The sequence below is a fragment of the Mesorhizobium sp. M1252 genome, assembly GCF_040318265.1.
Lineage (GTDB): Bacteria > Pseudomonadota > Alphaproteobacteria > Rhizobiales > Rhizobiaceae > Mesorhizobium.
In genome coordinates, this window is sequence record NZ_JAMYLX010000005.1 from 170,776 (window position 1) to 399,946 (window position 229,171).

Here is a 229,171-nt window from a genome sequence, read left to right on the forward strand (position 1 = left end):
GCCGACACTCATCTTCGCATGCCTGTCACAACGAGCCAGGCGGATTCCAGTATCCGCACGCGGCGAGGAGGACTTGCGACATGCCTCGCTGCGGGATTTTCGCGATGAGTCTACCTGGCTCCCGCTGAACGCCATGGCCTGACCACCGGGCGCGTTGGACGACCTTCAAGTCGAAAAAGCCCGCGGCAATCGCACCTTAGGCGAAGAGGCTTTGCTTTGTTGATGCAGTTGTCATCGCATCAATCGTGGGTAGCAACGCGGTTGTTGCGTGTTGTTGGAGAGATGGGGTTTCCCGAAAAGAATGAACATGCGCAGACAAAAGAAGCGAGCAGGATGGCCGTGAGTACATCTGCCAAATATCTATTACCTCATATGCGCTCGCTCCTCGGAAGGCGATCCCGCCACCCTCTCGACAGTGAAGATGGCGGGATCTCAACCGGCGACAAGGGACTTCGATCGACGGTGGGTTTCCAATTCGGCGTCCGGCTGCGTGTTCCGCCGTTCGGGCTTCTTCCAACCGCAATCAGACGCAAGTCCTATCCCATAAGACTGATGGCCAAATTCGGAACATCCGCTGAAGCATTGCGTTCGGCAGCGTGAAACCCCAAGGCAAAGGATGACTAATCATGTCGAATTGCGAGACTGCAAAATCACATTCGTTAGGAAATCGCGTGGCTGATCTCACAGCCAAGATGCGTGAAGCGCAGATTGACGCGGGTGAAATGATGGCCTTCCACAAGGTTGCAACTATGTTGGAGGACAGCCAAGGACGTATCAATGGCGACGACTTGATCGCCGCATCCTTCGTTCTGCTGGAAGACCGAGCGCCCGAGTGACCTTGCGTTGGTCGGCTTCGATCGTTCCTCGATCAGCAATGCGAAGCCTTTTTTGTCACGGCTGGCGTCTCGCGGGACTGCGGGAATAGCTCAAGCCTAAAGGGTGCTGGCCGGGCGCCTAACAGCCAAGAGACACCGCTTCGGGATCGGCCGCCACGCGCCCGCTTTGTCCGAGGGAGGGCATTCCCTTTGAAGACAGCTACGGCGTGTCCTCGCTATCAGTGCCATGCATGCTGGAGCCATGCATGAAGGACTGGATCTCGTTCACATCGATCTTGCCATCACCATTCTCGTCAACGCTACTGAACATCCTGCCCACCGCGCGTTGAACCTCGTCCTCGGACACCGATCCGTCGCCATCGGTGTCCAACAGCCCGAACATCAGTCGCATGCCGGCACCGCGCATCATCTGATGATGCCAGCGTCCAGCCATTCTGTGTCCACGATCGCGGTCACCGTGGTTCTGCCAACGGTCGCCATCTTCATCGTGGCGGTCAGCATCCTCGTTGCGATCGCCTTGATAGTTGCGACTATCTTCCTCGCGGAAACCCTCTTCGGAACCGCGATCCTGCTGCAGTCGGTCACGGACAGCTTGCTCAACCATCTGGCGGATCATTTCGCGTGTTGGTCCATCCGCTTGTCCGGTCGCATCCGGCAACTGTCCGGCGGTCGGCGGTTCGGTTGCCGGAGCGGGTGCAGGTTTCGAGGGTGATGGTGTTCCGCTTGTCTGGGCGAGTGCGGGGGAGGTCAGGGCAATGAAAACGGCGGCCGCGGCCGTCGTGCTGTGTGGAAATCTCATGGCATACTCCATCAGTGCTTTCGCTTGAAGGCCAAACTGGAGCTCGATGTGATTGTTCCCCGAAGGGATCAGGTCACGGCGAAGTTACTGAGGCATGCCCCCGTCTGAGGTAGATCAGGGTCTTCGCCAGGGAATAATTCGGCTCCTCTTCCCTAGGCACAAGAGGAACCGGCGCCCATTTTTGCGGGCAATGAACGTTGGACATTCGGCCTCGCCAATTTTCTGCCAGTCGATCATACCGACGCACCAATTCCCTCTGCGTCCTCTCCTTTCGTGGGACGGAAGCCGTTTCGACCGCACGCCGTCAATCGCGAATCCCGCGTCCATATGCTGCGCGGCCATGATGCATATTTTTTATGTCACGGACCTCTGTCCGTCTGGACACCATGTTAGCCAGCGCTAAATCAGAGCAATGCGACGCCTCCTGCTGGGACTTACAGTTTTTCTCTTTTGGACCACGTTGCTTCAGGCCGAGGCGTGGCAGCCCTTCGGCGTCCGACAGCTTGGCTTTAGTTTCGATATTCCTCCGAATTTCGTCCTGACCCAGAATTCGGAGCAGGGCGCGGCTTTTCAGGGCCCAAGAGACGCGTTTCTGGTCGTTTGGGGCGCGCGACTGGGCAAAGCAAGTTTTCGCGCCGAGATCGAACATCGCATGATCGAGGACGAAAAGGCCGGTTGGCGACTGACCTATCGGCGCCTAGCCCCGAAATGGGCCAGCTACTCCGGGGTCAAGAATGGCGAGATTCGCTACGTCCGTGCAATTATGGTCTGCAACCAGCGTGCCGCGCTTTTCACAATGAATTATCGGAAATCCGAAAAGAAACCGTATGACCCTGTTGTTGTGCGCATGGTCCGGTCCCTGAGAGCGGAAGGATGTTAGCCAGCAAAGAGCGAGGTTGCCGTACTGTGCTTCCCTCGGCTAAGGGCCAGTGGTCAACCCGGCTCCCCAATAGCCTCGCCCAGTCACATGAAAGCAGGCACCGGCAGATATGCAGCCGAACGTTCTCACGCTGGCTCAGCCGCTCAAAGCCCATCACCGAAAAGCTGCTTAGTGCGGTCGCCAGCTAGAGCTACCACTGAGCCATTCCCGCTGCGGCTGGGTAGCGCCTCAGTTCCGTACGCGTTCATACCAAGAACGGGCGGGGCGAACGTCCTGATAGAGCTACGGCTGTAGAAGCGCGCCGCCAAACTGCGCCCACAAGCGCTCGCACTCTCTCGCCCTTAGGCTCGGGGTACCGGGCGCGCCATAGAAGACCATGGCGCCGCGAATGTCGTATCCAAGCACCGAGGCGTTGGCCACGAACTGGATGGCTCTTCCCAAGCTGGTGATGCCGATGTCGACCTCAGCTTTGTTGGTGAGGTCGACCACGCCTACTATTTCCGCATTGGCGCTCCTGCCCGCCAAAACGGCCGTCGACATCGCATCATGCACGGCAAGAAGCATTTCGGTGAGTTGCCCGGTGGAAGGGCTCTACAAACGCTTAAATGTCAGGTTTGTTCCCAACTGGCCTTGGCGGCTTTCCGACTACCAAGACTGGGTCACGCGGCCTCTCATGTGCGCGAAGTTGACATCGTCTGCTGGACCGAACGGTCAGGCCGACGAGCCCAGTTCCTCTCAGCATCAAGCAGTTCATTCTGCCCAATCAAGCCGTTCATAAACAGCCTGAGTATGTGCGCAGCTATGCGCTCTCCGTTCTGCGAAGCAAGAGGTAGGGCGCGCTCTTTGCAGACCGTGTGACAAACCTGGGCGAGCATCTCAATGTCGCTTGGCCCCAAAAACCGACCCGGATACAACATACCGTTTTCCTGTTGGAGAGTTGGAATGGCTATCCATTACGCAGGGTCACCGGTAGCCACAATCAACTATGATAGTGAGATGTCGAGTCCGGTGGAAAAAACAGTGAGGTCACAAAAGTGGTCGCGCTTGTCTCCGATTGGCAGACGGGTCGACGCTACACCGACCAGCGCTACCGCACCCGCTTCATCGACGCGGCTTTGCAAAGGCCTATGACCAGTTCGCTACCAGCTGCCGGACCGCCCAGGCGAGCATGCCGCCGGCCCTCCCGAAGCGCGATGTCGTGGATGAGGCAGCCTTTTCCCTATACATCCAGCTGTTACGCTGCGCATCTGCTTCGGTTCGAAAACTCGCCGCGAGCCTGGCGTGCTCGCGTGTCCGGGCCGAAACAGCCCACATGTTGATAACGACATCGATGAGGCTGCCGCCGACCTCGTTGGCATAGGATGCTTCCCGGCATGGGCATCGACCAATGCCCCGGGCCGACCAGCACGAACCTGCGGGGGCTTTCCCGGAACAAAGCGTCGACGATCCGGTTCGGCAGGGAAGCGGCCAAAATTCATGCCTTCGGAGATGCCGAGGCAGATGACAGATGAAAGGGAAGCTGAAGATGACGAAGTCTCGCGACCGCACCGTTCCCGGCGACGGCAAGATCGAAACCGGCCCGAACACATCTCCGCAACAGGATCCGGCAGAGGGGTCGCGCGACACAATCGATCGCGAACTCGAGCGGACAGACGACGATAATAATTCCGACGAAGCGGAACGCTTGCGCCGAGACCTGCGGAAAGGGGTGGCGGAAGAGACCGAGCTTCCCGAACGCGGCTCGGCCTGAGGATCGCCGGAACCTGGCCAAGGTAAGAGACATGGAAGGCTCGACGCCTGGTCGGATCGCTGCTTGCTTCGTGCCTTTAACGCACCGGCCACACAACCCATGCGCGGCGGTGACCCAGGAGACGGCGAGAACGGCCGCGCGACGGTCCACTCTGTTCCAGCAAACTCGGCTCGCCGAGAGCAACCACCTCTGGCGTTAGGGCCTGACGAGATGCCACCTGTCCAGGTCGCATGGCGCCAGGGTTCGGAAATCTCTATCAGGCTGCGCCGGCCTCCTGGCTGCGCTGCGAGCGGGCACGGTCGCGGGCTGCGGCAGTGCCTCCGGGAAAGCCGCTTCGATCACTGTAGTCGCGTGGCTTGGTCCCGCTCCGAGAGTGGCTCGCGGTCACGCTTTTCGCAGCGATGATGTCGAGCAATGTGATGCCGGCGACCATGGCAAGCGCAAGGCCTACATTATCGCGCTTTGGGTTGCCAGGCCGATACGCTGTCAGCAATGTCGCGATATCCAGGCCGTCGCCGGCCACCCGGCTCCACAGCCCGGCTTGCTTGTCCACTGAAAGCGAGAGTATGCCGCTGCTTATTTCCCGCGCCCCATAAGCGCGGATCAGATCTTCCTTGCCGCGCATGCCGAGCGCGCCGGCAATCCGCTCGGCGCCAACCAACTCGGCGACGCCAAGCGCGATGCTGAACCAGCCGAGCTTGCGGGCAAGGCCATCGGAGGCCCCGACCGCACTCTGCCCAGTCTTCAGCACTTTGGGATCGCCAGGCGATCGGGTGATGTTGGTAAGTTTGGCAATCACGTTCATGACGATTTCCCTACGGTTTCAGTACAACCTTGATGCAGCTGTCCTGCTTGTCGCGAAACACCTTGTACATCTCGGGTCCCTGCTCGAGCCCCACGGTATGGGTGATGACGAAGGATGGGTCGATCTGGCCATCTTCGATGCGGCGCAACAGATCCTCGGTCCAACGGTTGACATGGGTCTGCCCCATTCGGAAGGTGAGCCCCTTGTTCATTGCCTGTCCCATCGGAATCTTGTCGACCAGCCCGCTGTAGACGCCGGGGATCGAGATCACGCCGGCCGGCCGGCAGACATAGATCATCTCACGCAAAACGTGCGGTCGATCATTTTCCATCAGCATCAACTGCTTTGCGCGATCGTACACGGTATCGGGCTGGGCCAGCGAGACGTGGCTTTCCATGCCGACGCAATCGATGCACTTCTCCGGGCCCTTTCCGCCGGTGAGTTCCCGCAGTCGTTCGACGACACTTTCCTCGGCGAAATTGATGGCGATGGCGCCGCCGGCCGCGGCCATGGAAAGCCGTTCCGGCAGGCAATCGATCGCCACCACCTGTTTCGCGCCGAGCAGCAGGGCGCTGCGTATGGCCATCTGCCCGACTGGGCCGCAGCCCCACACCGCAACCGTATCGGTAGGCTCAATGTCGCACTGTGCCGCCGCCTGCCAGCCGGTAGGAAAAATATCGCCGAGGAAGAGAACCTGCTCGTCGGTAAGGCTGTCAGGCACCTTTACGTGCGTGGCATCGGCAAACGGCACACGCATGTATTCCGCCTGTCCCCCGGGATAGCCGCCGGTCAAATGAGTGTAGCCGAACAGACCCGCGGTGGTGTGCCCGAACACCTTGTCACCGAGATTCTTCTTGCGGTTTGTGCGTTCGCAAACCGAAAAGTTCTGTCGCTTGCACTGGTCGCACTCACCGCAGATTATGGTGAACGGCACGACGATGCGGTCTCCCTCCTTCAGAGCGCCGTTGACGCCCTTGCCGACCTCGACGACCTCTCCCATCATCTCGTGGCCCATGATGTCGCCGGGCAGCATGGCTGGCACATAGTTGTGGTAGAGGTGAAGGTCGGAGCCGCATATGGCACAACTCGTCACCTTGATGATCGCGTCACGTTCATCCTCAATTTCCGGATCCGAAACCTGATCGCAGCGTATGTCTTCCTTGCCGTGCCAGACCAACGCTCGCATAGCTTGCTCCTATTTTCGCAAGATCTGTGGGTAGGGACCTCGCGCCTGTCCTAAGCGGGCCGATGCCTGGTTGGATCGACTGTGCCGCTGCTTGTCGAACCACAGGGGCGGACCGATGTTCCGGGAGCTCGAGAGAATTTTTGGGCCATGCCAGACCCGCACCTTGGAAGGATCTGTCGCGGGCACCAGCGGCCTTCCCCGGGGCGCGTCGGGCACGAGCCGCTGGAGCCCGACCCACGAATGGACGTACTCAAGTGTACCAAAGAAGGTCCGTCCGCAGGTGTCCCTTCGCGGCGATCGACACCTCATCTGCTCGATTCTCGCGGCCATAACCGGCATTCTCTTCCTCGCCCTCACAGGTCGGCGGAGGCGCTCAAGGGTCAGCGCTGTGTGACCGGAGCAGGTAGGAGATGCCGCTCACCGGCGGGCGCGCAGCCCGACCCGACGCGATCGACATGGGGTGGATGGGCGCCATCGCGCCGGCGACTCTAGCGGAGTATTTCGCAGAAATACAATGATTAGCGGGCAGGGCGGACTGCTAGCCGTGCGCAGCGATGAACATGGCGACGGCCGACCGGCAATAGGATTCGATTTCGTTGTCGTCCGCCGCTCTCGCCTCATCGAAGCGTGCGATAATCAAAAGATCGGATCCTTTGAAAAGCGCGGCAAACAAGCGGGCGGACCGGAGAGGATCGGGCACGTTCAGAACCGCCTTCGCGTGCAACTGACGCAACAGGACCTCGATTTGGGCGATGACATGGGCGGGGCCGGCTTCGAAATGGAGCTTGCTTAACGACCTTGGATTCGTCTGGTCGGCCATGACCATGGCTTCGACACTGCGGACGTCTGATCTCAACAGTGTCCGAAGCAGGGATGATCCCACCGCCATGAGCTGATCTTCGACCGAACCGCCGACGCCTTCAAGAAGGGCCAGTGGCGCAAACAACTGATGGCAGCCGGCCGAGATGGCCGCGCTGAACAGCGCCTCCTTGTTCTCGAAATGCCGATAGATGCTGAGCTTGGATATCTTCGCCCGCTGGGCGACCTTGTCCAATGTGGTCGCTTGAAAACCCAATTCCACAAAGAGTTCGGACGCAGCGTCGAGTATCGTTTGGCCAAGCGCCTCGTTGGCGGGCCGGCCGCGCCGGCCTTGGCTATTTTCGGTCACGACAATTCCAGTCCTTGACAGTATCCAAATTCTCGGATTACGATACCATGTAGTTTCTGAAATGCGCAAGCCGATGGGTAGCTTTCAACCAGGTCCAACCAGCCCCTCATCCACAACACGGAGCCCATCATGGATGACGTCATCATCATCGGCGGCAGCTTTGCCGGTCTCGCCGGCGCCCTGCAACTCGGCCGTGCCCGCCGTAAGGTCACCGTTCTCGATACCGGCCTGCCGCGCAACCGCTTCGCCGGCCACTCGCATGGCCTGCTCGGCCACGATCACAAGCCACCGCTGGACATCCTGGCCGAGGCGCGGCGGCAGCTGGCGCGCTATCCCACGATCAAGCTGGTCAATGCCCGGGCCGACAGCCTCTCCGGGGCCATCGACGATTTCTCCGTCCTCACTGGCGATGGCGGAAGCCTCGGCGCGCGCCGGCTGATCCTGAGCTATGGCGTCGCCGACCAGATGCCTGATGTTCCGGGCTTTGCCGAAGGTTGGGGCACGTCCATCGTGCCCTGCCCCTATTGCGACGGCTTTGAAGTCGCCGGCCAGCATTGGGGCCTCGTCTGGTCCGGCCCACAGTCGATGAATCAGGTCAGGCTGTTCCACGATTGGACCGACAGGTTGACGGTCTTCGCTGATGGTCACGACATTCCGCCCGATATCCGGGCCGGTCTGGCGCGCCGCAACATACCTGTCGTCGACGGCCGGATCAGCGAGATCGCCCATCACGGGGGGCATAACGCCACCGTCAAGTTCGATACCGGCCCCAAGGTCGCGGTCGACATCCTGTTCGCGCATCCGCGCAACAAGCCGTCCGCAAGCCTGCATGAATCACTGGGCCTCGCCACGGTCGATACGCCCCTCGGCGTAATCCTCAAGGTCGACGAGCGCCGCGAAACCAGCATGCCCGGCATCTACGCCGCGGGCGACCTCGCCAACCCCCTCACGCCGCCATCGGTCACCCTGGCAATATCGCACGGCGCGACGGCTGGGATCTCCGCCCAGCAGTCGATGCTGGTTTGAGAGCGCAGATTCCCTTCTCCGGGTGCTGCGGGCTATCATATTCTGAAGGCGAGGTTACGGAACGCCGGCCCGCTCTCCCCTGAGGGGCATCTCTGGCCGGTTGGCTTTGAGAACTCAACTGCGCCGCCGGCATGACGGCGATCGCCGACATCGGTTATCAAGCTCAATCACGCTGGAAAGCATGAACCACGTCGACGTCGACATCGACGGCGGGCTTACGGTATGGGGACCGGTGGCGGGAGATTCGCCACCGCTGTCGGTACCCGATGCTGCGACGCTACTTTGCAGAACGGTCGCGTCCAGCAGCGCTTCTGGCGGCAGTCTCAGGCGGCCACGACGCGGGCCAGCAGTGACGAGGCCTCGGTACCAGCCAAGCCAAGGTCACGGACGCTGCTCATGTGATTGGCCCCGCCAAGGGTCGTGCGCGAAACAGTCAGTCCCTGCTTGTCAAGGTGGTCCGTGAAGAGTGCGGCCTGGCTGTGGAACGGCGGCGTTTCATCGGCGCCGACCAAGATATCTACGCCCACGGATGGATCGAAACTGTGATTGATCGGCGAGAATCGGCCGGCCTCCTCGTCGGTGATCGCGATCTCGGCGGCAAGGAACGACATCTGCAATGGCTTTAGGTCGTAAAGGCCGCCAAGCAGCAGCGCAGCTTTGATGCCGGAAGGCCGCTCGTCACCGTCGAAAAGCATTGTTGCTAGATGCGCACCGGCGGAATGACCGCTAACGGTCAGCAGGCCGGGATTGCCGCCATGGTGTGCGACATTGTCAAATACCCACCGCTTGGCGCGGCGCACCTGGTCGACGATCCTGGCCATCCTGACGGTCGGCATCAGCGCGTAGTCGACAATGACCGCGATCGCACCTGCGTTCGTAACGGTCTCGGCGACGTAGGAATAGTCGCGCTTGGAGAACATGCGCCAATAGCCCCCGTGGATGAACATGTGCACCGGCAGGCGGTCCCGTTTGCCCTCGGGAAAGAACAGATCCCTGGTTTCGGTGGCGTCAGCCCCGTAGGCGACATCGGCGACCATGGGAACGTTCGCCCTGGTCTCCTCGCTTCTGCGAACGATCTCGGCGACGATGTCATCGAACTCGACCACATGATCGCGAATGCGAAACGGATCTTTGGCGTGATGTCCGCTCACAGGGTCACGGCGATGTACTTGGCCTCCATGAACTCGGCAACGCCGTGCTTCTGACCGCCTTCGCGGCCTAGCCCGCTCTGCTTGACACCTCCGAAAGGCGCCGCCGGATCCGACATCAGGCCGCGGTTGAGCGCGATCATGCCGGACTCGATCTTCGATGCCACGCGCATCCCCCGGCCCAGGTCGCGCGTATAGATGTAGGCAGCGAGACCGTATTCGGTGTCATTGGCTTTGGAGATGACATCCGCCTCGCTTTCGAAGCGACTGATCGGCGCCACGGGACCGAAGATCTCCTCGTGAGCCATGGCAACGTCGGCCGGCACGTCCTTGAGCACCGTTGGCGGATAGAAAAAGCCTCTTCCTTCAGATACGCCGCCACCACACAGGATTTTGGCGCCGCGGGCAACGGCGTCCTGCACAAGCCGGTCGATCTTGTGCACAGCCTTCCTGGTGATCATCGGCCCGCATTCTGTGTCTGAGTCTGTGCCCGGGCCCACGTTGAGTGCCGCCATGCGTTTGCTCAAGCCTTCCGCGAAGGCATCATGGATGCCGGCCTGGACGTAAAGCCGGTTGGCGGCCGTGCAGGCTTCGCCGGCGTTGCGCATCTTGGCAACCATCGCACCGTCAAGGGCGGCTTCCAGGTCGGCGTCGTCGAAGACGATGAAGGGTGCGTTGCCGCCAAGCTCCATGGAACAGGAGATGACGTGTTTCGCGGCTTCGGCCAGCAGCACGCGGCCGACGCCGGTCGAGCCGGTGAAGGACAGCTTTCGCACGCGCGGATCGGCCAGCATGGCCGCCGTCACCGGCCCGGGGGTCGAGGTCGTCAGCACGTTGACGACGCCGGGCGGCACGCCGGCCTCCTCGTAGAGCGCCGCAAGCGCATAGGCCGTCAGCGGCGTCTCGCTGGCGGGCTTCAGGATCACCGTACAGCCGGCCGCCAGCGCCGGGGCGATTTTACGTGTCGCCATGGCAGCTGGGAAATTCCATGGCGTGATGAGCACGCAAATGCCGATGGGCTGGTAGTCGACAATGATTCGGTTCGCGCCCGAGGGTGCAAGGCCGAACTCGCCGCTGATGCGGACCGCCTCCTCGGCGTTCCAGCGAAAGAACTCCGCCGCATAGGCGACTTCGCCGCGCGCATCGCGCAGCGCCTTGCCGTTCTCCAACGAGATCAGCGCGGCCAACGTCTCCATCCGTTCGGTCATCAGTTCGAAGCAGCGCCGCAGGATTTCCGATCGCCTGCGTGGCGGGGTCTCGCGCCAGCCGGCCGCCGCCTTTGCGGCCGCGTCGACGGCGGAGGTGGCGTCGGCGAGCGTGGCGTCGGGAACCGCAGCGATCACGGCTTCGGTCGAGGGATCGACCACTTCGATCACGCGACCCTCCGATGAAGGCCGCCAGCGTCCGCCAATGTAGAGACCGTGCGAGACCGTGGCGTAGTCGAACATATCTTGATCCTCGTCGGATATGCCTGCGGCAATGTTCATTGGATGAACTCCTGGTCGGTCACATCATGGTGGCGGACATGTCGCCGTCATAGGCAGCCCTGACCAGCTGTCGCATCGCGGCAAGGTCGAACGGGCGGGGATTGTTCTTGATCAACCGGTCGATGCCCAGCGCCTGCTCAGCCGTCCAGTCGATCTTGTCTTCGGGAAGACCCAGTTCGGCCAATGTCGGTGTGATGCCGATGGCGCCAAACAGCCGGCTCACCTCACGGATGGTGGCGTGCGCCAAGGCATCGGCGCCGCCGCCCTGAAGGGAAAGGCCAAGAGCAGTGCCGACTTCCGCAATCTCCGCGGCTGCTGCGGCCAGATTGTAGGTCATCACATAGGGCAGCATCGTGGCCACTCCCAGGCCATGCGGGGTGTGGGTAAGCGCGCCAACGGGATACTGCACCGCATGGGCGGCGGCCGTTCCCGCCGTACCGAAGGCGCAACCGGCGGCCAGCGCTCCCATCATGACGTCGGCGCGCGCATCCTCGTCCGATCCGTCGCGATATGCCTTTTCGAGACTGCGGCCGAGCAGCCTGATGGCCAGAAGCGCGAAATGGTCGGTCAGAGCGCTCTTGCCGATGAACACGTGCTGTTGCGGCAAATGAGGGTCGACGCCGCGTTTGGCCGCTGTATAGGCCTCGATTGCGTGCGTCAGCGCGTCGGCGCCGGCGATCGCCGTCAAGGACGGTGGACAGGTCACCGTCAGATCCGGATCGCAAAGCGCCACTGCCGCGATGAGATGCGGACTGGCGATACCCACTTTCAGCGTCCGATCCGGGTCGGAGATCACGGCGACGGGGGTCACCTCGGAGCCTGTTCCAGCCGTCGTCGGCACTGCGATTACCGGAAGGGTAGGGCCGGGTACCTTGAACTCGCCATAGTAGTCCTCGAGCTTGCCGCCGTGGCTGAGCAGAAGTGCAGCGCATTTGGCCATGTCGAGGCAACTGCCGCCCCCGATGCCGATCACCATGTCCGGCTTGAAATCCTTCGCTTGCGCAATGCAGGCGGCGACGCTGTCGCGCGGCACATCCGGCAGCGTTCGGTCGAAGACCAGCGCCTCGATCGCCGCGTTGTGCAAGCCAGCCAGAATCTCGGCGAACTGCGACGTCGCCGCGAAGCGCTCATCGGTACAGACGAACGCACGCCGCCCATGTCTGGCGGCAATGGCAGGCAGGACATGGCGCTGGCCTTTGCCAAACAGAATCTCGCTCGGCAGGCGCGCCGCTGCAAACAAGCTCATGCACAAAATCCTGCGAAGACGGATTGGAAGCCGACAGGCTTGGCTTCGTGCCAGAGGCCGACCTCGGCGCTGCAGGTCATGATCATGCGATATCCTCATAAAATCGTATAGGATATAGGATTGAGTTTCGCGGAGCATCATGTTAGTGGGTGGTTCTGTCAAGAGGCAAACGATGCAGAACACGGACCTGACGGTTGACAATGAAGCCCGTGCGACCGGTCGTATTCAGCGCGCCAACAGTCTGGCTGGCGACGTTTACGAAGCAATCTTCGCGCAGCTCATGTCTTTGAGGATTGCTCCGGGATCGCGCATCACCGTCGACAATCTCGTCAAGGAATTCAACGTCTCGCATACCCCCATTCGTGAAGCGCTTGGCAGGCTGGAGGGGGAAGGGCTGGTTCTGAAAACCCACCTGATCGGCTATCGCGCCGCCCCGCAAATCACCCGCCGGCGCTTCGACGAGCTTTACGAGCTGCGTCTATTGCTTGAACCTGCCGCCGCGGCCAAAGCCACCGCAACAATGGACGGCGAGCGCCTTGCCGCGCTGCAGGAGACGGCCGGCGTCATGGCTCGGCGGGTGGGGAAAGACGAACGCCTGCGCTATTCGAACTTCGCCCGTCAGGATGCGATCTTCCACGACAAGATCGTCGAGTTCGCCCAGAACGAACTCATTCGCGAGACGCTGAATCACCAGCATACCCACTTCCATATCTTCCGCCTGATGTATCACTCCAGGGTGACCGAAGAGGCGCTCGACGAGCACGAGGCTATTCTCGCTGCCTTTGCCGCGGGCGATCCGGACGCCGCCGAAAAAGCCATGCGTGCGCACATCGAAAATTCGCGGGACAGGCTCCTGCCTGCGTTCGAGTAGCCTGGCGATGTTGCTTGCCCGAGGCACCCTCAAGCGCGGCGCGCCGCTGTTCGCCCAGCCTGCCGCCTACGAATTCTACTCCCCGTTCTGAGCCGATTTCGATACCGGGAAGGAGGCGCAGTGCACCTCGCCCCTGAAACAAGCCGAGAGGAAAAGACATGCCAGCCAAAAAAATCCTGATGCTGACCGGTGATTTCACCGAGGAGTATGAAATCTTCGTCTATCAGCAGGCGATGGAAGCGGTGGGACACACCGTTCATGTCGTGTGCCCCGACAAAAGCGCCGGAGACATGATCAAGACATCGCTGCACGATTTCGAGGGCGATCAGACCTACACCGAAAAGCCCGGCCACAACGCGCTGATCAACAAGACCTTTGCCGACGCCGAGAAGCAGCTGAGCCAGTACGACGCTGTCTATTGCGCCGGCGGTCGTGGCCCCGAATACATCCGCACCGACAAGCGGATACAGGCAATGGTGCGCCATTTCCACGAGGCGAAAAAGCCGATCTTCACGATCTGCCATGGCGTCCAGATTCTGATCGCGGTCGACGGCGTCGTGCGCGGCAAGAAGGTGGCGGCGCTCGCCGCTTGCGAGCCGGAGGTGACGCTTGCCGGCGGCACTTATATCGATTTGTCTCCCACCGACGCCTATGTCGATGGGACCATGGTTTCAGCCAAAGGCTGGACCGCGCTTGCGGCGTTCATCCGTGAATGCCTGAAGGTGCTGGGAACGGAAATCCACCATTCTTGAACCGTTTGTCCCGGCGCATCCCTCAGGGATGCGCCGGCTCCCTCAACGGCGCGGCGACTTCCGTCATTTCAACAAGTTCAGATCAGGAACCTGCGGCAGGTGTGCTCCAGAACCTTGTCGCTATCATCACCTCGGACGCCTTCAAGGCGCTGCCCGCATCGCGTTCGTGCACCAGCGCGCCATCCTCGTTGAGCTTTCCCAGCTTGGCGAGTGCCAACCCGAGTTGATCGACCCAATGGGGAGGTCGACATGAAGTCGGCGCCGGGGAGTTGTCAGGGCTTCACGAACCGAAACGCGAAGCGATCGGTCTCGCCCTTGATCGTGGGATCGAACACCTTGATCGAGTGCGGGTCATCCTTGTTCGCGAGCACGGTGCTTTCCGCGTCCAGTACGAAGCCGGCCGCCTCCACCTCCTCGCGGACGAATGCAGGGTCGATCCGATGCAACGACCGGGTGTCGCTCGTGCCCGACCCCGCGGCAGCGGCGTGGTCAACGATGACGTAGGACCCACCGGGTTTCAGCCGCTTGTAGACAGCTCGATTGAAGTCGGCGGCCGTCGCACCCTTCTTCTGGACCAGGGCGGTGTGAAGATCGTGGTAAAACAGGTGCAGCCATAGGACATCGGCTGCCTGCGTGACCTCCGGCATCGCGACGAGGTCCGCCGAGGCGGCTTCGACGTTCTCTCGGCCCGGCTCCTTCGCGAGCGTCCGCATGAGGCCGACCGGATCGTTCTTGAAGTGGGCGACTTCGGCCGGCACGAAGCTGTAGACCCGCCCCTCTGATCCGACGATGTCGGAGAACAGGCGCGTCCAGTCTCCGTCGCCAGGGTAGACGTCGATCACGGTGGAGCCCGCCTCGATTCGTGCGAACCGGATTAACTCGGATACCTTGGATTGGTCGTACATCGAAATCTCCTTAGGAGTGGATATTCTTCTCGGTGCTCATAGTGATTTCTCATTTTGCTCGGATCGGATCGCGCTTGATCCGATCCGAGCTCCGATCACGTGCGTCGTCTCTTTGCGGGTGGGGACGTCGTGCTCGTCAGTCGAACTTGACCAGGTCCTCAAAGATCAGATGACCCCAGCTGTTTCCGCGCGCCTGGACCAGCAGGCCACCTTCCGACACCCCGCCAAGCTTGATCGGCGCGAAACCGAGATTTTCCGCAAGCTCCCCAATCTGTGTTGCGGCAGCGTCATCGTCGCTTGCCAGGAACACGACCCTCCGGCCACCATGTACGGCCGGATCCTGATCAAGCACCGGGGCGACCAGATGGTTGAAGCCCTTGACCAGTTTTGCGCCAGAGAAGGTCTGCGCGATGAACTTGGAAGAAGGTTGTCCTCCCAGTTCCTCAGGGGGCACGCCATAGGCATTGGTCACATCGATGATCGTCTTCCCCTGCCATGTGGGGAGCGCCTTCGCGACATTCGGGTGCGCCTCGAAGCGGACAGCCAAAAAGATGATGTCCGCCTTGATGGCTTCCGCCAGTTTTTTGGGGATGATCGTGGGTCCGATCGCGGCCGCATCGGCGGCAAAGCTTTCCGGGTCGCGTGTGGTTGCAACGGAAACTTCGATGCCGTTTCGGGCAAACGCCTTGGCAAGGGCCTGTCCGATATTGCCGAATCCTACGATTGCATAGTTCATAGCACTTCTCCGATCTGGTGCTAATGCCAGGCTCAGACTTGCGCCATGCCTCCATCGACGGCGAGATCCACGCCGGTGACGAAAGAACTTTCATCGGAGGCGAGGAACGTTACGGCAGCAGCGATTTCCTCTGGTTTGCCCCTGCGACCCATTGGGATCTGTGACGCAAACTGGGCGGCCGCTTGCTCGGCTTGCTCAGGGGTAAGGCCAGTCGTTGTCTCCAAGGCCGGCGTCTCGATTGGTCCGGGACTCATTGCATTGACGCGGATTTTGCGGTCTTTGAATTCCAGTGTCCAAGCGCGCGCGAAGTTGCGTACAGCCGCCTTGCTCGCGGCGTAGGTACTAAACCCTGGAAGCCCCAACACGTTCGACACTGAAGAATTCAGGATGATCGAACCGCCGTCTTTGAACAGGGGAAGGGCCTTCTGCACCGTAAAGAACAGACCCTTCACGTTCACATCGAAGGTCTGATCAAAATGTGCCTCGGTAGCGACGGCGAGCGGTGCGATCGTCCCCGCGCCGGCGTTGGCGAAGAGAATGTCGATATGACCATATTTCTCCTTCACGACGGCATAGAGGCGATCCAGATCTTCCAGGAGCGACACGTCACCCACGACCGTCGTAACGTTTTTCATGATGAAGGCTGCGGCCTCCTTCAGCTCCTTCTCTCTTCGCCCGGTAATCACGACGTGCGCTCCTTCTTCTACGAAGCGCTTGGCTGTGGCCAATCCGATCCCGCTGCTTCCGCCCGTGATGACTGCGATCTTGCCTTCGAGTTTTTTCATAATTCTTTGTCTTTCGTTGCGCACGGGCTAGGTACGGACCGCGCTGGGGGTCAGAGTTGAGCCAGGCCGCCGTCGACGGCGACCTCGCTGGCAGTCATGAAGCTGCTGTCCGGCGACGCGAGAAAGGCGGCCACGGCCCCGATCTCCGCCGGATCGGCCATGCGCTGGAGCGGAGTCATCGCGCCGTAGGCCTTCTGGCCTTCCTCGCCCAACGCCTCCTTCGCGAGTTCGGTCGCCGTCGCCCCGGGCGACAACACGTTTACCCGGATGCCGGTGCCCTTCAGGTCCTCCGCCCAGGTCCGCGCCAGGTTGCGCACTGCCGCCTTGCTCGCGCTATAGGCAGTGAACCCCGGAGCGCCCGTGGTGCCGGCGCTCGAGCCGGTCAGGATGATCGAACCGCCCTGGCTCATCAGCGGCAGCGCCTTCTGGACCGTGAAGATCGTACCCTTCACATTAGTGTCGAAGGTTTCGTCAATGTGCCTGGCGGTGATCTGCCCGAGCGGAAGCGGACTTCCCGCCCCGGCATTGGCGAAGAGGATATCGAGGCTTCCGCGCTCGGCCTTCACCGCAGCGTAGAGTCGGTCGAGGTCGGCCTCATCCGAGACCGAGCCCTTAACCGCGCGGGCACTAGGCCCAAGGTCAGCCACGGCGACGTTGAGCGCTTCCTGCCGGCGGCCGAAGATGAAGACGAAGGCGCCCTCCTCGATAAAGCGCTTGGCTGCGGCGCGGCCGATGCCCGTAGCGCCGCCAGTTATCACAGCGGTCTTTCCATTCAGTCTGTTCATGTCATGCATCCTTTGTTTCGCCGTCTCGTATCTTTGGCTGTACGGGAAAGTCCCGCGAGAGCCTCAAGATGGGTTCGCCGAAGTCGGGCGGTGAGTGCGCAATCGCGCACATCGCTGGTGCGAAAACGATCCAGCTAGATGATTGAACGCCGCGGCGACCGCACGAACTACGGCTGATCGTGTTAGTATGGGCTTTGCAAGCCGCACTTCGCTGCGCAGGAATGCACCATGATCGACTGGGATGACGTTCGCTACTTTCTTGCCGCCGCGCGCGTAGGCTCGGTGCGTGCTGCCGCCGCACACCTCGGTGTGAACCACTCGACCGTGCTGCGACGCATCGCTCAGCTCGAGGAACGCCTCGGGGCGCAGATGTTCGAAAAGCTGCCTTCCGGCTACCGCCTGACGGCTGCGGGCGAAGAGGTCCTCGATCTCGCGACCCAGATGGAAGCGTCGTCGCACCAGCTGGAGACGCGAGTCTTCGGTCGTGACCAGAGCGCGCGCGGGCTTTTGCGGGTGACGCTTCCACCGTTCCTCGCCACACACCTGCTCATGCCGGATCTCGCCGACTTCGCGCGTTTGCATCGCGACATCGAGATGGAAATCTTGTCGTCCGGTGAGCTGGCAAATCTGACCAACCGAGAGGCCGACGTCGCGATCCGCATTGTCGCCGACCGCAAGACCCTGCCGCTCAATCTTCACGGCCTGAAGGGACCGGAGCTGTTCAGCGGCGTCTACATGTCTCGCGATCGACTAGCCGCGTGGCGTGCGGGCACGCCTGATCCCATCCGGTGGATAGGCATAGACAATCATGGAATTCCGGACTGGGCGCGCGAGGGAGAAGTTCACGTCACGGGAGTACCGTTCAGGACACCTGACGCCGAGACGCAGATCATCGCGGCGCACCAGGGGATTGGGATAACGAAACTGCCGTGCTTCGTCGGAGATGCCGACCCCCTGCTGGTGAGGGTGCCGGGGATCGACGTGCCCATGCATGGGACACTGTGGCTTCTCACGCAAGGCGAGACACGCAAGACGAAGCGGGTGCGGCTCTTCACGGAGTTCGTATCCCGCAGGCTCGCCGCGTACGCTCCGCTTCTCTCGGGGCTGTCCATATCGCGCGACTGACGCCCGGCAGGTCCCCCGGCAACGCTTCCCGCATCCGGGTGGAAGCCTAGCTGCGATCGCCTGAAGCGGCGTGTTCAATCCGCGAATCCAGTGGGAGTAGGAAACGGCGGCAGTAGCGTAGAGGTACCAGCCTAAGCTCGACCTCTTCCCACACCATGATCAGACAACGATGCCACCGTCTTCAGCGCGCCATCGAGCATGTCGCCTTTCTCGTCTTTCAGCGCAGCTTCGCGCAACCGTCTGATCCAGTCGGCAGCGTCATCGCGGCCCTTGAGCAGATCGAGCGCCGACAGCACGCGATCGAATTTGGACTGGGCGCGGACGTGGGTGTCGCTGTAGCCCTTGATCAGCCGGCGGCAGTTCAGGATTTCGACGGCGAGCGCGTAATCCTGGGGCACATATCCAATTGCCAATGCATACCACCGCTCCAGATGCGCCGTCTCGACCTTGTGGCGCAACAGGCGCCGTCGCCAGCGGCGCAGGCCGCCGATGAACCAGAGGACCGCAAAGCCGGCAAAGCTGTCGGTGCGAATGCGCCGGCCATGGTTGATGCGACGATCAAGGAAAGCAGCGAGTTTCGGCCGGCTCTCAATGTAGTTGCCCAGCCCCGCCGGCAAGGTGCCGCAGAACTCCTCGATGCGCGGATGGAAATACTCGGTCACCTGCAGGATGGAGCCGTTCTTGACGCCCACCTCCTTGCGCACCCGCCGGTCACGCGTCGAACGTGTCTTGAGATCGGCGACGCGGATCATGTCGTCGTAGCACAGCGCGTTGGCCAGATGCTTGGCGGCAACGATGGACAATGCATGGGCATGACCGGGATCATCAAGCGCAACGGCCTTGTCCAACCGGTCGAGATAGTCGCGGCCATAGGCGATGTCCTGGTAGTCGACGACCTTTCTCAGGCCTCGAAGCGCCATGTCGCGCACCGCCGCGGGCATCAGGTCGATGCGGGCGGCCAGCGCCTGCCAACCCTGCAGCAGGTTCTGCGGACCGCTCACGCGCCCTGCACCCGGAGCGGGTTCGACCGTGGCCGGTTCTGCCGGCTCTGGCGCGGGGACCGTCGTACCGCGCGCGCGGTCGTAGGCGACGGCGAAGGCAGCGAGGCTGGCTTTCACGCCCCGGCCGCCGGCGCCGATCGCTTGCTCAAAGCTTTCACGGGTGAACGGCAATGCGTCGGAGCCTGCCAGCGCGCCAAGGAGGCTGGCGGAAATCATCGAGCCATTGTCGGCGGCGATCTTTTCCATGTCGAAGGCGATGAAGCGTTTCGATGCAGCTTCCGCCGTCGCGTGTACCTTCGAAGACGAGGCCCGGCCGTCACCCGGCTCGATCTTTTCCGACACCGCGGCAATGCGATGCGAAGAAGCAATGAGCGTGGTGCGATCGGGCGTGACGAAGCCCCTGATGATGGCGCGGCCGGCTTCCATCAGCTCGGCGGCGATCAATATGTCGACATCGCCTTGCGAAGGCGAAAGGGCAAAGACCGGCAGCCGGCCGGTGTCGCGGGCCATCTCGACGTAATAGATCGTAGCGCCGGTGCGCTGGGCGACGCCGGCGACGGAGGTCGATTGCGCGACGTAACCATTGCGCTCGGCGACATCGGTGATCCAGTCGGCGAGCACACCGCCGCCCTGGCCACCGACCGCGAGCAAAGCGAGTTTGATCACCGGCTCGGTATCGGCGGCACCGGATTTCGGGCGCAAGGGCGAAGCCTGGTCAAGCATCGGCGAACGTCAACCTACGGCTCTCGCGGCGGCGCTGCATCAGGCCGATCACGGCGCGGCGAGCGCTTTCCAGGAAACGGTCCCAGCGGCCCGGATTGTGCACGACATCGGCGCGGTAGAAGGATGGGCACAGCACGGCGGCGTCCGCCACCTCCCCGCAATTGCCGCAGCCGACGCAGCTCTGGTCGATCGATGCCACCGGATCGTCACGCAAGGGATCGTCGAGCGATTTCACCGACAGCGACGGGCAGCCGGACAGCCGCATGCAGGCGTGGTCGCCGGTGCAGATGTCCTCGTCGACGCCGAATTTCGGCTTGACGACACGGGTCCCTCCCTTGATCGCCTTGTCGACCAGCGGCTTTTCGCGACGCTGGCGGTTGAGCATGCATTCGGAAGAGGCGACGATGACCTTTGGTCCCTTTTCCTCCGTCGTCAGCGCCTCGCGCAGCGTGTCCTGCATCTTGCCGACATCGTAGGTGCGGTCGATGTGGCGCAGCCATTTGACGCCCATGCCCTTCACCGCTTCGGTGATCGGATGCTTGGTCGACTTGGTCTTGTTGCCCGCACGCGACGACAGGATGTCCTGCCCACCGGTGGCGGCGGAGTAAAAATTGTCGACGATGACGATGACGCCGTCATTCTTGTTGAACACCGCGTTGCCGATCGAGGAGGTCAGGCCGTTGTGCCAGAAGCCGCCATCGCCGACGAAGGAGATCGACCTCCGTTTGGCGTCGGGCGAATTGAAGGCTGAAGCCGAGGCCGGCCCGAGCCCGTAACCCATGGTGGTGGCGCCAAGCTCGAAGGGCGGCATGATCGAGAACAAATGGCAGCCGATGTCGGAGGCGATGTGGTGCTTGCCGAGTTCCTGCTCGACCAGCTTTGTCGCGGCAAAGATCGGCCGCTCCGGGCAACCGATGCAGAAGCCCGGCGGACGGCCCGGCACGACATTGATCAGGTCGGCGGTGTCGACGCCGTCGCCGACCTTGTTGGGCGCGCGCACCTCGCCCGGCAAGAGATGCGAGGCCTCGGCGCGCAGGAAGGCGCCGATGCCGTCGAGCATGACCTGGCCGGTGTATTCGCCGGCCATCGGCAGATACTCCTTGCCGACCAGCCTGGTACCGCGCCCGGCCTTGTGCAGCATGGCGGCAAAGCCTTGCTCGATGTAGTTGGGCTGGCCCTCCTCGACCACGAGCACCGCCTGCTTGCCTTCGCAGAAAGACAGGAACTCATCGTCTATCAGGGGATAGACGGCGTTGAGCACATAGAGCGGCACATCCGTCTCGCCGTAGGTGTCGGCAAGGCCGAGACGCTGCAAGGCGCGGATGACCGAATTGTACATGCCGCCCTGCATGACGATGCCGACCGAACCGTGATCCGAGCCGAAGAATTCGTTGATCTTGTTCCTCGCGATGAAATCGACAGCCGCCGGCCAGCGTTTTTGCACCTTCTCCTTCTCGTGCAGGAAGGAGGCGGGTGGCAGCACGATGCGGCCGGTGTCGCGGCGCGGCGCGTCGAGCGCATCGGCCACCGTCATCGGCGGGCGCTTGTTGTCCTTGGCGATGAAATGGCCGTGGACGTGGCAGCAGCGGATGCGCACCTGCAGCATCACCGGCGTATTGGACGCCTCGGATAGCTCGAAGCCATCCTCGACCGCCTTGACGATCGAAGGCAGGTTCGGGCGCGGGTCGAGCAGCCAGACCTGGCTTTTCATGGCGAAGGCATGGCTGCGCTCCTGCATGATCGAGGAACCCTCGCCATAATCCTCGCCGACGATGATCAGCGCGCCGCCGGTAACGCCACCGGAGGCAAGGTTGGCGAGCGCGTCGGACGCGACATTGGTGCCGACAGTCGACTTGAAGGTAGCCGCGCCACGGATCGGATAATGCACCGAGGCAGCGAGCATGGCGGTGGCGGTGGCTTCCGAGGCGCTCGCCTCGAAATGCACCCCGAGTTCGCCCAGAATGTCCTGTGCGTCGGCCAGCACGTCCATCAGATGGCTGATCGGCGCGCCCTGGTATCCGCCGACATAGCCGACGCCGCATTGCAGCAGCGCCTTGGTGATGGCGAGAATGCCTTCGCCGGCAAATTCCTCGCCAGCGCCGAGCCTGAGTTTTTCGACTTCCTTGGCAAAAGACCGTTCGGCCATTTTTCCAACCTTCCGTTGCCGCCGAAACTTGGCAGCGCGTACATCTAGATTTCGTGCTTGCGAATGTTCTTGAGCATCTTCAAGAGCGTCGCGATCAGTGCTGCATATTCGGCATCGTCAATATCGTCGAACATTGCCTCGAAGGCGTCATGCATAGCCGGCCAGGCGCGGGTGAACTCTGCGCGGCCCTCATCGGTGAGGAAGACATGGCGGATGCGGCTGTCGGTGACGCCTTGCTCGCGTCGCACAAAGCCTTGTCCCTCCAGCGTGTCGAGCGTGCGGCTCAAGGTCGACTGCTCTATGACGGTGTAGACCGAGAGGTCGTTGACGGTGACGCCGTCGGTGACCGACAGCACGGCCAGCGTGCGGACCTGCGGAATAGTCAGGCCCTGCTTGCGGAAATCGTCACGCAAGGTGGCGTTGTAGCGGCCCATGATGCGGTTCATCAGATAGGGCGCGAATTGCTGCAGGCCGATCTGGCCGAGGGTCGAAATGCGCTGGCGCCTTTCCGCGACCTTCTGCTCCATCACAGCCTCCCCGCCAGCAGAAAGCCGGAGCCGCCGCCGAGGCCTGCACCCGGATGGGTGGAGGCGCCGATATGGTAGAGGTTCTTGATGCCGGTCTGGTGGTTGCGGCTGGTCTTGAATGGGCGCCACAGGAACGACTGGTCGATGGTCGAGGACCCGCCATAAGGATCACCGCCGACCAGATTGATGTTCATCGCTTCCAGATCGGCCGGCGAATAGGCGCGGCGCGCAATCACGCTGCCCTTGAAGCCATCGATGTGGCTGGCGAGAATGGTTTCGACGCGGTCGGCGTAGGCTTCACGCAGCGCCTCGGTCCATTGTCCGTCAGCCGGTGCATGCAGCGTGCCTGCGGCGTCGCCCTTGATGTGCCTGGGCGCCTCGGGCAGTTGCAGCCACAGGATCGCCTTGCCCTCCGGGCAGCGCGACGGATCGAGCGCATGCGGCTGGCCGACGCAGATGGTCGGCACTTCGGGCAGCATGCCGCGCGCCGCCTCGTTGCAGGCTTTCGAGACGCCATCGAGCCCCGGCGTCAGGTGCAACAATGCCACCTGGTCCAGGCCAGCACCGCGCCATGCCGGCGGCTTGTTCAGCGCATAGTGAATCTGGAAATTGCCTTTGCCGTAGCGATATTTCTGTGTCGCTTCGACATCGGCCTTGGGAGCCTCGCTGCCGAGCAACCGGTGGTAAAGCTGCGTCGGCGTGACCGAACAGATGACGCTCTTGTTTGCTGTAATCGTTTCGCCCGAGGCGAGCCGTACGCCGGTCGCGCGGCCACCGCTCTGGACGATCGAGGCGACATCGGCGACGGTACGGATGTCGCCACCACGTTCCCTTATCAGAGCTTCGAAGGCGGTGAGCAGGGTCTTCGCTCCACCCTTGACGATCGGCGCCCCGGCCGCTTCCAGCGCGAAGGCAATGACCTTGGCGATCTGCCCTGAGAAGGCGTCTTCCGGTCCGAGCCCGGCGTGCAGCACCCAGGGCGCCCACAGCGCGCGGATTGTCTCGGACCGATAGTTGCTTTCCAGCCAGCTGCGCGCCGGCACCAGTGCTTCGCCGAGAAAGGCGGCAAGGCCGCGTGGGCTGCGCCGCCAGGCATCGCCGGCCAGCAGTTTCGCCGTCGGATAGGACCACAGGCTGCCGCCGAGCAGGCCGAACAACAGGCCGGCATTGCGCTCGATGCCGCTGACATCGTCCGCATACCGGTCGCCATCGTCGGCGGCAATCGCATTGATTGCCGCGACATTGGCGGCGCGGTTGGTGGTGAGCACTGCATGACTGCCGTCCGGCCGCAGCACGCCGGTTGGCGTGCCGGTGTGGCAGAACTCCAACCCATGCCGCGCGAGGTCGCCGCCCAATGCCGCAAAGGCCGGCGAGGTGATGAACAGCACGAAGGTGGTTGCCATCACGTCATGGATGAAGCCGGGTGCGGTGATCTCCTCGGTACGCATGCAACCGCCGATGCGGTTGTTGCGTTCGAGGATGAGCACCTTCGCGCCCTTGCCGCCGAGCATCGCCGCGCAGACCAGCGCGTTGATGCCGCTGCCAACGATGATGTGATCCGGCTGGCTCACCGTGGCGTGCTCTCACCTAGCCGTTGGATACAAGCGCCAGCGCGCGGATCGGGCTGCCGGTGCCATGTTCGATCTTGAGCGGTGCGGCGATCAGGATGGCGCCCTTCGGAGGCAACTGGTCGAGGTTGCAGAGGCTGGCGAGGCCATAGCGGTTCGCCTTGTGCATCAGCGTGTGGGCCGGAAATGGCGGCTCCATGCCGCCGGCCTTGCCGGCATCGGTGCCGATCGTCTCTGAGCCCCAGCCCTTGATATCCTTGCTGATCAGGAACTGGATGGCTTCGGCTGTCGGACCTGGCGTATGTGGGCCGGTTTCGTTGGCGTTGAGGAATTCGGCTTCCGAGCCATTGCGCTTATACCAGTCGGTGCGCATGACCACCCACTCCCCGGCGTTGATGGCGCCATGCTTGGCTTCCCACGCCTTGATGTGGTCGACGGTGAGCAGGAAGTCGTGGTCGGCGGCGGCTTCCTTCGAGCAGTCGATGACATTGACCGGACCGACGAAATTCTGCGCCGGAATGGTGTCGGTGGCGCCGTCCGGATAGTCCTTGCCGCTGATCCAATGCTGCGGCGCATCGAAATGCGTGCCCGAATGCTCCCCAAGCTTCAGCCAGTTCCATGCCCACCACGGGCCGTTCTTGTCATAACGGGAGATGTTATGGATCTCGACCTTTGGCGTGTCGACGGCAAGCTCCGGCGGCAGCTTGATAAGAGGCGTATCGGGTCCGAGTTGCGCAGAGAGGTCGACCACCCTGATGGCGCCTGAAAGCAGCTGGCCGGCGACTTCGCCGAGGAGTTTTTGCGTGTCCATGGTCTGAAGTTCCCTCTTCTGGTGAAGATCAAGGCTCGTCTCGGCCCTTAATATCCTACTAGACGAAAACATATGCATCTGCAATTATCTTTAAGCATAAAGGAAATGGGAACGGGGCGTGAGCGAGTTCGACGCCATCTTTGTCGGGGCGGGCCACAACAGTCTGGCGTGCGCTGCGCATCTGGCGCTCAAAGGCTGGAAAACCGGGATTTTCGAGCGCAGTGCAGCAATCGGCGGCGCCGTCCAGACCCACGAATACACCCTCCCAGGCTTCCGGCACGATTTCGGTGCAATGAATCTGAGCCTGTTCGCCGGCTCCGCCTTCCACCGGAAATATGCAAATGAATTGAAAGCACAGGGTCTTGAGTTCGCGCCGGTCGCCGACTGTTTTGCCAGCGCCTTCCCGGACGGACGCTGGTTCGGCGTCAGCAACGATCTGGAAAAAACCACCGGCCGCATGGCCGCTTTCTCCGCCGCCGATGCCGCGACCTGGCGTAGACTGGTCGCCGCCTTCCCGGCAGAGGCCGAGCATCTGTTCCGGCTGCTGGGCTCGCCGATGAGTGCCCGCGCGCTTGCCGGCACCGCCTGGAACCTGTGGCGCAAGAAGGGCATGTCGGGCGCATTCGACACCGCTCGGCTTTTGCTGTCATCGCCGCGCGCCTGGCTGGAGGAAAATTTCGAGTCCGCGCATGTGCGGGCAACGCTTGCCACCTGGGGCATGCATCTCGACTTTGCACCCGACACCGCCGGCGGCGCCGTGTTCCCCTATCTGGAATCCATGTCCAACCAGACCTTTGGCATGGTGATAGGCAAGGGCGGCGCCGACACGATCATCCGGGCGCTGGCAGGTATGGTCACCTCGGCGGGCGGCAAGATCGTCACAGGGACAGAGGTTGCCGAAATCACCGTTTCCGCCGGCAAGGCATCGGGCGTGCGACTCGCTTCAGGTGAGACACATACGGCCACCAAGGCAGTGATTGCCGGCGTCGCGCCCAGGGCGCTGACCGGCAAGTTGCTGCCCAACGGTTCCGGCGACGCCGGCTTCGACACGGCGATGCAGAAATTCCGGCACGCGCCGGGCACGATGATGATCCATCTGGCGCTCGACGACCTGCCCGATTGGCGCGCCGGCGCGGAGCTTCGGCAGTTCGCTTATGTGCATCTGTCGCCGTCGCTCGACGCGATGTCGCGCACCTATCAGCAGGCGATGGCGGGCATGCTGCCGGACGAACCGGTGCTGGTCGTCGGCCAGCCGACCGCGATCGATCCGTCGCGCGCGCCTCAGGGCAAGCATGTGCTGTGGGTGCAGGTGCGCATGCTGCCTGCCGAAATCCTGGGCGATGCGGCAGGCAGGATCGCGCCCGCGCATTGGGATCAGGTCAAGGATGCCTACGCCGAGCGCGTGCTCGACATCATCGAGATATACGCACCCGGACTGCACGCGAAAATCCTCGGCCGTGCAGTGTTCTCGCCAATCGACCTCGAGCGTGAGAACCCCAATCTCGGCGGTGGCGACCAGGTCTGCGGCAGCCACCATCTGGCACAGAATTTCCTGTTCCGCCCGGCGCGCGGTTATGCCGGCTGGAACACGCCGGTCGGCAATCTGCATCTCATAGGCGCCGCGACATGGCCCGGCGCCGGCACCGGCGCGGCCTCCGGCTTCATGCTCGCGCAACAGCTTGGCGGGAGGTAGCTCGCAAGATTTCATGAAGGCGACGAGAGGCAAGGCGCTGCTGCCCACGAAGCCCGGATCGATAAACTGATAGTGCCGCGCAAAGACAACAAAACCAACAAGGGGAACGACCATGACAATCAACAGACGAGAATTGCTGGGATACAGTGCCGCGGCACTTGGGGTGGCGGCGATCGGCCTGCCTGAGATCGCCAAGGCGGCAGCGGGCGAGCTGACCATCGCCTATAACGTCAACCTGCCGTCCTGGGATCCGACCACCGGACCCTCGGCCGTCAACCCGACGATCCAGGGCCTCTACCAGTCAGTGTTCGACCAGTTCATTCCGCAAAAGCCGGACCTGTCCTTTGCGCCTGGCCTGCTCACCGAATGGGGCTGGAACGAGGATCGCACCAAGGTGACGATGACGGTGCGCGAAGGCGTGACCTGGCATGACGGCTCGCCCTTCACGCCCGAGGACGTGGTCTGGTCGCTGCAGCGGGCGGGCGACGAAAAGACCGGCAATCCGATCCAGTTCGTCTGGAAGAACGTCAACAATTTCAAGATCGACGGCAACAAGATCACCGGCGACGTCGTGCAGTTCGATCCGGTCTATTTCAAATGGATGTCGTTCCTGACCGGCTACATCCTGCCGAAGGCCTACTACGAGAAGGTTGGCGCGGAAGGTTTCGAGAAGGCGCCGATCGGCACCGGCCCGTACATGGTGGAAAAATTCGAGCGAAATGCTTTCCTCCGACTGAAGGCCAACCCGCACTATTGGGGCGACAAGCCGGCCTTCGAGAATGTGACGATCAAGTTCGTCACCGACGCGGCGAGCCGCGTTGCCGAGATCGAATCCGGTTCCTCGCAGGTGACGCTGGAGGTCCCCTATGAAGAGTATGACCGGCTGATCGCCAAGGACGGGCTTGCCGGCTCGTGCAAGCCTGTTTCCGACATCGGCATGATCTTCTTCAATGACATTGAAGCGATGCTGGACAAGAACGTCCGCCAGGCCGCTGTCATGGCTGTGGACAAGGAGCTTCTGGTCAAACGGCTGCTGCGCGGCTATGGCCAGCCGATCGCTACGCTGGAGACCCCGGAGTACACGGCCTTCGATGCCTCGATCAAGGTCGAGCACAATCCTGAAAAGGCCAAGGAGCTGCTCGCGGCTTCCGGCTATTCGCCGGAAAAACCGGTCAAGTTCACCATCCAGACGACCAAGGGCTTCAAGCCCAAGGATTATGAGATGATCCAGGCGATCGTCGGCATGTGGCGCAAGGTCGGCATCGAGGCGACGATCGAGGTCTACGAGATCGCCAAGCACTATGAGCTGCGCGCCGCCGACAAGCTGGCGCCGGCCGCCTTCTACAATTGGGGCAATGCCATCGGCGACCCGACGACGTCGACTGGTTTTGCCATGTATGGGCCGAGCCCGCATTCGGTGTGGGACAGCCAGGACCTGATCGACATGATCAATCCGCTCTGGGGCGAGAAGGACGAGGCCAAGCGCATCGCCGGCTGGAAGGCTGTCGACAAGTATATCGCCGAGCAGGCCTATGTGCTGCCGCTGATTCAGTATGCGCAACCTATCGTGCATGCCAAGGGCGTCAACGTGGTGCAGCATGTGTCCGGCGCGCTGCTGCCGGCGCTGATGACCCCGGCCTGATATCGGCTTGTGGGCGCCACCCTTCGCTGAGCGGCCCCCTCATCCGGCCCTTCGGGCCACCTTCTCCCCGCTGGGGAGAAGAGACCAGCTCAGCTGTCCGTGACCTCTTCTCCCCTCGGGGAGAAGGTGGCCGCGAAGCGGACGAATGAGGGGGCTCTTCGTTAGAAACGCACTGGGCCAACACCAGAATGCTCCTGCAACGATTCCTGATCCGTCTGCTGACGATGCTGATCACGCTGTTCGGCGTGGCTGTCGTCGTCTTCGTCGTGATCCGCGTCGCGCCTGGTGACCCGATCGCCATGATGCTGCCCCCCGGTGCGACAGATGCCGACATCGACCGGCTGCGTGCACTCTACGGGCTCGACAAGACCATCGTGCAGCAATTCTTCATCTGGCTGTCCGGCGTCGTCAGGGGCGATTTCGGCACCTCGATTTCGCTCAGGCAAGATGTGCTCAGCCTCGTCTTCAACCGCTTGCCGGCAACGCTGGAACTCGCCATCGTCGCGCTGATCATGGCGGTTGGGCTCGGCGGCACGACGGCGATCCTCGGCGCCCGCGAACGTGGCACGGCGGTCGAAGCCGGCATCGATATCGCCAGCGGTGCCGCCCTTTCCATTCCCGATTTCCTGTGGGGCCTCGTGCTGATCCTTTTGTTTGGCGTGCTGGTGCCGATCTTCGACATTTCCGGCCGCGTGTCGCCGCAGCTCGATCTGCCCTTCGTCACCCAGTTCTATTTCTTCGAGAGCTTGCTTCGGCTGCGCCTCGACCTGACCTGGGATCTCCTGAAGCACATGCTGATGCCGGCTGTGGCGCTGGCGCTGCCGCTGGCCGCAATCATCGCGCAGTTGCTGAAACAGTCGCTGAAGGAAGTGCTGGACCTCGACTATGTCGTGCTGGCGCGGGTGAAGGGGTTTTCGGAAACGCAGGTTATCCTGCGCGAGGCGCTGAAGAACGCTGCCTTGCCGACACTGACTCTCGTCGGCGTCCAGTTCACCTTCCTCATCGGCGGCACGGTCATCGTCGAGCGGCTGTTTTCCTACGAAGGGCTCGGTAACATGGCGATCGATGCCGTCATCAACCGCGACCTGCCGCTGATCCAAGGCATCGTGCTGGTGTTCGCGCTGCTGTTCGTGCTGATCAATCTTGGCGTCGACATGATGTACGCGCTGCTCAATCCGAGGCTGCGCCATGGATGAGGCACGCATCGCCCGGCGCGGACTGGGCCCGAGGCTGTGGCTGGCCGGCGGCTGGCTGCTGCTGGCGCTGCTGGCCGCGATGTTCGCGCCGCTGGTCGCACCGCAGGACCCGCTGGCGCAAGACCTGATGCTGGAACGGCTGCCGCCATTCTGGATGAGTGGTGCGGAATCCGGCTATTGGCTGGGCACCGACAGCCTCGGCCGCGATCTCCTCTCCCGGCTGATCTTCGGCGGCCGTATCGCCTTCATCGTCGCTTTCGCGGCGGCGATTGCCGCCTGCCTTGTCGGCTCGACGCTCGGATTGGTCGCCGGCTATTTCGGCGGCTGGGCCGACCGCATCATTTCACGCATCGTCGATGTCTGGATGGCATTTCCTCCGGTGCTGTTCGCCATCCTGCTGGTCGCGGTGCTCGGCACTGGTCTCAGCTCCGTCATCCTCGCCATCGCCATCATCGACTGGACGCGCTTTTGCCGGGTGATCCGCGCCGAAGCGATGGGCCAGTCGCGCATGGACTATGTCGAGAACGCCCGCATCGCCGGCTATGGCCGCATCGGCATCATGCTGCGCGAGGTGCTGCCCAATGTGGTGCCGTCGATCGTGGCACTGCTGTCGCTGGAGATGGGCATCGCCGTCATCGTCGAGGCCATCCTGTCCTTCGTCAATCTGTCGATCTCGACCGACGATCCGACCTGGGGCGGCATCATCGCCGAGGGCCGGCTGTCGATCCATCAGGCCTGGTGGGTGCTGGTGTTTCCGCTTGTCACGCTGATCCTCACCGTGCTGTCGTTCAGCCAGTTCGGTGAGGCGCTGAAGACACGCTTCGATCCGGTGCTGCGATGAGCGCTTGCCTGGATATTGCCAATCTGAGCGCCGTGCTGCCGAACGGCCAGCGCGTGCTGCGGTCGGTGTCGCTCTCCGTGCAGCCGGGTGAGGTGCGTGCTCTTGTTGGCGAGAGCGGCGCCGGCAAGACGATGATCGGCAAGGCGGTGCTCGGTGTGCTGCCGTCAAGCGTGCGCATCGTCGAAGGCGCCATGCAGCTCGAAGGCGAAGACCTCGGCAGGCTGCAGCCCAAGGCAAGGCGCACGCTGATCGGCGCTCGCACGGCGCTGATCCCGCAAGATCCGTTGACTGCGCTCAACCCGTCGCGCCGCATCGGTCCGCAGATGACTGACCGGCTGGTGCGCATTCTCGGCTGGAACGGTGACAAGGCGGACAAGCGTATCCGGCAATTGTTGGATGAGGTGCAGATCCGCGATCCCGACCGGGTGCTGAAATGCTATCCGCACGAGCTGTCCGGCGGCATGCGCCAGCGTGTGCTGATCGCCGCCGCCTTCGCCGCCGAGCCACGGCTGATCGTGGCCGACGAGCCGACAACCGCGCTCGACGTTACCGTGCAAAAGCAGATCCTGCGACTGATCGCCGAGCTGCAGCGCGAGCATGGCACCGCGATCCTGTTCGTCACCCACGATCTCGGCGTCGTTGCAAAGATCAGCCAGCAAGTGTCTGTGCTCTACGCCGGCAAGGTGGTGGAAGAGGCTGACACAGCCGCTCTCTTCGCCGCGCCTGAGCATCCCTATACGCGGGCATTGATAGCCGCCACGCCACGCTACACCCATCCCTTGGCCTCGCTGAAGCCGGTGGACGAGACCGTGCTGGCCGGGCTTGCCGCCGAGATCGGCGCGGCAGACCAGGCGTGGAGGCGGCCGCATGGTTGAGCCGCTGTTTTCCGTGCGCGGGCTGAAGGTGGCGCTGCCCGACATGACCCGCAAGCCGCTGATCGGCCGCGCGCCGCTGGCCGAGATTTTGAAAGGCCTGGACTTCGATCTGCCGAGAGGTTCGGTGACCGGCATCGTCGGTGAATCCGGGTCCGGAAAATCGACGCTCGGCCGCACGCTTGTCAGACTTCTGGAGCCGAGCGTCGGCAGCATCCATTTCGAGGGCCGCGATATCGCCCATCTGCCGGATGCGGAGCTGCGACCTCTGCGCCGCGACCTGCAGATGATCTTCCAGGACCCGATGTCGTCGCTCAACCCGCGTCGCACCATCGCCGGCATCATTGCCGCGCCGCTCAAGCAGAATGGGCTTGGCGACAGGCTTAGGGAACGCGTCGCCGAGGCATTGCATCGCGTCGGCCTGCCGCAAAGCTTCGCTAGTCGCTATCGTCATGAACTGTCGGGCGGGCAGCGCCAGCGCGTCGGAATTGCGCGCGCGTTGGCGCTTTCGCCGAAATTCGTGCTGGCCGACGAGATCGTCTCCGGCCTCGACGTATCGACGCAGGCGCAGATCCTCACCCTTTTGGAGAGACTGGCCGCGGAGATGGGGCTGACGGTCGCCTTCATCAGCCACGACCTGTCGGTCATCCGGCGGCTCTGCCAACAGGTGATCGTGATGCGCGAGGGCGGGATCGTCGAGGCGAGCGCCACCGATGCGCTGTTCGACAATCCCAGGGAGACCTACACGCGCGACCTGCTTGCCGCCATTCCGCTGCCCGAGATCGATGCGGACTGGCTGCGGCCAGCGGCGAAAGCGCCGGAATAGGATTGTTCATCTGCACGCCCAACAGCGGGCCTCGGACGTGCAGAAGAGCAAAATCAGCCCGCGAACGGAGGGTAACATGAACTATGCAGCCCGCGGCACGATGCTTGCCGCGATCCTGTTCGGCTCGATGGGAGCGGCCTCGGCCGATTCGATCCCCGGCATGCGCGGCGACGACCACACCGGCATAACGGTGCCCGACATGAAGCAGGCGGTCGACTTCTTCACCGAAGTCGTCGGTTGCAAGAAGGCGATGTCGTTCGGGCCCTTTGCCGACGACAAGGGCACCTTCATGCAGGATCTTCTGGGCGTCGATCCGAAGGCTGTCATCGAGCAGGTCACCATGGTGCGTTGCGGCTATGGATCGAACATCGAGCTGTTCAAATACACCGCGCCTGACCAGAAGGATTTGACGCCGAAGAACAGCGATATCGGCGGCTTCCACATTGCCTTGTATGTCGATGATGTCGCCGCGGCGAAAGCCTATCTCGACGGCAAGGGTGTGAAGACGCGGATGGGGCCGCTGCCGGTCAAGGAAGGTCCGGCCGCCGGCCAGACCATCCTCTATTTCCAGGCGCCATGGGGATTGCAACTGGAGGCGATCAGCTATGCCGATGGGATGGCCTATGAGAAGGGCGCCGAGACCGTTCTGTGGAGCCCGAAGAACCCGGAGAAGTGATTTCCGGAGCGTGCTTGCGGGACCGATCCACAAGCGCCACCCCGTGCCCAGACAATCACTTCACTATGAAACTTTAAGCTTGAAATACCTCACCTCTGGCGCGATACTTGAGATGCAGCAAGCGAAGAGGAGATCGCACGGATGAAGGTTGCGGTTCTCGGCGGCGGACCAGCCGGCCTCTACTTTGCGATTTCGATGAAGCTCAGAGACGCCGCGCACGAGGTCACGGTGTTCGAGCGCAACCGCGCCGACGATACGTTCGGCTGGGGCGTCGTGCTGTCGGCCGAAACACTCGACAACCTTGCCAAAAACGACCCGGTCAGCGCTGTCTGGATCAAGAAGCATTTCGCCTATTGGGACGACATCGCCGTCATCCATGACGGCGTGCGCACGGTCTCGTCGGGCCACGGTTTCTGTGGCATCGGCCGCAAGCGGCTTCTGGTCCTGCTGCAGCGACGCGCGCGCGAACTTGGCGTGAGGCTGATGTTCGAGAGCGATATCGCCGACCCTCAGCCCTATATGGCGACGCATGATCTGGTCGTCGCCGCCGATGGGCTGAACTCAAGGGCGCGCAACACCTTCGTCGAAGTCTTCAAGCCCGACATCGACACCCGCAAATGCAAATTCGTCTGGCTCGGCACCAACCAGAAATTCGACGACGCCTTCACCTTCATCTTCGAGAAGACCGAGCATGGCTGGGTGTGGGCGCACGCCTATCAATTCGACAGCGAGACAGCGACCTTCATTGTCGAGTGCAGCGAACAGACCTGGGCTGCCTTCGGCTTCGGCGCCATGTCGCAGCAGGAATCCATCGCCGTCTGCGAGCGCATCTTTGAGAAACATCTCGGCGGCCACGCGCTGATGACCAATGCCAATCACATCAGAGGTTCGGCTTGGATCAATTTCCCGCGCGTGCTGTGCGAACGCTGGTCCTACAAGAACCTGGCTCTGATGGGCGACGCGGCGGCCTCGGCACATTTCTCGATCGGCTCCGGCACCAAGCTCGCATTGGAAAGCGCGGTGGCGCTGGCCGAATATGTCAAAACCGAACCGGACCTCGACGCCGCCTTCCGCAAGTATGAGGATGCGCGCCGCACCGAGGTGCTGAAGCTGCAGTCGGCGGCGCGCAATTCGCTGGAGTGGTTCGAGGAGGTCGAGCGCTATCTCGGCCTCGATCCGGTGCAGTTCAATTATTCGCTGCTGACCCGCTCGCAACGCATCAGCCACGAGAATTTGCGGCTGCGCGATGCCAAATGGCTTGAAAGCGCCGAGCAATGGTTCCAGCGCCAGGCAGGGGCAGGCGGCAACAGGCGGCGCCGGGCACCGATGTTCGCGCCGTTCAAACTGCGCGACATGCAGCTCAACAACCGCATCGTCGTTTCGCCGATGGCGCAGTACAAGGCAGTCGATGGCTGCCCGACCGACTGGCATTTCGCCCACTATGCCGAGCGTGCCAAGGGCGGCGCCGGGCTTGTCTATATCGAGATGACCTGCGTCAGCCCGGAAGGACGCATCACGCCCGGTTGTCCCGGCTTCTATGCGTCCGAACATGAGGTGGCGTGGAAGCGGCTGGTCGATTTCGTCCACACCGAGACCGAGGCGAAAATCTGCGCCCAGATTGGCCATTCCGGGGCCAAGGGCTCGACCCGTGTCGGCTGGGAGGGCACCGACGTGCCGCTCTCCTCGGGCAATTGGCCGGTCATGGCGGCCTCGGCGATTGCATGGTCGCCGCAAAACCAGGTGCCGAAAGCCATGGACCGCGCCGATATGGATTTGGTGCGCGACCAGTTCGTGGCCTCCACCGAAATGGCCGATCGTTGCGGCTTCGACATGCTGGAGATCCACGCCGCGCACGGCTATCTCCTGTCGTCCTTCATCACGCCGGTCACCAACCAGCGCACGGATGAGTATGGCGGTTCGCTGGAAAATCGCATGCGCTATCCCCTGGAAATCTTCCATGCGGTGCGCGCCGCCTGGCCGGCGCGAAAGCCGATTTCGGTGCGCATTTCGGCCAATGATTGGGTCGGCATCGAGGGTGTGACGCCGGCCGATGCGGTGGAGATCGCGCGGATGCTGCACGAAGCCGGCGTCGACATCTGCGACGTCTCGGCAGGCCAGACCTCGATTGCCGCTAAACCTGTCTATGGCCGAATGTTCCAGACACCATTCTCGGACCGCATCCGCAACGAGGTCGGTATGGCGACGATGGCGGTCGGCAACATCTACGAGCCGGATCATGTCAATTCGATCCTGATGGCTGGCCGCGCCGACCTAGTGGCCCTGGCACGGCCGCATCTCGCCGATCCCTACTGGACGCTGCATGCCGCCGTGACGCTCGGTGATCGTGGTGTCAAATGGCCGGATCCCTATCTGCCCGGACGCGACCAGATCTACCGGCTGGCCGAGCGCGATGCGGCGGCGGGGTTGAAAGTATGACGACGGCCTCGACGATCCCCGGCAAGCATGCTTTGGTCACCGGCGGCGGCTCCGGCGTCGGCCGGGTCATCGCACTCGTGCTGGCCGAAGCCGGTATCGAGGTGACCATATGCGGGCGGCGCGACGCCGAGCTTGCCAAGTTGGCCGGCGAGAACGACCGCATCCACGCCATGTCAGCCGATGTCACCGACGAGGCGGCGATGATTTCGCTCTACGCGCAAGCGGAAGCCGTGCGCGGCCCGTTCGACATCGTCGTCGCCAATGCTGGCATGGCCGGCAGCACGCCGGCGCACAGGACCTCGCTTGCCGACTGGCAGCGGACGCTCGACGTCAATCTGACCGGCGCCTTCCTGACGGTGAAGCCGGCGCTGGCCGGCATGGCCGCGCGCAAGGCGGGCCGGATCGTCTTCGTCGCCTCGACCGCAGGGCTGAAAGGCTACGCCTATGTCGCGCCCTACGTGGCGGCCAAGCATGGGGTGGTCGGGCTGATGCGGGCACTGGCGGCCGAGACGGCGAAATCCGGCGTGACCGTCAACGCCGTTTGCCCGGGCTTCGTAGAGACCGACATGCTGGCGGACTCCATTCAGCGCGTCGTCGAAAAGACCGGCCGCTCAGTCGAGCAGGCGCGGGCGAGCCTTGCCTCGACCAACCCGCAAGGCCGTTTCATCCAGCCGCAGGAAGTTGCCGCGACGGTGCTCTGGCTGTGCGGCGATGCGGCTGCGTCGATTACCGGACAAGCGATTTCGATCTCAGGAGGCGAAACATGGTAGCCGGCCCATTGCCCGCGCCGTCGGGACCCGGCAAGGACCGGCTGCGTCTCTGGATCAGGCTGCTGCGCGCGTCGCGCACGATCGAGGCCGAGCTGCGCGAGCGCCTGAAGAAGGAATTCGATACGACACTGCCGCGTTTCGACGTCATGGCCGCCCTCTACCGCGCGCCGGAAGGCATGCTGATGAGCGATCTGTCGCGCTTCCTGCTGGTATCCAACGGCAATGTCACCGGCATTGTCGACCGGCTGGTTTCGGAAGGGGTGGTCGCGCGCGCGCGCCGCAATGGCGATCGCCGCACATCCATGGTGCGACTGACCGACGAGGGTTCCAAATCTTTTGCCGCAATGGCCGCGGCGCATGAGGGTTGGATCGGAGAATTGCTGGCCAAGGTCAGCGAGGAGGATGCGCGCCGGCTGACCGGCATGCTGACCTCGTTCCGCAGCAACTGGGAGGGACGCGAATGAGTTCGATGGCCGGCCTCAAGCCGAAGCACTTCCTTTGGGAAGTCGAAGGCAGGATCGCCAGGGTGCGGCTCGACCGGCCGGAGCGCAAGAATCCGCTGACCTTCGACAGCTATGCGGAACTGCGCGACACGTTCCGCGATCTCGTCTATGCCGACGACGTCGACGCCGTGGTGTTCCTGCCCAATGGCGGCAATTTCTCCTCGGGCGGCGATGTCCACGACATTATCGGCCCCTTGGTCAAGATGGACATGAAGGAATTGCTCGCCTTCACCCGCATGACCGGCGATTTCGTCAAGGCGATGCTCAATTGCGGCAAGCCGATCATCGCGGCGGTCGACGGGGTCGCGGTCGGCGCCGGCGCCATCATCGCCATGAGCGCCGACATCCGCATCGCCACGCCGGAGGCCAAGACCGCTTTCCTGTTCACCCGCGTCGGGCTTGCCGGCTGCGATATGGGCGCGTGCGCGATCCTGCCGCGCATCATCGGCCAGGGCCGTGCCGCCGAATTGCTCTACACCGGCCGCACGATGACGGCGGCGGAAGGCGAGCGCTGGGGCTTCTACAACAGGCTGGTCGATGCCGCAGTGCTCGAGGCCGACGCGCTCGAGATGGCGGCGCGCATCGCCTCCGGCCCGACCTTCGCGCACGGCATCACCAAGACGCAGCTCAACCAGGAATGGTCGATGGGCCTCGACCAGGCAATCGAAGCGGAAGCGCAGGCGCAGGCGATCTGCATGCAGACGGGTGACTTCGAGCGCGCCTACAAGGCCTTCGTGGCCAAGGAAAAACCGGTGTTCGAGGGGAATTGATGGCAGACAGGAGCTTCCTCAGCTGGCCGTTCTTTGAAGATCGCCACCGCGAACTGGCCGAAAGGCTGGAAGCATGGTGCGCCAGGAACCTGCCCGTCGATCACCATGACGTCGATGCCGCCTGCCGCGAGCTGGTGGCGAAACTTGGCCGCGACGGCTGGCTGAAGCCGACGGCGCTCGATACGGACAATCCGGGACCGCTCGATGTCCGCACCTTGTGCATCACCCGCGAGACGCTGGCGCGCCATGACGGGTTGGCCGACTTTGCCTTCGCCATGCAGGGGCTCGGCACCGGCGCGCTCAGCCTGTTCGGCACACCCGACCAGCAGCAATGGCTGGCAAAGACCAGGGCCGGCAAGACGATTTCCGCCTTCGCGCTTTCGGAGCCACGCTCCGGGTCGGATGTCGCCAACACCGAAATGATGGCGAGCCGCGATGGCGACTTCTATATCCTCAGCGGCGAGAAGACCTGGATTTCCAATGGCGGCATTGCCGATCTCTACGTCGTCTTTGCCCGCACCGCCGAGGCACCGGGTGCCAAGGGACTTTCCGCCTTTCTCGTACCTGCTGATACCAAGGGGCTTGGCATTGCCGAGCGCCTTGAAGTGATCGCGCCGCATCCGCTGGCGCGGCTTTCCTTCGATCAGGTCCGGGTGCCGGCTTTGGCGCTGATCGGCAAACCGGGAGACGGCTTCCGCATCGCCATGTCGGTGCTTGACGTGTTCCGATCGACGGTCGGCGCGGCGGCACTCGGCTTTGCCCGCCGGGCGCTGGACGAAAGCATCAGCAGGGTGGCCGAGCGCAAACTTTTCGGCGCTCCGATGGCAGAGCTGCAGATGGTACAAGGCCATATCGCCGACATGGCGCTGGACGTCGATGCCGCGGCGCTGCTGGTCTACCGCGCTGCCTGGACCAAGGACATGGGCGCGGCGCGTGTAACCCGCGAGGCGGCGATGGCCAAGCTGTTCGCCACCGACAAGGCGCAAGAGGTGATCGACAAGGCTGTGCAACTGCATGGCGGCGACGGCGTCCGCAAGGGCCACATCGTCGAGAGCCTCTATCGCGAGATCCGCGCGCTGCGCATCTACGAGGGCGCATCCGATGTGCAGAAGGTGGTGATCGCACGGCAGGTGATGGGTGCGGCCTGACGGCGATGTATTTGATTTGAGATTGATCTTTAAGAATACCGGGGAGGCTTGAAAATGCACGAGATCCTGCAGCCGGAGGGCTGGGCGAAACCGGTCGGCTACGCCAACGGCATTGCTGCGCGCGGCAGGCTCGTCTTCGTGGGCGGACAGGTCGGCTGGAACGGGCAGTGCCAGTTCGAGACCGACGATTTCGCCGGCCAGGTGCGGCAGACGCTGCAAAACATCGTCGCCGTGCTGGCGGAAGCCGGCGCGGAGCCACGGCACATCACCGCGATGACCTGGTATTTCACCGACAAGGCCGAATATCTCGGCAATCTCAAGGGTATAGGCGAGGCCTATCGCGAGGTGATCGGCCGGCATTTTCCGGCCATGGCCGCCATGCAGGTGGTGGCGCTGGTGGAAGATCGCGCCAAGATCGAAATTCAGGCAACCGCCGTCATTCCGGATTAACGAATTCGTTATTCCCGGATTGATCAGCCGCGCAGCCCCGCCTGCCTGAGCAGCGGCAGCACATGGTCGCAGAAATAGGGCAGTTCCCTGGTGTAGTTGACGAAGGATAGCGCGATGCCCTGGTAGCCATGCCCGGCTATTGCCGCCATCTCGGCGGCAATCGTTTCCGGCGTTCCAACCAGCGGGTAGGTGCCGGCGCCGCCGGCGAAACGCTGCCGGTGGCGGTCATAGGCATGCGGGTCATGCGACTGCGAGAACTCCTTCTTGCCTGCCATATGAGCATCGACCGCATCGTGGTCGACCAGATCGACGGCATAGCGCGTGTAGTAGGCCTGCGCCTCTTCCATGGTTGGACGGCAGACGACATGCGCCACCGTGTAGACGCCGACGTTGCGGCCAACCTTGTCGGCCCGCTCGCTGATGTCGGCGACATGCTTGCCGGCATCGCTCATTTCCGAAAAGGTCGTGAACAGATAATCGCATCGGGCGGCGGCGAAATCCCGGCCCGGGCCACCGAAAGCAGCGTTCATGGTCACCGGGCGTGGAACCTGCAGGCTCGCCGGCCGGCTCACCGCCTCCTTGAGGCGATAGTAGGTGCCTTCATAGTCCAGAGGCTGGTCCGAGGCGTAGAGCTTTTCCAGGATTTCGATCCATTCGGCGGCCTGGTCGTAGCCCTTCTCGACCAAAGGCGTGCCGAACATGCCGAATTCCTTCGGGTTCCAGCCGCAGACGATGTTCAAGCCGGCGCGGCCCTGGCTGATATGGTCGACAGTTGCCAGCGCCTTGGCGGCATAGAGCGGATGCACCAGCGGCACATGCACGGTCATGAACAGGCCGATCTGCTCGGTGGCCACCGCCAGAGCTGCTGCCCAGGTGAAGGTCTCGAACGACCATTCGCGCACCTTGTTGCGGCCGCCAAAGCCACGCCAGCGCGCGATCGGAAGCATAAATTCCAGCCCGGCGCGGTCGGCGATCTGCGCCGCCGTCAGATTGTCCTGCCAGCTTGCCGTCCAGCGTTCAGGCACATCGGTGATGGCCAGACCGCCATCGGCATTGGTCGAAAAGACGCCGAGCTTCAGTTTGTTCGAGCCGTGCAGGGGATGCGTTTTGATCATCATGGGAACTCGTGGCGGGAGACCGACACGCTAGGCCCGCGCAAAAATATTTCAAGCCTGAAATAGCTTCGCCTCGCCGCCGATTGCGGATATGAATTTGGAGGGGAAAAGGGGATGGATATGAGCGCGTTCCGTCAGAAGTGCATCGGCAAGACCAATCTCGTCGGCTCCTTCGCCGCTATTCCCCATCCCGTCGCCGTCGAAGTGATGGCGCTCACCGGCCTCGACTTCGTCTGCATCGACTGGGAACATGCCCAGATCGCGCGCGACACGATCGAAACCATGGTGCGCGCGGCCGACGTGCATCGCGTGCCGGCCATGGTGCGTGTTCCCGGTCATGCGCCGGACGCTATCCAGGCGGCGCTCGACAGCGGCGCACAAGGCGTGCTCGTGCCGCGCGTCTCGACCGCTGCTCAGGCCGAGGCGGCGGTGAAAGCCTCGCGCTATCCGCCGCTGGGCGAGCGCGGCGTCGGGCCTGGCCGCGCGGCTGGCTATGGCTATCGCATTCCCGAATATCTGGCCGCGGCCAATGACAGGGTGGTCGTCGCGGTCCAGGTCGAGACATCGGAGGGGCTGGCCAATATCGAGGCGATCGCTGCCGTCGACGGCATCGATGTGGTCTTCGTCGGGCCCGGCGATCTCTCCGTGTCGATCGATGCGATCGGGCCGAAAGGCGTGGACAAGCTCAATGAGGCAATCACAAGGATCATCCGCGCGACCGTCGCGCACGGCAGGACATCGGGCTTATTCTGCGCCAGCCCACAGACGATCAGCCAGTGGGCCGCAATCGGCGCGAGCTTCTTCGTGCTGGCCAGCGATACGATGTTTCTTGGCGCCGGCGCTGCGGCCAACTGCACCGCTGCGCGCGCCGAGCTGCGGTAGACGGGCGGGATCGGGCAAAAACTTTTTAAGCTTAAAACTTTTTCCTTGAAAAGCGCAGCACATTGGATAGCATCCAAACTCGATGGCGACTGTCGTGCCGGTGGGGCTTGCCGGGCAGTCCGTCGCGGTGCTCCGGGTGGGAGGGGTTTCAGTCCTTGTCGTTCATACTGCCCCAGTCATCGTCCAGCGCGCGTTATGCTTTCGACGGCGTACGTGCCCAGATCCGTGACCTGCACACCGAAAACATTGCCAACCTTGCCGTGCGCGCCCGAGAACTGGGCGACGTGATCGCGCTCTGGTACGGCGAAGGCGACATGGTGACGCCCGCTTTCATCCGCGACGCGGCGAAGGCCGCCTTCGATGAAGGCCAGACGTTCTACGTCCCTAACATGCGTGGGCACCCCCTACTGAACGAGGCGCTGTCGGAATACCAAACGCGCATTCACGGCCGGACGATCCCGATTGCGCGCACCACGGTCACGCCCGGCGGCATGCAGGCGCTGTACCTGGCGCTGGAACTGCTGGTCGATACCGGCAACAACGTCGTCTATGTCGCGCCGCAATGGCCCAACATCCACAACGCCATCCATCTGATCGGCGGCGAGCCAAGGCCGTTTTCGCTCGACTTTAAGGGCGACTGGCATCTCGATCTCGACCGGCTGTTCGCCACTTGCGATGCGCGCACACGCGCGATCTTCCTGTCGACGCCGTCCAACCCGACCGGCTGGACCGCGTCGCGCGAGGAGATGCAGGCGCTGCTCGACTTCAGCCGGCGCACCGGCATCTGGATCATCTCCGACGAGGTCTATGGCCGGCTCTATTTCGACGGCAATGTTGCTCCTTCCATCCTGCAGATCGCCGAGGATGGCGACCGGGTGCTGTCGGTCAACAGTTTTTCGAAGGCGTGGGCGATGACCGGCTGGCGCATCGGCTGGCTGACGCATCCGTCGGGGGTGGCCGACCAGCTTGGCGCCATGACGCAGTACATCAACAGCGGCACCGCCGCGCCTATCCAGGCAGGCGCTGTCGCCGCCATCCGCCAAGGCGAGCCGCTGGTCGAGGAGATCAGGCAGCGGATCAAAACCGGCCTCGACCTTGCCTATGACAGGCTGGCCCAGATTCCCGGCATCATCCTGCCGACGAAACCGCGCGGAGGCATGTATGCCTTCTTTGCCATGGACGGCGAAAGCGACGCCCGGCAGGCCTGCGCCAGGATACTGGAGACGGCGCGCGTCGGGCTGGCTCCCGGCCACCTCTTTGGAAATTCGGCAGCGGCCTTCCTGCGGATGTGCGTGTGCCGTGAACGCGACCAGATAGCGACCGCGCTCGAGCGCATGGTCGCCGCCATGAATTGACGCCCCGCTGGGAGGTGGGACGGCAACAAACCGTGCGGGAGCAAACCCGCCCGATCACAACCAGAGGGAACACAAAATGAGCTTCACTCGTCGCAACCTGCTTCTTCTCGCCGCCACGATCGGCATCGCTGCCGGCCCGGCCACCGCCTTTGCCGCCGATGTGCTCAATGTCGGCGCCTACCCGACCAATCCGCCCTTCGAATACAAGAACGAGAGCGGCACGTTCGAGGGCTTTGAAGTCGACATCGTCAACGAAGCGGCCAAGCGTGCCGGCATGACCACCGACATTGCCGACCTCGGCTTCCAGGCGCTGTTCGCGGCTGTCAGTTCCAACCGCATCGATGTCGCGATCTCCTCCATCACCATCACGCCGGAGCGACTGAAAACGCTGTCCTTCACCCAGCCCTATTATGACTCCGACATGGGCATTGCGACGAAGACCGATAGCGCTGTTAACACCGAGGCCGACCTCAAGGGCAAGATCGTCGGCGTGCTTTCAGGCTCGACCGGCGAGACCTGGGTCAAGGCGCATCAGGAGGCTGACGGCTACAGAGACGTGAAGGGCTATGACACGCAGCAGAATCTTCTGCTCGACCTCAGCGCGGGCCGCGTGGACGCCGCCGTCAGCGATATTCCGGGCATGGAATACTCCTTCACCAAGATGAAGGACCTGAAGGTCAAGCAGCGCATCAAGACCGGCGAACAGTACGGCCTGATGATGAGCAAGGACCATCCGCTGCTCGGCAAGCTGAACGACGCGCTGACCGCGATGAAGAAGGACGGAACGCTGGCCGCGATCCACAAGAAGTGGTTCGGCAGCGACGCGCCAGCCGATTCCTCGACGGTCAAGGAAATGGCGCTGCCCAAGGCCTGACCGGCAATGCACTTAAATCGTGCCGGCTCCCAGGCCGGCACGATTCATTTCACGCTTCGGCGCCTGCTGCCACACGGATAGCCTCATCGGAGGCAAGGTCGATTGGTTTTAACTTGAGCATCCTTTGCTCTGGGGTTCGGGAACGCTCCCATGTCGCTGATCGACACCTTCTTCAATCCTGACGTGATCATGTCCAGCCTGCCGGCGCTGTTGCGTGGCTTCCTGAACACGCTGCTGCTCGGCATTTTGAGTATCGGCATCGGCATTCCCATTGGCCTGGGGATCAGCCTGTTGCGGCTCTATGCGCCGAAGCCGCTGCGCTGGCTGGCGGTCGGCTACACCGACATCTTCCGGGCCCTGCCGGTGCTGGTGGTGCTGATCCTGATCTATTATGCGCTGCCCTTCCTCGGCATCCGTCTGTCGTCCTGGGCCTCCGCCGTGACGGCGTTCGCCATCATCATGTCGGCCTATTCAGCAGAAGTGTTCCGCTCCGGCATTGAGAGCATTCCGAAAGGCCAATTCGAGGCAGCACAGGCGCTCGGCCTGCCTTTCCTTTTGACCTTGCGCAAGGTGGTGCTGCCGCAGGCGATCCGCGTCGTCATCCCGCCGATGACCAGCAATTGCGTCTCGATGTTCAAGGACACGTCGCTCGCTTCCACCGTTGCGCTGCCTGAACTGTTGAAGGAAGCGACCAACGCGCAGTCGCTCTATGCCAATCCCTCGCCGCTGATCGGCGCCGCTTTGGTCTATCTCATCTTCCTCTGGCCCATGGTCCGCCTCGTCAGCCTGCTCGAAGACCGCTTCAAGACCGAGAAGACGCGCTGACCTCATCAACCGTCCCGCTTCCCAAGCCATTCGCAGGAGATACAGTTGAGCAATTCCCAAGCCGCCGGCGGCTTTCCGGTCGACACCATCCGCGCCATGTTTCCGGCCTTGCAGCGCGCCGGTGATTTCATCTTCATGGACAACGCCGCCGGCGCGCAGATCCCGCAGAGCGTGCTCGACGCGGTGACCAATCACCTGGTCTCGCACAATGTGCAGCGTGGTGGTCGCTATGGGCGCTCGGCCACGGTCGACCAATCGGTTGCGGATGCTCGGACGAGCGTGGCCTTGCTGATCAACGCCTACAGTCCGTCGGAAATCTGCTTCGGCATGAACGCCACCTCGTTCATTCGCCTGGTCAGCCTCGGCATCGGCCAGATGCTGGCCAAGGACACAGAGCGCGACGAGATCGTCATCACCGATATGGACCACGACGCCAACATCGCCACGTGGCTGGCGCTGGAGCCCGCCGGAGCGAAGTTCAAATGGTGGCGCATGCGCGAGGACGGCAACCTGCATGTCGACGACCTCAAGCCGCTGGTTTCCGATCGCACCCGTCTCGTCGCCTGCACGGTGACCGCGCATTCGATCGGTTCGGTCGTCGACGTCGCTTCGGTGGCCGCGATCGCGCATGCGGCCGGCGCCGAAGTGTTCCTTGACTGCGTGCATTACGGACCGCACGGGCTGATCGACGTGCAGGCCTGGGACTGCGACTATCTCGTCTGCTCCGGCTACAAGAATTTCTCGCCGCATATGGGCTTTCTGTGGGGCCGCTTCGAAACGCTGAAGCGGCTGCCGACCTTCCGCGAGGATTTCATCCCCGACGAGCCGCCTTACAAGGTCGAGGCCGGCACCTTCATCTACGAGAACGTCTCAGGCATGGATGCCGCGGTGCAGTACCTGGAACTGATCGGCCGCAATCTGGCGCCCTCCAACAACCGCTCGCGGCGCGACAACATCGTTGCCGGCATGGGCGCTATCCGCGACTACGAAGTGCTCCTGGCGCGTGAGATGCTCGCGGTGCTCAAAGCTTGCGGCGCGACCATTTACGGGGTTTCGGAAGAGACCCGCATCAACGAGCGCGTGCCGACCTTCTGCTTCAACATCGGCAAGCTGTCGCCGCAGCGGATCGTCGAGGAAATGGCTGACATGCAGATCGGCATCCGCGACGGCCATATGTATGCGCCCCGGTTGATGAAGCGTCTCAACCTGTCGATGGACAGCGGCGCCATCCGCGCCTCGCTGGTCCATTACAACACGGTCGACGAGGTCAGGCGTTTCGGCCAGGCGTTGCGCGCCGTCGTAGCCAAGCTGTCGTAGCTTGTCCGTCAGATGTCTCCGGCGTGGAACATCGGCCCGCCCTTGTGGGCCGGGAAGCCATAGCCGTTGATCATCACCAGATCGATGTCGGAGGCACGCGCCGCGATGCCTTCGGCCAGCAGTGCCTTGCCCTCTTCGGCCATTGCCGCCAGTAAGCGCGTGACGATCTCATCGGACGAAAAGCGGCGCGGCACGATGCCGTTGGCCGCTCGCACGGCCTCGATCAGCGCCGTTACTTGCGGGTCGCTCCTGCGTTCGCCGTCCGAATAATCGTACCAGCCGCGCCCGGTCTTGCGGCCGAAGCGGCCGGCCTCGCACAGCCGGTCGGCGATTTCGACATAACGTGCTTGCGGATCGCGCATCGCCGCCTGTCGCTTGCGCCGCGCCCAGGCTATCTCCAGCCCAGCCATATCGTTGACCGCGAAGATCCCCATCGGGAAGCCCCAGGCCTCCAGCGCGGCATCCACCTCATCGGGTGCTGCGCCATCCTCCACCATGAACTCCGCCTCGCGGCGGTAGGCCGAATAGATGCGGTTGCCGATGAAACCCTCGGTAACGCCGCACACGACAGGCAGCTTGCCAAGCGTCCTGACGAAGGCGATCGCCGAGGCGAGCACATCGGGCGCCGTCGCCGCGCAATCCACCACTTCGGTGAGCCGCATGACGTTGGCCGGGGAGAAAAAATGCAGGCCGGCGATCCGTTCGGGCCGGGCGGTTGCCGAGGCGATCTCGTCGGGGTTGAGGTAGCTGGTGTTGGTCGCAAGGATGGCGTCCGGGCGGACGATACGTTCGAGCTTCCGGAAGAGTTCGGTTTTTACCGCGAGATCGTCGAACACTGCCTCGATGACCAGATCGGCCTGCACCAGCCTGCCGGCGTCACTGGCCGCTTCAAACCGGCTCAGCGCCTCCCTGCGGGCATGATCGGTGAGACGGCCGGATTGGACCGACTTGTCGAGAAGGCCGGCGACCCGCTCGTATCCTTTTGCCGCGGCGCCGTCGTTCTGCTCGATGCCGATTACGCGATAGCCGGCATTCAAGGCCGAGACCGCGATGCCTGCACCCATCAGGCCGGTTCCGACGATACCGACGGTCTCGACCTTGCGAGGCGTGACACCCTCCAGCCTGTCGACTTTGCTGGCTTGCCTCTCGGCAAAGAAGACGTGGCGCAACGCTGCCGCTTCGCGAGAATCCCGGAGGCGCAGGAAGGTCGCGCGTTCGTCCGCAAGACCGTCCTCAAGTCTGGCCGTGGACGCGGCCTGGACCAGTCTCACGGCTTCTGCAGGCGCCATCTGTCCACGGCTGCGGGAAAGCACCTTTCTTGCGGCTGCCGCGTCGGCCTCAGGTTGCGAGCGCGGGACGGAAAGCGCGCCCGTGCGCCGCAGCGGTTGGCCAACGAGACGGCGGGCGACATCGAGCGCGCCTTCGGGAAGATCGTCCGCAATGGTATCGATCAGACCGAGAGCGAGCGCTTCGTCGGCATTTGCGGGCCGACCCGTGCCGATCAGGTCAATTGCGGCGACCGTGCCGATGAGGCGGGGCAGGCGTTGGGTTCCGCCGGCCCCAGGCACTAACCCGAGCTTGACCTCGGGCAGGCCGAAGCTGGCCGCCTTGCTGGCCACCCGGTAGTGGCAGGCCAGCGCAATCTCGCAGCCGCCGCCGAGCGCCGCGCCGCCAACTGTCGCGACGACCGGTTTCGCGAAGCTCTCGATCGCTTCGATCACTTCAGGCAGTGTGGGCTCGATAGCGGGCTTGCCGAATTCCTTGATATCGGCGCCACCGATGAAGGTGCGCCCAATGGCGGTCAGCACCACGGCAGACACTTCATCCGACGCCGCACGCCCAAGCGCAGCCATCAGTCCGGCCCTGACATGGAAGGACAGCGCGTTGACCGGCGGATTTTCGATTGTGACGACGAGAACGCCATCGACGATCTTGCCTGTGACACTCTCGGAAAATCGTGCTGTGTTCATGGAGTTTTATCCCGGAACGACGGCAAATCTTCCTCCTCCTTCTGCTCTCCGCCAAATGCCGGTGTCCCGGCTCGGACGGATGAAGCGCCATGGATCTTCAAAATAATTTCAAGCTTAAAATAATTAGAATTCGAAAAACTTCAAGCCTACCGGAGTCGACTGCAAAAGGCGTCGCTACCACGACGGTGATCGGTCAGACTTGACGGTTGCACTGCGGTGCCGGGTCAAGGCGAGTTTGTGGAAACCTTCGGCAGCAGGGCTTTGAAATAGTCGATCGTCTGTTGCAGCCCGGCTTCCAAAGTCACCGTCGGCTCCCAGCCGACAAGCCTTTTGGCAAGGGTGATATCGGGCTGGCGGTGCCGCGGATCGTCTTGCGGAAGATCGCGGTAAATTATATCCGAACCTGATCCGGTCATCTGCGTCGTCAGTTCGGCCAAGCGCCTGATCGTTACTTCCCTTGGATTGCCGATGTTTACTGGACCGGTCACCTCCGGCCCCGTATCCATGAGGCGCAGCATGCCGCTCACCAGGTCGTCGACGTAGCAAAACGACCTTGTCTGTGAGCCGTCGCCGAAAATGGTTATCGGTTCACCACGAAGCGCCTGCACGATGAAATTTGAGACAACCCTGCCGTCTGCCGGGTGCATGCGCGGCCCGAACGTATTGAAAATCCGCGCGACCTTGACCCACAAGCCATGTTGTCGGTGATAGTCGAAGAACAGCGTTTCGGCGCAGCGTTTGCCTTCATCGTAGCATGAGCGCGGCCCGATCGGGTTTACATTGCCCCAGTAACTCTCGGGCTGCGGATGCACAGACGCGTCACCATAGACCTCACTGGTGGAGGCCTGAAAGACTTTGCATTTCAGCCGCTTTGCCAGTCCAAGAACATTGATGGCGCCGTGCACGGCGGTCTTGATCGTCTGAACCGGGTCGTACTGGTAGTGAACAGGCGAGGCCGGACACGCCAGGTTGTAAATCTCATCGACTTCGACGTAGAGCGGAAAGGTCACGTCATGGCGCATGAATTCGAAGCGGGGATGCTTGGCCAAATGGTCGATATTGCGCTTTGATCCGGTGAAAAGGTTGTCGACACACAAGATTTCGTCGCCTCGTTCCAACAGGCGGTCAATAAGATGCGAGCCGATAAACCCTGCGCCCCCGGTAACGAGAATGCGTCTGCGGCTGTCATAGAGTCTTGCCAATTTCTGCTCCCAGGCAAATGCTGATCGACCAGATATCGGTCGCCACACGCAGGATACGACGTGTCCGCAGCCAATGCACAAGGACCAAACTGAAATTTCGCAGATCCGCTCGGTGCCGATGCGAATTCCGATCCGGGCATTTGGTTTGATCAGAAGGCACGATTGAGGCCGATAGTGGCCTATGGATTGGCAGCAGAGAATATCAGCCCTGTCGTCAGGGCCGCCGCTGCGTAGATGGCCGGCAGAACCTGACGGTTCACCCCAATCCGCAGCAGAGAGTGGCTCGAAACCCGATCCTGCTGGATTTTATCCACAACTTCGATGACATCGGCGGATGGCAACATGAAAAAAACGGTGACGCCTATTTGCGTGAGACATTCCTCTTCGCGATAGAGCATCGTTGAATTGGCCAACAGCCTGCCATACAAGCACGTCGGCTCAACAGGTGGCTCGAGGAACCCCACGGATGTCCGAACGCATTGCAGTTATCGGCCTGGGTTATGTCGGCCTGCCGGTAGCCATTGCCTTTGGGAAGGTTTTCCCCGGCACCATAGCTTTTGACATCAGCGAGCGTCGGATCGGGGAATTGCATGGCGGCGTCGATCGTACGGGGGAAGTTGACGCAACGGCGCTCAAGGAGACCTCGATAGGGCTGACCACCGACCGGGAGATGTTGAAAGGCGCTACTTTCTTCATCGTCGCCGTGCCAACCCCTATCGACGCAAATCGCGCTCCCGATCTAGCTTCTTTGAAACTGGCGTCCGAACTCGTCGGCGAGGCGGTGAGCAAAGGCGCCGTCGTCGTTTTTGAGTCGACAGTCTATCCAGGTGTGACCGAAGATTTCTGTGGGCCGATCATCGAGCAGGTTTCCGGCCTGCGACATCCCCGCGACTTTGCCCTCGGCTATTCGCCCGAACGCGCCAACCCCGGCGATCGAGAACACTCGCTGCAAAAGATCGTCAAAGTCGTCTCCGGCGAGAATAACGAGACGCTGGAGCGCGTCGCGAACGTTTATGGCCGTATCATCGATGCCGGCGTCTACCGCGCCCCGTCGATCAAGGTGGCCGAGGCAGCGAAGGTTATCGAGAACACCCAGCGCGATCTGAACATCGCGCTGATGAACGAACTGGCAATGATCTTCGAGCGGCTCGATATCCGGACGCAGGATGTTCTTGATGCTGCGTCGACGAAATGGAACTTCCTTCCCTTCAAACCGGGGTTCGTCGGCGGCCACTGCATCAGCGTCGATCCATATTATTTGACCGCCAAGGCCGAGGCAGAAGGTTACCATCCGCAGATCATCCTCGCCGGACGTCGCATCAATGACGGCATGGGGGCCTTCGTCGCCCAGCAGGTTGTCAAACGGCTGATTGGTTCTGACACGCCCGTCAAAGGGGCTTCTGTCGGCATTCTCGGGCTGACATTCAAGGAGGACGTGCCGGATTTGCGCAACAGCCGCGTTTTCGACATGGTCAAGGAACTAAGGCAGTTCGGAATTGTCCCCAAAGTCCATGATCCCCTTGCCGATGTCGAAACCGCTCGGCGTGATCACGGCGAAACAATCCTGCCGCTCGATGAGATAAACGATTTGCAGGCGCTTGTTCTGGCGGTGCCTCACAGGCAATATCTCACCAACGAAAGAGCGCGTCTTTTTCAAATGATCAGGCCGGGGGGGACACTGTTCGATGTCAAGTCGGCCATCAAGCCCAATGAAGTTCCCGACAACATAAAATACTGGAGCTTGTAAAGCTCGCCTGAAATTAACGCTAGGATATGCAGTGACATCAAGCAGGCCGATACTGATCACCGGCGCAGCCGGGTTCATAGGGTTTCATCTTTGTCTGAGGCTGCTTGCCGAAGGACGCCAGGTTATCGGCCTCGACTCCATGAACGAGTATTATGACGTCAGCCTGAAGCAGGCTCGTCTCGAGCGGCTGAAAGCGTTTTCGAATTTTTGTTTCGAGCATGCCGATCTCACGGAGCGGGACCGTATTTCGGAGCTCTTCCTCTCGGCCGCGCCGGAGGTTGTCGTCAATCTCGCGGCGCAAGCCGGCGTACGCTATTCGATCAGTAATCCGCACGCCTATGTGGAAAGCAACCTCAGCGGCTTTGTCAACATCCTGGAAGGATGCCGGCAGGCCTCCGTCGGCCATCTGGTCTATGCATCGTCGAGTTCGATTTATGGCGGCAGCACCCGCATGCCGTTTTCCGTGCACGATCCGGCGGACCATCCGCTCAGCCTTTACGCCGCAAGCAAGAAGGCGAACGAGCTGATGGCGCACACATACAGCCATCTGTTTCGACTGCCGACCACCGGGCTGCGTTTTTTCACCGTCTATGGTCCGTGGGGGCGGCCGGACATGGCGCTGTTCATCTTCGCCAAGGCTATCCTCGCCGGCGAGCCGATCGAGGTCTTCAACTATGGCAACATGCAGCGGGATTTCACCTATATCGACGACATTGTCGAAGGTATTATCCGCGTCATGCAGCAACCCGCGACACCCAATCCTGAGTGGAAAAGTGTTGCGCCAGACCCAGCGACCAGCAACGCCCCGTTCAGGATTCACAACATCGGCGGCAATTCGCCCGTTCAACTGAACCGATTGATCGAGGTGCTCGAAGACGCGCTGGGACGCAAGGCAAACCGCAACCTCAGGCCACTTCAGCCAGGCGACGTTCCGGCAACTTTCGCCAATGTCAGCTCGCTCGAGGAGGCGACCGGCTTCAAGCCCAAAATCCCGATCGAAATAGGGGTTCCGCGCTTTGTCGAATGGTACCGGGAGTTCTACCGAGCATGATCGGACGCTTCGCCACCTGGAGGCGGCTGGCTCCTGACCAGCCATGGCTGGCGCATGCCGCTCGGAAAACTCAATAAGCCGCAGCCGAACTGGGTGTTGCCTGAAGGCGGTCAATATCTTTCCGGGGCGGCGCACCGAACAGGCGACGATATTCTCGGCTGAACTGCGAAGGGCTGTCATAGCCCACCGCGAACCCGGCCGTGCCTGCGTTTGCGCCGCCGGCAAGCATAATCCTTCGCGCCTCCTGCAGGCGCAGCTGCTTCTGGTATTCGAGCGGGGTCATGCGCGTAATCGCCTTGAAATGGGCATGAAGGGACGACGCGCTCATGCCTGATGCCGCCGCAATCTCTTCGATGCGCAGTTGTGCCTGGAAATGATTGCGGATCGTGGCGATGGCGCGGCTGACCTGGTTCAGGTGGCTGTCCACCGACGCCATCTGGCGAAGCGTGTCACCGTGCGGTCCGGTGAGGAGCCGGTAAAGGATTTCGCGTTCGATCAGCGGCGCCAGCACGGTGACGCTCTCGGGGCGATCGAGCAGCCTGACAAGCCGACAGGCGGCATCAATCAGGTCGGGGTCACTTGGATAGGCAGCTAACACCGGCAGATCCCTGCTGGGGGATGCACGTCCTTCTTTCACAAGCAGTTCGGCCAGCGCGGTGGAATCAAAATCTATCTTGCAACAGAGGTAGGGCGCCGCCGGGCTCGCCTCCAACACATGCCCGACCAGCGGCAGGTCGACCGAGACGAGCAGGTAGCTCGATGCGTCATAGACCACGCTCTGGTCGGCCAGCGAGACGCGCTTCGATCCTTGGGCGATTATGCAAAGCGACGCCTCGTAGACCGCAGGCACGGGTGCACTGGGCTGGTTGGCGCGAATGAGCGACAGCCGCGGCACCGCAGTGCCGGCCATGCCAGATTTCGGCGCAAAGCGGGTGATCAGCTCGGCGAGTTCATTGATTTTCTCCATGCCGCATAAATCTTCATGGCGCGAAATGTTGCAAGGCATTTCGAGTTCATTTGGAGGATCGTGCAAACTCTTTGGACGATCACGCTACCGGCCTTTGCCGGTTCGCGCCATCTATCTCCCCGTCACCGCAGCGAAAAAGGAACGATCATGACGGGACTTAAAGACAAGGTTGTACTCATCACCGGCGCCTCCAGCGGCATCGGCGAAGCGACGGTTCGGGAACTTGCCGGTGCCGGCGCCAGACTGTTCATCGGGGCCCGCCGCACCGAGCGGCTCAAGGCGCTGGCCGCAGAAATAGGCAAAGGCGTCGCGTGGCGCGAACTCGACGTGACTGACGCGGCGAATTTCGACGCCTTTGCCGATGCCGCTCATGCCGAATTCGGGCAGATCGATGTGCTGGTCAACAATGCCGGCGTCATGCCGCTGTCGCCGCTTGCCGCGCTGAAGCGCGATGAGTGGTCTCGCATGATCAATGTCAACATCGGCGGCGTGCTGAACGGGATCGCCGCGGTGCTGCCGCGCTTCGTCGCCCAGAAGAATGGGCATGTCGTCAATGTCGCCTCGGTCGGTGCGCATATCGTGCTGCCCACCGCGGCGGTCTATTGCGGCACGAAATATGCCGTCTGGGCAATCACCGAGGGGCTGCGGCAGGAGCATGACGACATCCGCGCCACGATCATCTCCCCCGGAGTGACCGCAACCGAACTGGGCGACGATATCAGCGATCCTCAGGTCGCCACGGCTCTGAAAGAATGGCGGCAGAAGTCGCTCACACCGGACGCCATTGCACGGGCGATCCGTTTTGCGCTTGATCAACCCGATGGCGTCGACGTCAACGAAGTGATCGTGCGGCCAACCGCTGCCAATATGTAGAACTTGCTGCCGGATGCCGGCTTTCGGCGAGCTAGGGCGCTCTCCGAGATCCGGCAAACGGCCCACCCCTTAATGCACCCGCCCTCAGCCTCTGGCGCAACTCCCGCGGGCCACATCGTACCGGCTCTCGAACGCGCGCGAAAAATGCGCACTCGAATTGAACCCGCAAGCAAAGGCGATTTCCGAGATCGTGGGCAACACTCGGGCGGGCGACAACAATTCTTCCTTGCTGCGCTCCAGCCGCCTGTCCCAGACGAAGCGTTCCGGTCTCGCGGCAAGGCCGGTGCGCCGCTGGGAACTTACCCCGCTAATCATCTCCCCTGCGACGGTAGAGATGTCAGGCTTCGCCGGCCAGGCGCGCTGAAATCAGCCGCGCCGCCTTGATCACCGCTTCGCCCTGGCTGGCCGCCATGCTGTCATCGGCGCGTGACACAGGCGAGGCCACCGCCAGAGTGCCTAAAGGACGGCCATCGGAGCCGAGGATTGCCGCGGCTATGCTGTGGACGCCTTCTTCATAGCCTTGGGAGCTCGAGGAATAGCCGCGCTTGGCGGCAAGCCGGATCGCCTTCATCAGCCTGTCGGGCTGCGTCACCGTGTGTGGCGTGAAGGTCGGCAACGGCTTGTCGACATAGGCCTCGGCCGCTTCCTGAGGCGAAGCGGCGAGAAAGGCGATGCCGGAGGCGGTGCCGTGCAAGGGCAGCACCTGGCCGACATCGACATTGACCCGGTTGGCCTTTGCCGAGAGTTCGACGTGGACGGTCAGCAGTGCGCCGGCGCTGAATTCCGACAGATGCACCGTTTCGCCTGTTTCCAGCGCCAGCTCGCGAACCACAGGTGCTGCCACGCGCACGAAGGGAAAATGCGCGTCGCGAAAGCGGGCCAGCCGCGACAGGCCGGCGCCGAGCCGGTAGCGGCGGCTTGCCGGCTCTTGTTCGATCAGGCGGTGGTCGGCCAGCGCCATCAGCAGGCGCCGCGCCGTCGCCTTGTCGAGGCCGGTTTTGCGGGCGAGCTCGGACAGGCCGATCTCCGGTTCGCCGAGCGTGAACTGCTCCAGCAGCGATATCGCTTTGCCGACTGTGCTCATCGTGCATCCTCAAGATACTTCGCATGGGACGAAAGCCAATCCACCTTGCAGTCCGCTCATAGCACATCAAACGGTGGTTCAAATAACGAACCGTTTGGAAGCGACAAAAAACACCAGCAAGTTTCGCGGCGACATCAATCTCGATGCGCCGCGCCGTGCGTGGGGTAATGCTGCGCGGCAACACCTATCAACAGGTGGATCAACTTGGCGGCGCTGCGCCTAGCCGGCGTGTCGGCCCAAACGCCTGATCCTGGCCGGCGCGGAAGCTTCAACTCTGCCCCAGCTGCGCGCGGCGCCAGGCGGCGGGCGCCTGGCCAACCCGCTCCCGGAAGAAGCGTGAGAAATAGGCCGGATCTTCGAAGCCGATTTCGTAGGCGATGTCCTCGACGGTGCGCACGGTGAACAGCAGCAAGCGCTTGGCCTCCAGCAACCGTCGCTCGCCGATGAGTCGCTTGACGCCGCTGCCAAGCACCGTATGGGCGGCCTTGTCGAGAAGATGCGCTGTCGTGGCCAGCGCCTCGACGTAGCGGTCGACGGGCCAGTTGTCGCGGAAATGCGCATCGACCAGACGGCGCAAGCCGCGCGCCAATGCAGCATCGGAAGAGCCAGTGGCATCCATTACCTCGGGACCAAGACGCGCGATGTGGGAGAGCGCGACGGCAATCAGCGCCGGCAGGGTCTTGTCACTCCCGGCCTGCGCCTCGGCATATTCGGTGGCGATCATCTCCAGCACCGCCGCAAGCCTTTTCCACGCGACGTGCTGAGAAAGGCTATCGGCAAAGACCGGCCGGTCCAATGGCAGCAGGCTGTGAGCGGCTATTGCCGCAAGCGCATCATCGGCGACCGAAACGACGATGGCGTCGGTGCCGGGCCCGATCGAGAAGCCATGCACGATGGTGCTCGGCACGAAGCTGACGGCCGGTGCCGAAAAGTCCCAGGATTGGTCTTCGATGCGGTAGGTGCCGGATCCGCTGGTCCAGTAGGTGATCTGGCCCATTTGCGGATGCTTGTGCGCGGCAACCTGGCCGAGATGAATGTTGCTGCGCGCAAGCACCGTCTCGACATGCAGGAAGCCGACATCAAGCGGCCGCACCGGCTCGCCATAGACAAAGAAATCAGGAATGGAATTGAGGCTCATGGCGCCGGAAAAAGTCCAATCGGTTTTGCCGTTACGTCCTAACCGATCCTTGCCAGGAGCGCTAGAGTTGATGCCATAAGTGGAGGAACATCATGCGATCGGAAGACTTTCGTGCCGACAATGGGCGCCCGTTCACCGGGGCCGAGTATCTGGAGAGCTTGCGCGACGGCCGCGAGGTCTACATCAACGGCGAGCGCATCGCCGATGTCACCACCCATCCGGCGATGCGCAATTCGGCGCGGTCGCTGGCGCGCCTCTATGATGCGCTGCACGATCCCAAGCGGCAGGGCACGCTGACCTCGCCTACCGATACCGGTTCGGGCGGCTACACCCACAAATATTTCCGCGTCGCCAAATCCTCCGGCGAACTCGCGGCCCAGCAGACCGCGATCGCCGAGTGGTCACGCATGTCCTATGGCTGGATGGGCCGCACGCCCGATTACAAGGCGGCACTGATGAACACGCTCGGCGCCAATGCCGACTGGTACGGCCCGTTCAAGGACAATGCGCTCGCCTGGCACAAGCGTGCGCAGGAAGCCGTGCTGTTCATGAACCACGCCATCGTCAACCCGCCGATCGACCGCCACAAGCCGGCCGAACAGGTGAAGGATGTCTTCGTCCACATCACCAAGGAGACCGACGCCGGCATCTATGTCTCCGGCGCCAAGGTGGTGGCGACGTCCTCGGCGCTGACCCACTACAATTTCCTGGCGCAGAGTTCGGCGACGGTCACCGAAGATCCGTCGCTGTCGGTCATGTTCATCGTGCCGATGAATGCGCCGGGGGTAAAGATGTTCTGCCGCGTCTCCTATGAGCAGACGGCCAACACGGCGGCGGCTCCGTTCGACTATCCGTTGTCGTCGCGCTTCGACGAGAACGATGCCATCCTGGTGCTCGACAATGTCTTCATCCCCTGGGAGGACGTGCTGGTGCTGCGCGAGGCGCAGAAAATCCTGTCCTTCCATCCGGCTTCGGGCTTCATGCATGGCTATTGCTTCCAGGGCTGCACACGCTTTGCCGTCAAGCTCGACTTCCTCGCCGGCCTGCTGGCAAAGGCGCTGCGCGCCACCGGCGGCGATGCCTTCCGCGGCAACCAGGCGGCGCTGGGCGAGGTCATCGCGCTCAGGCACATGTTCTGGAGCTTTTCCAACGCCATGGCCTACAATCCGATCCCCTGGGCGAATGGCGCTGTCCTGCCCAACCTGGAAGCAGCCCTTGCCTACCGGACTTTCATGTCGGAAGCCTATCCGCGCGTCATCGACACGGTGCGCCGGGTGATCGCTTCTGGGTTGATCTACCTGCCGTCATCAGTGCGCGACTTCAACAATCCCGAGATCGACAAATACCTCGCGCAATATGTGCGCGGTTCCAACGACATGGGCCATGTCGAGCGCATCAAGATCATGAAACTGTTGTGGGACGCGACCGGCACCGAGTTCGGCGGCCGCCACGCGCTCTACGAACTCAACTATGCCGGTGCGCCGGAAGAGGTGCGGCTGCAGGTGCTGAAGGGCGCCGAACGCGGCGGCCGGCTGAAGGCCATGGAAGAACTGGTCGATACCTGCATGGCCGACTATGACGAGAATGGCTGGACGGGAGATACCTGGCTCAATCCGCTCGCTTCATCGGCTGGGTGATGTCAGATGGCCACGCAGATTTCGAAGGCCGATTTCCGCGACGCCATGGCAAGGGTCTGCGCGCCGGTCAACATCGTCACGACAGATGGCCCGGCCGGGCGCGGCGGCTTCACCGCCACCGCCATGTGCAGTGTGTCGGACGAACCTCCGACACTGCTGGTGTGCATGAACGGACGCTCGGCGCAGGCGGCCATGTTCCTCGCCAACCGGCGCTTCTGCGTCAACGTGCTGACGCATGACCATATGCACCTGGCCGGCAAGTTCGCCGGCGCGACCAGGGACATGGAGGCACGCTATTCGGCGGCGCGCTGGCAAACGCTGGCCTCAGGCACGCCGGCGCTGTCCGATGCGATCGTCAATTTCGATTGCGAGATCGAGGATGTGCACATAGTCGGCACGCATAATGTCATGATCGGCCGCGTTATCGACGTCAGGCACGGCAGCGGCGGCTCGGCGCTGCTTTATGTCGACCGCAATTACACGCAGCCGACGCGGCTTGGCAGTTTTGGCGGCTGAGCCGCAGCAATCAGCTCTCGCCGGCGATCAGGCTCTCCAGCAGATCGAGCAATTGCTCGAGCCTCTCATGTCCGAAGCGCTGTTCGATGTCGCGGTAGATGACGAGGCGTTCCGGCGACAAGGCATCGATCAGGGCGGAACCCGCCGGGGCGATCGTCAGCACGACACGGCGGCCATCGCCTTCCGCCTTGTTGCGGGTGATGAATTTTCGGCCCTCGAGCGTCTTTATGATGCGTGTCAGGCTGGGCGGCAGCACCGAAGCGCGATCGGCAAGTTCCGTCGCCTCGACAGGGCCGGCCTCGCTCAGAACGCGCAGCACGCGCCATTGCTGTTCGGTCACATCATGCGCCGCCAGCATTGGACGAAACCGCGCCATCACCACTTCGCGGGCATGGAGCAGCGCCATCGGCAGAGAACGACGGGTGTTTTCAGGCAGCAAGAAGCAGCGTCCCCAATGATGCGGGCGGTCGGCGGGACCGCACGCCAAAACCTGACCTTTCCATCCCGTATCGTCGCCTCAACTTGGATGCAAGGCTTGACTTCAGTGATGCTGCATGTAATTAACGCGTTAACTACAGCAGTGGAACAATCCGGGGAACGAGACGCGGTGCCTCACTTTTCCATCGAGTATTCGGCCAACCTCGATGCCAAGGTCGACATGAGCGAATTGTGCGCGCTGGTGTTGCGCACCGTGCTCGGCACCGGGCTGTTTGAAACCGGCGCGGTGCGGGTGCGGGCCTTCCGCGCGGAGGCCTATGCAATGGCCGACAGCTTACCGGAAAACGCCTTTCTCGACATGTCGTTTCGCATTGGAACCGGCCGCAGTGCCGAGGACAAGAAACGAACCGGGGAGGCGGTCTTCTCCGCCGTGAGCGAATACCTCGCCCCCCTGTTCGAGACCCCGCATTTCGCTCTTTCCCTGGAGATCAGGGAAATCGATCCGGTCCTGAGCTGGAAGAAAAATGCAATCCACCCGCGACTGCGCGGCAAGTGACGGAAGCTGATATGTCCGACCTCGAAGGCAATCTGAAAAAGGCCGAGGCCTATCTGGCCCGTTTCAAGCGCGACGGCGTGCTGAACCAGATCGGCGGCGAAGCGGTGCCGGCGGTGGATGGCTCGACCTTCGAGGCCATGTCGCCGGTCGATCTCAAGCCGCTGGCCAAGGTCGCGCGTGGCAGTGCCGCCGATATCGACCGCGCCGCCAAGGCGGCAAAGGCGGCGTTCCCGGCCTGGGCCGCCATGCCGGGCGACGGGCGCAAGAAGCTGCTGCACAAGATAGCCGATGCGATCGAAGCGCGCGCCGAGGAGATCGCCTTCGTCGAGTGCATGGACACCGGCCAGGCGCTGAAATTCATGGCCAAGGCCGCGCTGCGCGGCGCCGAGAATTTCCGCTTCTTCGCCGACCGCGCGCCGGAAGCGCGCGACGGCGAGACGCTGCGCACGACAGGCCAGGTCAACATCACCACGCGCGTGCCGATCGGCCCGGTCGGCATCATCACGCCGTGGAACACGCCGTTCATGCTGTCGACATGGAAGATCGCGCCGGCGCTGGCGGCAGGCTGCACCGTCGTCCACAAGCCGGCCGAATTTTCGCCGCTGACCGCTCGCCTGCTGGTCGAGATCGCCGAGGAGGCCGGCCTGCCGAAAGGCGTGTGGAACCTGGTCAACGGCCTCGGCGAGCACGCCGGCAAGGCGCTGACCGAGCACCCTGACATCAAGGCGATCGGTTTTGTCGGTGAGAGCCGCACCGGCTCGATGATCATGAAACAGGGCGCCGATACGCTGAAGCGCGTGCATTTCGAACTGGGCGGGAAGAACCCGGTGATCGTCTTCGCCGACGCCGATCTCGAACGTGCGGCGGATGCGGCCGTGTTCATGATCTACTCGCTCAACGGCGAACGCTGCACCTCATCGTCGCGGCTGCTGGTCGAAGCCTCGGTCTACGACACATTCACGGATCTGGTCGCGGAGAAGGCAAAGCGCATCAAGGTTGGCCATCCGCTCGATCCCAAAACGGTGGTCGGTCCGCTGATCCATCCGGTGCACGAGGAAAAGGTGCTGTCCTATATCGAGATCGGCAAATCGGAAGGCGCGGTGGTAGCCGCCGGCGGCGGCAAGTTCGCCGGTCCGGGCGGTGGCTGCTATGTCAGCCCGACGCTGTTTACCGGCGCCACCAACAGGATGCGCATTGCCCAGGAAGAGATTTTCGGGCCGGTGCTGACTGCCATTTCCTTCAAGGACGAGGCCGAAGCGCTGGCGCTGGCCAACGACACCCAATACGGCCTGACCGGCTATCTCTGGACGTCGGATGTTACCCGCGCCTTCCGCTTCACCGATGCGCTGGACGCCGGCATGATCTGGGTCAATTCGGAGAATGTGCGGCATTTGCCGACGCCGTTTGGCGGCGTCAAGAATTCCGGCATCGGCCGCGACGGCGGCGACCATTCCTTCGATTTCTACATGGAGACGAAGAACATCGCCTTCGCCACTTCAGCGCACGCGATCCAGAAACTCGGCGGCTGACCGGAGGACATCGGATGCCACTGCCCAAACCAAACCTCTATCCCGCCTTCAACATCGTGCGCCTCAGCCATGTCGAACTGGCGGTCACCGACCTTGCGAAATCCCGCGCCTTCTATGTCGACACGCTCGGCCTGCAGGTTACCGACGAGACATCGGAAGCCATCTATCTAAGGGCGTTGGAAGAGCGCGGACACCACTGCATCGTGCTGAAGAAGGCCGGCAGCGCCGAAGCCCGCGATCTCGGCTTCAAGGTTTTTTCGGATGAGGATCTCGACAAGGCCGAGCATTTCTTCAAGGCAAAAGGCCTGCCGGTCGAGTGGGTCGAGCGACCGTACCAGTCGCGCACCTTCCGCACCCGCGACCCGCACGGCATTCCGCTCGAGTTCTTTGCCCAAATGGAAAGGCTGCCGCCGATTCATCAGAAATATGCGCTCTACAAGGGCGTGAAGCCGCTGCGCATCGACCACTTCAACTGCTTCTCGCCCAATGTCGACGAGTCCGTCGCCTTCTACAACGAGCTTGGCTTCCGCGTCACCGAATACACCGAGGATGCCAGTAGCGGAAAGCTGTGGGCGGCCTGGACGCACCGCAAGGGCGGCGTCCACGACATCGCCTTCACCAACGGTGTGGGTCCGCGCCTGCATCACGTCGCCTTCTGGGTGCCGACACCGCTCAACATCATCGACCTGCTCGATCTGATGGCGACGACGGGTTACCTCGCAAATATCGAGCGCGGCCCCGGCCGGCATGGCATTTCCAACGCCTTCTTCCTCTATGTCAGAGACCCGGACAATCACCGCATCGAGATCTACTGCTCGGACTACCAGACGGTGGATCCGGATCTGGAGCCGATCAAGTGGGACCTCAAGGACCCGCAGCGCCAGACGCTGTGGGGCGCGCCCGCGCCGAAAAGCTGGTTCGAGGAGGGTAGCATCTTTGCCGGCGCGGCCGCGCGCCAACCGGATTTGACGGCGTCGCCGATCATCGCACCGTGACCACAGACGCGAACCTGACGGAGACCGGGATGACTGCACATGGGCGGCTCGCCACCTTCACTGTCGGCGGCAAGACGCGCTATGGCGCGGTCACAGATAAGGGCGTCGTCGACCTGTCGGCGCGGCACAGCCAGTGGCCGACGCTGCGCGAAGTGATCGAGGCCGGCGTGCTACGGCGGCTGGCGGAAGAGGCCGAAGCCTACGCCGTCGATTTTCCAGTCGGCGCCATCGCTTATGAAATCCCTCTGCCGTCGCCGGAAAAGATCATCTGCGTCGGCGTCAACTACCCGGACCGCAACGAAGAGTACAAGGACGGCCAGGCCGCGCCTTCCAACCCGTCGCTGTTCATCCGCTTCCCCCGCTCCTTCGTCGGCCACGACGCGCCGCTGGTGCGGCCGCCGGAATCGCCGCAGCTGGACTATGAGGGCGAGATCGTCATCGTCATCGGCAAGGGTGGACGACGCATCGCCGAGAGGGATGCGCTTGACCATATCGCGGCACTATCCCTGTGCAACGAAGGCACCATTCGCGATTGGGTACGGCACGCCAAGTTCAACGTCACGCAGGGCAAGAATTTCGACCGCACCGGCTCGCTCGGTCCGTGGCTGGTGCCGTTCACCGACGAGGCGCAGATTGCCGACATCGCGCTGACCACCCGCGTCAATGGCGAATTGCGCCAGCAGGACCGCACCAGCCGGATGATCTTCTCGTTCCGCAAGATCATCGCCTATGTCTCCACCTTCACCACGCTGGTGCCAGGCGATATCATCGTCACCGGTACGCCGACCGGCGCCGGCGCCCGCTTCGACCCGCCGATCTGGCTGAAGCCGGGCGACGTGATCGAAGTCGAAGCCGACGGCATCGGCGTGCTCCGCAACGGGGTCGTCGACGAGGCAGCATCGTGACCCCCGAGCAAGTTGAAGATGCCGCGGCAAGGCTGTTCGAAGCCGAGCGTTCGCGCCGCCAGATCCGTCTGCTCAGCCTCGATTTTCCCGACGCGACGATGGAGGATGCCTATCGCGTCCAGGCAGCGCTGGTGAAACGCAAGACCGATGCCGGGCTGACCCCGAAGGGCTGGAAGATCGGCCTGACATCGAAGGCGATGCAATATGCGCTCGCCATCGACACGCCGGATTCGGGCGTGCTGTTCGACGACATGTTCTTCAACGACGGCGCGACGATACCCGTCGGCCGCTTCATCCAGCCGCGCGTCGAGGCCGAGATAGCCTTCGTCATGAAGGCGCCGCTGAGGGGCCCAGGCGTGACCATCTTCGACGTGCTCAACGCCACCGATTATATCACGCCGGCGCTCGAAATCCTCGACACGCGCATCGAACGCGTCAATGCCGAGACAAAGAAGGCGCGCACTTTCTTCGATACGATTTCCGACAACGCCGCCAATGCCGGCATTGTCATCGGCGGCCGGCCGCAACGACCCGATGAAGCCGATATGCGCTGGATCGGCGCCATCGTCTCGCGCAATGCGGAGGTCGAGGAGACCGGGCTTGGCGCCGGCGTGCTCAAGCATCCGGCGATGGGCATTGCCTGGCTGGCGGACAGGCTCGCCCGCTACGGCATGTCCATCGCGGCCGGCGAGGTGGTGCTGTCCGGATCGTTTGTGCGCCCGGTCGAGGCGCGGCCCGGCGATTCCATCGTCGCCGACTTCGGCAGCTCGGGAACGGTCAGCATCCATTTCGCCAAGAGCTGACGGCTCTCATCGGCTCGTCAGTTGGGCTGTTCGCCGCGCAGGTAGTCAATCACCACATCGGCTGCGATGGTCGACATCCGCAAGCCGACATCCCTGGTGATGTCGCCTTCGACGCGGCTTTGCACCCAGCCAAGAAAGGCGAAGGCACGCAACGCGGCGAATAGAGGCAATGCGGCGATGTCCTGCGGGATGAGCGCACGCTCTTGCTGGTAGCCGTCAAGCAAAGCGGTTTCGATCAGCGGGTAGATCGCCTCCTCGCGGTTCTGATAGAGGGCGACGGCAAGGTCGTACATGTGCCAGCCATGGCCGCAATCGTCGAAATCGATGATGCGCACCGCGCTGTCATGGATGAGCACATTTTCGCGCACCAGATCGGCGTGGATGATGCCGAAATTGCGCGCGCTGCGCTCATGTTCCGACAGCGCCTTCACTGCCTTGTCGCGCGCCTGCAAGACCAGCGCGCGGCGAGGACCATCGAGAAAGGGCGAGGTCTCGAACCGGCCCCAGACCGGGTTCGCACCGAAGAAGCCGTCGAAGTCCCAGGCATGGCGGACGAAGCCCGCGGGCGGCGTCCACGAGGCAGTGACATTGTGCATATGGGCGATGGTCCGCCCGATCGCCGTGAAGATCTGGATCGACTGATCGGCCGTGTAGGCCAGTGGCACGCCGCGTGCGCCCACGGCGCGGCCCTCCAGCCAGCTCAGGCAATCGGCCTGCCGGGGCTGCGCCGAGGTGGCCGTTCTGACAAGCACGAACGGATCGCCGGCCTGTGTTGCGACGCAAGACGGCGTGGCGACGCCGGCGGATTGCAGGAAGCCCATCCATTGCAGTTCCGAACGCAGCGCGGCGTCCGTGTGGTAGCCGAGCCGGTGGATGCGCATGGCTGCCGGCTGGCCATCCGGCAGCCGCACGCGGAAGACGGCGTTCTCGCGGTGCTTCAGAAGTTCCGGCTCAGAGTTGCGGACGCCCCAATGTTCGAGCGCACGCCTGGCGAGCTCCGTGACATCGGCTGCCGTTTCGGGCTGGGATTGGGTGGAAACAGAATTCACGCCGGCACTCCGCCGACTTGGCCCAGCACCTCGTCCAGCAGGCCGATCAGGAACTCGGCATTGTCGCGCGAGAACGGCATGGGCGGGCGGATCTTGAGCACATTGCCGTGGATGCCGGTCTTGCCCATCAGCACGCCGCGATGGCGCATGCGATTGGCGACCTGCTCGGCAATGTCGGGCGCCGGTTCGCGCGTGTCGCGGTCGTGGACCAGCTCGGCGCCGAAGAACAGTCCGGCCCCCCTGACCTCGCCGATGCACTCATGCCGATCGGCCAGCGGGCGCAGCAGGCCAAGCGCATAGGCGCCGACGTCTTGCGCGTTGGCGACAAGGTTTTCCTGTTCGATGACGTCGAGGACGGCATTGGCGACTGCGCAGGAGACCGGGTTGCCGCCAAAGGTGTTGAAGTAGCGGAAAGCGTCGCGGAAGGTCGCCAGTATCTCCTTGGTGGTGACCACGGCCGCGATCGGATGGCCATTGCCCATCGGCTTGCCCATGGTGACGATGTCGGGGACGAAGCCGGCGCGCTGATGGCCCCAGAAATGGCTGCCGGTGCGGCCGAAGCCGGGCTGCACTTCGTCGGCGATGACCAGACCACCGGCTTCGCGCACGGCCCCCAAGGCGTCGTCGAAAAATCCGGTGGGCAGAGCCGGGAAACCTTCATTGGCGAGCAGCGGACACAAGATGATGCCAGACAGGCCAATGCCGTCCTGTGCCAGCGAAGCGATCGCTTGACGCACGGCGTCGCCAAAGGCCTTGCCATTGGCCATCGCATCGGGATGGCGATAGCTGTCGGGGGCCGGCACCAGCCTGACATGGGGGGCGCGGCCGCGGATCGGAGGCATGCGCGTGCTGAGCTGCGAAACCGCCGCCGTGTTGCCATGATAGGTGGCGTCGGTGGCGATGATGCCCATATTGCCGGAGGCGGCCTGCGCCATGCGCAGCGCTATGTCGTTGGCCTCGCTGCCGGTACAGGTCAGGATTGCGGTGGCGAGGCTTGCATCGAAGGTCGCCGTCAGCCGCTCGACATAGTCGAGAATTGCGGTGTGCAGATAGCGTGTGTGGGTGTTGAGCAGGCTTGCCTGACGGCACAAGGCCTCGACCACATGCGGGTGGCAATGGCCGACATGGGCGACGTTGTTGTAGGCATCGAGATACTTGCGGCCGTCGGCATCGTAGAGCCAGACGCCTTCGCCGCGCACCAGGTGCACGGGCTCGTCGTAGAACAATTGCGATTTCGCGCCGAGCAGGCGGGCACGCCGCTTGACGAGCGCTTCCTCGCTCGGGTTCTTCTCAGATTGGGTCATTGCGTACCAAACTCCATTGCGTCAGCGGGTCCATCAGGCCCTCGACAGACCTGCATCGATGGCCTCGCCGATCTTTGCCACGTCGGCGGCGCCGACGATCAGCGGCGGCGACAGGATGATGTTGTTGCCGGACACGCGCAGCATGACGCCGGCGTCATAAGTGGCTTCCGAAACCACGGCCATGGTCTTCTTGTCCACCGGCTTTTTCGTCGTGCGATCGGAGACCAGCTCTAGCGCAGCCATCAGGCCCTTGTACCTGATGTCGCCGACGATCGCGTGCTTGGCTTTTAGCCCCTCCAGCGTCGCCGCGAGCTCGATGCCGCGCGCGGCTGCGTTCTCGTCCAGGCGAAGCCGCTTGGTCTCGGCAAGTGCAGCCAGCCCTGCCGCGCAGCCGACAGGATGGCCGGAATAGGTATAGCCATGACCGATCGCCCCGAAGCTGGTCTTGTCGGACTCGAAGACGTCGGCGACCTTGGCGCCGATCAAGGTGGCGCCGAGCGGGAAATAGCCCGAGGTGATCGCCTTGGCGATGGTCATGAAATCCGGCTTCACGCCGGATAGCCGCGAACCCGACCAGGCGCCGGTGCGACCGAACCCCGTGACCACCTCGTCGGCGATCAGCAGGATTTCGTGGCGGTCGCATATCTCGCGGACCAGCGGCATGAAGCTGTCATGCGGAACGATGACGCCTCCGGCGCCGAGAACCGGCTCCATGATGAAGGCGGCAATGGTGTCGCCGCCCTGGAAGGCGATCTCATCCTCCAGCGCTTTGGCGCACAGTTTGGCCAGCCGCGCCGGATCGGTCTCATCGAACGGATTGCGGAAGGTCCAGGGTGCGGGAATGTGGAAGACGCCGGGCATAAGCGGCTCATAGTTGCGGCGGAAATTGGCGTTGCCGTTGACTGACGCGCCACCGAAATGGGTACCGTGATAGCCCTTCTTCAGCGCGAGGAATTTTGTCCGGTCGCCCTGGCCGCGGATCTTCCAGTATTGGCGGGCGAGCCGCAGTGCGGTTTCGACCGAATCCGAGCCGCCCGAGGTGAAGAAGGTCCGCACCATGCCTTCCGGTTCGAACCATTCGCTGAGTTCGTAAGCGAGCTCGATCGACGGGCCGGTCGACGTGCCGCGAAACCCGGAATAGTAGGGCAGGGCGCTGAGCTGGTCGGCGATGGCCTTCTTGATCGGGTCGCAGGAGTAGCCGAGATTGACGTTCCACAGTCCGCCAACCGCATCGAGCACGGTGTTGCCGTCGATGTCGGTGACCATCACGCCTTCGCCTTTCATGATCACCTTTGGCGGGTTGGCCCGCATCTCGGCCGGGTGTGCCATCGCATGCCAGATCGGCTTGGCGTTTTTCTCGGTGAGGAAATTGATGTCGCGCATCGCAAGGCTCCGCAAATGTCTCAGGAGATGAGGTCGAAATGGCCGAGGGCCTCGGCATAGGAAAGTGCCGGCCGCGCGACGTCGAAATGAACGGTGCGCATGCCGGCAGCACGGCCGCCATCGACATTGCGCTGCTGGTCGTCAACGAACACACAGGCGCGGGCAGGCAGGCCAAGCGCCTCGGTCACCAAGGCATAGGCGCGCGGATCGGGCTTGAGGATGCGGGTATAGGTGGCGTCGACGATGGTGTCGAACAGCTCGAGCAGCGGCAGCCGCTGACGGAAGCCGGCGCCATAGAACAGATCTAGCTCGTTGGACAGGATCGCCAGGCGAAATCCCGCCGCATGCACGGTCCGGATGGCGCGGACGGCTTCGGGCCGCACGATCTTTTCCGGCTCGGCTCCGCGTGCGCGCTGGACGAATGTCTCCATTGCCTCCCAGTCCTCGCCGACGAGCCGGCCGACTTCGCTGGTGCGGGTGCGCCAATAATCGCGCTCGCTGATGTCGTTGGCCTGCATGGAGCGCCACAGCGGATCTGAATCCGGGTCGAACGGCCCGTGCCATTGCAGCGTTCCCGGCGCGAGGCCGAGCGCCTGTTCGGTCAAGGCATGGGTCTCGAAAAGGGTCCGGGTGACGACGCCGCCGAAATCGAGGACGAGCGCCTGGGCAGGAACAGCGCTCACGCAGCCACTCCCTTGGCCGGCATGCCGCGCGGGATGATGCCTTCCTCGACCCAGCGGTCGAAGATTTCGAGCGCCTTGCCGACGAACTCGTCGCTGTTGATGTGGGCGTCGATCTCGTGGAACTCGACGCCGGCGGGAATGGCCTTGCGCATCTCATCGGTGAACGCCGCGAGGGCTTCGGGTTCGTACAGCGGCTCGCCCTGCGCATCCCATTCCTGGATGCCGCCGGAGGGCAGGATGAAAGCGGAGCGCCCCTTCGACGCACCGAGCTTGGCGGCGATGGTCCTGGCGACTTCACGGCGGTCGGCGGCATCGACGGTGATCGAGCCGATCAACCTGTTATGAGCATGGAATGGCCGCTGCGCGAACTTTGTCGGCAGCGCCTGCCAGGTCGGCAAATCGACCATGTCTACGGCGCCAGGGGCTGCGATCTGCGGAATGCCGCGGGCGCCGGCATTCTCGAGCCGGTCGGCGCCGGAGCTGACGACCGAACCGGCAAGATGATTGGTGATCTCCTGCAGGCTGAAGTCGAACACCGCGCAGAAATGGTCCTGGCTGGCGATCGATTCGAAGGCCCGGCCCCCCATCCCGGTGGTGTGAAAGACTGCGACGTCATAGCCGCGCTGCTCCAACGCCGGCTTCAGCGTCTTCATATAGCGCAGGCAACTGCTGCCCAGCGAAGTCATGCCGATGGTCGGTCCGACCGCCGGGGCCGAAGCACGGGATGCAAGCACGATCCTCGCCGCACCGACCACCGCGCCGCAGGCCTGGGAAAGGACCAGCTTGCAGATGGTGTTGAGGCCGTAGAGCCCGCCTGCCCACAGGATCATCATCAGGTCGGGCGCGACGCGCTCGGGCGGAATGAGATGCGAGTAGGCGATGGTCGAGACGACGAATTTCGGCACGCCGAGCGGCAGGCACAGCGCGACATCGAGCGCCAAATCGGTTCCCATCGAACCACCGATGGCGATGAAGGCGTCGATCTCGCCGCGCTGGTGAAGCTGGCGCACCAGCTGAACGGCGCCGACGGCCATCAATGTCATGGCGGTGTTTTCGTCGCCGCTCGAGACGATTTCGGCCATCGTCACGCCAGCGGCCCGCGCAACGGCATGCTTGTCGTGATCGGGACTATAGGCGGGGGCGCCCAGCACGCTGACATCCATCATCACGGCGCGGCCACCGGATGCCTCGATACACGCTTTCATGAACAGCAGTTCGTCGGTCTTGGTGTCGCCCGTGCCGATGACCAGGATGCGGGGCGTCGCCATATCTGCAGACATCAGGCCTGCCTCCTCAGGGTTTGCAGGTTTTCGCCATTGAGGCGCATCGAAATCTCCCGTGCCGCGGTCACAACCGCAAGCCCTCGTTCCACGATCGCAGCCGGTGTCGTCCTGGCCTTCGGGGCTGCCACCGCAATTTTCCCCAGCGCAAGTCCGTTGGCGGCGCGGATTGCAGCCGCGACGCCGATCACGCCGTCCTCATGGCCCTGGTCGCAGATCGAATAGCCGCGGTCGCGCGCCTCGCCGATCGACTTTGAAATGGCGGCCGGCTCGACGAGGGTATGATCGGTGAAGGCCTCAAGCGAACCTGTCAGGCATGCTTTCACGGTCGCGTTGTCGGCGAAGGCGAGATAGGCGATGCCGGAGGCGGTGGAATGCAGCGGCAGAAGCTGGCCGACATCGATGTTCACCCGGTTTGCCCAGCTTGAATGCTCGACATGGACGGTGATCAGCCTGTCGACGCCGAATTCCGACAGATGCACCGTCTCGGTTGTCGAACCCGCCAAATCCTGCGCCACGGGAATTGCCGTTTGCAGGAACGGGAAGCAGGCTTCGCCGATACGCGCCAGCCGCGACAGGCCGGCGCCGAGGCGATAGTGCCGCGTGCCGGCATCCTGCTCGACGAAGCCATGGCCGCCCAGCGCCATCAGCAGCCGCCGCGTCGTCGCCTTGTCCAAGGCGCACCGCCGCGCGAGATCGGAAAGTCCGAGCTCGGGCTCGTCCGCCGTGAACAGCTCCAGAAGTGAAATCGCCTTGCCGACCGTACCCATCCAGCCTCCCGCTCGGATAGAAACTTAATGTGTGAATTAACTTGACAGGCATCCGCATTCTTTGCAAGTCTATATTCAAAATAAGGGTTCAAATAATGAACCGATGGCATTCAGGGAACAGGCCGAGCGGCCGCGAACCCAGGGGTTCGTAAGACTGGAGGGACAAATGTCAGCAGTTTCGGAACAGGCGCCCGCCAACAGGCTGCGCAAGAACAGTCTTGGCGTCGGCGCTATCACCTTCATGGTGATTTCGGCGGCGGCGCCGCTCACCGCGGTCGCCGGCGGCACGCCGCTCGGCATGCTTATGGGCAATGGGGCGGGCTTTGCCGGAACCTATCTTATCGTGACCGTGTTGCTGCTGCTGTTTGCGGTCGGCTACGTCGCCATGTCGCGCCATGTCGGCAATGCCGGCGCCTTCTATGCCTATGCCGCGCGCGGGCTCGGCGGTTTTGCCGGCGGCGCAACCGCAATCATCGCGATCCTGTCCTACAACGCCATGCAGATCGGGGTCATGGGCCTGCTGGGGGCCGCGACCGCCGGCCTGTTCGCCGGCTGGGGCATCGACCTGCCCTGGTGGGTGTGGAGCTTCATCGCCGTCGCCATCGTCGCGGTGTTGGGCTACCGCCAGGTCGACCTCTCGGCCAAGATCCTGACGGTGCTGGTGCTGTGCGAATACATCGTGGTGCTGGTGTTAGACCTCGCCATCCTCAAGACCGGTGGCGACAGCGGCCTCTCGGCGGCGCCGTTCAGCTGGAGCCAGATCGTCAGCGGCTCGCCCGCCATCGCCATCCTGTTCTGTTTCGCCGCCTTCATCGGTTTCGAGGCGACGACGATCTACGCCGAGGAAGCCCGCGACCCCAAGGTGACCATTCCGCGCGCCACCTATTTCTCCGTGCTGCTGATCGGCGTCTTCTACATGGTCACGGCCTGGCTGATGGCGGTCGGCGCCGGCGTCGACAAATTGTTGCCGGCACTGCAGGCGCTTCAGGATCCGACGACTTTCCTGTTCGGCCTGTCCGACCGCTACGCCGGAACCATGCTGTCGCACGCCATGGGCATCCTGTTCGTGTCGAGCCTGTTTGCCGGCGTGCTGGCGTTCCACAACGCGGTTGCCCGCTACATCTACGTCTCGGGCCGCGAGAAGCTGTTGCCTGAAGCGATCGGCGTGACGCATTCAGTGCACCAGAGCCCGCATGTCGCTTCCGTCATCCAGAGCGTGTTGGCAGCGATCGTCATCGGAGTGTTCGCGATACTCGGCCTCGATCCGGTTCTGGCGCTGTTTTCCTGGCTGACCAATGTCGCGACGCTGGGAGTCATCGTCATGATGGCGGTGGCCTCGCTCGCCGTGGTGATGTACTTCCGCGCCAACCCGTCGACGCAGGAGAATGCGCTGAAGACCACCATCCTGCCTGGGCTGGCCTTCATCGCTTTCGTCGTCATCATCTACCTGATCGTCATTAATTTCGGTGGCCTGTCCGGGGCCGGTGGCTTCCTTGGCGTGTTGCTGCCGGGGCTGGTGCTGATTGCCGCGGTGGTCGGCCTGCTGCTTGCCGGTGCGTTGAAGAGCCGGGATCCGGTTGCCTTCGAAAATCTCGGCGTGCCGCTGAAGGACTAGGACAAAGGACAAGGGGGTAGCGCGTTCGGCGCCGCCCCTTTCCATCGCAAAGGGAGTACCGGCGTTGAGCTTTGCCGAGAGCATCACCGTTGAGGCGCTGGAAGCCGATCCGTATCCGATCTATGCGGAACTGCGGCGCAGCGCGCCTGTCGCTTTCGTGCCGGCGGTCAATCTCTGGTTCGTCACCCGCTGGAAGGACGTCGAGACCGTCGCAAAGTCACCCGACATCTTCTCCGCCGTCGTCGGTACGTCTCCGGTCGAACGCTCGTTCGGCAAGCCGACCATCCTGACCACCGACGGCGAAACGCATAGACAGCTGCGCCAAGGCGTCGATCCGAAATACCGGCCGCGCACCGTCGCCGCCTATGCCGGCGACCTCGTGCGGTCTATTGCCGAACCTTTTCTCGACCGGATCGCCGAACAAGGCTCCGCCGAGCTGATGGCGGATTATTTCGAGCCGGTGTCGACGCTCAGCCTGGCGTGGTCGCTTGGCCTTGCCGAGATCGACATGCCGACGCTGCGCCGCTGGTTCTATGGCCTTGCGCAGGGCGCCATCAATTTCGAGAACGACCCGAAGCGGCAAGAGATCGCCGACGCGATCAGCGCCGAGGTCGGCGCAGCCATCCGGCCGACTCTGGATAGACTGGCGCGCGCCCCCGACGACTCGGCGCTGTCGCATATGCTGCATGACGGCATGCCGGAAGGCACGACGCGGCCGATCGATTTCTTGATGCCAAGCATCAAGGTCATCCTGCTTGGCGGCATGCAGGAGCCCGGACATGGTGCCGGTTCGATCCTCGCCGGCCTGCTTGCGCATCCCGAACAATTGCGGCAGGTGCTCGCCGATCCCGAGACCTTTGTGCCCAGGGCTGTCGATGAAGGCTTGCGCTGGGTGGCGCCGATCGGCACCCAGACGCGGCAGACGACGCGGGCGGTCGAGCTTGGCGGCGTAACGATCCCTGCCGGCGCCGCGGTCGCTGCACTTGTCTCCTCGGCAAGCCGCGACGAGAGCCGCTTTGCCGATCCAGACCGCTTCGACATCAACCGCAGGGAAGGCAATCATGCCGCCTTCGGCTTTGGTCATCATTTCTGTTCGGGCCGGTTTTTCGCGCGCGAGCAGATGTGCCTTGCGTTAAGGCTGCTGCTCCTGCGCTTCCCCGATCTCAGCCTGGTGCCGGGCAAGGTGCCGGTGTTTCGCGGCTGGGAATTCCGCGCGCCAACCACGTTGTATGTTTCCCTGGGAGTCCGCCACCAATGATCAGCCAGAATGCCATCGACGCGCTGCGCAAGACGGAGATCGGCGAGCGGGGCTTGTTTATCGATGGCGTACAGGCCGCAGCGACGAGCGGCGCGACGCTGGCGGTGATTTCGCCGATCGACGGCCGCGCTTTTGCCAGCATAGCCGACGGCAATGCCGCCGACATCGATCGCGCGGTCCGATCGGCGCGAAAAGCATTCGAGAAGGGTTTATGGTCGCGCGCCGCCCCTGCCTTTCGCAAGAAGGTGCTGACGAAATTTGCCGAGCTGATCGAAAAACATGTCGATGAGCTGGCCGTGCTTGGCGTGCGCGACAACGGCACCGAGATCGGCATGGCCTACAAGGCCGAGCCGCTGTCGGCGGCCGGCACCATCCGCTACTACGCCGAGGCGATCGACAAGGTCTATGGCGAGATCGCGCCGACGGCCGACAATGTGCTCGGGCTGATCCACAGGGAGCCACTCGGTGTCGTCGGCGTCATCGTGCCGTGGAACTTCCCGCTGATGATCGGTGCCTGGAAGATTGCGCCCGCACTGGCCACCGGCAACAGCGTCGTCGTCAAGCCGCCGGAGATCGCCTCGCTGACCTTGCTGCGGCTGGCCGAACTCGCAAGCGAGGCTGGACTTCCCGAAGGCGTGTTCAACGTCGTTACCGGTCATGGTGCTGTCGCCGGCGAAGCGCTTGGCCTCCATATGGATGTCGACGCCATCGCCTTTACCGGATCGGGGCCGGTCGGCCGGCGGCTGCTCGAATACTCCGCCCGTTCCAATTTGAAGCGGGTCTTCCTCGAGCTTGGCGGCAAGTCGCCCAACATCGTCTTTGCCGACGCTCCGGACCTGAAGCAGGCGGCGGTCGTCTCGGCCAACGGCATCTTTCGCAATTCAGGCCAGGTCTGCGTGGCGGGCTCGCGTCTGCTCGTCCAGTCGTCGGTCTATGATCTTTTCATGGACGAACTTGTCTCGGCAACCACGCGGCTCAAGGTCGGCGACCCGCTCGATCTCGCCAGCGATATCGGTGCGGTATCGAGCGCCGAACAGCTGGACAAGAATCTCGGCTTCGTCGCCATGGCGCAAGCCGAAGGCGCCCGTCTCGTCGCCGGTGGCGAACGGATACTGACCGAGACCGGCGGCAGCTACATGGCGCCGACGATCTTCGAGAACGTGACGCAAGAGATGCAGTTGGCGCGCGAGGAGGTGTTCGGACCGGTGCTCGGCGTGATGCGCTTCGAGACCGAGGAGGAGGCGGTGCATCTGGCCAACTCCACTGTCTACGGACTTGCCTCGGCGGTGTGGACCGCCAATCTTTCCACGGCCCATCGCATGGTGCGCGCCATCAACGCCGGTGTCGTCCACGTCAACACCTATGGCGGAGCCGATATCACCGTGCCGCTTGGCGGCGTCAAGCAGTCCGGTTCCGGCCGTGACAAGTCGCTGCATGCGCTGGAGAAATTTGTCGACCTCAAGACCGCCTGGATTGCGCTCTGAGCCTCGCGGAAAGGCCAGCATATCTGCTCTTTTCGTCAAGCTTGGCCTCAGAACGCCACGCTGGTGCTGATTGGCGGCGATCAGGTCGTCGCTATCGGCAGCTCGACTAGCGTGGTGTCGCGGGTCCAGGCTTTGCGCGGAAAGCCGTGTTGCGACCGGCGGGTATCACAGCGTCCTACTCCGTTGTGCCGGCTTTTTTTCTGCGCCGATTGGTGTGCGACTGGGCGACGGCCATTCGTAATTCAGGTGTGACCTCCAAAGGCGCATTCTCTGTCCCATGCGGGTCTTGCAGCCCCTGGACGTGGACGGTCGGGAATGGGAGCTCGATGCCCTGCTCCTTGAAGGCCTGGCGGAGGCGCAAAAAGAACCTGCCTTTCATGCTGAAGGCGCCTCCAGGTCTGGTCGTGACCTTGACCCTCAAGACGATGCCGTACTCGCCGAACTCCTGCACCCCCTGCATCTTGATCGGTTCGATCACCCAGTGTTTGAACTCCGGATCTTCCGCCAGTTCCAGGCCAATTCGCTTGATCAGTTTGCGAGCAAAGTCGATATCGGTGTCATAGCCAACGGTGATGTTGAATTTGTCGGTGACCCAGTCACGGCTCTGGTTCTGCACGGCGCCGAGTTCGCCGAAAGGTATCGTGAACAGCGGACCACGATGGTGGCGCAGCTTCACCGAGCGCAGCGAAAAGCTCTCCACCGTACCCCTGTAGCTGCCCGATGAAATGTATTCGCCGACACGGAAAGCATCGTCGAGCAGATAAAACACGCCAGAGATCACGTCCTTGACGATGGTTTGCGCGCCAAAACCCACGGCGACGCCGACGACGCCGGCGCCGGCGATCAGCGGGCCGATCTGGATGCCGATCGAAGCGAGCATCATCAGCACCGCCATCACGATGATCACTGCTAGCAGAATGTTCTGGATGATCGGCAACAGCGTGTGCAGCCGCGCCTGATGCGGATCGAGGGTGAGGATGTCTTCTTCGCTCACCACCGCTTGCGGTATCGCGACGCCCAGCTTTCGTTCGATCAAGGCTTTGATGATCGACCAGCCGAAATCGGCAGCAAGGGCAATGACCACGACGTTGATCAAGCCGCGCAATATGAGCATGGTGGTCGTATCGCTGCCGCGCATGGATTGCATGTCCAGGCCCAGTACGCGTGCGAGAAGGTAAGCCGCCGCGAGGATGAAAATCATCCGGATACCGCGATCGATGACAGCGATCGTCACCGCCGGGATCGTCGGCCGGCCCGCATCTTCCGAACCGGGCCGCAGGACGAAATTAACCCCGCGCTCCGTCAACACGATGGCCAGGGGCAGAAAGAAAGAGGCGAAGGTAAACCAGAAGAATGTGTAGAGGCCAGCAATGCGTTCGAGGAACAGAACGACGAAATAAACCGTCAACAACCATGTCACTGCCGTGTGACCGCTGTGGCGCGCGCGGTCTCGCTGCGTTCTTGGCCGACGCCAAATGGCCAGCAGGAAGAGCAACAGCAGGATGAAATCGGCGCCGACGGACAGGACCATCATTCCGTCCTGGTCTATGCCGAGACCCGGCAAGAGGACAAACGCGGCGGCGAAGAAGGCGAAAACGCCGACGATCCGGGGCAGCCAATAAGCCCAATGGTCAGCAGCTCCGTTGGTGATCGGCAGGGCACGAACCTCGATGGCGTGCTCGACCTCCATGAAAGAAGGGACGAGCGTGGCCATCACGTATAGGCGCACAGCCCACGTAAAGACCGCAGCCATCAGAAATGTCAGCACAATCTCGCGGATGAGCGCTGGCCAGTCGAACAGCATGAACGCACCGGCGCTGCCCAGCGCGAACGAGCCGATCATCATGCTGGAATAAAGCGTGCGGCCGCCGATCTTCTTGGCCCGCCCGATGGGCGTATCTCTGGGTTGCGCGATGATCCAAAGACGAAATGGACGGGTGAGCTTGTATATTGCCCAGGTGAGCGCCAGGCCGGCAGCGATAAAGATCGCAATCAGCACCAATACGCTGACGGGGCCCTTGCTGGACATATCGTCCATTGTCTGGGCCCGGACGCGCGCGAACTGGCCCGGCAGTGTGGGCACGGTTCGCACGATTTTCTCGATGTGATGCTTGATCCGATCGAGCGTCGAGGATGCCATTGTATTCATCTGGCCCGGTGCGGCCGCGGCGTCGGCCGGCGGAGTGCTAGCCGCAGCAGGCGCTTCCGTTGAACCAGCGGCCGGATTTCGTTGCTCGGCCACCCAGGCCTTCACCGACGGATCGTCGAGAAGCTCGAACAGCTGTTTGACCTTGTCGGGCGCGACGGCGGCCGGTGACTGCGCCTGTGCCGGGCCAGCCAGCAGGAGGGCGATGCCAAGGATGAGCGGCCCGGCAATCAGGGCAAACATCGTCGTCAGGCCTCCGGGACGCCGTGCCGGGCGCGCCAGCTTGCTGGCTCCCAATCGTCGTTTCATGAGCAGCATCGTGCGGTAACCTTCCGGTCAGATCGGCGAGCAAGGACAGCTATGTCCGTCGTTGCCCCCACCTTTAACAAGCCGATGTTGCGGTGCAAGTCTCATCGCACCTAGACCGTTGGGTAGGGCACCAGGCGACCGGCAAGGCTGTCGTCACCAGCGCCAGCGTTGCGCTGCGTTCCTTGTCCCGACCACCTAGACCGGGTCGTTGTCGGTCGTCGGTTGCTCCGCGGCGGGAGCCTGTGACCATGCCGCATTGCACAATTTTGCGACCTTGCCCACAATGCACGCATGGTCCGCAGCTCACTCGCCGTCCTGGTCATCGACGAAAACCGTATCCGCGCCGCGATCATCGAGGCAGGTTTGCGCGAGGCCGGCCATGAGCGGGTCACCGTCATCCACGATGTGACCGGCATTGCGCGGCGCATCGCCGAGATCGAGCCGGACGTCATCGTCATCGACCTGGAAAACCCGAACCGCGACATGCTGGAAAACATGTTCCAGCTGTCGCGTGCGGTGAAGCGGCCGATCGCCATGTTCGTCGACCGGTCGGACCAGGCATCGATCGAAGCGGCGGTCGATGCCGGCGTTTCGGCCTATGTCGTCGACGGCCTCAGGCAAGAGCGCGTCAAGCCGATCCTGGACATGGCGGTCAGCCGCTTCAACGCTTTCTCGCGCATGGCGCGCGAGCTGGAAGAGGTTCGAGGCGAGCTTGAGAGCCGCAAGGTGATCGACCGTGCCAAGGGCATCCTGATGAAGTCGCGCGGCCTGACCGAAGAGGCCGCCTACACGCTGCTGCGCAAGACGGCGATGAACCAGAACCGCAAGATCGGCGACATTGCCCAGAGCCTGGTGACTGCCGCCGGGCTGCTCGGGCCGTCGGAGGACGAATGAGCATGAGCGCCGAGCACCAGATCACCGCCGGCTTCATGCCGCTCTTCGACAGTGCCGTGCTGGTTGCGGCGGGTGAGCTTGGATTTGCCGCGCGCGAGGGCATCGATCTCACACTGCACCGCGAGACCTCCTGGGCCAACATCCGCGACCGCATCGCCATCGGCCATTTCCACCTGGCGCACATGCTGGGGCCGATGCCGCTCGCCTGCAATCTCGGGCTGACGCCGCTTGCTTCCGAGACCATCGTGCCGTTTTCGCTCGGGCTTGGCGGCAATTGCGTCACCATCTCCAACGCCGTCTGGGAAGGCATGGCGGCACACGGCGCCATACCCGATCTCGAGCCCGCGCGCGCGGGCGCAGCCCTCGGTGCCTTCATTCGCGACCGCGCCGGGGCTGGCGGCGATCCGCTGCGCTTTGCCGTGGTGCACCCGCATTCGGGGCATAATTACGAACTGCGCTACTGGCTTGCCGGGTGCGGCATCGATCCGGAGCGCGAGATCGAGATCGTCATCGTGCCGCCGCCCTTCATGGCCGATGCGCTGGCCGCCGGGCGGATCGACGGCTACTGCGTCGGCGAGCCCTGGAACAGCGCCTCGGTCGCCGCCGGCACCGGCCATATCGTCACGGTCAAAGCGCTGCTGTGGCGCAACAGCCCGGAGAAGGTGATCGGCGTGCGCAAGGCCTGGTCGCAGGAGAACCCGGTCCCGCTGGCAGCATTGCTGCGCGCGCTGCATCATTCGGCGCGCTGGTGCCAGGATCCGGGCAACCGCGCCGAACTGGCTGGTGTGATGGCTCAAGCTGGCTTCCTCGGCCTGCCACCAGCTGTCCAGATGCCGATCCTGACCGGCCATCTTGAACTGGGCGGCGGCGCCGAACTGGATGTCGACGACTTCTTCCTGCCCTTCGACAAGGCGGCGAACTTTCCGTGGAAGAGCCATGCGCTGTGGTTCTATACGCAGATGGTGCGCTGGGGGCATGTCGAGCACACGCCGGAAAACCTTGCTATCGCCCGTGACTGCTACCGTCCCGACCTCTACCGCTCGGCGCTAAAGCCGCTTGGCGTTGCACTTCCCGGCGCCAATGCGAAGGTCGAGGGCGCGCTTAAGGTCGCCACGGCTGTCGGTGCGACCGGGGCAGGCTTGGTGCTTGGGCCAGACGGCTTCTTCGACGGTCAGACCTTCGACCCCGACGAGATCGACGGCTATATAGCGCGCCAGAAAGCCGCTCGCGCGGAAGCCTGATCATTCTCGCGCCATTCTTGTGCATTGCACAAAAAATGTGCGTGCGATTGCTGTAATGAACAATCTTTGACCTGCTTGCGATGTCGCCTCGCGTGCCGGCGTCTGGCGCGTAATGTTGATTTCATTTAGGTTTTTCGTTTCACTCAGAACTGGCACGGTTCCTGCTTTGAATTAGCCAGGCCCTTCGCGGGTCACGGAACAGGCGTCCAATGGCGGGCGCCACAGGCAAAGCTGCCGCTCAGGTCAACGACGCGATCCCGGATGTACGGACGCGCGAGGCCTGGACGGCGGCTTTTTTGTTTTGGGCCACTCGACGAAGCGTTCAACCGGAGATCACGATGAAAGAAAAAATAGGGAAATGGATCGGGACGGGAACATCGCTCAAGGATGTGACGCGCCGCGATTTTCTTGTCAGCAGCGCCATGACGGCCGGCCTGTTCGTGGCGGCCCGCAAGCTCTTCCCCTCGGGCGCCTATGCCGCCACGACCGCTCCGGAGGTCACCGGCGCCAAGCTCGGCTTCATCGCGCTGACCGACGCGGCGCCGCTGATGATCGCCAAGGAGAAGGGGCTGTTCGCCAAGTTCGGCATGCCCGACGTCGAGGTGCTCAAGCAGGCCTCCTGGGGCGCGACGCGCGACAATCTGATGCTCGGCGGCGAAGCCAACGGCATCGACGGCGCTCACATCCTGACGCCGCTGCCCTATCTCATGCACACCGGCAAGGTGACGCAGAACAACCAGCCGATGCCGATGGCTATCGTGGCGCGGCTCAACTACGACTGCCAGGGCATTTCGGTTGCGCAGGAATACGCCGGCACCGGTGTCGGCCTCAACGCCTCCAAGCTGAAGGACGCCTTCGCCGCCAAGAAGGCGGCCGGCAAGGAAATCAAGGCCGCCATGACGTTCCCGGGCGGCACCCATGATTTGTGGCTCCGTTACTGGCTGGCCGCCGGCGGCATCGATCCCGACAAGGACGTCTCGACCATTGTCGTGCCGCCGCCGCAGATGGTCGCCAACATGAAAGTCGGCAACATGGACGTGTTCTGCGTTGGCGAACCGTGGAACGAACAGCTCGTCCACCAGGGCGTTGGTTTCACCGCCGCCACCACCGGCGAACTGTGGAAGGGTCATCCCGAAAAGGCGCTCGGCCTCCGCGCCGAATTCATCGACAAATACCCTAACGCCACCAAGGCGATCGTGATGGCCGTCATGGAGGCCCAGCAATGGTGCGAGGCCACGGAGAACAAGGACGAGATGGCCGCCATCATCGGCAAGCGGCAATGGATGAACGTGCCTGTCGCCGACATTATCGGCCGCCTCAAGGGCGACATCAACTACGGCAACGGCCGCGTGGCCACCGGCACTGACCTCTACATGAAATTCTGGAAGGGTGGCGTTTCCTATCCCTACAAGAGCCACGACAGCTGGTTCCTCGCCGAAAACATCCGTTGGGGAAAATTCGGGCCGACCACCGACATCAAGACGCTGGTCGATCAGGTCAATCGCGAGGATATCTGGCGCGAGGCGGCGAAGGATCTCGGCGTTGCCGCAGCCGATATTCCGGCCTCGTCGTCGCGCGGCGTCGAGACCCTCTTCGACGGCAAGATTTTCGACCCGGCCAACCCGTCGGCCTATCTCGACAGCTTGAAGATCAAGGCATCGGCTTGACCTGCGCAAACGGCGCGTTGCGCCGTTTGTCGCCCCAGCGCAACGGCGCTTCGCCGTTGTCGCCCGCATCGACCCCGGAGTTATTGTCAGACATGTCCATCCAAGCCATTGAGGAAACCACGGTGAAGGCGTTCCCCGCCAAGCCTGCCGCGGTCATCGCTTTCACCGCCAAAGCGCGGCGCCGCTTCGACCCGATCGCGATCGCCGGCAGGCTGGCCACCGCCCTGGTGCCGCCGGTCATCGTTATCGCCTTCATGCTGGTCGTGTGGCAGATCGCCTGCTCGTCGCCGACCGCCAGCCTGCCGCCGCCCAGCCAGGTGTGGAACGAGGCTTATGATCTGATCGCGCATCCGTTCTTCAACAACGGCCCGCAGGATATCGGCCTTGCGTGGCGGGTGCTGATCTCTCTGCAACGCGTCGCCATCGGCTTCGGCCTGGCGGCGATCGTCGGCGTCGCGCTCGGCGCCCTGGTCGGCCAGTCGATCTGGGCCATGCGTGGCCTCGATCCGGTGTTCCAGATACTGCGCACCGTGCCGCCGCTGGCCTGGTTGCCGCTGTCGCTGGCTGCTTTCCGCGATTCCAGCCCGTCGGCGCTGTTCGTTATCTTCATCACCTCGATCTGGCCGATCATCATCAACACCGCCGTCGGCGTGCGCAACATTCCCGAAGACTACCGCAACGTCTCGCGCATCCTGCGGCTCAACCAGTTCGAATTTTTCGTCAAGATCATGGTTCCGGCGGCTGCACCTTACATCTTCACCGGCTTAAGGATCGGCATCGGCCTGTCCTGGCTCGCCATCGTCGCCGCCGAAATGCTGACCGGCGGCGTCGGCATCGGCTTCTTCATCTGGGACGCCTGGAACTCGTCGCGGCTGCCCGACATCATCGTCGCGCTCGCCTATATCGGCGTCACCGGCTTCTGCCTCGACCGCCTGGTCGCGGCAGTCGGCTCTTTCGTCACCCGCGGCACAACGGCAAAGTGAGGAGAAGGGCGATGACGGCCTATCTGAAGCTCGACCATATCGACAAATCCTTTGCCCGCGGCGGTCAGGTCAGCGAGGTGCTCAAGGACATCAGGCTGACCATCGACAAGGGCGAATTCGTCTCCATCATCGGCCATTCCGGCTGTGGCAAGTCGACCTTGCTCAATCTGATCGCCGGGCTGACCAAGGTTTCCGCCGGCGCCGTGCTGCTCGAAAACAAGGAGGTCGACAGCCCCGGACCCGAGCGCGCCGTGGTGTTTCAGAACCACAGCCTGCTGCCATGGCTCACCGTCTACGAAAACATCAGCCTGGCGGTATCGAAAGTCTTTGGTCGTTCCAAGAGCAGGACCGAACGGCATGACTGGATCATGCGCAATCTCGATCTCGTGCAGATGGCCCATGCCAAGGACAAGCGGCCGGCCGAGATATCGGGCGGCATGAAGCAGCGCGTCGGCATTGCCCGGGCGCTTGCCATGGAGCCGAAGATCCTGTTGCTCGACGAGCCGTTCGGAGCGCTCGACGCGCTGACGCGCGCCCATCTGCAGGATGCGGTGATGGACATCCATTCCCGGCTTGGCTCGACGACGATCATGATCACCCACGATGTCGACGAGGCGGTGCTGTTGTCCGACCGCATCGTCATGATGACCAACGGTCCAGCGGCGACCATCGGCGAGGTGCTGGCGGTGCCGCTGGCGCGGCCGCGTCGCCGCGTCGAACTCTCTTCCGACCGCACCTTTTTGCGCTGCCGCGAAGCGGTGCTGAAGTTCCTCTATGAACGTCATCGCTTCGTCGAAGCCGCGGAGTAACGCCATGACCGAAAAACTCGTCATCATCGGCAACGGTATGGCCCCTGGGCGCATGCTGGAGCATCTGCTCGAACAGGCGCCGGGCCGCTACACCGTGACCATCTTCAACGCCGAGCCGCGGGTGAACTACGACCGCATCATGCTGTCGCCGGTTCTCTCCGGCGAAAAGGCCTATGAGGAAATCATCATCCACGGCGACGGCTGGTACATCGCCAACAACATCACCCTCTACAAGGGTCACAAGATCGTCGCCATCGACCGGGCGGCCAAGACCGTCACCTCCGACCACGGCGTCACCGAGCCTTACGACAAGCTCGTCATCGCCACCGGATCGGTGCCCTTTATCATTCCGGCGCCCGGCCATGATCTGCCGGGGGTGCTGACCTATCGCGACCTCGACGATGTTCAGGCCATGATGCTTGCCGCCCAGTCGCGCGCCAAGGCCGTGGTCATCGGCGGCGGCCTGCTCGGGCTGGAGGCGGCAGCAGGTTTGAACGCCCAAGGCATGGACGTCACCGTGCTGCATGTCATGCCGACATTGATGGAGCGTCAGCTCGATCCAGCCGCCGGCTATCTCCTGCAGCGCGCGGTGGAACAGCGCGGCATCAAGGTCATCACCAAGGCCAACACCCAGGCGATCACCGGCAACGGCAAGGTCGGGCAGGTGGAGCTTGCCGACGGCACTATTATCCCGGCAACGCTGGTGGTGATGGCGGTCGGCATCCGGCCGAATGCGGCGCTGGCCAGAGAGGCCGGCATAGCCGTCAATCGTGGTATCGTCGTCGATGCCGGCATGCGCAGCAACGACCCCGACATCTACGCGCTCGGCGAATGCGCCGAGGTCAACGGCCAGGTTTACGGGCTGGTCGCGCCGCTCTACGAGATGGCGCGTGTTGCCGCGAGCCAGTTGGCCGGCAACGAGGCAGCGGCCTTCGTCCACATGGACACGCCGACCAAGCTCAAGGTCACAGGCATCGACCTGTTCTCGCTTGGCGACTTCGCCGAAGGCGAGGACCGCCAGGAGATCGTGCTGCGCGATGCCGCCGCCGGCGTCTACAAGCGCCTTGTCCTGAAAGACGACCGCATCATCGGCACCGTGCTTTATGGCGAGACGGCTGACGGCGCCTGGTTCAACGACCTCAAGAAGAAGCAGACCGACATATCGGAGATGCGCGACACGCTCATCTTCGGCCAGTCCTACCAGGGGGGTGCCCCGCTGGACCCTATGGCGGCCGTTGCAGCCTTGCCGGATGATGCGGAAATCTGCGGCTGCAACGGCGTTTGCAAGGGCAAGATCACCGGCGCGATCACGGCCAAGGGCCTGGCTTCGCTCGACGACGTGCGCGCCCACACCAAGGCATCGGCTTCCTGCGGTTCGTGCACCGGGCTGGTCGAGAAACTGATGGTGCTGACCATCGGCGACAAATACAACCCGGCCGCCGTGCAACCGATGTGCGGCTGCACCACGCTCGGCCATGACGAGGTGCGCCGGCTGATCATCGCCAAGAGCCTGAAGACCATTCCCGCCGTCATGCAGGAGCTGGAATGGACGACCTCCTGCGGCTGCGCAAAATGTCGGCCGGCGCTCAACTACTACCTCGTCTGCGACTGGCCGAACGATTACGCCGACGACTATCAGTCGCGCTTCATCAACGAACGCGTCCACGCCAACATCCAGAAGGACGGCACCTATTCGGTGGTGCCGCGCATGTGGGGCGGCGTCACCAACGCCGCCGAACTGCGCGCCATCGCCGACGTCGTCGACAAGTTCGAGATACCGATGGTCAAGGTCACCGGCGGCCAGCGCATCGACATGCTGGGCATCCGCAAGGAGGATCTGCCGGCGGTGTGGGCCGATCTCGGCCAGGCCGGCTTCGTCTCAGGCCATGCTTACGCCAAGGGCCTGCGCACGGTGAAGACCTGTGTCGGCTCCGACTGGTGCCGCTTCGGCACGCAGGATTCGACCGGCCTCGGCATTCGCATCGAGAAATTCATGTGGGGCTCGTGGACCCCGGCCAAGGTCAAAATGGCGGTATCGGGCTGTCCGCGCAACTGCGCCGAGGCGACCTGCAAGGATGTCGGCGTGATCTGTGTCGACAGTGGCTACGAGATCCATTTCGCCGGCGCCGCCGGGCTCGACATCAAGGGCACCGAAGTGCTTGGCCTGGTCAAGACCGAGGACGAGGCGCTGGAGCATATCGTGGCGCTGACGCAGATGTACCGCGAGCAGGGCCGCTATCTCGAGCGCATCTACAAATGGGCCAAGCGCATCGGCATCCCCGAGATCAAGCGCCAGATCATGGACGACGGCGCCAAGCGCAAGGCCTATTACGAACGCTTCGTCTTCAGCCAGAAATTCGCCCAGGTCGACCCGTGGTCGGAACGCGTCTCCGGCAAGGACAAGCACGAGTTCCGGCCAATGGCTTCTGTCGGGTTTGCGCAGGCTGCGGAGTGATCAAGATGGACTGGACATCGATCGGCTCACTCTCCGACATCCCCCGCCGCGGCGCGCGCTGCGTCGACACACCCGAGGGTAAGATCGCCGTCTTCCGCACGCAGGACGATCAGGTCTATGCCATCGACGACCATTGCCCGCACAAGGGTGGGCCGCTGAGCCAAGGCATCGTCCACGGCACCGCCGTCACCTGTCCCTTGCACAATTGGGTCATCTCGCTGGAGACGGGCAAGGCGCTCGGCGCCGACGAGGGCGCAGTGCGCACCATTCCTGTGCGCATCGAGGGCGAGCACCTGTTCATTGCGCTGAAAGCGCTAGCCAGCCGCGCGGCCTGAAGCATGGAACTGGGCGAAGCGCGCGAGGTGAGGACCACCTGCCCCTATTGCGGGGTGGGTTGCGGCGTGCTGGCGAAAGTCGCCGCGGACGGTGAAGTCAGCGTCCGCGGCGATCCCAATCATCCAGCGAACTTCGGCCGGCTCTGCTCCAAGGGCTCGGCCCTGGCCGAAACCATCGACCTCGACGGCAGGCTGCTCTACCCCGAAATCCACGGTCGCCGTGCCGGCTGGGACGAGGCGCTCGACCGCGTCGCTTCGACCTTTTCGCAAACCATCGCCGAGCACGGTCCTGACTCCGTCGCCTTCTATGTCTCCGGCCAGTTGCTGACCGAAGACTACTATGTCGCCAACAAGCTGATGAAGGGCTTCATCGGCTCGGCCAACATCGACACCAATTCGCGGCTATGCATGGCCTCCTCGGTTGCCGGCCACCGCCGCGCCTTCGGCTCCGACACCGTGCCCGGCACCTACGAGGATCTCGAGCTCGCCGACCTGATCGTGCTGGTCGGCTCCAATCTCGCCTGGTGCCATCCCGTGCTCTTCCAGCGCATCGCGGCGGCCCGGGAAAAACGACCGGAGATGAAGGTCGTGCTGGTCGACCCGCGCCGCACCATGACCGCTGATATCGCCAACATTCACCTGGCGATCGCGCCGGATGGCGACGTTGCTTTGTTCACTGGTCTGCTCGCCTGGCTCGGCCAGCACAACGCACTCGACCGTGGCTATGTGACCGCACACACGACCGGCTTCGGCCAAGCTCTCTTCGCCGCATCGGCGCTCGACCTTGCCGGCATTGCCGCCGCCACCGGCCTGAGCGAGGACGAGCTCACCCGCTTCTACAACCTGTTCGCCGCGACTGCGAAAACCGTCACTGTCTACAGCCAGGGAGTGAACCAGTCGTCTTCGGGCACCGACAAGGTCAACGCCATCATCAACTGCCACCTCGCCACCGGCCGCATCGGCAAACCTGGGGCAGGGCCGTTTTCGGTGACCGGCCAGCCCAACGCCATGGGCGGCCGCGAGGTCGGCGGCATGGCCAACATGCTGGCTGCCCATATGGAGATCGATAACCCCGAGCACCGCGACCGCGTGCAGCGTTTCTGGAATGCGCCGGCCGTCGCCCAAAAGCCCGGTCTGAAGGCGGTCGAGATGTTTCAGGCGATCGCCGCCGGCCGCATCAAGGCACTGTGGATCATGGCCACCAACCCGGTCGATTCGATGCCGGATGCCGATGCCGTCGAGGCAGCGATCAAGGCCTGCCCGTTTGTCGTGGTTTCGGATGTGCTGGCGAGCACGGACACCGTGCGTCACGCCCATGTGCGGCTACCCGCCGCCGCCTGGGGCGAGAAGGACGGCACCGTGACCAATTCAGAGCGCCGCATCTCGCGCCAGCGCAGCTTTCTTGCAGTGCCCGGCGAGGCGCGGCCGGATTGGCAGATCATTGCCGAGGTGGGCAAGCGGATGGGGTTTGGCGAGGCGTTTGCGCATGTGACGCCGGCGGAGGTTTTCGCCGAACACGCCGCGCTGTCGGGTTTCGAGAATGACGGCGCGCGGGATTTCGATATCGGCGCTTATGGTGCGATCGATGCCGACGCCTATGAAGAATTGGCTCCGTTCCAATGGCCGGCGCCGAGCCCAGCCACCCCCCTCTGGCCTGCCGGCCATCTCCCCCGCAAGGGGGGAGATCAGCCGTCGCCTCGGCCTTCGCCAATTACCAACGATGCAGAAGATATGCCGGCGTCAAAGCTGCCAATCTCCCCCCTTGCGGGGGAGATGTCCGGCAGGACAGAGGGGGGTGTTCAAGCGGGACTTGACCCTTCCAGCACCCGCTTCTTCGCCAACGGCAATTTCTACAATCCCGACCGCAAGGCGCGCTTCATCGCCATTCGTCCCATCGTCGAGACACGCACCAGCCCGGACTATCCGCTGATCCTCAACACCGGCCGTGTTCGCGACCATTGGCACACGATGACCCGCACTGGGAAAAGCCCACGTCTCTCCCAGCACATGGCCGAGCCCTTCGTCGAGATCCACCCGGCGGATGCCACGCATCACGGCATTGGCGACGCCGACATCGTGCGCGTCTCCAGCCTGCGCGGGGATGTGCTGGTGCGCGCGCTGGTGACGGCACGCCAGCGCCGGGGGAGCGTGTTTGCGCCGATGCACTGGACCGATCAGTTTTCGGCAAAGGGCCGCCTCGACACGCTGACCGCGCCTCTGACCGATCCGGTTTCCGGCCAACCTGCGCTGAAACATGTCGGCGCCCGTATCGAGAAATTCGCCGCGAGAGCCTTCGGCTTCGCTGTGGTGCGCCGCAAGCCGGTGGCGCTCGCAGCAGATTACTGGGCCGTGGCCAAATGCAAGGGCGGCTGGCGGGTGGAGCTTGCCTTTGCCGGCGATGACATCGACTGGGCTGGTTTTGCTGGTTCGCTTTTCGATGTTCCCGTAGCCGACATGCTCGCCTATCACGACCGCGATACCGGCCAGCATCGCATTGCTGCCTTTGACGACCAGCACCTCGCCGGGGCTTTGTTTATCGCGTCGGGACCGGTGGCGGTTTCGCGGGGTTGGGCGGCACAGCAACTCCAGGAGGTTCACACCAGCCAGCGCGAACGCTTCAGGATCGTCGCCGGTCGCGCCGGCGCCGATCGGCCCGATGCGGGCGCGACCGTCTGCTCCTGTTTCAGCGTCGGGGTCAACCAGATCGTGGCGGCAGTGGCGGCCGGGTGCACGACAGTCGAAGCCGTAGGCGGCGCCCTGAAGGCCGGCACAAATTGCGGCTCCTGCCGGTCCGAGATCCGGGCGGTCATCCAGGCCAATCGGGTTCAGGCTGCGGAGTAGGTGCGGCTGGATCTGACGATATCCTCTTGGGCCACCATGGTCATCGATTGCGGAAGGTGGTGGCTGTCTAATCCAGCCGGTCGCGCAGGATGCTCCAGGGGAGCAGCATATTCGGTGCATAGCGCACGAGCTTGTGCAGCGGGATCGGCGCTGGCGGCGCGAAGGGGAGCGGCAGATCGCGGGCGTCCGTTCCGCTCGCCCAGTTGGCCAGCACCTTGCCCATTGCCGTGGTCATGGCGATGCCGCGGCCGTTGCAGGCGAAGCCTGCGATCAGGCCTGGGCCGAGGTCGATGAGACGCGGCAGGAAATCCGGCCCCACCGCCGCCACGCCTGTCCAGCTGTAGGCAAGCGGCGGCAGGTCAGGCAAATCGAGATGCCTGGCGAGCCGTCGCCAGATTGTTTGCGGCACCCGCGTCTCGGCGCCGGCTCCGACGACATGCATGCCGCCGCTGATCAGCCGGTTCTGGCCATCGCAGCGGCACGTGAACAGGTTGCGCCTGGTGTCGCCAACGCCCTGGCCGCCGGGCATCAGGCGCGCGCGTATGGCGCGCGACAGCGGCGCAGTGGCGATCTGGAAGACTTTCAGCGGGATATACGTCCGTGCCAGTGTCGGGTTCAGCTCTCCACCATAGGCGTTGGTGGCGACCAAGACCTTGCCCGCTCGCACAGTGCCGGACGCAGTCTTCAAGGCCCAGCCATCCGGCGTGCGGTCGATGGAAGTGACACGCGTCTGCTCGAAGATGCGTGCGCCAACCTTTTCCGCGGCGTCGGCCAGGCCGCGCGCATACTCGACCGGATTGAGGACGCCGCCCGAGTTGTCCATCCAACCGCCGGCGTAGCCGCCGATACCGGTGAGCGTCGTGACCGCCTTGGCATCGAGCGTTACGGTCGGCCTGCCCCGCGCCGCCCATTGCTCGGCGCGCGATCGCGTCTTTTCCAGCGCGGCGGACGAATGCGCCGGCTGGATCCAACCGTTCTGCACAGCGTCGCATTCGATGCCATGCCGCTTGATCAGGCCGAAGACGAGGTCAGCGCTTCCCGCGGCGAAATCGATCAGCCTCCCGCCGCGCTCGGGTCCGAGTTCGGCGATGATGTCGTCTGGATCCCGCTTGGCGAAGTTCGGAACGACGAAGCCGGCATTCCGGCCGGTCGCACCCCAAGCGATGAATTCGGCTTCGAGGACCGCGACCGAAAGCCCTTTCTCAGAGGCATGCAATGCCGTCGACAGGCCGGAAAAGCCGCCGCCCACAATCGCGAGATCGACGTCGAGTCCGCCTTGCAGCGCGCCCCGGTCGCGGCGGTTGCGGCTGACGGCATGCCAGAGCGAAACGCCATACGCTTGCTGCCGGATCATGGCATTCATGATCCGGCCTCGTTCTCGTTGGCCGCCGCCTTTGTCTGTGTGCCGGGCTTCGGTCGGCGCGGCCGGTCGCCGAACAATCCGTTAGGCCGCATCAGCAGGATGACGCAGAGCATGACGCCGATGGCGACGATCTGCAGTGAGGCCGCGCGTGCTTGCTGCTCGGGCGCAAACAGCACGCTGGTCAGCGTGCCCGACCCCGCCCATATCGCCCAGACCAGGATGCTGCCGGCAACGGCGCCGGCATTGCTGCCCGAGCCGCCGACGATCAGCATCACCCAGACCTGGAAGGTCAGGATCGGCAGATAGTTATCGGGCGCGATGAAGCCGGTGAAATGCGCCTGCAAAGCGCCGGCCAGCGCCATGATAGCGCCGCCGACGGCGAAGGCCTGGACGCGGTAGAAGCGCGCGCTCTTGCCCAGCGAAATCGCCGCTCGCTCGTCCTCGCGCAGCGCCTTGAGCACGCGGCCCCAGGGGCTGCGCGACAGGTGCTCCAGAGCGAGATAGGCGATCAGCGTCACAGCCGAAACGACGGCGAGGTTCGACAGGTTGAACAGCAGCGGCGTTTCGGCAAGGCCGCCGAACGGGCGCGGGATGAAACCGATGCCGAACGGGCCGCCGGTGAGTTTCTGCGCGTTGAGCGCGACCAGCTGCACGACGACGGCGACGCCGAAGGTGGTGATCGCCAGGTAGTCGGATCGCAGACGCAGCGTGGCCATGCCGGTAAGTGCTGCGGCGATACCGCCGACGACCATGGCGCCCGCCCAGCCGACCAGGATCGGCAGACCGAAGCCGCCGAAGCGCGCGGCATCGTCCGGGGTCGTCAGCAGCGCCGATGTATAGGCGCCGATGGCGACGAATCCGGCAAGGCCGACATTGAAAAGGCCAGTCAGCCCCCACTGCAGATTGAGCCCCAGTGTGACCAGCGAAAAGATCAGTGCGGTGGTCAGGAAGAAGGCGCCGTAGCCGAGCAGGTCCATCAGCGTTCCCTCACACCAAACAGGCCGATCGGCCGAACGAACAGCACCGCCATCAGGATGATGAAGGAGATTGCGGCGCGCCATTCGGCGCCGATCAGCTGCACCGCACCGGCTTCGGCAAGACCGATGATCAAGCCGCCGAGCACAGCGCCCGGAATGCTGCCGATGCCGCCGAGGATGGCTGCTGCAAACATCGGCAGCAGCATGTCGAAGCCCATGAACGGGCGGATCTGCACCAGAATGCCGATCATCACGCCGGCCACGCAGGCCAGCGCCCCGCCGATGATCCAGGTGACGCGCACCACGGAGGCAACATCGATGCCGACGATGCGGGCCAGGGCCGCATTTTGGCTCAGCGCCTGCATGGAGCGGCCGGTCTGCGTGCGTGTCATCAACAGATGCACGCCGAGCACCAGCACTGCGGTCAGCAGCAGCAGCGCGATCTGATCGGGCGTGATGCGGATGCCGAAGCCGACCGGCATGGCGATCTGGATCGCCCGGCTGAAATAGGTCGGGCGTGAGCTGAAGGTGAATTCGAGCAGGCTGCGCAGCGCCATCGAGGCGCCGAAGCTCGCCATCACCACGATGATGGCTTGCCCCTGCGAGCGCAGCCGCGAAAACAGCACCTTGTCGAGCAACAGCGCCAGCAGGGCGGTGAAAGCCATGCCGACAACCAGCGCAACCAGCAGCGGCCAGCCGAAGGACAGCGGACCAATGGGCGCCACCTTGCCGAACATCGCGCCGATGGCGCTGACGACGGCGAGCGTCGCATAGGTGCCCCAGGCCATGAAGTCGCCATGGGCGAAGTTCGAGAAGCGCAGGATCGAGTAGGTCAGCGTCACGCCGATGGCGCCAAGGCCGATCATCGAGCCGGTCAGCAGCCCATCGACGACAAATTGCAGGCTCATGCCGCGCCTCCCTTGCCGACGGGGGACGGGCGTTGGCCGAGATAGAGTTCGGCGACGACAGGATCGTTCCACAATTCGGATGCCACACCCTCGTGCCGGTCCCTGCCTTCGACCAGCACATAGGCGCGGTCGCCGATGGCAAGCGCTGCCTTGGCGTTCTGTTCGACCAGCAGGATGGTGACGCCGGACCTGCGGATGCCGGCCAGCATCTCGAACACCGTCGATACGAATTTCGGCGAAAGGCCGGCCGACGGTTCGTCGAGTACCAGCACCTTGGGATGGACGATCAGGGCGCGCGCGACGGCAAGCATCTGCCGCTGTCCGCCCGACAGATTGCCGGCGGCGGTGCGGCGCTGGCGGACGAGGTCGGGGAAGGCCGTGTACATTTCCTCGATGCGGGCAGGGATTTCGCGTCGCTCGAGGATGCCGCAGGCGACTTTCAGATTGTCCTCGACCGACATCAGCGGGAAGATGTTCTCCGTCTGCGGTACGAAGGCCAGGCCGAGCCGAACCATGGTGTGGGCGGGAGCAGCAGTTATGTCCTTGCCGTCCAGGAACACCGCGCCGCCGGTGATCGGGACAAGGCCGGCGATCGCCTTGATGAAGCTCGACTTGCCGGCGCCGTTGGGACCGAGCACGACGACGATCTCGCCCTTGCCGACGGTGATCGAGGCGCCGCGCACGATCGGCACGCCGGGCTCGTAGCCGGCTTCGAGGTTGCGCACGTCGAGGACCGTCTCACTCATGCTGGGCCTCCGAGATAGGCCTCGATGACGCGCGGGTCGCGGGCGACCTCTTCCGCAGTGCCTTCGCTGAGCAACTGGCCGCTCGCCATGACCAGCACGCGGTGGCAGAGCCGCGTCACCATGTCGATATTGTGCTCGATCAGCAGAAAGGTGATGCCGCGCGCGTTGATGTCGCGGATGCGGTCGATGATGATCTCGAGCAGCGTTGCGTTGACGCCGGCCGCCGGCTCGTCGAGCAGGATGATCGCCGGATCGGCCATCATGACGCGGGCGAGTTCGAGCAGCTTGCGTTGACCGCCGGAAAGCACGCGTGCCGGTTCGTGCGCCAGCCGAGCGAGCGAGACGAGCTCGAGCAGCTCGAGTGCCTTTGCCCTGGCTGCTCTTTCCTGTGCCGCCACTCGCCACGGCGTGACGAAGTTGGCGAGCAATTTTTCGCCGGCTTGGCCCTGCGCCGCCAGCATGATGTTTTCGATCAGCGTCAGATTGGGCAGGGGGCGCGGGATCTGGAAGGTGCGGCCAAGACCACGGCCGATACGCAGATGAGCGGCTTCGCCGGAGACGCGCGTGCCATTGAGCAGGATATCGCCGCTGGTTGGCAATATGCTGCCCGCCAACAGATCGAACATCGTCGTCTTGCCGGCGCCATTGGGTCCGATCAGGCCGAGGATTTCGCCCGCTTTGACATCAAACGAGACATTGTCGACGGCGACAAGGCCGCCAAAACGCCTGACGACGTTTCGTGCCGTCAGAACTGGCGCACGGGTCTCCTGCCGTTGGCGCTCCGCTGCATCGCTCATCAAACCCTCTGGCCGAAGACGATCGTTGTCGCCTCCTGATTTTTGATTTGTGATCACACTTGCGTTGATCACGCTATTCGGCTTTAATTTCATTCGCAAGCCGAAAACGGGGCAAATGCCGGTAATGCAGAAGGCTGCCATCGACAAGAACAACGGGACGATCGCAGCCCAGCTTACGCCGGTCGGCCGCGAGACGGTGCAGGATCGCGTCTATTCCGAGTTGCGCCGTGCTCTGATCGGTGGCCTTTTCGAGCCGAACCAGGTGCTGACTATCCGCGGTCTCGCCGATGCGCTGGTCACCTCGACCATGCCGGTACGCGAAGCGCTTGGACGGCTGATCACGGAAAAGGCGCTGGAGGCGCTGCCCAACCGCTCGGTGCGCGTGCCGCCGATCACGCTGGAGCGCATCGACGACCTCCTGCGCGCCCGCTCACTCATCGAAGGCGAAGCGATCGCGCTTGCCGCCACGCGTATGAGCCCGCGCCAGATCGCATCGATCGAAGCCATGCTGGGCGAGTGGGACGAGATGCGGGCCCTGAAGCACAAGAAGGATATCGATCGCGAAGCGACGCTCAACCAGAGCTTCCATTTTGAGATCTACCGCTGCTGCGGCTCGGCTGTGCTGATCCCGATGATCGAAAGCCTCTGGCTTCAATCGGGTCCCTGCATCCGCGTCGCCATCTATGCCTTCTCCGAGGCAGGCGAGGTTGATACCGCCCACTATCATCGTCGAATTGTCGCGGCACTTGCCAAACAGGATGCGCAAGCGGCGCGCGAGGCGCTGGTAGCCGACATCAGCCGCCCCTTCGCCTTCCTGCGCGACAAACTTCAATCGGCGAAGGACTGACATGCCCAAGCCCGCCATCGGCATCACAGAACCACGCTCGAAGCTTTCCGTGACGGCGCTGCTATTGCCCGAAAAGGCGCCGGAGAATGCCGCCTTCCTGCTGGCGTATCTGGCGCAGCCACGCATCATCCCAGGCATCCATGCGATGTGGACAGGACCGGAAATCTCGTGCCCGGTTCCGTCAGCCGATCTCCACGGCCAGGCCTATGCCCAGTCTTTGCCACCGGAGAATGCAACGCTGACGCCGCAGCCCGGCGATATCGTGCTGTCCTATGTGCCGCCACGCGTGTGGGGCGGCAATCCCAATGCCATCTTCGATATCGGCCTGTACTACGGGCAGGGGGCGCGGCTGCTGTTCCCGATCGGCTGGCTGGCCGGCAGCGTGGTCGCGCAAGTGCTTGCCGGAGAGCGCGATCAGTTTGCCGCCGCCTGCGGCGTCATCCGCCGCAACGGCGCCTGTGACATCACATTCAGCCTGGTGGAGGCCTGAATGGCCGACGACAGTTTCGAACTCTTCGATCTGCGCGTCGAAGCGGTCATCCCCGAGGGCAAGCCGGTCTATTGCGGCGCCAGGGCCGGCGACTATTTCGAACTCAAGGGCGAAATGCTCTCGCTGCCGGCAGGGCAGGGTTTTTCGATCTATTCGATCTCGGCCGTGTTGCCGCTCCTGGCGGCAAAGCAGCGCCCGACGCATGCAAATGACTGGATGACCTCGGATGCCGAGATCGCCTGTCCCGATCCCAATTGCGCCAGCCGGCTCCGCATCGTCAGGCTTGCCAAGCGGCGGTTCAGCCATGCCGAAACCACGGCCGTGCCGCTGCCGAAGGAGGCCGACAAGGGATGACCGCCAGGACCATCGAACTCAGCCCCGGCTATGGGATCTCGCGAGTCATCCGCGGTGGCTGGCAGCTGGCCGGCGGGCATGGCGCCGTCGACCGCAGCCAGGCGGTGACCGACCTCATCGCCACTTTCGATGCCGGCATCTGGACCTATGACTGCGCCGACATCTACACCGGCGTCGAGGAACTGATCGGCGCCGCGCGCCTGCGGCTGGCCGGCGAGCGCGGTCTCGATGTCGCGGCCAGGATGAAGGTGCACACCAAGCTGGTGCCGGACCTCGAACGACTGGCAGGCATCAGCCGCGACTACATCAGGGGCATCGTCGATCAGTCGCTTCGCAGGCTCAAGACCGAGCGGATCGACCTCGTGCAGTTTCACTGGTGGGATTATGACCAGCCTCGTTACGTCGAGGCGATGGGTTGGCTCGACGAGCTTCGGCTGGAAGGCAAGGTGCGCAATCTCGGCACCACCAATTTCGATACGCCGAGGCTAGCCGAAATCCTCTCCGCGGGCATCCCGCTGGTCAGCCAGCAACTGCAATATTCAGTGCTCGACCAGCGGCCGGCAGACAGCCTTGCGGGCCTTGCCGCTAAGAACGGTGTCCGCTTCCTCTGCTACGGCTCGGTGGCGGGCGGCTTCCTCAGCGACAAATGGCTTGGCGTGGCCGAGCCCTCCACGCCGCTCGAAAACCGCTCGCTGGTCAAATACAAGCTGATCATCGACGACTTCGGCGGCTGGGAGCTGTTCCAGTCCCTGCTCAAGGCGCTGAAAGCGGTCGGCGATCGCCACGGCGTCGACATTGCCACCATCGCCTCGGCATGGGTGCTCGAGCAGCCGCAGGTCGCGGCCGTCATTGTGGGTGCGCGCAACCAGGCACATGCGCTGGCCAATACGAAAATCATGGACGTCGCGCTCGACGCCGACGATCGCGCGCGGATTGCTGCCGCCATCGCACAAGGCACCGGCCTCGCGGGCGATGTCTACGCGCTGGAGCGCGACCGTCATGGCCGCCACGGCTCGATCATGCATTACAACCTCAATGCGGGGAAGAAATGAGCGGAGAGCCTTCCCTTTTTTCGCGTGCCAGCGCTGAAATCATCGACCTGCATCGCTTCTTCGTCGACTGGTTTGTCGCCGCGCGAGCCGACGCTGTGGAGTTCGGCCGCTTCGAGGCTGTCATGGGCGAAGGCCTCACCATGGTGGCGCCGAATGGCCAGATCCTCGATCGCGACGCGGTCGTAGATCATGTCCGGACAAGCCGCGCCACTTGCGACGACGGTTTTGCCATATCGATCGAGGACATCAGGCCGGGTTGGCAGGACGCGGACACGATCGTCATCTTCTACATCGAGGCGCAACTGCGCGCCGGCAAACACAGTCGCCGGCAGTCCAGTGCGGTCTTCACCACCAGTTCATCGGCACCAAACGGCGTCGAATGGCGGCATCTGCATGAGACCTGGCTGCAGGCGCCGGAAGGCTGAACAGGCAAAAGTTCAAACAAGAAAAGGGGAACGGCAATGAAGAAGACGATACTTCAAATCACCACAGCACTGGCTCTCGTGACGATGGCCGGCGCCGCACACGCAGCGGACTGCAAGATCACCGTCGGCCTGGTCATGGAGCTCACCGGTCCGGCCGGCGAATACGGCCAGGCCGGCGCGAAGTCCGTCGAAATGGCCTTCCGCGACATCAATGAAGCCGGTGGCGTACGCGGCTGCGATCTCGCAACCGACACGCGCGACAGCCAGAGCCAGGGCAATATCGCGGTCGATGCCGCGACCCAGCTGGTACAGGTCAAGAAGGTGCCGGTGATCATCGGCGGCATCATCTCCTCGGTGTCGATCCCGATTTTGACCTCGGTCACCGGGCCGGCCAAGATCGTGCAGGTGTCGCCGGCTTCGTCCTCGCCGACGCTGACCGCCCTTGGCCGCGACGGCAAGACCAACGGCATCTTCTTCCGCACCATCACGTCGGATGCGCTGCAAGGCGTGGCCGCCGCCAAATACGCCATCGACAAGGGCTTCAAGAAACTGTCGATCATCCATGTCAACAACGACTTCGGCGTCAACATGGTGGCCGAATTCTCGCGTGCCTACAAAGCGCTCGGCGGCACCATCGTCTCCGACACGCCCTATAATGAAAAGCAGTCGAGCTATGCTTCGGAAGTGACGGCGGCGATGGGAGGCGAGCCGGACGGACTCTACCTCGTCAGCACGCCGGTCGACGGCGCAACGGTCGCCCGCACCTGGATATCGCAGGGCGGCGTGCAGAAATTCCTGCTCAATGACGGCATGAACAGCCCGGACTTCATCGAATCCGTCGGCGCCGATTATCTGAAGGATGCCTATGGTACCTCTTCCGGCACCAGCCCGACGGCATCCACCGACTATTTCCTGAAAAACTACAAGGAGTTTTCGGGCATCGAACCGTCGAACCCGGCAGCCGACCGTTCCTATGATGCCGGCGCCATTGTCGGTCTCGCCATTGCCATTGCCGGCTCCGAGGATCCAGCCAAGATCAAGGATGCCATGTACAAGGCGGTCGATCCTGCCGGCACACCGATCTATGCCGGCAAGGACGAGTTCGCCAAGGCGCTCGGCCTGATCAAGGACGGCAGGCCGATCCGCTATGAAGGCGTCATCGGTCCGGTCAGCTTCGACAAATATGGCGACATCACCGGTCCGTTCCGGCTGTGGAAGATCGTCGACGGCAAGGTGACGACCGACGGTGAAATGACAACCGACGACGTCAACGCGCTGCAGGCGAAATTGCAGTAGGCGCCGGTACATTGTCCGGCGCGATCTCCGTTCGAGCTCTGGGAGATCGACGCCGGACAAGCAGTCCAACATCGGCGCTAGTTACGCGGTCAAGCGCGAAATCAGCCGGGTCAATATAACGACAGGCGGCTGGCCGGGCATGAAGACCTGCGGATTGGAGAGGGCGCCGACGATATGACCCACATAGTCTGATTTGTCGTAGCCGATTGACGATATCGGGTAGGCGTCGAAATTGGTCAGGGACACATTGTCGAAGCCATAGAGGCGGAAGCGGCTGGGCCGGTTGTCGGGGAAATCCGCCCGGCAGACATCCAGAACACCCATGGCCATCGCGTCGGACGTACAAAAGACCGCATCGGGACAGCCGCGTCCCGTCAGGCCGGCGGCTGCCGCATAGCCCGACTCGTAGGAATAGTCTCCCTGGACCGTCTGCAGCAGTTCAATTCCATGATGCCGGAACGCTTCGAGGTAGTGGCCGATGCGCAGCTGTTCGACCCGCGAGGACGAACGGCCGGTCAGCAGGCTGGCCGTGCGCGCGCGCTTGGCCGCCGCATCCGCCACGGCCTCGGCGATGCCGACGCCTTCATCGGGAATGACGGTGGGTGACAGATCGTCATGCAGTCCGTTCAGCATGATGACCAGGTCCGAGCGAAACATGCGCCGCACCGTCGCTGCATCGGCAAAGTCGGAGAACACCACGGCGGCATCGACATGATAGGCAACGCCGTTGCGCAGAAAATCCTCGACCCCTTCCGCCGAGCCGATGCGGATGAGGATGACCTGCTTGCCGATCGACTGGATTGCGTCGAGCAGACGGTCGAACAGGTCGAGATCTGAAAGGTCGTGAATGTGGTTGACCACGACGGCAACCAGATTGACGGTCTTGGTGGTCAGGCTTTGCGCCAGGAGATTGGGTTTGTAGCCGAGCTGCGCGGCGGCCTGCACGACACGTTCGCGTTTGTCCGCCGAGACCGGTCGCGGTCCGCTCGACAGCGCACGGCTCGCCGCGGCACGCGACACGCCTGCCAGCCGCGCGACATCGGCGATCGTTGCGACGGCGCCTCGAGTGTGCGCCGATCGGTTGCCGGTAGTGGGTGTCACCACAGCGGGTTGAGCGCCGGCGGGTTGGAGCCCGGCCCCCACCACTTCTTGTAGGTCGCCTCGTAGGTGCCCGACTGGATGAAGTCGGACACGAACATGTCGAGCCAGCGGACGAATTCGGGATCGCCCTTGGCGACCGCGATGCCGATCGGATCGTTGGAATAGAGGCCAGGCAGCGTCACCAGGCTCGGTGTCTTGGTTGCGAGGTAATCGAGCAGTGAGGAATCCTCGATCGCCGCATCGACGCGCTTCTGTTGCAGCTGCAGAACCCCGTCGGGCGCGAACTGGTCGACATAAACGAGCTCTGCGTCCGGCACGGCTGCCTTGAGGAAGGTTTCGCCCGTGGTGCCGCGGCCGACGACAACCTTCTTGCCGGCGAGCCCCTTGAGGTCGGTTATCCCGGCATCCTTCTGGACGATGACGCGCAGCCCGGCCCGGTTGTAGGGGATGGTGAAGTTGACGGTCTTGGCCCGCTCGAGCGTTGCCGAGGTGTTTGCGACCGCGACATCGATCTGTCCCGACACCAGCATGGAAATACGCGCATCGCCCGAGACGTCGACGAACTCGACCGGCACGCCGAGCTTTTGCGCCAGCAGCGTCGCGACATCGACATCGTAGCCGACAGGGTTGTTTTGTGCATCCCGAAAGCCGATCGGCTCGCCGCCGAGCGATACGCCGATGCGAATGGTGCCGCGTGAGCGGATGTCGTCAATCATGCCGGCAAGGGCTGGAAATGCCGAACCGGCCACGATGGCCAGCGCGGCGAAGGCACGCACTACGGTTTTCATGGTTCCTCTCCTTATTTTCTAGTGACGCGTTTTGCTGCCCGCAATTCGGGTGCGGGCATGGAATCCTTCCAGAGCCAGTAGCGGACCTCGCCCTCGCATCTGAAATTCACCACCTCGTGGTTCTGCTCGGCGTCGACGGCGTGGATGACCACTCCGGCCAGGAAGCCGGTGTCGAGTTCAGCCAGTTCCTCGACCGCCAGCGCGACCGCATCCGACAGGGATCGGCCAAGCTTCATGGCCAGCACGACGGTCCGTGCGGTGGCGCAGCGCATCGTCATCTCGCCGGTATGGGTGCACGCCGCCGCGCCATAGCGGCTGTCGGCGTAAAAGCCTGCGCCGGGAATGGGAGAATCGCCGAGCCGGCCCGGATATTTCCACGCCCAGCCCGAGGTCGAACTCGCGGCATGGACGCCGCGCCGCGCATCCGCCGACAGGAAGACGGTGGTGTCGCGGACCCGCTCGGGATCGGTGATAGTACGGCTGAGCGGCGCCAGATCGATATCGGGGAATTTCGCCAGCTGTTGCGGTGTGAGTTCCTGTTGCAGCCGCTCCCACCAGACGCGCTTGCTGTCCTCGAACAAGACTTCGTCTTCGGCAAAACCGATTTCGCTGGCAAAGCGCCGCGCCCCTTCGCCGGTCAGCATCACATGCGGCAGGCGCTTCATCACCTGCTGGGCCAGGGCAGCGACCGCCAAGGTCCTTGGCACAGCGCCGACTGAACCGACCTCTCTTGTATTGCCATCCATGACGCCGGCGTCGAACTCCATCTCGCCCAGCATGTTCGGCCAGCCGCCATAGCCGACGCTGCGAACCTTGACCTCTTTCTCCACCATGCCGATGCCGGCAACCATCGCGTCCAGGCTGACGGCGCCATCGCGCAGCATTTGCACCGAGGTCTCGAATCCCGGCCATGCTTCGTTGTTGGCTAACAGCAGCATTCCTAGTCCTTGCGCATCCTGGAGAGAAACTGCGCAACCCGCGGCTGCGCCCGGCCGCCGTCCGCGGCGAAGAAACGATCCGTCGGCAGATCGACCACCAGCCTGCCCTTGTCGAGGAAGACGATGCGGTTGGAAATCTCGCGCGCGAATTCGATCTCGTGGGTGACGAACAGCATGGTCGTGCCTTGCGCGGCGAGATTAGCCAGGATGGCCAGCACCTCGGCCGTCATTTCCGGGTCGAGCGCACTGGTCACTTCATCGAGCAGCAGATAGCGCGGCTGCATGGCGAGCGCCCGGCAGATGCCGACACGCTGGCGCTGCCCGCCCGACAACTGCGCCGGGTAGGCGTTGGCCCGATCGGCAAGGCCGACGGACTCGAGCAGCTTGCGCGCCAGCGCCTCGGCCTCAGGGCGCGGCATCTTCAGCACCTCGATCGGGGCGAGCGTAATGTTCTGAAGCGCGCTCATATGCGGATAGAGGTTGAACAGCTGGAAAACGGTGCCTGAGCGCTTGCGCGCCTCGGCCAGCTCCTTCGGCTTGCTGACATCGAAATCGTCGACCGTGATGCGGCCCGACTTCAGCTTTTCGAGGCCGTTGATGCAACGGATCAATGTCGACTTGCCGGACCCTGACGACCCGAGGATCGAGACCACTTCGCCGGGCGCGATCGTCAGGTCGACGCCGTCCAGCACAGTGACCTCGCCGAACGCTTTGTGCACGTTTTCGATCTTGAGCATGTTAAAGCCCCCGCCAGGCGCTGTGCGCCCGCAGGCGGTTTTCAAGACGCTCGCCAAGCAGGGCGACCAGCTTTGCCGCGCCATAGTAGAGCAGTCCGACGACGGTCCAGACCACGAACGGCTTCAAGGTCCGCATGTTGAGGATGTGGCCGATCTTGGTCAGGTCGACGACGCCGATGACAGAAATCAGCGACGTCACCTGAAGCTGGTTGACCAGCAGCGCGACGAGCGGGCCGACCGCGAAGGCGGCAGCCTGGGGCGAAACGATATGGCGCAGGACCTGCCACCGGATCAGGCCGAAGACACGCGCGGCCTCGACCTGCTCGCGTTCGATCGACTCGACCGCCGAGACCGCGATGACATAGACGAATGCCGCGGTGTTCGCCGACAGAGTGATGGTCGCTGCGGTGACCGGCGTCACCCTTATATGCAGCAGCGCCGGCAGGCCGAAGAACACCAGGAACAGCTGCACCAGCACCGGCGAGTTCTTCAACAGCTCCGACAGGAAGGTGACGATCTGGGCCAGAACCGGCACACGGTAGAACCGCACCAGCGCCCAGCTCAGGCCAATCAGCAGTCCGATCAGCGACGTGATGAGAAACAGCGCGACGTTGGTGCCGAGACCTTGCGCCAGCAGGATCAGGTCGTAGGAGGTGAAGTCGCTGAACCGCATCAGTCGACCGCCTCCATCATGTCCCGATTGAGATGGCGGTGGAGCAGGGTGACGCCCAGCGAGACCAGATAGGTCAGGGCCGCATAGGCACAGAGCAGCACCATATAGACCTCGAAGGGCCGATAGGTCTGCGAGACCACGATCTGGGCTGAGCCGGTGAGCTCGTTGAGCGTGATGGTCGAGAGGATCGAGGACGTAAGGATCATGTTGATGAGCACGGATCCGAGCGGTCGCACGGAGGTGCGCAGCGCAATCGGCAGCACGATGCGGGTGAAGATCTTGCGCCTGGACAGGCCGCTCACTTCAGCGGCGTCGATGATGCCCTGGTCGATGGCGAGGATGCCGGCGCGAATGATGTCGGAGGCATAGGCGCCGCCGGCAATCGAAAGCGCCACGACGCCGGTGGTGAAGGCATCGATGTAAATGCCGAGCTCGGGCAGGCCGTAATAGAAGAAGAACAGCTGGACGATGAACGGCACATTGCGGAAGAGATCGACATAGACGAAGGCGATCCGTCGAAGCAGTGCCGAGGCGGAGGTGCGTGCGATCGCCACCAACGCGCCCATGAAGACGCTTCCTACCAGCGACAGCGCGCAAGCCGCGGCCGTGAGTTCGGCGCCGCGCGCCAGAAAACCCAGATGCGGGAGCAGAGTGGACAGATCGAAATGCACCGGCGGTCCCCAGTGAAACCGGTTTCACTCTTTTGGCTTTCGCCTCGTCTGTCAAGATGCAGGGTCTGGTTGCCGGCCTGTGGATTGCATTCGTTGCGATGATTCCGGTTCGCCTCATGCGCGCTATGTCTCAAGCGCCGACAATTCGCCGCCGGCTTTCAACTCGACGACGCCGCCTATGCCAGCCGCGCGTCGCTGCGATGGCGGCTGGGGCGGCGCCCTCGGTTTTGCCGATCCCGGCGCCGGTGTCGGATTCGGCTACGTCACCAACCGCATGCTGGGTTTCGACGACTCCACGCCGCAAGGTGTTGATGATGCCGTTTACGACGAGCTCTGACGTAGGGGCGTTATGTGCGGATATTCGGGTTCCACATGGCGTCCGGCACGATCACCAGCTTGCCGACGAAGTCCTTGGCAATAAAGTCTGCCTGCGCCTTGTGAAAATCGGAGAGCCTGTAGACGCCGCCGACCAGCGGCCGGATTTTCTTCGCTTCGATGTATCCAATGATGCGGCGGAAGTCGGCGCGCGTCCCCTGGCTCGATCCGTGCAGTTGCAGCTGCTTCAGATACATGGTCCGGAGATCGAGCTGCACAACCGGACCGGCAATCGCGCCGGCGGTGGTGTAGCGGCCTTCGGGCCTCAGGATGCGCAAGAGGTCGTTGAAGATCGCGCCGCCGACGAGATCGGCGACCACATCGATCGGCTGGCCGCCAGTGGCTTCATTCACGGCGGCGGGAAGATCGGCAACCCCACGGGTAATAACCGCTTCGGCGCCGATGTCGCGCACCGCCTGCTCCTTGCCCTTGCCGACGACGGCGTAGGGAATGGCGCCGCGCGCCCGCGCCAGCTGCACGATGCCGGAACCGACGCCGCCCGAGGCGCCGGTGACCAGCACGCGTTCGCCGGTTTTCAGCCCGGCGCGCTCCAGCATCTGCTCGCCGGTGAGGTAGGCGCAGCAGAAGGTGGCGAGTTCGACGTCGCTCATGTCAGTATCGACGACATGCGCATTCTCGCCCGGCACCGTCTGGTACTCGGCGTACCCGCCGTCGCGACCGTGGCCCATATAGTCGATGTCGGCGAGGGAATCGTCGTCGCGGTTGTAGATCGAAAAATCGACCATTACCCGTTCGCCGATACGGCCCGGGGAAACGCCTTCGCCGACGGCAGCGATGGTGCCGACCGTGTCGGTGCCCTGGATGCGCGGGAAGGTAAGCGTGTTGCCTTGCCGCCGCCATGTCGACACGGCGGCAGCGTCCTCCTCGGTTCCGTATGCGCCCTGGCGCACCCAGACATCGGTGTTGTTCATACCGCAGGCGCTGACCTTGACCAGCACTTCGCCGGCGGCAGGCACAGGCACTTTCACATCGGTGCGATAGACGAGCTTTTCCGGTCCGCCATGCCCGGTGAGCAGCACGGCGGCCATGGTGGCGGGGAGGGTCTTGGTCATGGCATTCATGGGTCGATCTCAGAGATTGGAAAACACGCTGTTGACGGCATCGGCGGTTTTCGAAACGACGATGTCGGCTTCCTCACGCGTCAAGCAGAGCGGCGGCGCGAAGCCTAGTATGTCGCCCTGCGGCATGGCGCGGCCGATGACGCCGCTGGCGGCAAGTGCTGTCGCCACTTGCGGCCCGATCTTGAGCGAGGCGTCGAAGAACACCCGGTCGTCCTTGTCGGCGACAAATTCGACTGCCGCCAGCATGCCATCGCCGCGCACGTCGCCGACATGTCTGTGGCCGCCGACAGCCTTGGCGAGTTCGGCGCGGAAATAGGCGCCGGGCTCGCGGGCATTTGTCACCAGGTCCATCTCGTCGATCAGTTCGAGATTGGCGACGCCGGCGGCAACGCAGATCGGGTGCGCCGCATAGGTCCAGCCATGGCCGAGCGAGCCAAGCTTGTCGGAGCCCTGCACCAGCACCTGCCACATCTTGTCGGCAACGATGACGCCCGACAGCGGTGCATAGGCCGAGGTCAGGCCCTTGGCGATGGTGATCAGGTCCGGCTTGATGCCGTAATGGTCGGAGCCGAACATGGTGCCCAGACGGCCAAAGCCCGTCACCACCTCGTCGGCGACCAGCAGCACGTCATATTTCTTCAGCACCGCCTGGATTTTCTCCCAGTAGCCGGCCGGCGGCGGCACGATGCCGCCAGTACCGAGGATCGGCTCGCCGATGAAGGCGGCGACGGTTTCGGGACCTTCGGCCAGGATCATCTCTTCCAGTCTGTCGGCGCAATGCTGCGAGAACTGCTCCTCGCTCATCGAGCGGTCGGCGCGGCGGAAATAGTAGGGCGCTTCGGTGTGCAGGACCGGCGCGCGCGGCAGGTCGAAGGCGTTGTGGAACAGGTCGAGCCCGGTCAGTGATCCCGTCATCACGCCCGAACCGTGATAGCCGCGCCAGCGCGAGATGATCTTCTTCTTCCCCGGCCGCCCAAGCACGTTGTTGTAGTACCAGATCAGCTTGATGTTGGTCTCGTTGGCATCCGAACCCGAGAGGCCGAAATAGACCCTCGACATGCCCTTCGGCGCGCGGTCGATGATCATCTTGGCCAGTGTGATCGAAGCCTCGGTGCCGTGGCCGACATAGGCGTGGTAATAGGCGAGGTTCTTCGCCTGGGTGGCGATGGCATCCGCGATCTTTTGGCGGCCATAGCCGACATTGACGCAATAGAGACCGGCAAAGGCATCGATGCTCTTCTTGCCATTGTTGTCCCAGACGGTGACGCCTTCACCGCCGGCCATGATGCGGGTCGGGCTCTCGCCCCGCGCATGCGTGCCCATATGGGTCGAAGGATGGAAGAAATGGTCGCGATCCCAGGCGTTGAGTTCGTTGGACTGGTCGAGCATTTTTTGACTCCTTGAGAGATGGCCGGACGGACTATGTGACGTCCAGACAGAGGTACTTCAGATCGGTGAAAGCTTCGAGCCCGTGGCGCGAGCCTTCGCGGCCGATGCCGGATTGCTTGACGCCGCCGAAGGGGATCGGCGCTCCGGTGATCTTGACGCGGTTGATGGCGACCATGCCGTAGTCGAGCGCGCGGCCCATACGTTGCTGGCGGGCGCCATTCTCGGTAACGACATAGGCGACGAGGCCATATTCTGTGGCGTTGGCACGGGCGATCACCTCGTCCTCACTGTCGAACGGCGTGACTGCGGCGACCGGCCCAAAGGTCTCCTCGCGCATGATCAGCGCTTCGTCGCTGACATCGGCCAGCAACGTCGGCTGGTAGAACAGCGGCCCGGCCTGATGCCGCTTGCCGCCGGTGAGGCAGCGCGCGCCATGGGCGACGGCATCGGCGACCTGTTCCTCGACCTTGGTCACGGCGCGCTCATGCATCAGCGGTCCGATATCGATCTTTTCGACAAGCCCATTGCCGGTCCGCAGCGCCTCGATGCGCTCGGCAAAGGCGGCGCAGAAGCGATCGTAGATCGGGCGCTGGACATAGATGCGGTTGGCGGCAAGGCAGTCCTGGCCTGACGTTGCAAACTTGGCATCGATGGCAATGCTCACTGCGTTGTCGACATCGGCGTCGGCAAAGACGATCAGCGGCGCATGGCCGCCAAGCTCCATCACCAGCCGCTTCATCGTCGGAGCACACTGTGCGGCGATCAACCGGCCGATCTCCGTCGAGCCGGTAAAACTCATGGCGCGGACGCGCGGGTCTTCGCACATGCGCCCGACGATCGTCGCTGCCTTGCCGGTGATGACGTTGAAGACACCGGCGGGCAGGCCGGCGCGCTCGCCGAGTTCAGCCAGCGCCAGCGCCGACAGCGGCGTCTCCGAGGATGGGTGTGCGACGATGGTGCAGCCGGCGGCGAGTGCGGCGGCCGCCTTGCGGGTCAGCATCGCCGCCGGAAAATTCCAGGGCGTGACGACGCCGACAACGCCGAGCGGCTCGCGCCTCACCATCATCTCGGCATTCGGCAGATGGCTGGTGACGCTCTCGGCGTTGAGGCGCTTTGCCTCTTCGGCATACCATTCGACGAAAGAGGCGGCATAGTCGATTTCGCCGAGCGATTCCTGCAGCGGCTTGCCTTGTTCCAAAGTCATCAGCAGGGCAAGGTCGTCTTTCGCCGCGATGATCAGCTCGAACCATTTTCGCAGAATTCTCGACCGCTCCTGCGGCAGCAGTGACCGCCAAGCCGGGAAGGCACGCGCGGCGGCACCGATTGCCCTTGTCGTTTGCTGCGCATCGAGCGCGGCGACAAACGCGACCGTCGCGCCTGTGGCCGGATCGGTGACTTCAAAGCTTTCGGCCGCTTCGCTCGCGGTCCAATGCCCATCGACATAGGCAAGCTCGCGCAGCAGCCGGCGGTCGGAGAGGCGGTCGAGCGCCTCATGGCGATGCGAGCGGGCAAAATGCGCGGACATGGTCGAGGCCTCCCGGTTCGGACGATGCGGGAAGACTATCCGTCACATGCAGACAGAGAGACTGTTTCGACGCCCTGAAGGAGAGAGACTCTCTCTATTGTGCCGTCCCGACAGACATTCTCTCCGGGCTTATGCCGACGCCGGCAGCAGGTCGGCTATCGGCAGCACGATTTCGTCCTTCACCGTCTTGGTGACGATGTAGGTGAAGTAGCGGTCGATGCCGATCTCGCGCTCCAGCAGGTCGTCGACCAGCCGCTGATAGGCGTCGATGTCGCGCGTCATCACCTTCACCACATAGTCGACGCCGCCGCCCACCGACCAGCAGGCGACGATTTCGGGGATATCGCGGATGACGCGTTCGAAGCGATCGAAATCGGCCTGGCGATGGCTGGCCAGCGTCACCTCCATCAGCACGGTGGCGACCGGCGCCACGACGCGCATGGCGATCCTGGCGTGGTAGCCCGAGACGATGCCGGCCTTCTCCAGCTTGCGCAGCCGCATCCAGCACGGCGTCGGCGACAGCCCGACCTGTTCGGCCAGCGCCAGCTTGGTGATGCGCCCGTCGCGCTGGATGGCGTCGAGTATCCTGAGGTCGACCGCGTCGAGTTTCGATGTCATCGGCGTCCGCTTTTTGTCGGCATCACCATGACGGCGCATTATTTCGATTGTCAATTGCACTGATTTCGATCTCTATTAAGTCATGACATTATGGCAACCCGACCCTGCGCTCCTCCGCCGGCCAGCCTATCAATCGCTGGCCGACCAGTTCGCCCGCGCCATTCATGACGGGCGGCTGGCCAATGGCGCGCGGCTGCCAACGCATCGAAGGCTGGCAGACGATTTAAAACTGTCGGTGCAGACGGTCAGCCGCGCCTACGAAGAACTGATCCGGCGCGGCCTGATTTCGGGCGAGATCGGCCGCGGCAGCTTTGTCCAGACGCAGCGCCGTGAACCGGAGCCGCCCTATCTGCCGGAGCGCCTCGGCGAGGTCATCGACCTATCGATCCTGAAGCCGGTCTGCGAGCCGATGCATCTGGAGCGGCTGAAGCAGGCGCTGGGCTGGCTGGCCGAAAACCTGCCATCGAGTTCGGCGCTGTCGTTTCGGCCCAACATGGTGTTTCCGCGCCACCGCGCGGTGGCGGTCGAATGGCTGAAACTGTGCGGGCTTGACGTCTCCGCGCAGAATATCAGCCTGACCAACGGCGCCACTGCTGGGATGACCGTAGCGCTGATGAGCGTGGCGCCGCCGGGCTCGACCGTCGCCACCGAGGCTATCGGCCACCACACGCTGGTGCCGCTAGCGCGCTATCTCGGCTTCAACCTGGAAGGCCTGCCGATCGACGGCAATGGCCTGATCCCGGAGGCGTTGGACGAGGTCTGCCGGCTCACCGACATTCGCGCGGTATTCGTGCAACCGTCGGTGATCAACCCGACGGCGACGCTGATGGACGCTCGGCGGCGCGAAGAGATCGCCGCGGTCGCGCGCAAGCACGACATCGCCATCATCGAGAACGATGTGCTGGGTCCGCTGGTCGAGGACCGGCCGCCGCCGGTCGCCGCCTTTGCGCCGGAGCGCACGCTCTACGTCACTTCCTTCACCAAGATCACCGTACCTGGCCTGCGCATCGGCTATCTCGCGGCGCCCGACCGCTATGTCGCCGCCGTTGCCAACCGGCATCTGGTGTCGAACTGGATGGCGACGCCGCTGGTGGCCGAGATCGCCACCAAATGGGTGACCGACGGCACGGCGATGGAACTCGTTCGCTGGCAGCGCGCGGCATTGCGCCGCCGCCAGGACATCGCAGCCGAGGTGCTGGGCGGGGTTGGTTATCGCGCCAGGCGCGACGGGCTGCATGTCTGGTTGCAACTGCCCGCGGACCGTGCCGAGGAAAGCTTCGTCGCCCAGGCCCGCCTGCAAGGCGTGGCGATCGCGCCCGGCACCTCCTTCCGCATCTCGGATGCGCCCTGGCATCCGGCGGTGCGCATCTCGCTCGGCTCGACCACCGAGGGGGAACTGCGCGCCGGCCTCGGCGTTGTCACCAAGTTGCTGCTTGGCGATCCGGAGCATCTGCTGCTCGCAATCTAAGCGGGAATTGCTCTGGAATCATGCAGTGCCGGAAATATTGTCATGATTTTATTTTCCCAATTGACATGATTTGGCGCGTTCCGCATCGTTAAGGGCACAGGCTTCTCCAGCAGGGGAAATTCATTTGTCCTCACCCATCATCAAGGTCGACGCCATTTCGAAGAGCTTCGGCTCGTTCAAGGTACTGGACGGCCTGTCGATGCAGGTCATGCCCGGCGAGAAGCTGGCGCTGATCGGCCCGTCCGGCTCGGGCAAGACGACGATCCTGCGAATCCTGATGACGCTGGAGAAGATCGACGGCGGCCATATCCAGATCGATGGCGAGCAGCTCTATCACATGGAGCGCAACGGCCAGCTGCTGCCCGCCGACGAGCGGCACCTGACCAAGATGCGGCAGAAGATCGGCATGGTCTTCCAGCTGTTCAATCTGTTTCCGCACAAATGCGTCATGGATAACGTCACGCTGGCGCCGATGCTGACCAAGGGCACGCCTCGCGCCGCCGCTGAAAAGCGGGCCATGGAACTGCTCGACATGGTCGGCATGGCCGACAAGGCGAAGTCGATGCCGGCGCAGCTGTCCGGCGGCCAGAAGCAGCGCGTGGCGATTGCCCGTGCGCTGGCATTGTCGCCGAAGATCATGCTGTTCGACGAGGTGACGTCGGCCCTCGATCCGGAGCTGGTCGAGGAGGTGATGAATGTCATGCGCAAGCTCGCCGCAGAGACCGACATGACCATGCTGCTGGTCACCCACGAGATGGGCTTTGCCCACGACTTCGCCGACCGCGTGCTGTTCTTCGACCGCGGCAAGATCGTCGAAGAGGGCAAACCAGACGAGATTTTCCGCCATCCAAAGCAGGAGCGCACGCAAGGCTTCCTGAAGAAGATCATCGCAGCCGGACATCGTGTCTGACCGCTTTGCGGGGCGGAAGACCGCCCCAGACAAAACCAAGAAGACAACAAGGAGTTGGGAACAATGAAGAAACTTGGCATTCTGGCCGGCGTCGCCGGTCTCGCACTGACGGCGGTGCTCGCCGCGTCGAGCACCGGTTCGGCCGATGACAGCAAGCTCGAGCAATTGAAGGCGCAGGGCTTTGCCCGCGTCGCGATCGCCAACGAGCCGCCCTATACGGCGGTCGCCGCCGACGGCAAAGTTTCGGGTGCGGCGCCCGACGTGGCGCGCGAGGTCTTCAAGCGTCTCGGTGTTGCCGACATCGTCGCTTCGATCTCCGAATATGGCGCGATGATCCCCGGCCTGCAGGCCGGCCGCTTCGACGTCGTCACCGCCGGCCTGTTCATGAAGCCGGAGCGTTGCGCGGCGGTCGTCTATTCCGAGCCGGTGCTGTGCGACGCCGAGGCGATGCTGGTGAAGAAGGGCAATCCGAAGGGCTTCAAGAGCTACGAGGACGTCGCCAAGGACACGTCAGCCACCATCGGCGCGCCCGGTGGCGGCACCGAGGAGAAGCTGGCGCTCAACGCCGGCGTGCCGCGCGAGCGCGTCATCGTCGTGCCGGACGGCCAGAGCGGCCTGAAGATGCTGCAGGACGGCCGCATCGACGCCTATTCGCTGCCCGTCCTGTCGATAAACGACCTCGTCAAGAAAGCCAACGATCCGAACCTCGAAGTCATCGCCCCGGTGGTCGGCGCGCCGGTCTATTGCGACGGCGCCGCCTTCAAGAAAGGCGATGAGGCCCTGCGCGACGCCTTCGATGTCGAGCTCGCCAAGCTGAAGAAATCCGGCGAGTTCGCCAAGATCATCGAGCCCTACGGCTTCTCGGCCGCAGCCGCGATGTCGACCACGCGGGACAAGCTCTGCGCGGCGAAATAGCGCCGTTTTGCCTTCTCCCTGTTCACGGGGAGAAGGTGGCCCGAAGGGCCGGATGAGGGGCGGCGCCAGGTTCTGAGAATTTAGCGCTGCCCCTCATCTGCCTGCCCGTCCTCCGCAGCAGCTGCGCTGCAGCTTCGGAGGGTGGACTGGCATCTTCTCTCCGTGAACGGGGAGAAGGAAGCTAACCGCCAACGTTGGAACCCGAATGACCCAGTGGTCCGGCTACCTCGGCCTGATATTGCAGGGAGCGCTTGTCACCATCGAGCTGACGCTGATGGGGTCGGTGCTCGCCCTGATCATGGCCTTCCTCGCCGGCATGGGCCGCGTGTCGCGCTTCTTCGCGCTGCGTTGGCTTGCAACCGCCTATATAGAATTCTTCCGCGGCACCTCGATCTTCGTGCAGCTGTTCTTTGCCTATTTCGTGTTGCCGTTGATCGGCCTCGAACTGACCCCGCTGCAGGCGGGTGTGCTGGCGCTGGGCCTCAATGTCGGCGCCTATGCGGCCGAGGTGGTACGCGGCGCCATCCAGTCGGTCGGCCGCGAACAATATGAAGCCTGCATCGCGCTCAACCTCGGCCGCTGGCAAGGTATGCGCCATGTCATCCTGCCGCAGGCGCTGCTGGTCATGCTGCCGACCTTCGGCAACAACGCCATCGAGCTGCTCAAGGCGACCTCCGTGGTGTCGCTGATCTCGCTCGCCGATCTCACCTTTCAGGCGCAGGTCGTGCGCTCGCAGACCGGCAACACGCTGGCGCCGTTCACCACCATCCTGATCATCTATTTCGCCCTGGCGCTGATCATCTCCTGGGGCGTGCGTTCATTGGAACGCCGCATGGCGCGCGGCCTCGACGGGGTGCGCGTCTGATGGATTGGGACTGGAACTTCGTCTGGGAGATCCTGCCGACGCTGATCCAGGGCGTGAAGATCACCATCCTGGCAACGCTGCTCGGCTCCGTGCTGGCCGCTATCGTGGGTCTGGGCATCGCGCTGGCGCGACGCTCGCCCAACAAGGTCCTGTCGCGCACCGTCGGCTGGGCGGCCGAATTCATCCGCGGCACGCCACTTCTGGTGCAACTTTATTTCATCTTCTATGTCCTGCCGGATTTCGGCATCCTGTTGCCGCCGCTGGTCGCCGGCGTCATCGGGCTCGGCCTGCACTACGGCACCTACACGGCGGAAGTCTATCGCGCCGGCATCGACAACGTGCCGCGCGGCCAGTGGGAGGCGGCCAAGGCCTGCAATCTGAGCGCCACGCAGACCTGGACCAACATCATCATTCCGCAAGCGATCCCACCGATGATCCCGGCGCTGGCCAATTATTTCATCGCCATGTTCAAGGAGACACCGCTGCTATCGGCAATCACCGTGCTGGAGCTGATGAACCAGGCAAAGAGCGTCGCCAACACCTACTATCGCTACATTGAGCCGATCACGCTGGTCGGCGCTTTCTTCCTCGTCATCAGCCTCTTCTCGGTCGTGCTGCTGCGCTGGCTGGAACATCGCTACGGCAAGATCGAAAGGTAATTCTGAGATGAAACCGCTGCCCGAGATCAGGCTGATGCCGACAAGGCCGGCGCTCGATGCGCGCCCGCTGGAAAAGCGCGTCGGCCTGATCATCCTTGCCACCGACCACACCAGCGAACCGGATTTCCGCCGCATGGTGGCGAGCGAGCGGGTCGGCGTCTATGTCGCGCGCATTCCCTACAAGAATCCGACCACACCCGAGAATCTCCGCAAGATGCAGCCCGAGCTGGCGGCGGGTGCTGCCCTCATCCTGCCCGATGAGCCGCTCGACGCGATCTGCTACTCCTGCACCTCGGCCTCGGTGGTGATTGGCGACGCTGAAATCGAGGCCGCGATCCAGTCTGCCAAGCCGGGTGTTCCCGTCGTCACGCCGCCGATGGCCGGCGTGCGCGGGCTGAAGGCGCTGGGCGCGAAAAAGATCAGCATCCTCACCCCTTACACCGTCGAAACCTCCAGGCCGATGGCGACGTATTTCGGCGAGCGCGGCTTTGAGATCGTCAGCTTCACCTGCCTCGGCTTCGAGGACGATCGCGAGATGGCGCGCATTGCGCCGGCAGCGATCGTCGACCTAGCTCGTGAGGCGACGCATGCGCAGGCCGATGCACTGTTCGTGTCCTGCACCGCATTGCGCGGAGCGCTCGCGGTTCCCGGCATGGAACAGGCGATCGACCGCCCGGTCGTCACCAGCAATCAGGCCAGCGCCTGGAATTGTTTGCGGTTGTGTGGCGACGGGACGTCGCATCCCGAATTTGGCCGTCTGATGACGCTGCCTTTGCCGCGCGATTGACGATCATGACGACAGTCACCCTTAACGATATTCGTGCCGCCCGGGAGCGAATTGCCGGCAAAATCGAACGCACGCCGACAGGGTTATCTCACAGCCTTTCCGAACGACTGGGCATCCCCGTCCACCTCAAGCTTGAACACCGCCAGACCACCGGCAGCTTCAAGCTGCGCGGCGCCTCGAATGCCGTTGCTTCGCTGAGCGCCGAGGAGAAGGCGCGCGGCGTGGTCGCGGCGTCGACCGGCAATCATGGCCGTGCGCTGGCCCATGCTGCGAAGCTCGAAGGCATGCGTGCGGTGATCTGCATGTCGCGACTGGTGCCGGGCAACAAGCTCGACGAAATCCGTCGGCTTGGCGCGGATGTCCGCATCATCGGCAACAGTCAGGACGAGGCGCAGCAGGAGGTCGAACGGCTGGTGGCGCAGGAGGGACTGGTGATGTTGCCGCCCTTCGACCACCCGGCCATCATCGCCGGGCAAGGCACGCTCGGACTGGAGATGATCGAGCAGGTCCCGGATGCCGCTCTCGTCCTGGTGCAACTCTCCGGTGGTGGACTCGCCTCGGGCATCGCCGCCGCCGTCAAGGGCGTCAGCCCCGGGACAAAAATCATCGGCGTTTCGATGGCGCGTGGTGCTGCGATGAAGGCGAGCCTGGATGCCGGTCGCCCGGTCGAGGTGGAAGAACTGCCGACGCTGGCGGATTCGCTCGGCGGCGGCATCGGTCTCGGCAACCGGCTGACCTTCGCCATGTGCCGCGATCTGCTCGACGACGTCATCCTGCTCAGCGAGGACGAGATCGCCGCCGGCATCCGCCATGCCTATGAACAGGAGCGCGAGATCGTCGAAGGCGCCGGAGCGGTCGGCATCGCTGCGCTACTCGTCGGCAAGGTCAGGGCGACCGGGCCGGTGGTCGTTCTTCTCTCGGGCCGCAATATCGACATGAACACGCATCGCAAGATCGTCTGCGGTGACGCAATCGCGGAGCGCGCGGCATGAAAACTCTCCCACGCCGAATTCCCGCCCACCCCCCTCTGTCCTGCCGGACATCTCCCCCGCAAGGGGGGAGATCGGCAGCTTCGATGCGGTCGCTATTCTTGCTGCGCTGGAGATTGGCGAAGGCAGGAGTGCAGTCCAATCTCCCCCCTTGCGGGGGAGATGGCCGGCAGGCCAGAGGGGGGTGTGACGGAACACTATCCTTCGTGGTGCGCGCTAGTACGGAGCGCGACACATGAGTCCGATGACCATCCTCACCGAGAAGGAACTGCGCACAATCGTGCCGCTCGATCTCGACGCGGTCGCCTGCGTCGAAAACGCTTTCCGCGCGCTCGCCACATTGCCGGTGGCGATGCCGCCGATTCTGCGGTTTGACATTCACGAGCAGCGCGGCGAGGTGGATGTGAAGTCCGCCTATGTGCCAGGAATAGAAGGTTTCGCCGTCAAAATTAGCTCGGGCTTCTTCGACAATCCGAAGCTCGGTCTGCCCAGCGGGGGCGGCATGATGGTGTTGCTCTCGGCAAGAACCGGTGTGGTCGAGGCGCTGCTGCTCGACAATGGCTATCTCACAGATGTCCGCACCGCTGCTGCCGGCGCCGTCGCGGCGAAGCATCTGTCGCGGCCGGATTCGTCCGTCGCCGCAATCTTCGGCGCCGGCGTGCAAGCCGGGCTGCAACTCGAAGCACTCATGTTGGTGCGGCCGATCGCCGAGGCACGTATCTGGGCGCGCGATGCGGTCAAGGCGGAGACGGCCGCAGGCGCGCTGCGCGAAAAGCTCGGCATTCTCGTGCGCGCCGAGCCGGATGCAGCCAAAGCAACCATCGGCGCCGACATCATCGTCACCACCACGCCGTCGACCGAGCCGCTGATCAAGGCCGGCTTTGTCGTTGCCGGGCAGCACATCACCGCCATGGGCTCGGATGCCGAACACAAGAACGAGATCGCGCCGGCGATCCTGCGCATGGCCGATCTCTATGTCGCCGACAGCGCCAAGCAGACACGGCGTCTGGGAGAACTGCATCACGCCATCGCATCGGGCGTGATGGGAGCCGATGCCGCGGTCACCGAACTCGGCCAGATCATCGCCGGCGAACGGCACGGAAGGCGCTCACCCAGCGACATCACCATCGCCGACCTCACCGGCACCGGCGTGCAGGATACGGCGATCGCCACGCTCGCTCGCAACCGGGCGCGGGCGGCCAATGCCGGAACCATTTTTGAAAGCTGATGCTGGCCAAAGCGTGATCCGGAAGTGGAACCCGGTTTTTCCCAGAGATCACGTTCAAACAAGAACGACGAGCCTGTTTCCAACAAAGTTGAAACAGGCTCCAGGCCCAACAAACGAGGACCAAGAACAATGCAGCCGAACCTAAAATTCTCGCGTGGCGAATTTGCGGATCGCCTCGCCAAGACGCGAAAAGCCATGGAGGGGAAAGGCGTCGATCTGCTTGTTATCAGCGACCCATCCAACATGGCCTGGCTGACCGGCTATGATGGCTGGTCGTTCTATGTGCATCAGGCGGTGATCGTGCCACCATCGGGCGAGCCGGTCTGGTACGGTCGCGGCCAGGATGCCAATGGCGCCAAGCGCACCGCCTATCTCGCGCATGACAACATCGTCGGCTATGCCGACCACTACGTGCAGTCGACCGAGCGCCACCCGATGGATTTTTTGGCCAGAGTGCTCAGTGATCGCGGCTGGGGCAAGCTGACCATCGGCGTCGAGATGGACAATTACTGGTTCTCGGCTGCCGCCTTCGCCGCGTTGCAGAAGCACCTGCCCAACGCCTGCTTCGTCGACGCGACAGCGCTGGTCAATTGGCAGCGCGCGGTGAAGAGCCCGACTGAAATCGACTATATGCGCAAGGCGGCCCGCATCGTCGAAGCCATGCACCAGCGCATCGTCGACAAGATCCAGGTCGGCATGCGCAAATGCGATCTGGTCGCCGAGATCTACGATGCCGGCACGCGCGGCGTCGACGGCATCGGCGGCGACTATCCGGCGATCGTGCCGCTGCTACCGTCGGGCGCCGACGCCTCGGCGCCGCATCTCACCTGGGACGACCAGCCGATGAAGTCGGGCGAGGGCACCTTCTTCGAGATCGCCGGCTGCTACAACCGCTACCATTGCCCGCTGTCGCGCACCGTCTTTCTCGGCAAGCCGACGCAGGAATTCCTAGATGCCGAGAAGGCGACGCTGGAAGGCATGGAGGCGGGGCTTGCGGCGGCAAAGCCCGGCAATGCCTGTGAGGACATCGCCAACGCTTTTTTCGCCGTGTTGAAGAAATACGGCATCGTCAAGGACAACCGCACAGGCTACTCGATCGGCCTGTCCTATCCGCCGGATTGGGGCGAGCGCACCATGAGCCTGCGCCCCGGCGACCGCACCGAACTCAAGCCCGGCATGACCTTCCATTTCATGACCGGCCTGTGGCTGGAGACGATGGGACTGGAAATCACCGAATCCATCCTGATCACCGAAACCGGTGTAGAGTGCCTCGCCAATGTACCGCGCAAACTGGTGGTGAAGAATTGAGCCCGATGCCTAGCCTTCGCCCATCCCCGATCGCCCCGACCGTCGATTTCGACAAGGACGGCGTGCAACATGGTTTCCTGCGCCTGCCCTACAGCCGCGACGACTCGGCGTGGGGCTCGGTGATGATCCCGATCTGCGTCATCCGCAACGGCAAGGGGCCGACTGCCCTGCTCACCGGCGGCAATCATGGCGACGAGTATGAGGGGCCGCTGGCGCTCTACGATCTCGCCCGCACGCTCGATCCCAAACAGGTCAGCGGCACGGTGATCATCGTGCCGGCGATGAACTATCCGGCCTTTCGCGCCGGCACCCGGACATCGCCGATCGACAAGGGCAATATGAACCGCAGCTTTCCCGGCCGTCCCGACGGCACGGTGACGGAAAAGATCGCCGACTATTTCCAGCGCGAATTGCTGCCCCGCGCCGACCTCGTCTTCGACTTCCACTCCGGTGGCAAGACACTGGATTTCGTGCCCTTCTGTGCCGCCCACACGGTGCCCGACAAGGCGCTGGAGCAGAAAGCCTTCGACGCGGTCGCCGCGTTCTCGGCCCCGTTCTCGATGCGCATGATCGAGATTGACTCCGTCGGCATGTATGACACGGCGGCCGAGGAACTGGGCAAGGTCTTCGTCAGCACCGAGCTTGGCGGGGGCGGCACCTCGCGCGCACAGACTGTGCGGATCGCGCGGCGCGGCATCAGCAATGTGCTGCGCCATGCCGGCATTGTTGATGGTGCGGTCGAGAAGGGCAGAACTCAGTGGCTCGACATGCCGTCAGGCGATTGTTTCTCCTTCGCCGAGGAGGACGGCATGATCGAAACCATGGTCGATCTCGGCGAGCCTGTGAAAGAAGGCTCGGTGCTGGCGCGCATCCATTCCACCGGCCGCACCGGCATCGCTCCGCAGGAAATCCGGGCAAAAATGTCCGGCATTCTGGCGGCGCGGCATTTCCCCGGCCTGGTCAAAGCCGGTGACTGCGCCGCCGTCCTGGCCGTTGTGGTTTCATCGTGATTTCGCAGAGTACGCCGCGCGAATATCAGTCGGTCTGGATCCAGACCGACTTGGTCTCCAGATACTCGTGCAGATGCTCGATGCCGCCCTCGCGGCCATAACCCGACATCTTCATGCCGCCGAACGGCACCGCCGGATCGATGGCATGGTACATGTTGACCCAGACCGAGCCGGCCTTGACCCGGCGCGCAAGCTTGTGCGCGGTGCCCAGATGCGTGGTGAAGATGCCGGCGGCCAGGCCATAGGGCGTCGCATTGGCACGCGCCACCGCTTCGTCGAGCGTGTCGAAGGGCATCGCCGAAATGACCGGGCCGAAAATCTCCTCGCGCGCGATGGTCATCTGGTCCGACACGGCGCCGAAGACCGTCGGCGCAATGAAGTTGCCGCCATCGTAGAGCTCGCCGGTCAGCCGCGAGCCACCGGCGACCAGTTCGGCGCCTTCGTCGCTGCCGGCCCTGATATAGCCCTCCACCTTGCCTGCCTGCCTGGCATTGATGAGCGGTCCGATTTCCGTCTCTGCCTCGATGCCATGGCCGATCCGCAGTCTGCCCGCGAAATCGGCGAGCCGGCGGACGAACTCGTCATGGATTTCGCGCGCCACGAACAGCCGCGAGCCTGCAATGCAGATCTGGCCCGAATGCACGAACACCGCCATCGCCGCGATCGGAACAGCCTTGTCGATGTCGGCGTCGCGGCAGACGATGATCGGCGACTTGCCGCCGAGTTCCAGCGAAACGCGCTTGAGGTTGGCCACGGTTGCCCGCGCGATGGCCTGGCCGGTCAGCGTCGATCCGGTGAAAACGATCTTGTTGACGTCTGGATGTTCGGCGAGCCGCGCACCGGCTTCGGCCCCGGTGCCGGTGACGACGTTGACGACGCCGTCGGGCACGCCGGCTTCCTGCATCAGTTGCGCGATCAGCAGCGGCGTCAGCGACGCATCCTCGGACGGTTTCAGCACGATGGTGCAGCCCGTCGCCAGCGCCGGCGCGATCTTCCAGATCGAGGCGGCGGTCGGCGCGTTCCAGGGAATGATCGCACCAACGACGCCCACCGGCTCGCGCCGGGTGAAGGTGACGATCTCGCCGGGAATCGAATTGTCGATCGTCTCGCCATGCAGCGCCGTCGCCATGCCGGCATAGAAGCGCAGCATGCCGATGACGCGGCGCCGGTTAGCGAGCGTGCGCGTGATCGGCAGCCCCATATCCAGCGTGTCGGAAACGCTGAGCTCTTCCCAATGCGTCTCGAAGAGATCGGCGATCCTGAGCAGCACGCACTGCCGCTCGTAGGGCGAGAATTTGGACCATGGGCCTTCGAAGGCCGCGCGCGCGGCGGCCACCGCCGAGTCGATATCGGCAGCCCCGCCGCGCGGCACTGTCGCCAGCACCTCGCCTGTTGCCGGATTGAGTGCCTGCATGCCGTGGCCGGACTGCGCCGCGACCCACTTGCCGCCAATGAACATCGGTCGGAATTCGCCATGGTACAACGCCGTGGCCTTCGCCTTCGGGTCGAAGTTCAGCGTCATCTCTTCCTCCTCGCAATTCCGTGGCGACTATTACTCCCGCCGCCGACCTCAAACAAGGAAAGCTAAAGGGCGCTCGGACAATCAGATTGCGCGGACTTCCCGATCACGCCAGCCGCTAGAGCATGATCCCGAAAAGTGGGAACCGGCTTTCGGAAAAGATCGTGCTTCGACAAACGGCATCTAGAAAAATCATCCGGCATCTAGAAAAATCATCGCGAGTTGTCGGAGCGCGTCGCTGAAAGCTCAACGAGGCAAGCCGATCATTGCCCACGGCGACCGCGATGCCGGCATTGCAGACGAGAGCGCAACAGGTAGTCGCCCGCCGCCACCCAGCGCTCACCCGTGGCCGGATCGATCGTGGCCGTTCCAGCCGGCTTCACCGTGACAGAGGTTTCGCGCGCCGCTTCGCTGCAATCGCTGTTGGATGACTGCTCGCGGAAGCAAGATCGGTCAGCGGCCTCGCGACTTGCAAACATTGGCAGTTGAGCCGCAACCGACGGTGCCTGCATCGATCGAGCACGCCGGTCCGTCACTCCGGAAGTCCGGCCTTTCGGAAGCCATCGACGAAATGGTCGAGCGTGGCAGTGTCGCGGAACGGCTCCGTCTCGACCCAGTGGCGGGTGGTGAAATGTGGGTTTGCGACAAGGAACAGGTCGACCTCGGCGCGCGCCTCGTCGATCCGGCCGAGTTGCGCAAGGCTTGCCGCAAGGAAACGGCGCGAGCTTGTCCGATACGTCTCGTCCCGGCGCGTCGTCTCGACGGCGGCTTCATAGTCGCGCGCCGCATATTGCGCCTGGCCGAGCGTCAGATAGTACCAGCTTGCCGGAAACGGGTTCAGCCGGAACGCCTTGCTGATATAGTCGAGGCCCTCCTCGACGCGCCCGGCCAGGACCGCGATGTCGGACAATGTCGCCCAGGCATCGGCCTCGTTCGGGTCGAGTTCGAACGCCTTGGCAAATCCCACATCCGCTTCGTCGAATCTGCGCTCATAGGCAAGCAGGTTAGCAAGCACCCAGTGGCAGCCGGCATCGTTGGGATCGATCGCCACAGCCTTGCGCGCCAGTTCCAGGGCAAGGCCGCGGGCAGGCTCAATGGGCTCTCCCCAATGCACCCATCCCATCCAGTGGTTCATGGCAAGCCAGCGATAGGCTTCGGCATAGTCAGGATCGAGCGCAAGCGCGCGCGTCAGCAACAGATGCGCTTCGCGCGCCGTCTCCGGCGAGACGTCGATCAGGTTGCGGGCTCGCACGCACAGATCGTAGGCCTCGAGATTTCGGGGCCGGTTGCGCGGCAGCGGCGCGCGCAGCCGGCCAAGCAGCGCCTCGACGATCTTGGCCGTCACCTCGTCCTGAACGGCAAAAATATCTTCCAGGCCGCGATCGAAGCGGTCTGCCCACAAATGCTCGCCGCTCAGCGCGTCGACCAGCTGGGCGTTGATGCGCACGCGCCCGGCGGCGCGTCTGGCGCTGCCCTCCAAGAGATAGCGCACGCCAAGTTCTCTGGCGACCTCGCGCACATCCACCGCCTTGCCCTTGTAGGCAAAGGTCGAGTTGCGCGCGATGACGAACAGGCCGCCGATCCTCGACAGGTCGGTGATCAGGTCTTCGGTCAACCCGTCGGCGAAGGCTTCCTGCTCGGGGTCGTTGCTGAAATTGGCAAAGGGCAGCACGGCTATCGACGGTTTGGCGGGCAGCGGCAAAGCCTGTCGCTTCTCGTCGCCGAGCTGTTCGATGGCGCCGGCGAAGCGATAGCCGACGCGCGGAACGGTCGATATCCATTCTCCGCCGTTCGTGGCCGGACCCAGCAGCTTGCGCAATTGCGCAATCTGGACGGTGAGGTTGCCTTCCTCAACGGCGGTGCCTGGCCATGCCGCATCCATCAACTCGGCCTTGGCCACAATCTCGCCGGGCCGGGCGACGAGCGCCGCCAGCAGCTGCAGTCCGCGGTGGCCGGCGGCGACGGGAACTTGGTCCCGAAGGAGCGTTCCCGCACCCGGATCAAGCACGAACGGACCAAAGGCAAAGCGCGATCCCTGCATAACGCGCATCTATAGAGCAATTCCAGGGAAGGTGTGAAGGCGGTTTTCCCACGGGAAAGCGCGGCGGAGCGCTTCACGGACGTATGGCGTGAAAACAAAGAGTAGAGCACCTCGCCGTTTCCATGAAACGGCGAGGTGCTCTAGCCAGTTTGGAACTTTTGAGAACTATTTGGCCGGGCTTAATTACGGCGCCGTCCGCATGCGGCAGAGTTCAACCTCTTGCAAGCCGAGGGCTGTCGCCCGTTAAACCGAATGGAGGTTGCCATGAACGATACCCTTGCTTCTGCTCGTGCAGCCTGGCCGGAAAAGGCGGTGTCGCCTCGCCCGCATCTGACGAGCCCGCGGGGCATGATCGCGGCCTGGCGCGAGCGGATACGCTTTCGCTGGGACCTCAAGCAGATGGCGGAGGCCAATCCGCACCTGATCGACGATATCGGTCTGACCAGACGCCAGGTCGAGGCCGAAATCGTAAAACGCTTCTGGCAAGTGTGAGTTGATGTCGCGGATAAGACCCGACCGCCTGTTTGGGCGTGCCGCGGCACTTTGCCGGCATTTGCCCTTGCCGGAACGTGCCGATCCTGCTTCGAAGTCGGCATGAGCGCCGAAGACGCGACGTCACCGCCGGAGAACCACATCGCATGGGCCGCGATGGCCGGCATCATCGCGACAGTTACGGTGTTCGCCATAGCACAGGGGCTGACGTATCCGCTGCTCAGCTTCATCCTGGAACGGCAAGGGACGACACCGGGCCTTATCGGCCTCTCGGCCGCGATGACGCCTCTGGGTTTCATTATATCGTCGCTCTTCACGCCGGCGCTGGTCCGGCGGGTGGGCGCGGCGCGCTTTGCGGTTGTGTGTTCGATCCTGGCAGCAACCGTCCTGATCGCGATTGCCTGGACGCAGGATGTATGGGCCTGGATGCCGTTGCGCTTCCTGCTCGGCTTCTTTGCCAATCCGCTTTACGTGATCAGTGAAACCTGGCTGGTCTCGATCACACCCGCCGCACGCCGAGGCCGCATCATGGGCCTATACTCCTCCATCGTTTCCGCCGGCTTTGGCCTCGGCCCGCTGTCGCTAGGCTTGGTCGGCACGCAAGGATGGCCACCCTTCATCATCGGCAGCGCGGCCTTCCTTGTCTGCGGCCTGATCGTGCTTGCCGTCGCGCCGCGCCTGCCCGACATGCCGCGTGAGGGCGAAGCGGTGTCGGTCGGCGGCTTCTTCGCGCTGGCGCCGCTGCTCTTGTTCGCAGTCCTCACGGCTGCCGCCTTCGAGCAAGTCCTGCTTTCGCTGTTCGCGGTCTATGGTGCCGCGCTCGGCAGCACTGAGCAGCGCATCGCTTCGCTCATCACCTGTTTCATCGCCGGCAATGCCGTGCTGCAGGTCGTGCTTGGGCGCGCCGCCGAACGGTTTGGCTCGAAGCCGATGATGCTGTTCTGTGTCCTGGCTTGCCTGGCCGGTTGCCTGCTGTTGCCATTGCTCTTCGCTACATGGCTTATCTGGCCGCTCTTCTTCGTTTGGGGCGGTGTCTCGTTCGGGATCTACACGCTGTCGCTGATCCAGCTCGGCGAGCGTTTCACCGGTCAAGCCTTGATCGCCGGCAATGCCGCCTTTGCGTTCGTATGGGGCGTAGGCGGCATCGTCGGCTCCCCGGTGGCCGGGCTGGCGATGCAACTGACCGGACATCAGGGACTGCCATCGTCGCTTGGCATCCTGTGCTGCGTGCTGGTGCTGTTTCTGCTGGCGGAACTACGGCGGGTTGACCGCGTTCAGGCGTAAGGCGTGCCTGCCATTGCTGCCTTCGGGCCAATGCTGCCCTTGTCGACAAGAGCGAGAAAGGCCGACCTCGCCTGGTCGCCGTGCTGCGTTTCTCGAAAAGTCCGACGCCTGGATGAACGACACGGCCGCCAGGTGGGTGTCAGGGTCTGCAGCATTGCGCCCGGCGCCTTCGGATAGTGCACCATTAGGACATCCCAGCTCGTCGCGTTTGCTCTCGCTCGCGCCGAGGCCGGGCCAGTGTTTCCGGACCAGCAATGTCTTCAGCTGCCATGTCTTCAAACCTCGAGGTCAGGCGAAAACGCGGCCGCCGTAGAAACTCGGCGGCCGCCAATGGCGACGCTATATTCGCCCGAGAACAACCAGAATGATCACGATGATCAGCACCAGCCCGAGGCCACCGCCGCCATAGTAACCAGTGCCGTAGAACGGGCCGCCGCCGAGGCCGCTGAAGCCGCCGAGCAACGCGATGATCAGGATGATAATAAGAATGGTACCCAGGCCCATATGCCGTCTCCTTCGCTGCCGCGCCGTTCACGGCGCGGCTCGGAGAACTAAACTCCCAGCAAGCCTTCCTGTTCCCCGGCGATTTTCATCCGACGGCTAAGGAACGAAAGCCATCATGACGGCGTTTGCTGAGGTTCAGGCGCAAGCTGCGCGTGCATCGCGCGCCAGGCGGCGCGTAGAATTCAGAATTTACGCGGGATTGCCCTTTAGGCGGCCGGCCGCTCCTCCACCTGAACGCGCGGCAGGCGTGACGCCGGGCTTACGCTGGAAGGCGAGCTGAAAGGTGTCGTCATCTGAAGCCGAATTGGTCGACGACGAGTTTTGGCCCCGCACCATTTCCAGTCGAGCTGAACCGGCAGCAGCTCACGTCGCCTTGCCGGCCGGCGCGCCTATGTCTTCCTCGGCAATATCGTCGAACGATGCGTAGTTCATGTTGTAGAGCCTGGCATAGAGGCCCTTGGCCGCCATCAGCTGCTCGTGATTTCCGCTCTCGACGATCTCGCCGTTCTGTAAGACGATGATGCGGTCGGCGCCGCGTATGGTCGCCAGCCGGTGCGCGATGACCAGCCCGGTGCGGCCTTCCAGCAGCGTGACCAGTGCCTTCTGGATCAGCATCTCGGTGTAGGAATCGATGCTCGCCGTCGCCTCGTCCAGCACCAGGATTTTCGCATCCGCCACCAGTGCGCGTGCAAAGCTGATCAGCTGGCGCTGGCCGAGGGACAGATTGCCGCCGCGCTGTTCGAGCTCGGTGTCGTAGCCGTCAGGCAAATGCTCGATGAAGTCGTGCGCGCCAACGGCTTGCGCGGCGCGCACAACCTCTTCGCGGGTAGCCGATGTCTTGTGGTAGCGGATGTTCTCCAGCACCGTGCCGGAAAACAGGAATGGCTCCTGCAACACCATCGCCACCTGGTCGCCGAGCGAATCCTGCGTCACGTCGCGCACGTCGTGGCCGCCGACCCGCACCTCGCCCGACCAGACATCATAGAAGCGGTGCACCAGCGCCATGCAGCTCGACTTGCCCGAACCGGTCGGGCCGACAAGCGCAACCGTCTCGCCCGGATTGACGCGGAAGGAGATGTTTTTCAGCACCGGCTGGTTCTGCCGGTAGCCGAAGGTGACGTTCCTGAACTCGACCGAACCGTCCATGTCGCGCGTCAGCGCCACCGCGCCTTGTCTGTCGCTGACATCCACCGGCACGTCGAGCACTTCGGAAATTCGCTGGCCCGACGCCATGGCACGCTGCATGACCGAGTACTGCATGGTGAGCGAGCGGATCGGGTCGAAGAAGCGCTGGATGTAGAACAGGAACGCCACCATGACGCCGATGTCGAGGCTGTGCGACAGCACCATCGAACCGCCGACGACGATGACCGTCGCCATCGCAATGCCGGTCAGCGTGTCGACGATCGGCACCATCACCTGCGCATATTTGGCCGAGGTCAGGTGAGCCCTGAGATTGGCCAGCACCTTCTCGTCATAGAGGTCGAAATTGACGTGCTGGCGTTCGAGACTCTGCACAGTGCGCACGCCATGGATGCCTTCCGCCAGCGCGCCATTGGCGATCGAGTTGGTCTCATGCGCGGCCATGAAGGCGACCTTGGCGCGCGGCAGCCAGAACAGGCGCACGATGAACAACGCCGGCATGGTCGATAGCGTCAGCAGACCGAGCCGGAAATCGAGCCACAAAAGCACGCTGACGATGCCGAACAGAAGCACGATGTCGCCCACCGACATCACCGACGTCTCAAGGAATTCCTGCATCGAATTGACGTCGCCCTGCAGGCGCGACATCAGCCGTCCCACCTCGGTCTTGTCCATGAAGCTCAGCGACACACGCTGCAGATGGCTGAACATGGCGCGGCGCAAATCCGACAGCACATTCTCGGCCACCTTGCCGACGACGCTTTCCTGGATATAGCTGGCGGCATAGTTGATCAGGATGATCAGGGCGAAGGCACCGATCGCCCAGTTCATGACGGAGCTGTCGGCCTTGCCCGCCGCCATGCCGTGGTCGATGGCGTAACGGATGACCAGCGGGATCGCCAATTGCGTCAGAGTGAACACCAAAACGGCGGCGACCGAGATGAAGATCCGGCCCTGATACGGTCTCACGAAGCTCCAGATGCGGCGCACGATGCGCGGATCGTAGACCTTGCCGAAGACCTCTTCCTCGTCGCGGTGCGAACCGACGACGGCCCTGGTGGGCCGCCGGCTGGTGTCTTCTTTTTCGTCGTGATCCGGTGTCGACATTATGCGGCTCCTACCGCCACCGGCAAATCGTCGTCCGGCCGCAGCTGCAGGTCGTAAAGCGCGCGGTAGCGTCCACCCAGCGCCAGCAATTCCTGGTGCGTGCCGCGCTCGGCGATGCGGCCGTTCTCGACGAACAGGATCTGGTCGGCATGCATCAGCGAGCTCAGCCGGTGCGAGATGATCAGCGTCACGCGGTCCTTGGCGAAGCGCTTCATCGCGGTGCGGATTCGCTGCTCGGTGCCGGCGTCGACAGCCGCGGTGGAATCGTCGAAGACCAGCACCGAAGGCCGCAGCATCAGCGTGCGGGCGATGGTCAGGCGCTGCCGCTGGCCGCCGGAAAGCGATGAGCCGCGCTCGCCCACGACCGTGGTGTAGCCGGCCGGAAGCCCGATGATGTAATTGTGCAGCTGGGCGTATTCAGCCGCCTGCCCGATGCGGGTCTCGCGCGCCCACGGATTGCCATAGGCGATGTTGTTTTCGATCGAGGTGGTGAACAGGAAGGCGTCCTGCTGCACGACGCCGACCGCCTTGCGCAACGATTGCAGCGTGACCTCGCGTATATCCTGCCCGTCGATGGTGATCGCGCCTGACGTCACATCGTAGAAGCGCGGGATCAGATGCGCGATGGTCGACTTGCCGCTGCCCGGCGGGCCGACAATGCCGACCGTCTCGCCGGACCGGGCCTCGAAGGAAATGCCCGACAGTGCCGGCCGGCCGCCGGCGCCCGCGTAGCGGAAGCCGACATTGTCGAAGCGCAGCACGCCTTCGGTCACCACGAGATCCTTGGCATCGGGCGCATCCTGAATGTCGAGTTCGGTGTCAAGCAGTTCGAACAGCCTTGTGCCGCAGGTCGAGGCGCGGGCGAACGAGTTGACCATCAGCCCGAGCTGGCGCACCGGCATTTGCAGGATGGTCATGAAGGTGAGGAACTGCGCCAGCGTGCCGACGCTGATCTGGCCCGCCATCACCTTCTGGCCACCGAACCACAACACCAGGCCCATGGCCGCCAGGAAGGAAAAATTCATGGCGCTGGTGTTAGAGACGCGGATGTCGACGCGCTGGTCGGCAAGCTCCAGCGCCGACTTCTTGGCGCGGTCGAATTTTTCCAGCTCATGCCGCTGCGCCGCAAAGGCGCGCACGACGCGGATGCCGCCGAGGTTCTCGTCCATCACCCGGCTCAGCACCGACAGCCGCTCCTGCAGCGTCAGCCAGGTGCTGCGCAGCCTGAGCTGTGTGACCGAGGAGCGCCAGGCGACGAACGGCACGAAACTGAGACTGAGCAGCCCGAGCTCGAGATCGGTGCTGATCAGGAGATAGGAGCCGACGCCGATCAGCACGCCGAGCAGCACCACGCGCAATATGCCGGTGGAAAAGAACATGCGCACGCCGTCGAGGTCGAGCAGGCCAAGCGTAATCAGGTCGCCGGTATGCACCCGGTCATGGAAGGAGAAGCTCAGCCGCTGGATCTTCTCGTAGAAGGCCAGGCGCAGCTCATAGCCGGTGCGGTGGCCAACGGCCTCGCCATAATAATTCTGCGCCATGGTGAAGAGGCCGCGCAGAATGCTGACGACGAGCAAGGTGATCGCCGTCGTCCACAGCGCCTGCTCCGCCGCCGCACCGCCGCTTGCTTGCATCACGCCTTGCGCCTGGTCGATGGCGTGGCCCAGCAGGCGCGGGATGAACAGCTGCAGCGTCGCGGCGATGAAGGTCGAGGCGATGGTGATCGCAACCTGCCAGGGATGGCGCAACGTCATGCGCACGATGCGCAGCAGCGTGCTGAGGCCCTTGCCCCAGGACGCCTCCGCCACATGGGCAAACGATTTGCCGCGCTTCGCCGCGCCGCGGGTTGCATCCATTACCAAGGAAAATATCCAATCCGGTCCGGACATTAGCCCAGACGAATGAAGAAGACTCAGTTTCAGATGCCGCGATGGTACGCCTCCATTTTGACCGCTCAAGGGCCAATGGCGGCATCGCACTGTGCCTGAAAGGGGCTGATCGTCCGCGACCGCTTAAGCCCGTGTCGGCGTTAGAGGCGGCAGGCTCGTCACTTTAGGCCGATTGAAAAGATGCGAGCATGCGGGTTGCGCCAACCGCCATCATGCGTGACCTCGGCCAATATGATCGGCTGCGGGACCGAGCGCCGTGAGCAGCGCCTTGCCGCTTTCCAGCGTTGCATTCTGGTGCGGGGCGCGCAGGTTCAGCCAGCGTTTGTCGCCGGAGCGCACCGCCAGCACTGCCTTCATCGCCGGGATCAGGCCGGCATCCTGGATCACCTTGCGGAACGCCCTGATCGCGGCGTCCGGTTCCGTGACGTCTTGGCCAGCGATCGTCGCGTCGTAGAGGGCGCGGATGGCCGCAGCGTTGAGATTGACGGTCGCGGAGATACAGCCCGCAGCACCACTGGCGAGCCCCTTGGTCAGTTGCGCCTCCGAGCTGGGAAACACCGCGACGTCGGGTGCGGCGGCAATCACCGCCGCCGTGTTGTTCCAGTCGCCGGCGCTATCCTTGTAGGCGACGACCGTCTCTGGAAACGCCGCGCTCAACCGGGCGGTCAGGGCAGGGCTTACCGGCACGCCGGAGTTCTGCGGGATGTGGTAGAGAATCATCTTCGGCGCCGGGTTGGCCACCCGTTCGATCAGCTCGCTGTAGTAGCGCGCCTGGCCTTCATCCCCGGCGGCCGTGTAGAAGAATGATGGCAGCACCATCACGCCGGCGCAGCCGAGGCCGACCGCGTGCTTCGAAAGTTCGACGGTTTCGGGGAGTGCGGTGACGCCGGTGCCGGGCATCATGCGCGCCGGCGAAATGCCGGCCTCGATCAGCCATTCCAGCGCCTGCATGCGCTCATTGAGCGAGAGCGACAGTGCCTCGCCCGTGGTGCCGAACGGCGACAGGAAATGCGCGCCCTGGCCCAGCACCCATTTGGCGTGTGAGATCCACAAGTCACGAGCAATCCGGCCGTCATTTTCGAACGGTGTCAGGATCGGGGCGATGGTTCCTTGCGGGCGGGTCATGTCGGTCCTTCCATCGGTGCTGGAAATCAGCTTGGCATAGAGCATACGTACGATGCGATCTGCCAGAGGCGATCTCTTGGGCCACCGCGCCGGCCGTGGGAAAACTTGCGGGTCATTGCCGCGAAATTCTGGACCTTCGGTCTGCCGCAACCAGATGACGCCGGCGTCAATGGGTTGCAAATGGACCGGGGTTGCAAATGGACCAGGGTTGCAAATGGACCAGCCAAGCCCGAAATGTCGAACAGAGACAGATCCGGAAACGGCATGCACCCACGATTGCTCAAGACCTTCCTCGCCGTGGCGCGGCACCGCAACATCACCCGCGCAGCGCGGGAGGTTCATCTGGCGCAGTCGAGCGTCAGCGACCAGATCCAGTCGCTGGAAAGCGAACTTGGTGTCGTCCTCTTCATCCGCTCGCGCCACGGCCTCGACCTGACGACGGCCGGCGACGCGCTGAAACCCTATGCGGAAGAGATTCTGCAACTGGCGGAGGAGGCGCGTATTGCCGTCGAGGCAACGACGGGAATGACCGCCGGAACGGTTACGGTCGGCGCGCTGGAGACGATTGCCACTGTCAAACTTCCGCAATGGCTGGCGGCCTTTCGAGGCGACCACCCGGAGATCGGTCTGCGGCTGAAAATCGCCGGCAGCGACGCCCTGCTGCGCCAGCTCGAAGAGAGCGAGATCGACGTCGCCTTCTGTTTCGACAAGAGCGGTCTGGACGAACGCTTGGCCAGGCGCACGATATCGGCCGAGCCGCTGGTCCTTGTCGCCTCGCCCGAAGATGCGGCCGCATCGCGACAGAACGACCTGGCCGCGCTCGCCGCGATGCGTTTCGTGGTGACGGAAACCGGATGCGTCTACCGGCATCTGTTCGACACTGCCTTTGCCGAGATGGCAGCGCCAGAACTTGCCGCCGAAGCGGGCAGCATCGGCGCCATTGCGGGCTTGGTGGCGACTGGTGTCGGCATGGGCCTGGTGCCGCGGCTGGCCGTTGCCGACGCGCTCGATCGCGGCGAGATCGTCGAATTGCCATGGCCGGGTTCGGCCCGCACGGCGTCGCTGGTCATGATCTGGCGCCGCCGGCGGGTGCAACCGCCGGCGCTGAAACTGCTGCTGGCTGCCGCGGCCAGGAATTTGGCTGCGCTCAGATCAGCCGGTGACCGCCCTCGACATGCAGAACCGTCCCTGTCGTAAAACCGTTGCTCATCAGGAAGGCGATAGCATCGGCAATGTCGTCCGGTTGCCCGACGCGGCCGACCGGCAGGCGCCTGGCCATTGCATCGAGCGTCTCGTGCTTCTTGTCGCCGGCCACAAAACTCCAGATCGGCGTGTCGACCCAGCCCGGCGAGACGGCGTTGACGCGGATCGGCGCCAGTTCGACCGCCAGCGCCCGCACCAACCCTTCCAGCGCAGCGTTGACGGCAGCGACGACGGAGCCGCGCGCGGCAGGTCGATAGGCGGCGATGCCTGAGGTGAAGGTGATGGAACCGTTAGCCGAAAGCTGCGGCGCGCCATATTTGGCGAGCAGCAGCGGCCCGTAAAATTTGCTTTCGACGACCCGCTGCGCCGCATTCAGGTCGACTGAAGGCAATAGCTCATAGGCGCCTTCGATGTCGGCGGCGGTGCTGACGATATGGTCGAGCCGGCCAATTCGCTTGAACAGGTCAGCGACCTGATCCTCCCTGGCGATATCGGCCGCGACGGCGCTCAAAGCGGAAGGGTTCTGCAGCGCCTCGCCGGCACGCTTGAGCCTGGCTTCACTGCGGCCGACGATGATGACTTCGGCGTCTGAGTCCAGGCACCGCCTTGCCAACGCCAGCCCCATTCCGGAGCTGCCGCCAATGATAGCGATTTTCGATTTTGCGATGTCTGCCATGTTTCCGTTCCTGTCCTGAACCGCTCCGGCGAGAGTCGCAGACCGGCGGCAGGAGTGGAAACGGAAGAAAGCGATAGTGCCATCGGCGGCTCCGATGGCACTATCGTCGATAGCAACGGACGCGGGCCGCTCCGTCGAGTGCCCGCCTGTCAATGAAGTGCGCTCAGTAGCCGACCGTGAAGCGCTGCTTGATATGCGCCGGCTTTTCGATCTCGTCGGCCATGACGATGGCATAGTCCTCGAAGGAAATGCTGCTGCCCTTGTCGGACGTCAGCAGCGTGTCCTTGCCGATGCGGTATTTGCCGGTCCGCTCGCCGGCGACGAACAGCGCCGAAGGCGACAGCAAGGTCCAGTCGAGATCGTCGACCGTCCGCAGCGTGTCGAGGAAGTCGGCGCCCTTCTGTGCCTCGGCCTTGTAGATATCAGGGAAGGTCGGCGTGTCGACCAGGCGCTTGCCGGGCGCAACCTCAAGGCTGCCGGCGCCGCCGACGACGAGGTAGCGTTTGACGCCGGAAGCACGCACGGCTGCGATGAGCGTATCGGGATCGCTGTCGAGGAAATGCACCGAGGAGATCACCGCGTCATGACCCTTGATCAGGGCGGCAAGGCCATCCTTGTCGAAGACGTCGCCCTTCTTGGCAGTCACGCCCGGAAGTGCCGCGATCTTGTCTGGATGCCGGGCAATGGCGGTGATGCTGTGCCCGCGATCGGAGAGTTCCTTAAGCAGGCGGGAGCCGACCTGGCCGGACGCGCCGATAAGTGCGATTTTCATGGGGATTTTCCTTTCGTCTGGGGAGAATTTCGTCTGGGGAGAATTTCTGGGACTACGCCGCCTCGATGTGAGCGACGAGATTGTCGTAGCTGCCGAACAGCGCGTTGGCGCCGATCAGGCGCGGCGCCGTTTGGCCGATCACCGCCAGCGCGGGAACGCCATTGGCATGCAGCCGTTGGAACAACATCCGCCCGCGGCTGACCAGGTCGTCATGCTTCGCCAGAAACGGCTGCGTCGGCGCCTTCAAGAGCTTTGCCGCGTCGCTCATGCCGGCGTCGGTCAGTACCGAGGCGACGCCGTCAACCGTCACAATATCGCGACCGTCGACATAGCGGGCATGCTGGATCGCCTTCAGTGCCGCAAGTTCCTGGCGCCAGTCGTCCAGCCCGGCGGCGTTGATGCCCATGGTGGCAGCGGAAGAATCGAGCAAGGTGCCGCTGACATTGAGCACATTGTCGAGATAGGCCTGGCTGAAGCGCTGTCCGCTCAGCCGCGCGATGCGCTGGTCATTGTCCCAGGCGTGGGCGGCAAAACCTGCATCCAGCGGCCGCGCGCCGGCACCGGAGAAAAGCCCCACCGGCAGCAGTTGGAGCGCGGTCCCGCCGGCGGCCAGTCGATCCAGCATCGGCGTGGCGCCATAGCACCAGCCGCAGAGCGGGTCGAAAAGATAGGTTAGGGTTGCATTGGTCATGGCGGCCTCATTCTGTTGCCCGATAGATGACAGCTGGACCGCTTGCGAAAAATAGCGATCAATCATACAAACTGTCTGATAAAATCAGACAATGAGCGGCCTGTGACCGAACTCCTCAATCTCAACCGGCTCGTTTACTTCGCCACCGTGGTGGAGACCGGCTCGTTCACGGCCGCTGCCGACCGTCTCGATGTTGCCAAGGCTGTGGTCAGCCATCAGGTCGGCAAGCTCGAAGAAGAGCTTGGCGCTACGCTGTTGCGGCGCACGACCCGGCGCGTGACGGCGACCGAAGAGGGTCGTCTGTTCTATGACCGGACCGCGATCATCCTGCGCGAGGCGGAGGCAGCCTATGGCGACATTTCGCAGCGCGCGGCGCAGCCGACGGGGACGCTGCGGCTGACGGCGCCGCTCGACTATGGCGAGAAGGTCGTGGCGCCGACCATCGCCGCCTATCTCAGAAAATATCCGAAAATGCGGGTCGAGACGATCTTCGACGATGCGGTCAGCAACCTGGTCGACGAGCAGATCGATCTCGGCATCCGCGTCGGCTGGCTTGCCGATTCCAGCAATCTGGCACGGCGGCTGGGCAGCCTGCAGCAATTCGTCGTCGCCAGCCCGGAACTGGCCGCCAGGCTGCCTGGGGAAGCCAGCCCCAGGCAGGCGAAGTCGCTGCCCTGGGTCGGCAACGCCCAGTTGCGCGGGGTCGGCCAATGGCTGTTCTCGAGGGGCACGGAAACGGTGCTGGCCGAACTCAACCCCGTCGTCAGCTGCGACAAGACACCAGGCGTGCTGTCCTGCGTGCTGGCCGGCATCGGCCTCGGCATCTTTCCGGATTACAGTGTCGCCGACGACATTGCGCGCGGCCGGCTGGTGCGGGTGTTCGCGGACTGGACCTTGCCGTCCGGTGGCATCCATGCCGTCTTCCCGCCGGCGCGCTTCAGGCCGGCCAAGGTGCGCGCTTTCGTCGACCTCCTGGTTGCAGCCGAACGGCGGCGCGCGCGCAGTGCGGGCTGATTTCGGCACCGGCCGGCAATGCCGGCGAGGGAACCTTTGTTCGGCAGGCGCTTTTGGATATGCTGCGATTCCGAACCGTCAGAAGGGGTACTGCCGATGACCACCAAGATCTTTGCGACCTGCATGCTCGCTCTCGCTGTCGGCTGCAGCCTGTCCACAGCGGCTGTCGCCAAGGACAAGCATCGCCATCGTCAGCCAGAACCCGAACGCTACGTCCCCGCCCATCGCGACCTCATCTACGCCCTGTTCGGCGGCCCGCGCTACTATGACAAAATGCTGATCACCACGGCGGCCGGCCCGTGCTCTTACGACCGGGTCGGGCCGGACGCGAATGCGCTGAACAAGGTCAACGATCACCATTGCGGAAAATAGATTGGTCCCAAAGGCGGGGTCCTGCGTCCCAGGGTTACCGGATGACGGCCGCCGCGAACACGATAGAGACAGTCGATGACCGCTGGTGAGAAATGGTCTCCGTCCGAAAAGAAAGTCGCCCGCACTGCCTATGACGCAGCGCTGAAGGTGGCGCTCGACAAGACGTTGGCTGAACTCAAGAGCAGGGCCCACGTTGCGGCAACGCCTTCCGAAATATGGGATGTCGAAGACTTTCTGCGGCAGCAGCGACGGAAGATCGACTATTCACAGCTAATACAGGTCTTCGCCAATCTCATCCGGCAAGGCTATCTCGAGGAGAATCTCCTTGTTGGCTTGTCGGAAGACAAGCGGCAAACGATCCGAAAATACGCCAGCTGGAATCGCGAAGGGTAGGGGTCCTCTTCGGGGACCTTGGCGCTGCATTCAAACTGGACCATTCACCATCTTCGCGCGCGCCGCGCAGCTCGAGTTCAGCCGTGGCGTGCCTCCGTGGCATCGGCGGTCCCGCCTCTGTCCTTGTCGTCCTGCGCCATCGCCAGCGGCGCACCCGGTTCGCCTTCCCACAGGATCAGGCTGGCGGCGCCGATCAGCCCGGCGCGGTCGCCGAGTTCAGCCTGCACGATCGGCACGTCGCGATAGGCCGGCATCGCCCGCTGCTGGATGACCGCTCTGATCGACGGTGCCAGAAGGTCGAACCCGTTGGAAAGGCCGCCACCCATGACAATCAGATCGGGCGAATAGAGATGCAAGAGATTGGTGAAGCCGATGCCCAGCCATTTTGCTTCCGCCTCGATCAGGTCGAGAGCGTTGGCGTCGCCGGCCTTGGCAGCCTCTACGACATGCCTGGCCGAGACGTCACCGTCATTTGACAGCCGTCGTAAGAGCGAGCCGTCGCCGGGCGCGGTCAATCGCGTCGCGCGGCGGCCAAGCGCGGTTCCCGATGCGACAGCCTCGAAGCAGCCGATGGCGCCGCAGAAGCAGCGGTCGCCTTCGCCGGTGATGGTCATGTGGCCGATCTCAGCCGCCAGTCCGCGCCTGCCGTGATAGATGTGGCCATCGGCGACGACGCCGCCGCCAATGCCGGTCGATACGGTCACGAACACCAGCGATCCGCTGCCGCGTCCGGCGCCAAAACGCCATTCGCCGAGCGCCGCCGCATTGGCGTCGTTTTCCAGCCGCACCGGCAGGCCGAAATGCTGCCCCAGAATGTCGATCAGCGGCACGTCGTGCCAGCCGGCCAGCGTCGGCGGCGCGATCACGATGCCCGCCTTGGGGTCGAGCGGTCCCGGCGCGCCGACGCCGATGCCGGCGACGTTTGCCTGCGGGTGTTCCCTAAGCAGCGTGCCTGCCAGAGCGACGATCTGGCCGATCACCGCCTCCGATCCCGCACCGGCAAGCGTCGGCGCTGAAGCATGAGCGACGATGCGGCCATCGCTTTCGACCAGCGCACCGCGCAGCGCCGTGCCGCCGAGATCGAAGGCCAGCGCAAGCTTGGTCATCAGGCGGCGACCTCCAGCCCGTGCAGCCAGGCCATGCGCCGGGCAAGGTCGGGATCGCCGAAGGCCAGCGAGCCCAGCACCACGGTTTCCGCACCTGCGGCGCGCAGCAGCGGCACGGTCTCGTGGCGGATGCCGCCATCGGCGGCGAGCACGATGTCGGCCTCGCGGCCGGCTTTGCGCATCAGCGCGCGCGCCTCGATCAGGCGCGGACACGCCTGCTCCGACAGGCTCTGGCCCTTGACGCCGATGGAGGTGCCGAGCAGCGTCACGAACGCCACTTCCGCCAGGAAGGGCGTGACGGCCGCGACCGGTGTTTCCAGCCGCAGTACCACGCCGGCCTCGGCCCCGAGTTCATGCGCCAGTTTCACGGCGCGCAGGCCGGTCTCGCCGTTTTCGGCGTGCACGCTGATCAGGTCGGCGCCGGCCTCGATGAACTGGCGCGTCTGTTCTTCGACGATCTCGGCTTCGACCATCAAATGGACATGGATCGGCTTCGCGGTGAGCTTGGCGATGCGCGCCACCAGGTCCGGGAAGAACAGGAAGCCAGGGGTGAAGCGGGCGTCGGCGACGTCGATATGATGGACATCGGCATGGGTCTCGATGCGCTTCAAATCGCGCTCCATGTTGGCGAGGTCGGCCGACCACAGCGAGAACTCGCCGATCAGCCGGTTGCGCGGCAGGGCAGCGATCGCGGCGGGGCCGGACAGGGGCTTGTTCGTCGTCATCGTCTCAGGCTCCGTAGCCGCGCATTGTCTGGCGGTTGGTTTTGACGGCGCCAGCAGGGTCGGCGGCGGCCGTTTCGGATTCTTCCTCCAGCACCAGCCAGCCGTTGAAATTGGGTGCAGCACCAGCGATCTCGATCACTTTGGCCGTGTCACAGACGCCCTTGCCGAGCATCGCCCAGGTTCCATTCGCGTCAACATCCTTCAGATGCACATAGCGGATGCGGTCGCGATAAGTGGTGAGCGTATCCGCCATGTCCTGGCCACCGCGCAAGATGTGGCCGGTGTCGGGCACCCAGCCCACCAGCGAGGCGTCGAGCAGCCCGAAGATGCGGTCGTAGTCGGCGCGGTCGAACAGCAGCGTGTTGTGATGCGAGCTTGGATGCACCGCGACCTGGACGCCGGCCTCGCGCCCGAGCTCGCCGGCTTTGTTGTAGACCTCGGCGGCGATGGCAAACTTGTCGTCGCGCGGCCCGTCGGAAACGATCGTGGCCGAGCCCATCGACACCAGCGCGCCGGGAAAGGCGGCGGCGAAGTCGATCCAGCGTTTGGCGGTCTCGAGATCGGCGCCGATCTCATCCCTGAGCGTGAAACCGCTCTTGGAGCCGAAGGCGAAGGAGACGAGCGTCAGCCCGGATGATTTCAGCGCGGCCGCGAACTCCTTTGGCTTGCCGGCATAGCGGCCGATCATCGTGTCGGTAATCTCGATGCCGGCATAGCCGCCATCGGCGATCGCCTTGAGCAGATCGTCCGGGCCGCCGGCGAAGCGGTCCCCGAGCATTTCCCAGGTAAAGGTCTGGCAGCCGACTTTCAGGTCTTTCACGGTCATCCTTTCATTCCTTGATCCACCTCCGTTGGAGGGATACCCTACTTGACCGAGCCCGCGGTCATGCCGGCGAGGAAGAACCTCTGGGCAACCAGGTAGATGACCAGGAGCGGCAGCGAGCCGAGCACGCTCATCGCCATCATCTGGTTCCATTCGAAGGCGTGTTGCCCCATCAACAACTGGATGCCGATCGGGACGGTGCGCATGGACGTCGACTTCGTCAGTGTCAGCGCAAAGAGAAATTCGTTCCAGCACAACAGGAAGGTGTAGACCGACGTCGCCACGATACCAGGCAGTGAAATCGGGACGATCACCCGCCACAGTGCGGTCCAACTGGTGCCGCCGTCGACAGCCACCGCTTCATCGAGGTCGCGGGGCAAGGTGTTCAGATATCCCGTCATCAGCAGGATCGCATAGGGCAGCGTAAACACCAGATAGGTCAGGATCAGCGCGACATAGGTGTCGAAGATGCCATACGAGACGACAAGCCCGAAGAAGGGGATCAAAAGCGTGATCGGCGGGATCGTCTGCGTGCTGATGATGAGAGTGTTGAGGCTGCCCTTGCCGCGGAAATTGAAACGGCTGAACCCATAGGCCGCCAGCAAGGCGATCAGCACCGTCAGCACGGTCACCGCTCCGGCGACGAAGTAGCTGTTGAAGAAGAAGCGCAGCTTTACCGGATCACCAAGGATGGCCGCATACGCTTCCAGCGTGAAGGCCTTCGGCAGGACGGTTGGCGGCAGGGCGAAGATTTCGGTATTCGACTTGAACGAGCTGCTCAGCATCCAGTAGATCGGGAAGGCCGCGAACAAGAGGCCTGCGGCAAGCGCGACATGGAGCGCGGCGGTGATCAGCCTGTCTTTCGGTGTGTGTCTTTTCCTCATGTGACTACCGAGCCTTTTGATAGCGGATGTAGAACAGCGTCAGGCCGAGAGAGATCAGCAGGATGACCACGGCGCTCGCCGAGGCCTGCGACAGGTTGTAGCTCGAAAACGCCAGCTTGTACGTGTAGGTGCTGAGGACCTCGGTCGAGTAGATCGGACCGCCACCCGTCGTTATCCAGATCAATGGAAAGACCTGCATGGTCCAGATGAAGTCGAGCAGCGAGATGCTGATGATGATCGGCATCAGCTGCGGAATGGTGATGAAGATCAGCTTCTGGTAGGCCTTCGCGCCGTCGATATCGGCGGCCTCGTAGAAATCCTTGGGAATGCCCTGCAAGCCTGCGAGCAGGCTGACCATGAAAAGCGGGTAGCCCGCCCAGATATTGGCGAAGGTGACGGCGTGCAGCGCGGTCGCGGGCGAGGAAAACCACTCGACCTTGGAACCGATGATGCCGATCTGCATGAGAACACTGTTCACGACACCATTCGGCTCAAGCAGAAGGCGCCAGATCACCGCGATAATCACCGCGGTGAACAGCCAGGGCAGTATGTACAGCACGCGCAGGATGTTGCGCAGCGTCGGATTGATGCGGTCGCTGTTCAGCATGAGTGCGAAGAGCATGCCGATGGTCATATGGAAGACGACACTCATGCAGGTGAAGTAGAGCGTGTGCCACAGCGAGGCCCAGAACACCGGATCGGCAAAGATCGCCTGGTAGTGTTTCAATCCGGCAAAGGACGGGTCGCGACGCAGCACCGCGCTGTTCTGGAACGAATAGCCAATCACCGTCACCATCGGCAGCAGCATCAGAAGGCCGATTATGAGGAGCGAGGGTGACAGATAGAGATAGGGTGCGACCGCTCGTTTCAGTCGATCGTGGGAGCGCTTCTGCCCGGTCATGTGCCACCCCTGGGGTATGCCTTCAAGAGGAAGGTGCGCTTCGCAAACAGGTCCATCTCAAATTGCCGATCCGTTGTTGACGGGTGGCCTGGCCGAGGCCGGGCCACCCGGCGGAAGATAGCAAACGGGAACAGGCAGCTCAGAATTTCTCCACCCAGCCCTTTTGAGCGTTGGCTGCGGCTTGTTCCGGAGACTGCTCGCCGGCGAGCATCTTCTGGGCTTCCACATCGAACTTGGTCATCAGGTCTTCGGCCACCGGCAGCCCCGTGAACTCGTTGGCGAGATAGCCGGTCTTGAAGATTTCGAAAGCCTTGGCGAAAGCCTTGTCCGAGGTCACGAAATCGGGCTTGGCGTTGACGTTGCCCGGGAAAGCGTTTGCAAGCGACACGAGCTTGGCATTCACCTTTTCACTCATCAGATATTGGACGAGCTTCCAGGCTTCATCCTGATGTTTCGAGGCGGCGGAGATGCCGATGCCCCAGGAGGCATAGGGAAGGCCGCGCTTGCCGTTGTAGTCCGCCACGACCGGGACCGGGATGAGGTCGAAGTTCAGCTTGGGATTGCGTTTGCGGATGAGATTCACATGCGCGAGCGAGTCGATCATCATTCCGACCCGATCGTTGACGAATTCCTCGACCTTTTCCTGCTCGGTCTTGGTGGCAATGCCGGGCGAGATGACGCCGGCGTCGTTCAGCGATTTGACGAAAGTGAGCATATCGACGACCGGCTTGCCCTCGAGAGCCGGCTTGCCTTCAACCATCATCGATTGACCCGAGGCCCAGACCCACGACATCAGGTCGTTCTGGACACCGGACGGCGTTTGCAGCGACAGGGGCAGCACCCAGCCATACTGGTTCTTGTCGGCATGGGTCATCTTCTTGGCGGCTTCGAGAAACTCCGCGCGGGTCGACGGCAGCTTGGTGACGCCTGCCTGGGCGGCGAGGTCCAGATTGACGAAGACCGGATAGACGAACGAAGCCACGGGAAACATCACCGCCTTGCCGTCCACCTTGATGATATCCGCGACCTGGGTCTTGTCAAACCCGCTCGCATCCATCATCGGGTTCATGTCGGCCAGCGCACCCTGCGCGTTCAGATTGTTCACCCAGGCGCCGTCGAGACCGACGACGTCGCTGAGCGTTCCGGTTGCGGCGCCGACCGAGATCTGGTCTCGCGTAGTCGCATAGGGACCGCTGACCAGCGTCACCTTGATGCCGGGGTTTGCAGCCTCGAAGTCGTTCATGATTGCCCTGAGCGATCCCGCCGGCAATTCGGGCTCCCACCATTGGGTGAATTCCAGCGTCGTGTCCGCCATGGCGCCGGTTGCACCAAGCAACCATGCGGCCGCGGCTATTTTCAGCATCGCGGGTCGTATCCGAAACATCATTTTCTCCTCCTTCTTCAAGGTCGGCCGCACAATGCGGACGATCGTCTGTTCATTCAGAAGCCTTCTTGTATCTTCCGCAGGCACCTCGCTCCCGCCCGCGGTCTTCCGCAGATCTTCAGATCGCCAGATGCGTTTCGGGATCGAAGAAATGGAACTTGGCATCATCCACGGCCAACCGGATTTCCGAGCCGGAGCGGACGGCGCTGATCGGCTCGAACCTCGCCACCGCGTTCGACGCCAGGCCGAAATCGTCCACCGCATCCGGATCGCCGGAGTCCACCCGGACCGCGTCGATGTTCATGTGGACGATCTGTTCGGAGCCGAGTTCCTCGATCGAGGTCACCCTGGCCGGTATCGTCTGATACTTGCGACCGGATTCAAGGCTGCTGTCATAAAGATCCTCCGGTCTGATCCCGAACACGACCTTGCGCCCCGCATACGACCTCAAGGCCGGCCTGCGCACGAAGGCTGCATCCTGCAGCCGGACGGCGAAGTCGCGAAAAGCGAGCTCGCCGCCCTTCAGGGTCGCCTCGAAAAGGTTCATCGAAGGAGAGCCGATGAAGCCGGCAACGAAGGCGTTAACCGGCGATTCATAGAGCCTCTTGGGTGTGTCGACCTGCTGCAGCACACCGCCTTTCAACACCGCGACTCTGTCGCCCATCGTCATCGCTTCGATCTGATCGTGGGTCACGTAAATGGTCGTGACGCCGAGCTGCTTTTGCAGGCTGGTGATTTCGGCGCGCATTTGCACACGCAGTTTCGCATCCAGATTGGAAAGCGGCTCGTCCATGAGAAAGGCGGCCGGCTCGCGCACCATGGCGCGGCCCATGGCAACCCGTTGACGCTGCCCGCCTGACAGGTTCGCGGGTTTGCTGTCCAGCAAAGACGTCAGCTGAAGAGTTTTGGCGATCTCGTCCACGCGCTTCTTGCGCTCGGCCTTCGGCTTGCCTGCCAGCCGCATCGAAAAGGCGATGTTTTCGGATACCGTCATATGCGGGTAGAGCGCGTAGCTCTGGAACACCATCGCGATGTCGCGGTCCTTGGGCGGCATGTCGACGACGTCGACCCCGCCGATCCGAAGGCTGCCGCTGGTGATGTCTTCCAACCCCGCGATCATTCGCAACGCCGTGGATTTGCCGCAGCCGGAAGGCCCGACGAGGATCAAGAACTCGCCGTCCTTGACCGACAGGTTCAACTGGTCGATTGCGCGAAAACTGTTCCCGTAGGTTTTGCAGATCTTCTCAAGAATGACTTCTGCCATATTCCTCCCTCCACAAGTATAAGCCCTGATTTTTATGATTCTCCTGGGCTTGTGTTCGCCTGCGAAATGTTTCGTCGGATCGTTTCAGGTCATGCTCCAGCATCCACATGCGCATTTTTCAGGTCGACTGCTGACGGCGCGTTCGCCGATGCCAGGAGTTGCGTGACCTGGTCCTCGGTCGGAAGCGCCTCGCGCCCGCCACGCCCCGTTATCGAAACGGCCGCCGCCGCGGCCGCGAATGCGATCCGGCCCGCGGTGTCGGCTCCGCGCGTCAACGCATGGGCATAGGCGCCATGAAAGCAGTCACCCGCGCCCGTGGAGTCGACGACCGCAACCCGGTGCGGGGGCAGGTGCCAGAGACCTGTCTCTTCACGGCCGCGATAGTACACACCCCTGCCTCCATCGGTCAGAACCACGGCGGATCGCGATGGCAACCACAAGGCATCGAGCATCTCGGCAGGCGATCGGCGCCCCGTGGCAGTCCGTGCAAAGCTAAGTGGAAGAATGAGATGGTCGCAGAGCGCGATCAGCCGTTCCGTGGCGGGACCGCTGCTCCATTCGATGTCGCCCAGGATCGCAAGGCCGAGATCGCGAGCCCGAGCCACGACATCCAGCGACCCGGTCGCATAGCTATCGACGATCAGGACGGTCGCGCGGCTGAGGATATCGTCCGGAAAGTCCGGAGCGGTGCCCAGCATCGCATCGTCGTCATACGCGATGAACCGTTCCCCATCCGAGCCGACGGTGATCCGCGAGTGCACCGGGCGCGCGTCGGGATGGCGCGGCGCGAATGCGGTTTCGATACCGCTCGCCACGAGATCGAGCAGAACGGCGTCGTCCGCGGCACTGGCCAGCCATCCGACGAAACCGGCGGTTCCGCCGAGCCGCGCGACGGCGGCAAGCGCCGTCGCGACATTTCCCCCGAAAGCGCGGGTACTTTGCAGAACCTTACCCTTGCCCGCCGACAATGGCTGATCGACGTAGACGATGTCGTCTATCGCAATAGCGCCGAAGCCGAGGGTGGCGGGGATGGTGGGCATCGTTCAGGCGCCCGCCTTCGCCAAGGCGTCTTGCGCCGAAAGGCCGTCATGGATGACGCCGCGAAAGGCAAGCGCTGCCTTCTCCGGATCGCCGTGCCCCCAGAGATTGCGGCCTACCACGGCGCCGCGCGCGCCGGCACGGATGGCGTCCGCCGTCTGCTGAAGCGCGCCGAGCAGCGTATCGGTCTTTGGCCCCCCCGCGATGACAACCGGCACCGGGCAGGTCCGGACGGTCTCTTTGAATGACTCGAAATCCCCGGTGTAGCCGATCTTGATCACGTCGACGCCGGACTCGTAGCCGATGCGCGCCGCGTAGGCGATCTCGTCGGGGGTGAAGACGATTTTTGCCCCATCGGTGAAGTCGCGAGGGTAGATATGCGCCACCACGGGCATGCCGTAGCGGGCTGCTGCATTCACCGAATCGGTCAGCCAGCGTATGTATTTGCCCTCCGTCGCGCCGCGCACCGGAATGGCCACGGCCAACGCATCGGCGCCCGCCCGCACCGCATCCTCGGGCGTCGCGATCAACTCGCTGATGCGATCGTCCGCAGTGAAGCAGCCCGCCTGAATCACCAGGGAAGCTTTGCCCGCATATTGCGGCCACAGATGGCGCGCGGTGCCAGGCTGGATGCTGACGTAGTCGGGTTTGCCCGCCATGACGCGTGCGAGCGCACCCGGCAGGTCGGCAAGGCCGCCTTTGCGCACGTCGCCATAGCCGACGAAGTGGTCGACCGCGCCGCCAAAAAGGTTCCCCGATGGATGCGAGAAGAGGCGCGCGAGACGCACCTTGGTTCCTAGGCTCATGAGTCCAAAATTCCCTGATCGGTTGATTTAAAAAAGCTCAATCCAGTGTTTCCGAAAGAAAAAGGAAAAACAATCTTTCGAAAGCTTTCGAATCTGCATATTTCCGGTAAGGTGAGCCGAGGCCGGCGCGATTGCTCGGCGCAGGCAGGCAAGGGCCGGGCAATGTTGTCGGAGCAGAGACGCCAATCGATCCTGGGCGAGGTGCAACGCAGCGGACAGGTTCGCATCAAGGACCTGTCGGACGGGTTTGGCGTGTCGGAGGTCACGGTGCGCTCCGACCTCGAAATACTGGACCGCAAGGGACTGCTGACCAAGACCCGTGGAGGAGCGGTGACCCGGACTACCGATTCGACGACGGCCGCGTTCGCCCGCCGGATGCAAACGAACCTCGACGCAAAGAAGCGCATCGCCCGGGCGGCGCTGGACCTGTTCGAGGACAACCAATCGGTCATCTTCGACGGTGGCTCGACCTTGATGCAGCTTGCCATGCAGTTACCGCCGCTCAGCAATGTCGTGGTCGCGGCCACGGCCATGAATATCGTGCAGCATCTTATGCACCGTCCCGGGCTCGACGTTCATATGATCGGCGGCCGGGTCTATCCCGACACGGTGAGCACGCTGATCACCGATGCCGATACGGCTCTCGGCGGCCTGGTAGCGCACCAGGTCTTTGTTGGGGCGCATGCGATAGACTCGTCACTGGATGTGGTCGACGTGAACGAAGACATGGCGCGGACGAAGCGAAACCTCGTTCGCATGGCCCGGCGCGTTGTCTTGCTCGCCGATTCGAGCAAATGGGGCGTCAGCGGGACGTCCAAGGCATTTTCGCTGTCGGCCGTCGATGTGGTGATCACCGACGATGGCCTGCCCGGTCCAATACGCGGTGAGCTTGATAGGGTCGGGGCCAAGGTGATCTATGCCTGAAGCCGTCCCGGTCTCTGATGCGCGACGGAAGACGCGCATGACCCACGGGCTTCGCAGCGGCCGTCGGCCGTTTTTCATGCCGGTCATGTTCTCCTCCTCGCGCTGGCGGCCTCCCAATGCGCGCCAGAATTATCATAAGCTCTATAAAAATCTTACGCGCGTCAACATTTAAAATCCTGTATAGCGGATTGCGGGGGGGCGTGGGAACTGCAACGGTTCGTGCAGCATGCCCTTGGCTTCGGAGGAAAGCTGGAAATGCACGGAAAGTCAGAGACAAAGCTCGGCATCGGTGTCATCGGCTGCGGCAACATCTCGATGACCTATCTGCGCAATGCAGCTCTCTTCGGTGGTGTCGAGCTACGCGCCTGCGCCGACATTTCCGCTGACATGGCCGAGCTGCGCGCCAGCGAATACGGCATCCGAGCGATTGGCGTCGACACGCTGCTCGCCGACCCCGACATCGACCTCGTGCTGAACCTGACCATCCCGGCGGCGCATTTCGACATTTCGTTGTCAGCGCTCTCGGCGGGCAAGCATGTCTTCACCGAAAAGCCGCTGGCAACCTCTGCCGCCGACGGCCGCCGGCTTGTCGCCGAGGCGGCCAAGCGCGGCCTGCTGATCGGCTCGGCGCCGGACACATTCCTGGGTGCAGCCGGCCGCCGCGCGCGCCGGCTGATGGATGCCGGCGCCATCGGCAAGCCGGTGACCGGCACCGCTTTCATGATGGGGCGCGGCATGGAGCATTGGCATCCCAATCCGCAATTCTATTATCAGCCCGGCGGCGGTCCGGTGTTCGACATGGGTCCCTATTACCTGACCGTGCTGGTCAATCTGCTCGGGCCGGTCGAGCGCGTCATGGCGATGGCGACGCGCGGCCAGGAGGAGAGGCTGATCACGGCCGACGGGCCGTTCAAGAACACGACATTCAAGGTCGGCACGCCGACCAACATAATGTCGCTGCTCGAATTCCGCTCGGGCGCCACCGTCACCTTCGGCGCCTCATGGGATGTGTTCAAACACTCCAACCATCCGATCGAACTGCACGGGACCGAAGGCTCGCTCAGGCTGCCCGATCCCGACACGTTCGGCGGCACGGTCTCGCTGTCGGAACGTGGCGCCGACTGGGCCGATTTCGCCAGCGAGAGCGAACTCTACGGCGCCCGCAACTGGCCCTATGCGGCGCCCGACCGCGCCAATTACCGCATGCTCGGCGTCGCCGATCTGGCGCGCGCGCTAGCCACGGGCAGAAAGCCGCGCGCCTCCGGTGAGCTGGCGCTGCATGTGCTTGAGATCATGGAGGCGATCCTGGCTTCGGGCGAAAGCCGTGGCTCGGTTGCCGTCAACGGCACGGTCGACCAGCCGCCGCTGCTTGGCGAAGACGAAGCCGCAACCCTGCTTGCCTGACGGGAGATTCGTCCGTGACATCGCCACCGTCCCCGTCGACACTCGATCCGGAGGCCCGGCATGTGCTCGAGCTCGGCAGCCAGGCCGGCGCGCCGCCGTTCGAAACGGGAACGCCTGAGCAGGCGCGCCGTGCCTACAATGAAGGCTTCCCGACCCTGCAAGGCGAGCGCGAGCTGGTCGCGTCGATCAGCGAGCGCATCATTGCAGGACCCGGCGGTCCGCTGAGGCTCAGGATCTATCGCGGGCAGGGCGCGCCTTCGGCAGGCGCTCCGGCGCTGCTCTATCTCCATGGCGGCGGCTGGGTGATCGGCAATCTCGACTCGCATGACGAGATCTGCCGCTGGTTCGCCAACGAGGCAGTCGCTGTCGTCGTTTCCGTCGACTACCGGCTGGCGCCGGAACACAAGTTCCCGGCGGCAATAGAGGATTGCCGAGCGGCACTTGCTTACATGCAAAGCGCCGCGGACGAGCTCGGCATCGAGGCTGCCCGCATTGCGGTTGCCGGCGACAGCGCCGGCGGCAATCTCGCTACGGTGCTCGGCCTGCTCACGCGGGGGGACAAAAATCCGCCGGCAGCGCAGCTGCTGTTTTATCCCAACACCGATGCCGGGCAGACGACGGACAGCTATCGCCGCTTCGCCATAGGCTTTGGCCTGACCGCCTCGACCATGGCCTGGTTCCGCGACCATTATATCCGCAATGCCGCCGACATCGGCGACTGGCGTACCTCACCGCTGAAGGCGGAAAGCCTCGCCGGTGCGCCGCCCACCTTCATCGCCATCGCCGGTCACGACATCCTCGCCGACGAAGGCGGGGCCTATGCCAGGCGTCTGCAGCAGGCCGGCGTGCCCGTCGTGCTGGAACACTGGCCCGGTCAGATCCACGGCTTCGTCTCGATGGGCCGTCACGGCCCGGCAGCGAGACAGGCGGTTGCCGCCGCCATTGCCGCGTGGCGAAGCTTCGATCCTGCCTTTGGAAAGGCTCAAGCGGACTGACGCATCACCAGGGCGGCGTCGAGGCTGACCTTCGGCGCGACGTTTGCCCTATCCTCGTTGAGCAAAGCGAGCAGTGTCTCGACGCTGCGCCCCGCCATGGCGGCAAAATCCTGCGCGATGGTGGTCAGTGCGGGGCAGGTGTAGCGGCTCAGCGGATGGTCGTCATGGGCGGCGATACGCAGGTCGCAATCGGCCTTGCGGCCGATCTTCAGCCCTTTCGCGAAGGCTGCCGCCATCACGCCGAAGGCCAGGCGGTCATTCGCACACAGTATGGTCTTGCCGGGCAGACCCCCGGTCTTGCCGGGCAGGCCTCTGGTCTTGCCCGGCAGGCCGCTGGCCCCGAGCATCTGTTCCATCTGCTCGTAGCCGATGCGCTCGAAATCCCATGTGTAGTCTCGGGTGTTGCCGATAACCACCGGCTCCTGGCCAAGCTGACGCATCGCGGCGACGTAACTGTTCAGGCGCTCCGGCGAATTGTGATTGACATGCGGGATGTCGAAATAGATCGGGGCGTCGCCGGAGCGGCAGAGATAGTCGACGATGGTCGAGACGCTCTGGGCATTGTTGTTGCCGACAAAGGGCGTGCCGCCTTCAAGATAGGTGTCGAAATAGACGACCGGCATTGTCTGGGTCAGCTTCTCCAGCGTGCGCCGGTCCGAACGCAAGCCGAGCGGCGCGATCAGCGCGCCCGAAACTTTCAGCGACAGGATGGTACGTGTCGCCTCCATTTCGAGCTCGGTTGAGCCATGCGAGGAGATGACGATCGGCCAGTAGCCCTCGTCGCGCAGCCTGAGCTCGATGCGGCTGACCATTTCGGAATAGAAGGGATCGGTGACCGTCGGTACGACAATGCCGATGGCGCGGGTGCGCTTGCGGTTGAGGTTGCGGGCAAACAGATTGGGCTGGTAGTCGGACGACCGCAACGCCTCTTCGATGCGCTTGCGCGTTGCCGGCTTCACGCTGGTCGGATCGTCGAAATATTTCGACAGCGTCGGCCTGGAGACGCCGCAGGAGCGGGCGAAATCCTCCATCGTCTTGTGCGTCATTGGCATTCAATCCTCGTCTGGCACGCGCCAGAACCTCGGTCATCCCTTGACGCTGCCCACGGTCCTGCAGCCGGCGCGTCCGCCACGCAACGGCAGACGAAATTTACAGGAAACGTCAGTGGGTTCAACGCGCAATGACAGATTATACCGTGCGTAAATTTGTTCAATTGACGCGAAAATTGTCGCGCATCAAAGTCTCGGTCACAAAGAGCGCTGAAACAGTCCAGGCACCATGACACAACAGATCGATCGGCTTCTTTCCCAGCTTTATCGTCGGCTCGATGCCGCCGCGGTTGTGATCGGCGATGCTATCGATCCGCGCTACAGCGACGACCTCTCCGGCAAGGGCGGCGGCCAGCCCGAACTGGTCTTGCGTCCGCGCAACGCCGCCGACGTCGCCGAAATCCTGCGCCTATGCAGTGGTATCGGCCAGAAGCTGGTCGTCCATGGTGGCCGCACCGGGCTGGCAGGCGGCGCGCGCGTGCAGCCGGGCGAAGCGGTGCTGTCGCTGGAGCACATGACCGCGGTCGGAGCGCCCGACCGCGCCGCGGCAACCATCATCGCAGAGGCCGGCGCGCCGCTGCAAATGGTGCAGGAAGCGGCCGATGCAGCCGGCCTGATGTTCGGCGTCGATATCGGCGCGCGCGGCACGGCGACGGTCGGCGGCAACATCGCCACGAATGCCGGCGGCATTCGCGTGCTGCGCTACGGCATGTACCGCGCCCAGGTTCTGGGGCTGGAGGCCGTGCTTGCCGACGGCTCGATCCTGACTTCGTTGCGTGGCCTGGCCAAGGACAATTCGGGATACGATCTCAACCAGCTTTTCATTGGCAGCGAAGGCACGCTGGGCGTGGTTACTCGCGCATGCCTGCGGTTGCATCCCAAGCCCGCCACCGAGGTTGCCGCATTCTGCGCGCTTGGCTCGCTGGGGGCGGCCATTGCGCTGCTCGACCTGCTCAAGCAGCGGCTCGGTCCCTTGCTGTCAGCCTATGAGGTGAATTTCTCGCCGCTCTACGGCGCCATGATTGCCGGCATGGCCGCGCCGGCGCCGCTGCCTGCCGGCGCGCCGGTTTATGTTTTGGCCGAGATCCAGGGCAACCAGGCCGAGCTGGACGGCGAGCATTTCGCTTCGGTGCTGATGCAGGCGGTCGAAGACGGCATCGTCGCCGACGTGGTCGTCTCGCAGTCGCCGCGCGAATTCCGTGCGCTATGGGATGTGCGCGAAGAGGCCAACCGCTTCCTGTTTGCGATCGAGGGCATGATCGGCGTCGACATTAGCATCCCGTTGGCGACCATGGCGGATTTCCTGCGCAACGCCGAAGCCGCGATCCACGCCGTCGACAGCAGCGCCGAGATCTACGTCTTCGGCCATCTCGGCGACGGCAATCTGCACTATCAGGTCGACACCACGGAACCGGCGGCCGCCTATGAGATCATCTATCGCGGCGTGGCGGCATGCGGTGGCGCCGTCTCGGCCGAGCACGGCATCGGCCTCGACAAGAAGAAATGGCTGAACCTCGTGCGCAGCGACGCCGAACTATCAGCCATGCGCCGGCTGAAGGTGGCGTTCGATCCGCACAACATTCTCAACCCAGGGCGGATTTTCGATATCATTTGATCGCCAGGAGGATCTAGCTTGCAACTGGCGAGAGCAGCGCGTGGAAGTCGACCGTTCTCATTTGCTCGATGCCGTCCAGAGTCATATTTCCCGCGACATAGACGATGATCGCCAGACCGAGCCAGCCGATCCAGCGATACCTGGCAAGCAGCGCCGCCACCAGCGTCGAGGCGACCGCCATCAGAACCACCGACAGGATGAGACCGAACACCAGCGCATTCAGGTCGTGGGCGGCGGCGCCCGCCACGGCCAGCACATTGTCCAGCGACATCGAGACATCGGCGACGACGATCTGCAGGATCGCGGTGCGCAGCGCCTTGGCCGGCCGCGCCGTCGCAAGTGCTGCGGCTTCAGTGTCGACGTCCTCGCCGTCGCCGGCCGAGCGCAACTCCTGGAACATGTTCCAGCACACCCAGAACAAAAGCATGCCGCCGACCAGCATGATCCCCGGAATTTCAAGCAGCTGCACCGCGATCACCGCAAAGACGATGCGGATCACCGCCGCCGCGGCAATGCCGGCGATGATCGCCTTCTGCCGCAACGCCTTGGCAAGGCCTGCGGCCGCCATGCCGATCACCACGACATTGTCGCCAGACAGCACAAGGTTGATGGTGATGACTTCAAGATAAGTGGCGACAGTCGTCTGGTCGAAACTCATAGAGCGGTCTCCCCGGAAGGCTCCGGCTGGTTGCGGCGGATCGGACCGATGTCTGCGCAAACGCGAAGACAGCTGATTTGAGTGCAGCCCGGCATTGAAACAAGACGCCAGCGCGGCCAATCGGTTCTCATCCACGGAATTCATCGCCGGGTCGTGATTTCCGACCAGAAATGCCCGTCCCAGAATGCCCATCATGGAAGGGAAGACAAAAGCGTTCCGCTTGCCTATCAATATTGCCCACCAAAGGAGAGACGAGCATGAGCAAGACGGCACTGATTTTCTGGGGCGGATGGGAGGGTCACACGCCGGCCCGCAGCGCCGCTGTCGTCAGCGAGATATTGACCGGGCATGGCTTCGAGGTGCGGATAGAAGAGGGCACATCCGCGCTCGCCGATCCGCAGCTCCCGGTCATCGATCTGATCGTGCCGGTGATCACCATGTCGACGATCGAGAAACCGGAGCTGCAAAACCTCACCGCCGCCGTCAGCGGCGGAACCGGCCTTGCCGGCTTCCACGGCACAATGGGCGACAGTTTTCGCAACGAGCCGAACTATCAGTTCATGACCGGCGGCCATTGGGTCGCGCACCCCGGCGACATCATCGACTACCGTGTCGACATCATCAGCGACGATCCGATCGTCAGGGGTATCGAGGGTTTCGCCTACCATTCCGAGCAGTATTACATGCATGTCGACCCGAGCAACGAGGTGCTGGCGACGACGACGTTCAGCGGTGAGCATCTCGATTTCATCGACGGCGTCGTCATGCCCGTGGTCTGGAAGCGCCGCTACGGCAAGGGCCGCGTCTTCTTCAGCGCGCTCGGCCACACCGCGGATGAGTTTTCCGTGCCGCAAATGCGCACCATCTTCGAGCGTGGGGTGCTGTGGGCCAGCCGGTAACCGGGGCCTGTCCAAGCAAGCAACGGCGATATTACGCCCCCGCTACTCGCTAAGCCGCGGCTAACGCACTATGCTGGCTGAGGTCACGGCATTCGACCGCCGTCATCGCAACTGAAATGTGTTGTCACGGGGGGCATGCATGTTCGGGGTCGTCGGATTAGTAAGGCATGGAAAGTCGTCGCAGCGCTGGCGTCCGCCCGCTCTGGTGGTCGTGGTGTTCGGTCTGTTGCTGCTTGCGCCGCAGGCGGCCAACGCGCAGCCGAACTGGACGCTCGATCCGGCGAATTCGACACTCACCTATCAATCGGTGAAGAAGAACACCATTGTCGAAACCAACAAGATCAGGAACCTCTCGGGCACGCTGACATCGGATGGCGCCGCCAAGGTCACGTTCGACCTCAACTCGGTCGACACCGGTATCGACCTTCGCAATGTCCGCATGCGCTTCCTGTTCTTCGAAACCTTCAAATTCCCGACGGCGGAAGTGACGGCGAAAGTCGATCCCGCCGCTTTTGCCGATCTCGCCACCAAACGGCGCATGAGCGCGCATATCCCGTTTCGCCTGAGCCTGCACGGCGTCGACAAGGACCTTGAGGCCAATGTCGTGGTCACCATGATCACCGACAGCATGGTGTCGATCGCCTCGGAGGCGCCGGTCGCCGTGCATGTCGAGGATTTCGGCCTGTTGCCCAACATCGAAAAACTCCAGCAGGCGGCCAATGTCAGCAGCATCGTCCCGACGGCTTCGGTGTCGTTCGACTTCGTCTTCACCGCTGATGGCGCCAAGCCTGCGGCCACGCCTGCCGTCGCGGCCGCAGCCCCAGCCGATGCCGGGCCGGTCGCCACAGATGCAGGCAAGATGTCCTTCAGCGACGATGAATGCCTGAACAGGTTCGAGGTGCTGTCGCGCACCGGCGCCGTCTATTTTCGCCCAGCCAGCGCTCGGCTCGATGAAAAGAGCCGCCCGCTGCTGGCCGAGGTGGTCGGCGTCGTCGGCAAATGTCCGAAACTGAAGGTCGAGGTTTCGGGCCATACCGATTCCGACGGCTCGCCGACGGCCAACAAGAACCTGTCGGAACGGCGCGCCAAGGCGGTCGCCGACGCGATCATCGCTGCGGGCATTCCATCGGCGCAGATCACGGCTTCCGGCTATGGCGAGGAAAAGCCGGTGGCGCCGAACGATACGCCGAAGAACAAGGCGCTGAACCGGCGGATCGAGTTCTCCGCCACGCCGCTCTCCAACTGAGCCGGTCCTTAACTGAGAAGGCCCGTCAACCGAAAAGGAATCCGGTGCGTTTGGACATCATTGCAAGTTGCGGCAACTTCATGCGCGGCATCGGCCTCGCCGTGCTGGCGCTTGCGTTGACCATGACCATTACCATGACCGCGGCCAGTGCCGAACGCCGCATCGCCCTGGTGCTCGGCAATTCCCATTACCGGAACGCGCCGGTGCTGCCCAATCCGGTGAACGATGCGCAGGCAATGTCCGATCGCCTGAAGGGGCTGGGCTTCGAAATCGTCTCCGGCCTCGATCTCACCAAGGCGCAGACGCAGGAAAAGATCGCGCAATTCGCGCGGCAGGTGCGTGGCGCCGATATCGCGCTGTTCTTCTATGCCGGTCATGGCCTGCAGGTCTCGGGCAGGAATTACCTGCTGCCTGTCGATGCGGCGCTGGGGGACGAGACCTCGCTCGACTTTGAAGCCGTGCAGGTGGACTTCATCCTGCGGCAGATGTCGCGCGAGACCAGCATCAGGCTGGTGTTCCTCGACGCCTGCCGCGACAACCCGCTCGCCGATGTACTTGCCAAGGAGACTGGCGGCGACAGCACGGCAAGCAGCGGCCTTGCCGAAATACCGATCGAGAATGGCGGCGCCGGCACGCTGGTCGCCTTCGCTGCCAGTCCCAACCAGCTCGCCTATGACGGACCGGGCGAGCACTCGCCATTTTCGGCGGCGCTGCTTGCCCATATCGGCGAGGTCAACGTCTCGATCACCGAAGCGATGAACCGGGTTACGTCGGATGTGTTCAAGGCCACAGCCGGACGCCAGCAGCCCTGGGTCAACGTTTCGCTGACCACCGATGTCGTGCTTCACAAGGTCGATCTCAAGGCGCCGCTGATCGTCGGCGATTCCGGCGCGGCTGCGCCCGAAGGCGATACGCAGGCGCGCACCGGCGCGGCCGCCAATCCGCCGGGTACGGACGCCGGCGAGCAGGCGCTGGAACAGCTGCGTGAGGAAATTCCGAAGCTGGGCTCGGACGCGCCAGTCCTTTTCGACGTTCCGGTCAATTTCGGCGACCCGGCGATCGACGGCAAGAGCATCGCCCAACTCATCCAGGGCAAGCCGCACTTCAGTCCGGTCGAGGGCCTGGAAAAGTCCGTCTGGGACAACCAGTGCAGCAACTGTCATCAATGGACCGAGGAGCGGCTGTGCGACCAGGCCAAGACCTACGTCACCAATGATGTCTCGGTGTTGCGCCTGCAACACCCGCTGGGCACGCGCTTCAAGGTGGCACTCGGCAAATGGGCGCAAAACGGCTGCAAATGAGACCGCCAACAATGGGTTGGATCAGATTTCAATGAAATCTCATCACGATCCAGAGCAATCAGGCTCGGCGCAGCGCCTCGGTTTCGGCCAGATGGATGCCCATCTCGACAAAGGCGGTGAGCACGGAGAAACGGTCCGCCACCGCAACCCGCGCCAGTCCGGCCAGTATGCCGGCATTGACGGCATGCGCAGCCGGCAGCGGCCGCAGCCTCGACCCGTTGGCCTGCTCCGCCAGGCCATTGATATGCCGTTGCGCCGCGAGCGCGATCCAGCCGGCAGGCGTGTGCTGCTGCGTCATCGCCGCCCCGGCGACAGCCTCCCGGCGGCTTGCATTGTTGGGGTCGCCGACCCACTCCTGGATCAGTGCCAGCGTTGCGAGGTCCTGCTCTTCGAGCAGCTCGGTCAGATGCCCCAGGCACTCATGGCCCCACCAGATTGCGGCCCGGTCAGGCAGGAGATAGGCGCAAAAGGTAATCGCTTCCTCGGGGATGCGCCCGGCCATCAGCCGGCGGCAGAACTCGAGCGAGGGTTGGTCGGTCGGAACGGCCGTCATGTCCCGGGCGACAGCCGTGGTCGCGGCGAAGAGATCGCGTGCGGTCTGGAATCGAAGCCCGTTGACCATCGCTGCTGTTATCCTCCCCAAGCCCTCACTCAACCCGCCTGCGAGGCGCGGGTCAAGTCTGTCGACCACCACATGTCCATGACGTTGTTCACAGACAAACGCCTCACGGTTTGGTATATTCCACAGCCGACCGTGATCTCGACAGATCATTGTCGAACAGGAAGAGTTGGCCCGGATCCATGGATCGGGCCTGAGTGAAAATCGGATGCTCGAAACGGGAGTAACCGTTATGCAGCGGCACATTTCAGTCTTGGCATTGGCGACCGTGCTTTTCTCGACCCACGTCTATGCCGACCCACTTCAGAAATCGGAAGACATTGTGAAGTTCTTTGCCGGCACGATCGATCACGGCGCGGCACGCGGGATTTGTGTCGGCACCGAGGACGAGTGCAAGAGCAAGACCGGCCAGAAAGAAAAGCCTCCGGAGAAGACCGGCCTCGATATGCTGATCAATTTCAGCCTGGATTCGTCCGAGCTCGACGCCAAGGCGCGCAGCGAACTCGACGAATTCGCCAAGGCGCTGAAGGACGATCGGCTGAGCAAGCTGTCCTTCGTCGTCGAAGGCTATACCGACGCATCCGGCTCGGCGACCTACAACGAGGGGCTGTCGCAGCGCAGGGCGCAGTCGGTGACGGCCTTCCTCGAATCCAACGGCATCGAATCCACCCGCATCAAGGCGGTCGGTCTCGGCGAGGCCAATCCACGCAACCCCGACCCCTACGATCCCGTCAATCGCCGGGTCGAGATGCGGATCAAGGCTCAGTAGCTTCGCCGGCTGCGTCTTCCGGCCATCAACGCCGCGCGTCCAACGGACACGCGGCGTTTTTGTTGTTCGATATGATCGATCAGTTCTTGAGCACGCCGCCGACCGCTACGCCGGTGCCGAAGATCAGCGCCTTGGTCAGGAAATCATTATTGTCCCGCGGCGGCGGCTCATCCTCGCGCACGACCTCCCGGTTGCGCCTTTTCTGCACGAACTGCTGTTGCCGGCGCGGCTTCTGGGCGTACTGCTTCTTGCGTGGCTTTTCCGCCACCGGCTTCAGCGTGCGGGCCTTCTGCACCACCTGTTTTTTCGGCTTGTCCACGCCGGCCTGGTCGGCCTCATGCTTGGCACGCACGGCCTCCATCATCGGATCCGTCTGGATAACCAGGAACGCCAGTTGCTCGCGCGTCAGGAAGGTGGTCGGAGGCAGCCCGTTCCCCTCTTGCCAGTCGCCGATCGCTTGCCGGGTCTTGGCGCCGATATTGCCGTCAACGCGGCCAAGCTCGTTGCCCAGCGCCTCGACGCGCAATTGCAGGTCGATGCGGCCCTGGCGATCGAGACCGATCGCGTTCTCCGTCGCCTCGGTGCCCAGCACCTTCTTCATGTCGTCCGAAATGCCGACCGAGGTGCGCACGGCAGAACCCGAGTTCGCTTCGTCGGCATCGAGCGCTGCCACCTGCCGTTCCTGGGCTTTCGGATCGTTCAGCGCAGCGATGTTGAGCCGCGCCACCGTGGCGAAGCGGCCATTCGGGAACTGTTCGAGATAGGCTTCGTAGAATGGCGCGGTGTTGCGCTTCGAGGCCTCGTCCCAAAGCCGCTGCTCGACTTCCCACGAAGGCGGTTCGCTGGTGACGAGTGCAGGGGCGGGCGCTGCCGCGGCGTTCGCGTCATCGGCGGCCGGTTTTACCACCGGCGCGGCTTGGGCGGCCGGTTTGCCAAGGAAAACCTCGCGGCCCAGCGATGCGTTGTGCCATGGCCGCTGGCGGCCTTGCGTGGTCTCGGCCACTTCGCCGCGCACCCGCGTCAGCGCGCTCTGGATCTCGACGCCGGGTTCGGTCAGGTGCCTGGCGAGCGCGGTCGAGTAGGGGCTGTCGACGCCGTTGCCGTCAAAGGCGATGGCGCCCGGGTCGGTGGCATAGGCAATCAGGATGCCGCCGGTGCCGACGCCCTCTGATTTAGGGTCGATCGGCGCCAGGCCGGTGCCCAGCGCGGTGGAGCGGGTCTTCGGCATCGCGGCCGCCAGTGTGCGTGCCAGCGGATTGTCGCGGCAGGCATCGAGGATGATGACGCCGACCGCCGGGTCGGGTGGCAATGCGGCCATGAAGTCGTCGATCTGGACGGTGCGGGTCTTGAGATAGGCAGGTGACGTCAGTTCGGCGTCGACCGGGATCAAAAAGTTCTTGCCGTCGACCTGCATGCCGTGGCCGGCATAGAAAATGACGGCGAGGTCGGCATCGTAGGACTGCTCGGTGAATTTGCTGATCAGGCTGTGCATGCCGGCATTGTCCTGGTCGACGCCCTCGATCACCTCGAAGCCGGCATTGCGCAGCGTCGATGCGATGAGATGCGCGTCATTGGCCGGATTGGGCAATTCGACGGCATGGACGTATTTGCTGTTGCCGATGACCAGCGCGACGCGTTTGACGCCCCCGGCATCCGGCGCCGCCGCCTGGACGGTGCCAAGCGCGGTCAGCATTAACAGAAAAAATCCGCTCAAAAGGACGGCAAACGCTTTCATGGGATCGGCCCTCCGCCCCAATGGGGCGCGTTATTGATGGCTGCGCATGCTAAATTTCACCAGCGACTGTATCGCTTCTGCCAAAATGGCTGTTGGGCGTATGTGATCCCAGCCACAGTTTTGGTTCACAAGGACCCAAAAACCTTCCCAAATATCCGCAAACATACCATTCGCCGGCCTCAGAACCAATCGGCTTGGCGAAAGCCGGGGCGAACTGCCAGCTCTAGCCCGGCTCAAGAGTATTTTGGATCGAGCCGACCAGTGCCGTTATCGCCTGCTTGTATTTTTCGAACTCCGGCGATGTCTGGCGGACTTCCGTCGTCGTCTGCTGGCCCGCATCGGTGGTGGCGGGCGTCGGCAATTTGCGGCCCATCTTCCGTTCCGCCCAGTCGACGACGTAGCTGGCGGTCTTGCCGGCAAGAAACGGGTTGGCCTGGATAACGGACGAGCCGAGCACGGCGCTCAACTGCGCCGATCCCGGCGACGCCAGCACCTGATGTGCGCCTTCCATGCCGAGGAAATGGCAGAGATAGAGCCGGCCGGCGGTAATCTGATGGCCGCGCGCCTTGAGATAGGCTTCGCCCTCGCGCGCCAGATTGCGCACCATCTCACGCGAGATGGTGGCGTCGTAGCGCAAAGCGAGCAGGTCTGCGGTCGACAGCGAGCGCGCCAGTTCGGGACGATAGGTGTTCATCATCCGGATCCAGGTCTTGGATATGAACTGGCCGGCGCCTGTTGCCGAAGACAGCGGGTTCTTGGCCCGCGCGCTACCGCCCGATTCGACGTGGACGATACGGTCGGTCAGCGTTTCGACGGCGGGATCGCTGGAAGTGACGGCGATTGCAGCGGTCACTGTTCCGAGCGGATCGATCGCCTGACCGCTCTGATAGAGTTCGAAATGCAAATGTGGCCCGGTCGACAGGCCGGTGGTGCCGATATAGCCGATGATGTCGCCGGCCTTCACCTTGGTGCCGACACCGCTGGCAATGGCGAATTTCGACATATGCGCGTAGCGCGTCTCGCGGCCGCCGCCATGGGCGATTTTGACCACATTGCCGTAGCCGCCGCCGTCGCCCTGGAAGATGATCTCGCCGTCGAAGGCTGCGGCGATCGGCGTCCCCACGGGTGCTGCCCAGTCGACGCCCTTATGGATGCGAACAACGCCCAGGATCGGATGCTTGCGCGGCCCGAAGGTCGACGTCATGACACCGTTGACCGGCGTCACCATGCCGTTGGCCACCGTCAGCGAGCGCACCTGGTCATCGCCCGAGACGCAGGAAAACTGGCCGTCGCTCTGCTGGAAAACGAAACAATCCAAGCTCTTTTGCGTGCCTTGGATACCGACATAGAGCACCCGTCCGTCGGTCTCGTTCTTGCCGCGCGGCGTCTGCGAATAGATCAGCACAAGACGCTGGTCCTCGCTGGCGAAAGCATCCAGATCCTGTCCCCGCGACAGATACATGATGGCTTCGCCAATGATGCCGCTCGGCACATTGTTGCGGGCCGCCGTCGAATAGATCGCGTCGAGCAGGCGGTATTGCCGTTTCTGCGTGCCTTCGGTCTCGGCGCCCGAATAATTGAACAGGTCCTCGCGCACCCACGGGTCGACGCCCGACACGAAGGCACCGGCCGCGTTGCGTGTCAGCGTGCCGACAAAGACGTTCCTGGCGTAGATCGAGACCTGCATCAGCGACATCGTCGTGGTCTCGCGCGTCGGCCTAAAGCCGCGCATCGCCACGACATAACCAGGCTGCAGGCCGTCCTTGTCGAACAGCGCCTTCAGCGCCTCGCCGGCAAGCTTTGCGTCGTCGGCGGAAAAATGCGCATCGAGCGCCACGCTGTCCAGGCTGCGGTCGTTGAGGATTTTCACGAAAATGTCCTCGGTCGCCTCGAAGCGCTGATATTCCGAGCTGACGTTGGCAACGCTGGTGTTGTTTTCGACCGCTGTCTTCTGAAAGGCGGGGAGTGCTGCTTCGCCCTCATCGATGGTCTCGCCCCAGCCGGCCTCGGGGTCATCGGCCGCCGCCGATGCACCCGGAGCAGCCTGCGGGTCAGGAGCTGGGCCGGAGGCCGCCGGAGCCCCGTCCGCGCCGGGCGATGGTTGAAGATCGTTCTGCAGGTCATTCTGCGGATCGTTGGGTTCGGCGGGTGGCGCGACCGCGGTCTTCCGCTGCGCCTGGAAGAAGGCGAAATCCTCCTGCGTCGAGGGGATCGTCGTCATGAATTTTTCGCTGGCGCTCAGCATCACGTCGGAGAGAACCATGATCTGAGGGGAGATGCCGGCCTGGTCGAGCTCCGTCGGGCGCGGCATCCCGCGGCTCTTGGCGGCGCCCGCCTCCGGCGCCAGTGTGATCCACATCGGGTCGCCGGCAAGGTCGATGATGGCCGGCACGTAGACCGATGCGTCGGCCGGCACGTCGTCCGAGTCTTCGACGGCATGCAGTTCCTCGTCCTCGTCGCGGAACGACCAGTAGTCGGCGGTAAGATAGAAGCCGGTGGCAATCGCGGCGAGGACGATTGTCGCCAGGCCAGCCGCCAGCCCGAGCCAGATCCTGCGCCTGCGTAGCGCGGCGCGCGCCTGCTTCTTTGCCTTGAAGCTGGTGTCGATGCTGTGCGTCACGGTGCGCTTCCGGTCAGGAAGAAGGTCCAGCGCACCTGTTCCTGCGTGTCGACTTCGAGAAACTTCGCCGCGATATGGCCGCGCTGCCAGCATTCATCGATGCCGCGGATCGAGAACCGCCGCCGCTCGATGCACATGTCGGTGGAGCCTGCCAGAATGGCGTGGCCGAAGACATCCGTCGCGTAGATGTAGATGTAGCGGTTGGTCAGCTCCTCGCGAATGACGTTGACGCATTGATTGGCGCCGATGGTCCACCAGCCATCGGTCTGGTCGGCATCGTCGACCTTCTGACCGACGGCAAGATTGACGACGTCGAGCGTCTGGTTGCAGACGGTGAATTCGGCGCGCGCATGCCCGGTGGAAAGAAGCGCCAGCAACAGCGTCGCGACCGCGCTCGCGGCGAGCTTCACGCGCACGTTCCGGGCAAGCAGGACGGGATCTCGGCGACGGCGTTGCATCGGCGTCGGTGCTAGCCGCCGAGGCGGAAGTATTTGGCGGTCGCCGAAAATGCCGAACTCCTGGCGCCGATCTCGTCGAGGATCCTGGGCAACAGCACCGAGGCCGGCGTCGGCGTTGTGAAGTCCGCCGCCTTAATGTCCTGCGGCCCGGTGATCACCATGATGATCTGCGGCAACGCCTTGCCTGCCGCCTTGTCGGCGGCGCCGAGCCCGATCGGGATCGAGAAGGTCGCCTTGTCGGCTTGTACGACAACATGATCGTCGAGGTTGAACGCGATGCCCCTGTGGTCGATCAGGAACACGCTCGACACCAGCCCGCCATGCGTCATCAGCGTGCCGTCGATCGGCGAGCCGTCCGGCACCGATGTCTGGTCGAGGACAAGCTGCGGCCTGTCGGCCGTGCTCGCGCCCATGAAACGCAGGAAGCCGGTGATCCCGCATTGCGGGGGCTGGATAAGGCGGACGCTGATATCCGGCTCGACATGGAACTTCGCCTGGAATTCCCCAAGCAACTGTTCGAAGGGTGGCACCGACGTGCCGAAGCCCTCGATCGCGACACCCTTGTCGGCGACCGACGTCACCGTCGCAAAAAAACAATCACCACCATTGAAGGCGCGTACCCAGGTGACCCGCTCCGCGGCCGCATCGGCCGGTGGCGGCACCTCCGGCTTGGGCACGTTCATGGCAATGTCGGGCTCTGCCGGCTTGTCGGCCTGCTCACCGCTGGCGATATCGGGCTGGCTCGGCTTAGGCTCCGCGGTCGGTTCAGGCGCCTGCGTGTCCGGCTTGGGCGCCTGCGCGGTCGGTTCAGGCGCCTGCGCCTTGGGCTCGGGCGCTTGAGCGGTGGGTTCCGGCGTCGGTGCTGTGGGTTTGGGGGCCTCGGCCGTCGGTTCAGGTGTTTGCGTGGCTGGCGCTGTCGCCTTGGGCTCTACCGGCGGACTGACAGGCTCGGGGTTCTTCGCGGCATCGGACTGTGACGGGCCGGATGGCGGTTGCAGCGCGACGGTCTTGTCGGTTGGTGCGGCCGGCAGCGGGGCCGTGGCGCTCGACGCGACTGGCGGCGTCGGCTGCGGCTCGACCGGCGCTTTGGCCTGATCTTCAGCCGGAGTCTCCGCTGGTTGCGGCTTTGGCACCGTCTTCTCGACCGGCGCAGTGTCCGAAACGGGCTTGTCAGCGACGATCGGCTTTGTCAGTTCGGGTTGGAGCGGCTTGCCGGTGTCGGTGACGCGAGGCCGGTCTCCGAATCCCACGATACCCGATGCATAGAGCCCTCCAAGCGATACCACGGCCACCGCCGACAGCACCGCGATCGTCAGATTTCTGCCTGTAGTAGCACGCTTCGGTGGTGTGCTTGCTCGCTTGGGAGTTTCAGCAGCCGGTTTCGGGTGCGACAGGTGCGCCGGGCGCACGTGCGGCACGAAAGACGGCTCCGCCGTGCCGCTTGGCGGGGCCGAACCGAAGCCTTGGGCCGGCGAGTCCCCGACCTTCGAGACAGGCCCTGCGGTCTGCCCGGTTCGCGGCAGACCGGGCCGGGGCGCGAGCGATGCCGGCGGCAAGGTCGCGTCGCTGTCGTCGCGCGTCAACCGGGCGATTTCGGCCATGCTGGCCGGTCGATCATCCGGGTCAGGCTGCAGCATCGCTTCGACAATGTCCCTGAAATCGGCATCGATGCCGGAGAGATCAGGGACGGTCCGCCGTTTTTCGACGATCTCGTATTGCGAGCCGCCCATATCGATCGGCTTGCCGCGCAGCGCCGCCGCCAGCACCAGCCCCAGGCTGTAGATGTCGGACTGTTCGCTGACCTCGCCGCCATAGAGCCCGAGTTGCTCGGGGGAGACGTAATTGTATTTTCCGGCAAACTTGCCGCCGATCAGCGTCTCGCCACCGACCGCGGCCGATCGCGCAATGCCGAAATCGATGATCTTTGCCCGCTCGACCCGGCCGCCCGGCAGGATGATGTTGTCGGGCGACAGATCGCGGTGGATGGCGCCGGCCTGGTGCACGGCGCTCAGGCCCGAGGCTAGCCGGTGGCACAGTTTGCGCACATCCGGAGTCGCCATCGCCCCGCCGCGCATGACGTCGTACAGCGACTGGCCGTCGACGAATTCCATCGCCAGATAGGGCCGCCCGATGCCGGGATCTATGGTGAAGACGTGGTAGCGCACGACCGCGTCATGCGACAGATGGTTGAGGATCGAGGCTTCCTTGCGAAACAGCGACAGGATCGTCTGATCGCGGGCGAATTCCGGCAGCACGATCTTGATCGCGACATGATCGCCGGTCTGGATGTTGTGGCCGCGATAGACTTCGCCCATGCCGCCCGACGCGATTCGTTCGTCGAGCTCGTAGATGCCGCTGAGCTGCGTGCCGACGCTGGTATCCGCCATGTTGGGCAATAGCCGGGTCTTGTCGTCGGAGCTCATCGGTCGCGGCCTTCTGCTCGGGACAGGCCATTGCCTTTGTCTCTGATCTTGACCAGAACGATGGTGACGTTGTCCGTGCCGCCGCGCTCAAGCACCATGGAAAGCAGCTTTTCGCAGGCAGCCTGCGGCGCTGCCGAGAGCACTGCAGCCGCAATCTCCGCGTCACTGACATGCGCCGTCAGGCCGTCCGTGCTGAGGATGAAAATGTCGCCGGCAAGGGTCTCTCCCTGCTGGAAGTCGATGGCGATTTCGTCGTTGACGCCGATGGCGCGGGTGATGACGTTGCGGCGCGGCCAGTTCTCCGCTTCGGCCGCGCTGATCGCGCCGCTGTCGAGCAGTTCCTGGACCTCGGTGTGGTCGCGCGAAATCTGCGAGATCGCGGCGTTGCGCACGAGATAGACGCGGCTGTCGCCCGACCACAGGCAGGCGAACCTGCCGTCCATGGCCAGCAGTGCGGCAACGGTGGAGCCGATGGTCACGCCGCGTGAGCGCGAAATCCGGCGGATCTCGGCATGCGCCCGGTTCAGCCGATCCTCAAAGCGGGCGCGCAGATCCGGCGCCGAACTGGCGATGCCGATCGTCGCCAGATGCTCGACAATGCTTGCCGAAGCGACTTCTCCGGCCTCGTGCCCGCCCATGCCGTCGGCCACCACCCAGAGGCCGATCCGCGGCTCGACCAGAAAGCTGTCCTCATTGTGGTCGCGCACGCAGCCCTTGTGGCTCACGCCGTAGCTCTCAAAGGCGGCATCGTTCACTTGCCTACGCTCCGCAACGCCTTGGCTGACGTGCCTGGCCAGTCTGCCACAGCCCCATTCATTAGAGTATCGAAATCTAAGCCGCTGATGACGGACGGTGTGGTGCCGCCGCTGTCTCTGCGTCCTGCAATCGCTGGTCCTGCCATGCAATTCCCCATCAGAAAGCCTTCGGACAGCTGAACGCGGAGAGCGCCGGCAGCGTGAACGGATTACCGTCCTCCCCGGTCTTGATCGTGTAGGCGACATCGCGCCCGCCGATGAGGAAATGCGCTTCGAGACTGTCGCCATTGGCGGTGACCTGCCCCTTGTCCAGCAATCGTTTCAACGCCCAGGGACCGTCGAACTTGATTGCGGACTCGCGGCCGGGCAGCTCCGGCGTCAGGCTGAGACTGGCCGAACCGGTCTTGCCCGGCCACGGAATCAGGCCCGGCGTGTTGCCGGCTTGGGTGGCCTGCAGCACCTGGCCGTCGATATTGAGCAGCGCCATGTCGGCATCGCCATGCAGCGACAGCGGCGTGAAGGTGATGTTGATCGACGGCACCGGCCCGCCGAGCGGAAAGAAAGCCGCGCGGATTTGTGCCGCGAGCTGAAAGTTCTTCAGCGTCGATTTCGCCAGATTGCGGCCGAACCTGGTGTCCTGTTTCCAGTCCCAGTCCTGGCCGCTCATGTCGACCAGCGACGCCAGGTTCTGCGCGAAGAACCGGTCGAGAACCCCGCCTGGAGAAAACAATCTGGCAAAATCCGCCATGGCGACATCGTCGGTACCGGCGGGGGCGAATGGAAAGCGCCCGGCAATCATCTCTTCGCACGGACGGCCGACGGTCTCCTCCAGCATCTCGTTGAGATGCGTGGTCGATGTTTCGGCGACGGTGCCCTCGAAATCGTCCGCCGCCGCGCTCACCATCCTGGCCAGCGCCTTCGGCAGCCGCGAGGCGTTGGCGCGTAGAGTCGATATCTGCAGCTGCAGATTGGCGTTGGCCTGGTCCGTCTGGGCGGGGACATCGGCGGCCAGCCGCACGCTCTGATAGATTTCGCGGAAATTCTGGGTCAGGGCGTCGAGCGGCCGCTGCCCCGGCGCCCCGGCCACCAAAGCCTGGAAAGACCGGAACTGGGCTTCGATGTTGGCGCCGGGATCCTGGTTCTGGGTGCTGACAAAGGCGGTCCCGGCCCTGCTCTGCGATTTGCGCGCCGCAATCTCGATGCCGATGCGGGCGAGGCCCTTGGCGCGCGCGGCGATTTCCTGGTCGCTGTCTTGAGACGGCGCAGCCGGATTGCGCTCTTGAGTCAAAGCTGTTTCGCGCGCGATCGCCTCGAACAGCTGCATCAGCGGCGAACTCGGTGATCCCGCTGCGGACAGCGCCAGATATTGCGGTTTGTCGGCGGCCATTGCCTTGAACTTCAACCTGTCGAGCACCTCGTTCCACGCCGCCGCAAAACTCTTGCCATAGCGGTCGAGAAGTTCCGAGCCGAGCTTGAGCAATTCCTGGTCGAAGCCGCCTTGCTCGCCGCTCGAGCCGATCACCCATTGATCGTCGACCAGCGCCTGCGCGCTCCTGGCAAGTTGCGCCAGATAGAAGTCGAAGCCGGCATGGGTGTAGAGACCGGGGACGCGAAGGCCGGCGAGATCGTTTCCGTCATTGCGCTCGAACAGCATCGGCGCTTCCGGGCCGGCTTGCGATGACACCGAAAAATCGTCCAGCGCCGCCGCATAGGTGGCCGACTGGATGAGAGCGGTGGCGCGATCGGCAAGGCTCATGCGGCCGAGCGAGCGCTGGGCGGATTCGACCAGCGTGCGGTTGAGTTCGAACGAGGGATCCTGGTCATCGTCGAGCGCCAGCATGGCGCGCAAATGCTTCTCCAGTTGCGCCCGGCCGTCGCGATTGTGGGCGCCGGGATAGCGGTTCTGTTCCCAGTCCCGCTTCAGCCAGGTGACGACCAGCTCGTCATCCACTTTCGGCGCCTTGCCGCCCAGCATCAGGTAAATCTTCAACGGCTCGTACAGCGCCATCGGATCGGCCATCCTGGCCTCGATCGTGCGTTCGAGCTGGAACAGCAGGCGCGAGCGGAACATCCGCTCCAGCCCCTGCCGGTAGGCAGTCTCGGAAGCCGAAAGGATACGCTCACGCTGGCTGAGGCCGAACGTCGCCGTGGCCGGGGTGGGCTGGTCTCTCGTATCGTAGCCGGCCGGCAGGCCGCGCAGCGCATCGAGCGCGCCGATGACGGTTTCGAGGTCGGCATCCAACACCGTCGTGCTGGCCAGCAGCGGCGCGGCTGTCGCGCGGTATTGGCCTGCCGCCTGGCCGGTCGCGGCGACCAGCGATTTGTTGGTCGTAAAGCTCAGGCCGAGAACGCCAAGCGCGGCGATCGCTATCGCCGCGATCGCTGTCAGGCCGGCGTAGCGGGCGATCGCAACGCGCCTGTCGGCCGCCCTGTCATAGGACACCCAGCCGGACTCGGCGAAAATGACGCGGCTCAACAGATCGTGCAGGAAGAAGCTTTTGCCGGTGCCGGAAAGATGCGCCTGGGCACTCCTGCCGAAACTGCGGCCTATGCTGCCCAGCAACTGGTCGATCGGCGTGCCTTCCTGCGTGCCGGAAGAAAAATACAGGCCGCGCAGGGGGGCGTTCAGCTGCTTGCGCGTCGGCTCGAAAACGCCCTCGAGGAAATGCACGATCCGGCCTTTCAGCGCGCCGAGCTGCGCGGCGAAGCCGAAAATGGCGATGCGCGCGACCGGATCGGTCTCCGCCTGCAGCCGCTCGCTCATCTCTTCGGTCAGGCGCTTCACCAGCGCGTCGAATTCGGCTGGCGCTTCCGCGACCATGTTCAGGCCGCGCTCGGCGGTCTGGAAGGTCGCGCCCCACACCTTGCGCCGGCGTGCTTCGTCGAAACCGCCGAAATATTCCATGAATCCGGAGACCAGGTCGGCCTTGGTGAACAGCACATAGACGGGAAAGCGGACCTTCAGGACCTCGTGGATTTCCTGCAGGCGGCTGCGGATCTCGGCGACACGGGCCGCCTGCTCGCCGTCCGCCATCAGATCGGCAAGGCTGATCGCCAGGATGACGCCATTGATCGGCTGACGCGTCCGGTGCCGCTTGAGCAGCGACAGGAACGCCAGCCAGCTTTTGCTGTCGGTCCGTGCATGGGAATCCTGCGTCGTGTAGCGCCCGGCCGTGTCGATCAGCACCGCCTCGTCGGTGAACCACCAGTCGCAATTGCGCGTACCGCCAACACCCGCCACCGGCTGCGCCTGGCCCGACCCGGCAAGCGGAAAGTTCAGGCCGGAATTGACCAGCGCGGTGGTCTTGCCGGCGCCCGGCGGGCCGATGACGATGTACCAGGGCACGTCGTAGAGGAAGTTGCGCTTGCCGCTCGATTGCCTGAGCGTCGCGACCGCTTCGTTCATGCGAGCTTCCAGCACCTTTGCATCGCTGCCGTCATCCTCGGCGCTGGCCATGGCAGCCTCCAGCGCCTTCTGCGCCTTGCGCCTGCGCCAGAACCGGATTGCATAGATGATCGCCACCGTTCCGACGACGATGCCGATGATCGCTGCCCGCAGCCAGATGGGATCCAACGGCCGGGCGCCGGCAAAGCGGATTAACGGGCCGGCGTACCAGACCGCGGCGGCAAAGCCGGCGAGCGCGAGCGCGCTGAAGATGCGCAGCAGCCAGCCGGTCACAGCATCTCCTCCCGCGGGATCATTACATCGACACGGCGGTTTTTGGCGCGGCCCTCCGGCGTTGCATTGTCGGCGATGGGCTCGTCCTCGCCCTTGCCCTCGACCTTTGTCCGCGACGGATCGCTGAAATGCGCTGCGATCATCTTTTCCACCGACTGGGCACGTGCGACGGAGAGGTCGAAATTCGATTTGAAGGCGCTGGTCTTCTTCGGTTTGACGTTGTCGGTGTGGCCGACGATCCGGATCGGCCCGCGCTCCGCGTCGAGAGCCGCCGCGATGCTGGCGGCCACCGGCTCGAACTCCGGCTTGACCTCGGCTCGTCCCGACTGGAACAGCAGGGCGTTGCTGATTTCCACGATGATGAAATCACCCTTGGTGCCGACGCTGACGCCGCCGCCTTCGATCTCCTTGGCCAAGGCAGTGCGGATGCGATCGACCTGCGCAATCGTCGTTGGCGCTGCGACGACTTTCACCTCCTCGGTCAGCGGCACGAAGCCGGTGCGCTCGATGGTGACCGGCGTCGCCGGATTGAGCGCCAGCAACTCGCCGGCAACAGCCTCGCCATCATTGGTGATGAGCACGCGCAGCGTGAAAAAGGCTGCGGTCAAAACTGCCGCGGTTGCAGCGGCTATGGCCCAGAGCGGAACCCGCCTGGAGCCTTGCGCCGATGTGACCGACAAGCCTTGCCAGCGCGGCGAGATGTCGTCGTCACCGAGGACGCGGAAATAGGCTGATGTCTCGTAGACGTCGCGGCGGACCCGTTCGAGGCTCTCGCGCGGCTGGCCGCGATACTGGCCTTCGAAGCCAAGCGACAGGCAGACATGCATCAGCTCGATGAGATTGCGATGAGGTTCCGGCGTCGCCAGCACCGTGTTCAGCGCCTGGAAAAAACCGGCGCCGGTGGGTTTGACCTGGAAGAAGCGCTGCAGCATGGCGTGCTGCGCCCACGCATCCCGGCTGGAACCGGGCAGATTGGCGACGATATCGTCGGCGGTTTCGCAAAGCACATAGCTGAGGATGCGCGCATCCTCTTCCGAGGTATCGGTCCTGGCGATCTTGCGGTCGAAATCCTCGATCAGGCCGGCGACATGCTGCGCCAGCGGCTCGGCCGGTCTTTCGACAGCCATCAGCCGCAGATGCCCAAGCAGTATCAGCAAGGGCGCCGCGGCAGCGACGACCGGGTTGGCCGCGCCATAATTGACGGCATCGCTGGCGCCGAGCAGCGCATCCCATGGCGTTTTCCCCGCCGTCCCGGCTGAGCCGTGAACGGGCGGATCGGCCGGCGCGTTGGCGAAGGGCGTTCCCTGATAGATCACCGTCCCCGTGACGTCGGACGGCGGCTGGCGGCCGGCGTTGGGATCGAAAACCGTGGGTTCCGGGACGCTGGCAGGGGCGATCACCGTACTGCCGGGGGCCGGCGCATCGCGGGCGAGAACCGTCTTTTGCTTGCGGCCGGGATTGGGGCGGCTGGGGCGGATGACGGTTTTGCCGGTCGGATCGAAAGGATCATCCTTCGAGCTCATCGCCGATCCCTGCCTCTACGCCCGCGCGCCGCGACGCACAGCGCCATGTCCGCGCAAACGCGGACCGCAGGACGCTATCTCGCCGTGACATGACATGTGCCGCAGACCCCCGAGGTCGACCAACCGTACCCGCGTGCTCAATCGTCGTATGTGATCGTAGTCTCAGAAGGTTGCGATGGAAACCCGGCGCAATTTTGGTGGCCGGCCCGTGCTCGGGTCGCCTTCACGGTGTCTTCAGCGGTGCGCGGGCTTAGCCCTTGCCGGTCTTCTGTTTGGCGGCCTTGGCATAGGCTTCACTGAAATAGGTGAGGAATATGTCCAGCATGCCATTCTCGTGCGCTTCCTCCTTGGCCCGCCAGGTCGCGACCAGCGCGTCCCAGGCGCGCGTTTTCTTCGAGGCAAAGGAGGATGGCGGCAGTTTTTTCGCAATCGCCTCGGGCGACAGATCGTCAAGCAACCGCGACAGCGCTGCCTGCATGGCGGCGAAGGTGGCGAATTCATGTGTTTTGAGGTCGTGGAAAGCGTCTTCGATGCTGTGCCTGGCATCGAGATAGCCGGCCCTGCGCCGCGCGAACATGATGTCGAGGATTTCGTCTGTCCCGGGCACGAACTTCAGCGGATTGTTGTCGGCGGAATTGATCATGGTCCGGTCGCTGGTCTTGGCCAGGACTTTTGCAGCGGCGCGCGCCTTCAACAGCAACACCAGCTCGTCGACGACGATGCGCAGCACCGCGCCGATCTCGCCGGCTACCTCCTGCGGTTGGCGCAGCAAAAGCACCTCTGGCGGAATGCCGGCGCCGGCGGCAATCGCGCGCAGGATCTCGTCGGCTTGCTGCGGCCGGCTGGAGACCGAAGCGGGTGGCGCGGTCGGTGACCGTGGCGATGCGACATGGTCTGGAAAGGATTCGGCAACTGGCATCTGCCGTTGCGTCGAACCATGGCCACCGAAGGCTGGGTTCCCGTCATCGATCGACACCGAGACGATATAGCGGCCGATCCGGAGCCGGTCCCCTTGCGCCAACCGATGCGGGCCGGTCAGGCGCTGGCTCGACCCGTTGACGAATGTGCCGTTGCGCGAGACGTCGTGGAGAAAAAAGGCGCCGCCTTCGTAGCGGATTTCGCAATGTCGGCCGGAGATGAACTTGTCCGGATCGGGCAAGGTCCAGGCGCAGTTCTCCCGCCCGATCTCGAAGCCGCGGTCGCGCGATGCGTAGCCGGGCGGCAGCCCGGCAGGCAGGACATCGACATTGCTGATCTGCAGACTGATGAACATGCGCTATGGACCGTCGACCGCTGCCGTTTCCATTGATCCGATGTGCCACAGTCTAGCAGCTTGCGGGCACAGCGGGAGAGCGGCGTTTCACACTGGCGAAAGCGGCGCAAACAGCAACGGCCTGCCGCTTGTCCTCTTTGGTCTGCCATAGAACATGTGGTAGGCTCAACATGGCTTGGGTGGCAAGTTGCGAAATATCCCTGAACGTGAGGTCGTTAACACAAGAAGGGCTTCGAACCTGCCACACTAGCGCTCAGGAGGGGCACGACCCATGCCGAGTGAACAACGCGCCGCGCTTGTGCAGACGCCGGTCGGCGCCGAACTGTTGACTTTCACGCATCTCGTCGGCCGCGACGAGATCAGCCGCTGCCTTGCCTACACCGTTGGATTTGTTTCGACCAATGCCGATATCGACCCGCTGAAGATGCTGGGCGGCGCCGTTTCGATCGAAGGCGAGGCCGACCCCAAGCGCTGGTTCAGCGGCCTCATCGCCGAGTTTCGCCTTACCCGCATCGAAGATCGGCTGGCTCAGTATGAGGCGGTCGTCAGGCCGTGGCTGTGGTTCCTCGGCAATACCACCGACTGCCGCATTTTCCAGGACAAGACCGCCGTCGAGATCGTGGAGGAGATTTTCTCCAAATATGGCGGCATCGCCAAGTTCGAGAAGCGCTTGCAAGGCTCCTATCCGCCGCGCGAATATTGCGTGCAGTACGACGAGAGCGACCTCGATTTCGTGCAGCGGTTGCTCGAGCATGAAGGCATAATGTACTTCTTCGAGCATGCCGAGGGTGAGCACACACTGATCCTGGCCGACGCCATGAGCAAGCTGAAGCCCGCGCCTGGCTATGAGACGGTGCTATATCAGTTCGAAGGGCAGGGCTCGCGCCGCGACGTCGAGTACATCACCGACTGGATTCCAGGCAGCGCGGTGCGCCCCGGCGCCTATGCCCACACCGATTATGACTTCGAAAAACCCGCCGCCGATTTGATGGCGAAGTCGGCGCAGCCCTTCGGCCACAAGCAGGCCGCGGGCGAGAACTATCGCCACCCCGGCGCGCATCTGGAAGTCGGGCGCGGCGACAGCCTGGCGGCGATCAGGCGCGAAGAAATCCAGGCGCCACACCTGCGCATTGCCGCCGTCGGCACGGTGCGCGGCCTGTTCTCCGGCTGCACCTTCAAGCTCGACGGCTTTCCGCGCGACGACCAGAACAAGGAGTATCTGGTGATCAGCGCCGAGTACCGGCTGTTCGATCCGGGCTATCGCGCCGGCGTCGACACCGATGGCGAGAATTTCAAGGTGGTGCTCGGTGTGGCGCCGACCTCAGTTGCTTATCGGCCGCCGCGCATCACGCCAAGGCCGATCATGCGCGGCCCGCAGACGGCGACCGTGGTCGGTCCGTCCGGCGAGGAGATCTTCACCGACAAATATGCCAGGGTGAAGGTGCAGTTCCACTGGGACCGCCTCGGCAAGAAGGACCAGAAGAGCTCCTGCTTCGTGCGGGTGTCGCAGACCTGGGCCGGCAGCGGCTGGGGCTTCATCCAGATCCCGCGCATCGGGCAGGAAGTCATCGTCGATTTCATCGAAGGCAATCCCGACCTGCCGATCATCACCGGCAGGGTCTACAACGCCTCGCAGATGCCGCCCTACGGACTGCCCGGCAACGCCACGCAGTCGGGCTGGAAGTCCAACTCGTCGAAGGGCGGTGGCGGCTACAACGAGCTGATGTTCGAGGACAAGGCCGGCTCGGAGCTGGTCAACTTCCAAGCGCAGAAGGACCACCACCTTCTGATCAAGAATGATCGCCAGAAGCTGGTCCAGCACGACCAGTCCGACCGCATCGACCACGACGCCAAGCACTCCGTCGGCCACAACCTGGACGAGGAAGTCGGCAACAACAAGACGGTCAAGGTCGGCGTCGACCAGACGACGAACATCGGGTCGAACGACACCGAGACGGTCGGCAAGAACCGCTCGCTGACGGTGGGCATCGACGAGACGATCGGCATCGGTTCGAACTCCACCGAGACGATCGGCGCCAATCACACGCAGACCGTGGCGATTGTGCAGACGGTGACCGTTGGCGCAGCACGCGTCGATAGCGTTGGTGCATCCGAAACCCGAACCGTTGGTGGTCCACAAACGAACACGATCGGCGCGACGCGGTCGGTCACTGTCGGCGCAGCGCAAAGTCATACGATTGGCGCGGCAGACAAATGGCAAATCGGCGCCGCGCAGACGGTTGACGTCGCCGCCGACCAGAGTTTTACTGTCGGTGGGGCCCATTCCTCGCAGGTTGGCAAGGCGCGTCTGGCCAAGATTGCGGCGGACGAGGGGATCGAAGTCGGCGGGGCCTATTCGTTAAAAGTAGCCAAGGCAAGCAGTGTCATCGTCGGCGAAGATGGCGTGATGAAATTCGGCAAGAAGCTGTACATCGAGGCGGCCGACGAGATTACGCTCAAATGTGGCGACGCCAGCATCATCCTCAAGAAGGACGGCACAATCAGCCTCAAGGGCAAGGACATAAGGCTCGACGGCAGTGGCGACATCGACGTGAAGGCCGACGGCAAGACCAAGATCAAAGGCAGCAGTGTTCACAACAATTGAGGGCGAAGCGATGGACGTTGTGGAGCGTATCGACGGTGTGGTCATCGGCCTTCTGATTGGCTTCGATGGAGGTTCGCCGCTCGTCGTTTTTGTTGGCAACCCAAGTGATACGGCGCTCAAGGCTCGCAGCCTCGCCTCTCTCGACGCTTCCTCGGTCGGCTCGGAAGTGGCGCTCCTGTTCGAAGCAGGTGACCCCGCCCGGCCGCTTGTGGTCGGACGGATAGTCGATCCGCGGCCCAGTGCGCATCCCGTTGAAGTGTTGCGGGACGGCGAGGCGGTGACATTGGACGCGCGCGATCGGATCGAGCTCAGATGCGGCTTGGCGTCCATCATTATGGAGAAGAACGGGCGCGTCTCTATCCGCGGCACACAGCTCAACAGTCATGCGACCGGTACGAACTGGATACGAGGGGCGGCCGTCCACCTGAATTAGGCCGAGCCAATGCAGCGCCTAGCAACTATCCCCGTCATCGTCGACCAGCACGCGGAGGACGCTGCGTTCCTCTGGTCTCGGCGGCGCCGCGAGATCGACAGTCCGGTTCTGGGCGAAATCGATATCGGCCGTATCGATCAGCGGCTCGACGCCAATCTTGAAGGCTTGTTCGCATCGGGTGAGGCCGCATGGGCGGCGGCAAACAAACGTTTCTCTGATTATCCGGAAGCCCCAGAACTCTTTGTCATGGCTTGCCTGGCTCTTCATTGGGGATTGGAAAAGCCGCTTGCAGCGGTGATCGAAGCCGCCGCCGCGCTTGGCGAGACTGGAATCAAGGGCATATCAGGCGCCATTGCCCGGACATCGCGCGAAAAACTCCGTCCTTTTGTCGCCACGTGGGTCGATTCCAGGGAAACGATACTCAAATGCATCGGGCTTGCGGCGCTCTGGCATCATCGCGCCGATGCCAGGTCGAGCCTGGGCGTACTGGTCACAAATGGCCAGACTGAGGTCCGCATGCGGGCGCTGCGGTTGGCAGGCGGGTTGCGACGCCGTGATCTGCTCCCGATGGTAATCGAGCGTCTCGCTGCCGACCAGCCGCAGGAGCGGCTGGCAGGCTCTTTCGCCGCTTGTCTGCTCGGCGCGAGCCGCACAGCTCTGCCTGTCCTTGATGATTTGCTCGCCTCCGCCAGTGTTCCGCAAGGTGAGGTGATCGACATCCGCTTACTCGCCTCGGACCAAACTTCCGCAAAGGCCTGGCTTCAGAAATGTCTGGACAAATCGTCGTTGCGACAGCCGGCTCTAGCCGCCATCGGACTGCTTGGCGACAGATCGATCGTCCCATGGCTGATCGAACGCATGCGCGAGCCGCAGTCGGCCTATGCCGCGGGCCTAGCTTGGCGCGATCTGTTCGAAGTCGATTTCAACGACACCAACGTCTTCACTGTCGATCCCGCGCTGCTTGGAAAGCAATTCGCCAAGATTGAGGACTCGCCGCTTCCAATAGCCGAACGCGCGAGTGCGTGGTGGGACCATGGGCGGGGACCGGGCAAACACGTCGCATTCCGCTCGATGCGTCGGCAGCGGCTCGCCGCGATCCACGCCTCTTTCGCCAACCCTGACCTCCCTTTGGCCGACTGGCGGCGTACGCAGCGCTTCCCTGCCTGGATGTAGTCAGGCGGACTTGACTTGGCTGACCAGCGCCGCCGCGCGCAACCCGGCTTCGGACGCGACCTCGCACATGGCGACCGGACCCGGCGCATAGCCTTCGGTGAAACTGTCGGCCGCCACCAGAAGCGCCAGCGCTCCGCCGGCCGCTCCCACCTCGCCGACAGTCATTGCTGGATAGGCAATCGGCAAGATTTCGCGCCGTGTGCGATAGAACCGAGACCGTGCGATGTTTGCCTCCCACCCGCTATAACGCTCCCCATTGCCATTGCTGACGACAAAGACGATGTCGGGCTCACGCGGACCATTGCCGGTCCCATTCAGCGCACCTTGAAGCGCACCGAGCAGTGCCTTGCCTTGGCTATATCGCTCCGTCAGAACAGTATCGGCTTCTTGGGCAAAGCCAGCGCCGTGGATGGCGGCGAGACCCGGCGACTTCGGATCCGGCCTCGATTGGAGGCAAACGAAGGCTGCCGCCTCTCCGGGAACGAGCCCTTGAGCGTTGTCGGAGCCCTTCAGCCGCCCCGCCTCGGCGAGCCGCGCAATATCCTTGTCGTTGACCATACTGTCGACGCCGCCGAGCAGGATACGCTCGACGCCAGGCTGGCCAAGTATCTCGGATAGTTGGCCAAGCACGCCGATGCTTGCGGCGGCACCGCCGTCGAGCGCGCGCGACGCTTCATGAAATGGGTTGCCGCACGCGCGCACAACGGCATTCAGGAAGCTGGACGGATCTTCTTCTTCGAAGGCTGCATGATTCCTGAACGGCTCCGGCAATACCAGCAGAAGTACGGTCGTGCGCGGGTCCGCTCCTGTCGATGCAAGCGCGTCAATGATCGCGCGCGCCGCCATGTTGACCAGCCAGTCCCAACCCGTGGTTCTCAACGACCAGTGAGTGGGAATGCGCGAGACGACCTGCGACGCACCCATAGGCTCGGCCAGCAGGTACTCTTCGTAGGCGGAGAGCCCGGCGCGGATCGCGGCGAGCGTTTGCCGCCTGTTCAGGCCAGCAGGCGTCACCGCGCCACCGCCGACGATGTAGAGTGGCCGCGTCACGGCAGCCACGCCGGGCGTTCGGTGATGGTACCGTCAGTTCCGCGCAGCGCGAAATAGTCCTTGCCCTTTCGCTTCGCCGCAATCAGCGCCGGTGTGACATGGCCGAAGACAAGCTCCCGCAATGCAGGTCGATTGCGTCGCGTCGTCACGGTCACCCGGGCCTTGAGCGTCACCCGAAACATATCGGGCTCGATGATGATCGTATCTGCCTTGAAAATGTGATCTTCGACACGGTCATCGAAGATCAGGCGGATGGGCGCGACCACGCGCGGCAGCTTGAAGCTCCAGCGGCCACCGGGAGTCAGTCCTATCAGCGTGACCTGATCGCTGCCGTTGAGATCTGGAAGTTGCTGATCTGCCGGCGCCGCAAGATTGTAGCGCGGATCGTAGTCCTTCGGCGGTAACGGCCACTGGTTGTCGATCCAATTCTGATCATAGGTCCCTGCCAACCGCAGGCGCGGTTGCCAACCGCGTCCGAGCGCCCCGAAACCGGCCGGCCGCGGCTTGTCCGAGGGACTCATGAATGGTTCGGCCGGGTAGGTTATGTTTGGTGCCTGCGTCTTCACTGCTGGATCAACTGAGCGGGCATGGGCGAAGCCGACTCCCAGCGGGTTGCGTGGATCGGTCTTCAGATCAGCGTTGGTGCCGCCATAGGCGCGTTCATAGATGATGGGCATCCGTGTGAATGGATGCGGCGCGCTATAGCTGCCGGCATCGTAGATACGGTCTCCGACGATACTAAGCACCTTTTGCAGTGGTCCGAACTTCAGTCCCGCCTGCATTTCCCGGACCGGCTTGCCGTTTGGTGCATAAGCGGTGCCGTTGACGATGACGTCGATGCCGGGCTTCAGTATCGCAATATCGGCCTCGTATCGCGTCGATGAAAGGGCAGGATCGCCGAAAGGGACATCGCTGAGCGTCACCGGCAGTTGTTCCTCGGCAGGTTTCAGGAAGGTCATGTCCTCCGCGCCTTCGAAGCTCGCTGAGAAAAGGCCCAGAAAAACCTCCTGACCGTCCGCGTCAGGCAGCGTGTAAGACGCAGTCTCGAAAGGCGTACGGTTTTCCAACCAGACAGCAAAGCTCATCGCTCAGCACCAGGCTCTGTTCTCATCCATGCCGACCGGCCAGTACGGCATACAGGCGATCAGCCGTACCAGCTCCTTCTTCTTGGCGTCGATCAGCCATTGCAGAAGCAGGGTTTCAGGGTAGACGATCTCTCCAGAACTCTTGTTGAGATCGCAGCAATCGAGCCAGTAGTTGCGTACAATCCAGACCACATTCCCATGCCCGGCTGCACCGGCTGCGCGCTTGTTGAACGCCTTGCGGATAGCCTCGTCGCGGCCCAACCCCTGCTGTTGTTGCGCCTTGACCGTGTCGGCCCACCAAGGCGCCGCCATCTCGTAGGCCATTTGGATATCGTCCAGGTAACCGTCGAAAAGATCCTGGTGCCGATCGGAACTTTGGGCGAGCTTACGCGCCGCGATTTTCGCATCCCGAGGCTCGACGTAGCCGGGCTGGCGTAGCAGGCGACGAATGCCGCGATCAGTTTCAAAGTAAGTGATCAGCGCCATCAGGTGATCTCTTCGTCCTGGTCGAGCCCTATCGGCACGAAAATGAAGCCGTTGACCACCTCGGTCAGATCAGGCGCTTTGCTGGGGATATCGTCGATTAGCAGGTCTATGTGGCCAACATAGCGCGGGCTGTCGCCAAGGTCGTCGACACCCCATTTCTCCTCAGGTGACTTCTCGGCCTCTTCCACGAACTCGTGCTCGTTCTTTCGGTTTAGGTTCTCCACCTCGAAATAGGACATTCTAAAGACATTGAGAAAGCGCGGGTGTCCGGAGATTCCAGTCGGCCAGATTAGGGAGATGGCATCAAAGGTTTCTGCCGCGACGATGCCGTTCCACCAGGCTTTGATCTCAGGGAGGAGCGCGCGCAGTTCCGCTATGTAGCGCTGCTGGATGTCGTCATAGCTCTTGGCAATCTCGATCATGGCTCATCTGTCTCACAGCTTGGCGGCATAAGCTTCAGCCTGACTTCCCTGACTGCGATAATGCGCTTCACAGTGAGGTTTCACCCGACTTGCCCGTTCGAAATACTTCTTGAAATCCGCAAGTTTCATATTGCATCCTCCAAGCGCCCAGGCCACGCACAGCGGTGGCTGGTGGTCGTGGGTCATATGACCTGGGCCGCGCGCCATATCCTTTCCATGGACAGGATCCTCGTATCGCGTAAGCGTTCCGCCGCTTGGCCTTACAGTGCGCCAGTGCGCACGCTTCACCCGTTTGTCGTCTCGCGCGCATTCCCAACATGGTTTATTGCGGACTGCCTTCTTCTGCTCTGGGGAAGGATCCTTGTCTGGCCGGTGGACCGTTGCATCGTAAGGCTTGCTGGGACAGGGGCCTGGCGGGATACCTTTGCGTCTCAACAACGCCTTGAAGGTATTGATCGCCGTCTGATCGATGCAGTTGGGCAGATCGCTGGCCGTGTTCTGCGCCATCATGTCGCCATGGCGGTCGACCCCCTTGCCTTCGGCCTTGACCGTAAACGACCACAGTTTGAAGACACCCTTGCCCTTGATCTTGTGGGTGATGACGCCTGCACCAAGACCTTGGGTTGCCGGCTCGTTGCCGGTGCTGGTCGATATCTCTGAAGAATTCTCGATCGCCGTGGGTTCGCCGTCGATCTTGACGCTTTTGGTGCCATTCGACAGGTCGGAGGAGGACAGCATATTGACATAGGGCACCGGCACCGGGCCTGCCGGCGGTGACGGCGGCGACAGACAGACATCGCCCGGCGCGATTCCCTTGCCATTGCTGCCCTTATGGAAGAAACCCATGTTCTCAGCAAAGACGGTAATGGCCATGTTCAGCTTTCCTCTGCCGGCAGAGGCGCCGTGCGCATGATAGGCAGGCCGTTGTCGGCCAGATCATGAATATCTTTGAAATGGCATTCGTGGACGCTCCAGCCGTCGCACCAGAAGACTATTCCGGGCTCCGTGCTGTTGGTTGGCGGCAACGGAACCGCGTGGAGACGCTCGGTGACCATGGCGCTCGTCCAGTAGTGCGACACCGCGTCGCCCGCGATCCCGGAAACCGCATCGAACCATCCGTCATCCATGCGGGGCGAGAGTCCGATGGCGACGACCACGAATGGATATCTCCGCCCGACACGATCCTCGCTCATCCGCCACGCGCCCGAGCAAGGCTGGTCGCAAAATATGCCAGCCGGCACCCTAAAGCGCCACACACGCGGGTCGAGTTCACCGCCGTCGGGCCTCTCACGCAACTCCATCGACATCCAGCGGTCCCAGCGGTCGATGAAGGTCCGCGGCAGGTTTGCGGCGACGAAATCTCCGGTCACCGGAATCTTGCCGAAGAAGCCGGTGTTCAGATCTGCGGCGGACATGAGAATTTCTTGAACATCTGGAGGTTGTAGGGATTTTCGACGCTCGCCGCCTTGAGCTTGAAATCGGCGTACATGCCTTTCGTGCCCAGCCGCAGGCTGTAGACGTCGGACAGCGACGTGCCGGTAAAGCGGCCGCCGCGCAGCATCCTCAGCCATGCCCAGCTGCCGGTCTCGTTGAGCATGATTTCGGGTGAGCCGTCGATCGGCTGGAAGGCGAGCGAGATGACGCCGGTGCCGTCCTTGCCGGGCCAGGTCATCGGTTGCGGTCGCGTCGCATTGTTGAAATAGACCAGGTTCTGGCCGTCGAGATTGAGCGTGACACGGGTGACGTTGGGCGACAGGTCTGTCGGCTCCAGCGTAAAGGCCATCACCGGGCCCTGGCCGCCAGGGAAGAGATCGTCGCGAATGCGCCGCGCCTGCTCGAAGGCGGCGAGCGCCGATGGGTCGAGGCCGAAATCGGCACGCCATTTCCAAGGCTGCGCCGAGGTGTCCACATAGCTGATCAGATGGTCGTTGATGAAGCCGTCGATCATCCCTGCCGGTCCGAACAGGCGGGCGAAGTCGCGCACATTGACGTCGACGGCGCTGTCTGGGCTGAACGGATAGCGGTCGTTGAGCGCGGCCTGGCAGAAGGGCAGGATATCGGCGCGCCAGATGGCGTTGAGCTCGGAGGCCACGGCCTTCTGCGTCAACCCGCTGGTGTCGCCGGCAATGCCGCTCAGCCAGGTGTTGACCGGGTCGGGCAGGATCTGTGCCTGGCGGGCGACGGCGCCGGTCAGTTCGGCCAGCCCGCCCTGTTTCTTGATCGCGTCCTGCGGGTCGGGATTGGCGGTCACCGTTTGCAGCACATTGGACAGCGCCGTCAGCGCAACGACCGCGGCATCGAGCGCCGGCGGCTGGCCGTCGACCTCGGCAATCGTGCTCTTGAGCGGCTTGAAGTGTTCGGCCACCAGCGTGCCGGTCAGGTCGACTTCGCTGGCCGATCCTGCGCGCGGCAGCAGCTTGGCGCCAGTCTTGACGATCTTGCCCAGTTTGCCGAGTTTGCCCAGCAGTTTCGAGCCGCCCTTCGCCGCCGCCTTGTCGTCGGTCGGCGCCTCGTCCGAGCGGGTGAGGTCGACCTCCTGGACCACCGCCGTCAGCAGCCGCTTCAGCGCGGAATCGGCGCTGGAAAGGTCTTTCAGATTCTCGCTGGCAATGTTGAGGTCGCTGAGCGGCGCCAGCCGCATGTCGCGCAAAAAACTGTCCCACTGCGCGATGTAATCGTCATAGTAGAGCTTCAGGATATCTTCCGACAGCGCCGACACCGAGGTCTCGGAATTTTCCGAGCAACCGCCGGCAAACACCGCGCGGTCGAGTGCCGCCTGGGCGGCCACATCCTCGACCCGGTCGAGGATCGCGTCGTGGAAGCCGTCATAGGTGAAGGCGCCTGATATGCCGACGCGCAGCGTCTTGTCGGAGCGTCGCGAAAACACCTTGGCGCCGTTCGGCCCGGCGAAATTGGCGGGGATCCATTCCTTCAATCCGGCCACCGCCGGATCGGCCAGCAATTGCTTGTAGGCCCGCGCCGGCAGCGAGATCGTGCAGACCGTTTTCAGCGCTTCGGCGACCAGCGCCTGGTCGGGCGCGATGTAGCTGTCGTCGACCGCCATGCGCCGGATCGCGGCCAACTGGTGTTCTTCCGCATCGGCAGTCGGGAAGGGCGCGGCCGGCGCGAATTCGGGCAGGTCGTTCACCCACCAATTCTCGACGAAGTCGGAGTCCATCTGAGACAGGCCGGTCATCATGCGGTAGGTCTTGAGTGCGCCCAGCATGAAGTCCGGATCGCGGATCTGCCGCCACATGGTCGCTTCCAGCAACGCCACCATGCGCGGCTCCAACACGTTGCGCAGAGCGTGGTCATAGGTGTCGGTCTGCGCCCGCATCATCTCGGCCGAAGCCGATGGCCCGAGCAGGTCCTGCGCCTTGTTCGGAGGCGCAGTCCTGGCATTGACGACTTCGTCCATGGCGGTCAGCGCAACGTCCATAGCCGGCTGCAGCACCGAGGCGGGCGTCGCGGCGGTCGACGTCAGCGGCGCCTGCAGTGCTTCGAACTGGCCGGCTTGCGCGGCGATGGCGTTGCGGTTGTCGTAGTAGGACCAGGTGAACAGGCCGCTGGCGAGTATGGCCGCAGCCGCGCAGGCAGCGGCGGCACCGCGCCAGATCCAGCTGCGGCGGCGCTGCGCCAGCGGATCGAAGGTGCCAAGCCCGGCCTCCTTGAAGATCACCTCGGTCAGAAGGTTCTTGAGGAAGAAGCTGCGCTTCTCGAAGCGCTGCGCCGGCATCGTGCGTCGTGCCGGCAGGCCGAAGGAGGAGGCCAGCGCCGCGGTCAGCCGGTCGATCGGCGCGCCTTCCTGGGTCGCCGAGGTCAGATAGAGGCCGCGCAGCCAGGCTGCCTCCTCGTAGCGGCTCTCGCCGAACATCGCTTCGACCAGCACCTGGATCGGCTCGGACAGGCTTTGCAGCTGTGCGGGAAAGCGGAAGATCTCGGCCCGTTCGGCCAGCTTGTCCTCATCCTCCAGCCGCGGCACCAGCCGCTTTTCCAGCTCCCTCGACAGCGTCGTGATTTCGCCCGCGATCGTCTTGGCGTCGACGCGTGCATCGAGCGGGAAGGTCGTCCCCCATACCTGTTCGCGCGCTGCCGTCGACAGGCCGCCGAAGAAAGCCTCGAAGCCTCTGATCAGATCGGCCTTGGTCAGCATGAGATAGACCGGCAGGCGGATCTCCAGCCGCTCCTCGAGCTCGGCTAGGCGCCTGCGGATCTTGCGGCCATGCGCCTTGACGGCTTCGTCGCCTTCCGAAAGCGCATCGATCCCAAGCGCGACGATGACGCCGTTCAGCGCCCGGCGGCCGCGGTGCTTCTTCAACAGATCGAGGAAGCCCAGCCATTCGGCCGCGTCGACATCGGGCTGGCTTTCCTGCTGGACATAGCGGCCGGCCGTGTCGATCATCACTGCGTTTTCGGAGAAGAACCAGTCGCAGTTACGCGTACCGCCGATGCCCTGCAGATCGTCGGTCAGGTCGATCGGAAAGTTGAGGCCGGACTGGCGCAAGGCCGTCGTCTTGCCGGTCGCGGGCGGGCCGACGATCACATACCACGGCATCTCGCGCAGGAACTTGCGGCCGCCGAGCTTGCGGCGCTTCAACTCGACCATGACGTCCTGGAACTTGGCGCCGACCGCGGCGACGTTTTCCTCGCCCGGGCTGAGCCGCTTTTCCTCGACTGGGGCGGAAATCTCGGCGACGAACATGCGGTTGGCGCGGATCGCGCGGCGCTGCGCGACGATCAGCCAGATCAGCCAGAAGATCACCAGAAGAGCGATGATGACGATGCGCACCGTCTCCGACGCCATCGGCACATAGTCGCCGACCCGTACGATCGGGCCGAATACCCAGATGATCAGCGACAGCAGCGCCAGGCCGATCAGCGTCCACAGGAAACGCGAAGTCAGGACCGCCCAGAGGAAGCGCAGGATGAACATGTCACAGCCTCTTTTCGACCAGCACTTCGACGCGGCGGTTCAAGGCCCGGCCTTCGCGTGTGCCGTCGTCGGCCACCGGATCGGTGGCGGCCCGGCCTTCGGAGCGCACGCGCTCCTTAGGCACGCCGTTCTGAACCAGGATATCGGCAATTTCCGCGGCGCGGGCTTCAGACAGCCGCTGGTTGGTGGACAGTGGGTTGGTCTTTTGCAAGGGAACGCCGTCGGTGTGGCCGACCACGGTGATATCGCCGATCAACTCCTGATTCTCGAGGATCACCTTGGCGACCGAGGCGATGAGCGGATCGAAGCCGTCTGTCAGCTGTGCTCGCGACGACTGGAAGAGTTCGGGATTGGAGGCCTGGATGACCAGCCGCGCCAGCGACACGCTCTCCGTGCCGCTCAGCGCTCTCTTGAGCTCATCCGGCGCCGCCGCCTGGAATTCCGGCAGCAGCGCGAAATCGACCGCCACCGGCGGCGGCGCGTCGACCTTCGGCGAAGCGCGGGTTACATCCATACGCGTCGGCGGCGGCAGTGCGCGCACCAGCGCCGAAAGCTCGACCGCCTGGCTGCTCAGGCTCATCGACAGGCCGATATGGATGGCTGTCGCGATCACCGCCGCTGCCGCAACCATCACCCAGATCGGCACGATGAAACGTTGTGGTTCATCGGACGCGATCACGCCTTTCCAGTTGGGCGACAGCGGTGCGCCTTCGCCGTCGCTGTCGCGCAGGAAACGCGCTGCAGCCACCCGCACCGCATTGAGCGAACGGTCGCCGGAGCGGCCAGGCACGCGATATTTGCCGCGGAAGCCGAGCGCCATGCAATGATACTGCAACTCCAGCATTTCGCGGTCGCGATTGGGATGGCGTTCAAGCTCTTCGAGCCGGGCGAAGAACTGCGCGCCGGCATCGACGTCGCCGCGCAGCATCACCACCAGCGGCTGGCGTGGCCACGCGCTGGCTCCGCCCCACGGCGTATTCAGCGCCAGATCATCGAGCAACGCAGCCACCAGCCACGCGGCCTGGTCGGCGCGCTCGAGCGAGGAGCCCTGCGCCATGGTGGTGTCGCGGCAGCGCACAAGTTCGTCGAGCAGCCTGGTGCGCAGGGCTTCCGGGTTCTCCGGCGGCTGCGCGTTTTCGAGTTCGGGTGCAAATTCCAGCAGCGGCGAGAACGCGTTGACGAGCACGTTCGGATGCGCGCGCGCGGAGCGTTTCGCGGTCACCCCTGACGCCGGCAGCGGCATGGCGCGCGGCGTTGGCGCTCCGCTCAGCCGAATGCGCGTCCGCTCCCGATCCTCGGACAGTCCGAATGGATCGTCCCTGCTCATCATCTCACCTGTTGACCGAGTAGCAGTCGACCTGCGGTTCGCTGGGCAGCACGCCCGAAACGCCGATCACGAAACCCGGCGCTTCGAGCAGCGAGGCCCAGTGCTCGCTTTTCTGGTCCAGTTCGAGACACAGCCGGTCGCCGTCATAGGGAATTTCGCGCGGCTGCGAATGAAGGGGCTTCAGCGGAATGCCGGGCAGGCGTGATTTCCACAGCCCTTCGAATTCGCTGGCCGAGCCGACCGTCGCCTGGTTGACGAAAATCTTGCGCAAGGCATCCTCCGACAGTTCGGAGCCGATCCGCACCACGATGCGGCTCGCCACCAGAAGTTTCGGGTTGTCGATGCGGATCTTCCACACATTGGTGGCATGGCGCATGACCGGCAGGGCGCGCGATTTCGGCTCGATGTAGCGCAGGCTGAGGATCAGCGAGCGCAGCGCATCGGCCAGCGCCGAATAGGCGGGTCCGGGCGCCATGTGGTCGTAGACAGGCAGTTCGCCGAGCCGCCTTGCGCTCGAACCGTAGGTCGCCATCGAGCCGGCAAGGCCGGCAAGTTCCATGTAGACCTCAGCCGGATGGAAGACATCCTGCGCCAGCATGTGCGCCAGCCGCGGCCGCGCGGCGTTGACCAAATTGAGGATCAGAAGATCCTCGACGCTGCGCCCGGGGCCGCCCAGCACCATCTTGCCATGCGCCTCGGCGATCTGGTCAAGGCCGGTGACCACTTCCTGCAGCAGGCGGCTGTACCAGGACGCCGCGCCGATGACCAAGGTCGGCGGCAGGAAGGTGTCGTCCAAGGCAACGCCGCCATCGGCGCGCACGCCCTTGAGTTCGGCCACCGGCAGCGCGGTGTAGCCGCCGACGGCCGTGCCCGGCGCCAGCAACAGCGCCTGCGGCCGTGCGATCTCGATTTCCTCAGGATCGGAGCCGCCATGCACGGCGTCGCGCACCGAGACGATCCGGCCGCGATAGCGTGCGCCTGACGGCTCGGCGTGAGCCGGGTCGAAGCCGACGCCGCCGGGCGGTTCGAGCGGCAGTGCGATCAGCACTGGCCCCGCGCCCATCTCCGGCGTCACCGCCAGCGGCCGCGGCGCATCCATCGTCTCAGGGATCGCGAACGGCGTCCCGTCGGGAAAGATGCCGCGCGCCGAAAGCACCGAGATCTGGCCGGCATCGAGCTGTGCCTGATCGAGCATCAGCGTTCGAAAGCCGAACGTATGCAGATGCCCGGCCTGCAAGGCGCCGCGCACCGTCGCTTCGAAGAAGCGGTCCTGTTGCTGGAAATGCTGGGTGCGGAGGAACAGTCCCTCCGACCACAGCACCCTGTTTGCATCGCTCATGCCGACACTCTCTGCTTCCTGCTCATCGCCTCGCGCGGCTTTGCGGATTTCGCCGCCCAATGCATGTCGCTCAAAAGTGGTCACGGTTTTGAGAGAACGACATGCATAAAAACAAAGACCTAAAGCGCGTCGCCTGGATCGCGTTCAAACGCGACGCGCTTTAGGCGGAAATGCCGCCGCTGCCGAGCTTCACATTGACGGTGAACTTTGATCCCGGCGAAACCGACTTGGTCGTACGCCAGTTGCGCCCGCCGGGTTCCCTGATCAGCGCGACGAAGCCGAGTGCTGCCACTTCCGGCTCGACCGTGATGGTCTTCGATGCGGTCTTGCCGGGTCCGACGGAAATCGTGTCGGAGCCGATGAGATCGCCGCCAAGTGCGGAGCCGGCACCGCCCTGCAGGGCGAAATAGTCGGCCGAATTGAAGGCGCCGGTGCTCTTCAGCCGTAAGACCATTACCGTTACCGGCCTGTCGCCGCCGCCCGGTCCCGGGTTCATGCCGGCCCCACCGGCCAAATTGACCGTTATGACGGAGGGTTTAGGCGGGCCGCTCTGGCAAGCCGTCAGCAGTCCCGTAGCCCCGATGGCCAGAATGAATTCGCGTCTGTCGATCATGTCTCAGTCCTCCTCATATGCGTCCCTAAAATCAGCGCCGATTTCGCCCAGAAAGCGCGTCTCGGCGCTGTGAGCGATTTCACGGTGGCGTTTCTGGTACAATTCCCAGAGCTTGGCGCCGCGCCCGCCGGTCAGCAGATTGCCGATCGCCGAACTCGACTTCAGTTCCTGCTCGATCGCCGCCGGATCGAAGCGGTCGATCATGCGCTTGAGCGCGCCTTGCACGCCGCGCCAGGCACGAACGTGGTGCTGCGCCAGATCGCGCACCGCGTCCTTGATCGCCGCTTCGGCGCCGAGGAAACCGGGGCTGCGCTCGGCCAGCATGGTCACCAGAGCATCGTCGACCGAAGGCAGGAATTTGAGCGGGTTGACCTCGGACGCGCCAACCACGGTCTGGGCGACGCGGGCGTTGCCCTTCTCTTCGGCGCGCTTGCGCAAAAGTTGCATCAACCCTTCCATCATCAGCCGGTATTCGCGGCCGAACTTCTCCATGTCGGCCACCGGATCGCTGCCGGGAAAATCGGACTCGCCCATGCCCATGCCGCGCAGGAAAGCGGCGCGCAATTCCGCGTCCGCCTGTCCGGTCGACGGCCGCGCAGCAGCTTGCCGGACAGGAGCACGTGGTGGCGGTGGAGGCGGGGTTGGCGGTGGCCGCTGTGGCGATGCCTCGGCCGCGCGGACCGGCAGATCCCAGGGCGCCGGGGCAGGCGAGGGCGCATCCACTGCGCCGCCATCCGTCGCGCCTGCGTCGAGACTGGTGGACTCGGCCGGGCCAAAACCAAACCCGTCATCGTAGGCCGGCGGCTGCTCGGAACTGGATCTGCTCGGCTCTCTCGACAGCGGTGCGGAATCGAGGCCGAAGGGATCGTCGAACAGCGGCTTGCCAACACCCTTGTCGGGGGCGGTCTCGGCCACCGGCGTTGCCACAGGGTCGAGGCTGAACGGATCGTCGAACGCCTGCGAGCTGCGTTCATCGGACCGCGCACGCGCGAATGCGCCGGGCACCGGCTTTTCGAATGGATCGGGCAGGTTGGCAGGGCGTGGCCGTCCCGGCTCTTCTTCCGTGGTGGACGAAAAGAAATCGTCGCCGCCGAGGCTGACCGGCGCCCGCGACGCCGCCGGCTTACTGGCAGGCGCTGAAGGCCTGGAGGCCGGCGCCTCGGTCTTCGCCGTCTGCAAATCGACCCACACCACATAGTCGCCCAGTCGCAGTCGCATGCCGCTTTGCAGGCGCGCGGTATTTCCCGCGCCGAGCGGGCTGGCGGCATCGTCGATGAACAACCCACTGCTGGAGGTATCGGTGACGAAATAGCCGCCCTGCTTGCTGGTGATCTTGCAGTGGGCGCGCGAGACGAACATGTCGGGATCGTTGATCTGCCAGTCGGCGTCGGCGCTGCGGCCGATTACCAGCTCGCCCTCGTCCAGCCGCGCCTGCCGCGTGACTTGCGCGCGTGGTCCCTGTTCGAGAGTCAGAAGCAGGCTCATGCCGCCACCTCTTCCCGCCAGCCGACGATGGTCCGCAACCGCATGTCGTCGGCGTCCCCCTTTTCGACCGGTCGCGCCAGCCAGGTGGTGCGGGCAAGCTGGACGGTGCCGAGCTTCGCCGGCGGCACTGCCTTTGCCGCAAGCACGATCCTGAGATCGACATCGATGGTCTCGCCGATCAGGTCGCGCACCGCCTGCTTCAACAGCTTCAGCCGCTCACCGCCCGGCAGGAAGGCCTTGTAATCGATATAGCTGAGCGCGCCGATGCGCAGCTCGATGCGGCTCTGCCGGCTGAAGCTGCGCGGGCCGATGGTGGCGCTGCGGCCGAGCGTGGCATAGCTGCCGGCAAGCCGCGTCTGCAGCGCCTTGGGGATGGTCATCCAGGCCGCGACGAACTCCTTCAGCACCACCGGCACTTTGAAGGCTTCGGCCAGGAACAGCGTCAGTCGCTCGGGGCCGTCGACTTGGGCAGCGAGCGAGGCGGCCTGGCGAAGTTTTACTGTATCGAGTTCGGCATCCTGCGTGCCCGGCAGCCCGATGCCGGCCATCGCTTCCAGCATGGAACGGACGCGGCCGCCGACACCGCGTTCGACCTGCACGGCCGGATGCGCATCCGCCCAGGCGCGATAATAAAGCGCGATCATCCGGTGCTGCAGGATGTTGACGAAATCGACGAAGGTCGTGTCGCTCGTCTGCCGCGCCTCGGCGCCCGCATACCAGCGCTGCGACAGCCGATCGAGCACCCAGCGCGTCATATGCAGCGGCATCGGCCCTTCAGGCCCGAGCAGGCCCAGATTGTTGACCGTCACCCGCGCCGGCGACTTGTCCGTCGGTTCGCGGAAATCCACCACGTCCTGCACTGCGAAGGACAGCCGCACATTCTGGCCGAGCCTTGCCGGCTCGCGGTCCGGCCGGCCGGAATGGCCGAACAGGCCGCCTTGCCGCTCGAGTCGGCGCAGCAGTTCGAAGAAGTCGAAACTCTCGGACAGGGTTGCGGCTCGCTCTAGATCAGGTAGCGATTGCCGGGCGTCATCGGCCATGGCACATCCTCCTGTTTCTGGAGCAACCGCGTGCGCGTGCGCACGAACCCGTTAATGCCGGCACGGCGGGCAAACAGCCGCGACAGCAGGCCCGACAGCAGCAGAGTGCTCTGTCCCGCCAGCACCGACTGGTCGACATGCAGCGTCACCTCCGTGCCGCGCCCAAAACACATTGGTCCTTCGATCGCCAGCCTTTCGATCACCGCGCGCGAATCGATGCGCACGATCGAGCGTACATTGCGGGCAAGCCCGGGATCGCCGCGTTCGGCATAGAGATCGAGCAGCGCATGCAGCGGATCGACGCCGCGGCCTTCCTTGGCCAGGCTGAGGAAGTTCAGCGCCAGCTGCGAGACCAGCCGCCAGGCCAGGTCGTCGGCGCGCGACTCGCTGTCGGCGCCGGTCGGCAGCGCTGCCGGGATGGCCGGCTGCGGCGAACGCAGCGCGCCGAGCAGCCTGACCGATTCCACCGGGTCGCCCGCTTCCAGCGTCAGCGTTGGCGTGTCGTCGAGGATGGCAAGATCGCGGTTTGTGCACAGTGCCACGACGTCGACGCGCTTGAGCGGCCGGTTGGCCTGACTGTTGACTGGGCGCGAAACCGCCAGGAAGACGTCGTCCCCGGCATAGGAGGTCCGCGTCACGCCCTGGCGCCGCTCGTCCTCGGTCGGCCGGCGCGGCCGCCGCTCCGTCGAATAGACCCAGCCGCTGCCGCGATTTTGCCCAAGGCTGAAGAGTTCCGGTATCTCCGCGTCGGGTCCCTCGGCATCGGCGTCTTCGACGCGGATGACGCGGTAGATTTCAAAGTCGCGCGCCCGCGTGCGGTCGGCATGCAGCACCTGGCGCGTCTTGCGCTGGTCGAGCTCGACGATGTTGCACTCGCGCTCGAAGAGATTGATGATCGGGGTGGCGAAGAGATCGAAATCCGCCGGCGTCAGATCGGCGAGTTCGGGCACCGGACGCCGGAACAGGAAGATGATTTCGAGCCCGGCCTGGCATTTGCGCACGACCGGCAGCAAGCCGGTGACGCGCCCATAATGGAAGCGCTCGGGCATCATGAAATATTCGCGCAGCAGGCGGTAGCCTTCGAAGGTCGGCCGCGTGCGCGGCATCAGCGCCTCGGCATCGGCAATGCCGACCATCTCCGGCGGCGGTAGCGGCGACAATGGATTGGTCTTGCCTTCCGGTCGAGCGCCGACACCAGAGCAGACTCCGAAGATGGCGTCGAAGATCAGCGGCGCCTTGGTGCGGTTGGCGAAATAGAAGTCGAGCCGGTCGAGCGCCAGTTCGTCGAGCTTGCCTTTGCCGGTCCGCGCCAGCGTGATGCGAAGTGCCGTTTCGCCGGCCTTGCCGGCGATCGGGCCGATGCCGGCGGCGGCAAGCGCGCTGCGGTCCTGGAAATAGCCGACCGAACTGATCGCGATCGGAAACAGCGTCATGTCCTGCGCGGTGGTGAAGGTGCAGCGTGTCGACAGGCCGGCCTGCAGGCTGGAGACCAGCCGCGTGCCGCGCTTGACGACGTGGCCGGCAAGCATTGTCTGCACCTGCTGGCCGGGCTTCAGCACCACCATGGCGGTTGCCGGCGCCGGCGTGACGAGATCGGGATAAAGCACGTCGAGGATGCTGCGCGAAAACCGCGAGCGCTCGGCATCCACCTTCAGGCGCGTGCGCGCGGCGAGGAAGGCGACGCCGTCGAGCAGCCGCTCCACATAGGGGTCGGGACACGGCACCGTATCCAGCGACAAATTGCGGGCAACCGCCGGATGCATGTCGGCGAACTCCGCCGCCAGCCCGCGTATGTGGGACAGTTCCTCCTCGTAATATTCTACGAAGACCCGGTCCATCTCTCAGGCTTCCCTGAACTCGGTGCGCGCCAGTCCGTTGTCGAGATTGATCGTCGTGCGCAGGCGCATGCGCTCGGGCGTCGGCGTCATGATCAGCACGGCGTCGATCTCGATCTTCAGGCCGGTCTTGTCGCCGAGGTTGACCGTGACTTTCGTCGCGCTCTCCTTCAGCCGCGGCTCGAATGCGGCGAGCACGGCGCGGATCTCGCGTGCCAGAACATCGCGATCGAAGTCGCGCGACGACCGGCCGGAGAAGGACGGCACGCCATAATTGACAACGCTGCGGCGCACCTCCGGAAAGTCGGCCAGCGATGTCGGACGGTCGGTCATCTGCTCGGCCTCGAGATCGGATAGCAGCGGCGCGGATTCGAAACGCTCGGTGTTGAACAGCGCCTCGATGTCGCGCCGCACGGCCTCGCGCAGCACATCGGGCGACACCACGATGCCTCGGCTTTCAAGCTCGCCACGGTGCCGGTTCTGAAACGCCAGCCGGTGCAGCCGGCGCTTCTGATCGGGGTTCAATGCGTCATCGGCGTCGATGCGCCTCGGTCCGTCTGCCAGCAGCTCGTCCAGGCGCTCTGCGCCAAGCTCCTCCTGCAGAGCCTGCCTGAGCCCGTCTATCTCCGAGCTCAGGCCCGGCAGATCGTTGACGAGGCGGTCCCACAGCGAAGGCTGTACCGCCTCGCGCTTGGCCCGTGAACCGCCCGCCTGTACCTTGTCGGCGGCAGGGCGCTTTGCTCGCCCGTCACTTGCCGACATAGACATCCATTTCGGCTTCGTCATTGTCGTCATAGACGAACTTGATCTTCTTGTAGGCGAAGGAGACTTCCTCCTGGATCAGGTCGGCTTCATCATCGGCCTGCGACATGTCGTATTCCATGATCGAGGCGTCGGTCAGGGTAACGACCAGATAGTCCTTGCTCTCGCCGTCGATGGTCCGCCGCGCGGAGAATTTGACCTCGTCCAGCGCCTTGTTTTCGAACAGGGCCTTGGCCAGGTAGGGTGAGGCCTTGTCATAGTGCTTGGTGAACTTGATCATGCCCATCGACACGCGGCCTCGGCGCGAGAGGGAATTGGGGTCGTAGGGCGCGACCATCTTGTAATCGACGCCATGGATTTCGATCTCGTCGTCATGGCCGTCGCGCGTGCTGGGCCCCTTGATATCCGGAACTTTCAGAAAACCGTCGATCTTCATTGTGGGCATTTTCGTTCTCCACCGCTTTCAAACAAAGGTTGGTTGCTGCAATCAGGTCTTCACGGACGGCAATTCCGACACCAGCCTGAGTGAGGCGTTGATGCCCTCCAGCTGGTAGTGCGGGCGCAGATAGAAGCGGGCGTTGTAGTAGCCCGGCCGGCCCTCCACGCTGTCGACCTGCACCTCGGCGGCGGCAAGCGGACGCTTGGCGCGCGCCTTGTCGTCGGCGAAGGCCGGGTTGGCCAGCACGTACCGGTTGATCCATTCGGTCAACCAGATCTGCATGTCGGTGCGTTCCTTGAACGATCCGACCTTGTCGCGCGCAATCGCCTTGAGGTAGTGCGCAAAGCGCGAGACCGGGAACAGATAGGGCAGGTTGGCGGAGAGCCGCTCATTGGACTGGGCGTCGGGGTCGACCAGGCGGCCCGCCCGCGTCTCGTCATCTTGCAGCGAATGGGCGCCGATAAAGGCCGCGAGATCGGTGTTCTTGCGATGCAGGATCGGCATCAGCCCGAGCTTGGCCAGTTCCGCCTCGCGCCGGTCGTCGATGGCGACTTCCGTCGGGCATTTCATCGCGATCGAGCCGTCATCGGTCGGGAAGGAGTGCACCGGCAGGTTAAGCACAGTGCCGCCATTTTCGACGCCGCGGATCTGCGTGCCCCAGCCATAGAGCTTGTGGCTGCGGTTGATGTTGACGCCCATCGGGAAGGCAGCGTTCATCCAGACATATTTGTTGTGATCGCCCTGCACTTCCTCCTCGAAGGAGAAGCCCTTGACCGGGACTGTCTCCGAGCCGTAGGGCAGCCGCGCCAGCACGCGCGGCATGGTCAGCCCGATATAGCGCGCATCCTCGCTCTCGCGCAGCGATTGCCACGAGGCGTAGGCCGGGTTGGAGACGATCTGCTGCAGGTCCTGCGGGTTGGGCAGTTCCTGCCAGCTGTCCATGCGGAACAGCCGTGGCGAGGCGGCGGCGATGAACGGCGTGTGCGCCGAGGCGCAGATGCCGGAGATGTTGCGCAACAGGCCGACGTCGCGCGGGTGGTTGGAGAACTCGTAGGCGCCGATGACGCAGCCGATCGGTTCGCCGCCGAGCATCGAATACTCGTCGGTGTAGACCTTCTTGAAGATCGGGCTCTGGTCCCACATCTGGCCTTCATAGTCTTCGAGCGTATCGGCCAGCTGCTCCTTGGAAATGTTCATCACCCGGATCTTCAGCTTCTGATCCGTCTCGGTGTTGTTGATGAGGTACCAGAGGCCGCGCCAGGTGCCTTCCATCTGCCGCACTTCCGGCGCGTGCAGGATTTCGTTGACCTGGGTCGTCAGCATCTTGTCAATGCCGGCGATCAACGACTTGATCGACTTGATCGAGTTGGACGAAATCGTCGTCGTCTCGGAGCGCGACTGCGCCGCCAGAGCCAGGTTGCGAACCAGCTGCTGCAGCTTCTCGCTGTCGTCCTTCTTGACCTTGAAGTCCTTCTCCAAGAGCTGGCTGAATTCGCCGAGATCGACGGCCTCGGCCTCGGCGACGGATGCTGCGGTCTTTTGCTGTTCGGCCATGATCTATTCCTCACCCTTGTCGTCGGACAGCGCCTGGGCGGCGATCTGGCCAAGCAGCGGCTGGTTGTTCAGCAATTGGGCGATGCGCTTTTCGGCATCGACGCGGCCGTCCATGAAGCCGAGCAGCTCCTCGAGCTGGCGCCGCATCTTGAGGATTTCGGCCAGTTGCGGGACCTGTTCGGCGATCTTGTCGGGGGCGAAATCGCCCATCTTGGTGAAGGTCAGGTCGAGCGCCAGTTCTTCGTCGCGCTCCTGTCCCTCGGCCTGCGGCAGCGTGTTCTTCACCCGCGCCTTGACCCTGGGTCCCAGCGCTTCCATGAATTTGGGGAAGCGGTTGGCATCGGTCTCGACAAAGGAACGGTCGAGCACCGTCTTGGACGCTTCCCTGGTCTGCGATGCGCCCGACAGGTCGGCCATCACGCCCATGACGAACGGCAGTTCGATCGTCGTCGGGCTGCCGTAGGTTTCGACATCGTAGGCGATCTGCACGCGCGGGGCGCGATTTCGCTCGATGACCTTCGCTTTGCTTTCGGCTGGCATGTGTTGCTACCTTTCATCCTTCTGGGCAGTCTTCTTGGCGTCGGGAACGCCGGCGAGCAGCCGGAATTCCTTGAGCCCCGACGGGGCGAGGTCTTCCATCAGTTCAACGAAATCCATGTGCACCATCCTGCGCACCCGGCGGGCGAGATGCGGGATCGGACTCGACGGCTCGGTGCGGTCGTAGAACGCGACCACAAGGTCGAGGCACTTCACCACATCGTCGCGCGAGGAAATCCTGTCCGGGAGCCCCGCACCGGTCTCCGCGTAGCTTGCCATCGTCTCGGCTCCATGACCGTTTCTGACCGGCGCGGCCGGGCTTGCCGGGGGAGCAGCCGGGCTGGCAGCCCCCTTCGTCGCTGCCTCTTCCGTGGTCTCGACCGCCGTGTTGCGTTCCAGCGTCGTCAGCACGCGCTGCAAAAACCGCTTCAGGTCCGGGACGGCAGCCCCGTTGCTGTCGAGGCGGGCATTCAGCGCCGCATCGACTGCGTCGAGCGCCTCGATCGCTGCGTGCGCCCCGGCGATGAGCGCTGTCATCTGTTCACCGGCCTGGTCCTGATGGGCGGCACAACCGCTGCCCACCCGGTTCAGGAGCTGTCCGTGCGCGCTGACCAGCGCTGCCTTCTCCGTGGCATTCAATCCCGACGCCGCTTCCTGAAGCATGACGCGATCGTCGAGCGCACCCTGTTCGAGATCGCGTCCGCTGATCGGCCCGATGGGACGCGGCGCGAAGAAGACCATCTGCCTGAGGTTCGCCAGCAGGCCTTCCTGGCCGTTCTGCAGGTCGGCCAGCGCGTTGAGGCGGCGCAGGGCGGCGTCGCGCGGCTGGCCGCCGGGACGCAGCGCCGGGTGCATCGTCTCCCAATGCGTCTCGAAGGTCCTTGCAATCAGGGTCAGGCCCTGTGCCAGTCCGGCCAATCCGTCTTCATTGGCCAGCGCCCGGGCGACAATGACAAGCAGGCGCAGGTCGCGGCCATGCGAACGCAACTCCTCGGCCTTGCCGAGCACGGCAGGCCAGTCGACCGGAATGGTCGATTGCGCGGCTGGCTTATTGCGCCCGTCATGGACGACCTTGACCTGCGGCTCCGTGAGCCGCTCCAGCTCATGAAAAGCCGGATCGTTGCGCAAGTCTTCGCCTGACGGATTTTCACCGTCCAGCGGAGCAAGCCAGAGTGCGAGATCGATCACAGATACCCCCGGCGACCGGCTCTAAAACCGTACGTGACCCAACGTTAGCACACGGTTGCATATTCCCACAATTCGCCATCCGCTCAAAAGTTAACGAGCGCTAATGAATGTCGGTGCAACTGCGTCTCGGATGGCGCAATTCATGGCGCGCCTGCCCGACCTCGTATGTGAAGCGCATCGCATAGGATTATAAAAAATCGTGGTTGTCTGCATTTGGCGGCGCGGGACTCTCCACAAAGGGAAAAGGCCGGCTGCATTAAGCGCTTTGTCAAGCGGCTGCTTATGTGGCAGGCTGTCGACGGGCAGATTGCAGGAGCACGTTCGATGGAACAGCGCCGGTCGTCGCAGGGGTTCAAACGCAAGGAACTGGTTGGCAAGCTTAATCCGGTCTGCCTGCGCGCCTTCAAGGCCGCCGCCGACAGCGCCAAGCTGCGCGGCAATCCTTACGTCGAACTCGTCCATTTCATAGAACAACTGGTGCTGTCCGAGCGTTCGGATGTGCAGATGATCATTGCCGATGCCGGCGTCGATGCCAGCCGGCTTACCAGCGAAATGACCCGCGCCGTCGACAAGCTGCCCTACGGCGCCACCTCGATCGAGGAATTTTCCGACCACATTTTCCACGCCATCCAGGAAGCCTGGAACCTGGCGACGCTGGAATTTGGCATGGAGGAGGTCCGCAGCGCCCATATCGTGCTCGCCTGCCTGAAGACGCCGGTGCTGGAAGGCCTGATGGCGAAGATCAGCGGCGAATTCGACAAGATCGACGCCGACGGGGTCATCGCCCGCTTTGCCGAGGTGGTGGAGGGCTCGCTCGAAGCCGGCGCCATGGCAGCAGTGGCTCCCACCGCGGAGGCGCCGCGGCGCGCTCCGGGCGGGGATTCGGCGCTGGCCAAATACGCCACCGACCTCACCCAGCGCGCCCATGACGGCAAGATCGACCCGGTCGTCGGCCGCGACCCGGAGATCCGGCAGATCATCGATATCCTGATGCGCCGCCGGCAGAACAACCCGATCCTGACCGGCGAGGCCGGTGTCGGCAAGACCGCGGTGGTCGAGGGCTTTGCCCTGCGCATCGCCCAGGGCGACGTGCCGCCGCCGCTGCAAGGCATCAGCGTGCGCATGCTCGACGTCGGCCTGATGCAGGCCGGCGCCAGCGTCAAGGGCGAGTTCGAGAAGCGCCTGAAGGCGGTGATCGACGAGGTGCAATCCTCCGAAACGCCGGTCATCCTATTCATCGACGAGGCGCACACGCTGATCGGCGCCGGCGGTGCGGCGGGAACCGGCGATGCCGCCAATCTCTTGAAGCCGGCGCTGGCGCGCGGCGAACTGCGCACCATCGCGGCAACGACCTGGGCCGAGTACAAGCAGCACATCGAAAAGGACCCGGCGCTGACCCGCCGTTTCCAGGTGGTCAAGATCGACGAGCCGTCGGAAGCGGTCGCCGTGCTCATGCTGCGCGGTGTAGCCGGCGTGCTCGAACAGCATCACGAAGTGCAGATCCTGGACGAGGCGATCGAGGCGGCGGTCGGCCTGTCGCATCGCTACATCCCGGCGCGGCAATTGCCCGACAAGGCGGTCAGCCTGCTCGACACCGCTTGCGCCAGGGTCGCGATCTCGCAGCATGCGACGCCGGCCGAAGTAGAGGACATTTTGCGGCGCCGCCAGGCGCTGGAAGTCGAAAGCGGCATCATCGGCCGCGAGGCAGCGATCGGCATCGAAGTAACTGACCGGCAGGCGCGGGTCGAGGCCGGGCTCACTGAGACGGGGACCATGCTCGCCGCCGCCGAGGAGCGCTGGGAGCGCGAAAAGGCGCTGGTTGCCGAGATCCTCGAACTGCGCGCGCGGCTGCGCGGCGACGGCGTCCCGCTCGATGCGGTGGCGACAGCTGAGGCCGATGCCGAACCGGCAGCGCCGGACGAAGAAAAGACCAAGGTGCCCAAGGCCGAGACGCCCAAGGCCGAAACGTCCGAGACCGAAGCGCCGGCGGCCGAAGCTGCGCCGTCAGATCCTGTCGCCGATCTGGCGCGGCTGCGTGAACTCATGGCCGAGCTTGCCACCGCGCAAGGCGAGACGCCGCTGATCCTGCCGTCGGTCGACCGCAATGCGGTCGCTGCCGTGGTCCAGGACTGGACCGGCATCCCGACGGGACGGATGCTGTCCAGCCAGACCGAAAAGGCGCTCAAGCTGGCCACCACGCTGTCCGAACGTGTCGTCGGCCAGGATCACGCCATGGAGATGATTGCCAAGCGCGTGCAGACCAGCCGCGCCGGGCTCGGAGCGCCGGAAAAGCCGGTCGGCGTGTTCCTGCTCTGCGGCCCCTCAGGTGTCGGCAAGACCGAGACGGCCCTGGCGCTGGCCGAGACGCTCTATGGCGGCGAGCAGAACCTGATCTCGATCAACATGTCCGAATTCCAGGAGGCGCACACCGTCTCGACGCTCAAGGGCGCACCGCCCGGCTATGTCGGCTACGGCAAGGGTGGCATTCTCACCGAGGCCGTGCGCCGAAAACCCTATTCGGTGATCCTGCTCGACGAGGTCGAGAAGGCCCATCCCGACGTCCACGAGATCTTTTTCCAGGTCTTCGACAAGGGCATGATGGATGACAGCGAGGGAAGGCGCATCGACTTCAAGAACACGCTGATCCTGCTGACGTCCAATGTCGGCTCCGAAGTCATCATGGAGCGGACCGGCAACGGCACGGTGAGGGCAGGGCTCGACGGCCTCGATGCTGCACTGCGCGCTCCACTGCTGAAGGTGTTTCCAGCGGCCTTCCTCGGCCGCGTCGTGACCATCCCTTACTATCCGCTCTCGGATTCGATGATCGAGGCCATCACCCGCCATCAGTTCGGCAAGATCGCGCGGCGGCTGCGCGCCAGCCACGACGCCGAACTGGTGATCGGCGACGGCGTCATGGCGCTGGTCAAGGCGCGCTGCACCGAAATCGAGTCTGGTGGCCGCATGATCGACGCCATCCTCACCAACACGCTGTTGCCGGAACTCAGCCGCGGCGTGCTGAACCGGTCGCTCGACGGCGAGAAGATGACCAAGGTGACCGTCAGCGCTTCCACTGACGGGTTTGCCTATTCGTTCGAATAGTCAGGCCTGACTGCTCGGCTCCGTCTCGGCGCGGATCAGCTTTATGTCGGCGCCGGCTGCCCAGGCGCCGATATCCTCGCGCCGCAACGCCGCCGCCATCATGTCGGGAAACAGGTCCGGCGTGCAGGCGAAGACCGGTATGCCAAGTGCCGCGACCGAAGCCGACATCGCCTGATCATAGCCCGGCCGGCCCTGATCGGTCAGCGCCAACAGCACGATGACATTGACGCCGGACCGGACCAGCGCCGCAAGCCGCCGCAGCAAGTCCTGGCCGTTGCCGCCCTCATAGAGGTCGGTGATCAGCACGAAGTGGGATTTGGTCGGCCGCTCGATGCGGTCGGCGCAATAGGCGACCGCCTGGTTGATGTCGGTGCCGCCGCCGAGCTGCACGCCAAACAGCACCTCGACCGGGTCGCTGAGCTCTTCGGTCAGGTCGACGATGGCCGTGTCGAAACAGACCAGCTTGGTGCGCACGACCGGCAGCGACGCCATCACCGCGGCGAAAATCGAGGCGTAGATCACCGAGCTCGCCATCGAGCCGGACTGGTCGACGCACAGCACCACTTCGTCGAGATCGACCAGCCGGCGTTGCTTGCGCATGAAGCCGACCAGTTTTTCCGGCACGACGGTTTTGTGCTCAGGCTGGTAGTGGCGAAGATTGGCCGAGATGGTGCGCGGCCAGTCGATGTCGCGTTGGCGCGGCCGGTTGGTGCGTCGCGACTTGTCGAGCGCGCCACGGATCGCCTCGGCGGTCTTCTGCTCCAGCCGCTGCATCAGCTTGGCAACGATGTCGGCGATAATGGTGCGGGCGATGTCCTTGGTCTTGGCCGGCATCACCGAACGCAGCGAGATCAGGTCGGCGACGAGGTTGACGTCGGCCTCGATCGCCTTGAGGAATTCCGGCTCCATCAGCATCTGCTTCAGGTTCAGCCGCTCAAAGGCATCCTTCTGGACGATCTGGACCACCTGGGCGGGAAAGAAGGAGCGGATATCGCCCATCCATTGCGCCACGCGTGGCGCCGAGCGGCCGAGCCCGCCGCGCCGCTTGCGCGGGTCGGCATCCGCATTGGCGCCGTCGCCGTAAAGCGCATCGAGCGCCGAAGACAGTTTTTTGTCATCACTGGAAAGGGCGGAGGAAGCCTCGTCATCGGCGCCGATCGCCAGCCGCCAGCGGCGCTCGCGCCCGCTATCGGAGGATGCTGGGCCGGGTTCGGGCACTTCGGCTTCGTCATCCATTGTCACACTCCGCCCGCCAGCAATGGCCCAAGCCGCTCCAGGTGACGGCGCCAGCCCTCGCCGCCATCCGGCGCCGGCGTCAGGCCGGCCGGCAACCTTGCGGTGCGGCCGAGCACGGCCTCGATCAACCGCCGCCGCTCCATCGAGTCCAGATTGGAGAAGACGCGGCGCAGCAATGGCAGATGCGCGATGAAAGCGTCCTCGTCGAGCGATTTCAGCCACCCATCGACGGCGCCGCGCAGGCCCTCGTCGTAGATCAGCCGCTGGCCGGCAGTGCTGAAGAAACCTTCGAAGAACCCCGCTGCCTGGGCGACCGGCGTCCCCGGCGACAGCCTGCGTCCGAGCAGCCCGGCGGCGTCCTCTGCCGACAGTTGGCCGGCTTCATAGAGCAGATGCGCGGCGCAGCCGGCGAGCAGCGCCGTCGAGCCCGGACCTTCCAGCACGCCGGTCAGGCCGTTGCGCCATGCATCGAGCACGCCTTCGCCGGGCTCGACCAGCCGGATCGCCGTGTCGGCCTTGCGCACAGCACCGACCAGCGTGGTGGCGGCCTGCTCGTCCAGGTCGCGCACCGCATAGGGCAGCGCGATCGCGCCTTCGACGATCAACCGTTCCAACAAACCGGACAGCCGGTTAGTTTCGGTCTTGCGCGCCTCGCCGTAACGGATGATGTCGGCAAGCGGCGGCACCGAGGCCAGCATCTCCAGGCATTCGCTGCTGTGCGCTGCGCGCGCCTCCAACGCTACAAGGCCGGCGCTCGCGGCCTCCGACAGATCCGCGGTAATGGCGCTCTGGACAAGGGCGGCAAGCGTGTCGAGGCTCGCGGCCGCACCGAGCATCTGGATCAGGCGGCCATTGGCGGCCTTTTCGATAGTCGGGCCGTAGATCAGGTTCTCGACCAGGCGCACGGCATATTCCGGCTCCCAGGCCAGCGTCCATTTTTCGCGAAAGGTGCCGCGGCTGCGGCCGGCGTCGGCCAGCCTGCCCCATTGCACGCCAAGCACGTTCAGCCGGTGCAGCAATGTCGAACGAAACAGTCCGCTTTCGCTGCGCAGATCGACCGACAGCTCGCGTTCCAGCGCCTCCGGCTTCAGCCGCGCCGCCTTCTGGTTGCGCTGCAGGTCCTCGATCAGCGGCGCCAGCGGCGTGTCGGGCGGAATCTCGCCGACATCCGCGCCCAAAAGCAGCTCGGCCTCGACCAGCGCCCACAGCACCGCTTCGCCGTTGAACAGCGCCGCGATCGCGGCATCGCGCAATTCCTCGAAGCCGGGCTTCGGCCGCTCGCGAATGGCAGCCAGTGTGCGCGCAAGCCGCTCGGCCTCGATCAGCGACGCGGTCGACACCAGATGGCCCTTCGCCCGCAGCACCGCCGCGATCGTCGCCAGCCACAGCGTCGCGGCGTCGCGCCGCCCTCGTGTGAGCCACAGATGTTTGCACCAGCCGGGCGCGACGACGCCAGCGCCATAACCATAGCCCAGCGCAAGACGCGGCCCGGTCCATGGCGCCCATGTCATGATGCTTTTGCGCCGGGCAATTCCCTTGATCAGCGCCTGGTCGTTCTTCTGCGTGTGCGCGGCCTGCAGGGCCGGCACATGCCATGCGCCGCAGACGACGGCGATCGGTCCGGCGAATTCCTTGCGCGCGGCGGCGATTTCCAATCGCATATGCGCTTCACGCTTGGCCTCGAACGGCGCGATCGCACCTTCGCCGTCGCGCAGCGTCGTCATCGCATCGGTGATGGCAGCGAAGATTGGACCCGGCTGCGGATTCTGCTCGATAATGTCGGCCCACCAGCTTTCGCCATCTTCATAGCCGGCGGCCGCAGCCAGCGTGCCGATCGGGTCGCGATGCGATGCGGGCTCGCCATCCTCACCGGTTTCGTCCTTGGGTTCGGGCTTGTCGGCGTCAGCCGTTTTGTCGGTGTCGTCGGTTGCCGGTGCCGCGAACCGTGCCGATGACGGCAGGTCGATGAACCGCAATGCCGCCTTGTTCTCCACCGCCCACACCGCCGCCTGGTATTCCGGCGAGAACTCGGCGAACGGCCAGAAACTTGTCGCGGCCGGATCGTCCTCGGGGTAGCAGAGCAGCGCCACCGGCGGCTGCATCTGCGGGCGCGCCAGCAATGGCAGCAGGGCGGACGCGTCGCTCGGCCCTTCGATCAGCACCGCGACCGGCTGCAAGTCCCGCAGCGCCTGCACCAGGCTGTCGGCGGAGCCCGGCCCGTGATGGCGGATGCCGAAATAGGCGACGTCGCTCATGACCTCAGATCGCTGCGTTCAGCGCCGCGTAATAGCCGGCATAGTCCGGCCGCTTCTTGAGCACCGTTTCGAGATATTCCTCCAGCACCACCTTGTCCTGCACCGGGTCCTTGACGATGGCACCGACAAGGCTGGCGGCGAGGCCTTCGGCGCCGAGCTTGCCGCTGTCGAACCACGCCGCCTGGCTGAGGCCGCCGACCATGGTGGCGATCGCCTCGGCGGTCGAGAGCGAACCCGAAGGCGTCTTTAGCGTCACCTTGCCGTCGGCGGTTGCGCCCGAGCGCAGCTCGCGGAAAATGGTCAACACGCGAGCGATCTCCTCGCCGACATTTTTCGGCACCGGCAGGTCGAGCCCGCCGGCCATCTCGTCGACCCGCTTGGAGACGATCGCCACCTCTTCCGCCATGTCCTCGGGCAGCGGCAGCACCACCACATTGAAGCGGCGTTTCAGCGCCGAGGACAGCTCGTTGACGCCCTTGTCGCGGTTGTTTGCGGTGGCGATGATGTTGAAGCCGCGCTGGGCATAGAGCGACGTGTTGAGTTCCGGGATCGGCATCATCTTTTCCGACAGCACGGTGATCAGCGTATCCTGTACATCGGAGCCCATGCGCGTCAACTCTTCCAGGCGGCATAGCTTGCCGCTCTCCATGGCGCGGTAGAGCGGCGTCGGCACCAGCGCCTCCTGGCTCGGCCCTTTGGCCAAAAGCTGCGCATAGTTCCAGCCGTAGCGGACCTGGTTCTCGTCGGTGCCGGCCGTGCACTGCACGATCAGCGTCGAGTTGCCCATGATGGCGGCGGCGAGATGTTCCGACACCCAGGACTTGGCGGTGCCGGGAACGCCGAGCAACAGCAGCGCGCGGTCGGTAGCGAGTGTCGCCACCGCGGTTTCCATCAGCCGGCGGCAGCCAACATATTTCGGCGATATCACGGTGCCGTCGCTTGCCTTGCCGCCGAGCAGATAGGTCAGCACGGCCTTCGGCGACAGGCTCCATCCGGCCGGCTTCTGGCGTTCGTCATTGCGCGCCAGCGCCTGCAGTTCAGCGGCATAGGCCTGCTCGACAGGGAGGCGGATGGCTGCGTTCATGGTGCTGTTCTCCGGATTGTCATGTGTTGGTTCCCGTCAGGGCCGCGTTGAGGCGCAGGAAAGCGAGCGAGGCTGCCGCCGGCGGCATGCCAGCCGCAACGACATGCTCGATCAATTTTTCCCCTGTCGCCGCAGTGGCCAGAAAGCCCATCGTTTCCAGCAGGTCGTCGGCGGTTCGCTTCATAGCGTCATCATCGCCGGCGACAGCCGAACGCAATGCCGCCAAGCCCTGGCCGTTCGTCATGTCGGGCCATTCCAGCCAGTTGGCTTCGAAGCCCTCGGCAAGGGTGAGCGCGCTAATATACTGCGGCGTATCTTTCAGGATCAGTCTGACCAGGACACGCTTCCTGCGGCTATCCAGGCGCGGTGTCAGGTGCAGCACGAATAGTGCCGGCTTGCCTCCCCCGGCGACTAGTGTGTCGGCCATCTGCGTTACGGCAGCGTCGCTGCCCGACGCTGCGACCATTCGTGAGATCTGGATGTCCGCATTTTTGTCGGCACCGAATTGCCAGGCTGCAATGAAATCGGGTTCGCTGACCCCAAATCGGGAAGCGAGGTCGACCAGGTTGCAGGTCTCGAACAATTCGGCGCGGCGCTTTTCCTGCGCCGGCGATTTGAGCTTTGCCGGCGTGTAGGTGGTGCGGCGGCGGATGAAGCCGGATTTGCCTTCTGTGATGAAGGCGGCGAGTTCGGCAACGGGGTCGTCGGCTCCGTCGTTGCCCGGCCAGCCATGCTCGCCCAGCCTTGCCAGCAGCCGGCCCGCCAGCTCCCGCACCTTGCCGGAGCGGTCGGTGGCCAGGCTTTTCAGGAATGGCGCGTCCGTGGGCGTCAGGTTGAAATGCATGAGTTCGATGAGCGCCAGCCGGACTTCAGCCGGCTCGCCCGTCGCCTTGGCTTCCATCAGGCTGCGGGCCGTGGCCGGATCGCGACGGCGCATCTCGGCCAACGCGATACGGCGCGCGGCGGGGTAAAAGTCATCCCAGTTCTGCGCCGTCAGCTGCTCCTGCGGGGCAATCTTCAGCCCCTCGACGCTGGCCTGCCAGTCGATCCACGGCGCATAGATGTCAGGGCTGTTCTGGTCTGATGCCGACGGCATCCAGTCCATCGGATGCAGCACGTAGCCGCGGCTGGCGACGAGCGTCGCGACACGCGACTTGCGCTGCGCATCGGCGGCGTTCTTCAGGGCCGCCCGCAACAGCGGCCGCAACCGCTCCGGCAGCAGCGGCAGGCCAAGCCTCGGCAGCGGCGGGCGCCGCTTCAGCGTCTTCGGCGCCGACGGCCGCAGGCCGACATCGAGCGCCTGCGCCGCGATCGCCAGCAGACGTCGCTCCCGTTCGTCTGGGCTTGCGCCACCCGCGATCTCCTTCCATGCGGTTGGCGCCAGATCGAATGCGGTTCCGCCGGTGATCCAGCAGTCGCGCATCGTCGCCAGGCCGGTTAGTTCGAGCTCGTTCATGACAGATCGAGCCTCCCGAAGCCGCTTTGCGCGGCCAGCAGATCGAGCCGCGCGCCGTTCCAAAGCGCTGCCGTGGCCGCGAGGTCGAGGCCAAGCACGGTCTGATCGACGGTCCCGCTAACAGGCAGGGCGATCCCTTGCGGGTCGTGCGCCGCTTGCCACCAGGCGGTGCCGCGCTCATCGAGCAGGATCGCGCCGGCAGGCAGCATCAGCGGGCTATCGGTCGACCAGGGCGCTGCGTCCTGGTGCGCCGCATGCGCCGCGAGCGGGTCCTTGACAGCGTCGAGGCCGAAATCCGGCCAGGCGCCCGACACGACGTCGCCCTTGCGCTCCGCCACCAAGGCCCGCAGTGGCTGGCGCGACGGGTAGAATACCAGGCGGGCGTGGAACCGGTCACCGGGCGTGAACGCCGCCGAGCGGCGGCCGGCCGAAGCCGGAAAGAAATCGAGCAGCAGCGCAAACTGCGGCGTCGGGCTTTTCAGATCGAGCAGCCAGGTCGAATGGCTGACGAGACCGTCGCGGCGGGTCTCGATCTTCTCGCCTACGACCTCCCAATGGCTGTCGACCTGCTTCGCGTCGGGACTGGACAGAACCTGGTCGCGGGTTTCGGACGCCGACACCAGTCGCTTCAGCTCGGGATCGTCGGGCGCCGAGCGCCAGGCTTTGGCCAGCAGCACCAGCTTGCCGAGTTCGCGGATCGCCGCGTCCGGCCGTTCCTCGCTGCGCAGCGCCATTAGCCGGGCCGGGATTTCGTCGATGCGTCCGGCAAGCGCCGTCGCCTTCATGTCGACCAGCCTGGCGGCAATGCGGCGGCAGCGCTCGCTGCTGGCGTCGGCAAAGGCGGAAAGGCCGAGCCGCAGCTGGTCGGCAATCCACTGGTCGAGTTCGTCCAGCGCGCCTGCCACCGCGGTGCGCGTATCTTCCGCCCGCTTGCGCTGCGCCGTCTCGCGGCGCTCCGTCGCGGCGGCGTCATCGACGGTGCTTTCCTCTGCCTGCGAGGCTTCGCCAATGCTCTTGCCAGACGCGCCGCTGCCAGACTTTGCGTCGACCGGCGGGGGCGCACTCTTCCTGCGCCGGCCAAGCCAGTCATTGACCCATTCCGGCGTTGTTTCGGCTGATGTGAAGCTGGCCGGCGCCGTGGCGGCGATCCACATCAGCGCCAGCGTGTGCTTGCAGGGAAATTTTCGCGACGGGCAGGTGCATTTGTAGCCGTGGTCGCCGGTGTCGACGACGGTGCGATAGGGGTTGGATCCCGAGCCCTGGCATTCGCCCCAGATCAGCGCCTGCTGCTCGTTCTTCTCCAGCCGCGGCCAGTTCGAGCGCTTGGTGAGCTTCGAGGCGGCGCTTAGCGACGCCTGATCGGGGGCCAGCGCCTCGATGGTTTTCAGTTCGAATTCCAAGCCGCGCCTCTCGTCACCCCAAATCAATGCCTGGCATCAATATAGGGTGCCGTTTGTGAAGGATTGTTGTGGCCCCGGCAAGACGAAGATAGCGCAGATCAGTACAGCGGCGTGGCCATATGCCGGGGCGTCGGCCATTGCGCCGTGATCTCGGGCTGCACAGGGCGCTCGAGATAGGTCGACAGCACGACATAGCTTCGCGTCGAGGTGACGCCGGGCGTTTCGTAGAGACGCGCCAGCAGGCCTTCGAGCGCCCTGGTGTCCTCGGTGCGGACCTTGAGAAGCATGCAGGTGTCGCCGGCCACCGAATGGATTTCCTCGACCTCAGGATATTGGGAGACGGCCATCAACTCCGGTGTCTTGCCCCAGCCCTTGGTATCGATATGCACGAAGGTGAGCAGCGGCTTCTTCACCGCCTTCGGGTCGATGATCACAGCCGTGCCGCGGATGGCGCCGCTGCGCCGCAGGCGCTTGACCCGCTCATGCGCCGCCGGCGGCGAAAGGCAGACGCGTTCGCCAAGTTCGGCGTAGCTGATCGTCGCATCCTCGACCAGCACGCCTAATATTTTTCGGTCGATTGCGTCGAGCTCGCGGGGAGCTACCTTGTTCTGCAGAACCCCATCTGTTTCTTCGTCCATATCGAAATTCCTTGTTGTCGCGGAATCCAGTTCGGCCATTATGACCCGATGACGAACGCGCATCAAGCTGCAACGCTCCATCAGCCGATCCCGGCGCTGGCCTACCTCCTGACCGGCTGCATCGCCGTCATCGGCTCGAACTCGCTGGTCCTGGGTCCAATTGCTCCGGCAGTCGCCGCATCCTTCGGCACCAGCGTGCCGGCGGTGATGGCCGCGTCGGCTGCCTTCGGTCTCGGCACTTCCGCCAGCGCTTTGTTCCTCGCCCGCTATATCGACGGCGTCGGCGCCCGCCGCATGCTGCAGGGCGCTCTGCTGTTGCTGGCGGTCGGGCTTCTCGCCAGCGCGCTGGCGCCGACGGTGATCATGCTGGTCGCGGCCCAGGCCGTCGCCGGCATCGCCGCCGGCGTCGCCATGCCGGCCATCTATGCCAGTGCAGCGGCAATTGCGCCGCCCGGCCGCGAAAGCGGCACGATCGGCGTCGTGCTGACCGGCTGGACGGTCTCCATGGTGGCCGGCGTGTCGCTGTCGGCCGTGCTTGCCGATCTCGTGCACTGGCGCGCCGTCTTCGCCGCCGTCGCGGTGCTTTCCGCCATTGCGCTTGCTGCCTTGTCGATGACCTCGCTCAGCGACGTCAGGAAGAGCGGCCCGGCGCCGTCGCCGTTCGTTGCGCTGGCCATTCCGGGCATCGTGCCGCTGCTCATCGCCTGCACCGCCTTCATGACCGCTTTTTACGGCGTCTACGGCTATCTCGGCGATCATCTGCACCAGGATCTGGGCGAGCCCGTCAGCGCCAATGCGCTGGCCGCACTCGCCTACGGCGCCGGCTTCGGCGCCGCGGCCTTCCTCGACGGCGTCATCGACCGCATCGGCGCACGGCGCGTCATGCCTTTCGCCTATCTGCTGGTCGCCGTCGTCTATGTCGCGATCGCGCTCGCAAGCAGCAATTTCGTGCTGATCCTGGCTATGATCGCCATCTGGGGCCTTGCCAATCATTTCGGCCTGAACGTGCTGGTGATGCGCCTTACCGCGCTCGATCCGTCGCGCCGTGGCACCATCATGGGCCTGAACAGCTCGGTCACCTACCTCGCCGTCTTCATCGGCACCACCAGCTTCGGGCCGCTTTATTCATCGTTCGGCTTTGCCATCTGCGCCATCGTCGCCGCCGTGCTGATGCTGGTTGCGGCAGCAGCGGGGTCATGGCGATCGCCGCTGCCCATCAAGCCGTAAAGCTTGCGTTCTCATCCCGTCCTTCGCTAGAGCTTGGCTTGCCATGCGAGCCCCGCCCGGATGAAGACGACGCTTGAAACCACTGCCGACCCCTCGTCAGACGACCTCGCCTTCCTGGCCGAGCGGCTGACGGCGTTCAATGACGGCGATGTCGGCCCCTCCGGCCGCAAGCCGATCGCCGTCTTCGTTCGTGATGAGCACGGCGCTGTCGTCGCCGGCATTTCGGGATACACCGCCTGGGGCTGGCTCTATGTGCAGTGGCTGTGGGTCGACGAACGCCTGCGCGGCCGGCATATGGCCGGCGACATGCTGGGCGCTGCCGAGGAGGAAGCGGTCAAGCGCGGCTGCCAAAACGCCTGGATTGATACGTTCAATCCGACAGCGGCCAAAGTCTATGAGCGGCAAGGCTACCGGCGCTTCGGCGAACTGCCTGACTTTCCCGTCGGCCGCAGCCGCATCTTCCTGCAGAAGAAGCTCTAACCTGCCAGCCGCCCGCCTTGCATCGGCCGCGGCACGCCGGTGGTGCTGGGAAAGCTGATCGGCAGGCCGCGCAGCACGCGCACGGCAAGGAAGGCAAAGCATTCGGCCTCCACCGCATCGCCTTTCCAGCCCAGTGTCTCGGCCTGCACAACCTCGACGTTGGCGCGCCTCGCCAGCATCGCCATCATCGTCGGGTTGCGGCGGCCGCCGCCACTGACCGCCAGCCGCTTCGGCCGGCGCGGCAACAAATCGAGCGCCTTGCCGACGGCCGAGACGGTGAAGGCCGTCAGCGTCGCCGCCCCATCCTCTGCGCCGAGGCCGTCGGCCATGGCGGCGCCGAAGTCGAAACGGTCGAGCGATTTCGGATAGGGCTTGGTCAGATACGGATGCTGGAGCAATTTGGCCAGCCGCACTTCATCGACGGTGCCGGCCGCGCCCAGTGCGCCGTCGCGGTCCATCTCGCCGAGGCCGTTTGCCTTGATGAAATCGTTGAGCGGCGCGTTGGCCGGGCCAGTGTCGAAGGCGACGATGTTGTCCTTGCCGTCCCACCAAGTGACGTTGCCGACACCGCCGAGATTGAGCACAGCGGTGTCCCCGCTGGCGTCGGCTTCCCTCAAAAGCGCCGCGTGGTAGGCAGCCGCCAGTGGTGCGCCCTGGCCGCCAGCGCGCACATCGTCCGAGCGGAAATCATAGGCGACCTTGGCGCCCAAAATGGAATGCATCAGCGCGCCATCGCCCAACTGGCGCGTATCGCCGCGCCGCCCGGGTTGCGGGGCACGATGCAGCACGGTTTGGCCGTGAAAACCGACCACGCCGATATCGCCCATGGTCAGGCCGTAGCTTTCGACAAGGTCCTTCACCGCCGCCGACTGCGCCCGCGTCAGCGCCTCCTCGGCTTCGGCAAAGATCGCCGGCTCCGGCCCGTCGAAATTCCACACCCGGGCCTGACGCAGCGTCTCCTCCAGCAAGGCACGGATCGCTGCGGGGTAGGGGGCCAGCGTATAGGTGCCGAAATCGGCGATCCGCTCGCCATCGGTCTTGATCAGCGCCACGTCGATATTGCCGTCAAGCACGGTGCCGGTCATCAGGCCGACGGCCCAGATTGGTTCCACGGTCGACTCCCTTGCGACACCGTTTGCGATTCCAACGCAATCACCTGTCGGACGGATTGTCTCGCCAGGCAAGACCCTGGCCGCGGTCGATTGCTCCGAACCTGCCGGCAGGGTTTTTCACCGAACAGCGAAAATCGAGCAACGCCGTTCTTGCGTCTCGCCGCTCAAGACGCCAGCTATGAGACGAACACGTCATCGCCAAGGAGAAACGACATGGCATCCGAAGTCGCAGTGATCGCCGGCGCGGGTGCGGGCCTGAGCGCCTCTTTGGCACGCCTTCTCACCACGGAAGGCTATCGTGTGGTGCTGGCCGCCCGCAACACGGCCAAACTCGCGGCGCTGGTCGGGGAAACCGGCGCGCTGGCCGTCGAAACCGACGTCGCCGATCCGGCCTCCGTCGCCGGCCTGTTTGACGCCGCCGACAAGCAAGGCTCGCTGGCCCTTGCCGTCTTCAATGCCAGCGGCCGCACGCGCGGCCCGATCGCCGAGGTCGATCCCGATGCGGTCAAACAAGCCTTGCTTGTCGGCGCCTATGGCGGCTTCCTGGTCGGCCAGCAAGCGGCGCGGCGGCTGCTTGCGCGCGGCTCCGGTTCGATTCTTTTCACCGGCGCCTCCGCCAGCATCAAGGGCTTTCCCAACTCCGCCGGCTTTGCCATGCCGAAATTCGGCCTGCGCGGTCTGGCTCAGTCGATGGCGCGCGAACTCTTCCCGAAGAACATCCATGTCGCCCATTTCATTATCGACGGCCAGATCGAGCCGGTCGGGACGAAGCCCGAGCGACCGGACAGCCAGCTGTCGCCCGATGCGATCGCGCAGACCTATCTCGCGACCCATCGCCAGCATCGCAGCGCCTGGAGCTTCGAGGTCGAGCTGCGGCCCTTTGTCGAGACATTCTGACCGGTCCGGCGTGACCGTTCTCGCAATTGCGAAATCTTTGAGAGAATATTCCCGGCTTCGTGTTTGAGAAGAAATGCGGTTCTTTGATCCGGCAAGCAGCATTGCCGATGATGTCGTCAAGGCTTGGTATTCCACCTCGCCGCAATGACTTCAGGATTACGAGGGATCGACAATGTCCGAACGCGGAAACGCTTCCAGCTCTCTTCTTTTTTCAGCCATCAGCCGGCGAGCTGCCCTTGCGGCACTTTTTGCCTCGGCCGTCACGCTTGCCGGTCTGGCTCAGCCGACGCCGTCCTTCGCCGAGGACAAGAAGTCTATCAAGGTCGGCATCATCAGCGGCGAGGATGAGGATGTCTGGCGCGTCGTCGTCGCCCAGGCCGCCGAAAAAGGCCTGACCGTCGAGACCGTGGTGTTCAACGACTACACCCAGCCCAACGAGGCGCTCGAGCGCGGCGAGATCGACGCCAACGCCTTCCAGCACCAGCCCTATCTCGACAACCAGATCAAGACCCAAGGGTACCACATCGTGCGCGTCGGCTACACCGGCGTCTGGCCGATCGGCCTCTACTCCAAGAAATACACCAAGGTTGCCGACCTGCCCGAAGGCGCCGTCATCGGCTTGCCCAACGACCCCTCGAATGAGGGCCGCGCGTTGCGCGTTCTGCAGAACGAAGGCGTGATCAAGCTGAAGGACGGCACCGGCATCCTGGCGACCACCGCCGACATTGCCGAGAACCCTAAGAAGGTCGTCATCAAGGAACTGGACGCCGGCATTGTCGGCCGCTCGGTCGAGGATCTCGATGCGGCTGTCGTCAACACCGACTGGGCGCTGAAGAGCGGTCTCGGCCCGGACAACCGCATCGCCCAGGAGCCGGTGGCCGACAACCCCTACCGCAACTTCATCGCCGTGAAATCCGGCAACGAGAACGAGGCGTGGGTGAAGACGCTGGTCGCGTCCTACCAGAACGAGGCGGTCAAGGCCGAGTTCGACAAGGTCTACAAGGGCACCGGGATCAGCGCCTATTGATTGGCGCCTGGTTGTCAGGAGCAGGCGGCCCGCTGTTGAGCGGGCCGCTGTCGCATTTGTCGAGCGTTGAAACGGACAGTGAGATGAACCAGCACGCCACGGCCGAGGCATCCGGTCCGGTCAATATATCGGCCGGGCAAGAAGATGTCGTACGCCTCGTCGACCTCAAGCGCCGCTTTGGCGCGACGCCTGCGCTCGACGGCGTCTCGCTGACGGTGAAGAAGGGCGAGATCCTCGGCATCATCGGCCGCAGCGGCGCCGGCAAGTCGACGCTGATCCGCTGCCTCAACGGGCTGGAGCGGCCGGACTCCGGCGACGTCTTCATCGAGGGCCGCGAGATCGGCCGGCTCGGCGAGCGTGAATTGCAGCCGCTGCGGCGTCGCATCGGCATGATCTTCCAGCACTTCAATCTGCTGTCGGCCAAGACCGTGGAGGACAATGTCGCGCTGCCGCTGAAGATCGAGGGCCGCCCAAAGGCCGAACGGCTGGCGCGCGCCGCCGAATTGCTCCACCTCGTCGGCCTGTCGGAGAAGGCGAAGGCCTATCCGTCCTCGCTGTCGGGCGGCCAGAAGCAGCGCGTCGGCATCGCCAGGGCGCTGGCCGCGCGGCCGGCGCTGCTGCTGTCCGACGAGGCGACCTCAGCGCTCGATCCGGAGACGACGCGCTCCATCCTGGCCTTGCTGAAAGACATCAACCGGCAACTCGGCCTCACCATCCTGCTCATCACCCACGAGATGGAGGTGATCCGCTCGATCGCCGACCGCGTCGCGGTGATCGATGCCGGGCGCATCGTCGAACAAGGCCCGGTGTGGTCGGTCTTTGCCGAGCCGCGTTCCGAAATCACCAGGAGCCTGCTCGGCGGCATCCGCCCGCAACTGCCGGCCGAGATTGCCGGCCGGCTTGCTTCCGGAGGCGGCGCCGAGCTCATCCTCAGGGTCGACGTCGCAGGTGAGGCCGCGCGCGGTCCGCTGCTGTCCGATCTTGCGGTGGCCGTGCCGGGGCCTTTCCGCCTCGTCCATGGTGGCATCGACCATGTCCAGCAGCAGCCGGTCGGCACGCTGTTCCTTGCGGTCGCGGGCAACGATCCGAAACATCTGTCCAAAGTAATCGCATTCCTGAAGGCCCGCGACGCACGGGTGGAGGTGCTTGGCCATGTCGCCGGTTCTGTTTGAACTTCTGCTGCGCTCGATCTGGGAGACGGTCCTGATGACGGCGGCATCGGGCCTCATCTCGCTCGTCTTCGGGCTGCCGCTCGGCCTGGCATTGATTGCCACCGAGCGCGGCGGCATTGCCGAAAGCCTGTGGGTGAACCGCGCGCTCGGCGCCGTCATCAACGGCTTCCGCTCGGTGCCTTTCATCATCCTTCTGGTGGCGCTGATCCCGGTGACGCGGCTGATCGTCGGCACCTCGATCGGCACCTGGGCGGCGATCGTGCCGTTGTCGATTGCGGCGACGCCCTACTATGCCCGCATCGCCGAAGTGTCGCTGCGCGAGGTCGATCGCGGCCTGATCGAGGCGGCACGCGCCATGGGCGGCAATCGCTGGACGATCATCCGCGAGGTGCTGGTGCCCGAAGCTTTGCCCGGCATCGTTGCTGGTTTCACGGTGACGCTGGTAACGCTGATCGGCGCCTCGGCCATGGCCGGCGCCATCGGTGCCGGCGGGCTTGGCGACCTCGCCATCCGCTACGGCTACCAGCGTTTTGAGACCAGCGTCATGGTCGCCGTGGTCATTGTGCTGATCATCCTCGTTTGCGGCATCCAGTGGGTCGGCGACCGGCTGGTCGCCAGGCTGGACCGGCGCGGATGAGCGCCACGAACGTTATTTGCCGGCAGGCTGCCAAACGCAGCGCCGGCTTTCTCCATCGGCGCCGAGATTGGATTGCGCGTTGCTTTGATCGGACCGGCCTGCGTGCCACCGTGACAGCGGAACAAGGAGCTTGACCATGCCCAGGATCGTACCCGTGCTTGATCTCGGCCGTCTCGAACAGGGCGCTTCCGAGCGGCGAACGTTTCTCTTCGACCTGCGCACGGCCGCGCGCGATGTCGGCTTCTTCTATTTGACCGGCCACGGCATATCGGCTGCGGATACCGCAGAAGTGCTCGACGCCTCGCGCCGGTTCTTTGCCCTGCCGGAAGCCGACAAACTGGCAATTGAAATGGTCAAGTCCTCGCAGTTCCGCGGCTACACGCGCGCCGGCGGCGAGCTGACCAAAGGCAAGGCCGACTGGCGCGAACAGCTCGACATCGGCGTCGAACGCCCGGCCATCGAACAAGGCCCCGGCGTGCCCGCCTGGACGCGGCTGCAAGGGCCCAACCAGTGGCCGGCCACGCTGCCCGAGCTGAAGCCGGCGCTACTCGCATGGCAGGCCAAGGCGACGGCGGTGGCGATCCGGCTGCTCCGGGCCTTCGCTTTGTCGCTCGATCAGGCCGAGGACGCCTTCGATCCCGTCTACCGGGCCGAGCCCAACCATCGCATGAAGATCGTGCGCTACCCCGGCCGCGACGCCACCGGCGACAACCAGGGCGTCGGCGCGCACAAGGATGGCGGTTTCCTGACGCTTCTGTTGCAGGACGAGAGCAAGGGGCTGCAGGTCGAATATGACGGTGCCTGGGTCGACGTCGATCCGCTGCCCGACACGCTGGTGGTCAACATCGGCGAACTGCTCGAGCTGGCCTCCAACGAGTATCTGAGAGCAACGGTCCACCGCGTGGTAACGCCACCGGCCGGTGTCGAGCGGATTTCGGTGCCCTTCTTCTTCAGCGCCCGGCTCGACGCCACGATCCCGCTGCTCAACCTGCCCGAGGAACTGGCGGCCGAGGCGCGGGGTCCGGCCAGCGATCCCGACAATCCGCTGTTTCGCAATGTCGGTACCAATGTGCTGAAGAGCCGCCTGCGCTCGCATCCCGATGTGGCGCGCCGGCACTACGCCGATCTCCTGGAAACCGGCGCTCAGCCGGCTGAAATCTTGGAAGACAAGAACGAAATTTCCGCATCCCGCATTGTTTTAGAAAGCCGTTCGTCGCCAACCGCAGCGAATGCGCGCATATAGGAATTATCGTTCGGCGGTTTCCTCCCATTCCACCGAACGGTGTTCCCCTCTGAAGGTTCTTGACCTTCTTTTGGCCGGGCTGCTTTCGCGCCCGGCCTTTTTTATGTCAATAGCTCTTCTTTCTTCCCCACAAGGGGAGAAGGAAGAGGCGCCAGGGGACTTCACCCAAACTTCGGATCAAGGCTGCCCGATTTGTAGCGCTTGGCCATCTCAGCTACCGGCAGCGGCTTGATCTTCTGGGCATTGCCGGCGGTGCCGAACTGCTCGAAGCGCTCCTTGCACAGTTTGCGCATCGCGGCCATGGCCGGCGTCAGGTATTTGCGCGGATCGAACTCGCTCGGGTTTTCGGTCAGCACCTTGCGGATGGCGCCGGTCAGCGCCATGCGGTTGTCGGTGTCGATGTTGATCTTGCGCACGCCGTGCTTGATGCCGCGCTGGATCTCTTCCACCGGCACGCCCCAGGTCGGCTTCATCTGGCCGCCATATCTATTGATGATTTCCTGCAGGTCCTCGGGCACCGAGGACGAGCCGTGCATCACCAGATGCATGTTGGGCAGGCGGCGGTGGATTTCCTCGATGACGTTCATCGCCAGCACCGCGCCGTCCGGCTTGCGTGAGAATTTGTAGGCGCCGTGGCTGGTGCCCATGGCGACAGCCAGCGCATCGACATGGGTGTCCTTGACGAACTCGACCGCCTGTTCCGGATCGGTCAAGAGCTGGTCGTGGCTGATGGCGCCTTCGACGCCGTGGCCGTCTTCCTGCTCGCCGCCGCCGCTCTCAAGCGAACCGAGCACACCGATCTCGCCTTCCACCGACACGCCGCCCCAATGCGCCATGTCGACGACGCGCCGGGTGATGCCGGAATTGTAGGCATAGTCGGCCGGCGTCTTGCCGTCCTCTTTCAGCGAGCCGTCCATCATCACCGAGGTGAAGCCGTACTGGATGGCGGTGACGCAGGTGGCTTCGTTGTTGCCATGGTCGAGATGCATGCAGACCGGGATGTCGGGGTGGATTTCGACCAGCGCGTCGATCAGCTTGGCCAGCACCACATCATTGGCGTAGGCGCGGGCGCCGCGGCTGGCCTGCAGGATGACCGGCGACTTGGTCTCCTCGGCCGCCTCCATGATGGCGAGGCCCTGTTCCATATTGTTCATGTTGAAGGCGGGTACGCCGTAGCCGTATTCGGCGGCGTGGTCGAGCAATTGTCTCAGTGTTATGCGAGCCACCCAATAGTCTCCCGTATCTGGTTTCAAGCGCAACGTCGCGGGCCGGCCGGTTGCCGGCCTAGATGCTTCTGGCCGGATTTCGCCAGAACCGCAACCGTCAGCGGCCATCGTGGCCGCAATTCTTGTTGCAGGGCTGAAATCCGGTAGCCAGCCGGTGAGGCGCTAATCTACCCATTGAGGGGGAGATGGACGGCAGGCCAGAGGGGGTCGGTTCGACTGGAGCGCTAGCGTCCATCTGTCGGTGCTGGGAGGTCGCGTCAGGACGCGCCGACCCCCTCTGTCGCCTTTGGCGACATCTCCCCCTCAAGGGACCCTCAAAGGGGGGAGATTATCCGCGTTCGGGGAACATCGCCTTCAACCCTTCGCGCGAAGCCTTGGCCACACCGCGCTCGGTGATCAGCCCTGTCACGAGCCGTGCCGGCGTCACATCGAACGCCGGATTGGCCGCCGGCGTCGCTTCGGGCGAAACCCGCACCTGCGCAATCTTGCCGTCCGCCGTCTTGCCCCAGACCAGCGACACCTCGTCACCGGAGCGTTCCTCGATCGGGATTTCGGTCAGCCCATCACCCACCGTCCAGTCGATGGTCGGCGAGGGCAGAGCGACGTAGAAGGGCACCTCATTATCGGAGGCGGCGAGCGCCTTGAGATAGGTGCCGATCTTGTTGCAGACGTCGCCATTGGCCGTGGTGCGGTCGGTGCCCACGATCACCATGTCGACCGCGCCACGCTGCATCAGATGGCCGCCGGCATTGTCGACGATCAGCGTGTGCGGCACGCCGTGGCCGGCCATCTCCCAGGCGGTCAGCTGGGCGCCCTGGTTGCGCGGGCGCGTCTCGTCGACATAGACATGGACCGGAATGCCGGCCTCGACGGCGAGATAGATCGGCGACGTGGCGGTGCCGTAATCGACCGTCGCCAGCCAACCGGCGTTGCAGTGGGTGAGGATGTTGACCGGCTCGCCCGGCTTCTTGCGTGCCGCGATCTCCTTGATGATGGCAAGCCCGTTCTCGCCGATGGCGCGATTGAGATCGACATCCTCGTCTGCGATTTCGGCAGCGCGCTTATAGGCCGCCTCCGCGCGCTGTCCCAATACGATCGGCCTGAGGAACCGCCGCATCTCGTCCAGTGCCCAGCGCAGATTGATCGCCGTCGGCCGCGTCTTGTGCAGCGTCTCCCAGACCGCGACGAGCGCTTCGTCAGACGGATCGTCCGCCATCTGGATGGCGACGCCATAGGCTGCGGTGACGCCGATCAGCGGCGCGCCACGAACCCACATGTCACGGATCGCGGTGGCGATGCCGGCAACGCTCCCGATCGTCTCGACCCGGAACTCGTGCGGCAGCCAGCGCTGGTCGATGATCTCGACCGAACGCTGGTCGTCGCTCAGCCAGATGGTGCGGTAGTGGCGCTCGCCGACGTTCAAATCCTGCTCTCCCGTTCGATCAAAGCGGCCAGATTATTGACCTCGTCCATGCCGTGAATCTGGTGCCGGTTGACGGCGATGTGGCGGCCGAATTTCAGCGCCTTGGCCTCGCAGGAGGCTCGCAGATCCTCGTCTTCAATGGTCTCGAAATCGGCATTGTGGGCGAGGCCGAGGATGCGCCGGTGCACCTCGATGCCGGCAAAGCCCAAGAGGTCGGTCCAGATCTGGTGCAGCACATGGTCGAGCGCCTGCTCCGAGGCGAGAATGTCGCCCTGATCCTCGAACAGGCTCTTCTGGTAAAGCATGCCGGTGCGCTCGGTGCGCCATAGATGCGAGAACTCGGCGCGGAACACCGTCCAGGTGTCATTGGTCACCCCGAGCAGATAGGCACGCATGGCGTCACGCTTGCCCTTGTGTTCATGGCCGCGCTGCGAGAAGTAGGACATCCAGAAATTGGCGAGCAGCATGCCGACGTCGAAGGCCATCGGACCGTAGAAGGCGAATTCCGGATCGATCATCCGCGTCTCGGTGTCGGTGACCATGATCGAGCCCGAATGCAGGTCGCCATGCAGCAGCGTCTCGGCGTTGGCGGCGAAGATATGCTTCAGCCGCTGCGCCTCGACCTTGAGGTCGCGGTCGGCGCGCAGCTCGGCGACCAGGCCGTCGAGCTGCGGCGAGGTGTGCCGGTTCAGCTTGGCGTCGAAATAGGGATCGGAAAACACCAGGTCTTCCGTGATGCCGCAGAGCTCGACATTGTCGGCGAACAGCGCCAGGTCGGCCTTGCGGTCCTTGGTCGGCATGGAGAGATCGGAGCCGCGGAACAAAGTGCGGGCCATGAACAGGCCGATGTCGCGGGCGATATTTGGCAACTCGCGGCCGCCGATCAGGGCACGGCGCAGGATGATGTGCGGCGGCGCCAGATATTCCATGATGATCAGCGCCTGGGCTTCGTCGAAATGGAGGATCGCCGGCACCGAACCCGGCGCGCGCGCCTCTTGCCGCGTCAGCGCGTGATACTCGAAGAAGGAGCGTTTGAGCGGCAACGGCCAGCTGTCGCCGACGAGGCGAACATAGGGCAGGGCCTGCTTGACCACGGCCGCACCCGACACGCCCTCGACGATGAAGACGAGGTTGAGATTGCCGTCGCCGACCTCGCGCACCTTCCAGGCACCGGTATCGGGGCCGATTTTTGCGCACAGCGCTTCGTTCGTGCCGAGGCGCGTTGCAAGCGTCTCCACCGACAGTGCTTCGAACGGCAATTTCGCAGTCATTCCTCACCCTCCCGCTTGCTCGCTCAATCATAGTGGAGCGATGGCGGTGAGGCCAAGCTAGGAAGCTGACTGGCAATTGTCAATCGAGTTGACAATTGATGACGTAGCCCATAGCGTCATGGTCAGGGAGGAAACGAATGGGCAATGATGCCGTGTTCCGCGTGGACGGGCTGAGGAAGTCCTTCGGCCATATCGAGGTGCTTGGCGGCGTCTCGCTCGAACTGCATGCCGGTGAGATCACCGTGCTGATGGGCGCCAATGGCGCCGGTAAGTCCACCCTCGTGAAAATTATCAGCGGCGTCTACGACCATGCCGGCGGCACCATGCACCTGGCCGGTCATGATTTCGCGCCGAACACGCCGGCCGAGGCGATCCGCGCAGGCGTCGTCACCGTGCATCAAAACATCAATGACGGCGTCGTCGCCGATCTCGATGTCGCCACCAATCTGACGCTGGATAGGTTGAGCGGCAAGGGCGCGCCGCTGCTGTTCAACCCCGGCCGGGTGCGCCGCGAAGCCAAAGCGGTGGCCGACCGCATGGGGCTCGCCATCGACCTCAAGGCCCGCATCAGCGATCTGTCGCTGGCCGATCGCCAGATGGTGGCCATCGCGCGCGCCATGGCGCACCAGCCGAAAGTGCTGATCCTCGACGAGCCGACCTCCTCACTGTCCAGCGCCGAGGCGGACCGGCTGTTCGCCCTGCTCGACCGGCTGCGCGAGCAAGGCGTCGCCATCCTCTACATCTCGCACCGAATGTCGGATATCAGGCGGCTTGCCGACCGCATCGTCTCGATGCGCGATGGCGTCATCTCAGGCGTCTTCGACAGCGAGCCTCTCGACTATGAGGGCGCCGTTAACGCCATGCTCGGCCGCAAGATCCATCTTGACCGCATCGAAGCCAGGAGTTCTGCCAAGCCGATCCTGACCGTCGATGCCTTGCGCATCGCCCCTGGTGCCCGGCCATTCTCGCTGACGCTCGGCGACGGCGAGGTCGTTGCCATCACCGGCCTCGTTGGCGTCGGCAAGACCGCGCTCGCCGAGACGCTGTTCGGCTTGCGCAAGCCGCTGTCCGGTACGATGACTTTATATGGCGAGCCCTATGCGCCCGCGTCGACCGGCGAAGCCATCGCCGCCGGCGTGTTTCTGGTCGCCAAGGACCGTGGCGAAAACGGCATCGTCGGCGGCTTCAACATCCAGGAAAACATCAGCCTGCCCTTCCACAAGCGCATGTCGCGCTTTTCAGTTCTCAAACGCGGCCTTGAACGCACTATTGCCCGCCGGCAGATCGAGGATCTCGGCATCGTCTGCCGCTCGGAGAAGGACGACATGACCACTCTGTCGGGCGGCAACCAGCAGAAGGTGATGGTGGCCCGCTGGATGGCGCAGGACGCCCGATTGTTCATTCTCGACGAACCGTTCCAGGGCGTCGATATCTCCGCCAGGCGCGACATCGCCGCCAAGCTGAGGGCCAGCGCCAATGGCCGCGCCACGCTGCTGTTCGTCACCGAACTCGACGAGGCACTGGAGACGGCCGATCGCATATTGGTGATGTCCGAGCAGACCATCGTCGGCGAACACCGCAACGCCGATGTCGATCTCGACCGTCTGCTGGCCGAAGTCGCGGGCGGGCCGTTGCACAGTGCGGCCTGAGCCACGATGATTGAAGAACTGAGGGTTGGAATGGAGTGCACGGGTTTGAGTTGGGTATTGACGGCGGGCGCTGAATGATGCTGCGCGATTACGCTATCCGCTACGGGTTCATCGTGCTTCTGTTCGGGCTGATCGCGTATTTCGCCATCGCCGCCGACGGGTTCGTCTCGCCGCAAAGTGCCGTCTTCATTTTCCAGTCGGTCGCCATCACCGGCGTGCTGGCGCTGGGCGTCACCGCCACACTGGTTGTCGGCGGCTTCGATCTCTCGATCGGCTCGGTTGCCACATCGGCCATGATGGCGGCTGCCTATGTCATGGTGGTGCTGGAGCAGAACGTTGTCGTCGCTGTCCTCATCTGCCTGCTCATCGGCGCCCTTGTCGGCCTCATCAATGGCTGGCTGATCGTCTATATGCGCGTGCCCGATCTGCTGGCGACGCTCGGCATGATGTTCGTGCTCGTCGGCCTGCAGCGCATCCCGACTGAAGGACGCTCCATCGCCACCGGTATGACAATGCCGGACGGCTCGGTCGCCAACGGCAAATTCTCCGACGCCTTCCTGGCGCTCGGCCGCCACCGCTTCGACTTCTTCATCCCGAACCTCATTCCGGTCTCGGTGGTCGTGCTGATCGTGCTCGCCGTGCTGATCTGGTTCTTCCTCGAATACACACGCTTCGGCCGCATGATGTATGCCGTGGGCAGCAATGAACGGGCCGCCGAACTCGCCGGCGCGCCTGTCAAGGCATACAAAATCTGGGCCTACGTCATTTCAGGAGTTTTTGCCTCGATCGGCGGGATTTTGCTGGCCGCACGGCTTGGACGCGGTGACATCGCGTCGGGTAATAATCTGCTGCTCGATGCGGTTGCCGCGGCGCTGATCGGCTACGCGGTGCTCGGCGCCGCCAAGCCGAACGCCTTCGGCACCGCCATCGGCGCGCTGTTCGTCGGCATCCTGCTGCAAGGCCTGACGATGATGAACGCGCCTTACTACACGCAGGATTTCGTCAAGGGCGTGGTTCTCGTCGTCGCCCTTGTCTTTACCTTCGCCCTTTCCGGCCGGGGCAGGAGATAGAATGGCTGCCGGGACAGTTTTGGGTTCAACAAACGGAGGAAAGAACGTGAACATCACAAGACGACTTTTGGGGAAGGTCGCGCTCGGATTGGCCGGCGCAACAATGCTGATGCAGGTCCCGGCCTTTGCCGCCGACAAGCCGGCGCCGTTCGACAAGCCCGGCGTCAAGATCGCGCTGGTGCGCTATCTCTCGACCGGCGATTTCTTCCAGGCCTATCTCTCGGGCGTCGAGTCCCAGTCCAAGGCGCTCGGCATCGATCTGCGCGTGCTCGACAGCCGCCAGGACGCCGCCCTTCAATCCGACATGGTCGACCAGGCCATCGCACTCGGCGTGCAGGGCATCATCATCCAGCACGGCCTGACGGAATCGATGAAGGACGCCGCCCAGCGCGCGGTCGATGCCGGCATCAAGGTCGTCGCCTTCGACGTCAATGTCGAAAACCCCAAGATCCCGCAGATCGAACAGTCCGACAAGGACCTTGCGCGCCTGGCGCTCGAGCAGGCGGTCAAAGACAATGGCGAGAGCTGGAACGCCGGCTATGTCTATGTCGCTGGCATCGCGCCGCTCGACCGCCGCAACGAGACCTGGGTCGACGTGAAGAAGAAACATGCCGGCATCAAGGAAGTCGCGATGTTCGGCACGCTCGACAACCCGATCGCCAACTCGGTCGCCAACCAGGCGCGCTCGGTGCTGCAGGCGCATCCCGACATCAATGTGATGTTCGCGCCCTATGACGAGTTCGCCAAGGGTGTGAAGATCGCCGTCGACGAGGCGGGGCTGAACAAGAAGATCAAGATCTACTCCGCCGACATCTCTACCTCGGACATCGCGGCCATGCGCGAGACCGACAGCGCCTGGGCCGCCACCGCCGCCACCAACCCTGCCGTCGTCGGCCAGGTCTCGGTGCGCGCGCTGGCGCAGCTGCTCGCCGGTGAAGATCCCGGCCACAACGTCATCGTGCCGCCGACGCTGATCACCCAGAAGGACCTGATCGACAAGGACATCAAGAACATGGAGGACCTGTCGGCCAAGCTGCCGCAATTCGCCCATGCCGATGTCGCCATGCCGGCCTGGATGCCGAACCCGAACGCGAAGTAGGATCGGACATCTGATAGATGCGAAGGGCGGCATGGGCCGCTCTTTTCATATTGATCGTAAGCCTGCCGGCCTACAACCAATGGTCTGGATCGCGCATCCCGTGGACAATCGCCACAGCGATAACACCATCGGCTGCGGCTCGTAGATGATGATATAGCGGCCTTCGACGAGCACGCGGGCCGTTGCGCTTAACTCGGGCCGTGCGCTGCCCATCTTGGGGTGCTGCGCCGCCAGCTCCAGTCTTTCGAAAATGCGCATCAACAGTCTGTCTGCTGCCTTTTCATTGTCGGCGGCGATGGTGTGCCAGATGTCTCGCAAATCCTGCGAAGCGCGCGGTGTGAGCCTATAGCTAGCCACGGGCGCGGCGTTCTGCCTTCAGGCTGCCGATGAACTCGGTGGGGTCGACAGCCACTGGCTTGCCGCTGCCCATCCCGTCGGCATAGGCCCGCTTCAAGTGCTGGAGTTCGAGCGTGCGCAATTCCTCGCGCTGCTCCCATAAGCGCAGGGCGTCGCGGACAATCTCGCTGTTGGAAGCATAACCGCCACCTTCGATAGCGCTTTGCAGGCGAGCCCCTGCATCATGACCGCCCGACTCGCACCAGCCACCGCGCCGTCCTCGCCATGGAGGCGTGCAGTACCGGAACACCATATTCGATGGCAGGCAGGTCGTGCGGCGCACCCTTGGCGGGGATCGCCAGCATCCGCCCATGCCCGCCCCGCGCCAGGCAAAGCTGCGTCCCATCAGACGGTGTCGCCAGCGCGCCGTCCTTGAAATTGCTCAGCAGCCATTGGCCTTCGCGGGTGACGAAGATGGGAACGGCGTCGTATTTCGCCGGGTCCAGCGCGGCTATGACATTGGTTGCCGAAAGCAGCGACACCTCATGCTCGGCGGAGCGCCCGCCGAACAGCAAGCCGACACGAAGTCTCTTCGCAGCCATCGACAACTCCACCAAGGATCAGGGTCGGAGCTCGCATGCGAAACACAAGGCGCGCCCTAAAGTGGTCGAGCAATAGGCCAAGGATTGGAGTGGATTTTGACCAGTTCGAGCAGTTTTTCAGCACGACCTGCAAAAGCAGTTCTCCGCCTGGAGTCCTTCAGGTGGGAGAGCGGTTCGTCGTTTTGGTGAACGATGAACCGCTCCAGGTCTATGTCTAGCGCAGCGCTGCGGCGATGTTGCCACCGTCGACCGTCGTCACATCGGCGGTGGTGCGTTCGGCCAACGCTTGGTGCAGGAAGGCCTGCGCCACGTCTTCTGCCGTCACCTCCTGTCCGAGCAGATTGCCCGACATGTATTCCTTCTCCGACACGCCGCGCGCGCCGGAACGGCTGGCGATCATGGCGTCGGTCAACAGGCCGGAGCGGATGCGGTCGGCGTTGACCGCATTGGAGCGGATGCCGTGCGCGCCGTAGTCGAGCGCATATTGCCGGGACAGGAATAGCGTCGCCGCCTTCGGCACACCATAGGCGCCGAATTTCGGACCCGGGTTGACCGCCTGCTTGGAGGTGTTGAACAACAACACACCGCCGGTGCCCTGTTCCAGCATGATGCGCACCGCGTTCTGCGCCGCCGACTGGTGGGCGAAGAAGTTGAGCTCGAAACTCTTGCGCAGCAGGGCATCGTCGAGCTCGCCGATGCGGCCTTCCCAGGCGGCACCGGCGTTGGAGACCAGAATGTCGACGCCGCCATAGACAGCGACAGCTTTGTCGAAGGCGGCGCGCAGCTCGGCCGGGTTGGTGATGTCGGCGCCGACGCCGATCGAATTGTTGCCGGCTGCCTTTGCCGCCTCGGCCGCCCTGGCCGCATCGAGATCGACGACGACGGCATGCGCGCCATTGGCGGCGAACAGTTTTGCCGTCGCAGCACCGATCGAGCCGGCGCCGCCAGTGATCAGCACCACCTGGCCGGTCAGCGGCTTCGGCTTGTTGGAGGCGAGCTTGGCCTGCTCAAGCGACCAGTACTCCAGCGGGAAGAGGTCGGCCTTCGATAGAGGATGGAAGCTGCCGACGGCCTCGGCGCCGCGCACCGCCTCGATCCACATCTCGCCGACATCAGATGCGATCTTCGCATCCTTCAGCGTGCGGCCATGGCCGAACATGCCGAGGCCCGGCACCAGCGTCAGCCGCGGCATCGGGTCGAGCATGGTGCGCTCGACGTCGTCCAGCGCGTCGTTGGTTTCGAAATACGCGCGATAGTCGCTGGCGAAGGCCTCGACATGGCTCTTGATGACGGCCTTGTAGTCGCCGGCCTTGTCGGCGTCTGGCGCCGGAACTGCCATCGGCCCGGTCTTGATGCGGATCGACAGGTCCGGCGTCGACACACCGCGTGCGGCATAGTCGGCGATGCCGGCCGAATTGATGAAATCGACAATGGCATCCGAGGTGCGGAAGTCGCTGATCATGCGATCGAAGCGGCCTTCGCCACGCGATACCGCCACCGCGCCGCGCAGCATGGGCGCGATTGCCGCGGGCGTCGCCAGCTTTGCCGGCAGCGTGACCTTGGCCGGCTGCGGCTTGCCGTGCTTGGCGACATAGTCCTCGGCCACGTTCACATAGTGGATCATCCGGTCGTAAGCCTGCCTGGCATCGTCGCCGAAGGTGAAGATGCCATGCTTGTCGAGGATCAGGCCTTCGACGCTGGGGTCGGCGTCGTAGACATCGGCGGCCACCTTGGCGAGGTCGAAGCCGGGCTTGATATAGGGCACGTATCCCATCTTGTCGCCGAACACGGTCTTGATCAGCGGCTTGCTGTCCGCCTGGTCGACGATGGCGAGGATCGCGGTCGAATGCGTGTGGTCGACGAATTTATGCGGCAGGAAGGCGTGCAGCAGCGTCTCGACCGATGGATTGGGGGAGGCGGGGTCGATGAGGTTCGCCCGCTGCAGCGCCACCATGTCCTCGTCGGCGAGGCTGGCCAGCGCACGCGCCTTCAGCAGCGCGCCGAGCTTGACCGCCGGCAGGCCTTGCGGCTCGATCACACCCATGTCCCAGCCGCTGCCCTTGACGCACAGCACATCCCATTCGTCGCCGACGAGATCGGTGGCCTTGGTCTTGCAGGAGGTGTTGCCGCCGCCATGCAGCACCAGCCGCGGCTCGCCGCCGAGCAGCCGGGTCGTGTAGACGCGCAGCGCGAGGTCGCGGGCAACGCCCTTTTTCGCATAGTCGGCAACAAGTCTTTCCGCGTCGTCGTCATTCCAAAGGTTCTTCATGTCGCTATGTCCGCTTTGCTGTCTTGATGTTGCTGTGAACAGGAGTGCCGCGACGCCTTGATGACAATGCGCCGCTGCAAGGATTTCGTTTGTCAGGAAGCCTTTTTTGCCCCCGCGCTGGCTCCGGCATGGTCGAGCAGCCGCCGCGCCATGCCGGCGCCGACGACCAGATGCGTGCAGAGTCCGCCGGCGAGTGCTGCGAGCAGCGGTTCGAACTTGCTGTCTTCCTGCACCACCATCAGCCGCTTTTCGATCTGGCGCAGTGACGACAGCGAAGCCGAGATGACGCGGCGGTTGTAGCTGCAGTCGAGCGCCTTGCCGGCGGCATCGATGATCTGGCCGGCAACGACGCCGGCGGCGCCCGCTTCGCGCAACAGCCCCATCTCGCCGGGGCTGAGCGCGCCGCATTTGACGACATGGCTGTCGCCATCGACGGTGCCGACCGAATAGAGCGCCAGATCGCAGTTGGCAATATCGGCCAGTTGTTCGCGGATCACCGGTTCGGCGCGCAGCCCATGCGCCAGCAATTCCGTCGTCAGCACCAGCGGCGCGTAGAAATTGAGGCCCTTGGCGTTGAGCCGCCGGGCGATCTCCATCGTGCACTGGTCGGGACGGTAGGAGTAGGGCGCGCCGAGATTGCCGCAGAGCTGCACAACGGTGACGTCCTGCAGGTCGGCATAGGACATGACGTCGGCGATGGTGTAGACGGTGCGGCCCCAGGCGACGCCGATCCGGTCGCCCTTCTTGACCAGTTCGAGAAAGACGCCCGCCGCCAGCACCGCAACGTCCGTCGAAGGGTCGACGACATAGGCATTCTCCGGCGCGATCCACACCGCATCAAGCTTGAGCGCGTCCTCGAGCTGGCGCGCAAGCACGTCGTCGGTGAACAGCTGCGTCGAGGTCGAGATGTTGACGATGCCGGTCTCGCGCGCCTTGCGCAGATACATGGCGACCGAGGCGCGGGAGATGTTAAGCTGGCTGGCGACCTGGTCCTGGCGCAGGCCATGGGCATAATAGAGCCATGCGGCCTTGTGGATAAGCTGTTCTGCCGGTCGGATCGCCATGCCGTCTCCTCGGCTGACATTATTCACGCCTCTCGACAAAAGTCAAACTGGCGTGGGTACACGATACCTCTTTGCCCATCGAATCTGGACGATCATTGCGCCAAATGTGCCCGGTCGGGAATCGCCGATGGTGACGTGGCGGGAACCTGTGGTTAGAAGTTCTCAACAATGAAAATTCGGGGAGCACGGGATGGGCAGTCACTACGAGCAGGATCTCGGCAAGAACGCCGCCAACCATCAGCCGCTGACGCCGCTCACCTATCTGGAGCGGGCGGCAAGCACCTATCCCGATCATGTCGCCATCATCCATGGCAGCCAGCGCATCACCTATCGCACCTTCTGGCAGCGCTCGCTGAAGCTCGCCTCGGCGCTGTCGAAGCGCGGCATCGGCAAGGGCGATACCGTCACGGTGATGCTGTCGAACACGCCGCCGATGCTGGAGGCGCATTTCGGCGTGCCGATGACCAAAGCGGTGCTGCATTCGCTCAACACAAGGCTCGATGCCGCCGTCATTGCGTTCCAGTTCGACCATGCCGAGACCAAGGTGCTCGTCGTCGACCGCGAATTTTCCGCTGTCGTCAAACAGGCACTGGCACTGGCCAAGGTGAAGCCGCTGGTCATCGACTATGACGATCCCGACTATGCCAGCGATGCACCCTATCCCAAGGGCGAGCGCATCGGCGCGATCGACTATGAGGGGTTCGTCGCCGGCGGTGACGAGGGCTACGCCTGGTCGATGCCCGACGACGAATGGGACGCCATCTCACTCAACTACACCTCAGGCACGACAGGCAACCCGAAGGGCGTCGTCTACCACCATCGCGGCGCTGCCCTGATGGCTTACACCAACACCATCCATGCCGGCATGGCCAAGCACGCCGTCTATCTCTGGACACTGCCAATGTTCCACTGCAATGGCTGGTGCTTTCCGTGGACGATGGCGGTCCAGGCCGGCACCCATGTCTGCCTGCGCTGGGTGCGGCCGAAGCCGATCTACGATGCCATCGCCGACCACGGCGTGACGCATCTGTGCGGTGCGCCGGTCGTCATGTCGGTGCTGATCAACGCCAGGGACGAGGACAAGCGGACGTTCCCCCAGACGGTGACCTTCAATACGGCGGCAGCACCTCCGCCGGAAGCGGTGCTGTCGGGCATGGCCGATGCCGGCTTTGCCGTCACCCATCTCTACGGGCTGACCGAGACCTATGGCCCGGCGGTCGTCAACGAATGGCACGGCGCCTGGGACGGTCTCGACAAGGGCGAACGCAGCGCCAAAAAGGCCAGGCAGGGTGTGCGCTATGCGGCGCTGGAAGGCCTGACCGTGATGGACCCGGGGACGATGCAGAAGACGCCGGCCGACGGCGAGACGATCGGTGAGGTCATGTTTCGCGGCAACATCGTCATGAAGGGCTATCTGAAGAACAGGAAGGCGACCGAAGAGGCCTTTGCCGGCGGCTGGTTCCACTCCGGCGACCTCGGCGTCATGCATCCCGACGGCTACATCCAGCTCAAGGACCGCTCCAAGGACATCATCATCTCCGGCGGCGAGAATATTTCATCGATCGAGGTCGAGGAGGCCCTCTACAAACACCCGTCCGTGGCGTCCTGCGGCGTCGTCGCCAAGGCAGACGACAAATGGGGCGAGGTGCCGGTCGCCTATGTCGAGTTGAAGCCCGGCAAGGCGGCAAGCGAGACCGAGATCATCGAACACTGCCGCGCGCTGCTCGCCCGCTTCAAGGTGCCGAAGGCGGTGATTTTTGCCGAGATCCCGAAGACATCGACGGGGAAGATCCAGAAGTTTCAGCTGCGGGAAATGGCGAAGGGATCTTAGTTCCAGAGCGCAACGGCACGCGCAAGGTCGAGTTCGCGCACACCCTCTGTCACCAAATTATACGCGTACGTCGAATTCGCATTGACACTTCCCTCTTTTCGATTTACGACTGACGAAAGTTGAAATTCGTCACTCATAAATCGACAGAGAGCCATGTCCGAAGCCGCCAGCATAATGGCCGACTCCACCCGCCAGGAGAATGTCACCCGCATTCTCGACTGTGCCGAACGCCTGTTCCGGCACTATGGTTACGGCAAGACCAATGTCGCCGACATCGCCCGCGAACTCGGCATGTCGCCGGCCAATATCTACCGTTTCTTCGCCTCCAAGGTCGAAATCCACCAGGCCGTCTGCGGCCGCATGCTCCTCGCCAGCTACAACATGGCCTACGAGATTTCCCGGTTGCCGATCAGCGCCGAGGAGCGGCTGCGCCGCTACGTGCATGCGCAGTACAAGATGACGCTGGAAGTCATGCTCGACGACCAGAAGGTCCACGAAATGGTCATCGTCGCGCTCGAGCGCGACTGGGGCGTCATCGACAAGCATATCGACAGCATTCACGACCTGTTTGCCGAGGTCATCCGCGAGGGCATCGAGGCCGGCGAGTTTGCCGACCAGGATCCGGTCATCGCATCGCGCTGCTTCGGCGCCGCCACCGTCATTCTGTGCCACCCGCAAATGGTGGCGCAGTGCCTTGCCAAGACCAATCGGGCGATGCCCGACGATCTCATCGATTACGCGATCAAGGCTCTGAAGTAATAGCCGCCGCCCGCCGGGCGCCGGTGTCGACCGTTCATCTCCAGTCGGGAGTACGAAAGTGTCTTTGTCCAGTTCCATCATCCGCAAGCTGCCGGTCGCCGGCCTGATCGTCGCCACGCTCGGGCTCGCCGCCTGCAGCCAGGAGAAGACCGAGGTCCAGGACATCATCCGTCCGGTCAAGGTGGTCGAGATCGGCCAGGCCGAAAAGAGTCGCGAACTCACCTATTCCGGCTCGGTGCGAGCCCGTACCGAAATGAACCTCGGCTTTCGCATCTCGGGCAAGGTCACTGAGCGCCTGGTCGACATCGGCCAGCATGTGACGACAGGCGATGTGCTAGCCCGTATCGATCCCACGGACTATGAGCTGTCGGTCAAGAGCGCCAAGGCCAGCCTCGACGCCGCCGAGCGGCAGGTCGAGACGGTCGATCTGTCCCGCAAGCGCGCCGAACAGCTTTTTGCCAAGAACTTCACCTCCAAGTCGCAACTCGAACAGGCGACGCTGAGCTACAACCAGGCGGTAGCGACGCGCGATGCCGCCCGCTCTACCCTTGCCCAGGCGCGGAACCAGGTCGTGTACACCGATCTCAAGGCGAGCGAGAACGGCATCGTCACGGCGGTCTCGGCCGATGTCGGCCAGGTGGTCGGCGCCGGAACGCCTGTGATGACCGTTGCCGTCGACGGCGAAAAGGAAGTGCTGATCGCGGTTCCCGAAATGGACATCGCCGCCTTCAAGCCGGGAAAGGACGTCAAGGCCAGCTTCTGGTCCGATGACGCGCTGGCGCTCTCCGGCAAAGTGCGTGAAGTCGCCGGCAGCGCCGACCAGCAGTCGCGCACCTTTGCCGTCCGCGTCTCGCTGCCCGACGACCCGCGCGTGCTGCTCGGCATGACCGCCAACATCGAGGCCTCGGTGGCCAAGAAGCAGGAGATGGTGTCGATCCCGCTCAGCGCGCTTGCGGAAAAGGATGGTCGCAAGATTGTCTGGACCGTCGACCGCGCCGGCGAGACGGTGCACGAGCGCCTGGTCAAGATTGCGGAGTTCACCGCCGATGGCGCCAGCGTCGCCGAGGGGCTCAACCCGGGGGATGTCGTCGTTGCCGCCGGCACCCAGTTCATGACCGAGAATCTCAAGGTCAAGCTGACCGGCGATGCGGTCCAGGCCGCCTCTGCGGAAGGCGATGCCGCAAAGGCCCTGCGCTGACCGCAGGCATGAAGCCGGCTTGATCGTCGCTTCGGCGAAAGGGCTGGGCAAGCGAATTCAGGGTTTCCGGGCGGCGAGCGCCCGATGGTCGAGACGCCAAGATCGAGTTCCCCCGCATCGATCCGCGCGTCCCACCGCGATGAGTGTCTCTCCGCTCGGAAAGCCTCGCCGCCCGGAAGCCAGCATCGGAATACCTGAAGCCGCATGCCGAGGGTGTGCGCTCACGATCAACGAATTGGACTGACGCCGATGACCACCACCGACAGCAATGAAAAGCAGCCTTTCAATCTTTCGCGCTGGGCCATCGGCCATCCCTCGATCGCGCGCTTCTTGTTCGGTCTGATCATCATTGCCGGCGCGCTCGGCCTGATGCGCATGGGCCAGAAGGAAGACCCCGATTTCACCTTCCGCGTCATGGTCGTCCAGGCGATCTGGCCGGGCTCCTCGATCCAGGAGATGGAAGACCAGGTCGTCAACAAGATCGAGCGCAAGCTGCAAGAAACGCCGCACCTCGACTTCGTCCGTTCCTACACCCGCGCCGGCAGCGCCATCATCACCGTCCAGATCAAGGGCGACACCAATGCAGAGGAGGTGAAGGACGCCTTCTACCAGGTGCGCAAGAAGGTCGGCGACATCTCCGGCGACCTGCCGCAAGGCCTGCTCGGGCCCTATTTCAACGATGAGTTCGGCGACACCTTCATCACCCTGCACTCGATCGGCGGCGACGGCTACAGCTATCCGGAGCTGAAGAAATTCGCCACCCAGGCTCGCGACATGCTGCTGACGACGCCGGGCGTCGAGAAGGCCGTCATCATCGGCGACCAGCCGGAGAAGCTTTATATCGACGTCTCGTCCAAGGCCCTGGCCGAACGCGGCCTGACGCTGACCGACCTGCAGAACGCCATCAAGGGCCAGAACAATGTCGATCCGGCGGGCTCCGTCGACACCGGCCTGCGCTCGGTGCGCATCTCGGTCGAGGGCGATGTCACCAGGGCTGCCGACATCAGGGAATTGCGCCTGCGCGCCGGTGGTCAGGTGACACGTCTTGGCGACATCGCCACCGTGAGTTCCGGTCTCGAAGATCCCTATCAGCGCAAGTACCGCTTCAACGGCCACGAAAGCGTCCAGGTCGGCGTCGTCATGGCCAAGGGTTTCAACGTCAGGGACGTCGGCACGGATGTCGAGGCGACCTACAAGCGCTTTGAGGAAGCGCTGCCCTACGGCGTTGCGGTCGACCAGATTTCCAACCAGCCCGAGGTTGTCAAGGACGCCGTCAACGAGTTCATGGAGGCGCTCGGCGAGGCGCTGCTGATCGTGCTTGCTGTCTCGCTGCTGTCGATCGGCTGGCGTTCCGGCCTGGTCATCGCCATTGCCATTCCGCTGGTGCTGGCCGCCACCTTCGCCATCATGTACGAGCTCGGCATCGATCTGCAGCGCATTTCGCTCGGCGCCCTGATCATCGCGCTCGGGCTGTTGGTCGACGACGCCATGATCGTCGTCGAGATGATGGAGCGCAAGCTGGAGGAGGGGCTGGTCAAGATCGAGGCGGCGAGCTTCGCCTATTCCTCGACCGCCTTCCCGATGCTGAGCGGCACGCTGATCACCATAGCCGGCTTCATCCCGGTCGGCTTCGCCGCCTCGACCGCAGGCGAATATGTGCGCACGCTGTTCTATGTGGTCGGCATCGCGCTGGTCGTGTCGTGGTTCGTCGCCGTCTATTTCACGCCGTGGCTGGGCTATATGATCCTCAAGCAGCGCAAACACGCCGGCAACCATCATGACGCCTTCGACACCGGCTTCTACCGGCGGCTGCGCGCCACGGTCGGCTGGGCGGTGCGCCACCGCATCATCGTTCTGGTGATGACGCTGGTCACCTTCGCCACCAGCCTGTGGGCGTTCCAGTTCATCCCACAAAACTTCTTCCCGCAATCCTCGCGGCCGGAAATCCTCGTCGATCTCTGGTTGCCTGAGGGAACCTCGATCAAGGAAGTCGAGACGCAGGCCAAAGCGCTGGAAGCCCGGATGATGGACGACAAGGACAAGCGCTTCATCGCCACCTATATCGGCGAAGGCGCGCCGCGCTTCTTCCTGCCGCTCGACCAGCAATTGCGCAATCCGAACTATGCGCAGCTTCTGGTGATGGCCAATGACGAGCCAGCGCGTGAGCGGCTGATCCTCAAGCTGCGCTCAGTCCTGGCGCAGGATTTCCCTTCGATCCGCTCCAAGGTCGACCGTCTGTTCCTCGGCCCGCCGACCGGCTGGCCGGTGCAGATGCGCATCATGGGTCCGGACCGCCAGGAGGTGCGCCGCATCGCTGACCAGGTGAAGGCGAAATTCGCCGAAAATCCACTGCTCGGCGCCGTCCATGACGACTGGCTGGAGCCGGTACCGGCGATGAAGCTGGTCATCGACCAGGACCGCGCCCGTGCGCTTGGCGTCACCTCGCAGCGCATCCGCCAGATGCTGCAGGCAGCGATGTCCGGCGCGCCGCTCGATGACTTCCGTGATGGCGAGGAGACGGTTTCCATCGTCGCCCGCG

Annotated in this window: 204 protein-coding genes and 2 pseudogenes (1 of these 206 cut by a window edge); 96 read left to right on the forward strand and 110 right to left on the reverse strand. The window is 63.7% G+C overall.

Translation table 11 applies throughout. From position 1 onward, the window contains the following. Nucleotides 1-671: 671 nt before the first annotated feature. Nucleotides 672-836 (forward strand): hypothetical protein, encoded by a 165-nt coding sequence (locus tag NKH22_RS12540; protein WP_023667766.1) that lies wholly within the window; start codon nt 672-674, stop codon nt 834-836. A 199-nt stretch (nt 837-1,035) separates the two neighbouring features. Here NKH22_RS12540 and NKH22_RS12545 read toward each other — a convergent pair whose 3' ends face one another. Beyond that, nucleotides 1,036-1,647, reverse strand: coding sequence for an EF-hand domain-containing protein (locus NKH22_RS12545; RefSeq protein WP_245260530.1), 612 nt, complete (start codon nt 1,645-1,647; stop codon nt 1,036-1,038). A gap of 400 nt (nt 1,648-2,047) precedes the next feature. Between NKH22_RS12545 and NKH22_RS12550 the strand changes: the two genes are divergently transcribed. Next, a complete protein-coding gene (locus NKH22_RS12550; RefSeq protein WP_023667769.1) occupies nt 2,048-2,515 on the forward strand; it encodes a hypothetical protein in 468 nt (155 codons plus the stop codon). A gap of 282 nt (nt 2,516-2,797) precedes the next feature. On the opposite strand, the gene NKH22_RS12555 is transcribed toward NKH22_RS12550, so the two are convergent. Next, a complete protein-coding gene (locus tag NKH22_RS12555; RefSeq protein WP_245260390.1) occupies nt 2,798-3,055 on the reverse strand; it encodes a hypothetical protein in 258 nt (85 codons plus the stop codon). 985 nt (nt 3,056-4,040) lie between these two features. Between NKH22_RS12555 and NKH22_RS12560 the strand changes: the two genes are divergently transcribed. Then, the gene (locus tag NKH22_RS12560; RefSeq protein ID WP_155921549.1) at nt 4,041-4,265 is read left to right on the forward strand and encodes a hypothetical protein; all 225 of its coding nucleotides are present in this window, start codon (nt 4,041-4,043) and stop codon (nt 4,263-4,265) included. A gap of 256 nt (nt 4,266-4,521) precedes the next feature. On the opposite strand, the gene NKH22_RS12565 is transcribed toward NKH22_RS12560, so the two are convergent. The 3 genes from NKH22_RS12565 to NKH22_RS12575 all read right to left on the reverse strand — a co-directional run bounded on the left by NKH22_RS12565 (nt 4,522) and on the right by NKH22_RS12575 (nt 7,424). Further along, nucleotides 4,522-5,070 carry a hypothetical protein gene (locus NKH22_RS12565; RefSeq protein WP_023820877.1) on the reverse strand — a complete coding sequence of 183 codons (549 nt, stop codon included), beginning with the start codon at nt 5,068-5,070 and terminating at the stop codon, nt 4,522-4,524. Between the two features lie 10 nt (nt 5,071-5,080). Then, complete coding sequence (locus NKH22_RS12570; protein WP_023682758.1) at nt 5,081-6,256, reverse strand: zinc-dependent alcohol dehydrogenase; 1,176 nt, start codon at nt 6,254-6,256, stop codon at nt 5,081-5,083. Nucleotides 6,257-6,794: 538 nt separating this feature from the next. Beyond that, nucleotides 6,795-7,424 carry a TetR/AcrR family transcriptional regulator gene (locus NKH22_RS12575; protein WP_023704689.1) on the reverse strand — a complete coding sequence of 210 codons (630 nt, stop codon included), beginning with the start codon at nt 7,422-7,424 and terminating at the stop codon, nt 6,795-6,797. Nucleotides 7,425-7,553: 129 nt separating this feature from the next. On the opposite strand from NKH22_RS12575, the gene NKH22_RS12580 reads away from it, so the two are divergent. After that, the gene (locus NKH22_RS12580; RefSeq protein WP_023820878.1) at nt 7,554-8,450 is read left to right on the forward strand and encodes an NAD(P)/FAD-dependent oxidoreductase; all 897 of its coding nucleotides are present in this window, start codon (nt 7,554-7,556) and stop codon (nt 8,448-8,450) included. 323 nt (nt 8,451-8,773) lie between these two features. On the opposite strand, the gene NKH22_RS12585 is transcribed toward NKH22_RS12580, so the two are convergent. The 3 genes from NKH22_RS12585 to NKH22_RS12595 all read right to left on the reverse strand — a co-directional run bounded on the left by NKH22_RS12585 (nt 8,774) and on the right by NKH22_RS12595 (nt 12,331). Further along, nucleotides 8,774-9,487: an alpha/beta hydrolase gene (locus NKH22_RS12585; RefSeq protein WP_245260531.1), complete on the reverse strand. Its 714-nt coding sequence runs from the start codon at nt 9,485-9,487 to the stop codon at nt 8,774-8,776. A gap of 110 nt (nt 9,488-9,597) precedes the next feature. Further along, nucleotides 9,598-11,046 carry an NAD-dependent succinate-semialdehyde dehydrogenase gene (locus NKH22_RS12590; RefSeq protein WP_245260543.1) on the reverse strand — a complete coding sequence of 483 codons (1,449 nt, stop codon included), beginning with the start codon at nt 11,044-11,046 and terminating at the stop codon, nt 9,598-9,600. A 58-nt stretch (nt 11,047-11,104) separates the two neighbouring features. Continuing rightward, nucleotides 11,105-12,331, reverse strand: a complete 1,227-nt coding sequence (locus tag NKH22_RS12595; protein WP_023820881.1) for an iron-containing alcohol dehydrogenase — start codon at nt 12,329-12,331, stop codon at nt 11,105-11,107. 172 nt (nt 12,332-12,503) lie between these two features. Here NKH22_RS12595 and NKH22_RS12600 point away from each other — a divergent pair, with 172 nt between their 5' ends. Then, nucleotides 12,504-13,202, forward strand: coding sequence for a GntR family transcriptional regulator (locus NKH22_RS12600; RefSeq protein WP_023704694.1), 699 nt, complete (start codon nt 12,504-12,506; stop codon nt 13,200-13,202). A gap of 158 nt (nt 13,203-13,360) precedes the next feature. Then, nucleotides 13,361-13,954, forward strand: a complete 594-nt coding sequence (locus tag NKH22_RS12605) for a DJ-1/PfpI family protein (RefSeq protein WP_023667783.1) — start codon at nt 13,361-13,363, stop codon at nt 13,952-13,954. 272 nt (nt 13,955-14,226) lie between these two features. On the opposite strand, the gene NKH22_RS12610 is transcribed toward NKH22_RS12605, so the two are convergent. The 4 genes from NKH22_RS12610 to NKH22_RS12625 form a co-directional block, all read right to left on the reverse strand. Then, nucleotides 14,227-14,859 (reverse strand): class I SAM-dependent methyltransferase, encoded by a 633-nt coding sequence (locus tag NKH22_RS12610; RefSeq protein WP_023820884.1) that lies wholly within the window; start codon nt 14,857-14,859, stop codon nt 14,227-14,229. Between the two features lie 136 nt (nt 14,860-14,995). Then, nucleotides 14,996-15,595: an NADPH-dependent F420 reductase gene (locus NKH22_RS12615; protein WP_023820885.1), complete on the reverse strand. Its 600-nt coding sequence runs from the start codon at nt 15,593-15,595 to the stop codon at nt 14,996-14,998. A 32-nt stretch (nt 15,596-15,627) separates the two neighbouring features. Then, a complete protein-coding gene (locus NKH22_RS12620) occupies nt 15,628-16,380 on the reverse strand; it encodes an SDR family NAD(P)-dependent oxidoreductase (RefSeq protein ID WP_023820886.1) in 753 nt (250 codons plus the stop codon). A 50-nt stretch (nt 16,381-16,430) separates the two neighbouring features. Then, a complete protein-coding gene (locus NKH22_RS12625) occupies nt 16,431-17,165 on the reverse strand; it encodes an SDR family NAD(P)-dependent oxidoreductase (protein ID WP_023820887.1) in 735 nt (244 codons plus the stop codon). Between the two features lie 228 nt (nt 17,166-17,393). Between NKH22_RS12625 and NKH22_RS12630 the strand changes: the two genes are divergently transcribed. Continuing rightward, nucleotides 17,394-18,290, forward strand: coding sequence for a LysR family transcriptional regulator (locus NKH22_RS12630; protein ID WP_023667788.1), 897 nt, complete (start codon nt 17,394-17,396; stop codon nt 18,288-18,290). 131 nt (nt 18,291-18,421) lie between these two features. On the opposite strand, the gene NKH22_RS12635 is transcribed toward NKH22_RS12630, so the two are convergent. From NKH22_RS12635 to NKH22_RS12655, 5 genes are read right to left on the reverse strand one after another with little or no spacing between them, the layout of a single operon-like run. Then, nucleotides 18,422-20,014 carry an indolepyruvate oxidoreductase subunit beta family protein gene (locus NKH22_RS12635; RefSeq protein ID WP_023820888.1) on the reverse strand — a complete coding sequence of 531 codons (1,593 nt, stop codon included), beginning with the start codon at nt 20,012-20,014 and terminating at the stop codon, nt 18,422-18,424. Further along, nucleotides 20,007-22,160: a thiamine pyrophosphate-dependent enzyme gene (locus NKH22_RS12640; RefSeq protein ID WP_023820889.1), complete on the reverse strand. Its 2,154-nt coding sequence runs from the start codon at nt 22,158-22,160 to the stop codon at nt 20,007-20,009. The genes NKH22_RS12635 and NKH22_RS12640 overlap by 8 nt, the downstream gene beginning before the upstream one ends. 44 nt (nt 22,161-22,204) lie before the next feature. Next, nucleotides 22,205-22,687, reverse strand: coding sequence for a MarR family winged helix-turn-helix transcriptional regulator (locus NKH22_RS12645; RefSeq protein ID WP_023820890.1), 483 nt, complete (start codon nt 22,685-22,687; stop codon nt 22,205-22,207). Next, nucleotides 22,687-24,258, reverse strand: a complete 1,572-nt coding sequence (locus tag NKH22_RS12650) for a phytoene desaturase family protein (protein ID WP_023820891.1) — start codon at nt 24,256-24,258, stop codon at nt 22,687-22,689. Before NKH22_RS12650 ends, NKH22_RS12645 begins: the two co-directional genes overlap by 1 nt. 16 nt (nt 24,259-24,274) lie before the next feature. Continuing rightward, the gene (locus tag NKH22_RS12655; protein WP_023695181.1) at nt 24,275-25,066 is read right to left on the reverse strand and encodes a cyclase family protein; all 792 of its coding nucleotides are present in this window, start codon (nt 25,064-25,066) and stop codon (nt 24,275-24,277) included. Nucleotides 25,067-25,184: 118 nt separating this feature from the next. Between NKH22_RS12655 and NKH22_RS12660 the strand changes: the two genes are divergently transcribed. From NKH22_RS12660 to NKH22_RS12720, 14 genes and pseudogenes are all read left to right on the forward strand, one after another. After that, the gene (locus NKH22_RS12660; RefSeq protein WP_023820892.1) at nt 25,185-26,759 is read left to right on the forward strand and encodes a phytoene desaturase family protein; all 1,575 of its coding nucleotides are present in this window, start codon (nt 25,185-25,187) and stop codon (nt 26,757-26,759) included. Between the two features lie 112 nt (nt 26,760-26,871). Beyond that, nucleotides 26,872-28,401, forward strand: a complete 1,530-nt coding sequence (locus tag NKH22_RS12665) for an ABC transporter substrate-binding protein (protein WP_023686913.1) — start codon at nt 26,872-26,874, stop codon at nt 28,399-28,401. Nucleotides 28,402-28,434: 33 nt separating this feature from the next. After that, a pseudogene (locus NKH22_RS31520) lies at nt 28,435-28,547 on the forward strand (endonuclease domain-containing protein); the annotation flags it as partial. Between the two features lie 42 nt (nt 28,548-28,589). After that, nucleotides 28,590-29,597: an ABC transporter permease gene (locus NKH22_RS12670; RefSeq protein WP_023699867.1), complete on the forward strand. Its 1,008-nt coding sequence runs from the start codon at nt 28,590-28,592 to the stop codon at nt 29,595-29,597. After that, nucleotides 29,590-30,438, forward strand: coding sequence for an ABC transporter permease (locus NKH22_RS12675; RefSeq protein WP_023820893.1), 849 nt, complete (start codon nt 29,590-29,592; stop codon nt 30,436-30,438). Before NKH22_RS12670 ends, NKH22_RS12675 begins: the two co-directional genes overlap by 8 nt. Next, complete coding sequence (locus NKH22_RS12680) at nt 30,435-31,313, forward strand: ABC transporter ATP-binding protein (protein ID WP_023695186.1); 879 nt, start codon at nt 30,435-30,437, stop codon at nt 31,311-31,313. Before NKH22_RS12675 ends, NKH22_RS12680 begins: the two co-directional genes overlap by 4 nt. Beyond that, the gene (locus tag NKH22_RS12685; RefSeq protein WP_352909667.1) at nt 31,306-32,136 is read left to right on the forward strand and encodes an ATP-binding cassette domain-containing protein; all 831 of its coding nucleotides are present in this window, start codon (nt 31,306-31,308) and stop codon (nt 32,134-32,136) included. The genes NKH22_RS12680 and NKH22_RS12685 overlap by 8 nt, the downstream gene beginning before the upstream one ends. A gap of 76 nt (nt 32,137-32,212) precedes the next feature. After that, nucleotides 32,213-32,812, forward strand: coding sequence for a VOC family protein (locus tag NKH22_RS12690; RefSeq protein WP_023745667.1), 600 nt, complete (start codon nt 32,213-32,215; stop codon nt 32,810-32,812). Between the two features lie 141 nt (nt 32,813-32,953). Then, nucleotides 32,954-35,248 carry a bifunctional salicylyl-CoA 5-hydroxylase/oxidoreductase gene (locus NKH22_RS12695; protein WP_023820896.1) on the forward strand — a complete coding sequence of 765 codons (2,295 nt, stop codon included), beginning with the start codon at nt 32,954-32,956 and terminating at the stop codon, nt 35,246-35,248. Further along, complete coding sequence (locus NKH22_RS12700) at nt 35,245-36,018, forward strand: SDR family NAD(P)-dependent oxidoreductase (protein WP_023820897.1); 774 nt, start codon at nt 35,245-35,247, stop codon at nt 36,016-36,018. Before NKH22_RS12695 ends, NKH22_RS12700 begins: the two co-directional genes overlap by 4 nt. Then, entirely contained in the window at nt 36,012-36,482 is a 471-nt protein-coding gene (locus tag NKH22_RS12705) for a MarR family winged helix-turn-helix transcriptional regulator (RefSeq protein WP_023667803.1), read from the forward strand. Before NKH22_RS12700 ends, NKH22_RS12705 begins: the two co-directional genes overlap by 7 nt. Continuing rightward, nucleotides 36,479-37,291, forward strand: a complete 813-nt coding sequence (locus tag NKH22_RS12710; protein ID WP_023820898.1) for an enoyl-CoA hydratase family protein — start codon at nt 36,479-36,481, stop codon at nt 37,289-37,291. The genes NKH22_RS12705 and NKH22_RS12710 overlap by 4 nt, the downstream gene beginning before the upstream one ends. Beyond that, on the forward strand, nt 37,291-38,439 hold the full coding sequence (locus tag NKH22_RS12715; protein ID WP_023820899.1) for an acyl-CoA dehydrogenase family protein: 1,149 nt from the start codon (nt 37,291-37,293) through the stop codon (nt 38,437-38,439). Before NKH22_RS12710 ends, NKH22_RS12715 begins: the two co-directional genes overlap by 1 nt. A 54-nt stretch (nt 38,440-38,493) precedes the next feature. Further along, the gene (locus NKH22_RS12720; RefSeq protein WP_023667806.1) at nt 38,494-38,889 is read left to right on the forward strand and encodes a RidA family protein; all 396 of its coding nucleotides are present in this window, start codon (nt 38,494-38,496) and stop codon (nt 38,887-38,889) included. Nucleotides 38,890-38,912: 23 nt separating this feature from the next. Here the strand turns inward: NKH22_RS12720 and NKH22_RS12725 are convergent, their stop codons facing one another. Beyond that, nucleotides 38,913-40,004 (reverse strand): LLM class flavin-dependent oxidoreductase, encoded by a 1,092-nt coding sequence (locus NKH22_RS12725; RefSeq protein ID WP_352909822.1) that lies wholly within the window; start codon nt 40,002-40,004, stop codon nt 38,913-38,915. A 120-nt stretch (nt 40,005-40,124) separates the two neighbouring features. On the opposite strand from NKH22_RS12725, the gene NKH22_RS12730 reads away from it, so the two are divergent. The 5 genes from NKH22_RS12730 (at nt 40,125) to NKH22_RS12750 (ending at nt 45,257) form a co-directional block, all read left to right on the forward strand. Beyond that, nucleotides 40,125-40,886 carry an HpcH/HpaI aldolase family protein gene (locus NKH22_RS12730; protein WP_023820900.1) on the forward strand — a complete coding sequence of 254 codons (762 nt, stop codon included), beginning with the start codon at nt 40,125-40,127 and terminating at the stop codon, nt 40,884-40,886. A 155-nt stretch (nt 40,887-41,041) separates the two neighbouring features. After that, nucleotides 41,042-42,241 (forward strand): pyridoxal phosphate-dependent aminotransferase, encoded by a 1,200-nt coding sequence (locus tag NKH22_RS12735; protein ID WP_352909671.1) that lies wholly within the window; start codon nt 41,042-41,044, stop codon nt 42,239-42,241. Between the two features lie 76 nt (nt 42,242-42,317). Further along, on the forward strand, nt 42,318-43,115 hold the full coding sequence (locus NKH22_RS12740; protein WP_352909672.1) for an ABC transporter substrate-binding protein: 798 nt from the start codon (nt 42,318-42,320) through the stop codon (nt 43,113-43,115). 150 nt (nt 43,116-43,265) lie between these two features. Beyond that, entirely contained in the window at nt 43,266-43,940 is a 675-nt protein-coding gene (locus NKH22_RS12745; RefSeq protein WP_023667812.1) for an amino acid ABC transporter permease, read from the forward strand. 45 nt (nt 43,941-43,985) lie between these two features. Then, nucleotides 43,986-45,257: a cysteine desulfurase-like protein gene (locus NKH22_RS12750; protein ID WP_352909673.1), complete on the forward strand. Its 1,272-nt coding sequence runs from the start codon at nt 43,986-43,988 to the stop codon at nt 45,255-45,257. Nucleotides 45,258-45,265: 8 nt separating this feature from the next. Here the strand turns inward: NKH22_RS12750 and NKH22_RS12755 are convergent, their stop codons facing one another. From NKH22_RS12755 to NKH22_RS12765, 3 genes are all read right to left on the reverse strand, one after another. After that, nucleotides 45,266-47,227 carry a 3-hydroxyacyl-CoA dehydrogenase NAD-binding domain-containing protein gene (locus NKH22_RS12755; protein WP_352909674.1) on the reverse strand — a complete coding sequence of 654 codons (1,962 nt, stop codon included), beginning with the start codon at nt 47,225-47,227 and terminating at the stop codon, nt 45,266-45,268. Nucleotides 47,228-47,451: 224 nt separating this feature from the next. Beyond that, a complete protein-coding gene (locus NKH22_RS12760; protein WP_023667815.1) occupies nt 47,452-48,429 on the reverse strand; it encodes a UDP-glucuronic acid decarboxylase family protein in 978 nt (325 codons plus the stop codon). Between the two features lie 179 nt (nt 48,430-48,608). After that, nucleotides 48,609-48,827 carry a hypothetical protein gene (locus NKH22_RS12765; protein WP_023692281.1) on the reverse strand — a complete coding sequence of 73 codons (219 nt, stop codon included), beginning with the start codon at nt 48,825-48,827 and terminating at the stop codon, nt 48,609-48,611. A 68-nt stretch (nt 48,828-48,895) separates the two neighbouring features. Here NKH22_RS12765 and NKH22_RS12770 point away from each other — a divergent pair, with 68 nt between their 5' ends. After that, nucleotides 48,896-50,176 (forward strand): nucleotide sugar dehydrogenase, encoded by a 1,281-nt coding sequence (locus NKH22_RS12770; RefSeq protein WP_023692280.1) that lies wholly within the window; start codon nt 48,896-48,898, stop codon nt 50,174-50,176. A gap of 31 nt (nt 50,177-50,207) precedes the next feature. Continuing rightward, on the forward strand, nt 50,208-51,227 hold the full coding sequence (locus NKH22_RS12775) for an NAD-dependent epimerase (RefSeq protein ID WP_023834918.1): 1,020 nt from the start codon (nt 50,208-50,210) through the stop codon (nt 51,225-51,227). A gap of 70 nt (nt 51,228-51,297) precedes the next feature. Here NKH22_RS12775 and NKH22_RS12780 read toward each other — a convergent pair whose 3' ends face one another. Further along, entirely contained in the window at nt 51,298-52,194 is an 897-nt protein-coding gene (locus NKH22_RS12780; protein ID WP_023667819.1) for an AraC family transcriptional regulator, read from the reverse strand. A gap of 147 nt (nt 52,195-52,341) precedes the next feature. Between NKH22_RS12780 and NKH22_RS12785 the strand changes: the two genes are divergently transcribed. Beyond that, a complete protein-coding gene (locus tag NKH22_RS12785; RefSeq protein WP_352909675.1) occupies nt 52,342-53,067 on the forward strand; it encodes an SDR family oxidoreductase in 726 nt (241 codons plus the stop codon). Between the two features lie 84 nt (nt 53,068-53,151). On the opposite strand, the gene NKH22_RS12790 is transcribed toward NKH22_RS12785, so the two are convergent. The 3 genes from NKH22_RS12790 to NKH22_RS12800 all read right to left on the reverse strand — a co-directional run bounded on the left by NKH22_RS12790 (nt 53,152) and on the right by NKH22_RS12800 (nt 55,289). Further along, a complete protein-coding gene (locus tag NKH22_RS12790) occupies nt 53,152-53,382 on the reverse strand; it encodes a helix-turn-helix domain-containing protein (RefSeq protein ID WP_352909677.1) in 231 nt (76 codons plus the stop codon). A 22-nt stretch (nt 53,383-53,404) separates the two neighbouring features. Beyond that, on the reverse strand, nt 53,405-54,151 hold the full coding sequence (locus tag NKH22_RS12795) for an IclR family transcriptional regulator (protein WP_023748001.1): 747 nt from the start codon (nt 54,149-54,151) through the stop codon (nt 53,405-53,407). Between the two features lie 268 nt (nt 54,152-54,419). Beyond that, nucleotides 54,420-55,289 (reverse strand): helix-turn-helix domain-containing protein, encoded by an 870-nt coding sequence (locus NKH22_RS12800; RefSeq protein WP_023748000.1) that lies wholly within the window; start codon nt 55,287-55,289, stop codon nt 54,420-54,422. A 92-nt stretch (nt 55,290-55,381) separates the two neighbouring features. Between NKH22_RS12800 and NKH22_RS12805 the strand changes: the two genes are divergently transcribed. Together NKH22_RS12805 and NKH22_RS12810 are read left to right on the forward strand one after the other, a co-directional pair. Further along, the gene (locus NKH22_RS12805; protein ID WP_023704721.1) at nt 55,382-56,926 is read left to right on the forward strand and encodes a 4-hydroxyphenylacetate 3-hydroxylase N-terminal domain-containing protein; all 1,545 of its coding nucleotides are present in this window, start codon (nt 55,382-55,384) and stop codon (nt 56,924-56,926) included. A gap of 6 nt (nt 56,927-56,932) precedes the next feature. After that, nucleotides 56,933-57,442, forward strand: a complete 510-nt coding sequence (locus tag NKH22_RS12810; protein ID WP_023729173.1) for a flavin reductase — start codon at nt 56,933-56,935, stop codon at nt 57,440-57,442. A 10-nt stretch (nt 57,443-57,452) separates the two neighbouring features. Here NKH22_RS12810 and hpaR read toward each other — a convergent pair whose 3' ends face one another. After that, nucleotides 57,453-57,848 carry a homoprotocatechuate degradation operon regulator HpaR gene (gene hpaR / locus NKH22_RS12815; protein ID WP_023704722.1) on the reverse strand — a complete coding sequence of 132 codons (396 nt, stop codon included), beginning with the start codon at nt 57,846-57,848 and terminating at the stop codon, nt 57,453-57,455. A gap of 201 nt (nt 57,849-58,049) precedes the next feature. Here hpaR and NKH22_RS12820 point away from each other — a divergent pair, with 201 nt between their 5' ends. Genes NKH22_RS12820 through hpaH form a run of 5 tightly spaced genes read left to right on the forward strand, consistent with a single transcriptional unit; the run spans nt 58,050 to nt 62,668 of the window. Further along, entirely contained in the window at nt 58,050-58,436 is a 387-nt protein-coding gene (locus NKH22_RS12820) for a 5-carboxymethyl-2-hydroxymuconate Delta-isomerase (RefSeq protein ID WP_352909825.1), read from the forward strand. 11 nt (nt 58,437-58,447) lie between these two features. After that, a complete protein-coding gene (hpaE, locus tag NKH22_RS12825; protein ID WP_352787574.1) occupies nt 58,448-59,965 on the forward strand; it encodes a 5-carboxymethyl-2-hydroxymuconate semialdehyde dehydrogenase in 1,518 nt (505 codons plus the stop codon). Nucleotides 59,966-59,979: 14 nt separating this feature from the next. Continuing rightward, the gene (gene hpaD / locus NKH22_RS12830; protein ID WP_352909680.1) at nt 59,980-60,960 is read left to right on the forward strand and encodes a 3,4-dihydroxyphenylacetate 2,3-dioxygenase; all 981 of its coding nucleotides are present in this window, start codon (nt 59,980-59,982) and stop codon (nt 60,958-60,960) included. Between the two features lie 29 nt (nt 60,961-60,989). Then, complete coding sequence (locus NKH22_RS12835; protein ID WP_023820912.1) at nt 60,990-61,865, forward strand: fumarylacetoacetate hydrolase family protein; 876 nt, start codon at nt 60,990-60,992, stop codon at nt 61,863-61,865. Next, entirely contained in the window at nt 61,859-62,668 is an 810-nt protein-coding gene (gene hpaH, locus NKH22_RS12840) for a 2-oxo-hept-4-ene-1,7-dioate hydratase (RefSeq protein WP_352909827.1), read from the forward strand. Before NKH22_RS12835 ends, hpaH begins: the two co-directional genes overlap by 7 nt. Nucleotides 62,669-62,685: 17 nt before the next feature. On the opposite strand, the gene NKH22_RS12845 is transcribed toward hpaH, so the two are convergent. Genes NKH22_RS12845 through NKH22_RS12870 form a run of 6 tightly spaced genes read right to left on the reverse strand, consistent with a single transcriptional unit; the run spans nt 62,686 to nt 69,137 of the window. Beyond that, nucleotides 62,686-63,717 (reverse strand): phosphotransferase enzyme family protein, encoded by a 1,032-nt coding sequence (locus NKH22_RS12845; RefSeq protein ID WP_023667832.1) that lies wholly within the window; start codon nt 63,715-63,717, stop codon nt 62,686-62,688. Next, nucleotides 63,714-65,021: an aminotransferase class III-fold pyridoxal phosphate-dependent enzyme gene (locus NKH22_RS12850; protein WP_023729177.1), complete on the reverse strand. Its 1,308-nt coding sequence runs from the start codon at nt 65,019-65,021 to the stop codon at nt 63,714-63,716. The genes NKH22_RS12845 and NKH22_RS12850 overlap by 4 nt, the downstream gene beginning before the upstream one ends. Before the next feature lie 33 nt (nt 65,022-65,054). Then, nucleotides 65,055-66,404, reverse strand: coding sequence for an aminotransferase class III-fold pyridoxal phosphate-dependent enzyme (locus tag NKH22_RS12855; protein WP_352909683.1), 1,350 nt, complete (start codon nt 66,402-66,404; stop codon nt 65,055-65,057). 20 nt (nt 66,405-66,424) lie between these two features. Further along, a complete protein-coding gene (locus tag NKH22_RS12860; protein WP_023820914.1) occupies nt 66,425-67,087 on the reverse strand; it encodes an HAD family hydrolase in 663 nt (220 codons plus the stop codon). Beyond that, on the reverse strand, nt 67,084-68,367 hold the full coding sequence (locus NKH22_RS12865; protein ID WP_023686943.1) for a Tm-1-like ATP-binding domain-containing protein: 1,284 nt from the start codon (nt 68,365-68,367) through the stop codon (nt 67,084-67,086). Before NKH22_RS12865 ends, NKH22_RS12860 begins: the two co-directional genes overlap by 4 nt. Next, nucleotides 68,367-69,137 (reverse strand): IclR family transcriptional regulator, encoded by a 771-nt coding sequence (locus NKH22_RS12870; protein WP_352909685.1) that lies wholly within the window; start codon nt 69,135-69,137, stop codon nt 68,367-68,369. The genes NKH22_RS12865 and NKH22_RS12870 overlap by 1 nt, the downstream gene beginning before the upstream one ends. 166 nt (nt 69,138-69,303) lie before the next feature. On the opposite strand from NKH22_RS12870, the gene NKH22_RS12875 reads away from it, so the two are divergent. The 3 genes from NKH22_RS12875 to NKH22_RS12885 all read left to right on the forward strand — a co-directional run bounded on the left by NKH22_RS12875 (nt 69,304) and on the right by NKH22_RS12885 (nt 73,494). Further along, nucleotides 69,304-70,752: an APC family permease gene (locus NKH22_RS12875; protein WP_023820917.1), complete on the forward strand. Its 1,449-nt coding sequence runs from the start codon at nt 69,304-69,306 to the stop codon at nt 70,750-70,752. A 64-nt stretch (nt 70,753-70,816) separates the two neighbouring features. Next, nucleotides 70,817-72,010: a cytochrome P450 gene (locus NKH22_RS12880; RefSeq protein WP_023820918.1), complete on the forward strand. Its 1,194-nt coding sequence runs from the start codon at nt 70,817-70,819 to the stop codon at nt 72,008-72,010. Then, nucleotides 72,007-73,494, forward strand: coding sequence for an aldehyde dehydrogenase (locus NKH22_RS12885; RefSeq protein WP_023820919.1), 1,488 nt, complete (start codon nt 72,007-72,009; stop codon nt 73,492-73,494). Before NKH22_RS12880 ends, NKH22_RS12885 begins: the two co-directional genes overlap by 4 nt. Nucleotides 73,495-73,669: 175 nt before the next feature. Here the strand turns inward: NKH22_RS12885 and NKH22_RS12890 are convergent, their stop codons facing one another. Continuing rightward, nucleotides 73,670-75,958: a mechanosensitive ion channel family protein gene (locus NKH22_RS12890; protein WP_245260533.1), complete on the reverse strand. Its 2,289-nt coding sequence runs from the start codon at nt 75,956-75,958 to the stop codon at nt 73,670-73,672. A gap of 282 nt (nt 75,959-76,240) precedes the next feature. Between NKH22_RS12890 and NKH22_RS12895 the strand changes: the two genes are divergently transcribed. From NKH22_RS12895 to NKH22_RS12930, 8 genes are all read left to right on the forward strand, one after another. Continuing rightward, nucleotides 76,241-76,843, forward strand: coding sequence for an ANTAR domain-containing response regulator (locus tag NKH22_RS12895; RefSeq protein WP_023667842.1), 603 nt, complete (start codon nt 76,241-76,243; stop codon nt 76,841-76,843). Nucleotides 76,844-76,845: 2 nt separating this feature from the next. Further along, nucleotides 76,846-78,084, forward strand: coding sequence for a CmpA/NrtA family ABC transporter substrate-binding protein (locus NKH22_RS12900; protein ID WP_031197900.1), 1,239 nt, complete (start codon nt 76,846-76,848; stop codon nt 78,082-78,084). Nucleotides 78,085-78,422: 338 nt separating this feature from the next. Then, complete coding sequence (locus NKH22_RS12905; RefSeq protein WP_352909690.1) at nt 78,423-79,751, forward strand: CmpA/NrtA family ABC transporter substrate-binding protein; 1,329 nt, start codon at nt 78,423-78,425, stop codon at nt 79,749-79,751. 92 nt (nt 79,752-79,843) lie between these two features. Further along, a complete protein-coding gene (gene ntrB / locus NKH22_RS12910; RefSeq protein WP_023692255.1) occupies nt 79,844-80,734 on the forward strand; it encodes a nitrate ABC transporter permease in 891 nt (296 codons plus the stop codon). 11 nt (nt 80,735-80,745) lie between these two features. Then, nucleotides 80,746-81,543 carry an ABC transporter ATP-binding protein gene (locus NKH22_RS12915; RefSeq protein WP_023682696.1) on the forward strand — a complete coding sequence of 266 codons (798 nt, stop codon included), beginning with the start codon at nt 80,746-80,748 and terminating at the stop codon, nt 81,541-81,543. A gap of 4 nt (nt 81,544-81,547) precedes the next feature. Then, complete coding sequence (nirB, locus tag NKH22_RS12920; protein ID WP_352909692.1) at nt 81,548-83,998, forward strand: nitrite reductase large subunit NirB; 2,451 nt, start codon at nt 81,548-81,550, stop codon at nt 83,996-83,998. A gap of 5 nt (nt 83,999-84,003) precedes the next feature. Continuing rightward, nucleotides 84,004-84,333: a nitrite reductase small subunit NirD gene (gene nirD / locus NKH22_RS12925; protein WP_352909694.1), complete on the forward strand. Its 330-nt coding sequence runs from the start codon at nt 84,004-84,006 to the stop codon at nt 84,331-84,333. A gap of 3 nt (nt 84,334-84,336) precedes the next feature. Further along, nucleotides 84,337-87,174 carry a nitrate reductase gene (locus tag NKH22_RS12930; protein WP_352909697.1) on the forward strand — a complete coding sequence of 946 codons (2,838 nt, stop codon included), beginning with the start codon at nt 84,337-84,339 and terminating at the stop codon, nt 87,172-87,174. Between the two features lie 67 nt (nt 87,175-87,241). Here NKH22_RS12930 and NKH22_RS12935 read toward each other — a convergent pair whose 3' ends face one another. From NKH22_RS12935 to NKH22_RS12955, 5 genes are read right to left on the reverse strand one after another with little or no spacing between them, the layout of a single operon-like run. After that, nucleotides 87,242-88,537, reverse strand: coding sequence for an NAD(P)/FAD-dependent oxidoreductase (locus NKH22_RS12935; RefSeq protein ID WP_023710024.1), 1,296 nt, complete (start codon nt 88,535-88,537; stop codon nt 87,242-87,244). Further along, nucleotides 88,534-89,517, reverse strand: coding sequence for a branched-chain amino acid ABC transporter permease (locus tag NKH22_RS12940; RefSeq protein ID WP_352446751.1), 984 nt, complete (start codon nt 89,515-89,517; stop codon nt 88,534-88,536). Before NKH22_RS12940 ends, NKH22_RS12935 begins: the two co-directional genes overlap by 4 nt. Next, entirely contained in the window at nt 89,514-90,422 is a 909-nt protein-coding gene (locus tag NKH22_RS12945) for a branched-chain amino acid ABC transporter permease (protein ID WP_023710022.1), read from the reverse strand. The genes NKH22_RS12940 and NKH22_RS12945 overlap by 4 nt, the downstream gene beginning before the upstream one ends. Next, the gene (locus NKH22_RS12950) at nt 90,419-91,168 is read right to left on the reverse strand and encodes a branched-chain amino acid ABC transporter ATP-binding protein (protein ID WP_023710021.1); all 750 of its coding nucleotides are present in this window, start codon (nt 91,166-91,168) and stop codon (nt 90,419-90,421) included. The genes NKH22_RS12945 and NKH22_RS12950 overlap by 4 nt, the downstream gene beginning before the upstream one ends. After that, nucleotides 91,165-91,965, reverse strand: coding sequence for an ABC transporter ATP-binding protein (locus NKH22_RS12955; RefSeq protein WP_023710020.1), 801 nt, complete (start codon nt 91,963-91,965; stop codon nt 91,165-91,167). Before NKH22_RS12955 ends, NKH22_RS12950 begins: the two co-directional genes overlap by 4 nt. 124 nt (nt 91,966-92,089) lie before the next feature. Here NKH22_RS12955 and NKH22_RS12960 point away from each other — a divergent pair, with 124 nt between their 5' ends. From NKH22_RS12960 to NKH22_RS12985, 6 genes are read left to right on the forward strand one after another with little or no spacing between them, the layout of a single operon-like run. After that, complete coding sequence (locus tag NKH22_RS12960; protein WP_023710019.1) at nt 92,090-92,812, forward strand: GntR family transcriptional regulator; 723 nt, start codon at nt 92,090-92,092, stop codon at nt 92,810-92,812. Between the two features lies 1 nt (nt 92,813). Next, nucleotides 92,814-93,302: a DUF3830 family protein gene (locus NKH22_RS12965; RefSeq protein WP_023667857.1), complete on the forward strand. Its 489-nt coding sequence runs from the start codon at nt 92,814-92,816 to the stop codon at nt 93,300-93,302. Beyond that, entirely contained in the window at nt 93,303-93,656 is a 354-nt protein-coding gene (locus NKH22_RS12970) for a TIGR04076 family protein (RefSeq protein WP_352909699.1), read from the forward strand. It begins immediately after the preceding gene. Continuing rightward, entirely contained in the window at nt 93,653-94,708 is a 1,056-nt protein-coding gene (locus tag NKH22_RS12975) for an aldo/keto reductase (RefSeq protein ID WP_352909702.1), read from the forward strand. The genes NKH22_RS12970 and NKH22_RS12975 overlap by 4 nt, the downstream gene beginning before the upstream one ends. After that, nucleotides 94,705-95,133: a hypothetical protein gene (locus NKH22_RS12980; protein WP_023667860.1), complete on the forward strand. Its 429-nt coding sequence runs from the start codon at nt 94,705-94,707 to the stop codon at nt 95,131-95,133. The genes NKH22_RS12975 and NKH22_RS12980 overlap by 4 nt, the downstream gene beginning before the upstream one ends. Nucleotides 95,134-95,169: 36 nt before the next feature. Further along, nucleotides 95,170-96,429, forward strand: a complete 1,260-nt coding sequence (locus NKH22_RS12985; protein WP_023667861.1) for an ABC transporter substrate-binding protein — start codon at nt 95,170-95,172, stop codon at nt 96,427-96,429. Between the two features lie 81 nt (nt 96,430-96,510). Here the strand turns inward: NKH22_RS12985 and NKH22_RS12990 are convergent, their stop codons facing one another. Genes NKH22_RS12990 through NKH22_RS13015 form a run of 6 tightly spaced genes read right to left on the reverse strand, consistent with a single transcriptional unit; the run spans nt 96,511 to nt 101,337 of the window. Then, nucleotides 96,511-97,533, reverse strand: a complete 1,023-nt coding sequence (locus NKH22_RS12990; RefSeq protein WP_023732245.1) for a LacI family DNA-binding transcriptional regulator — start codon at nt 97,531-97,533, stop codon at nt 96,511-96,513. Then, nucleotides 97,527-98,318, reverse strand: a complete 792-nt coding sequence (locus NKH22_RS12995; protein WP_023682683.1) for a transporter substrate-binding domain-containing protein — start codon at nt 98,316-98,318, stop codon at nt 97,527-97,529. The genes NKH22_RS12990 and NKH22_RS12995 overlap by 7 nt, the downstream gene beginning before the upstream one ends. An 11-nt stretch (nt 98,319-98,329) precedes the next feature. Further along, a complete protein-coding gene (locus NKH22_RS13000; RefSeq protein ID WP_023667864.1) occupies nt 98,330-99,256 on the reverse strand; it encodes an isoaspartyl peptidase/L-asparaginase in 927 nt (308 codons plus the stop codon). A gap of 2 nt (nt 99,257-99,258) precedes the next feature. Continuing rightward, nucleotides 99,259-99,993, reverse strand: a complete 735-nt coding sequence (locus NKH22_RS13005; protein ID WP_023682682.1) for an amino acid ABC transporter ATP-binding protein — start codon at nt 99,991-99,993, stop codon at nt 99,259-99,261. A gap of 1 nt (nt 99,994) precedes the next feature. Further along, entirely contained in the window at nt 99,995-100,666 is a 672-nt protein-coding gene (locus tag NKH22_RS13010) for an amino acid ABC transporter permease (protein WP_352909705.1), read from the reverse strand. Next, the gene (locus NKH22_RS13015) at nt 100,666-101,337 is read right to left on the reverse strand and encodes an amino acid ABC transporter permease (RefSeq protein ID WP_023682680.1); all 672 of its coding nucleotides are present in this window, start codon (nt 101,335-101,337) and stop codon (nt 100,666-100,668) included. The genes NKH22_RS13010 and NKH22_RS13015 overlap by 1 nt, the downstream gene beginning before the upstream one ends. Before the next feature lie 178 nt (nt 101,338-101,515). Between NKH22_RS13015 and NKH22_RS13020 the strand changes: the two genes are divergently transcribed. After that, nucleotides 101,516-101,674: a hypothetical protein gene (locus NKH22_RS13020; RefSeq protein WP_196814892.1), complete on the forward strand. Its 159-nt coding sequence runs from the start codon at nt 101,516-101,518 to the stop codon at nt 101,672-101,674. Nucleotides 101,675-101,684: 10 nt separating this feature from the next. Here the strand turns inward: NKH22_RS13020 and NKH22_RS13025 are convergent, their stop codons facing one another. From NKH22_RS13025 to NKH22_RS13040, 4 genes are all read right to left on the reverse strand, one after another. After that, nucleotides 101,685-102,794 (reverse strand): alcohol dehydrogenase family protein, encoded by a 1,110-nt coding sequence (locus tag NKH22_RS13025; protein ID WP_352909708.1) that lies wholly within the window; start codon nt 102,792-102,794, stop codon nt 101,685-101,687. A 9-nt stretch (nt 102,795-102,803) separates the two neighbouring features. After that, nucleotides 102,804-104,183 (reverse strand): aspartate aminotransferase family protein, encoded by a 1,380-nt coding sequence (locus NKH22_RS13030; protein ID WP_352909711.1) that lies wholly within the window; start codon nt 104,181-104,183, stop codon nt 102,804-102,806. 31 nt (nt 104,184-104,214) lie between these two features. Beyond that, nucleotides 104,215-105,708, reverse strand: coding sequence for an NAD-dependent succinate-semialdehyde dehydrogenase (locus tag NKH22_RS13035; RefSeq protein ID WP_023686965.1), 1,494 nt, complete (start codon nt 105,706-105,708; stop codon nt 104,215-104,217). A gap of 129 nt (nt 105,709-105,837) precedes the next feature. Further along, nucleotides 105,838-106,326 (reverse strand): Lrp/AsnC family transcriptional regulator, encoded by a 489-nt coding sequence (locus NKH22_RS13040; RefSeq protein WP_023686966.1) that lies wholly within the window; start codon nt 106,324-106,326, stop codon nt 105,838-105,840. A gap of 82 nt (nt 106,327-106,408) precedes the next feature. On the opposite strand from NKH22_RS13040, the gene ehuR reads away from it, so the two are divergent. The 10 genes from ehuR (at nt 106,409) to doeB (ending at nt 116,465) form a co-directional block, all read left to right on the forward strand. After that, nucleotides 106,409-107,794 carry a MocR-like ectoine utilization transcription factor EhuR gene (ehuR, locus tag NKH22_RS13045; protein WP_023732236.1) on the forward strand — a complete coding sequence of 462 codons (1,386 nt, stop codon included), beginning with the start codon at nt 106,409-106,411 and terminating at the stop codon, nt 107,792-107,794. 124 nt (nt 107,795-107,918) lie between these two features. After that, nucleotides 107,919-108,704: an ectoine/hydroxyectoine ABC transporter ATP-binding protein EhuA gene (gene ehuA, locus NKH22_RS13050; RefSeq protein ID WP_023682675.1), complete on the forward strand. Its 786-nt coding sequence runs from the start codon at nt 107,919-107,921 to the stop codon at nt 108,702-108,704. Between the two features lie 63 nt (nt 108,705-108,767). After that, complete coding sequence (gene ehuB / locus NKH22_RS13055; protein WP_023682674.1) at nt 108,768-109,619, forward strand: ectoine/hydroxyectoine ABC transporter substrate-binding protein EhuB; 852 nt, start codon at nt 108,768-108,770, stop codon at nt 109,617-109,619. Between the two features lie 205 nt (nt 109,620-109,824). Continuing rightward, nucleotides 109,825-110,484, forward strand: a complete 660-nt coding sequence (gene ehuC, locus NKH22_RS13060; RefSeq protein WP_023667875.1) for an ectoine/hydroxyectoine ABC transporter permease subunit EhuC — start codon at nt 109,825-109,827, stop codon at nt 110,482-110,484. Further along, nucleotides 110,484-111,143, forward strand: a complete 660-nt coding sequence (ehuD, locus tag NKH22_RS13065; protein WP_023686970.1) for an ectoine/hydroxyectoine ABC transporter permease subunit EhuD — start codon at nt 110,484-110,486, stop codon at nt 111,141-111,143. The genes ehuC and ehuD overlap by 1 nt, the downstream gene beginning before the upstream one ends. A gap of 7 nt (nt 111,144-111,150) precedes the next feature. Continuing rightward, nucleotides 111,151-111,930 (forward strand): ectoine utilization protein EutA, encoded by a 780-nt coding sequence (eutA, locus tag NKH22_RS13070; protein WP_352909714.1) that lies wholly within the window; start codon nt 111,151-111,153, stop codon nt 111,928-111,930. A gap of 5 nt (nt 111,931-111,935) precedes the next feature. Beyond that, nucleotides 111,936-112,922, forward strand: coding sequence for a hydroxyectoine utilization dehydratase EutB (gene eutB, locus NKH22_RS13075; RefSeq protein WP_023820929.1), 987 nt, complete (start codon nt 111,936-111,938; stop codon nt 112,920-112,922). Nucleotides 112,923-113,154: 232 nt separating this feature from the next. Then, on the forward strand, nt 113,155-114,147 hold the full coding sequence (locus tag NKH22_RS13080) for a cyclodeaminase (RefSeq protein WP_352909717.1): 993 nt from the start codon (nt 113,155-113,157) through the stop codon (nt 114,145-114,147). A 129-nt stretch (nt 114,148-114,276) separates the two neighbouring features. Further along, nucleotides 114,277-115,455 (forward strand): ectoine hydrolase DoeA, encoded by a 1,179-nt coding sequence (gene doeA, locus NKH22_RS13085; RefSeq protein WP_023820930.1) that lies wholly within the window; start codon nt 114,277-114,279, stop codon nt 115,453-115,455. A gap of 5 nt (nt 115,456-115,460) precedes the next feature. Next, nucleotides 115,461-116,465: a N(2)-acetyl-L-2,4-diaminobutanoate deacetylase DoeB gene (gene doeB / locus NKH22_RS13090; RefSeq protein WP_352909720.1), complete on the forward strand. Its 1,005-nt coding sequence runs from the start codon at nt 115,461-115,463 to the stop codon at nt 116,463-116,465. Nucleotides 116,466-116,490: 25 nt separating this feature from the next. Here the strand turns inward: doeB and NKH22_RS13095 are convergent, their stop codons facing one another. Both NKH22_RS13095 and NKH22_RS13100 read right to left on the reverse strand, forming a co-directional pair. Continuing rightward, nucleotides 116,491-117,987, reverse strand: a complete 1,497-nt coding sequence (locus NKH22_RS13095; protein ID WP_023820932.1) for an aldehyde dehydrogenase family protein — start codon at nt 117,985-117,987, stop codon at nt 116,491-116,493. Nucleotides 117,988-118,516: 529 nt separating this feature from the next. Further along, nucleotides 118,517-120,034: a winged helix-turn-helix domain-containing tetratricopeptide repeat protein gene (locus NKH22_RS13100; RefSeq protein WP_023714884.1), complete on the reverse strand. Its 1,518-nt coding sequence runs from the start codon at nt 120,032-120,034 to the stop codon at nt 118,517-118,519. 255 nt (nt 120,035-120,289) lie between these two features. Between NKH22_RS13100 and NKH22_RS13105 the strand changes: the two genes are divergently transcribed. Then, nucleotides 120,290-120,517: a DUF1127 domain-containing protein gene (locus NKH22_RS13105; protein ID WP_023686977.1), complete on the forward strand. Its 228-nt coding sequence runs from the start codon at nt 120,290-120,292 to the stop codon at nt 120,515-120,517. 102 nt (nt 120,518-120,619) lie between these two features. Beyond that, nucleotides 120,620-121,801 (forward strand): MFS transporter, encoded by a 1,182-nt coding sequence (locus tag NKH22_RS13110; protein WP_023820933.1) that lies wholly within the window; start codon nt 120,620-120,622, stop codon nt 121,799-121,801. A gap of 339 nt (nt 121,802-122,140) precedes the next feature. Here the strand turns inward: NKH22_RS13110 and NKH22_RS13115 are convergent, their stop codons facing one another. From NKH22_RS13115 to NKH22_RS13130, 4 genes are all read right to left on the reverse strand, one after another. Beyond that, nucleotides 122,141-122,305 carry a DUF3309 family protein gene (locus NKH22_RS13115; RefSeq protein WP_023667887.1) on the reverse strand — a complete coding sequence of 55 codons (165 nt, stop codon included), beginning with the start codon at nt 122,303-122,305 and terminating at the stop codon, nt 122,141-122,143. 363 nt (nt 122,306-122,668) lie between these two features. Further along, entirely contained in the window at nt 122,669-124,555 is a 1,887-nt protein-coding gene (locus tag NKH22_RS13120) for an ABC transporter ATP-binding protein (protein ID WP_031197907.1), read from the reverse strand. Next, complete coding sequence (locus tag NKH22_RS13125) at nt 124,555-126,411, reverse strand: ABC transporter ATP-binding protein (protein WP_023820935.1); 1,857 nt, start codon at nt 126,409-126,411, stop codon at nt 124,555-124,557. Before NKH22_RS13125 ends, NKH22_RS13120 begins: the two co-directional genes overlap by 1 nt. 243 nt (nt 126,412-126,654) lie before the next feature. Beyond that, nucleotides 126,655-127,569 carry a dihydrodipicolinate synthase family protein gene (locus NKH22_RS13130; protein WP_023820936.1) on the reverse strand — a complete coding sequence of 305 codons (915 nt, stop codon included), beginning with the start codon at nt 127,567-127,569 and terminating at the stop codon, nt 126,655-126,657. Between the two features lie 264 nt (nt 127,570-127,833). Between NKH22_RS13130 and NKH22_RS13135 the strand changes: the two genes are divergently transcribed. Further along, a complete protein-coding gene (locus NKH22_RS13135) occupies nt 127,834-128,766 on the forward strand; it encodes a LysR family transcriptional regulator (protein WP_352909724.1) in 933 nt (310 codons plus the stop codon). On the opposite strand, the gene NKH22_RS13140 is transcribed toward NKH22_RS13135, so the two are convergent. From NKH22_RS13140 to NKH22_RS13150, 3 genes are all read right to left on the reverse strand, one after another. Beyond that, entirely contained in the window at nt 128,717-129,448 is a 732-nt protein-coding gene (locus NKH22_RS13140; RefSeq protein WP_352909727.1) for an SDR family oxidoreductase, read from the reverse strand. The genes NKH22_RS13135 and NKH22_RS13140 overlap by 50 nt on opposite strands. A gap of 163 nt (nt 129,449-129,611) precedes the next feature. Further along, on the reverse strand, nt 129,612-130,220 hold the full coding sequence (locus tag NKH22_RS13145; RefSeq protein ID WP_023667893.1) for an NAD(P)-dependent oxidoreductase: 609 nt from the start codon (nt 130,218-130,220) through the stop codon (nt 129,612-129,614). Between the two features lie 52 nt (nt 130,221-130,272). Further along, entirely contained in the window at nt 130,273-130,911 is a 639-nt protein-coding gene (locus NKH22_RS13150) for a DsbA family protein (protein ID WP_023820939.1), read from the reverse strand. 102 nt (nt 130,912-131,013) lie between these two features. On the opposite strand from NKH22_RS13150, the gene NKH22_RS13155 reads away from it, so the two are divergent. The 3 genes from NKH22_RS13155 (at nt 131,014) to frp (ending at nt 132,690) form a co-directional block, all read left to right on the forward strand. Beyond that, a complete protein-coding gene (locus tag NKH22_RS13155) occupies nt 131,014-131,925 on the forward strand; it encodes a LysR family transcriptional regulator (protein WP_023818559.1) in 912 nt (303 codons plus the stop codon). Nucleotides 131,926-132,021: 96 nt separating this feature from the next. Then, nucleotides 132,022-132,297 (forward strand): hypothetical protein, encoded by a 276-nt coding sequence (locus NKH22_RS13160; RefSeq protein ID WP_023729215.1) that lies wholly within the window; start codon nt 132,022-132,024, stop codon nt 132,295-132,297. Nucleotides 132,298-132,372: 75 nt separating this feature from the next. Further along, nucleotides 132,373-132,690 (forward strand): fluorescence recovery protein, encoded by a 318-nt coding sequence (gene frp / locus NKH22_RS13165; RefSeq protein WP_023820940.1) that lies wholly within the window; start codon nt 132,373-132,375, stop codon nt 132,688-132,690. Between the two features lie 77 nt (nt 132,691-132,767). On the opposite strand, the gene NKH22_RS13170 is transcribed toward frp, so the two are convergent. From NKH22_RS13170 to NKH22_RS13210, 9 genes are all read right to left on the reverse strand, one after another. Further along, the gene (locus NKH22_RS13170) at nt 132,768-133,796 is read right to left on the reverse strand and encodes an ROK family protein (protein ID WP_023820941.1); all 1,029 of its coding nucleotides are present in this window, start codon (nt 133,794-133,796) and stop codon (nt 132,768-132,770) included. After that, nucleotides 133,796-134,521, reverse strand: a complete 726-nt coding sequence (locus NKH22_RS13175; RefSeq protein ID WP_023714874.1) for a ribulose-phosphate 3-epimerase — start codon at nt 134,519-134,521, stop codon at nt 133,796-133,798. The genes NKH22_RS13170 and NKH22_RS13175 overlap by 1 nt, the downstream gene beginning before the upstream one ends. Nucleotides 134,522-134,525: 4 nt before the next feature. Continuing rightward, complete coding sequence (locus NKH22_RS13180; RefSeq protein WP_023804407.1) at nt 134,526-135,347, reverse strand: sugar phosphate isomerase/epimerase family protein; 822 nt, start codon at nt 135,345-135,347, stop codon at nt 134,526-134,528. A gap of 38 nt (nt 135,348-135,385) precedes the next feature. Beyond that, nucleotides 135,386-136,228, reverse strand: coding sequence for a carbohydrate ABC transporter permease (locus NKH22_RS13185; protein ID WP_023745614.1), 843 nt, complete (start codon nt 136,226-136,228; stop codon nt 135,386-135,388). A 4-nt stretch (nt 136,229-136,232) separates the two neighbouring features. Further along, a complete protein-coding gene (locus tag NKH22_RS13190; protein WP_352803449.1) occupies nt 136,233-137,129 on the reverse strand; it encodes a carbohydrate ABC transporter permease in 897 nt (298 codons plus the stop codon). A 139-nt stretch (nt 137,130-137,268) separates the two neighbouring features. Continuing rightward, nucleotides 137,269-138,516 (reverse strand): ABC transporter substrate-binding protein, encoded by a 1,248-nt coding sequence (locus NKH22_RS13195; RefSeq protein WP_023820943.1) that lies wholly within the window; start codon nt 138,514-138,516, stop codon nt 137,269-137,271. Nucleotides 138,517-138,631: 115 nt separating this feature from the next. Continuing rightward, on the reverse strand, nt 138,632-139,777 hold the full coding sequence (locus tag NKH22_RS13200) for an ABC transporter ATP-binding protein (protein WP_023686996.1): 1,146 nt from the start codon (nt 139,775-139,777) through the stop codon (nt 138,632-138,634). Between the two features lie 89 nt (nt 139,778-139,866). After that, nucleotides 139,867-140,817, reverse strand: a complete 951-nt coding sequence (locus tag NKH22_RS13205; protein ID WP_023820945.1) for a PfkB family carbohydrate kinase — start codon at nt 140,815-140,817, stop codon at nt 139,867-139,869. A 3-nt stretch (nt 140,818-140,820) separates the two neighbouring features. Then, a complete protein-coding gene (locus tag NKH22_RS13210; protein ID WP_023667906.1) occupies nt 140,821-141,621 on the reverse strand; it encodes a beta/alpha barrel domain-containing protein in 801 nt (266 codons plus the stop codon). A gap of 162 nt (nt 141,622-141,783) precedes the next feature. Between NKH22_RS13210 and NKH22_RS13215 the strand changes: the two genes are divergently transcribed. The 3 genes from NKH22_RS13215 (at nt 141,784) to NKH22_RS13225 (ending at nt 144,944) form a co-directional block, all read left to right on the forward strand. Continuing rightward, entirely contained in the window at nt 141,784-142,545 is a 762-nt protein-coding gene (locus NKH22_RS13215) for a DeoR/GlpR family DNA-binding transcription regulator (protein ID WP_023682641.1), read from the forward strand. 255 nt (nt 142,546-142,800) lie between these two features. Further along, entirely contained in the window at nt 142,801-143,949 is a 1,149-nt protein-coding gene (locus NKH22_RS13220) for a Gfo/Idh/MocA family protein (protein ID WP_023754006.1), read from the forward strand. A 14-nt stretch (nt 143,950-143,963) separates the two neighbouring features. Next, entirely contained in the window at nt 143,964-144,944 is a 981-nt protein-coding gene (locus NKH22_RS13225; protein WP_023820947.1) for an alpha/beta hydrolase, read from the forward strand. Here NKH22_RS13225 and NKH22_RS13230 read toward each other — a convergent pair. Continuing rightward, nucleotides 144,932-145,996, reverse strand: coding sequence for a LacI family DNA-binding transcriptional regulator (locus NKH22_RS13230; RefSeq protein ID WP_031197909.1), 1,065 nt, complete (start codon nt 145,994-145,996; stop codon nt 144,932-144,934). The two genes, NKH22_RS13225 and NKH22_RS13230, sit on opposite strands and share 13 nt — an antisense overlap. Before the next feature lie 226 nt (nt 145,997-146,222). Here NKH22_RS13230 and NKH22_RS13235 point away from each other — a divergent pair, with 226 nt between their 5' ends. Continuing rightward, entirely contained in the window at nt 146,223-147,608 is a 1,386-nt protein-coding gene (locus NKH22_RS13235) for an FAD-binding oxidoreductase (RefSeq protein WP_352909738.1), read from the forward strand. Nucleotides 147,609-147,621: 13 nt separating this feature from the next. On the opposite strand, the gene NKH22_RS13240 is transcribed toward NKH22_RS13235, so the two are convergent. Continuing rightward, nucleotides 147,622-148,266 (reverse strand): YjbE family putative metal transport protein, encoded by a 645-nt coding sequence (locus NKH22_RS13240; protein WP_023820949.1) that lies wholly within the window; start codon nt 148,264-148,266, stop codon nt 147,622-147,624. A 257-nt stretch (nt 148,267-148,523) separates the two neighbouring features. Here NKH22_RS13240 and NKH22_RS13245 point away from each other — a divergent pair, with 257 nt between their 5' ends. The 3 genes from NKH22_RS13245 to NKH22_RS13255 all read left to right on the forward strand — a co-directional run bounded on the left by NKH22_RS13245 (nt 148,524) and on the right by NKH22_RS13255 (nt 151,712). Continuing rightward, entirely contained in the window at nt 148,524-149,165 is a 642-nt protein-coding gene (locus tag NKH22_RS13245) for a ThuA domain-containing protein (protein WP_023820950.1), read from the forward strand. 139 nt (nt 149,166-149,304) lie between these two features. After that, nucleotides 149,305-150,411: an OmpA family protein gene (locus NKH22_RS13250; RefSeq protein WP_023820951.1), complete on the forward strand. Its 1,107-nt coding sequence runs from the start codon at nt 149,305-149,307 to the stop codon at nt 150,409-150,411. A 44-nt stretch (nt 150,412-150,455) separates the two neighbouring features. After that, on the forward strand, nt 150,456-151,712 hold the full coding sequence (locus NKH22_RS13255; RefSeq protein WP_031197912.1) for a caspase family protein: 1,257 nt from the start codon (nt 150,456-150,458) through the stop codon (nt 151,710-151,712). Nucleotides 151,713-151,770: 58 nt separating this feature from the next. On the opposite strand, the gene NKH22_RS13260 is transcribed toward NKH22_RS13255, so the two are convergent. Continuing rightward, nucleotides 151,771-152,334 carry a DUF6931 family protein gene (locus tag NKH22_RS13260; protein ID WP_023820953.1) on the reverse strand — a complete coding sequence of 188 codons (564 nt, stop codon included), beginning with the start codon at nt 152,332-152,334 and terminating at the stop codon, nt 151,771-151,773. A 229-nt stretch (nt 152,335-152,563) separates the two neighbouring features. Here NKH22_RS13260 and NKH22_RS13265 point away from each other — a divergent pair, with 229 nt between their 5' ends. Continuing rightward, the gene (locus NKH22_RS13265; protein ID WP_023732205.1) at nt 152,564-153,100 is read left to right on the forward strand and encodes an OmpA family protein; all 537 of its coding nucleotides are present in this window, start codon (nt 152,564-152,566) and stop codon (nt 153,098-153,100) included. Nucleotides 153,101-153,179: 79 nt separating this feature from the next. On the opposite strand, the gene NKH22_RS13270 is transcribed toward NKH22_RS13265, so the two are convergent. The 8 genes from NKH22_RS13270 to tagH (NKH22_RS13305) form a co-directional block, all read right to left on the reverse strand. Further along, a complete protein-coding gene (locus NKH22_RS13270) occupies nt 153,180-154,793 on the reverse strand; it encodes a caspase family protein (RefSeq protein WP_245260536.1) in 1,614 nt (537 codons plus the stop codon). Between the two features lie 265 nt (nt 154,794-155,058). Further along, on the reverse strand, nt 155,059-157,455 hold the full coding sequence (locus NKH22_RS13275; protein WP_023818541.1) for a M23 family metallopeptidase: 2,397 nt from the start codon (nt 157,453-157,455) through the stop codon (nt 155,059-155,061). After that, nucleotides 157,452-157,913 (reverse strand): DUF1036 domain-containing protein, encoded by a 462-nt coding sequence (locus NKH22_RS13280; RefSeq protein ID WP_050485828.1) that lies wholly within the window; start codon nt 157,911-157,913, stop codon nt 157,452-157,454. The genes NKH22_RS13275 and NKH22_RS13280 overlap by 4 nt, the downstream gene beginning before the upstream one ends. An 11-nt stretch (nt 157,914-157,924) precedes the next feature. Beyond that, on the reverse strand, nt 157,925-160,336 hold the full coding sequence (locus NKH22_RS13285; protein WP_023714862.1) for a serine/threonine-protein kinase: 2,412 nt from the start codon (nt 160,334-160,336) through the stop codon (nt 157,925-157,927). Beyond that, nucleotides 160,333-161,091 (reverse strand): PP2C family protein-serine/threonine phosphatase, encoded by a 759-nt coding sequence (locus tag NKH22_RS13290; RefSeq protein ID WP_023692196.1) that lies wholly within the window; start codon nt 161,089-161,091, stop codon nt 160,333-160,335. The genes NKH22_RS13285 and NKH22_RS13290 overlap by 4 nt, the downstream gene beginning before the upstream one ends. A gap of 157 nt (nt 161,092-161,248) precedes the next feature. Then, on the reverse strand, nt 161,249-164,770 hold the full coding sequence (tssM, locus tag NKH22_RS13295) for a type VI secretion system membrane subunit TssM (protein ID WP_352909744.1): 3,522 nt from the start codon (nt 164,768-164,770) through the stop codon (nt 161,249-161,251). After that, on the reverse strand, nt 164,767-166,293 hold the full coding sequence (tssL, locus tag NKH22_RS13300) for a type VI secretion system protein TssL, long form (RefSeq protein ID WP_352909747.1): 1,527 nt from the start codon (nt 166,291-166,293) through the stop codon (nt 164,767-164,769). Before tssL ends, tssM (NKH22_RS13295) begins: the two co-directional genes overlap by 4 nt. A gap of 250 nt (nt 166,294-166,543) precedes the next feature. Beyond that, a complete protein-coding gene (gene tagH / locus NKH22_RS13305) occupies nt 166,544-167,566 on the reverse strand; it encodes a type VI secretion system-associated FHA domain protein TagH (RefSeq protein ID WP_352909750.1) in 1,023 nt (340 codons plus the stop codon). A 271-nt stretch (nt 167,567-167,837) separates the two neighbouring features. Between tagH (NKH22_RS13305) and NKH22_RS13310 the strand changes: the two genes are divergently transcribed. The 3 genes from NKH22_RS13310 to NKH22_RS13320 are packed head-to-tail and all read left to right on the forward strand — an operon-like array spanning nt 167,838 to nt 171,777. Next, the gene (locus NKH22_RS13310; RefSeq protein ID WP_352909753.1) at nt 167,838-170,171 is read left to right on the forward strand and encodes a type VI secretion system Vgr family protein; all 2,334 of its coding nucleotides are present in this window, start codon (nt 167,838-167,840) and stop codon (nt 170,169-170,171) included. Nucleotides 170,172-170,181: 10 nt separating this feature from the next. Beyond that, nucleotides 170,182-170,604 carry a DUF6484 domain-containing protein gene (locus NKH22_RS13315; RefSeq protein WP_023687019.1) on the forward strand — a complete coding sequence of 141 codons (423 nt, stop codon included), beginning with the start codon at nt 170,182-170,184 and terminating at the stop codon, nt 170,602-170,604. 9 nt (nt 170,605-170,613) lie between these two features. Continuing rightward, nucleotides 170,614-171,777 (forward strand): hypothetical protein, encoded by a 1,164-nt coding sequence (locus NKH22_RS13320; protein ID WP_352909756.1) that lies wholly within the window; start codon nt 170,614-170,616, stop codon nt 171,775-171,777. Here the strand turns inward: NKH22_RS13320 and NKH22_RS13325 are convergent, their stop codons facing one another. The 18 genes from NKH22_RS13325 to tssA all read right to left on the reverse strand — a co-directional run bounded on the left by NKH22_RS13325 (nt 171,778) and on the right by tssA (nt 191,872). After that, complete coding sequence (locus NKH22_RS13325; RefSeq protein WP_023687021.1) at nt 171,778-172,836, reverse strand: hypothetical protein; 1,059 nt, start codon at nt 172,834-172,836, stop codon at nt 171,778-171,780. Further along, on the reverse strand, nt 172,824-173,912 hold the full coding sequence (locus tag NKH22_RS13330) for a DUF2169 family type VI secretion system accessory protein (protein ID WP_352909759.1): 1,089 nt from the start codon (nt 173,910-173,912) through the stop codon (nt 172,824-172,826). Before NKH22_RS13330 ends, NKH22_RS13325 begins: the two co-directional genes overlap by 13 nt. A 3-nt stretch (nt 173,913-173,915) precedes the next feature. After that, entirely contained in the window at nt 173,916-174,398 is a 483-nt protein-coding gene (locus NKH22_RS13335) for a hypothetical protein (RefSeq protein WP_023687023.1), read from the reverse strand. Beyond that, nucleotides 174,398-174,820, reverse strand: coding sequence for a hypothetical protein (locus NKH22_RS13340; RefSeq protein ID WP_023687024.1), 423 nt, complete (start codon nt 174,818-174,820; stop codon nt 174,398-174,400). The genes NKH22_RS13335 and NKH22_RS13340 overlap by 1 nt, the downstream gene beginning before the upstream one ends. A 12-nt stretch (nt 174,821-174,832) precedes the next feature. Next, the gene (locus tag NKH22_RS13345) at nt 174,833-175,693 is read right to left on the reverse strand and encodes a DUF4150 domain-containing protein (protein WP_023687025.1); all 861 of its coding nucleotides are present in this window, start codon (nt 175,691-175,693) and stop codon (nt 174,833-174,835) included. Between the two features lie 2 nt (nt 175,694-175,695). Beyond that, nucleotides 175,696-176,235, reverse strand: coding sequence for a type VI secretion system-associated protein TagF (tagF, locus tag NKH22_RS13350; protein ID WP_352909763.1), 540 nt, complete (start codon nt 176,233-176,235; stop codon nt 175,696-175,698). Next, a complete protein-coding gene (gene tssM / locus NKH22_RS13355) occupies nt 176,217-179,753 on the reverse strand; it encodes a type VI secretion system membrane subunit TssM (RefSeq protein WP_352909765.1) in 3,537 nt (1,178 codons plus the stop codon). The genes tagF and tssM (NKH22_RS13355) overlap by 19 nt, the downstream gene beginning before the upstream one ends. Nucleotide 179,754: 1 nt before the next feature. Then, nucleotides 179,755-181,080, reverse strand: a complete 1,326-nt coding sequence (icmH, locus tag NKH22_RS13360; RefSeq protein WP_023729247.1) for a type IVB secretion system protein IcmH/DotU — start codon at nt 181,078-181,080, stop codon at nt 179,755-179,757. Nucleotides 181,081-181,084: 4 nt separating this feature from the next. Next, complete coding sequence (gene tssK, locus NKH22_RS13365) at nt 181,085-182,419, reverse strand: type VI secretion system baseplate subunit TssK (protein ID WP_023825972.1); 1,335 nt, start codon at nt 182,417-182,419, stop codon at nt 181,085-181,087. A gap of 160 nt (nt 182,420-182,579) precedes the next feature. Then, nucleotides 182,580-183,032: a type VI secretion system lipoprotein TssJ gene (gene tssJ / locus NKH22_RS13370; RefSeq protein WP_023687030.1), complete on the reverse strand. Its 453-nt coding sequence runs from the start codon at nt 183,030-183,032 to the stop codon at nt 182,580-182,582. A 3-nt stretch (nt 183,033-183,035) separates the two neighbouring features. Continuing rightward, nucleotides 183,036-184,517 (reverse strand): type VI secretion system-associated FHA domain protein TagH, encoded by a 1,482-nt coding sequence (gene tagH, locus NKH22_RS13375; RefSeq protein ID WP_023729248.1) that lies wholly within the window; start codon nt 184,515-184,517, stop codon nt 183,036-183,038. Beyond that, on the reverse strand, nt 184,514-185,557 hold the full coding sequence (gene tssG / locus NKH22_RS13380; RefSeq protein WP_023820963.1) for a type VI secretion system baseplate subunit TssG: 1,044 nt from the start codon (nt 185,555-185,557) through the stop codon (nt 184,514-184,516). The genes tagH (NKH22_RS13375) and tssG overlap by 4 nt, the downstream gene beginning before the upstream one ends. Continuing rightward, nucleotides 185,521-187,395: a type VI secretion system baseplate subunit TssF gene (gene tssF / locus NKH22_RS13385; protein ID WP_352909770.1), complete on the reverse strand. Its 1,875-nt coding sequence runs from the start codon at nt 187,393-187,395 to the stop codon at nt 185,521-185,523. The genes tssG and tssF overlap by 37 nt, the downstream gene beginning before the upstream one ends. Nucleotides 187,396-187,398: 3 nt before the next feature. Then, nucleotides 187,399-188,154: a type VI secretion system baseplate subunit TssE gene (gene tssE, locus NKH22_RS13390; protein WP_023804372.1), complete on the reverse strand. Its 756-nt coding sequence runs from the start codon at nt 188,152-188,154 to the stop codon at nt 187,399-187,401. Continuing rightward, nucleotides 188,141-188,590 (reverse strand): Hcp family type VI secretion system effector, encoded by a 450-nt coding sequence (locus tag NKH22_RS13395; RefSeq protein WP_023673716.1) that lies wholly within the window; start codon nt 188,588-188,590, stop codon nt 188,141-188,143. Before NKH22_RS13395 ends, tssE begins: the two co-directional genes overlap by 14 nt. Nucleotides 188,591-188,641: 51 nt before the next feature. Continuing rightward, nucleotides 188,642-190,147, reverse strand: coding sequence for a type VI secretion system contractile sheath large subunit (gene tssC / locus NKH22_RS13400; protein ID WP_023682611.1), 1,506 nt, complete (start codon nt 190,145-190,147; stop codon nt 188,642-188,644). A gap of 3 nt (nt 190,148-190,150) precedes the next feature. Further along, nucleotides 190,151-190,687, reverse strand: coding sequence for a type VI secretion system contractile sheath small subunit (gene tssB, locus NKH22_RS13405; RefSeq protein ID WP_023673718.1), 537 nt, complete (start codon nt 190,685-190,687; stop codon nt 190,151-190,153). A 6-nt stretch (nt 190,688-190,693) separates the two neighbouring features. Continuing rightward, on the reverse strand, nt 190,694-191,872 hold the full coding sequence (tssA, locus tag NKH22_RS13410; protein ID WP_352909773.1) for a type VI secretion system protein TssA: 1,179 nt from the start codon (nt 191,870-191,872) through the stop codon (nt 190,694-190,696). A 324-nt stretch (nt 191,873-192,196) separates the two neighbouring features. Here tssA and tssH point away from each other — a divergent pair, with 324 nt between their 5' ends. Continuing rightward, entirely contained in the window at nt 192,197-194,971 is a 2,775-nt protein-coding gene (tssH, locus tag NKH22_RS13415; protein WP_023756334.1) for a type VI secretion system ATPase TssH, read from the forward strand. Here tssH and NKH22_RS13420 read toward each other — a convergent pair whose 3' ends face one another. The 6 genes from NKH22_RS13420 to NKH22_RS13445 form a co-directional block, all read right to left on the reverse strand. Continuing rightward, entirely contained in the window at nt 194,972-196,207 is a 1,236-nt protein-coding gene (locus NKH22_RS13420; RefSeq protein ID WP_023704819.1) for a VWA domain-containing protein, read from the reverse strand. Nucleotides 196,208-196,209: 2 nt separating this feature from the next. Then, nucleotides 196,210-198,462 (reverse strand): DUF5682 family protein, encoded by a 2,253-nt coding sequence (locus NKH22_RS13425; RefSeq protein ID WP_023708142.1) that lies wholly within the window; start codon nt 198,460-198,462, stop codon nt 196,210-196,212. Between the two features lie 4 nt (nt 198,463-198,466). After that, entirely contained in the window at nt 198,467-199,546 is a 1,080-nt protein-coding gene (locus NKH22_RS13430; protein ID WP_352909776.1) for an ATP-binding protein, read from the reverse strand. Nucleotides 199,547-199,565: 19 nt separating this feature from the next. After that, nucleotides 199,566-201,002: a DUF5691 domain-containing protein gene (locus tag NKH22_RS13435; RefSeq protein WP_352909779.1), complete on the reverse strand. Its 1,437-nt coding sequence runs from the start codon at nt 201,000-201,002 to the stop codon at nt 199,566-199,568. Further along, complete coding sequence (locus NKH22_RS13440) at nt 200,999-202,402, reverse strand: SWIM zinc finger family protein (protein ID WP_352909781.1); 1,404 nt, start codon at nt 202,400-202,402, stop codon at nt 200,999-201,001. Before NKH22_RS13440 ends, NKH22_RS13435 begins: the two co-directional genes overlap by 4 nt. 98 nt (nt 202,403-202,500) lie before the next feature. Next, entirely contained in the window at nt 202,501-203,040 is a 540-nt protein-coding gene (locus NKH22_RS13445; protein WP_023687041.1) for an Lrp/AsnC family transcriptional regulator, read from the reverse strand. A gap of 48 nt (nt 203,041-203,088) precedes the next feature. On the opposite strand from NKH22_RS13445, the gene NKH22_RS13450 reads away from it, so the two are divergent. Further along, a complete protein-coding gene (locus NKH22_RS13450; RefSeq protein WP_023709950.1) occupies nt 203,089-204,267 on the forward strand; it encodes an MFS transporter in 1,179 nt (392 codons plus the stop codon). 60 nt (nt 204,268-204,327) lie between these two features. Then, nucleotides 204,328-204,747 (forward strand): GNAT family N-acetyltransferase, encoded by a 420-nt coding sequence (locus NKH22_RS13455; protein WP_023684459.1) that lies wholly within the window; start codon nt 204,328-204,330, stop codon nt 204,745-204,747. Here the strand turns inward: NKH22_RS13455 and NKH22_RS13460 are convergent. Beyond that, nucleotides 204,744-205,859, reverse strand: a complete 1,116-nt coding sequence (locus tag NKH22_RS13460; RefSeq protein WP_023709949.1) for an anhydro-N-acetylmuramic acid kinase — start codon at nt 205,857-205,859, stop codon at nt 204,744-204,746. The two genes, NKH22_RS13455 and NKH22_RS13460, sit on opposite strands and share 4 nt — an antisense overlap. A gap of 213 nt (nt 205,860-206,072) precedes the next feature. Between NKH22_RS13460 and NKH22_RS13465 the strand changes: the two genes are divergently transcribed. The 5 genes from NKH22_RS13465 to NKH22_RS13485 all read left to right on the forward strand — a co-directional run bounded on the left by NKH22_RS13465 (nt 206,073) and on the right by NKH22_RS13485 (nt 210,835). Continuing rightward, nucleotides 206,073-206,756 carry an SDR family NAD(P)-dependent oxidoreductase gene (locus NKH22_RS13465; RefSeq protein ID WP_352909784.1) on the forward strand — a complete coding sequence of 228 codons (684 nt, stop codon included), beginning with the start codon at nt 206,073-206,075 and terminating at the stop codon, nt 206,754-206,756. A 172-nt stretch (nt 206,757-206,928) separates the two neighbouring features. Further along, entirely contained in the window at nt 206,929-207,783 is an 855-nt protein-coding gene (locus NKH22_RS13470) for a MetQ/NlpA family lipoprotein (RefSeq protein ID WP_023668580.1), read from the forward strand. Nucleotides 207,784-207,866: 83 nt separating this feature from the next. Beyond that, nucleotides 207,867-208,955 carry a methionine ABC transporter ATP-binding protein gene (locus NKH22_RS13475; RefSeq protein ID WP_352909786.1) on the forward strand — a complete coding sequence of 363 codons (1,089 nt, stop codon included), beginning with the start codon at nt 207,867-207,869 and terminating at the stop codon, nt 208,953-208,955. Further along, nucleotides 208,936-209,592, forward strand: a complete 657-nt coding sequence (locus tag NKH22_RS13480; RefSeq protein ID WP_023668578.1) for a methionine ABC transporter permease — start codon at nt 208,936-208,938, stop codon at nt 209,590-209,592. The genes NKH22_RS13475 and NKH22_RS13480 overlap by 20 nt, the downstream gene beginning before the upstream one ends. A gap of 136 nt (nt 209,593-209,728) precedes the next feature. After that, entirely contained in the window at nt 209,729-210,835 is a 1,107-nt protein-coding gene (locus tag NKH22_RS13485; protein ID WP_352909789.1) for an isopenicillin N synthase family dioxygenase, read from the forward strand. Between the two features lie 161 nt (nt 210,836-210,996). On the opposite strand, the gene fba is transcribed toward NKH22_RS13485, so the two are convergent. The 3 genes from fba to mtnK all read right to left on the reverse strand — a co-directional run bounded on the left by fba (nt 210,997) and on the right by mtnK (nt 214,755). Next, nucleotides 210,997-212,061 carry a class II fructose-bisphosphate aldolase gene (gene fba, locus NKH22_RS13490; RefSeq protein WP_023687044.1) on the reverse strand — a complete coding sequence of 355 codons (1,065 nt, stop codon included), beginning with the start codon at nt 212,059-212,061 and terminating at the stop codon, nt 210,997-210,999. Between the two features lie 328 nt (nt 212,062-212,389). Next, nucleotides 212,390-213,484 (reverse strand): S-methyl-5-thioribose-1-phosphate isomerase, encoded by a 1,095-nt coding sequence (gene mtnA, locus NKH22_RS13495; RefSeq protein WP_352909792.1) that lies wholly within the window; start codon nt 213,482-213,484, stop codon nt 212,390-212,392. Further along, nucleotides 213,481-214,755 carry an S-methyl-5-thioribose kinase gene (gene mtnK, locus NKH22_RS13500; protein WP_023834846.1) on the reverse strand — a complete coding sequence of 425 codons (1,275 nt, stop codon included), beginning with the start codon at nt 214,753-214,755 and terminating at the stop codon, nt 213,481-213,483. The genes mtnA and mtnK overlap by 4 nt, the downstream gene beginning before the upstream one ends. 137 nt (nt 214,756-214,892) lie before the next feature. On the opposite strand from mtnK, the gene NKH22_RS13505 reads away from it, so the two are divergent. From NKH22_RS13505 to NKH22_RS13515, 3 genes are all read left to right on the forward strand, one after another. Next, entirely contained in the window at nt 214,893-216,404 is a 1,512-nt protein-coding gene (locus NKH22_RS13505; protein ID WP_352909795.1) for a sugar ABC transporter ATP-binding protein, read from the forward strand. Nucleotides 216,405-216,478: 74 nt separating this feature from the next. Next, nucleotides 216,479-217,474, forward strand: coding sequence for an ABC transporter permease (locus NKH22_RS13510; RefSeq protein WP_352909798.1), 996 nt, complete (start codon nt 216,479-216,481; stop codon nt 217,472-217,474). Between the two features lie 46 nt (nt 217,475-217,520). Next, a complete protein-coding gene (locus NKH22_RS13515) occupies nt 217,521-218,573 on the forward strand; it encodes a substrate-binding domain-containing protein (RefSeq protein WP_023692173.1) in 1,053 nt (350 codons plus the stop codon). Nucleotides 218,574-218,618: 45 nt separating this feature from the next. Here the strand turns inward: NKH22_RS13515 and NKH22_RS13520 are convergent, their stop codons facing one another. From NKH22_RS13520 to NKH22_RS13540, 5 genes and pseudogenes are all read right to left on the reverse strand, one after another. After that, nucleotides 218,619-218,930 carry a type II toxin-antitoxin system RelE/ParE family toxin gene (locus NKH22_RS13520; protein WP_352803394.1) on the reverse strand — a complete coding sequence of 104 codons (312 nt, stop codon included), beginning with the start codon at nt 218,928-218,930 and terminating at the stop codon, nt 218,619-218,621. Continuing rightward, complete coding sequence (locus NKH22_RS13525) at nt 218,923-219,138, reverse strand: ribbon-helix-helix domain-containing protein (RefSeq protein ID WP_031197917.1); 216 nt, start codon at nt 219,136-219,138, stop codon at nt 218,923-218,925. The genes NKH22_RS13520 and NKH22_RS13525 overlap by 8 nt, the downstream gene beginning before the upstream one ends. A 31-nt stretch (nt 219,139-219,169) precedes the next feature. Then, nucleotides 219,170-219,511, reverse strand: a pseudogene (locus tag NKH22_RS13530) (D-alanine--D-alanine ligase A); the annotation flags it as partial. 214 nt (nt 219,512-219,725) lie between these two features. After that, nucleotides 219,726-221,780: a bifunctional aldolase/short-chain dehydrogenase gene (locus NKH22_RS13535; protein ID WP_352803391.1), complete on the reverse strand. Its 2,055-nt coding sequence runs from the start codon at nt 221,778-221,780 to the stop codon at nt 219,726-219,728. A gap of 92 nt (nt 221,781-221,872) precedes the next feature. Continuing rightward, entirely contained in the window at nt 221,873-222,844 is a 972-nt protein-coding gene (locus NKH22_RS13540; RefSeq protein ID WP_023692168.1) for a sugar-binding transcriptional regulator, read from the reverse strand. Nucleotides 222,845-223,034: 190 nt separating this feature from the next. Between NKH22_RS13540 and NKH22_RS13545 the strand changes: the two genes are divergently transcribed. The 4 genes from NKH22_RS13545 to NKH22_RS13560 all read left to right on the forward strand — a co-directional run. Continuing rightward, nucleotides 223,035-224,675, forward strand: a complete 1,641-nt coding sequence (locus NKH22_RS13545; protein WP_023820978.1) for an acyl-CoA synthetase — start codon at nt 223,035-223,037, stop codon at nt 224,673-224,675. A 153-nt stretch (nt 224,676-224,828) separates the two neighbouring features. Further along, nucleotides 224,829-225,434, forward strand: a complete 606-nt coding sequence (locus NKH22_RS13550) for a TetR/AcrR family transcriptional regulator (protein WP_023668564.1) — start codon at nt 224,829-224,831, stop codon at nt 225,432-225,434. Between the two features lie 58 nt (nt 225,435-225,492). After that, on the forward strand, nt 225,493-226,632 hold the full coding sequence (locus NKH22_RS13555) for an efflux RND transporter periplasmic adaptor subunit (RefSeq protein WP_352909802.1): 1,140 nt from the start codon (nt 225,493-225,495) through the stop codon (nt 226,630-226,632). Nucleotides 226,633-226,881: 249 nt separating this feature from the next. Next, nucleotides 226,882-229,171, forward strand: the 5' portion of a protein-coding gene (locus NKH22_RS13560) for an efflux RND transporter permease subunit (protein WP_352909804.1). Its footprint extends 848 nt past the window's final position; the window shows 2,290 of its 3,138 coding nt (coding positions 1-2,290); the start codon lies at nt 226,882-226,884; its stop codon lies off the right edge, out of view.

What these genes read in the sequence shown, in the direction of transcription:
- doeB (WP_352909720.1), top strand. Translation starts at nt 115,461, where the DNA reads ATGCCTAGCCTTCGCCCATCCCCGATCGCCCCGACCGTCGATTTCGAC.
- NKH22_RS12935 (WP_023710024.1), bottom strand. Translation starts at nt 88,537, where the DNA reads ATGAATGCCATGATCCGGCAGCAAGCGTATGGCGTTTCGCTCTGGCAT.
- NKH22_RS12675 (WP_023820893.1), top strand. Translation starts at nt 29,590, where the DNA reads ATGGATGAGGCACGCATCGCCCGGCGCGGACTGGGCCCGAGGCTGTGG.
- NKH22_RS13395 (WP_023673716.1), bottom strand. Translation starts at nt 188,590, where the DNA reads ATGAAGATCGACGGTTTTCTGAAAGTTCCGGATATCAAGGGGCCCAGC.
- NKH22_RS13450 (WP_023709950.1), top strand. Translation starts at nt 203,089, where the DNA reads ATGACGAACGCGCATCAAGCTGCAACGCTCCATCAGCCGATCCCGGCG.
- NKH22_RS12915 (WP_023682696.1), top strand. Translation starts at nt 80,746, where the DNA reads ATGACGGCCTATCTGAAGCTCGACCATATCGACAAATCCTTTGCCCGC.
- NKH22_RS12900 (WP_031197900.1), top strand. Translation starts at nt 76,846, where the DNA reads ATGAGCGCCGAGCACCAGATCACCGCCGGCTTCATGCCGCTCTTCGAC.
- NKH22_RS12995 (WP_023682683.1), bottom strand. Translation starts at nt 98,318, where the DNA reads ATGAAAACCGTAGTGCGTGCCTTCGCCGCGCTGGCCATCGTGGCCGGT.
- NKH22_RS13040 (WP_023686966.1), bottom strand. Translation starts at nt 106,326, where the DNA reads ATGACATCGAAACTCGACGCGGTCGACCTCAGGATACTCGACGCCATC.
- NKH22_RS13210 (WP_023667906.1), bottom strand. Translation starts at nt 141,621, where the DNA reads ATGAGCCTAGGAACCAAGGTGCGTCTCGCGCGCCTCTTCTCGCATCCA.
- NKH22_RS12615 (WP_023820885.1), bottom strand. Translation starts at nt 15,595, where the DNA reads ATGAACTATGCAATCGTAGGATTCGGCAATATCGGACAGGCCCTTGCC.
- NKH22_RS12545 (WP_245260530.1), bottom strand. Translation starts at nt 1,647, where the DNA reads ATGGAGTATGCCATGAGATTTCCACACAGCACGACGGCCGCGGCCGCC.
- NKH22_RS13540 (WP_023692168.1), bottom strand. Translation starts at nt 222,844, where the DNA reads ATGGCGATCCGACCGGCAGAACAGCTTATCCACAAGGCCGCATGGCTC.
- NKH22_RS13475 (WP_352909786.1), top strand. Translation starts at nt 207,867, where the DNA reads ATGAACCAGCACGCCACGGCCGAGGCATCCGGTCCGGTCAATATATCG.
- NKH22_RS13145 (WP_023667893.1), bottom strand. Translation starts at nt 130,220, where the DNA reads ATGAAAATCGCACTTATCGGCGCGTCCGGCCAGGTCGGCTCCCGCCTG.
- ehuB (WP_023682674.1), top strand. Translation starts at nt 108,768, where the DNA reads ATGAAGAAACTTGGCATTCTGGCCGGCGTCGCCGGTCTCGCACTGACG.
- NKH22_RS12610 (WP_023820884.1), bottom strand. Translation starts at nt 14,859, where the DNA reads ATGTACGACCAATCCAAGGTATCCGAGTTAATCCGGTTCGCACGAATC.
- NKH22_RS12685 (WP_352909667.1), top strand. Translation starts at nt 31,306, where the DNA reads ATGGTTGAGCCGCTGTTTTCCGTGCGCGGGCTGAAGGTGGCGCTGCCC.
- NKH22_RS13265 (WP_023732205.1), top strand. Translation starts at nt 152,564, where the DNA reads ATGCAGCGGCACATTTCAGTCTTGGCATTGGCGACCGTGCTTTTCTCG.
- NKH22_RS13000 (WP_023667864.1), bottom strand. Translation starts at nt 99,256, where the DNA reads ATGCTGCTGTTAGCCAACAACGAAGCATGGCCGGGATTCGAGACCTCG.
- NKH22_RS12855 (WP_352909683.1), bottom strand. Translation starts at nt 66,404, where the DNA reads ATGCGCGACATCAATTTCCTCACCGAGAAAAACGCCAAGCCGATCTGG.
- NKH22_RS13115 (WP_023667887.1), bottom strand. Translation starts at nt 122,305, where the DNA reads ATGGGCCTGGGTACCATTCTTATTATCATCCTGATCATCGCGTTGCTC.
- NKH22_RS13340 (WP_023687024.1), bottom strand. Translation starts at nt 174,820, where the DNA reads ATGATCGAGATTGCCAAGAGCTATGACGACATCCAGCAGCGCTACATA.
- NKH22_RS13315 (WP_023687019.1), top strand. Translation starts at nt 170,182, where the DNA reads ATGGACGTTGTGGAGCGTATCGACGGTGTGGTCATCGGCCTTCTGATT.
- NKH22_RS12755 (WP_352909674.1), bottom strand. Translation starts at nt 47,227, where the DNA reads ATGAACACAGCACGATTTTCCGAGAGTGTCACAGGCAAGATCGTCGAT.
- NKH22_RS12790 (WP_352909677.1), bottom strand. Translation starts at nt 53,382, where the DNA reads ATGATTAGCGGGGTAAGTTCCCAGCGGCGCACCGGCCTTGCCGCGAGA.
- NKH22_RS13485 (WP_352909789.1), top strand. Translation starts at nt 209,729, where the DNA reads ATGCCCAGGATCGTACCCGTGCTTGATCTCGGCCGTCTCGAACAGGGC.
- NKH22_RS13245 (WP_023820950.1), top strand. Translation starts at nt 148,524, where the DNA reads ATGAGCAAGACGGCACTGATTTTCTGGGGCGGATGGGAGGGTCACACG.
- NKH22_RS12720 (WP_023667806.1), top strand. Translation starts at nt 38,494, where the DNA reads ATGCACGAGATCCTGCAGCCGGAGGGCTGGGCGAAACCGGTCGGCTAC.
- NKH22_RS12960 (WP_023710019.1), top strand. Translation starts at nt 92,090, where the DNA reads ATGCAGAAGGCTGCCATCGACAAGAACAACGGGACGATCGCAGCCCAG.
- NKH22_RS13125 (WP_023820935.1), bottom strand. Translation starts at nt 126,411, where the DNA reads ATGGATGCAACCCGCGGCGCGGCGAAGCGCGGCAAATCGTTTGCCCAT.
- NKH22_RS12740 (WP_352909672.1), top strand. Translation starts at nt 42,318, where the DNA reads ATGAGCTTCACTCGTCGCAACCTGCTTCTTCTCGCCGCCACGATCGGC.
- NKH22_RS12570 (WP_023682758.1), bottom strand. Translation starts at nt 6,256, where the DNA reads ATGCGAGCGTTGGTCTGGCACGGCAAGGAAGACATACGCTGCGATCAG.
- NKH22_RS12605 (WP_023667783.1), top strand. Translation starts at nt 13,361, where the DNA reads ATGCCAGCCAAAAAAATCCTGATGCTGACCGGTGATTTCACCGAGGAG.
- NKH22_RS13320 (WP_352909756.1), top strand. Translation starts at nt 170,614, where the DNA reads ATGCAGCGCCTAGCAACTATCCCCGTCATCGTCGACCAGCACGCGGAG.
- ehuR (WP_023732236.1), top strand. Translation starts at nt 106,409, where the DNA reads ATGACATTATGGCAACCCGACCCTGCGCTCCTCCGCCGGCCAGCCTAT.
- NKH22_RS13185 (WP_023745614.1), bottom strand. Translation starts at nt 136,228, where the DNA reads ATGAGGAAAAGACACACACCGAAAGACAGGCTGATCACCGCCGCGCTC.
- NKH22_RS13240 (WP_023820949.1), bottom strand. Translation starts at nt 148,266, where the DNA reads ATGAGTTTCGACCAGACGACTGTCGCCACTTATCTTGAAGTCATCACC.
- NKH22_RS12980 (WP_023667860.1), top strand. Translation starts at nt 94,705, where the DNA reads ATGAGCGGAGAGCCTTCCCTTTTTTCGCGTGCCAGCGCTGAAATCATC.
- NKH22_RS13310 (WP_352909753.1), top strand. Translation starts at nt 167,838, where the DNA reads ATGCCGAGTGAACAACGCGCCGCGCTTGTGCAGACGCCGGTCGGCGCC.
- NKH22_RS12765 (WP_023692281.1), bottom strand. Translation starts at nt 48,827, where the DNA reads ATGCTCTATCGCGAAGAGGAATGTCTCACGCAAATAGGCGTCACCGTT.
- NKH22_RS13470 (WP_023668580.1), top strand. Translation starts at nt 206,929, where the DNA reads ATGTCCGAACGCGGAAACGCTTCCAGCTCTCTTCTTTTTTCAGCCATC.
- NKH22_RS12690 (WP_023745667.1), top strand. Translation starts at nt 32,213, where the DNA reads ATGAACTATGCAGCCCGCGGCACGATGCTTGCCGCGATCCTGTTCGGC.
- NKH22_RS12770 (WP_023692280.1), top strand. Translation starts at nt 48,896, where the DNA reads ATGTCCGAACGCATTGCAGTTATCGGCCTGGGTTATGTCGGCCTGCCG.
- NKH22_RS13180 (WP_023804407.1), bottom strand. Translation starts at nt 135,347, where the DNA reads ATGACCGTGAAAGACCTGAAAGTCGGCTGCCAGACCTTTACCTGGGAA.
- NKH22_RS12810 (WP_023729173.1), top strand. Translation starts at nt 56,933, where the DNA reads ATGGCCACGCAGATTTCGAAGGCCGATTTCCGCGACGCCATGGCAAGG.
- tssM (WP_352909765.1), bottom strand. Translation starts at nt 179,753, where the DNA reads ATGTTCATCCTGCGCTTCCTCTGGGCGGTCCTGACTTCGCGTTTCCTG.
- NKH22_RS12970 (WP_352909699.1), top strand. Translation starts at nt 93,303, where the DNA reads ATGGCCGACGACAGTTTCGAACTCTTCGATCTGCGCGTCGAAGCGGTC.
- NKH22_RS13175 (WP_023714874.1), bottom strand. Translation starts at nt 134,521, where the DNA reads ATGACGACGAACAAGCCCCTGTCCGGCCCCGCCGCGATCGCTGCCCTG.
- tssE (WP_023804372.1), bottom strand. Translation starts at nt 188,154, where the DNA reads ATGTCGGCAAGTGACGGGCGAGCAAAGCGCCCTGCCGCCGACAAGGTA.
- tssJ (WP_023687030.1), bottom strand. Translation starts at nt 183,032, where the DNA reads ATGATCGACAGACGCGAATTCATTCTGGCCATCGGGGCTACGGGACTG.
- NKH22_RS12890 (WP_245260533.1), bottom strand. Translation starts at nt 75,958, where the DNA reads ATGCTGCTCATGAAACGACGATTGGGAGCCAGCAAGCTGGCGCGCCCG.
- NKH22_RS12670 (WP_023699867.1), top strand. Translation starts at nt 28,590, where the DNA reads ATGCTCCTGCAACGATTCCTGATCCGTCTGCTGACGATGCTGATCACG.
- NKH22_RS13105 (WP_023686977.1), top strand. Translation starts at nt 120,290, where the DNA reads ATGAACGATACCCTTGCTTCTGCTCGTGCAGCCTGGCCGGAAAAGGCG.
- NKH22_RS13260 (WP_023820953.1), bottom strand. Translation starts at nt 152,334, where the DNA reads ATGGTCAACGGGCTTCGATTCCAGACCGCACGCGATCTCTTCGCCGCG.
- NKH22_RS12705 (WP_023667803.1), top strand. Translation starts at nt 36,012, where the DNA reads ATGGTAGCCGGCCCATTGCCCGCGCCGTCGGGACCCGGCAAGGACCGG.
- NKH22_RS12745 (WP_023667812.1), top strand. Translation starts at nt 43,266, where the DNA reads ATGTCGCTGATCGACACCTTCTTCAATCCTGACGTGATCATGTCCAGC.
- NKH22_RS13510 (WP_352909798.1), top strand. Translation starts at nt 216,479, where the DNA reads ATGATGCTGCGCGATTACGCTATCCGCTACGGGTTCATCGTGCTTCTG.
- NKH22_RS12590 (WP_245260543.1), bottom strand. Translation starts at nt 11,046, where the DNA reads ATGTTCGACTACGCCACGGTCTCGCACGGTCTCTACATTGGCGGACGC.
- NKH22_RS12555 (WP_245260390.1), bottom strand. Translation starts at nt 3,055, where the DNA reads ATGTCGACGGCCGTTTTGGCGGGCAGGAGCGCCAATGCGGAAATAGTA.
- NKH22_RS12945 (WP_023710022.1), bottom strand. Translation starts at nt 90,422, where the DNA reads ATGAGCCTGCAATTTGTCGTCGATGGGCTGCTGACCGGCTCGATGATC.
- NKH22_RS12780 (WP_023667819.1), bottom strand. Translation starts at nt 52,194, where the DNA reads ATGGAGAAAATCAATGAACTCGCCGAGCTGATCACCCGCTTTGCGCCG.
- NKH22_RS12625 (WP_023820887.1), bottom strand. Translation starts at nt 17,165, where the DNA reads ATGAACAGACTGAATGGAAAGACCGCTGTGATAACTGGCGGCGCTACG.
- NKH22_RS13170 (WP_023820941.1), bottom strand. Translation starts at nt 133,796, where the DNA reads ATGACCAAGCTTGCGCTGGCCTTCGATCTCGGCGGCACGGCGCTGCGC.
- NKH22_RS12865 (WP_023686943.1), bottom strand. Translation starts at nt 68,367, where the DNA reads ATGTCTGCAGATATGGCGACGCCCCGCATCCTGGTCATCGGCACGGGC.
- NKH22_RS12600 (WP_023704694.1), top strand. Translation starts at nt 12,504, where the DNA reads ATGCAGAACACGGACCTGACGGTTGACAATGAAGCCCGTGCGACCGGT.
- NKH22_RS13020 (WP_196814892.1), top strand. Translation starts at nt 101,516, where the DNA reads ATGCCAGCCGCGCGTCGCTGCGATGGCGGCTGGGGCGGCGCCCTCGGT.
- NKH22_RS13270 (WP_245260536.1), bottom strand. Translation starts at nt 154,793, where the DNA reads ATGCTGACCGCGCTTGGCACCGTCCAGGCGGCGGCGCCGGATGCCGGG.
- NKH22_RS12985 (WP_023667861.1), top strand. Translation starts at nt 95,170, where the DNA reads ATGAAGAAGACGATACTTCAAATCACCACAGCACTGGCTCTCGTGACG.
- NKH22_RS13110 (WP_023820933.1), top strand. Translation starts at nt 120,620, where the DNA reads ATGAGCGCCGAAGACGCGACGTCACCGCCGGAGAACCACATCGCATGG.
- NKH22_RS12975 (WP_352909702.1), top strand. Translation starts at nt 93,653, where the DNA reads ATGACCGCCAGGACCATCGAACTCAGCCCCGGCTATGGGATCTCGCGA.
- NKH22_RS12695 (WP_023820896.1), top strand. Translation starts at nt 32,954, where the DNA reads ATGAAGGTTGCGGTTCTCGGCGGCGGACCAGCCGGCCTCTACTTTGCG.
- tssF (WP_352909770.1), bottom strand. Translation starts at nt 187,395, where the DNA reads ATGGACCGGGTCTTCGTAGAATATTACGAGGAGGAACTGTCCCACATA.
- NKH22_RS13465 (WP_352909784.1), top strand. Translation starts at nt 206,073, where the DNA reads ATGGCATCCGAAGTCGCAGTGATCGCCGGCGCGGGTGCGGGCCTGAGC.
- NKH22_RS13150 (WP_023820939.1), bottom strand. Translation starts at nt 130,911, where the DNA reads ATGACCAATGCAACCCTAACCTATCTTTTCGACCCGCTCTGCGGCTGG.
- NKH22_RS13535 (WP_352803391.1), bottom strand. Translation starts at nt 221,780, where the DNA reads ATGAAGAACCTTTGGAATGACGACGACGCGGAAAGACTTGTTGCCGAC.
- hpaE (WP_352787574.1), top strand. Translation starts at nt 58,448, where the DNA reads ATGTCCGACCTCGAAGGCAATCTGAAAAAGGCCGAGGCCTATCTGGCC.
- eutB (WP_023820929.1), top strand. Translation starts at nt 111,936, where the DNA reads ATGACGACAGTCACCCTTAACGATATTCGTGCCGCCCGGGAGCGAATT.
- NKH22_RS13280 (WP_050485828.1), bottom strand. Translation starts at nt 157,913, where the DNA reads ATGCAACGCCGTCGCCGAGATCCCGTCCTGCTTGCCCGGAACGTGCGC.
- NKH22_RS12725 (WP_352909822.1), bottom strand. Translation starts at nt 40,004, where the DNA reads ATGATCAAAACGCATCCCCTGCACGGCTCGAACAAACTGAAGCTCGGC.
- NKH22_RS12665 (WP_023686913.1), top strand. Translation starts at nt 26,872, where the DNA reads ATGACAATCAACAGACGAGAATTGCTGGGATACAGTGCCGCGGCACTT.
- NKH22_RS12785 (WP_352909675.1), top strand. Translation starts at nt 52,342, where the DNA reads ATGACGGGACTTAAAGACAAGGTTGTACTCATCACCGGCGCCTCCAGC.
- NKH22_RS12595 (WP_023820881.1), bottom strand. Translation starts at nt 12,331, where the DNA reads ATGAGCTTGTTTGCAGCGGCGCGCCTGCCGAGCGAGATTCTGTTTGGC.
- NKH22_RS12635 (WP_023820888.1), bottom strand. Translation starts at nt 20,014, where the DNA reads ATGCTTGACCAGGCTTCGCCCTTGCGCCCGAAATCCGGTGCCGCCGAT.
- NKH22_RS12800 (WP_023748000.1), bottom strand. Translation starts at nt 55,289, where the DNA reads ATGAGCCTCAATTCCATTCCTGATTTCTTTGTCTATGGCGAGCCGGTG.
- NKH22_RS12700 (WP_023820897.1), top strand. Translation starts at nt 35,245, where the DNA reads ATGACGACGGCCTCGACGATCCCCGGCAAGCATGCTTTGGTCACCGGC.
- NKH22_RS13330 (WP_352909759.1), bottom strand. Translation starts at nt 173,912, where the DNA reads ATGAGCTTTGCTGTCTGGTTGGAAAACCGTACGCCTTTCGAGACTGCG.
- NKH22_RS12620 (WP_023820886.1), bottom strand. Translation starts at nt 16,380, where the DNA reads ATGAAAAAACTCGAAGGCAAGATCGCAGTCATCACGGGCGGAAGCAGC.
- NKH22_RS12895 (WP_023667842.1), top strand. Translation starts at nt 76,241, where the DNA reads ATGGTCCGCAGCTCACTCGCCGTCCTGGTCATCGACGAAAACCGTATC.
- NKH22_RS13205 (WP_023820945.1), bottom strand. Translation starts at nt 140,817, where the DNA reads ATGCCCACCATCCCCGCCACCCTCGGCTTCGGCGCTATTGCGATAGAC.
- NKH22_RS13030 (WP_352909711.1), bottom strand. Translation starts at nt 104,183, where the DNA reads ATGCTCGACCAGTCCAACGAACTCAACGCCTGGGATCGCGACCATTTC.
- NKH22_RS12640 (WP_023820889.1), bottom strand. Translation starts at nt 22,160, where the DNA reads ATGGCCGAACGGTCTTTTGCCAAGGAAGTCGAAAAACTCAGGCTCGGC.
- NKH22_RS12645 (WP_023820890.1), bottom strand. Translation starts at nt 22,687, where the DNA reads ATGGAGCAGAAGGTCGCGGAAAGGCGCCAGCGCATTTCGACCCTCGGC.
- NKH22_RS12585 (WP_245260531.1), bottom strand. Translation starts at nt 9,487, where the DNA reads ATGGTCGCCGATGTCGCCTACGGGGCTGACGCCACCGAAACCAGGGAT.
- tssC (WP_023682611.1), bottom strand. Translation starts at nt 190,147, where the DNA reads ATGGCCGAACAGCAAAAGACCGCAGCATCCGTCGCCGAGGCCGAGGCC.
- NKH22_RS12805 (WP_023704721.1), top strand. Translation starts at nt 55,382, where the DNA reads ATGCGATCGGAAGACTTTCGTGCCGACAATGGGCGCCCGTTCACCGGG.
- NKH22_RS12905 (WP_352909690.1), top strand. Translation starts at nt 78,423, where the DNA reads ATGAAAGAAAAAATAGGGAAATGGATCGGGACGGGAACATCGCTCAAG.
- nirB (WP_352909692.1), top strand. Translation starts at nt 81,548, where the DNA reads ATGACCGAAAAACTCGTCATCATCGGCAACGGTATGGCCCCTGGGCGC.
- NKH22_RS13435 (WP_352909779.1), bottom strand. Translation starts at nt 201,002, where the DNA reads ATGAACGAGCTCGAACTAACCGGCCTGGCGACGATGCGCGACTGCTGG.
- NKH22_RS12715 (WP_023820899.1), top strand. Translation starts at nt 37,291, where the DNA reads ATGGCAGACAGGAGCTTCCTCAGCTGGCCGTTCTTTGAAGATCGCCAC.
- NKH22_RS12965 (WP_023667857.1), top strand. Translation starts at nt 92,814, where the DNA reads ATGCCCAAGCCCGCCATCGGCATCACAGAACCACGCTCGAAGCTTTCC.
- NKH22_RS13130 (WP_023820936.1), bottom strand. Translation starts at nt 127,569, where the DNA reads ATGACCCGCCCGCAAGGAACCATCGCCCCGATCCTGACACCGTTCGAA.
- NKH22_RS13425 (WP_023708142.1), bottom strand. Translation starts at nt 198,462, where the DNA reads ATGAGCGACGTCGCCTATTTCGGCATCCGCCATCACGGGCCGGGCTCC.
- NKH22_RS12580 (WP_023820878.1), top strand. Translation starts at nt 7,554, where the DNA reads ATGGATGACGTCATCATCATCGGCGGCAGCTTTGCCGGTCTCGCCGGC.
- NKH22_RS13345 (WP_023687025.1), bottom strand. Translation starts at nt 175,693, where the DNA reads ATGGCCATTACCGTCTTTGCTGAGAACATGGGTTTCTTCCATAAGGGC.
- ehuC (WP_023667875.1), top strand. Translation starts at nt 109,825, where the DNA reads ATGACCCAGTGGTCCGGCTACCTCGGCCTGATATTGCAGGGAGCGCTT.
- NKH22_RS12930 (WP_352909697.1), top strand. Translation starts at nt 84,337, where the DNA reads ATGGAACTGGGCGAAGCGCGCGAGGTGAGGACCACCTGCCCCTATTGC.
- NKH22_RS13200 (WP_023686996.1), bottom strand. Translation starts at nt 139,777, where the DNA reads ATGGCAGAAGTCATTCTTGAGAAGATCTGCAAAACCTACGGGAACAGT.
- ntrB (WP_023692255.1), top strand. Translation starts at nt 79,844, where the DNA reads ATGTCCATCCAAGCCATTGAGGAAACCACGGTGAAGGCGTTCCCCGCC.
- ehuD (WP_023686970.1), top strand. Translation starts at nt 110,484, where the DNA reads ATGGATTGGGACTGGAACTTCGTCTGGGAGATCCTGCCGACGCTGATC.
- NKH22_RS12885 (WP_023820919.1), top strand. Translation starts at nt 72,007, where the DNA reads ATGATCAGCCAGAATGCCATCGACGCGCTGCGCAAGACGGAGATCGGC.
- NKH22_RS13120 (WP_031197907.1), bottom strand. Translation starts at nt 124,555, where the DNA reads ATGTCGACACCGGATCACGACGAAAAAGAAGACACCAGCCGGCGGCCC.
- NKH22_RS13430 (WP_352909776.1), bottom strand. Translation starts at nt 199,546, where the DNA reads ATGAACGCAGCCATCCGCCTCCCTGTCGAGCAGGCCTATGCCGCTGAA.
- NKH22_RS12560 (WP_155921549.1), top strand. Translation starts at nt 4,041, where the DNA reads ATGACGAAGTCTCGCGACCGCACCGTTCCCGGCGACGGCAAGATCGAA.
- NKH22_RS13220 (WP_023754006.1), top strand. Translation starts at nt 142,801, where the DNA reads ATGCACGGAAAGTCAGAGACAAAGCTCGGCATCGGTGTCATCGGCTGC.
- NKH22_RS13100 (WP_023714884.1), bottom strand. Translation starts at nt 120,034, where the DNA reads ATGCGCGTTATGCAGGGATCGCGCTTTGCCTTTGGTCCGTTCGTGCTT.
- NKH22_RS13135 (WP_352909724.1), top strand. Translation starts at nt 127,834, where the DNA reads ATGCACCCACGATTGCTCAAGACCTTCCTCGCCGTGGCGCGGCACCGC.
- NKH22_RS13080 (WP_352909717.1), top strand. Translation starts at nt 113,155, where the DNA reads ATGAGTCCGATGACCATCCTCACCGAGAAGGAACTGCGCACAATCGTG.
- NKH22_RS13025 (WP_352909708.1), bottom strand. Translation starts at nt 102,794, where the DNA reads ATGAATGCCATGACCAAGACCCTCCCCGCCACCATGGCCGCCGTGCTG.
- NKH22_RS13455 (WP_023684459.1), top strand. Translation starts at nt 204,328, where the DNA reads ATGAAGACGACGCTTGAAACCACTGCCGACCCCTCGTCAGACGACCTC.
- NKH22_RS13235 (WP_352909738.1), top strand. Translation starts at nt 146,223, where the DNA reads ATGACACAACAGATCGATCGGCTTCTTTCCCAGCTTTATCGTCGGCTC.
- NKH22_RS13445 (WP_023687041.1), bottom strand. Translation starts at nt 203,040, where the DNA reads ATGGACGAAGAAACAGATGGGGTTCTGCAGAACAAGGTAGCTCCCCGC.
- NKH22_RS13420 (WP_023704819.1), bottom strand. Translation starts at nt 196,207, where the DNA reads ATGGATGACGAAGCCGAAGTGCCCGAACCCGGCCCAGCATCCTCCGAT.
- mtnK (WP_023834846.1), bottom strand. Translation starts at nt 214,755, where the DNA reads ATGACTGCGAAATTGCCGTTCGAAGCACTGTCGGTGGAGACGCTTGCA.
- NKH22_RS13035 (WP_023686965.1), bottom strand. Translation starts at nt 105,708, where the DNA reads ATGTCCGCGCATTTTGCCCGCTCGCATCGCCATGAGGCGCTCGACCGC.
- NKH22_RS13480 (WP_023668578.1), top strand. Translation starts at nt 208,936, where the DNA reads ATGTCGCCGGTTCTGTTTGAACTTCTGCTGCGCTCGATCTGGGAGACG.
- NKH22_RS13160 (WP_023729215.1), top strand. Translation starts at nt 132,022, where the DNA reads ATGACCACCAAGATCTTTGCGACCTGCATGCTCGCTCTCGCTGTCGGC.
- NKH22_RS12630 (WP_023667788.1), top strand. Translation starts at nt 17,394, where the DNA reads ATGATCGACTGGGATGACGTTCGCTACTTTCTTGCCGCCGCGCGCGTA.
- nirD (WP_352909694.1), top strand. Translation starts at nt 84,004, where the DNA reads ATGGACTGGACATCGATCGGCTCACTCTCCGACATCCCCCGCCGCGGC.
- tssK (WP_023825972.1), bottom strand. Translation starts at nt 182,419, where the DNA reads ATGAGCGATGCAAACAGGGTGCTGTGGTCGGAGGGACTGTTCCTCCGC.
- NKH22_RS12850 (WP_023729177.1), bottom strand. Translation starts at nt 65,021, where the DNA reads ATGACCCAATCTGAGAAGAACCCGAGCGAGGAAGCGCTCGTCAAGCGG.
- tssG (WP_023820963.1), bottom strand. Translation starts at nt 185,557, where the DNA reads ATGGCCGATGACGCCCGGCAATCGCTACCTGATCTAGAGCGAGCCGCA.
- NKH22_RS12870 (WP_352909685.1), bottom strand. Translation starts at nt 69,137, where the DNA reads ATGGGTACGGTCGGCAAGGCGATTTCACTTCTGGAGCTGTTCACGGCG.
- NKH22_RS13005 (WP_023682682.1), bottom strand. Translation starts at nt 99,993, where the DNA reads ATGCTCAAGATCGAAAACGTGCACAAAGCGTTCGGCGAGGTCACTGTG.
- NKH22_RS13550 (WP_023668564.1), top strand. Translation starts at nt 224,829, where the DNA reads ATGTCCGAAGCCGCCAGCATAATGGCCGACTCCACCCGCCAGGAGAAT.
- NKH22_RS12710 (WP_023820898.1), top strand. Translation starts at nt 36,479, where the DNA reads ATGAGTTCGATGGCCGGCCTCAAGCCGAAGCACTTCCTTTGGGAAGTC.
- eutA (WP_352909714.1), top strand. Translation starts at nt 111,151, where the DNA reads ATGAAACCGCTGCCCGAGATCAGGCTGATGCCGACAAGGCCGGCGCTC.
- NKH22_RS12730 (WP_023820900.1), top strand. Translation starts at nt 40,125, where the DNA reads ATGAGCGCGTTCCGTCAGAAGTGCATCGGCAAGACCAATCTCGTCGGC.
- NKH22_RS12875 (WP_023820917.1), top strand. Translation starts at nt 69,304, where the DNA reads ATGTCAGCAGTTTCGGAACAGGCGCCCGCCAACAGGCTGCGCAAGAAC.
- tssB (WP_023673718.1), bottom strand. Translation starts at nt 190,687, where the DNA reads ATGCCAGCCGAAAGCAAAGCGAAGGTCATCGAGCGAAATCGCGCCCCG.
- NKH22_RS13505 (WP_352909795.1), top strand. Translation starts at nt 214,893, where the DNA reads ATGGGCAATGATGCCGTGTTCCGCGTGGACGGGCTGAGGAAGTCCTTC.
- NKH22_RS13545 (WP_023820978.1), top strand. Translation starts at nt 223,035, where the DNA reads ATGGGCAGTCACTACGAGCAGGATCTCGGCAAGAACGCCGCCAACCAT.
- NKH22_RS13215 (WP_023682641.1), top strand. Translation starts at nt 141,784, where the DNA reads ATGTTGTCGGAGCAGAGACGCCAATCGATCCTGGGCGAGGTGCAACGC.
- tssL (WP_352909747.1), bottom strand. Translation starts at nt 166,293, where the DNA reads ATGAGCTCGAAGGATGATCCTTTCGATCCGACCGGCAAAACCGTCATC.
- NKH22_RS13195 (WP_023820943.1), bottom strand. Translation starts at nt 138,516, where the DNA reads ATGATGTTTCGGATACGACCCGCGATGCTGAAAATAGCCGCGGCCGCA.
- NKH22_RS12565 (WP_023820877.1), bottom strand. Translation starts at nt 5,070, where the DNA reads ATGAACGTGATTGCCAAACTTACCAACATCACCCGATCGCCTGGCGAT.
- NKH22_RS12795 (WP_023748001.1), bottom strand. Translation starts at nt 54,151, where the DNA reads ATGAGCACAGTCGGCAAAGCGATATCGCTGCTGGAGCAGTTCACGCTC.
- doeA (WP_023820930.1), top strand. Translation starts at nt 114,277, where the DNA reads ATGCAGCCGAACCTAAAATTCTCGCGTGGCGAATTTGCGGATCGCCTC.
- NKH22_RS12550 (WP_023667769.1), top strand. Translation starts at nt 2,048, where the DNA reads ATGCGACGCCTCCTGCTGGGACTTACAGTTTTTCTCTTTTGGACCACG.
- tagF (WP_352909763.1), bottom strand. Translation starts at nt 176,235, where the DNA reads ATGTCCGCCGCAGATCTGAACACCGGCTTCTTCGGCAAGATTCCGGTG.
- frp (WP_023820940.1), top strand. Translation starts at nt 132,373, where the DNA reads ATGACCGCTGGTGAGAAATGGTCTCCGTCCGAAAAGAAAGTCGCCCGC.
- NKH22_RS13335 (WP_023687023.1), bottom strand. Translation starts at nt 174,398, where the DNA reads ATGGCGCTGATCACTTACTTTGAAACTGATCGCGGCATTCGTCGCCTG.
- NKH22_RS13190 (WP_352803449.1), bottom strand. Translation starts at nt 137,129, where the DNA reads ATGACCGGGCAGAAGCGCTCCCACGATCGACTGAAACGAGCGGTCGCA.
- NKH22_RS12655 (WP_023695181.1), bottom strand. Translation starts at nt 25,066, where the DNA reads ATGGACACGCAAAAACTCCTCGGCGAAGTCGCCGGCCAGCTGCTTTCA.
- NKH22_RS13285 (WP_023714862.1), bottom strand. Translation starts at nt 160,336, where the DNA reads ATGAGCTCCGACGACAAGACCCGGCTATTGCCCAACATGGCGGATACC.
- NKH22_RS13250 (WP_023820951.1), top strand. Translation starts at nt 149,305, where the DNA reads ATGTTCGGGGTCGTCGGATTAGTAAGGCATGGAAAGTCGTCGCAGCGC.
- NKH22_RS13140 (WP_352909727.1), bottom strand. Translation starts at nt 129,448, where the DNA reads ATGGCAGACATCGCAAAATCGAAAATCGCTATCATTGGCGGCAGCTCC.
- tagH (WP_023729248.1), bottom strand. Translation starts at nt 184,517, where the DNA reads ATGAGCCTGCTTCTGACTCTCGAACAGGGACCACGCGCGCAAGTCACG.
- NKH22_RS13010 (WP_352909705.1), bottom strand. Translation starts at nt 100,666, where the DNA reads ATGCGGTTCAGCGACTTCACCTCCTACGACCTGATCCTGCTGGCGCAA.
- tssH (WP_023756334.1), top strand. Translation starts at nt 192,197, where the DNA reads ATGGAACAGCGCCGGTCGTCGCAGGGGTTCAAACGCAAGGAACTGGTT.
- hpaR (WP_023704722.1), bottom strand. Translation starts at nt 57,848, where the DNA reads ATGGCGCTGCTCCATGCCCGCGAAGTGGTGATGGCGCGGTTTCGTCCA.
- NKH22_RS12955 (WP_023710020.1), bottom strand. Translation starts at nt 91,965, where the DNA reads ATGAGCGATGCAGCGGAGCGCCAACGGCAGGAGACCCGTGCGCCAGTT.
- NKH22_RS12950 (WP_023710021.1), bottom strand. Translation starts at nt 91,168, where the DNA reads ATGAGTGAGACGGTCCTCGACGTGCGCAACCTCGAAGCCGGCTACGAG.
- NKH22_RS13095 (WP_023820932.1), bottom strand. Translation starts at nt 117,987, where the DNA reads ATGACGCTGAACTTCGACCCGAAGGCGAAGGCCACGGCGTTGTACCAT.
- icmH (WP_023729247.1), bottom strand. Translation starts at nt 181,080, where the DNA reads ATGAGCAGGGACGATCCATTCGGACTGTCCGAGGATCGGGAGCGGACG.
- tagH (WP_352909750.1), bottom strand. Translation starts at nt 167,566, where the DNA reads ATGTTCATCAGTCTGCAGATCAGCAATGTCGATGTCCTGCCTGCCGGG.
- hpaD (WP_352909680.1), top strand. Translation starts at nt 59,980, where the DNA reads ATGCCACTGCCCAAACCAAACCTCTATCCCGCCTTCAACATCGTGCGC.
- NKH22_RS12835 (WP_023820912.1), top strand. Translation starts at nt 60,990, where the DNA reads ATGACTGCACATGGGCGGCTCGCCACCTTCACTGTCGGCGGCAAGACG.
- NKH22_RS12680 (WP_023695186.1), top strand. Translation starts at nt 30,435, where the DNA reads ATGAGCGCTTGCCTGGATATTGCCAATCTGAGCGCCGTGCTGCCGAAC.
- NKH22_RS13230 (WP_031197909.1), bottom strand. Translation starts at nt 145,996, where the DNA reads ATGCCAATGACGCACAAGACGATGGAGGATTTCGCCCGCTCCTGCGGC.